Here is a 230,686-nt window from a genome sequence, read left to right on the forward strand (position 1 = left end):
TTCATGTGCCGCGCTGATTGCTCGGCCAAGCCGTCGGACAATTGGGCAATTGCTGGCAGCAGATGCTGATTGACCGCTTGGGCGGCGGCAATGTGCATCGCCGTCGGGAAGCAATCGTTGGAGCTTTGCGAGCGGTTAACGTGATCGTTCGGGTGGACGGGCGATTTGCCGCCGCGGCCCTTGCCAGCCAGCTCGTTGGCGCGTCCGGCGATCACTTCGTTGACGTTCATATTGCTTTGAGTGCCGCTGCCGGTCTGCCAGACCACCAATGGAAACTGCTCATCCAGTTGGCCATCAAGCACTTCGTCGGCCGATTGCTCGATCAGGCGAGCGATGTCGGCGGGCAAGTCGCCGTTACGGTCATTGACCCGCGCGGCCGCTTTCTTAATCAGGGCCAATGCGTGCAACACCGCCAGCGGCATTCGCTGGTCGCCAATGGCAAAGTTGATCAACGAACGTTGAGTCTGAGCGCCCCAGTAAGCATCGTCGGGGACGTCGATCTGACCAATGCTGTCGGTTTCGATACGGCTCATCGGGTTTGCTCCTCTAGGCTGAATGCGCAGTTTAGGCTTAGTTAATCGCGATGGGTTCCCTGGGTGGCCTTTTTAACCCTTGAACCAACCGCTCGGGCAGTCAGGGGTTGAGCCGTAAGCGGACATGGGCGCAGAATGTCCGGCCATGGGGTTATGCCTCGCCTGCTAGATGATAAGGAAACTCGATGACCCGTCTTCGTGCCATCTGTACTGCGGTTGCTCTGGTATGCGCCAGCGGCCAGGTTTTTGCCGATACCGCTAGCCACAACGCCAGTGCCGAAACTTTCCTCAAGCTGGCTCATGCCGACAAGCTGGGCACCCCGGTGTACATGCAAGTTCAGCAGATGTTCCAACAGCGCTTCGACGAGTCCAAAGCTCCAGAGTCGAAAAAAGCCCTGCTTGAAACCTACCAGGCCAAAGCCAACGCAGCCCTGGATCAATCCATCGGCTGGGACAAGCTTAAGCCAGACATGGTCAAGCTCTACACCGCCAACTTTACCGAGCAAGAGTTGAAGGATCTGGTCGCGTTCTATCAGTCCCCATTGGGCAAGAAAGTGCTGGCCAAGATGCCTGAGCTGACTCAGCAATCGGCTCAGTTGACCCAAGGCAAACTGGAAGCTGCAGTGCCTGTCGTCAATAAGCTGCTGGCCGACATGACCAATCAACTGGACCCGAGCAAGAACGCTGTTGCGCCGCCTGCTCCGACCAAAAAGCCTTAAGCGAAGCCTGACCACATGACCATGCAACAGCGAATCGAAACAACGCTGGCCGCCTTACAGCCGCAGCACCTGCACGTGCTTGATGAAAGCCACATGCACAGCCGTGGCTTGCAGACTCACTTCAAAGCGGTGCTGGTCAGTGACCAGTTCGCCGGCTTGAGTGCGGTCAAACGTCACCAGAAGGTTTACGCCACGCTGGGTGATTTGATGGGCGAGTTCCACGCGTTGGCGCTGCACACCTACACGCCCGAAGAATGGGCGAAAACCGGTGCCGCGCCTGATTCACCCACCTGTGCCGGTGGTGGTCACTAGTCCAGCGCTGAGGGACCGAATTTACTCGGGAATGGGCCCAACATCCGGCATCGTCTGCGTATGACACGGCGCTTCCCGAATGAATTCGGTTCCACAGAAAATCCGGGACCCCGGAAGATTTTGTTAGAATCAGCATCGCGCCGCTTAGTCGGCGTTTTTTTATGTCGGGTCGGCTCTTTGCGAGAGCCCCCACCTGGAGACGCAACATGACTCAAAAAATTGTCGTGGCGGCATTGTATAAATTCGTCACGCTCTGCGATTACGTTGCCCTGCGCGAGCCTTTGCAGCAGGCAATGGTCGACAACGGCATCAAAGGGACGCTGCTCATCGCCGAAGAAGGCATCAACGGCACCGTTTCCGGTAGCCGTGAAGGCATCGACGGCTTGATGGCTTGGCTGAAAAACGATCCGCGCATGGACGATATCGATCACAAAGAATCCTACTGTGACGAGCAGCCGTTCTACCGGACCAAGGTCAAGCTCAAAAAAGAGATCGTCACCCTGGGTGTTGAGGGCGTCGACCCGAACAAACAGGTCGGTACCTACGTCGACCCCGAGAACTGGAATGCGCTGATCAGCGACCCTGAAGTCTTGCTGATCGATACCCGCAACGACTACGAAGTGTCGATCGGCACGTTTGCGGGCGCCATCGATCCGAAGACCACCAGCTTTCGCGAATTCCCTGACTACATCAAAGCCCACTTCGACCCGGCCAAACACAAGAAAGTCGCGATGTTCTGCACCGGCGGCATCCGGTGTGAAAAAGCCTCTAGCTACATGCTTGGCCAGGGCTTCGATGAGGTTTACCACCTCAAGGGCGGCATCCTTAAATACCTGGAAAAAGTCCCACAGGAAGAAAGCCAGTGGCACGGTGATTGTTTTGTTTTCGACAACCGCGTCACCGTTCGCCATGACTTGACTGCTGGCGATTACGACCAGTGCCACGCGTGCCGGACGCCGATCAGCGTTGAAGAGCGCACCAGCGAACACTATTCGCCCGGTATCAGTTGCCCGCACTGTTGGGATAACTTGAGCGAAAAAACCCGGCGCAGCGCCATCGATCGCCAAAAGCAGATCGAATTGGCCAAAGCGCGTAATGAGCCCCACCCCATTGGTCGTAACTACCGTCTGCCTACCGAGGCTTGAGCCATGCAAGCGCGACTGCTCTATGTGATGGATCCGATGTGTTCCTGGTGCTGGGGCTTTGCGCCCGTGGCTGAAGCCTTGGTGCAGCAAGCACACGCGGCGGGTGTGGAGCTGCATCTAGTGGTGGGCGGTTTACGCACGGGAAGTGGCGCCGCCCTTGAGCCGACCACGCGACGCTACATCCTTGAGCATTGGCAATCGGTGGCAAACACCACCGGTCAGCCGTTCCGCTTTGAAGGCGCGTTGCCCGATGGATTTGTCTATGACACCGAGCCGGCGTGCCGTGCCGTGGTGGCCGCGCGAAGCCTCGATTCACACAGCGCCTGGACCTTGGTTAAGTTGATTCAGCAGGCCTTTTATATCGAAGGCCGCGACGTGACCCAGGCTTCGGTTCTGGTGGAGCTAGCTGAACAGGCGGGTTTGCCGCGCATCGTGTTTGCCGAAGCGTTCGACAGCGTTGAGCAACTCACTGCTACCGCTGCGGATTTCACCTGGGTGCAAGATTTGGGCATCGCAGGGTTTCCGACCTTGTTGGCCGAACATAATGGCCAACTGGCGTTACTGACCAACGGCTATCAACCCATTGATGAATTGGCTCCGCTACTGGGTCGATGGTTGGAGCGTGCCGCCTGTGCCTGAACAACCTCTTAAGCCTGAATCGTCACCGCGTATCGATCGACTAAGCTGGGCCGAAATTCGCCGACTGGCATTGCACCACCGCAAAGCGTTGTGGGTTGCCAATGGCGTGGCCGTGCTGGCGACGTTATGCAGTGTACCGATTCCGTTGCTGTTGCCGTTGCTGGTCGATGAAGTGCTGCTCGGACACGGTGATTCAGCGCTCAAATTCATGAACCATGTGTTGCCGGTGGGGGTGCAAAAAGCGGCTGGTTACATCGGCTTGATGCTCTTGGTTACCTTCACGTTGCGTCTGGGCTCGCTGGTATTCAACGTCGTCCAGGCAAGGCTGTTTGCACGGCTCGCCAAAGATATCGTTTATCGGGTTCGTATCCGCTTGATCGAGCGCCTCAAGCGCATCTCTCTGAGTGAATACGAAAGCCTGGGCAGCGGCACCGTGACCACGCACCTGGTGACCGATCTCGACACCCTGGATAAGTTTGTTGGCGAAACCTTGAGTCGTTTTCTGGTGGCCATGCTGACTCTGGTCGGCACGGCGGGCATTCTGGTGTGGATGCATTGGGAGTTGGCCTTGCTGATTCTGCTGTTCAACCCGCTGGTGATCTACGCCACCGTGCAGCTAGGCAAACGGGTCAAACACCTTAAAAAGCAAGAAAACGACAGCACCTCACGCTTCACTCAGGCGTTGACTGAAACCCTGGATGCGATTCAAGAAATACGCGCCGGCAACCGCCAGGGGTTTTTCCTCGGCAGGCTGGGCGTGCGGGCTAAAGAAGTGCGCGATTACGCTGTCTCCTCTCAGTGGAAAAGCGACGCGTCCAATCGAGCCAGCGGGTTGTTGTTTCAATTTGGTATCGATATTTTCCGCGCAGCAGCCATGTTGACGGTGCTGTTCTCTGACCTTTCAATTGGGCAGATGCTCGCGGTGTTCAGTTACCTGTGGTTCATGATTGGACCGGTAGAGCAATTGCTCAATCTGCAATACGCCTACTACGCGGCAGGTGGCGCCCTGACCCGCATCAACGAACTGCTGGCGCGGGCTGATGAACCTCAGTATCCCGGCGGCAGTGACCCGTTTACCGGGCACGAAACGGTTGGCATCGACGTACGTAACTTGACCTTTGGTTACGGCGAAGAACCGGTGCTGGATCAACTGAACCTGTCCATTGCGCCGGGGGAAAAAGTCGCTATCGTCGGTGCGAGTGGTGGCGGCAAAAGCACCTTGGTGCAACTATTGCTGGGTCTGTATACCGCGCAATCAGGCAGTATCCGTTTCGGCGGTTTGACTCAGCAGGAAATCGGTCTGGAAACAGTGCGCGAGCATGTGGCTGTGGTCCTGCAGCATCCTGCGCTGTTCAACGACAGCGTGCGTGCCAACTTGACCATGGGCCGGGAGAGAACCGATGACGCCTGTTGGCGAGCACTGGAAATCGCTCAGCTCGATGTGACCATTCGCAGCCTGCCCTTGGGGTTGGACAGTATCGTTGGGCGTTCCGGCGTACGTTTATCCGGCGGTCAGCGGCAACGACTGGCCATCGCGCGAATGGTCTTGGCCGAACCTAAAGTGGTGATCCTTGATGAAGCCACCTCGGCCCTAGACGCCGCAACCGAATACAACCTGCATCAAGCCTTGTCGCGCTTTCTTAGCGGACGCACCACCTTGATCATTGCGCATCGCTTGTCAGCAGTGAAACAGGCTGACCGCGTATTGGTTTTTGATGGGGGGCGAATCGCAGAGGAGGGCGACCACCAACAGCTGATTGCTGACGGTGGGTTGTATGCAAAGCTTTACGGTCATCTGCAGCAAATATGATGCGGGATCATTGTTAATCCGACGTCGTTTTTATGAAAGCATTGATATTTCGAACTTATCCGCTTCACTCCTATTCTTATCGTCAGGCTAATCATTCACAAGTAGCGCGGCAGCGTGTTTCAAATATGAGAAAAAAGCCCAACAGTGCAGTTTGTTTTTAGCCTAGGCTCACTAAGCGCCGTCAACGTGCTGCAGGGTGAATGGTCAGGAATGTGTATAAAAGGGAACCCATGACGCAAAAGCGGATTCTTGAGCCCCATTTGCTGGGCATTGTTTGGCCCTTCATTGCGGTCGTGCTTTTTCAGGCGCTTCTAGGGTGTGTGAGTTTGTACACATTGTCAGCGGTGCGCGGGTACGTCGCCGGCGAAAGCCTGTGGTCCAAAGGGCAGAAGGACGCCATCTATTACCTGAACCTGTATGCCAACGGCGGGGACGAGCTGAGCTACCTCAAATACCAGGAGGCAATTGCTATTCCCCAAGGCGGTCACGACTTGCGGGTAGCACTTGAACTTCCGACGCCAGACCTGTCGGCTGCGCGTGCCGGGCTGTTGCAAGGGGGTAATCATCTTGATGATGCGCCGAGCATCATTTGGCTTTATTTGAACTTCCGCCATTTCCGTTACTTGGAAAAAGCCATCGACCTCTGGAAAGTTGGCGACGGCTATCTGGTGCAATTGGACACTGTTGCCCAGCAGATGCACCGCCGCATGGCGCAGGGTGTTGCCAGTGTGGGTGAGGTGTCTGGTTGGAAATCGCAAATCAACGCCATCAACGAAGGGGTAACGCCAGCGGCAAAGGCGTTCAGCGATGCGTTGGGGGAGGGTTCGCGGTTTATTCTACGGTTGTTGTTAATCACTAACATGGCCACCGCCGTGGTGTTGATTCTGTTGGCGCTGCTGCGCACCCACAAACTGTTGAAGCAACGACACGCGTTTGCCAGCGCCTTGCAGCAGGAAAAAGAACGCGCTCAAGTCACCCTGGAATCCATTGGCGACGGGGTAATCACCACGGATGTTGAAGGCTCGATCACCTATATGAACCCGGCTGCCGAGCAATTAACTCACTGGAAGAGTGAGCAGGCTCAAGGCTTGCCGTTGGCCGCACTGTTCAGCGTGCTGGACGAGAACGATCAGAAAGACAGCTTTACCCTCATCGAACATATCCTGAGTGGGACCTTGAGTGGCGGCAGCGAACATTCGCGACTGATCCAGCGACTGGACGGCAGCACGGTATCAGTGGCACTGGTCGGTTCGGCTATTCAAACAGGAGGCAAGACCAGCGGCACTGTGTTGGTACTGCACGACATGACCCAGGAACGGCAGTACATCGCAAACTTGTCTTGGCAAGCGACCCACGATGCATTGACCGGCTTAGTTAACCGACGTGAATTCGAGTTTCGGCTGGAGCAGGCGCTCAATAATCTTTCACGTCAGTCCGGTCGGCATACGCTGATGTTCCTCGACCTTGATCAATTCAAGTTGGTGAATGACACCAGTGGCCACGCGGCCGGGGACGAACTGCTGCGGCATATTTGCGCGCTGCTGCAACAAGGTTTGCGCGAAGGCGACACATTGGCGCGGTTGGGTGGTGATGAATTCGGTATTTTGCTGAAGAATTGCCCGCCTGATGCTGCGCAGAAAATTGCCGAATCCCTGCGCCAGACCGTGCAAAGTCTCCATTTCGTTTGGAAGGGCCGGCCGTTTGTAACCACGGTCAGCATCGGGTTGGTCAATATTTCCCAAAGCCCTGCCACGCTTGAAGGCTCATTGCGCGCGGCCGATATGGCGTGTTACATGGCCAAGGAAAAAGGCCGCAATCGAGTCCAGGTGTATCACGCAGACGACTCGGAACTGTCCACTCGTGTTGGCGAGATGGCCTGGATCCAACGATTACACATGGCGCTGGAAGAGAATCGGTTTTGCTTGTATTCACAGGAAATCGCCAGCTTGAAGGACGTCACCGAGCGCGGAGGTGGACACATCGAAATCCTCCTTCGGTTGCACGACGAATCCGGTCGGATGGTGTTGCCAGACAGCTTTATACCGGCGGCCGAACGGTATGGCCTGATGACGACTCTGGACCGTTGGGTGGTTCAGAACGTGTTCAAGATTATTTCCCAGTGCTTGCACGAGCATAAACACAGCGGCCCCATGGCGATGTGTGCAATCAACTTGTCAGGGACCAGCATTGGTGACGATGCGTTTCTTGCGTACCTGAAAGAGCAATTCAATACCTATCAAATACCTCCCGATCTGATTTGTTTTGAGATTACCGAAACCAGTGCGATCTCCAATTTAGGCAGTGCTATTCGGTTTATCAATGAATTAAAAGGCTTGGGCTGCCTGTTTTCTCTCGATGACTTCTGTGCCGGGATGTCATCGTTCGCGTACCTCAAGCATCTGCCTGTGGACTTTCTGAAGATAGACGGCAGCTTCGTCAAAGACATGCTCGATGACCCGATAAATCGGGCCATGGTTGAAGTGATCAACCATATTGGCCATGTCATGGGGAAAAGCACGATTGCCGAATTTGTTGAAACGCCGCAGATCGAGCAGGCACTGCTCGAAATTGGCGTTGATTTTGCGCAGGGTTACATCATTCAACGCCCGCAGTTGTTCACGTGTGAAAGTCTGCATTCTCGGCCCGTCAGGTCTGCGCCCCAGTTGTTTCGGGCGCCTGGGATTTTTCGCTGAACAGAGTGCTCATGGGCCACAACACATAAAAAAGGAGCCCTAACAGTGATCGATACTTTTATCCGAACCGGTCCGCTCATGGACGCAACTAGTTATCCGCGTTGGGCGCAGCAGTTGATTCAAGACTGCAGTGAAGCCAAGCGTCGGGTGGTCGAGCATGTGCTTTATCAACGGATGCGTGATGGCTGCCTGAGTTCCAAGACCATGCGCCAGTATTTGATTGGCGGCTGGCCAGTGGTCGAGCAGTTTGCCGTGTATATGGCGCAAAATCTGGCTAAAACCCGTTTCGCCCGTCACCCCGGTGAAGACATGGCGCGTCGCTGGTTGATGCGAAATATTCGGGTCGAACTCAATCATGCCGATTATTGGGTGAACTGGAGCCTCGCGCACGGCGTCAGCCTGGAGGATTTGCAGGCTCAGCACGTGCCACCGGAGTTACATGCATTAAGCCATTGGTGCTGGCACAGCAGCGCGTCGGATTCACTGATCGTTGCGATTGCTGCGACCAACTACGCCATCGAAGGCGCCACCGGTGAGTGGTCGGCGATTGTTTGTTCCAGTGACGTCTATGCGGCGGGCTTCCCGGACGATCAGCGCAAGCGGGCCATGAAGTGGCTGAAGATGCACGCCCAGTACGATGATGCGCACCCGTGGGAGGCGCTGGAAATTATCTGCACGCTGGCCGGAAACAACCCAAGCGTTCGACTGCAGACTGAGGTGCGTCAGGCGGTCACCAAGAGCTACGAGTACATGTTCCTGTTTCTGGAACGCTGCATGCTACAAGAAATGACACCCCAGTCCCGTGAACGCATGGCGTTGGTCGAAGTCGACTAGGCGTTTGCGTATCAGGATGAATACCAGGCGTGAAGCAGGTTAAGCGCATCGAGCTAATCGAGCTTAACCCGCCATCGTCAGACGATTACGGCCTTCACGTTTGGCCACATACAATGCACTGTCCGCCCTGAGCTGAAGGCTTGCGGCGGACTCGGCTGGCAGCAACGTGGCGCCACCGAGGCTGACCGTCAGCGTGACCGGATGATCAGGTGTCGCATACGTGAGTTGTTGCGCGGCCTGGCGTAAACGTTCGCCGACCATCACTGCAGCTTCGCGATCAGTGTTCGAGAGCACGACCAAAAATTCTTCCCCGCCGAACCTGAACACTCGGTCGACATTGCGCAGTTGACTCTTGATTGAGGCGGCTACGGCCTTAAGGACTTCATCGCCAACAGCGTGCCCGTGCATGTCGTTCACCCGCTTGAAGTGATCTATATCGAGCATCAGCACTGACAGCGGACTCTTTTGCCGGCGCGCCAGTTCGATCTCCCGGTTCAAGGTCTGATCCATGGCGACGCGATTACCGGTGTTGGTCAACGGGTCGCGCAGGGCGCTCTGCGTAGCTGCGCGATAAAGCAGGGCGTTTCGCAACGGGAACAGCAAGCAGGTCAGTAACGACTCCAGTTGCGTCAGTTCGAGTTCCGCGAAACGACGATTGCGTTGAAACACCAGCTCACCCAGGTGCTCACCTTCGCTGCTCAAGGTGTAGCTTGCAAAAACAGGGGTGCGCTCACCCAGTTTCAAATGCAGGTCCGAGGAGCTTTGGTCGTACGTCAAACCATCAAGGGGAATCAGGCGTTGAATGCCGCGGAAGAAAATCGTCAGGATTTTTTCGGCATCGAGGCTGGTTTGTAACTGCAGGCCCAGTTGCTGGCGCAGTTGTGTCAGGTCGGCGGGTAACTGCGCGACATTCTGTAACTGACGAAAACCCAGACGTTGCAATTTAGCGTTGTCGAAGTCGATTGCACGGGTCTGGGGGGCTGAACTCATCTTGACACTCCTAAAACAGATAAGGCCGTATAAATGCTTATCTAGACAGAGCGAAAGTCGTGCCAACCCGTTGAGTTAAATAAAGTGTTTATGAATCAGCGGCTTAAGGCGTTACACAAAAAGTAGGATGTTAAACGATGTCGTTTATTTGACTCGATACAGTGCTCATTTTTAGTACTGCCCACCAAGAGACATAAAACCGTCGTTAGGTGGGCAGGGTAACGCGTTGTTTGATTTCACTGTTATTGAGCGTCGAATGCCTGACCGTTGATTCCGGTACTGTCTGGACCCATCAAATACAGGTACACCGGCATGATGGCTTCGGGAACAGGATTGGCATTAGGGTTTTCACCCGGATAAGCATGGGCCCGCATGCTGGTGCGTGTGGCGCCGGGGTTGATGCTGTTAGAACGAACCGGCGCGACGTTTTCCAGCTCGTCGGCCAAGGTTTGCATCAGGCCTTCGGTGGCGAACTTGGACACGCCGTAGCCACCCCAGTACGCGCGCCCTTTGCGTCCGACGCTGCTTGAGGTAAAGATCACCGAACCATCAGCGGACAGCTTCAGCAGCGGCAGCAGGGTGGCGGTTAGCATAAACATCGCGTTGACGTTGACGTGCATCACGCGCATGAAGTTTTCGCCTGACAACTGCTCTATCGGGGTGCGTGGGCCGATGATCGACGCGTTATGCAGCAAACCGTCCAAGTGCCCAAACTCGGTTTCGATCATCGCCGCCAGCTCATCGTATTGATGCGGCAGCGCGGTTTCGAGATTGAACGGAATGACAGCCGGCTGAGGATGGCCTGCCGCTTCGATTTCGTCATAGACCTGGGTCAGGTTGGCTTCGGTCTTGCCGAGCAACAACACAGTGGCACCGTGCGCGGCGTAGGTTTTGGCGGCAGCGGCACCGATGCCACGACCGGCGCCGGTCACCAGAATAACCCGATCCTTGAGCAGTTCAGGGCGTGCAGAATAATCAAACATGAAAAACCTCACTGGAAAATGAACGCAGCTCTGTCGGAGCCAACGTGTTGGCGAGACGGCGTGTCAGGCAAACCGTGCCAAGCCCTTCGCCAACACGTTGGCTCCCACAGAGGGTCTTTTGATCGGGTTAAATCAGCAGCTACACAGCGCGTTATCCAGCACTTTGCGCAGGTCCAGAGGGTGATCGACGACGACGTCGGCGCCCCAATGATTTGGATTGTCGTGCGGGTGGATGTAGCCGTAGCGTACCGCCGCAGTTTTGGTCCCGGCGTCGCGGCCGGATTCGATGTCGCGCAGGTCATCGCCGACAAACAACACGCTGGCCGGGTCCAGCTCAAGCATCTGGCAGGCAAGAATCAGCGGCTCAGGGTGCGGCTTGCTGTGGGTCACGTGGTCCGGGCAAATCAGGATGGCTGAACGTTCAGCCAAGCCCAGTTGCTCCATGATCGGCAGGGCGAAACGCATGGGTTTATTGGTCACCACACCCCAGATCAGGTTAGCCTTTTCGATGTCGGCCAACAGCTCAGCCATGCCATCGAACAGCTTACTGTGGACGGCGCAGTCAACTTGGTAGCGTTCGAGAAACTCCAGACGCAACGCTTCGAACTCCGGGGCGGTTGGTGAGAGCGCAAAGGTTGCTGCGACCATCGCCTTGGCACCGCCGGAAATTTCATCACGTATCAACTTGTCCGACACTGGTGCAAAACCTCGGTCGGCAAGCATGCTTTGGCAGATGGCGATGAAATCCGGCGCGGTATCGAGCAGCGTGCCGTCCATGTCGAATAAAACCGCTCTCAAACGCATAGGTTTATGCCTCTCGAAGGGTCTGGATCATGTAGTTGACGTCGACGTCGGACGCCAGCTTGTAATGCTTGGTCAGGGGGTTGTAGGTCAGACCAATGATGTCCTTGACCTGCAAGCCCGCTTCGCGACTCCAGGCCCCCAGTTCCGACGGGCGGATAAACTTCTTGAAGTCGTGAGTGCCGCGCGGCAGCAAGCCCATGATGTATTCGGCGCCGACAATGGCGAACAAAAACGCCTTAGGGTTGCGGTTCAGGGTGGAAAAGAACACTTGGCCGCCCGGTTTGACCATACGGAAGCAGGCACGAATCACCGACGAAGGATCCGGTACGTGTTCGAGCATTTCCAGGCAGGTCACCACGTCAAACTGTTCAGGCATTTCGTCGGCGAGGTCTTCGGCAGTGATCTGGCGGTAATCTACCGTCACGCCGGATTCCAACTGATGCAAGCGCGCCACGGCCAGCGGCGCTTCACCCATGTCGATACCCATGACCGTGGCGCCGCGCTGGGCCATGGCTTCGCTGAGGATGCCACCACCGCAACCGACATCGAGCACGGTTTTGCCCGCCAGATTGACCCGTTCGTCGATCCAGTTAACCCGCAATGGATTGATGTCATGCAGCGGTTTGAACTCGCTATTGCGGTCCCACCAGCGATGGGCCAAGGCTTCGAATTTGGCGATTTCTGCGTGGTCGACGTTGCTCATGGGTGATCCTCAAAAACTCGATTCTTTCGTCTTGTCCGGGCATTTGGACCCGGACAGTCATCATTCGGTTTGGCTTGTAGTATGGCCCGATATTCGCTGGCCCCACGCTTTGGCGGTGTCACACAGCGCCTGTTCGTCCATGCGGGTCAGGCGTTTGTCGTCGAGCAATTGTTTGCCCGCTACCCAGACATGGGTCACGCAATCGCGGCCGGTGGCATAGATAAGCTGCGACACCGGATCATATACCGGTTGCTGGGCCAGCCCGGACAGGTCGAACGCGACGATATCAGCGGCTTTGCCAATTTCCAGTGAGCCGGTCTCGGCCTGGATGCCCATGGCTCGCGCGCCATTGAGCGTCGCCATGCGCAGGGCTCGGTGTGCGTCCAGCGCGGTGGCGGAGCCGGCGACTGCTTTGGCCAGCAAGGCCGCCGTGCGTGTTTCGCCCAGTACGTCCAAGTCGTTATTACTGGCGGCGCCGTCGGTACCGACCGCGACATTGACACCCGCCTGCCAGAGCCGTTCTACGGGGCAAAAACCGCTGGCCAGCTTCAGGTTTGATTCTGGGCAGTGAATCACGCTGGAGTTGCTTTCTACCAGTAAGGCCAGGTCTTCGTCGCTGACCTGTGTCATGTGCACCGCTTGAAAACGCGGTCCCAAGAGGCCCAGGCGGTTCAGGCGTGCCAGTGGCCGCTCATTGAGCTGTTCAACGGATTGTTCTACTTCGAAGGCGGTCTCATGCACGTGCATGTGAATCATTGCGTCGAGTTCGTCAGCAAGAACGCGGATTTTTTCCAGGTTCTCATCGCAAATGGTGTATGGCGCATGGGGGCCGAATGCAATTTTGATTCGCGGGTGGTGCTTGAGATCGTTGAACAGCTCGACGCCCTTATGCAACGCCTCGTCAGTGGTGCGTGCGCCAGGAATCGGGAAATCCAGTACCGGCACGGTGATTTGTGCGCGGATGCCACTGTTGTGCACGCGCTCGCTGGCAACTTGCGGGTAGAAGTACATGTCAGAAAAGCAGGTGATGCCGCCTTTAAGTTGCTCGGCGATGGCCAAGTCGGTGCCGTCACGGACAAAAGCTTCATCAACCCATTTGCCTTCGGCCGGCCAGATATGGTTTTCCAGCCACGTCATCAGCGGCAAATCGTCGGCCAAACCGCGAAACAGCGTCATGGCAGCGTGCCCATGGGCATTGATCAAGCCGGGGCTGAGCAACATGCCCGGCAGTTCGCGGACTTCCACTGCTTGCTGTTTCAGCGCTTCGGCCCTCGGGCCGATGTAGACGATAAGGCCATCGCGAATGCCAAGGCCATGTTCTTTAAGTACCACGCCAGCAGGTTCGACCGGCACTAGCCAAGTGGGCAAGAGCAACAGGTCGAGGGGGGCAGCAGCGTTGGGCATGGCGGGCATCCAGAGCTTGGCTTTCTTTATATATAAGGGGACAGAGACGGGAACGGCGAAGTATACCCGAGCGTCTTGATGGTCGGCTCGCTATAATCGGCGGCTTTTGGTTTCCAGCTTTTTTGTTTTTGGTTTTATTGAGTAATGGGGTGAGAGATGCGCGATCGACTATTGGCTGCAGAGAAAGTGATAGCCATCGATTGGCGGGACGATGCCCTGCATCTGCTTGATCAGCGCGTGTTGCCGTTTGAAGAGACCTGGCACACCTACACCACCGCGGCCGGTGTGGCTGAAGCGATTCGTTCAATGGTCGTGCGCGGCGCGCCGGCGATTGGCATCAGTGCTGCCTACGCTATTGTCTTGGCGGCGCGAGCGCGGTTCGCCGCAGGCGGCGACTGGGCCATGGCGCTGGTGGAAGACTTCGCCTTGCTCGCTAATTCGCGCCCGACGGCGGTCAACCTGTTCTGGGCGTTGAACCGGATGCGCGATCGCCTGGCGCGGCTCAAAGGCAACGAATCGCCGTTGGCTGCGTTGGAAGCAGAAGCGGTGGCCATTCACCTCAGCGACCGCGAAGCCAACCTGACCATGGCTCAGCTCGGTGCCGACCTGATTCGCAAGCACCAGGGCAACCTGCAAACCGTGTTGACTCACTGCAATACCGGCGCGCTGGCCACGGGCGGTTTCGGCACGGCATTGGGCGTGATTCGAGCGGCGCACCTTGAGGGCATGATCGAGCGCGTCTATGCCGATGAAACCCGGCCTTGGCTGCAAGGTTCGCGTTTGACCGCGTGGGAATTGGCTAACGAAGGCATTCCGGTCACCGTCAATGCTGACTCGGCGGCGGCCCATTTGATGAAAACCAAAGGGATTACCTGGGTGATCGTCGGTGCCGACCGCATTACTGCCAATGGCGACGTGGCGAACAAAATCGGCACCTATCAACTGGCCGTCGCAGCCATGCACCACGGCGTGCGTTTCATGGTTGTCGCGCCGAGCTCAACCATCGACATGACACTAGACAGTGGCGATGACATTCCCATCGAAGAACGTGACGGTCGCGAGCTGCTGGAACTCGGGGGGCAGCGTGTAGGGGCTGATGTAGACGCGTTTAACCCGGTCTTCGACGTCACCCCGGCGGATTTGATTGACGCCATCGTCACCGAAAAAGGCATCGTCGAGCGCCCCGACACCGCAAAAATGACCCAGCTGATGTGCCGCAAGCGGTTGCATTGAGTGTGTCCTCTGTGAAAGCCAACGTGTTGGCGAGCTTTTGAGGTCTTGCGGCAGCAGGACCCTCGCCAGCACATTGGCTCCTACAGCTTTCACCAATAGGCTCCAAGCCCCTCAGAGGCGCTATAAAGCGCGATCACTCATCGATTAGTGGTTTGGCAGGCTTTCAGGGGATAGGTCCCTGATCGCGATTGTGATAATATCCGGCGGTTTCCAAGGTACCGCGATGCGCCTGCCTTCACTGCGCAGATCCATGGCACAACTCGTTAATTTGCCGTAAGTCGCTGCATGGCAAACGCCTGCTGCGGCGAGCTTCGTTCTTCCCGCATGGACGACGAAGTTTCACCAGAAAAAGGAATCAGGCTTCTCATGGGCGAACTGGCCAAAGAAATCCTCCCGGTCAATATCGAAGACGAGCTGAAACAGTCCTACCTCGACTACGCGATGAGCGTCATCGTCGGTCGAGCATTGCCTGATGCGCGCGACGGCTTGAAGCCCGTGCATCGGCGTGTACTGTTCGCAATGAGCGAATTGGGCAACGACTGGAACAAGCCGTACAAGAAATCTGCCCGTGTGGTCGGCGACGTTATCGGTAAGTATCACCCGCATGGCGACACGGCCGTTTACGACACGATCGTACGGATGGCGCAGCCATTCTCCTTGCGCTACCTGCTGGTAGACGGTCAAGGCAACTTCGGCTCGGTTGACGGCGACAACGCTGCGGCCATGCGATACACCGAAGTGCGCATGACCAAGTTGGCCCATGAGCTGCTGGCCGACCTGCATAAAGAAACCGTGGATTGGGTGCCGAACTACGACGGCACCGAAATGATCCCTGCGGTCATGCCGACCCGCATTCCCAACTTGTTGGTCAACGGCTCCAGCGGTATCGCCGTGGGCATGGCGACCAACATTCCGCCGCACAACCTCGGTGAAGTCATTGATGGTTGCCTGGCGCTGATCGATAACGCTGACATCACCATTGATGAGCTGATGCAGTTCATCCCCGGTCCTGACTTCCCGACTGCTGCGATCATCAACGGTCGCGCCGGTATCGTCGAAGCCTATCGCACCGGCCGCGGGCGCATTTACATGCGTGCGCGCTCGATGATCGAAGACATCGACAAGGTCGGCGGTCGTCAGCAAATCGTTATCACTGAATTGCCTTACCAGCTCAACAAAGCACGTCTGATCGAGAAGATCGCTGAGCTGGTCAAAGAGAAGAAGCTCGAAGGTATTACCGAACTGCGCGACGAGTCTGACAAAGACGGTATGCGCGTCGTTATCGAGCTACGCCGTGGTGAAGTCCCTGAAGTTGTTTTGAACAACCTCTACGCCCAAACCCAGCTGCAAAGCGTTTTCGGTATCAACATCGTTGCGTTGATCGATGGCCGGCCACGGATCCTGAACCTCAAGGACCTGCTGGAAGCTTTCGTTCGTCACCGCCGTGAAGTGGTTACCCGCCGTACCGTTTTCGAGCTGCGTAAAGCCCGTGAACGGGGTCATTTGCTTGAAGGTCAAGCCGTTGCCTTGTCGAACATCGACCCGGTTATCGCGCTGATCAAGGCCTCGCCGACACCGGCTGAAGCCAAAGTGGCATTGATCGCGACGCCTTGGGAATCCAGTGCTGTTGTCGAAATGGTCGAACGTGCCGGCGCCGATTCTTGCCGCCCGGACAACCTTGACCCGCAATACGGTTTACGCGATGGCAAGTATTTCCTGTCGCCAGAACAGGCTCAGGCGATTCTTGAACTGCGCTTGCACCGTTTGACCGGTCTCGAACACGAAAAACTGCTGACCGAATATCAGGAAATCCTGACCCAGATCGGCGAGCTGCTGCGCATCCTCAACAGTGCCGAGCGTTTGATGGAAATCATCCGCGAAGAACTTGAGCTGATCCGCGCAGAATACGGCGATGTACGTCGCACCGAGATTCTCGATGCCCGTCTGGACCTGACCCTGGGCGACTTGATCACCGAAGAAGAGCGGGTTGTTACCATCTCTCACGGCGGCTATGCCAAGACCCAGCCATTGGCCGTCTACCAGGCTCAACGCCGTGGCGGTAAAGGTAAGTCGGCTACCGGCGTCAAGGATGAGGACTACATCGCGCACCTGCTGGTCGCCAACAGCCACACCACGTTGTTGATGTTCTCCAGCAAGGGCAAGGTTTACTGGCTCAAGACTTACGAAATTCCGGAAGCGTCCCGCGCTGCCCGTGGTCGTCCGTTGGTCAACCTGCTGCCGCTGAGTGAGGGTGAGTACATCACCACCATGCTGCCGGTAGACATGGAAGCCATGCGCAAGAAATCCGAAGAAGAAGGCGGTGACGATGTCATCACCGTGGAATCGGACGACACCGCGACTGACGAAACCGAAGAAGATCGCAAAGCACGTATCAAGGCCGAAGACCGGAAGAAGGCGCCGTTCATCTTCATGTCGACCGCCAATGGTACGGTGAAGAAAACCCCGCTGGTGCAATTCAGCCGTCAACGCAGTGTTGGCCTGATCGCACTGGAGCTGGACGAAGGTGACATCCTGATTTCTGCCGCTATCACCGATGGCGAGCGAGAAGTCATGTTGTTCTCGGACGGCGGCAAGGTCACGCGCTTTAAAGAGTCCGACGTTCGCGCTATGGGCCGTACCGCTCGCGGTGTGCGCGGCATGCGTCTGCCAGAAGGTCAGAAACTGATCTCGATGTTGATCCCGGAGGAAGGCAGTCAGATCCTGACGGCCTCCGAACGTGGTTTCGGCAAGCGCACCGCGATTACCGAGTTCCCAGAGTACAAACGGGGCGGGCAGGGCGTTATCGCCATGGTCAGCAACGAGCGTAACGGCCGTCTGGTCGGCGCGGTACAAGTGCTCGATGGCGAAGAAATCATGTTGATTTCCGACCAGGGCACCTTGGTTCGCACCCGTGTCGATGAAGTTTCAAGTCTGGGGCGTAACACCCAGGGCGTGACCCTGATCAAGTTGGCCAGCGACGAAAAACTGGTGGGCCTTGAGCGGGTTCAGGAACCTTCAGAAGTTGAAGGTGAAGAACTCGAAGGTGAAGAGCTTGATGGCGAAGTGCTCGAAGCTGACGATGATTTGATCGTACCGGACGCTGATGAAGCGTCCGATACCTTGCAAGGCGATACCCCAGAAGAAGAGTAATGCGATACCTGTAGGAGCGGGCTTGCTCGCGATCAGCCGCGGTGCGGTCTCAAATCGGGACCGCCTCGCGATCCATCGCGAGCAAGCCCGCTCCTACAATTGAACTGCGATCTCCTGTCCCACATGACCCTGTGGGAGCAGGCTTGCCTGCGAATGGTTTGATACAGACCCAAGCCTTTGACGAGAGTGGATATGAGCAAGCGAGCTTTTAACTTCTGCGCAGGTCCTGCCGCGCTCCCTGAAGCTGTTCTGCTGCGCGCCCAGGCGGAACTGTTGGACTGGCATGGCAAAGGCCTGTCTGTCATGGAAATGAGTCATCGCAGCGATGAATTCGTCTCCATTGCCAACAAGGCCGAGCAAGATCTGCGCGACCTTCTGAACGTTCCCTCGAACTATAAAGTGTTGTTCCTGCAAGGCGGCGCAAGCCAGCAATTTGCACAAATTCCGCTGAACCTGCTGCCTGAAGACGCCACCGCCGATTACATTGACACCGGTATCTGGTCGCAGAAAGCAATCGAAGAAGCTTCGCGCTTCGGCAACGTCAACGTCGCCGCCAGTGCCAAGCCTTACGACTATTTCGCTATTCCGGGTCAGAACGAGTGGAAGTTGTCCAAAGACGCTGCCTACGTTCACTACGCACCCAATGAAACCATCGGTGGTCTGGAGTTTGACTGGATTCCCGAGACTGGTGATGTTCCGCTGGTGGCGGACATGTCCTCGGACATCCTGTCGCGGCCGGTAGACGTCTCCAAGTTCGGCATGATCTACGCTGGCGCACAAAAGAACATCGGTCCTAGCGGTATCGTCGTCGTGATCATTCGCGAAGACTTGCTCGGGCGTGCCCGTTCGATCTGCCCGACGATGCTCAACTACAAAGTCGCCGCCGATAACGCGTCTATGTACAACACACCGCCCACCTTGTCTTGGTACCTGTCGGGTCTGGTATTCGAATGGCTCAAGGAGCAGGGCGGCGTCGATGCCATGGGCAAACGCAATGACCTCAAGCAGCGCACGCTGTACGATTTCATCGACGCCAGTGGGCTGTACAGCAACCCGATCAACAAAACCGATCGCTCGTGGATGAACGTGCCGTTCCGCTTGGCCGATGACCGTCTGGACAAGCCATTCCTGATCGGCGCCGAGGCGCGCAGCCTGCTCAATCTCAAGGGCCATCGTTCGGTGGGCGGCATGCGTGCCTCCATCTATAACGCCGTTGATATCCACGGGGTCAATGCCTTGGTGGATTACATGGCAGAGTTCGAGAAGGAACACGGCTAATGTCTGAACAAGAACTCAAGGCGCTGCGGATACGCATCGACAGCCTGGACGAACAAGTCCTGGAGCTGATCAGTGAGCGTGCCCGCTGTGCGCAAGAAGTTGCACGGGTGAAAATGGCCTCGCTGGCGGAAGGCGAAGTGCCGGTTTTCTATCGTCCAGAACGCGAAGCGCAAGTGCTCAAGCGCGTGATGGAACGCAACAAAGGGCCGCTGGGCAACGAGGAAATGGCGCGTTTGTTCCGCGAAATCATGTCCTCCTGCCTGGCGCTTGAGCAGCCGTTGAAAGTCTCTTACCTCGGTCCGGAAGGCACCTTCACCCAAGCCGCGGCGATGAAGCACTTTGGTCACGCAGTGATCAGCTTGCCGATGGCGGCTATCGATGAAGTGTTCCGCGAAGTCGCAGCCGGTGCGGTGAATTTTGGCGTGGTACCGGTGGAAAACTCCACCGAAGGCGCGGTCAATCACACCCTCGACAGCTTCCTCGAACACGACATGGTGATCTGTGGCGAAGTCGAGTTGCGTATCCACCATCATTTGTTGATCGGTGAAAACACCAAGACCGACAGCATCAGCCGCATCTATTCCCACGCTCAGTCCCTGGCCCAGTGCCGCAAGTGGCTGGACGCGCATTACCCGAATGTCGAGCGTATAGCGGTTGCCAGTAACGCCGAAGCCGCCAAACGGGTGAAGGGTGAGTGGAGTTCGGCCGCGATTGCCGGCGATATGGCCGCTGGACTGTATGGCCTGACGCGTATCGCCGAAAAAATCGAAGACCGTCCGGACAACGCCACGCGTTTCCTGATCATTGGCAGTCAAGAAGTGCCGCCTACGGGCGACGACAAGACCTCGATTATCGTTTCGATGAGCAACAAGCCTGGTGCGTTGCATGAGTTGTTGGTGCCATTCCATCAGAACGGCATTGACCTGACGCGCATCGAGACTCGACCTTCACGCAGCGGTAAATGGACCTACGTGTTCTTTATCGACTTCGTGGGTCATCACCGCGACCCACTGATCAAGGCCGTGCTGGAACAGATCAGTCAGGAAGCAGTGGCGCTCAAAGTGCTCGGCTCATACCCGAAAGCGGTTCTTTAAAGGGGTAGTGACATGAGCGGCGACTTCCTTGCCCTGGCACAGCCGGGCGTGCAAAAACTTTCACCCTACGTCCCGGGAAAGCCTGTAGACGAATTGGCGCGTGAGCTGAACATCGCCCCGGCCAGCATCATTAAGCTGGCCAGTAACGAAAACCCGCTGGGCGCGAGCCCAAAGGTGTTGGCGGCGATTCACCGCGAGTTAGCCGAGCTGACGCGCTACCCGGACGGCAACGGTTTCAACCTTAAAGCGCAACTGTCTGAGCGCTGTGGCGTGCAGGCCAATCAAGTGACGTTGGGCAATGGCTCCAACGACATCCTTGAGTTGGTCGCCCGTGCTTACTTGGCGCCGGGGTTAAACGCGGTGTTCAGTGAGCACGCGTTTGCGATTTATCCCATCGTCACCCAGGCGGTAGGTGCTGACGCTCACGTCGCGCCCGCCAAAGACTGGGGCCATGACCTGCCTGCCATGCTGGCTGCTATTGATAGCAACACCCGTGTCGTATTTATCGCTAACCCAAATAACCCCACCGGCACCTGGTTCGGTCCGAGCGCCTTGGCTGATTTCCTCGCCGACGTTCCGGCAAACGTGTTGGTTGTGCTGGATGAGGCCTACATCGAGTACGCCGCCGGCACAGATTTGCCAAACGGCCTGGATTATTTGGCGCAGTACCCCAATTTGCTGGTCTCGCGCACGTTTTCCAAAGCCTACGGCTTGGCATCGTTGCGCGTTGGATACGGGCTATCGTCGCCTGCGGTTGCGGACGTACTCAATCGCGTCCGCCAGCCGTTCAACGTGAACAGCCTTGCACTGGCTGCCGCGTGCGCCGCGTTGGACGATGTCGAGTACGTGGCCCAAAGCCGTCGCCTGAACGAAGTGGGCATGCACCTGTTGGAGCAAGGATTGCGCGAGCTGGGCTTGAGCTGGATTGCGTCAAAAGCCAACTTCCTCGCCGTCGACCTCGGTCGTGAAGGTGCCTCGGTGTATCAGGGGTTGCTCAATGAAGGCGTGATCGTGCGTCCGATCGGTGGTTATGGCATGCCTAACCACCTGCGGGTGAGCATTGGATTGCCAAGCGAAAACCTGCGTTTTCTCGACGCGCTGGCGAAGGTTCTGGCGCGTGGTTGATGTCATATCAGTGCAATCAGCCCGGCCTATGATCGGTCGCCTAGTGGTGATCGGCCTCGGTTTGATCGGCGGTTCGTTTGCCAAAGGGCTGCGGGAGAGCGGGCTGTGCGGCGAAGTCGTTGGCGTCGATCTGGATCCGCGCTCCCGCCTACTGGCGGTTGAGCTGGGTGTTGTAGATCGCTGCGAGGAGGACATTGCTGCCGCTTGTCGCGGCGCTGACGTGATCATGCTCGCTGTGCCTATTCTGGCGATGGAAAAACTGCTGACGTTGTTGGCTCGCTTCGAACTCGGTGATGCGGTGTTGACCGATGTCGGCAGCGCCAAAGGCAATGTGGTGCGTGCGGCGCGGCTGGCGTTTGGTGAATGTCCTGTGCGGTTCGTGCCGGGGCATCCGATTGCCGGGTCTGAGCAGAGCGGGGTGGAAGCTTCCAATGCCCAGTTGTTCCGTCGGCATAAAGTGATTTTGACGCCGTTGGCCGATACTGACCCGACGGCTTTGGCCCTGGTCGACCGACTGTGGTCGGAGCTGGGGGCAGACGTCGAGCACATGCAGGTTGAGCGCCACGACGAAGTGTTGGCCGCCACCAGTCATTTGCCGCATTTGCTGGCGTTTGGTTTGGTCGATTCGCTGGCCAAACGCAACGAGAACCTGGACATCTTTCGATACGCAGCGGGCGGTTTCCGCGATTTCACAAGGATCGCCGGGAGTGATCCGGTGATGTGGCACGACATCTTCCTCGCCAATCGCGAGGCGGTGTTACGCACATTAGATACATTTCGCAGCGACCTCGACGCCTTGCGCGACGCGGTCGATGCAGGGGATGGGCACCAATTGTTGGGCGTTTTCACCCGCGCCCGTGTTGCTCGCGAGCATTTCAGTAAAATCCTGGCCCGTCGGGCCTATGTGGACGCTATGAACTCCAACGACCTGATTTTCCTGGCTAACCCTGGTGGACGCGTTTCCGGACGTATCCGAGTGCCAGGCGACAAATCAATTTCTCACCGCTCGATCATGCTCGGCTCACTGGCTGAAGGCACGACCGAAGTCGAAGGCTTCCTCGAAGGAGAGGACGCGCTGGCAACCCTGCAAGCGTTCCGTGACATGGGCGTGGTCATCGAAGGCCCGAACCATGGTCGCGTGACCATTCACGGTGTTGGCCTACACGGGCTGAAAGCGGCTCCCGGCCCGATCTATCTGGGTAACTCCGGCACCTCGATGCGCCTATTGTCGGGTTTGCTTGCAGCACAGAGCTTCGACAGCACATTGACCGGCGACGCATCGCTGTCCAAGCGTCCGATGAACCGAGTGGCCAATCCTTTGCGGGAAATGGGCGCAGTAATCGAGACCGCTGCCGAAGGTCGTCCACCGATGACCATCCGTGGCGGCAAGCGTCTGACTGGCTTGACTTACACCATGCCAATGGCGAGTGCGCAGGTTAAATCCTGCTTGTTACTGGCAGGGCTGTACGCCGAAGGTCAGACCCGTGTAACTGAGCCTGCGCCGACCCGCGATCACACCGAACGCATGCTGCGTGGCTTTGGCTACCCCGTCAGCACCCAGGGCAGCACTGCGTCGGTTGAATCCGGCCATACGCTGACCGCTACCCACATCGAAGTGCCGGCGGATATTTCGTCGGCTGCGTTCTTTTTGGTCGCGGCGTCTATTGCCGAGGACTCGGACTTGTTGCTGGAGCACGTCGGCATCAACCCGACCCGTACTGGTGTCATCGACATTCTTCGTTTGATGGGGGCTGACATCACGCTTGAAAATCAGCGTGAAGTTGGCGGCGAGCCTGTAGCGGACTTGCGCGTACGCTCGGCGAAACTTAAAGGTATCGACATTCCTGAAGAGCTGGTGCCCTTGGCTATCGACGAATTCCCGGTGCTGTTCGTTGCGGCGGCCTGCGCCGACGGACGGACCGTTCTGCGTGGCGCGGAAGAATTGCGCGTCAAAGAGTCGGACCGCATTCAAGTGATGGCCGATGGTTTGCTCGCGTTGGGCGTTCAAGCCGAACCGACACCGGACGGCATTATCATTGATGGCGCCGGTTCCGGCGCCGTAGCGTTCAGCGGCGGTGAAGTCAACGGTCACGGCGACCACCGTATCGCCATGGCTTTCAGTGTTGCCTCTTTGCGCGCATCGGCACCGATCCGCATTCATGACTGCGCCAACGTCGCCACGTCTTTCCCCAACTTCCTTGCACTGTGTGCGCAAGTCGGCATGCGAGTAGCACAAGAGGCACAGTCGTGAAGGTTCAGCCTCCAGTTATTACAATCGACGGACCTAGCGGCTCCGGCAAAGGCACCGTGGCGGGCAAATTAGCCAAGCACCTGGGCTGGTGTCTGCTCGATTCCGGGGCGCTTTATCGCCTGTTGGCCTTTGCGGCGCGCAACCACGGCGTCGACCTGACCAACGAAGAAGCATTGAAGTTACTGGCCGCTCATCTGGACGTCCAGTTCAACGCAGGCAACGATGACCACGGGCAACGCATTACCCTTGAAGGCGAAGACGTTACCCACGCCATCCGCAATGAACAGATCGGCAACGGTGCCTCGCAAGTCGCGTCACTGCCGGCCGTGCGCGACGCATTGCTCCAGCGCCAGCGTGCTTTTCTGGAGGCTCCGGGCTTGGTAGCGGACGGCCGTGACATGGGCACCGTGGTATTTCCGGATGCTCCGCTGAAGATTTTTCTGACGGCCACACCCGAGGAGCGTGCACGTCGCCGTTACTTGCAGTTGAAGGCCAAGGGTGATGATGTTAGTCTGTCGAGTCTGCTAGATGAGATATGTGCACGCGATGAGCGTGACACCCAGCGTGCGGTAGCCCCGCTTAAACCGGCGCATGACGCCATACAGCTGGATTCCACCGAATTATCGATTGAGCAGGTGTTGGAACGCATCTTGAGTGAAGTCGCGATTCGCGATATCGCCGGATGACAAGAAGAAGCGTGTGGGAGACCAGTCATAGTCCCACAGGCTTCTTTTACTTGAACGAAACCCACGTTGTCTGGAATGTGGCAGATGGGCGTATTCTTCGCCCTTGATCAACAGGAATTAAAATGAGCGAAAGCTTTGCAGAACTTTTTGAAGAAAGCCTAAAGACCCTCAACCTTCAGGCCGGTTCGATCATCACCGCGATCATCGTTGATATCGATTACCAGGCTGGATGGGTGACGGTTCACGCCGGTCTCAAATCTGAAGGCCTCATCCCGCTAGAGCAGTTCCATAACGATGCTGGCGAGCTGACCATCAAGATCGGCGACGAAGTGCACGTTGCACTGGACGCGGTCGAAGATGGCTTTGGCGAAACCAAGCTGTCCCGCGAAAAAGCCAAGCGTGCTGAGTGCTGGATCGTTCTGGAAGCGGCTTTCGCAGCTGAAGAAGTGGTCAAGGGCGTTATCAACGGTAAGGTTAAAGGCGGCTTCACTGTCGACGTTAACGGCATCCGTGCGTTCCTGCCTGGTTCTCTGGTTGACGTACGCCCAGTGCGTGACACGACTCACCTGGAAGGCAAAGAACTCGAATTCAAGGTCATCAAACTCGACCAGAAACGCAACAACGTTGTCGTTTCTCGCCGTAGCGTCCTTGAAGCTGAGAACAGCGCTGAGCGTGAAGCTCTGCTGGAATCCTTGCAGGAAGGCCAACAAGTCAAAGGTATCGTCAAAAACCTCACCGATTACGGCGCATTCGTCGATCTGGGTGGCGTCGATGGCCTGCTGCACATTACCGACATGGCTTGGAAGCGTATCAAGCATCCATCGGAAATCGTCAATGTTGGCGATGAGATCGATGTAAAAGTCCTGAAGTACGATCGCGAACGCAATCGTGTTTCCTTGGGTCTGAAGCAGTTGGGCGAAGATCCATGGGTCGCTATCAAAGCTCGCTACCCAGAAGGCACTCGCGTTACCGCCCGTGTTACCAACCTGACCGACTACGGCTGCTTCGCTGAGCTGGAAGAAGGCGTTGAAGGCCTGGTACACGTTTCCGAAATGGACTGGACCAACAAAAACATCCACCCTTCAAAAGTCGTACAAGTTGGCGACGAAGTGGAAGTTATGGTTCTGGACATCGACGAAGAGCGTCGTCGTATCTCCCTCGGCATCAAGCAGTGCAAATCTAACCCATGGGAAGATTTCTCTGGCCAGTTCAACAAGGGCGATAAAATCTCCGGCACCATCAAGTCGATCACCGATTTCGGTATCTTCATTGGTCTGGACGGCGGCATCGACGGCCTGGTTCATCTGTCCGATATCTCTTGGAACGAAGTGGGCGAAGAAGCCGTACGTCGCTTCAAGAAGGGCGACGAGCTCGACACCGTCATCCTGTCTGTTGATCCAGAGCGCGAACGCATCTCGCTCGGTATCAAGCAGCTGGAAAGCGATCCGTTCTCTGAGTACGTGATGGTCAACGACAAAGGCGCTATCGTTCGCGGTATCGTTAAAGAAGTTGACGCCAAAGGCGCCATCATCACTCTGGCCGACGACATCGAAGCTACTCTGAAAGCCTCCGAAATCAGCCGTGACCGCGTTGAAGACGCGCGTAACGTTCTGAAAGAAGGCGAAGAAGTTGAAGCCAAGATCATCAGTGTTGATCGCAAGAGCCGCGTAATCCAATTGTCTATCAAGTCGAAAGACGTTGAAGACGAGAAGGAAGCAATCCAAAGCCTGCGCACTAAGCCAGAAGCTGCGGAAAGCACAGGTCCTACCACCATTGGTGACCTGCTTCGCGCACAAATGGAAAAACAGAACTAAGTTCTGATTAACCATAGAAAAAGGGCGACTTCGGTCGCCCTTTTTTGTGGGCGAGATTTGAGATCCCATCGACTTTTGTGCCGCCCAGGCCTTCAATAAAGGCCGTGCGGCCAAGCTACATCACGCAAACCTTGATCCTCTGGGAAAAGGCTTGCCTGCGAATGCTGCGACTCAGTGTCACCCGACACGCTGTGCTTGTCGGTAAGGGGTCTGTGAATAAAGCCCTGCGGTCATGCAATATAAAATCAGATAAACCCTGTGGGGGCCGCCCCGTCTTCGAGGTCGCGCTTGCCCGCGAATGCTACGCCTCGGTGTCACCTGACACATTGCCTTAGTCGGCAAGCCGACTCCCGCAGGGGTTTGTGATGGCCAGACAAAAGATCCAGACCCGCAATTTCAGGCTTCGGCAGCCTTGTTGTCTAGGTTTTTGCAATCACCCAATTGCGAACCGACACCCGTTATTGCTTGAAAATAGCTGTAGGATAATTCGTGCCTCCCACGTCGTCTTTTCTTGTGCAGACAGCCAGACCTTTACCCGGCTAGACTCAGTGTGTCTCCGAGTCGTCGTTGGGCACGCGCCCGCATAAGGGAATACATGCGCCAAGTAATAATCTTACTGTTTTTGGTCACGCTAGCTGGTTGTTCCTCCGCTTACAAAACCAAAGCGGTACGAGGTCAAAGCGCCGTACGGATCGAGTGTTCAGGCATATTTTCTAACTGGGACCGGTGTTACACCCGTGCAGAGCACGTGTGCCGCCCAGAAACTTACAAGGTCATCGCAAAGTCCAGCGACGTCAAAGAAGATCCGGACGACTACGTGTTTGGCTGGAACCCTGCGGGTTATTTCAGCCGCCGTATGCTGATCGTTTGCCACTGATCAGTAATGTCCTTTGTATGGCCGAATTGCCATAAACAAGGTCTGCATTCGCCTGGCCAGTTTATCTATCCAGATAAGTCAATACTTAGACTGTTCAAATCCCCCAAGTCATGCTAAAACCTTTGAAGCGCTTTACCTAGCTGCTTGAAAAAGAAGGGAAAAATATGACGAAGTCGGAGTTGATCGAACGAATTGTCACCCATCAAGGGCTGCTCTCATCCAAGGATGTCGAGCTGGCCATCAAGACAATGCTTGAGCAAATGTCTCAATGCCTCGCCACTGGTGATCGCATCGAGATACGTGGCTTTGGCAGTTTCTCTCTCCATTACCGTGCCCCTCGCGTCGGCCGGAACCCGAAAACCGGCCAATCCGTTAGCCTGGATGGCAAATTCGTGCCTCATTTCAAACCAGGAAAAGAGCTGCGCGACCGGGTCAACGAAGACGAGGAAGAGGGCTACGAATACCCGTGATGGAGGAAAGTTAATGCGGAACTTTAAGCGAATCATATTTGTCATAGTTATTCTGCTGATTGCTTTGGCGACGGTAGTGTTCCTGTTAGAAAATCAACAGCCCACTGCATTGGTGTTTTTGGGTTGGACGGCTCCTCAAATGTCAGTCGCAGTGCCGATTATTTTGGCGTTGCTGGTTGGGATGGTGATCGGGCCGGTGCTGGGTTGGACATTGCGCCTGGGCAAGATCCGGAAAGCATCCCGATTAGCGTGAGAAGCGCACGGAACCGCGCTGATTGGGTTGACCTTGAAAAGGCCTTTCACGGTCAGGCGAGTTATTTTAAAATTGGGTCTATAAATCTGTGATCAGATTTAAATAATAACTCGCGGTCGTTCACGCTCTTCTGCCTCGATGGTCATAGGAGCAAAGAAATTAGATTATTTAGCATGCTGTTTGAATTCATGCTTCTACGCTGCTGGCCATTTCCCGCTGCCATCAGTGCATGGGAGGTCTTGAGCGCCCGAGAAAGCCTCCTCAGTCCAGAAAAAACAGACCGAATAAATCGTGCTTCGGATATTTTCTTTCCAGCACCGGCATTTCAGTACTCAATTGATATTGACGCGAAGGTCTAGAGGTAAGTTGTGAAACAAATGGCGAATACCAGTGCCAGGTATCAGTAATAATTGACGAGGTATTAAATGATATGACGAGCTCCATGGAGACGCCGCAGGATGCGGATGAAATTGATCTGTTTGAATTAATGTCATCATTGTGGAAGCAGAAAATAATAATAATTTTTTTCGTCGTCCTATCAGTATTAACTGCCACCGCTTATGCTTTTCTTAGTAAACCAATCTATGAGGCCCGGATATTTATACAACCTCCAACTCTTAATGGTATCGCCGATTTTAATTATGGCCGTACTCGAGAGGCAGAGCTTACCCCGTTCGCAGTAAAGGACGTGTACGAGGTATTTGTGCATAACCTTCTAAGCGAATCGTTGCGACGGTCGTTTTTCGTTGAGGTTTATCTGCCTTCCTTGCCAGAGTCGAAACGGGCCGGATCACGAGACGCATTGTACTCGGATTATCTAAGTGAATTGACCATCGGGCTCCCTGCCAAGGATCAGCCTGATCGTTATTTGGTCAGCGTGCAGAGTCGGGACCCCGCGCAGGCTACCGACTGGGTAAAAGCTTATGTCGCCAGGGCTGGCGAAGCTGCGGAAAGTGAGATGTTAAAAAACGTCGCACGTGAAGCTGAGGTTCGTGCCCGCAATTTGGCCCAGCAAATTTCGACCCTGCAGGAGACTGCAGACAAGGTTCGTGAAGATTCCGTCACGCAGTTGCGCGAGGCTCTGAAAGTGGCACAGGCAATTCATCTGACGGAGCCTCCTATTATTTCGGGCAACGTCTCAGCCGAAGTGTCGGCGACGATGAATGGTCAGCTGACCTACATGCGCGGCACCAAAGCCTTGGAAGCTGAGATAAAAAATCTTGAAGAGCGGAAATCAAATGACCCGTTTATTGATTCACTTCGAGCATTGCAGATTAAACAAAGTTTTTACAAAGATTTGCAGGTCAGTCCCGACCGCGTATCGGTCTATCTAATTGACGGCACCGTCGAACAACCAGATCGCCCGATAAAACCGAAGAAAGGTTTGATTATCGCTTTGGGAGTAATTTTTGGTGCCGGGTTAGGATTATTGGTTGCATTGATTCGGCATTTCGTTCTAATTAGAAAGACAACGGAGACATCTAATTAGCGATTCAAGTAGGTATGTTCGACGCGTCTTGTAGGATAATTCCTAAAGTTAGGAGCGATATTAAACGCTAGTGCATGCACGTTAACTGGAGTCCGCTCACAGACAAGATTTGTAAAACGTTATTGGCTGAATTATTCAAAGACTCTGGCTATGCTAGGTCACTTATGTGGGCGGTTACCCCGCTATGCAGCAAGATCGATAGGAACCATCATGCAATACCCGGAAGTTATCCATCACGGCGCAATCGAGGGTGTCACCGGCTCATGCCACCAACTGCAGTTGAACGCAACGATCAGCGTACTGATCGACTGCGGTTCATTTCAGGGTGCGGAGGCGGGCAGTCAGGGTGTTGATAAGTCTCTAGGCTTTCCGATTGATACGATTAAGGCGTTGGTTGTCACCCATGTACACGCCGACCATGTAGGCCGTATACCCAGCCTGCTTGCTGCCGGGTTCAAGGGGCCAATACTGTGTAGCGAGCCTTCTGCCAAACTTTTGCCTTTGGTATTAGAAGACGCCTTCAAATTTGAGTTTGGTCGAGACGAACAGCAGTTGTCGCAGTACCTTGACCTGGTTAATGCGCGGATCATCGCCTTACCATTTGATCATTGGTTCAACCTTGCGCAGACCCCCGAGTTGTACTGCCGAGTCCGACTGCAACGCGCTGGCCACATTCTCGGGTCTGCCTACGTTGAGTTCGATGTCGAATACCCTATCGAGCAACGTGCCAAGCGCATAGTGTTCTCAGGTGACTTGGGTTCCAGCCACATGCCTTTTCTACCCAGCCCGAAATCGCCTGAGCGAGCCGACCTCCTGGTGCTTGAAAGCACCTACGGCGACCGGTTGCATGAGGACCGCAGCACACGGATATCACGCTTGGAAGCGGTCATTGACAAAGCGCTCGCCGACCATGGCACCGTATTGATACCCGCATTCAGCATCGGTCGCACTCAAGAATTGCAAGCTGCATGAGACCGAAGATATTCTTCACTGCAAGTCGCTCAATACCACGATCCAAACCGCCAATGATGGTGATGGCTCCTTACCCATCCATTGGCCAGAGCTTCCTGTGATTCTGGATTCGCCGCTGGCCAGCCGTTTTACCAAGGTCTATCTGGAGCTTGATGACTTTTGGGAGGGGGAGGCCAAGCATCGTTCAGAAAATGGCCGCAAGCCGTTGCAGTTTAATCAAATGGTCACCATCGATAGCCATGCCAAGCACTTGCAGACGGTTAATTACTTGGCCAGTACAGGTCGACCGGCAATCGTGATAGCCGGTCACGGGATGTGTTCCGGCGGGAGAATCGTCAACTACCTGAAAGCAATGCTGGGAGACGTCAGACATAATGTCCTCTTCGTCGGCTACCAAGTCAAAGGTACGCCAGGCGCTGCCATCCAAATGTATGGAGATAAGGGCGGTTACGTTGAGCTGGATCGTGAGCGCTACCCAATTCGGGCCGGTGTGACCACAATTGGTGGGTATTCTGCGCATGCAGACCAGCAAGGTTTGGTAGAATTTGTCACCGGGATGGATAAGTCTCCATCAGAAATCAGATTGGTACACGGTGAAGCGAACGCAAAGAAGGAGCTGAGCAAGGTTTTGCTCCGTAAGTACGAACTCAAACGCATGGCTTTGACAATAGATACCAAATAATCAAGTGGTTTGATCTACTCAATCGTTTAGTCGGCGACGGACTAAAAAACCCGTCAGACGGCGCGCTAATAGCTATTAGCAAACAACGCACTGTCAAGATCATAAGATGATGGATATTTACATAGAATAACCCGAGGTCTCGCTCGCTGGGTAACCGAGTCTCTTTTCCCAGTAAACTCGGGTAATCAATTGTCTAGGGGTGCTGCTTGCGATTAGCGACGAATTAGTGATGCAACTTCAAATTCGTGCTGAAAATATCGTAGGATTTCGGATTACCTTTTAAGCGAATGGTGTACGAGTTATCGATGAAATTTCGATGAGTTGGTACCACGATAATGGAAGCGGATGGAGCGAAAGGGTCATTTTTTTGATTAACTTTTAAATCGTTAGAACTTATAGATATGCCGATCTACACGATCCATAGCTTCAGGTGAGTACTATCGATGAAGCTACGTTCTCAGGAAACGAACGGTAAATTCTGGGGCGGTAGCGATTCGGAATAATAGTATCGTCCCACCTTAGTGTTGCATGGGTTAACATGGATATGTCGACGACGAACGGCTTATTTTAAAAGGTCCGCGTATTAAATATGAGTCTCATTAAAAATAGCTCTTGGAATATCGCGGGTTTTGCAATCCCCGTTATTATCGCTGTCCCCGCCATTGGTTATCTTGCTCGGGTGTTGGGGGCTGAGAAGTTTGGTTTGTTCACGCTTGCGTATGCTGTTGTAGGCTATGCCAGCATTTTTGACGCAGGGCTTTCAAGAGCAGTAATCCGCGCAGTGGCAATGAACGGAGGGCAAGATGATAAGCTGGGGCGGATTTTGGGTACATCCACTGTTTTCGTTATAGCCCTAAGTATTATTGCAGCTATATTTTTGTATTTTGGTGCTGAAAATATTACTCACTTTTTATCAGTCTCAGACGCGTTGCAAAGTGACGCTATAGATGGTTTTAGATTGTTGAGTTTTGCTGTCACCCCACTGTTGCTGAGCACAATCTGGTTTTCATGTCTTGAAGGTGAAAGCAAGTTTTTAAAATTAAACATCCTCAAAGTAGTTACGGGAACGGCCATAGCTGCATTTCCAGTATTAGTAGTAATGCTTACCAGCGTGAGCTTTGAATCTGCTGTGCTTGGACTCGTTTTAGGAAGAATATTTACGGCGTCAGTTGCTTATTGCTATGGGTTAGGGCGCTTCAGAAAGAAAGTGATGAATTTTGACCGAAAAACTTTGGGTGAGTTGCTTAGATTTGGTGGGTGGATAACCGTGAGCAACGTACTAAGTCCCGTAATGGTATATTTTGATAGATTCTTTATTTCAAACGTATTGGGCGCTCAATACGTAGCGTTCTATACAGCGCCAGCGGAAGCAGTCTCAAGGTTATTACTCGTTCCTATGGCCGTTTCTAAAGTTATATTTCCAATGCTCAGTGCCAAACATAAGCACGCCAATACCCATACCGCACTCGCCTATAAATTATTAATAGTATTCAGTGTTTCCACAGCGATGGTTGTATTTCTGCTGGCGGACCACATATTGCTTTTGTGGTTGGGGCCGGCCTACCTTGGCGAATCGGTTATTGTTTTGAGAGTCTTGATCATAGGTTTTGTGTTCAATTCGATCGCTCAAATCCCTTTCGCAAAGGTCCAAGCAAGTGGCCACTCCAAAATCACTGCATTGATACATGTGGCGGAAATAATTCCTTACGTAATACTGATGATAATCTTTGTTAAACAATGGTCCTTGGTTGGTGCTGCTATCGCGTGGACATTAAGAGTAACGGCAGACTACGTGCTGTTAGAATTCGCATCAAGAAAAATTGACAGAATACGGCAGGCTAATTATGGATTGCGTTGATATTATAATGGCCACCTATAATGGAGAGCAATATCTAGAGGAACAGATTGAGTCAATACGTGCCCAAGACCATTTGAATTGGAAACTGTATGTGAGTGATGACGGTTCTACGGACAGTACGCTATCGCTTATTCAAAAATATGCTGACTTAGATTCACGTGTGTGCGTTGTAAATACCCAGCGCCAAGGAGGAGTAGTTAATAATTTCAACAAAGCGTTGAACTTCTCTACTTCTGACTACGCAATGTTGTGCGATCAAGATGATATATGGCTAAGTAATAAAGTCTCCGTAATGCTTGCATCTATTAAAGAACGGATGTTAGTCGGAGTAATTGAAAGCCCTATTCTTGTTTTTTCAGATCTACATTTGGTTGATGAAAAAAATAAAACCATTCAAAAAAGCTTTTATCGTAGTAATAATTTAAACCCTAATTACAATACGGACGCTAAATTTTTGTCGTGGCGGTCTAGCGTTTACGGATGTACTATTATAATGAACCGGGCTCTTTTAGTGAGGGCGTTGCCATTGCCTAAGGGCGTGCCTATGCATGACCAATGGTTATCTTTGATAGCAGCACATACGGGCATCGTTGCGTATGCGAATAATCAAACTATTCGTTATCGTCAGCATCAAGGCAATGTTGTTGGTGGCGCGGGTAGAGGTGCTTGGGGAAAAGTCAAAGCACTCAAAGGTCTTCTAAAGAACATTGAAAAAGCCGTCGATGGCTGTATTCAACAAAATTCAGCGTTACTTCAGTACCTTTCAGCCGCTGAAGCTGTAGATCATATTGCCTTGGATTCGATCAGATATAAGTTAAAATTTATAGTTTCGAACGTATTGCCTTATTGGAGCGAAAGAAAAGGTTATTGTTTTTTCTTTGTAGTGAAACTTCTTTTTTGCCGACAAAATTTTGTGTCGAACCAACAATTATAAAAAATTTATCTTGGCACCATTATTTTTATATCGGAGGTAAGTATGTTTTCAGACCGAAACGTCAGTCCACCAGGCGACGAGGTAAAGCCGAGGCAAAAAAAAGTAATATTAACGTTTGTTGGATTCTATCTACCTGGCTATAAAAGTGGGGGGCCGCTACGAACAATCATGCATCTCGTAAATAATTTAAGTGACGAATTTCTATTTCTAATAGTTACTCGTGATCACGATCTGGGTGATAATGATACTTATTCTGATGTCACAGTAAATAAATGGCAGGATGTGGGTGCCGCAAAGGTACTTTATGTGTCAGAAGGGAACATGTCTAATAACTTTCTTCGTACATTGCTATCCAAGACGCCTCACGATATTTTATATTTGAATAGTTTTTTTGACATCGATTATTCGATCAAGCCTTTGTTTGCCAGATTGTGGTTGAGTAAACTCGACAGGCGTCCTGTTTTGCTGGCTCCAAGAGGTGAGTTCTCTCCAGGCGCGTTGAAACTTAAACACATAAAAAAACGTGTGTATTTATTGTTCGTTCGGCTGATTAGGCTTTACAGAAACGTTAATTTTCAAGCATCAAGCATACTTGAGTCGGAAAATATCCAGCGTGAGCTAGGCTACGTTGATCCAATTGTTAAAGTGGCTATCGATTTACCGGACAAAAAAGCGTCACCGACAGTGGGCTCGACAACAATCATCCTGAGCAGTGCACTGAAAATAATATTTCTCTCACGTATATCGCCCATGAAAAATCTAGATTTCGCGCTGAAGATACTCAGTCGATTGGAAAGTGATGTCGTGTTTGACATATATGGTCCTATTGAGGATCTTGAATATTGGGCGCTATGTCAGTCATTGATTGAAGTTTTGCCGAGCAATATAAAAGTTTTTTATAAAGGCGGTGTTCCGCCGGTTGAAGTCGGCCCTACCTTTGCGGGGTATGATCTGTTCCTTTTTCCTACTCGAGGGGAAAACTACGGTCATGTTATCGCAGAGTCGTTGTCTGCAGGGACGGTCGTTCTTGTAAGTGATCAGACTCCTTGGAAAAACTTAAAGGATGACGGGTTAGGCTGGGATATACCTCTTCAGTCACCTGATGAGATGGTTGAGGCAATAACTGAGTTTGCTTCAAGAGGGCGCGAAGCGTGGTCAGCACATAGGAGCATTGTTCAGTCCAATGTTGCATCCCGCCTCTATAATCCAGCAAATGTCCAAGCAAACCGGGATATGTTTAATAGTATTGCTTGAACTTAGATTCAGACAGTATAGGAATAAAATGCGCATATTGGTTTTGTCTCAGTATTTCTGGCCGGAAAATTTCATTATAAATGACGTTGTTAGAGAGCTTGCGACTCAAGGGCATGATGTTACGGTCGCGACTGGGAAGCCAAATTACCCAGACGGGAACGTATACCCTGGATATCAGGTTTCGGGAGCAATGAAAGAGTCCTTCGGCGACAATATTCTAGTCGTAAGAATCCCGTTATTACCGCGGGGTAAAGGCGGAGCTTTAAACTTGTTGAAAAATTATTTTTCGTTTGTATTTTACGGCCTTTGGTATTTTCCTAAATTGTTGAAGTATCAAAAATTTGATACGATTTTGGTATTCGCTCCGTCGCCCATTCTGCAAGTAATACCCGCTATTTTTATGAAAAAAATAAAGCATTCTCATTTGGCTGTTTGGGTGCAAGATCTTTGGCCGGAAAGTTTATCGGCCACAGGATTTGTAAAAAACAAAACGGTACTGAAATTAGTTGGGCTAGCTGTTAAAGCTATCTATGCCGGGTGCGATACGCTTTTGGTGCAATCCAGGGCATTTATAAATCCAGTGTCAAAATATGCTGCTCTCGATAAAATTGTTTACTATCCTAATTCACTACTTGAGTTGTCGCCTGATCCTAAAAGCGAACCAATTCCTCTCGATATGGAGTCCCAGTTCGAATCGGGGTTTAACCTCATATTTGCGGGAAATATCGGCACTGCGCAATCGGTTGAAACACTTGTTGATACATGTCGGAAAATGCGTTCCGACAAGAATTTCAAATTATTCTTGATCGGAAGCGGCAGCCTGTTCGATTGGGTAAAAACGCAGAAAACTGCTGAGGGTCTCGACAACCTTATCCTGCCTGGTCGCTTCCCTTCCTCGATGATGCCCGCGATTTTCGCCAAAGCCTCAGCGCTGCTTGTGTCATTAAAGGATGAGGAGATATTTGCCTATACTGTTCCCAGTAAAATCCAGAGCTACCTTGCAGCAGGCCGCCCGATTGTCGCCTCATTGCGAGGCGAGGGGGCTCAAGTCATCGCTGATGCCGGTGCTGGTCTGTCCTGTCCACCGGAAGACTCAGAAGCTTTGGCCACTTGCATTCGCAAAATGATGGCGCTCGACGATATTGAACACCGTGAAATGGGTCTTTCAGGGAGGAAATTTTTCGAGGAGAATTTTCAAATGCGCCAGCAGGTTGAGAGTTTGGTTGAGATCCTTCTGAAAAGATCTCAACAATCGAGAGAGAACGGACAATGAAAGTGCTACTACTGGGCGTTACAGGAATGTTGGGAAGTGTAGCGTACAAAGCTTTTTGTGACGACTCAAAGTATGAAGTATGGGGCACACTTCGCAATCCGTCGGGGCTGAAATACTTTGCAGAAGGTATAAGAAAAAACCTCCTAAGCGGAGTCGATGTTGCGGATTTCGATTCGATCGTGTCGGTCTTCAGTAAAATAAAACCTGATATTGTAATGAACTGTATCGGTTTAATAAAGCAGCTGGCGGACTCGAAAGATCCCTTGTCAGCATTACCCATAAACGCGATGCTTCCACACCGACTATCCAAATTGTGTCAGCTGGGTAACGCGCGGCTTATTCATATCAGCACTGATTGCGTCTTCTCTGGGCGTAAAGGAGGTTATGAAGAGAGCGACGTGTCTGATGCCGAAGATTTGTATGGGAAGTCCAAGTATATAGGCGAGTTACATAATGAAACCCACGCTATTACTTTACGCACATCTATCATTGGTCATGAACTTTCGAGTAGCTATTCGTTAGTCGATTGGTTTCTGTCCCAAGAAGGTGAGCTAAAAGGCTTTTCCAAAGCGATTTTTTCGGGTCTTCCGGTGGCCGAACTGGTTAATGTAATAAAAGACATTGTCATTCCAAACACATCGTTGCATGGCTTGTATCACGTTTCTGCGAAGCCTATTTCGAAATTTTGCTTGTTAAAACTCATTGCTGACGTATATGAGAAAAAAATATCTATTATTGAAGATAGCTCTCTCATCATTGATCGATCTTTGGTCAGTCAGCGTTTTACACTGGCAACCGGCTATTGCGCTCCAGAATGGCCACAACTTATACGGCTAATGCATCGATCTAAGTCACCAAATACCATGGATACCCATTATGTTTGATAATAAAGTATTAATGATTACTGGCGGCACAGGTTCGTTCGGGCATACTGTGCTGAAGCGATTTATCAATACGAATGTTAAAGAAATTCGTATATTTAGCCGTGATGAGAAAAAACAGGAAGACATGCGAATAGCGCTGTCCAATGATAAAGTTAAATTTTATATTGGCGACGTCAGAAACGTTGATAGCCTCCAACAAGCTATGGTAGGCGTTGATTATATTTTTCATGCTGCGGCTTTGAAGCAGGTGCCGTCGTGTGAATTTTATCCGATGGAAGCAGTGCGGACTAATATTTTGGGGACAGAAAACGTTCTCAATGCTGCAATTGCTTCTGACGTAAAAAGAGTTGTTGTTTTAAGCACCGATAAAGCTGTTTATCCAATCAACGCTATGGGCATTTCCAAAGCGATGGGTGAAAAGCTAGTCGTTGCAAAGTCAAGAATGATCCCTGAAGGCGGAACCGTTATATGCGCCACTCGTTACGGGAACGTAATGGCGTCTCGGGGTTCAGTCATTCCTTTGTTTGTAAATCAAATCCGTAATGGTGAAGACATGACGGTCACCGATCCGGAGATGACCCGTTTCTTAATGTCTTTAGAGGATTCAGTTGATCTGGTATTGCATGCGTTTGAGCATGGGCAGCAGGGTGATGTTTTTATTCAAAAATCTCCCGCCTCTACGGTGGGCGATCTCGCATTGGCGCTCAGAGAGTTGTTCGCTAAAACTAATTCATTGAAAGTAATTGGTACCCGTCACGGTGAGAAACTGTACGAATCTCTGGTCTCTCGTGAAGAGATGGCGAAAGCTGAGGACATGGGTCGTTATTATCGGGTTCCAGCCGATAACAGAGATTTAAATTACAATAAGTATTTTGTTGAAGGCGAGCAAAAAATCGCCGAATTCGACGATTACACTTCTCATAATACAGAACGCCTTGACATTGCTAGGATAAAAAAACTGTTATTGAAGCTCGATTATATAAAGGATGAGTTAAATGCTTAAGGTCATGACTTTAGTGGGTACGCGTCCGGAAATCATCAAAATGAGCCGCGTGATCGCTGAGTTGGATAAGCAAACTCATCACGTTTTGGTTCACTCAGGTCAAAATTATGACTATGAATTGAACCAGGTCTTTTTTGATGACCTTGAGATTCGTAAGCCTGATCACTTTTTAGGGGCTGCGGGCGATACGGCGGCAAAAACAATTTCGGAAGTTATTTCCAAGGCTGATGACATTTTTGAAATCGAAGCTCCTGACGCGTTGCTGCTGTATGGGGACACTAATACTTGCTTGGCAATCATCGCTGCAAAGCGTAGGAAAATTCCTATATTTCATATGGAGGCGGGCAATCGCTGTTTTGATCAGCGTGTTCCAGAAGAGTTGAATCGTAAAGTACTTGATCATTTAAGTGATATTAATCTAGTGCTCACAGAGCACGCTCGTCGCTATTTACTGGATGAAGGTATTCGTCCCGAAACGATCATTAAGACCGGTTCGCATATGGAAGAGGTTCTTGATTATTATATGCCGCGCATATTGGAATCGGACGTCTTGATCCGTGAAGGGCTTGAGGAAGGGAAGTACTTTATTGTCAGTGCCCACCGGGAGGAGAATGTTGATACGCCTGACAATCTTCGCGATCTGCTTGAATCCCTTCGAGCGCTAGCAGATAAATATAGCTATCCCATTATTGTTTCCACTCATCCTCGCACCCGTAAGCGTTTAGAAGCACTTGGTGAAAACCTTGATCATCCTTTGCTTCGGTTTGTGAAACCATTTGGGTTGCTCGATTATATCAAGTTGCAGATAGGATCTTTTTGTATTCTCTCTGACAGCGGAACTATTATGGAAGAAGCGAGTTTATTAAATCTTCCCGCAGTAACCATCCGAAATACGCATGAGCGGCCAGAAGGTATGGATGCGGGCACACTCATCATGTGCGGTTTGAAGTCCAATCGTGTGCTTGACGCAGTGAGTGTTGTGACGAGTCAGCACGATCGTACACTTAGAGTTTTCAAATCCGTGGGTGACTATTTAGGCGGTTCTGTGTCTAAACAGATTGTGCGCATTGTTTATAGCTACACTGATTATATAAATCGCACTGTGTGGTCGAAGAATTAAGGGGTTAGGCATGCGCTTATTGGCTACTGGTGCTTGGGGCGTCGTAGGGCGGCGTCTGGTTAGCGTTCTCGCCAGTAAAACAGGTATGGATGTCGCTGCAGTCGCCAGGCGTGATAGTTCCGGCCGGCTAGAGTTTGTTGCCATTAATCCCATGAGTGAACTGTCATCATCTGTTGTCAGCGTGGACAATGCGCTTTAAAGCACTGCGTTACCTTTTCAAGGGCAGCAAAAATAATGACTCACTCGTGGCTTTTTCCAGCGGTTTTACTAACGGCTTTTTTATTAACTGCGGCTTTACGGCGGTACGCTCTGGCCCAAAGCATAATGGATATTCCGAACGCTCGTAGTTCCCACACTACCCCCACACCGCGGGGAGGTGGTGTGGCGATAGTTTTGGCATTTTGCCTGGCGTTACCCATCCTAGGTTGGATGGAGTTAGCGAACTGGAAGACAGTGTGTGCGCTTGGAGGATCCGGAATCCTTGTTGCTGTGCTGGGCTTCATGGATGATCACGGTCACATCGCTGCCAGATGGCGGCTGCTCGGGCATTTTGCAGGTGCGCTTTGGGCGTTGTTTTGGCTTGGAGGATTGCCGGCCATCGAGGTTCTCGGGACGGCTGTTAACCTCGGTTGGATTGGACATACTCTCGCAGTGCTCTACCTAGTATGGATGCTGAATCTATACAATTTTATGGATGGTATCGACGGTATCGCTAGCGTTGAAGCTGTCTGCGTTTGTCTGGGGGCCTGTATTTTATATTGGATGCTGGGCCGCACAGATTTGGTGTGGCTCCCATTGATGCTTGCTGTGGCTGTGATCGGGTTTTTGTACTGGAATTTTCCTCCCGCACGCATATTCATGGGAGATGCAGGAAGCGGTTTCTTGGGCATAACAATTGGTGTTCTATCGCTGCAAGCCGCTTGGACCGAACCCTCGCTCCTATGGGGATGGTTGATTTTGTTAGGCGTGTTTATTGTGGATGCAACTTTTACCTTATTGCGACGTATCCTAAGGGGAGAGAAAGTCTATGAAGCGCATCGCAGCCATGCGTATCAGTACGCGTCACGGTTATACGGTAAGCACCTGCCGATCACACTGGTTGTAGGCGCACTCAATTTGTTTTGGTTATTGCCCATTGCCATTTGGGTGGTGAATTTTGGGTTCAATAGCATTATTGGCGTTTTAATTGCGTACGTGCCGTTGGGTTTGCTGGCCTTAAAGTATCGCGCAGGCGCGCTTGAAATATCCCCGATAAATGTGTGATTCATTTGACCCTGCGGGCGTTGGGAACTGGGCAGGGTCAATATGACTGCAATGCAGAAAAATTTAAGGAGTGTTGACCGGTGAGTGAAGGGATCATGGATAAAATGCGGGCAATGTTGCTTGGCCTACCGCGACGGCAAAAGCGATTAATTCAAGTGTTTGCCGACGTGATTTTGGTTTGGGCTGCACTGTGGCTGGCGTTTGTCGTGCGCCTCGGAATTGATGAATTAATCAATCCATTATTCAATCACAGATGGCTATTTATTAGCGCTCCGGCGGTGGCAATACCCCTTTTTATTCGATTCGGAATGTACCGAGCCGTCATGCGATACTTCGGTAATGATGCGTTGATAGCCATCGTCAAGGCAGTCAGCCTATCGGCGCTTGTACTTGGAATAATTGTCTATGGGTATAGTAATCATCAGAATGTAATTCCACGCTCAGTAGTATTTAATTACTGGTGGTTAAGCATGGTTCTGATTGGGGGGTTGCGCTTAGCAATGCGCGAATACTTCTTGGGAGATTGGTTCGCTGCAGCCCAGCACGTTCCCTTTACAAACCGAAATGACGGAATATCAAAGGTAGCTATTTATGGTGCGGGTGCTGCCGGCAACCAGTTGGTGGCTGCGTTGCGTATGGGCAGATTGATGCGGCCGGTTGCTTTTATAGATGACGACGAAAGTATCTCTAATCGAGTTATAGCAGGATTACCCGTCTATAAACCGCGACATATCCAGCGCATGATTAAAGTGACTGAAGTTCAAGAAATATTGTTGGCAGTCCCTTCTTGCACTCGCGGACGTCGTCGCGAAATTTTGGGTTATTTAGAAGGTTTTCCTCTTCATGTACGAAGCGTGCCGGGTTTCATGGACCTTGCAAGTGGCCGAGTTAAAGTTGACGATATCCAAGAAGTGGATATAGGTGATTTGCTTGGCAGAGATACTGTTCCCGCTCAAGAGCACTTGCTAGAACTCTGTATCGCTGGGAAAACCGTTCTGGTAACGGGTGCCGGCGGATCAATTGGTTCGGAGCTATGTCGCCAAATTTTGGCTTTGGGACCAACCACTCTTCTTTTGTTCGAACACAGCGAATTTAATCTTTACACCATTCTCTCAGAGTTAGAGCAGCGCGTTAACAGGGAGTCGCTAACCGTCCAGATAATTCCAATCCTGGGTTCGGTAACTAATTCGAACAAAGTCTTGCATACGTTGAGGACTTGGCGGGTGGAAACGGTTTACCACGCTGCAGCCTACAAGCACGTACCTATGGTCGAGCATAATATAGCCGAGGGTGTGTTGAATAATGTCATGGGGACGCTCTATGCCGCTCAAGCTGCATTGCAGGCTGGTGTTGCTAACTTTGTGCTTATATCTACTGATAAAGCCGTGCGTCCAACTAATGTTATGGGCAGTACGAAACGTTTAGCTGAGCTTACCCTTCAAGCGCTTAGCCGTGAATTGGCTCCCATAATGTTTGGGGATAAGGCCAATATCTCGCAAGTAAACAAAACCCGATTTACGATGGTTCGCTTTGGTAATGTTTTGGGCTCTTCAGGGTCAGTAATTCCACTTTTTCATAAACAAATTAAATCAGGAGGGCCGTTGACGGTCACCCACCCCAACATCACCCGTTATTTCATGACTATTCCGGAAGCGGCGCAATTAGTAATTCAGGCGGGGTCAATGGGGATAGGGGGGGATGTATTTGTATTGGATATGGGTGAGCCGGTGAAGATTATAGAACTTGCCGAGAAAATGGTCCATCTGTCGGGGCTCAGTATCCGTTCAGAGAAAAATCCTCACGGTGATATCTCTATCGAGTTTAGCGGATTGCGTCCAGGTGAAAAACTTTATGAGGAACTGCTCATCGGTGACAATGTCGTGGCGACGCGCCATCCAATGATAATGAGTGCTAGCGAAGATTATATGACTTGGGAAATATTGAAAACCAAAGTAGCCGAACTTCTTTCTGCTATTGATGACCTTGATTACGTCCGGGTTCGTCAGTTATTACGAGATACGGTAAGTGGGTATAGCCCTGACGGAGAGATCGTTGATTGGTTTTTCTTGCAAAATCGACTTGAACCTTGAATTTTGCGAATGTGATAGTGATGTACATCCTGAGTATATTTTTTCTAAGTTGCGTCCGTCGAGCTAACGCCTTAAGTGTATTAATTAGCGTTTTTATTATTTCCATGCGTATTCACCATTAAGCAATGGCTGCCTGCTGTTAGAGTGGCGATTAAAGGAAAGAAATGAGGCGTATTACACTATTCCCACTTGGTATTGTTATCGCTTTTTTAATGAGTTGGTATATGGCAACATTTAGGTTTTCTTTCTTTTATCAAGAAATTGATCTATTACCAATTCTGGCTGTATTGGTGATAATTAGTTTTGTGTTCGCAGTAGCGCTACCGTTTAGCAAAATTTATCATACACCGGAAACTGTATCAAATGACTATTTGACGTTCTATATGCAAGCGCTGGTAGTAGTGATATTTTTTCTTGTAGAGCTTGCGTCTTTTGGTGTGCCTTTGTTTGGGTTAGATCGATCTGATTTTACCGGGTTTAAAAGTTTGCACGTAATATTTTATGCATTTATTTTTTATCTTAATATAAAGGCAGCAACGTTTGCATCCATAAGGCCAGCATTACTGATATTCGTTGTGTCCTGCTTGCTTGGCGCACTCATGTTAACAAGACAGTTATTAATGTATTCATTTCTTGTTTTTGTGATTTCTTTAGCTTCGCAGGGAAAAATAAAATTATGGCAAATATTAATAATGTGCGCTTTGGTTGTTGTCGCGTTTAGCACGCTTGGCAATATTAGGGAATCAGACGGGGGCGATCTTATATTTATAGTGGGCGGTGCAAATGAAGATGGCCGTAAACTGCCGGCTTCACTTTATTGGATGTGGTTGTATGTTGTTTGCCCAATCTATAATTTATCTTATAATTTCCAGTCACATGATATTTTAGAGATTAGGATTGACGATGTTAAAGCACTGCTTACAAATATTTTCGTTCCGGAGTTTTTTTATGCGAGATTTGAAATTCTGCGTCCAGAACCAGATTATGTTATACCGTATTTGAATGTTGCGTCAGGGTTTGGTTTAACAGCGAAATTAGCCGGTATTGTTGGTGTTTTTATACACTCAATTTCGCTATTGATATTTTATTTTCTTGGCCTGATTTTTTTGAACGGGAAATACAAGACGGCTTTCATTGTTCATTTTTCAGCATGCGCTATATTGTTTTTCTTTGATAATAAATTTATTCAGGCAGAGTATTATTTAACGTTTGTATATTTATACTTGTTTTCTTTTGCAAGCTTTTTCGTCAGATATTTTATGTTTTATAAAGGGCGGCAGCGTTCATTGATTGTCGCGGACGATGATTAATACAGTTAAATTCTTAAATAACGTTCCACGTCTTGTCCGCACGATCCAACACGCTCAGCGGCGTTACACGAGGCTGTATTTCTCCAGCCAACCTTTTAGTTGCGCGAGCACCGGAAGGCTCATTTCCTGGCGGCCGATAAAGCGCTGCTCATCGCTCACGTCTTCAAGGTCGCGCTCAATCCCGAACAGCTTATTAATCATCGCCGACGCAATATCGGCTCTCCCGGTCTTGCCCCTGGGCGGCACTTTTAGGGATTCGACAAACTCCCGGAGCAACTAGACCTGTTCTCTTAAATCGACGAACTGACCTTTATCTACCCGACGCTCACCGAACATCTGTAAAAGCATTTGCTAAAGCAGAAGTGGGTCATCAGGTAGGTTATCGGGGCGTTAAATTTATGCCCGGATGGGTTTGTTGAGGCACACGAAGAGCACCGGGTCAAAGACCGCAACCTTGATATCCAGCTCGACCAGGACGGCGAGGCCGTCGATGGACTTTCGAAAGTCGACCGGCTTGGGGGTACCCACGTCTGCTCATCGGAGCGCATTGTGGCCCAATCTATATTTCGATTACACCAAGCAGTCGGACATGCCTTCCATTCCATCCCTCCTCGGATGCAGCGTTCTAACGGTAGTAATTATGTATATCAGACAAAGTAGCTGTTTGACGGCAAGTGCCAACTGGCGGCATGTCTTGGCTACGCGGTTCGCCCGGTTAGAGTCGCTTAAGTGGGTCGGTTTTTTCATTGGCTGGATGAAAGGTCATGGGGGCCACTCATGCGAGTACTCCGCCGCCCCTAATTCTCAGTAAATTTTTTAGCCAACAGCCTCGCTAGCCCGCTAGCAAGTGGCTGATCTAGAGTGTTTTTTTGATTGGGAACAGCAATTCTAAATTAGCCCCCGCGTTGCCTGAATCTCAGCACCACCGAGTAGCTGCTTTCGTTTATCTGATATTCTCGCGTCCACTAAAATGCTGAGGTTGACCGGATCGTCACCTGAAACTGCATTCAGCATGAATTTACTCCGCCAAAATGTGGCTACTTAAGGGTTTTAGAAATGGATTTGATTCCGGTGATTTTGTCAGGAGGCGTAGGCAGCCGTTTGTGGCCCGTATCTCGCGAGGCCCATCCCAAGCCATTTATGACACTGCCTGACGGACAGAATTTGATTCAAAAGACGTTCATTCGCGCCGCCAAGCTTGAAGGCGTATCGGAGGTTTTGACCGTAACGAATCGTGAGTTACTGTTCAAAACTGAAGACGAATACCGTACGGTCAATTCATCGGCACATTCGCAAAGCTTCATTTTGGAACCGTTTGGCCGTAACACCGCAGCTGCGGTGGCAATGGCTGCATTGCATGTACAGCAGACCCACGGCGACGAGGCGAATCTGTTGGTACTTGCCGCCGATCACCTCATCCAGGACGAACCCGCATTTGCGGTTGCGGTGGCCAAAGCGGTTGCACTTTCGCAGCAAGGGTGGCTCGTGACTTTCGGTATTCAGCCGCAGTACCCGGAAACCGGCTTTGGCTACATCGAGGCGGGCGATTCGGTGGGCGAGGAGGGTGGGCTGAGGGTTGCTCGGTTCGTTGAGAAACCCGACGTTGCTACTGCCGAGCGTTATGTGGCAGCGGGTAATTATTTCTGGAACTCAGGAATGTTCTGTTTCCAGGTTGGAACAGTCCTTGAAGAATTCCGCAAACATGCTCCGGATGTACTGGCAGCTGCAGCGGCATCCCTCGCTCAATCGCGTTTGACCACCAGTGTTGGCTACCGATGCCTGGCTATTGATCCGGATACATTTGCTCAGGTCCCGGACATCTCCATCGACTATGCATTGATGGAGCGCTCTCAAAGGGTGGTCACCGTTCCGTGTGATATCGGTTGGAGTGATATCGGCTCGTGGAACGCGGTTAGCGACCTGACCAAAGCTGACGAAAACGGCAACCGCTTCGAGGGAGAAGTGCTTTCCCATGGCTCGCGCAACAACTATGTAAACAGTGAAGGGCGCCTCACGGCCTTGGTTGGTGTTGAAAACCTGCTGGTGATTGATACACCCGACGCCGTGATGATCGTTCACAAAGATCATGCCCAAGATGTAAAGCATATTGTCGGTCAGCTTAAAAGCTCCGGTCATACGCTTCACCAGCTACATCGCACCGTGCATCGCCCCTGGGGCACTTACACAACCCTCGAAAACGGCGAGCGTTTCAAGATCAAGCGAATCGTAGTGAAGCCACAAGCTTCTCTTTCGCTGCAGATGCACCATCACCGTAGCGAGCATTGGATCGTCGTCAGTGGCATGGCCGTGATCGTGAATGATGACAAGGAATTGATGCTCAATACCAACGAGTCGACCTTCATTCGTGCCGGTCACAAGCATCGGTTGAGCAATCCTGGGGTTATTGACCTGGTATTGATTGAAGTTCAGAGCGGCGATTATTTGGGCGAAGACGATATCGTTCGTTTCGAAGACGTGTACGGTCGAGTCGACAGCTAGCCAATGCGCAATCTCGCCTGTGAGGTTATTGGCTCACGGGCCACAGGTATGCGTTCAAATCCGCCGTGTCCATTGTTATAACCGATGCCGCGGGCTTGGAACGAAGATCAATCTTGCCCTTTATATCGGTCGAGAAATAGTCGATCCGAGTCAGGTTGCGAGTCATATTTATAAAACGTTTTTCATGTGTGGGGGCGTTAGGTCGGTGATACACTCCCGCGCTTTTCCAAATTCCCTCTTGGCAGTCCTGAGATTATGCGCAGTACACATGACAATAACCTCCAGGCTGCTTTGAAGGCTTGCAGGAGCAGTTTTGTATCGGTTGGCTTCTTTAGCCTATTCATCAACGCTCTGATGCTCGTACCGACCTTCTACATGTTGCAGGTTTACGGTCGCGTGGTTACCAGCGGCAGTATTTCAACGCTGGTGATGCTGACGATCATCATGGTCGTGCTGATGGTAACCATGGGTGCGCTGGAACTGGTCCGTTCGCGAATCATGGTTCGGGTCAGCACCAAGCTGGATATCCTGTTGAGTCGTGACCTGTACCGGGCCAGCTTCAAGCGCGCCTTGGTCAGTGGCGGCATGGATTCCTCAGCCCAAGCCCTGAACGACCTGACCGGCCTGCGTCAATTCATGACGGGCAACGGGTTGTTTGCGTTTTTTGATGCGCCTTGGCTGCCAATCTATATAGCAGTAATGTTCATGTTCCACCCGTGGTACGGCTGGATGGCAATCGTATGCTCGATCATTTTGGTGTGTTTCGCGATCCTCAACGAGAAAATGACCGGCGCCACCTTAGCCGTTGCCAACAAAGAAAATATCGCTGCCAGCCTCTACACCAACAAGAATTTGCGTAACGCCGAAGTCATCGAATCCATGGGCATGCTCAATACCCTGATCGATCGCTGGGCGCATCGTCAAAAGAAGGTCCTCACTCTGCAGTCGATCGCCAGCGACAAGGGCGGTCTGATGACCAATATTTCCAAGACCTTTCGCATGCTGGTGCAGTCGCTGATTCTCGGTTTGGGCGCCTACCTGGCGGTCAATCATGAAATCAGCCCGGGCCTGGTCATCGCAGGTTCCGTATTACTGGGTCGTGCATTGGCGCCTTTAGACCTGATTATCGGCAGCTGGAAAGGCTTTATCAGTGCACGTTCCCAATATGCTCGTCTGAATGACATTCTGGACACGCAAGAAAGCGAACCCCAGCGTATGTCACTGCCTGTACCTCAAGGCGACGTGCTGGTTGAAAACCTGATTGTCAGCGCCCCCGGCGGTAAAACCCCCATTATCAAGGGCATCAGCTTTGGCGTCCCTGCGGGCCAAGTGGTCGGTATCATCGGCCCAAGTGCGTCCGGTAAATCGACCCTGGCTCGCGCCCTGATGGGCATCTGGGTACCGCAACATGGCGTCGTACGCCTGGACGGCGCCGATATCAGTAATTGGGATAAAAACGAACTGGGCCCATACGTGGGCTACCTGCCACAGGATATCGAGCTGTTCGAAGGCAGCATCAGTGAAAACATCGCCCGTTTCTCCGTGGTTGATTCTGCGCAAGTGATCATGGCTGCGCGCACTGCCGGTGTTCACGAGATGATTCTGTTGTTGCCTGAAGGCTACGACACGGTGATTGGCAGCGAGGGCGTCAACCTGTCCGGCGGTCAGCGTCAGCGTATCGGCCTGGCCCGTGCCCTGTACCGCGCACCGCGTCTGATCATTCTCGATGAACCCAACTCCAACCTCGATGAGGCCGGTGAACAAGCGCTTGCCCAAGCCATCATGTTCATGAAAGGCAGCGGCTCAACAATCTTCGTGATTACTCACCGCACGACCATCCTGTCGCACCTTGATCGCCTCATGGTCATGAGCGGCGGCAGCATCTCCATGTATGGTCCGCGCGAACAAGTCATGGCTGAGCTCAACGCCCAACATCTCGCCGCTCAACAAAAAGCAGCTCAAATTGCCTCAGCCGCAGTGCCAGACAGCGTCTGATAGGAAGATTGTCGATGACTAGTAATACACTCACTACAACCGCCGATATCTTCAATGGCGTTCCAGTATCTGATACGAAGGCCCGGCGAGTCGGTTTCTGGATTGTCTTTGTGACCTTTGGTCTATTTGGTTCTTGGGCTGCTTTTGCACCCCTGGACAGCGCCGCTTATTCGCCGGGCGTGGTCACCGTTCAGAGCTATCGCAAGACTGTTCAGCACCTGGAGGGCGGCATCGTCAAAGAAGTGCTCGTCCACGATGGCGATATCGTCAAAAAAGGCGACCCGATCATTGTGCTTGACGATAGCCAGTTGAAGGCTGAATACGAAACCACCCGCAGCCAGTATATTGCCGCCAAAGCAATGGAAGCGCGTCTGCGCTCCGAGCGTGACGACAAAAGCACCATCGATTTCGATAAGATGCTCCCTGCCAACACGCCTCGTGGCGAAGAAGCACGCAACAGCGAAACTCAGGTGTTCAACGCTCGCCGTGGCTCGCGCCTGGGTGAGGTGTCGGTATTACAAGAACGTATCGGTCAGTTCAACCAGCAGATCAAGGGCACTGAAGCCATGATCGGCACCAAGGTCAATCTGGAAAAATCCTACACCGGCGAAATCGGCGAGCTCAACGAGTTATTGGCCCAAGGATTTGTCGACAAACAAAGGATGCTGGAGCAGCAGCGTAAGCTGGACATGCTCAAGTCTGAAGTCGCTGAGCTTCAGTCATCGACTACCAAGACGCGCCTGCAGATCAACGAAACGCAGTTGCAAATCCTGCAGATCAACAAAGACTTCAACTCTGATGTAGTCAAGCAACTGGCTGACGTCCAGACCAAGACCTACGACCTGAAAGAGCGCACCGCAGCGCTTGAGGATCGCTTGTCTCGTGCGGTCATTCGGGCGCCGGATGACGGCATGGTCATCGGCATGACCGTACACACCATCGGCGGTGTTGTGCGTCCCGCGACCCCGTTGCTTGACATCGTGCCATCGGTTTCGGAGTTGGTAATCGAAGCGCATGTGCAGCCGGTAGACATTGATCGCATCGCGATAGGCAAGCTGGCCGACATCCGCTTCAGTGCGTTCAATAGCGCGACCACACCGCCGATCGAAGGCATCGTGACCCAAGTCTCTGCTGACCGTCTGACCGATGAAAGAACAGGCCAACCCTACTACTTGGCACGTGTTGAAGTGACGGCGGCCGGGGAACACAAACTCGGTGATCGCAAACTGTTGCCGGGCATGCCCGCAGACGTTTTGATCAATACCGGCAAGCGAACCATGTTGCAATACATCATGCAGCCGGCGCGTAACGCTATCGCCCAATCTATGATCGAGGAATGATCGTGCGCTTGTTTCCATATGTGTTGTTGGGAATGTTGGCGCTGCAAGCCCATGCAGCCGAACCGAAAACCGCCGAGCCATCCAAGCCTAAACCTGCGTTGACCAGTGTCAGCGCCAAGGAATACTCGGCTGACCTGATGCAGCTTTACCGCGAGGCTCGTCTGGAGGATCCAAGGGTTACCGCCGCCTACGCGCGAACCGAAGCAGGCAAAGACCATGAGCGTGAAGCCTTTGGCGCTCTTTTGCCGCAGATCACTGCCAATGCCGGTGCAAACCGCATCAAGCAGACCAACGTGCTCATCAGCCAAGTCTACAACAGCGAAAACTACAGCGTAGGTCTTAGCCAGGTCATTTATAACAAAGCGACCTGGGAAAATTATAAGAAATACGAAAGCCTGGCCAAGCAGGCCATCTCCGAGTCTGATGAAGCCCAGGCCGAAGCGACTGTCGATCTGGCGCAGCGTTATTTCGCGGCATTGGCGGCTGATGATGAGCTTGAGTTAGTCCAGGCTGAGCGCCGCGCCACGCAAAAGAACCTTGACCGGGTCAGTGCCCTGTACGAAAAAAAGTACGCCATGGTGACTGACGTACTGGACCTCAAGGCCCGTGTCGATACCTTGGTTGCTCAGGAAGTGGATGCGCGCAATCAGATCCGCTTGAGTCGCGCAGCGCTTTCCGAAATCGTCGGTCGTCCTGTCACGGAGAAGCTTAGCCGTGTACGCACCGACGTAGAGCTGAAAGTCTCGGAGGAATCCTTGGCAAGCTGGGTTGATCTTGCCCAAGCCGATAACCCGAGCATCAAGGCCAATCTGAGCGCCGTCGAGGCATCCGAAGCCGCGTTGCGTGGCGGCAAGGGCGGGCATTACCCTACGCTGGGATTGAACCTCAGCGCACAAAACACCAACGAAGGCTACAACAACGCCATTGCGCCTAAAACCGACAGCTATGTGGCAGGGTTGCAATTGTCGATCCCGATTTACAGCGGTGGCTCGACTTCTGCACACGTCAGCGGTTTGTATCAGGACCAGATATCTGCCGAGATGCAGCTGGAAGCAACCCGCCGCCAAGTTGTCAAAGAAACCACCAATGCTTACCTGACCGCAGACTCAAGTGTCGAAAAAATCCGCGCTAACCGTAATGCCTTGTCGTCGGCCGAACAGTCCAGCATTGCCTCGCAAAAGGCTTTTGCCTACGGCGTGGTTAACGCCGTTGACGTCCTGACCAGCGTTCAGAACGAGTTCAAGGCTCGGCGTGATTTGCTCAAGACCCAGTACGACTTCATCACCAACCTGTTCATTCTCAATCGTTGGGCGGGCAAGTTGTCCGAAGCCAGTGTTGAAAGCGTCAATGTGTGGCTGAGCAACAACAGTAAAACGGACCTCGTACCCGACCGGACTTCCAAGCAATGAATGCATCCCGGAAATCAGTAGTTATCACGGGCATCACCGGGCAAGACGGTGCGTACCTTACCCAGTTGCTTTTGGAGAAAGGCTACAAGGTTTACGGCACCTATCGCCGTACCAGTTCGGTTAACTTCTGGCGTCTGGAAGAGTTGGGTGTTGCTACTCACGAAAACCTTGAACTGGTTGAGCATGACCTCACCGATTTAAGTGCCAGTATCCGCTTGCTGCAAAAAGCCGAGCCGTCAGAGGTTTACAACCTGGCGGCGCAGAGCTTTGTAGGCGTGTCTTTCGACCAGCCTATAACCACCGCTGAGATTACCGGAATCGGTGCAGTCAACCTGCTCGAAGCCATCCGCATCGTCAATCCGAAGATCCGCTTCTATCAAGCGTCTACGTCGGAAATGTTCGGCAAAGTTCAAGACGTTCCGCAGACCGAAGACACTTCGTTTTACCCGCGCAGCCCTTACGGCGTGGCCAAGCTCTACGCGCACTGGATGACCATCAATTACCGCGAATCCTACGGAATCTTCGGGGCCAGCGGCATTCTGTTCAATCACGAGTCGCCGCTACGTGGCAAAGAGTTCGTGACCCGCAAGATTACCGATGCGGCAGCGCGTATTTCACTGGGCATGCAGGACCGCCTGGAATTGGGGAATATGGATGCCAAGCGTGATTGGGGTTTTGCCAAGGAATACGTCGAAGGCATGTGGCGCATGCTGCAAGCTGATGAGCCGGACACCTTCGTGCTCGCCACCAACCGCACCGAGACCGTTCGCGATTTCGTATCGATGGCGTTCAAAGCCGTTGATATCAACGTGGAATGGAAGGGTACTGCTGACAACGAATATGGCGTTGACACCAAAAACGGCAAAACCATCGTTCAGGTCAACCCAAAATTCTACCGTCCTGCCGAAGTCGAATTGCTCATTGGCGACCCTGAAAAAGCCCGCCGCGTACTGGGTTGGGAAGCCAAGACCCCGCTAGAACAACTTTGCCAGCTGATGGTCGATGCGGATGTGCGCCGCAACAAGAGCGGTACCTCGTTCTGAATGCCCATGTCGGCCCGAATGCGTCCGCGTTCGGGCAGCTTCGCTTTGCCAGTAAACCCCTCACCACAAGGCCCGATTGCGGCCTATGTTTCACTACTGTTAGCTACCCGTCCTCAACAGGAATGCCTTGATTTGAATACCACTCTGCGAGAACTTTGGCAGGCGCGCCACTTCATCAAAAATTCGATTCGCAACGAATTCGTCTCGAGGGTGGTTCGCAGTCGTTTGGGTTTGTTATGGATTGTCCTTTATCCGTTGGCCCAGGTGGTTATCTACGCCTTTGTGCTGTCGGTGATCATGGCAGCCAAATTGCCCGGGCTCAACAGCGCTTACGCGTACCCGATCTACCTCACAGCCGGTATTTTGGCCTGGACGTTATTCGCTGAAATCGTCAGCCGCTGCCTAAACGTGTTCATCGAAAACGGCAATTTGCTGAAAAAAATGGTATTTCCACGACTCGCCTTGCCCACCATCGTGTGTGGCAGTGCCTTGCTCAATAACGCGGTGCTGTTAGCCTCGGTATTGGCGATTTTTGCCTTGCTAGGCCACATCCCAAACCAGCAAATCCTCTGGTTGCCAGTGCTGACTCTTTTGTTGATGGGCCTGGCCTTGGGCTTGGGTCTGGCTTTGGGGCTGCTCAATGTATTTTTCCGCGACGTTGGGCAGGTCGTTACCATCGTGCTGCAATTCAGCTTTTGGCTAACACCGGTGGTCTACAACATCGACATGCTCGGCGAGCAATACCGACGCTATTTGCACATCAATCCCATGACCGGAATCGTTCAGGCCTATCAGAGTGTGTTGGTCTACGGCCGGGCGCCGGATTTCTCTCAGTTGATTTACCCGGCGGTGTTCGCGGCGGTGACCCTGCTGATCGCGGCGGTGCTTTATCACCGCGCCATAGATGAAGTGGTGGACGTGTTATGACGGCTGCATTGAGTGTCGAAGGCATCGGTAAAGCCTTCAATAAATACCCACGGGAAAGTCTGCGTTTATTGTCCTGGTTAGGCTTCGCCACGCCATCGGTGGTTCGCAAGTGGGTGCTGCAAGACATCTCTTTTGCACTGCAACCGGGTGAGGCGGTGGGATTGATCGGCCTTAATGGCGCAGGCAAAAGCACGCTGCTCAAGATCATCACCGGTACTCTAAAACCCACCACAGGCACTGTGCGGATCAACGGCCGCGTGGCTGCAATTCTCGAACTGGGCATGGGCTTTCATGCCGAGCTGACCGGCCGGCAAAACGTGTATCACGTCGCCGGTCTCATGGGCTACACCCAGCAGCAGATCGACGGCTTCATTAATGACGTGCATGCCTTTTCCGAAATTGGCGATTACTTCGAGCTGCCGGTACGGGTTTACTCCAGTGGTATGCAGGCGCGTCTCGCGTTTGCCGTAGCCACCGCAGAGCGCCCGGAAATTCTGATCGTCGACGAAGCGCTGTCCGTGGGCGATGCCTACTTCCAGCACAAAAGTTTTGACCGGATTCGGCAATTCACCCGCCAAGGCACGACGCTGCTGTTGGTCAGCCACGATAAACAAGCTATTCAAAGCATCTGCAATCGCGCGATTTTGCTCAACGGTGGCACCGTCGCCATGGAAGGCGAGCCCGACGTGGTGATGGACTACTACAACGCGCTGCTCGCGGCCCATCAGGACCAGCAAATCATTGCCGATCCCAATAGCCAGGGCGCGATACTGTCGGGCACTGGCGAGGCGGAATTTCTCAGCCAGCAGATCCGTGACGACGACGGCAACCCGTTGGAAATCGTCGATGTCGGCCAACGGGTGCATTTGCACATATCGGCCCGTGCCCACATGGCTATCCCCGATCTCGTGCTCGGGTTCCTGATCAAGGACCGCTATGGCCAAGACGTATTCGGCACCAATACCCGGCTGCTGGATAAAGTGTGTTACGGCATCAAGGCAGAAAGCGACTTGTCGTGGTCATTTGTTTTTCCCGCCAACATCGGGCCGGGGACTTACTCCATTACCCTGGCCTTACACAGCCACGCCGGGCATATCGAGCACAATTATGCCTGGCAGGAGCGCGCCTTGATGTTCGAGGTGGTCAACCGCAGTCAGCGCGAATTTGCCGGCGTTGCCTGGCTTGGCGTTCAACTGGAGAGCCTTCAACACCATGATTGATGATTTTTATCGTGCACTGGAAGAGCGTTTTCGCGCTTCCCGTGAGGAAATTCGGGCGCGTCTTGAAGGTTATCGCCCGTTTCTATCCGCGTTGTGTCAAACCACCCCGCGACCCAAGGCATTCGATATCGGCTGTGGCCGCGGCGAATGGCTTGAGCTACTGACTGAAGTCGGTCTGGATGCGCGCGGTGTGGACCTGGACGATTCGATGCTTGCCGCCTGCCATGAGCGCGGGCTCCACGCACAGAATCAGGATGCGCTTGAGGCACTGCAAGCCCTGCCTGACGCAAGCCTGGACTTGATTTCAGCGTTCCACGTGGTTGAGCACCTGACGTTCGACTACCTGCGAGCGTTGCTAAAAGAGGCTCAGCGAACCCTGAGCCCCCACGGGTTGCTCATCCTGGAAACGCCCAACGCCGAAAATCTGATTGTGGGCACCAACAATTTCTATCTGGACCCCACCCACCAGCGTCCGGTCCCGGCGATATTTCTCGATTTTCTGTGCCAGCATTCCGGTTTCGCACAGAGCAAGATCGTTCGTTTGCAAGAAGACCAGGCGTTGCACACGCCCGATGCCTATATCGGGCTGTGGCAAGTGCTCTATGGCGTCAGCCCGGATTACGCCATCGTGGCGCGTAAGTCTGTCCCGGCAGAGCCTGCAAACGATGCGTTCGCCCAGCTCTTCAGTAAAGATTATGGTCTTGACCTACAGACTCTGGCGCAACGCCATGATCAATACGCGCTGCGTAACAACGACGCCCAGCATGCAGTCGATCAACGCCTTGAAAGCCTTGGAAACCAGCTCCATACCCAAGGCGAATACGCTGAACAACTCGCCCAGCTCTGCAAAGAAAGTGCAGAGCGCGCTGAGGCCGCTGAAGCCGAACTTCGGCTTATATACGGTAGCCGCTCGTGGCAGATAACCCGGCCCATGCGCGAGCTGTTCGATACCCTTAGGCACATGGACCGAGCGTCTCTGAAGAGAGGGCTGGCGCGGAGTGTCATCCGCCCAGTGTTCGGCACCTTGAATTATGTAAACAGCAAACCGCGTTTGGCTCAGGCGTTGCGCGCAGCAGTCAACCGCGTGCCTGGGCTGAAAGGGCAGATGCGCGGCCTGGCGTTCAGGTTAGGTAGATTAAGCCAGCCGGTTCTGTCTGACGTGTTGAGCAGTTATTCGCCGCGTGTCGTGCAACTGGGCCAGCACTTGCAACACCTGCTTGAACCTGGAGCCAAGGCGTCGGCTACGCCGCAGCCCAATGAGCGCCCGCGTCTGGCCTATGTTTCACCGATGCCGCCGGACCGTACCGGCATTGCCGATTACAGCGCCGAACTGCTGCCTGCCCTCGCTCAATACTACGAAATCGACGTCATTGTTGAGCAGGGCAGCGCAACCCCGAACGGGAGTGGCTACCAGCTGCGCGACCCGGACTGGTTGCGCCATAACGCTCACAGCTACAGCGCGGTGCTCTATCACTTCGGCAACTCGCCCTTTCATTGCTACATGGTTGAGTTGATCGAGCAGGTGCCGGGCATCGTTGTCCTGCACGATTTCTACCTCAGTGGCTTGATCTGGGCGATGGAAACCCGCCCGGCCTACAGCGGCATAAAAATGCGTGAGCTGTATTACAGCCACGGTTACAGCGCCCTGATCGAAGCCCGGCACGACGAGCGCAAAATCGCTGAGCGTTACTCTTTTAACCGCAGTGTGCTGCAACGTGCCCAGGGTGTGATTGTCCATTCGGCCGTGTCTTTGCGTCTGGCCGAACAGTCTTACGGCGCGCAAGCGTGTGCCGACTGGGTGCAGATTCCGCTGTTGCGTGAACTGGCCGATCAAAGTGATAAGGCACATTCCCGTGCCCATAGCCGCGAGGCTCTAAAAATCACCGAGGGTGCATTTATAGTCTGCAGCTTTGGATTATTGGGTGAGACCAAACTCAATGATCGACTGCTTGACGCTTGGCTCGCCTCTGACCTGGCCGACGACAGCGATTGCCATCTGGTATTCGTCGGCGATCTGGGCACCGACGATTACGCTCAAACATTGCGCAAGCGGCTGGCTGATGTGGGCGCACAGTCGCGTATCAGTATTACCGGTTGGGCGGACAGCGCGACCTTCGAGCATTACCTCGGTGCAGCCGACATTGCGGTGCAACTGCGCAGCCTGACACGGGGTGAAACCTCGGCCGCCGTGCTCGACTGCATGAACCACGGCGTGGCGACCATCGTCAACGCCAATGGCAGCATGGCCGACCTGCCGGAAACCGGCGTGTATCGCCTGCCCGATACCTTCAGCGATGCGCAATTAGCCGAAGCCCTACAATTGTTGCGCCACGATCCCCAAGCCCGCAGTGCGCTGGGCCAGCGTGGGCGTGAGGTCATCGAACAGCACCACACGCCGCAGCATTGCGCTGGCCTGTATCACCTGGCGATTGAGCGCTTTTGCCAGCGCAACCTTGAGGTCGAGCAAGGGCTACGGCAGGTGTTGGCACAGTTGCCGATTCCCGTTCGTGAAACCAATGAAGTGCTCGCACAGGCTGAACAGCTTCTGCAAGGGCGCCTCGACCCGCTGCGCCCTCGGCAATTACTGTTAGACATTACCGGCACCTTTAACGTAGACCGGCACAGCGGTATAGAGCGCGTAGCCAAGGCATTGACGGTCGCTTTGCTCAACCAGCCACCCGCTGGGGTGCGTGTCGAGCCGGTCTACCTCTCCAACCTCGGCGGCCATTGGCATTACCGTTATGCCAACGCATTCACGGCCAAACTGCTGGGCTTGCCCTTTGCGCTGGTAGACCGAGGCATCGATTATGGTCCTGGTGACCAACTGATTGCCCTGGACCTTTCCGGCAACTCGTTGGTTCAAGCCAGTCTTTGCGGTCTGTATAAGCGTCTTCAGGCTGGGGGCGTCAACTGCCGGGTGCTGGTTCACGACCTGTTGCCGGTAACCTGCCCTGAATTGTTTCCGCCGCAAGCGGACCACCACTTCGCTGATTGGCTGAACCATGTCGCACGACTCGACGGCGCGGTATGCGTGACTAACACCGTAGCGGGCGAGTTGCGGCAGTGGATGCACAAGGCGTTGCCCGATCGAGTGGCTCATTTCACCTTCGATCACTCTCACCACGGTGCCGACCTGTCTAACTCGTCGCCCAGCCAAGGCCTGCCCTCTGAAGCCAATGAGCTGATGGCGATGTTTGCCATGCGCCCCAGTGTATTAATGGTGGGCACCCTCGAACCGCGCAAAGGTTATCTGCAGGCTGTCGACGCATTCACCCAGCTGTGGGAGAGCGGGGTCGATGTCAATTTGGTCATCGTCGGGCGTGCCGGTTGGCAACAATTGCCGCTTGATCAGCAGCGCAGCATTCCGCAACTGCTGGCGCGGCTGGCCAACCACCCAGAGAAAGGCCGGCGCCTGTTCTGGCTCGACGGTCCCAGCGATGAGTTTCTTGAACTCATTTACGCCAGCGCCAGTGGTTTGCTCGCGGCTTCCGAAGACGAAGGTTTCGGTTTGCCATTGATCGAAGCTGCGCAGAAGGGCCTGCCAATTTTGGCCCGGGATATTCCGGTCTTTAGAGAAGTCGCCACCCAGCACGCGTGTTACTTCACTGCCGATGATCCGCGGCAATTAGCGGCGGCAGTGAGCAGTTGGGTAGAGAAGGGGTTTCAACCCTCGTCCATCGACATGCCATGGCTGACCTGGCAGCAGAGTGCTGACAATCTTCAGCATTTATTGCTGGACTCACCGGCAACCGCCCTTTAAACATTCGCGCATCGGCGCGCCACGATTGCAACGTGCGCGCGCTCTGTCGCAAAGGGCGTCATTGCAGTGGACACAACGCATTTATATATGCCAATTTCCCGGCCATCGCTTAGTAGCTATCTATATAGATAGCTACTAGCGAACAACCTATCCATCGATCCAGGCCATTTGGATCATCAGAATCCGAAAAGAAACATTCCCCTTGCCTTGTTACGTGCTGAAAGGCGAATTAGGGTTGCGGCGATTTTTGCGAGAAAACCGATGAATTTGACACCGCTTCCCCCTGTTGCTCGCACACCCTACTTTCCTTACATCGACGGCATACGGGCCTTGGCCGTCCTCGCTGTGCTTATTTATCACCTGCACGGCCCGTGGTTGCCGGGTGGGTTTGTTGGGGTTGACGTATTTTTTGTCATCTCTGGCTTTGTCGTCAGTGCCTCGATCGTCAGTTTTCGTGGACGTGGTCTGCTGCAATTTTTCAGCTATTTCTATGCTCGGCGGATCAAGCGGATCTTCCCGGCGCTGATCGTCTGCTTAGTGGTGACCGCCTACGTCACTGCGTTGTTCGTACCGGTTTCGTGGCTCAGCGAGGTTAACCAGAAGACCGGGCTCTATGCGTTTTTCGGTTTGAGTAACTTCATCCTGGCCCGGACCGGTCGTGACTATTTTGCGCCCACCACCGACTTCAACCCCTACACCCACACCTGGTCGCTGGCGGTGGAGGAGCAGTTCTACCTGGTTTTTCCGCTGATGTTCCTCGCGTGGCTAAGTGGTCGTAAGGGCCGTGGGCTGTCCATTGGCCTGTTTGTCGTGGCCGGCGTGGCCTCGCTGATCTTCGCGGGGTGGCAGAGTGCCGTCAGCCCTACCGCAGCCTACTTCCTCAGCCCAAGCCGTTTTTGGGAACTGGCCGCCGGGGTGTTGCTGTTTCAATTAACCCAACAAAAACCGGTGGTCGAAACCCTGTCGTCCGGGCCGAGGAATGGATTCTTTGCCGCCCTGTCTTTGCTGCTGTTGTTGGCGGCGCTGGCGTTTACCTCATCGAGCTATTTTCCGTTTCCAGGTGCCTTGCCTGCTGTCGTGGGAACCGTGGGGATTATTTACTATCTGCACCATCACCCGCAGCTCAAGCGCCTGCATAAACTCTTGGGTAACGGCCCTCTGGTGTATATCGGCCGCATTTCCTATTCTCTTTACCTTTGGCATTGGCCAGTGTTCGTTTTATTTCGCTGGACAGTCGGAATCGACACGCCTTTGCTGCGCTTTTTGGCAACGGTTCTGGCGTTTGCCCTCGCCATTGCGTCGTACACATGGATTGAAACCCCGATTCGCCATTCGCGCTCCCTTCTTCGGTTGTCACAGGCGGCGGTCATTACCCTTGGCCTGGCGTGCATCGGTGCTAGCTGGTGGGGCGCTGACACGATCGCCCTCTATGAACACCAGATTTCTCTGAGCACCGTGAGTAAAAACCAGGACGACTGGTACCCCCATGGTTCCTGGTTTAGCGCCGAAAACCCCGGTTGCCTCGCCGAACCGGAGTACAGCGATGTGGGTGGCGGCTTGATGATGATCTACAAGCCTTACCACTGTGTGACACCGCGCCCAATTAACGAACACAGTATTTATGTGATCGGCGACTCCCACGCGTTGGCGTACGAAGGCCTGTTCAAGCAATACGCCATACGCAACAGCACCCAGGTGTTTGTCTACAACAACGGCGGTTGCCCGTTCATTAGCCTGCAACCCTACAGAGAAAACGATAACGCTCAGTGTCAGCAGTACGCCAAAGCGTCGCTGGAAGACCTCCACAATCGGATCAAGCCAGGGGATGTGTTGTTTTTGCCGTCCCTGCGCTTGGCGCGGCTCTCGGATCAGTGGATATCGTTTGGGGAACAAGACGCCGACGCCATAATGTTCGGGCCGGCCGCCGATGCGGGGCGCGAGCGGGTAATAAAAGACGCAGTGGTTATTTTGAAAGGGTTTTCTGACAAAGGCGTACAGATCGTTTTCGAGGGCCCAAAACCGATATTTCGTGCTCCGCCCTTTCGTTGCGCTGACTGGTTTAACCACAACAACCCGATTTGCGCACCCGGTTTCAGCGTGCCGAAAGCACTTATGGAAAGCTACCGCGCACCTGTTTTGCAGTCTTTCGCCGCGATCATCCAGCAGGTTCCGAATGTTTCTGTCTGGGACCCATTCCCAATTTTGTGCCCAGGTCAAGCCTGCAATGCGTTCCGTGATGGCAAACCGCTCTTCCTGGATGGCGATCATTTGAGCGGCAACGGCAACGTTTTGCTTTTAAAAGATTTCACAGAATTTATGGCGAAACGCCTTCTGCCATTGGGAAAACCGGGCGCGAACATTTCTGGTGCCCCACCTAAAGACAGATCCCTGTAGGAATATTCTTGTTTGTACGTGGGAAAGCTGTGTAGGATGGCCGGGCTTAATAGCAAATAGTCCGAACGTTGGTATGGAATCGAAACGAAATGGACTAAGTGCGTTTGGCGAGTAACACCATTTACAAAGGGGCTTGCCCCAATACGGGGCGCTGCACCCAGGCTGGGGCCGACGGGCCCGCAACACCCAAGCCTGCCTGTCGATTCGACAAATAATTTTGGAGAAGTACCGAAATGGCAACTCAAGCACAAATCGCAGCAGTACAACAACTGTACGTAGGTTACATGGGCCGCGCAGCTGACTCAGCTGGTCTGGCGTTCTGGGCTAATGCTATCGCTACTGGCACCGCTACCATCCAGTCTGTTGCGACAGGCTTCACCCTGAGCGCCGAATACAGCACTGCCTACGCAGGCTTGGCTAACGACGCTCTGGTTGACAAGGTTTACAACAACGTTTTGGGCCGTGCTTCTGATGCAACCGGTAAAGCGTTTTGGGTTGCTGCTTTGGCCAGCGGTTCCGTGACTGCCGCTACACTGGTTGCCACCATCGTGACCAACCTTGGCGCACAAGACCAAGCTACTATCAACAACAAAGTGTTTGTTGCTCAGACTTACACCGACGCTGTTGGTACTTCGTACAACACTTCTGCTGGTGCTTCGGTAATCGCTCACGTTGACAGCACTTCTGCCTCGGTTTCTGCTGCTATTACTGCAATCAGCGCTGGTACTCTGGCGGGCGGCATCCCTGGTTTGAGCCTGATCAACGCTCAGTTTGCTGCTACAGACGCTATCACTGCCTACGGCGTTGCTGCTGCAACTGCTAACCCAACTTTTGTGGTTGCGACCCCTGGCGTTCTGCTTTCAAGCGACGCAACCGCTGCTTTGACCCTTGCTAATACCGCACACGGCAGTCAAACCGACGCAACTTATGCTGCAAACGTAACTAACGCTACTAACACCTTGGCTTCCGCCAAAGCTGCTTCAGTCGCTATCGTTGGCGCTACTGCTCTTGCTGCTTATGATGCCGCTGCTACAGCTGATGTTGCTGCTCACGCTGCTGTTACTGCAAACGCAACTGCCTATACCGCCGCTGCGGCCGGCTTGAATGCTTCGGTAGCTCCTGGTTCGACTGTGACCTACGCGAGTTTGTCCGCTCAGGCAGGTGTTTCTACTGCATTCGCGACCGTTGCCGATGTCCTCGGCTTTCTGAACTCACCTAGCGACGCCACCCACCGTGCTGCTCTGGTAACCGAGCTGAACAAAGTAGCTTCCTTCGGCGCTGAAGTTGTTCACACTAGCGATTTGGCTGTAGCTAGTACTGCTGCTGACGCCGCGCTGCTAAGTGCTACCACTACGATTCAGACCGGTGCTGGTGCATCAACCGCTGCAACTAATTACATGAACGCTGAAGCTGGTTTGGTCACTGCGAACACTGCCTTGGCTGCCGCTCAGGCTGCTGATATCAATATCGCTGCCGATCAGGCAATTATTGACCATTACACGGCACTGAACGCTACTTCTACTGCTGCTGCAACTGCAATCACCAACTTCCAAACTGCTAACTCGTCCACTGTTGCTTTGCACGCCGTTGGTGCTGGCTCAATATCTGGCGGTACTGCTCCTCTGTCGGACGTGTTTTACTTCTCTTCGAAAGCTGTTGTTGCCGGTAACACCGGTTCTATCACTTTCGGTGCTGGTGACTCTATCGTTCTAGGCGCTGGCTACACATACAACAATGGCGCTCTGACTACCGGTAACGGTAACGCGTTGGAGTTCTTCCTGCAGAAGACGACCACTGGTAGCACTCAGCTCGTTGTAGAAACTGCTAACTACGGCAGCTCCGATTCAACTGTTAACGCTACTACCGGTGTTGTTACCGCTGGTCACGCAGCAGTTATCACCCTGACTGGCGTAACTGCTGATCACCTGTCGGTTGCAAACGGTGTTGTCAGCTACGTCTGATAATCGCTGATGTGAATCCAACACTGGGCCTTCGGGCCTTGTGAAGGGCTCTCGAAAAACCCGCCCCTCAAAAGGCGGGTTTTTTAATGCCTTCAATTTGATCATGGCGTAATCTTTTGCGGATAAACGCACGTCCCGGTGTGGCCGGTGGCCGTTGAGGCCTGCATCATCAATTCCCAATAGGCCTGATACAGTGGCCCACTCTTCCACTCTTCGGGATGCCTGCCCGACTGTGTGCTAGCGCTTTCCTCAAGTCCTGAATTAAGCGCGGCTGCCGATATTGCCCGGCCGATAACCTCCTTGTATTTGTAGTTTGCGCTCGCTGTTGATGTTCAGCGCCGTAATTGAGCGCGCCCACCTTAGAATCGGGCGGCCCTCTGTAGATACCAACTTGTTGGCGAAGGTCCTTCGGACTGATCGCAGTCTCCGGCCCCTCTTATCAAACAAATATCACGCATTAAAATATCGACAGTTAAGACGCGGGCTTGCCCGAAGCGGTCTCAATGGGCTGACTCGGTTTTAGCTGAAAGCATTGAGTTACTGATTTACGACTGCTGCGTAGCCGATCGCAGGCAAGCCTGCTCCCACAATTAATGGGTTATCTTTTGCTACTGAAGGCGGCGACAAGATTTCAGTGTTTACTATTTCATGTCTGCCAAAGTCCCCGTGGGAGTTGGCTTGCCAACGAAAGCGTCAATACAGGCGACCCAAGTTTTAAGCCGATATCAGCAGCGCGATGACGAGCCTCTTCGCAGGCAAGCCTGCTCCCACTATTAATAGGTTATCTTTTGCTGCTGAAGGCGGCGCCAAGATTCAGTGTTTACTATTTCATGTCTGCCAAAGTCCCCGTGGGAGTTGGCTTGCCAACGAAAGCGTCAATACAGGCGACCCAAGTTTCAGGTCGAAATCAGCAGCGCGATTGCCAGCCTCTTCGCAGGCAAGCCTGCTCCCACAATTAATGGGTATCTTTTGCTACTGAGGCGGCGACAAGATTTCAGTGTTTACTATTTCATGTCTGCCAAAGTCCCGTGGGAGTTGGCTTGCCAACGAAAGCGTCAATACAGGCGACCCAAGTTTCAGGCCGATATCAGCAGCGCGATGACGAGCCTCTTCGCAGGCAAGCCTGCTCCCACAATTAATGGGTTATCTTTTGCTGCTGAAGGCGGCGACAAGATTTCAGTGTTTACTATTTCATGTCTGCCAAAGTCCCCGTGGGAGATGGCTTGCCAACGAAAGCGTCAATACAGGCGACCCAAGTTTTAAGCCGATATCAGCAGCGCGATGACGAGCCTCTTCGCAGGCAAGCCTGCTCCCACAATTAATGGGTTATCTTTTGCTACTGAAGGCGGCGACAAGATTTCAGTGTTTACTATTTCATGTCTGCCAAAGTCCCCGTGGGAGATGGCTTGCCAACGAAAGCGTCAATACAGGCGACCCAAGTTTTAAGCCGATATCAGCAGCGCGACGACGAGCCTCTTCGCAGGCAAGCCTGCTCCCACTATTAATGGGTTCTCTTTTGCTGCTGAAGGCGGCGACAAGATTTCAGTGTTTACTATTTCATGTCTGCCAAAGTCCCGTGGGAGTTGGCTTGCCAACGAAAGCGTCAATACAGGCGACCCAAGTTTCAGGCCGATATCAGCAGCGCGATGACGAGCCTCTTCGCAGGCAAGCCTGCTCCCACAATTAATGGGTTATCTTTTGCTACTGAAGGCGGCGACAAGATTCAGTGTTTACTATTTCATGTCTGCCAAAGTCCCCGTTGGAGATGGCTTGCCAACGAAAGCGTCAATACAGGCGACCCAAGTTTTAAGCCGATATCAGCAGCGCGACGACGAGCCTCTTCGCAGGCAAGCCTGCTCCCACTATTAATGGGTTCTCTTTTGCTGCTGAAGGCGGCGACAAGATTTCAGTGTTTACTATTTCATGTCTGCCAAAGTCCCCGTGGGAGATGGCTTGCCAACGAAAGCGTCAATACAGGCGACCCAAGTTTCAGGTCGAAATCAGCAGCGCGATGACGAGCCTCTTCGCAGGCAAGCCTGCTCCCACAGTCGTCAACTGTGTCATTGAAGTCCAAGAGCCATACCGGCTTCGCAGCCTTGGGCAGCGTCAACAAAAATGTGTGTCTCCAAAATCTGTGGGACCGAATTTATTCGGGAAAGCTTCAGTCCTGGCACCCTGCAACCTAACCCACACAGTTTTACCGACATCGCCTGGCCAGCGTAATTGATTTGCTAAAGTCCGAGACCAAATTTACCCAAGGAAGGTCTTCTTGAAGCACATTCAGTATTTGATTCTGGTCTTATCCGTCACTGCATTGTTTGGCTGCGTGGTTCCGAGTTCATACAGCAAAACGGTTTCTGTAACCAAGGATGCAGATGGCCGGGTCATTCAGACGGTTGAAAGCGAAACGGTTGTGCAGGGCGCCAAGGGCTATCCGCTGCGCCTTGAGCACATCAAGGGTGTTCAAGCCGATTAAGGCTGACACGTTGGTGCCCACTACAAGTGCGGACAAGCCTTCGTCTCGTCTTTGCTTAGTTGACACCTCATTCCCATAAGCCGAATGTCCTCTGCACGAACAGCTAAATACCCGGTTAGGCGAGTCCGCGATAGTTGTAAGCGATGAGCCGCGCCTGTACGAAAGACCAGTAGCATCCAGTTGCTCGTGATAGTAGCGTGCCCTTCATATCAAACTCTCTATGGAAGCAGAATGAAGCACACGTATATTTTTATCCTTGGAGAGAACCATCAGGTCGCCAGCATTGAGTCCGACGGACCGTTGCCCCACTTGAAGATCGGCGTACACCTTGACCTTGATTCAGACGACTACCGAGGCACGCCGGGTATGCACCTTGAAATCGAAGATATCTCTGTTGTCCTGCACCAGATCGGCGGCAAAGTGGTGCGTAATGATGTATGCCTTCATTGCGCAGAGAGGCCTGGGCTCGCTCATTGAGCTGATAAACGTCGCATTCGGTCGGCTCGGTTGGCAAGCCCCGCGTGGGGCCTTTATAATGCCGGCGTGCAGCTAGCCCGACGGGGTGAAGAGGTTGGCAGAATTGACCCTGCTGTACTGTTGCTACTCGGTACTTGCTGAAACGCGCTTGTTACGGTCTTCGTAAATCGCGTGAGTAAGTTTGCGCGACCACCGAATGCCGTGTTGTTAGGCAATGTTGCATCCCAGGCACGCCTCTGGAACCTTCCTTGGGCGTTTTTTTTCGTCTGGAGAATACGGGCGACCCTACGCAAGCCTCGCACGGGGTACGAGATTGGCCAGTGCCGAGTGCCCACAGCAGGTAGAGGGCAAGGCTCACCCTTTTTGCGGTCAGGCAGCTGATGGAGCCGGCGGACGTTGAGGTCATTCGTAAAGTCGGGAAGTAATTCGCGAAGTATTTAAACCCAATACCCAACGGTCTTGGTCGTATAAGCGTTGCTCAGCAGGTATGATTCTGCCCCTGTTCAAAAACCCCATAGAATCCGCTTTGAACATAGCAACAAAATCTGCATTTTGAGCAAGTTAGATGGAATTCGAAGGACTCCCATGAAAGCAATCGTTACCGGCATTACTGGGCAAGACGGCGCCTATCTCGCAGAATTGCTGCTAGGTAAGGGGTATACCGTATATGGCACCTACCGCCGTACCAGTTCTGTCAATTTTTGGCGCATTGATGAGTTGGGTGTTCGTCAGCACCCTAACCTGCATCTAGTCGAGTATGACCTGACGGATCTGTCTGCAAGCATCCGCCTGATGCAGACCACCGAAGCAACAGAGGTCTACAACCTTGCCGCTCAGAGTTTCGTGGGTGTTTCGTTCGATCAACCGTTGACCACGGCTGAGATTACTGGCCTTGGCGCGGTCAATTTGCTCGAAGCCATTCGTATTGTTAATCCCAAGATCCGTTTTTACCAGGCATCGACTTCGGAGATGTTCGGAAAGGTTCAGGCGATACCTCAGGTCGAAAGTACGCCGTTCTATCCGCGCAGCCCTTACGGTGTTGCCAAGCTCTATGCTCACTGGATGACGATCAATTACCGTGAGTCCTATGGCATTTTTGCCACCAGCGGAATCTTGTTCAACCACGAGTCCCCGTTGCGCGGTCGTGAATTTGTGACCCGTAAAATTACTGACTCCGTCGCGAAGATCCGTTTGGGCCTTCTGGACCGGATGGAACTGGGCAACATGGACGCCAAGCGCGATTGGGGCTTTGCCAAAGAGTACGTTGAAGGCATGTGGCGCATGCTTCAGGCGGATGAACCGGACACGTTCGTGCTTGCGACGAACCGTACCGAGACCGTTCGCGACTTTGTATCCATGGCGTTCAAGGCCGTTGATATCACCCTTTCATGGACAGGTGAGGCTGAAGCAGAGCAGGGCATCGATGCTGCCACCGGTAAAGTGTTAGTGACGATCAACCCAAAGTTCTATCGCCCAACCGAAGTCGAGTTGCTGATAGGTGATCCCGCAAAAGCGAAAAGAGTATTGGGCTGGGAACCAAAAACCTCCTTGGAGGAATTGTGCCGCATGATGGTTGAGGCGGACCTTCGCCGTAATCAACAAGGTGTTTCATTCTGATGACTATTGCTGGTAAACGTGCGCTGATTACAGGGATTCACGGCTTTACCGGTCGTTACATGGCCGATGAACTGCAAGCGAATGGTTATGAAGTGATTGGATTGGGCAGCCAACCTTCCGATGACGTGAATTATTACCAGATAGATCTTGCTGATGGACCTGGTCTTCGCACCTTGCTGGCGCAGATTCAGCCAGATGTGGTTGTTCACCTCGCAGCACTGGCTTTTGTCGGGCATGGTGCCGCCGAGGCATTTTACGAGGTCAACTTGATCGGTACGCATAATCTGCTGGTCGCATTGGCGGAGTGCGGGAAAAAGCTCGAGTGTGTATTGCTCGCAAGCAGTGCCAATGTGTATGGCAACGCTTCTGCGGGGTTGCTGAGTGAGTCGACGCCGCCATCGCCCGCTAACGACTATGCCGTGAGCAAGTTGGCCATGGAGCACATGGCTAACTTATGGCAGGGCCGTCTACCTCTGGTTATTACCCGTCCGTTTAATTACACCGGCGTCGGGCAGGCTGAAAACTTCCTCTTGCCCAAAATCGTGGCGCATTTTCGCCGCCGAGCCGACAAAATTGAATTGGGCAATCTGGACGTGTGGCGGGACTTCAGCGATGTGCGCGCTCTGGTGCAGGCCTATCGAGGTCTTATTGAAGCAAAGCCCCTTGGCCAAACCGTGAATGTCAGTTCTGGGGTGACTCACTCGCTACGTGAAGTGATTGATATGTGCAAGGCACTCACGGGGCACGACATTGAGGTTGAGGTGAATCCGGCTTTTGTTCGCGCCAATGAGGTTAAAACGTTGTGCGGGGATAACTCGCGGTTACGATCTTTAATCCCAGGTTGGCAAACTCCTGCATTAACTGAAACGTTGGGCTGGATGTTGACGACTGAATGAAGCTGATCCTCTCTGTTGAGCCGGTCCGATTTCCGCTGACTGGCATTGGGCGTTATACCTACGAGCTCGCTCTGCGACTGCAGAAAAATCCCGACATCACTGACCTGCAGTTTTTCGCCGGCCGGCGGTTTTTGGCAGACCTTCCGGTTGCAAACGACGAGTCGGGTAGCGGCTATGGCCTGAAGCGGGCGGTCCAGAAAAACTTTTTAGCGATTGAGGCCTACAGACTTCTGATGCCCCTGCTGCGAAAGCAGGCGTTGAAAGGGCATTCAGACTTTCTGTACCACAGCCCAAACTACTACTTACCGCCATTTGCGGGGCCCAGTGTTGCAACGTTTCACGATCTTTCGCCCTTTACCTGGGAGCATTGCCACGCCCCTCAGCTCGCGCGTTATCTGCAGAAAGAACTGAAGACGACGTTGCTCAGGGCGGATGCTTTGATCACTGATTCCGACTATACCCGCCGTGAACTGGCCGCGTATTTTGGCTGGCCAATAGAACGTATTCACACGGTCCCCCTTGCCAGCTCTGCCGAATTCCATCCGCGCAGTCCGCTTGTGCTGCGCGACGTGCTTGAGCGACATGGCCTTCAGTTCGGTGGGTACAGTCTTTTCGTGGGCACGATAGAGCCGCGCAAAAACATTGAAACCCTGCTGGATAGTTATGCGCGGCTGCCCCTTGCGCTGCGCGTTCGTTGGCCGCTCATTTTGACGGGCTATCACGGGTGGCAGAACGACGCTATTCATCAACGTTTGGAATCGGCGAAGCGTGAAGGCTGGGCTCACTATCTGGGTTTTGTGCCGAGCGACGATTTACCGCTGTTGTTCGCTGGCGCACGCCTATTTGTGTTCCCCTCTTTATATGAAGGTTTTGGCTTGCCGGTACTTGAAGCAATGAGCTCCGGTATACCGGTAGTGTGCTCGAACAGTTCTTCTCTTCCTGAGGTGGCCGGAAAGGCTGCCTTGATGTGCGAGCCAACGGACGTCGAAGCGTTGACGGCACTGATACAAAGAGGGCTCGAGGACGAGTCTTGGCGCGCATCAGCGATGGAACAGGGATTATTGCACGCGGCTTCCTTCTCATGGGAGCGCTGCGCTATGGAAACGCTGCACGTTTATAAGACAGTGGTCAGTGGGTCATGATTAAAGTTCTGCATTTTTTCAAAACGTATTATCCAGACACTATGGGGGGTATCGAGCAGGTCATTTTTCAAATCGCCGAGGGTGGCACTCGCCATGGATTTGAATCGGAAGTTCTCTCTCTGAGTCACCAGGGTGCGGCGTCGGATGTGGTCGTTGGGCAACACTTAAGCCACCGCTCCAAACTCGACTTTCACTGCGCCTCTACCGGCTTCTCAGTGTCTGTATTTAAAGATTTTGCCGCGCTGGCGAAGAGCGCCGATGTAATCCATTACCATTTTCCATGGCCCTTTATGGACATTGTTCACTTTGCCAGCCGTATAAAAAAACCGACGGTTGTTAGTTATCACTCGGACATTATCAAGCAGAAGACCCTGCTTAAATTATATCAGCCACTGATGCAGCGCTTTTTATCCAGTGTGGATTGTATCGTCGCCTCATCACCCAATTATGCCCAAAGCAGTCCGGTGCTTCAGCAGTTCAACGCTAAGGTGCGTGTCATTCCGTACGGCTTGGACCGGGATACTTACCCCACGTCGTCAGTCGAAAAACTCGACTATTGGCGTAAATTGGTTGGCAGTCGCTTTTTCTTATTTATCGGTGCGCTCAGATACTACAAGGGGCTCGACTATCTTTTGGATGCGGCTCAAGCCACCCAGCTTCCCGTCGTTATCCTGGGGGGTGGGCATCTGGAAGGAGAGCTGAAGGCGAAAGCAGCGCGGCTAGGTTTGACGAACGTGCATTTCGTGGGTTTTTTACCCGACGTAGACAAGGCTGCGTTACTTGAGCTGTGTAGCGCATTTGTCTTTCCCTCGCACCTCAGATCTGAATCGTTTGGGATCTCATTGCTGGAGGGCGCCATGTACGGCAAGCCTATGATTTCTTGCGAAATCGGTACAGGGACTACCTTTATCAATATTGCGGGTGAAACAGGTTTGGTAGTACCCCCTTGTGACTCCGCCGCGCTAGGGCAAGCGATGCTGACGCTTTGGCAGAATCCTGAGATGGCATCTACCATGGGGGAAAATGCGCTGCGACGTTATGAGGAATTATTTTCCGCTGACGTAATGGCTGAGTCCTATGCGCAAGTCTATAAAGCGCTGTTGCATCGATGAAAATGGAGCACTCCCGTAGTTATCATGGGTTGTTCTGCATCTTCCCTTTTATCTACTTGAGTTATTGAAATGGCCGATCATTCAATTCTCGTCACCGGGGCGACCGGTTTTCTAGGTTCTTCACTGGTCAGGCACCTCGCTTCGTCTGACGCCTTTTCCGTTAAAGCCCCCGTCAGACACCCGCGTGTCAATTTCCCCGTGGGTGTAGAGATTCTGCCAATTGAGGACCTTGATGCGTCCACCAATTGGCACGCCGCACTGCTGGGCGTCGAGTTCGTTGTTCATACGTCGGCGCGAGTACATGTGATGAGTGAGACCGTTAAAGATCCTTTGGTTGAGTTCAGAAAAGTAAACGTAGAGGGCACGCTCAACCTTGCTCGTCAGGCCGCCGCCGCCGGTGTCAAACGGTTCATATTTATCAGCTCAATCAAGGTGAATGGCGAGTCCACCTTGCCCGGAAAACCATTCTCTGCGCACGATGACCCGGCCCCCAAAGACGCTTACGGAGTATCCAAACTAGAGGCCGAGACGGGCTTGTATCGTTTAGCTGCCTCGACGGGCATGGAAGTTGTGATCATCCGTCCGGTGTTGGTATATGGTCCGAGCGTGAGGGCAAACTTCTTGACCATGATGCAGTGGCTGTTCAGGGGTGTTCCATTGCCATTGGGCGCTGTTCATAATCAGCGCAGTTTGGTGTCTTTGGAAAACTTGATCAGTCTTATCGTGGCGTGTATCAATCATCCGCGTGCAGCAAACCAAACTTTTTTGGTCAGCGATGGCCAAGATGTTTCTACGCAGCAATTGTTGAAAAAACTCGCCAGTGCGTTGGGCAAGCCCGCACGGCTTATGCCTGTGCCCGTTTGGTTAATGCACGGTGTGGCCACGTTGCTTGGAAGACGAGATTTATCTTCTCGGCTGTTCGGCTCCTTGCAAGTAGACATCAGCAAGAATCAAGAGCTATTGGGCTGGACGCCTCCGGTCAGCCTTGATCAAGGTTTGCGAATGACTGCACAACACTTTTTGGAATCACGTAACTCATGAGTTATTGGTGGCTCACTCCCGCAATTGCGTTTTTGTCGTTTTTCCTAACCTCTGTGCTTCGCCGATATGCGCTTGCGCGAAGTTTGCTGGACATCCCTAACGCTCGAAGTTCGCATTCTTTGCCGACGCCCCGCGGCGGCGGAGTGGCCATTGTTATTGTCTTCTTGTGCGCGCTTTCGTATCTGTTGTGGTCCGGTGCTATTACATCCATTGTTTTTACTGGCATGGCCGGGGCAGGACTCATTGTCTCCGTGGTGGGGTTTATCGATGACCACCAGCATGTGGCTGCCCGCTGGCGGTTGCTGGGACATTTCTTCGCCGCCGGATGGGTATTGGTTTGGATCGGGAAATTTCCGACCCTGCACCTCTTCGGACTGTCAGTGGACTTTGGCTGGTCGGGATACGTTTTAGCTGCTCTTTATCTTGTATGGATGTTGAATCTTTACAACTTTATGGACGGAATCGACGGCATAGCCGGGGTTCAGGCAGTTTCAGTGTGTATTGGCGCCTGTTGGGTCTATTGGCTAAAGGGTGACACCGCTTTGATGGCCCCCCCGTTGTTACTGGCAGCTTGCGTACTGGGCTTTTTACTTTGGAATTTTCCCACTGCTAAGATCTTCATGGGCGACGTTGGAAGCTCGTTTCTTGGCATGGCCTTGGCGGCTTTATCGATTCAAAGCGCTTGGGTTAGATCAGAGTATTTTTGGGCCTGGATCATTTTGATGGGTGTGTTCATCGTGGACGCGACATTCACATTGGTTCGTCGACTCGCCCGGGGCGAGAAAGCCTATGAAGCTCATCGCAGTCATGCTTACCAGTTTGCCTCTCGGCATTACAGGCGACACCCGCCGGTTACCATCGCGGTCGGGCTGATTAATCTGTTTTGGCTGTTGCCTTTGGCGACAGCCGTTGCCTGTTTTGGGCTTGACGGAGCAATGGGTATTCTCCTTGCCTATACTCCGCTTGTAATACTGGCTTGGAAATTTCATGCCGGGGCGCGAGAAAATCAGCATGCCATTTAGGACAATCGGTTGTCCAACCTCACGCCCCCGGCCGCAAATGTACGTATAATTGGCGGGTCGAGTAATGAAGCTGGCCACGGACAACGACTAATGGATAAACTTCGCACATATCTGGTAGGGCTGCCTAAAAGGCAAAAAAGAATGTTGCAGGTGGTGACAGACATAGTGCTTGTCTGGATTGCCTTGTGGATGTCCTTCGTCGTTCGTCTTGGTATTGATAACTTGATCAACCCGCTTAACAAGCACACGTGGTTGTTTATCAGTGCGCCTATCGTGGCCATTCCTTTTTTTGTTCGATTTGGAATGTACCGGGCGGTGATGCGCTACTTTGGCAATGATGCACTCGTTGCCATTATTAAAGCGGTCAGTTTATCTTCTTTGGTGCTTGCGTTTGTTGTGTATTGCTACAGTAACCACGAAACGCTAGTGCCGCGTTCAATCATCTTTAATTATTGGTGGTTGAGCCTGGTTATCGTGGGCGGGTTGCGGCTTGTGATGCGTCAATACTTCATGGGTAATTGGTTTTCGGGTGCACATTACGTCCCTTTTTCTAAAAAGCATGAAGGCCTGACAAAGGTCGCAGTGTACGGGGCTGGCGTTGCTGGAAATCAGCTGGTCGCGGCGCTTCGCATGGGCCGGGTGATGCTTCCGGTAGCGCTCATAGACGACGATCCTGATATCTCCAATCGAATAATAGCCGGCCTGCAGGTTTACAAGCCTAAACACATACAAAATATGATTGACGTGACCGGGGCGACCGAGCTGCTGTTAGCGTTGCCTTCATCGTCCAGAACTCGCCGTCGAGAGATCTTAAAATCTCTAGAAGGTTTCCCGTTGCACATCCGCAGCGTGCCTAATTTTACTGATCTGGCCAGTGGGCGAGTCAAAGTCAGCGACATTCAAGAAGTGGACATCGCAGACTTATTAGGGCGTGATTCCGTACCGGCGCAAGAGGAATTATTGGAACGGGGCATCAAAGGCCAAGTGGTCCTGGTTACGGGCGCCGGCGGGTCTATCGGTTCAGAACTCTGTAGGCAGATCATCGGACTGGGACCTAAGAAGCTGTTGTTGTTCGATCATGCTGAATTCAATCTTTACAATATTTTGGGTGAGCTGGAGCTGAGCAAAAAGCGCAAATCGTTGGACGTCGAGGTACTCCCGATATTGGGTTCTGTTCAACACAAAGCGAAAATTCTTGAAGTCATCAAGATGTGGAAGGTTGATACCGTTTACCACGCAGCTGCCTATAAGCACGTGCCGTTGGTCGAACATAATATCGCCGAAGGAATTCTGAATAATGTAATGGGCACTTTGTACACGGCCCAAGCGGCGCTGCAGTGCGGGGTCGCAAACTTTGTATTGATCTCGACGGACAAAGCGGTCCGTCCGACTAACGTCATGGGCAGCACCAAACGTCTTGCTGAGCTGACGTTGCAGGCGTTGAGTCAGGAAATTGCTCCTGTGCTGTTTGGCGACAGCACGAAAGTGTCTCGAGTGAATAAAACCCGATTCACGATGGTTCGCTTTGGTAACGTTCTGGGCTCTTCCGGGTCGGTCATACCGCTCTTCCACAAGCAAATAAAAAACGGCGGCCCACTCACCGTTACCCACCCAAAAATGACTCGCTATTTCATGACCATCCCCGAAGCTGCTCAGTTAGTTATTCAGGCGGGCTCCATGGGAATGGGGGGTGATGTGTTCGTTCTCGATATGGGCGAGCCGGTTAGAATTGTGGAACTGGCAGAACGAATGATCCATTTGTCTGGACTTAGTATACGGTCTGAGAAAAATCCCCAAGGGGACATAGAAGTCGAATTTACCGGGCTGCGTCCGGGCGAGAAGCTCTACGAGGAACTACTCATCGGCGACAATGTGGCACAAACGCAACACCCGATGATCATGCGTGCCAACGAGGATTATCTGACATGGGATCAGCTCCGACTAAGCTTGAGCGAGCTGATGCAGGCTGTTGAAGTAAATGACTACGAGCGGGTACGTCAATTACTTCGAGAGGTGGTGAAGGGTTACAGTCCTGGCGGCGAGATCGTTGATTGGGTGCACCAACAGCATCAAAAGAATCCATCCTAGTGTGATATTTGCGAAATAAATTCCCTGGGTTTTCGACTGCCTGTTGTGCCGTTACCACGGTGGCGGCTCTCATATAAGCGAGTCAGGTCGGTCGGCACATTCGCCTAAACGAACGGCGAGCCCAATTACTCCACCGATGTCTCGCGGGATTCACCTTTCTGGCTACAATCTTCCGTTGCAACTTCTCGACTATTACGCTTCCCGCTGCGAATCAGGTTTAAAGCAATTAGCGTCCCTACAACCGAAATAACACCCCAGCACAGAAGAAAATTTACCATGGTGGCACCTGAAGCTCCCTACCGCTCTGATCGATTTCGCGCAATGCATCCCATTGCGCACGGTAATTCAAAAAACAAATTTACTCTTAGATCTCGACCCCTGCCTAATATTTCGTAACCCATCCACTTTTGACGTTGCGCTCCCCTCGACTACCTTTGAAAAGCAGCCTCGGAATGCTGCTTCTCACTTCAACTCTATGGAGCGTCACCTATGCGCAGTGCTGTCCTTTCGTCGGTATTATTCGCACTCTTAACCACCGCTTCCGTTGCTGTCAGTGCTGCGCCCGCCGCGCAATCGGCGCCGATGCCGTCTATGTCAGTTAGCACCGCTGCCACGCCAGCTGAAACCTCCACCAAAATTAATCTCAACACCGCAGATGCCGAGACCCTACAAAAGGAGCTCAGTGGAATCGGCAGTGCTAAGGCCAACGCCATTGTTGCGTATCGCGAAGCGAACGGTGAGTTCGCCACGGTCGATGAGCTGCTGGAAGTGAAAGGCATTGGCAAAGCGATTCTGGACAAAAACCGTGACAAGGTGGGCATCAACTAAACAGCAATGCTCACAAAATGGCCGGTCAATGCGACCGGCCATTTTTTTGCGCGGTCCAAAACAATCTCACCTTCGACCGGTCCTGCTGCTCAGGCGGTCTATCCTTCCATTTCCATTTCCATGTCCGCTCAGCTCGGGTTCCTTGACACCCAGCATGGCACCCATCATATTATCCGCGCTTGATTATAGTCGTAATATAAATACCACTTTCCCTCAGGAGTCGCTCACCATGACCACCTCCAACACCAAAGGCACCGCCCTCATTACTGGCGCGTCTTCCGGCATCGGCTTCACTTATGCTGATCGTTTGGCCAAGCGTGGTTTTGATTTGCTATTGGTCGCTCGCGATCAGGAGCGTCTCGAGACCATGGCCACGCGGCTGCGCGAGGAAACCGGCGTAAAGGTCGAAGTGCTTAAAGCCGACCTGATCGACCAAGCGGACCTGCAGAAGGTTGAACAGCGCCTGCGCACTGATGCGTCTATTTCGCTGCTGCTTAACAATGCGGGTGTGGCCTCTGTTGGCACGTTGGCAGAGTCGGATCTGGGCGGGTTGGATCGAATGATTCAGCTTAACGTCGTCGCGCTGACTCACTTGGCGTCAGCCGCAGCGGAGGGTTTTTCCAAGGCTGGGCGCGGGGCGATCATCAATATTGCGTCGGTTGTACCCTTGGCGCCGGAGATGTTCAACGCGACTTATACCGCGACCAAAGCCTACGTCTTGAGCCTCACGCAATCGCTGAATGCCGAACTCAAAGAGTCGGGCGTGCGGGTGCAGGCAGTCATGCCAGGCGCTACACGCACCGAGATTTTTGATCGCAGCGGTATGGACTTGAGCACGTTTCCAGCCGAGTGGGTAATGGACGTCGGTGAGATGGTTGACGCCGCATTGGCCGGTTTTGATCAGGGCGAGTTGGCCACCATCCCGTCGTTGCCGAACGCAGCCGATTGGGAGGCGTTCTTGACCGCCCGTGCGGCGTTGACCCCGAATATGTCCTTGAGCAGTGCCGCTGCTCGTTTTAAGGCTTGAGCTTCTTTTTAACGTGAGGGTTATTGCATGAGTGAACGCCGAGTCGTCGTCACAGGTATGGGCCTGGTTTCGCCCTTAGGCACTGGCGTGGAAGCCGTGTGGAAACGGTTGCTGGCTGGCCAGTCCGGATTGGTTCGGTTGCCCGAAGACGTCGTAAGCGATTTGCCGGGCAAGGTCGGTGGTGTTGTTCCGCTGTTGGCCGACGATGCCGAGGCCGGGTTCGATCCAGACATGGCGGCTGAGCCTAAAGAACAAAAGAAGATGGACCGCTTCATCATGTACGCGCTGGTGGCGGCCAAGGAAGCGGTGGCTCAAGCCGGTTGGGCCGCTGACACACCAGACGCTCAAGAGCGGACGGCGACCATCATCGGTTCGGGAATCGGTGGATTCGGCGCCATTGCCGATGCGGTTCGCACGACCGATGCACGCGGCCCGCGCCGTCTGTCGCCGTTCACGATCCCGTCGTTTTTAGTGAATCTGGCGGCCGGTCAAGTGTCGATTCAACATGGTTTCAAAGGACCGCTTGGCGCGCCAGTGACCGCTTGCGCTGCGGGCGTTCAAGCCATTGGTGATGCGGCGCGGCTTATTCGTTGCGGCGAAGCAGATATCGCTATCTGCGGCGGTGCCGAGGCGGCCATTGATAAAGTCAGCCTCGGTGGTTTCGCTGCGGCACGAGCGTTGTCCAGCGCGTTCAATGACACACCGCAAAAGGCTTCGCGTCCGTTCGACCGTGATCGTGATGGATTTGTCATGGGTGAAGGGGCGGGCATTCTGGTGATTGAATCGCTGGAGCACGCGCTGGCACGCGGGGCGAAACCGATTGTTGAATTGGTCGGTTATGGCACCAGCGCCGACGCCTATCACCTCACGGCGGGGCCGGAAGACGGCAGCGGCGCACGACGTTCGATGCAAGCAGCCCTTCGTCAGGCCGGCATTCAGCCGTCCGAGGTCCAGCACCTCAATGCCCACGCTACGTCAACGCCGGTGGGCGACAAAGGCGAGATGGCGGCGATCAAGTCATTGTTTGGTGATCAGGCATCGATCGCGGTGACCTCCACCAAATCCGCCACTGGGCACTTGCTCGGCGCGGCAGGCGGAATCGAGGCGATCTTTACGGTCTTGGCGATCCGCGATCAAATCGCGCCCGCCACCCTGAACTTTGAACACCCCGATGACGCGGCGCAGGGGCTGGACATTGTTCACGGCGCAGCTCGGCCCATGGAGATCGAGTACGCCTTGTCCAACGGATTTGGCTTTGGTGGGGTCAATGCCAGCGTGTTGTTCAAGCGCTATCAGGAGTGATGGGTGGCAGATTATGATTTTCTGCAGGAGACCTGGCTCTAGCCCTTCGCCTGCTGCTTCAACCACTCACGCGTGTCGTCAAGAATCCGGTTGGACAATGTGGGGTCGAGTGCGCTGCGCGATAACACCAATGCACCGACCAACGCCGACAACATGACAGTGCTCAGTTCTGACGCATTCGTGCTAGCGGCGGGCAGACCATGCTCGATGGATGCCAACCGGTTGTTGATCACTTCATCGGTGATCATGCTGGCTTGACCGCGCTGACCCAGCTCCGCAGACATGGTCGGCAACGGGCAGCCTTCTGCGGGTGATTCACGGTGCGCCGCTGACAGGTAATGATCAATAAACGCCGCCAGCGGGTCGTCCACCTTTTTGAATAATTCGTTGCAGTGATTCGAGAGGCTGTCGGCCGCCTGACGCAACGACTTTTCTACCAGGTCGTCTTTGGATTTGAAGTGGGCATAAAAGCCACCATGGGTCAGTCCCAAAGACTTCATCAGCGGTTGCAGGCCTGTCGCGCCAATGCCATCGCGACGAAAACGTGCTGACGCCTCGTTGATGATTCGTTGGTGGGTTTGGGCTTTATGGTCTTCCGAGTAACGCATTGCCGGAACTCCCGAGCGTGGCTCTATAAAATGCTGACCATAATTTTGTCATGGATCCACAAACCCCGGCAGCACTCATTTGCGGTTCAACCCGCCGTCGGTCAGATCAAATGAGTGTTGCCCTGTGGTCAGCGGAGCCTTGCGCGGTCAGAGCCAAACCGCGTCCCATAATGGGTAATCGCCGATTCCTTCAACCAGATTCGCGTGAAGTGGATTAGCGGCGATATACCGAGCAAATTCCAGCAGATCTTCGTCGTACCGAACGGCAGCTTCGTGAACGCCTACTGGCCACAGCTGCCCGCTGGCCACTTGCTGCTTGTTTGTTGCGATGCCACTTCTGGATTTCACTTGCCGCATCAGGCCTTCGCAAGCAAGCTTGCTCCCACAGTGGAGTCACGCTTTCAGCCCCACCATACCCTGTGGGAGCAGGCTTGAACCCACAGTGGAGTCAATACCCTGTGGGAGCAGGCTTGCCTGCGAAGGGCGCGACGCGATCGATGCCGCCTCAGGCTCTGCTACCCGTCGCTGCAAACACCGCTGGCGAGCGCTGTTCGAGCAGGTAATAAAACGCGCCGCCGAGTATGCAACCGGTGAACCAGGCAAAGTTGGCGATCGGTTGGAACCACGGCACGAAGCTGAAGCACAGGCCAATGACGCCTGCTGCAACCAGCGCTTTGATGGCGGTCCAGTTGAAGCCGTTGGTGTACCAATAACGACCGGCTGGCGTGTCATCGAACAAGGCGTCGACATCGATCTGCTGACGTTTCACGAGGTAGTAATCCACCAGCAGAATGCCGAACAGCGGGCCGATGCAGGCGGCCAGTATGTCCAGGGTGTAGTGGATAACGGCCGGGTTATTGAACAGGTTCCAAGGCGTGATAAACACCGAGAGCACCGCCGCGATCATGCCGCCCATGCGCCAGCTGATTTTGCTCGGTGCTACGTTGGCGAAATCGAACGCCGGGGATACGAAGTTGGCGACGATGTTAATGCCGATGGTGGCGGTGACAAACGCGAATGCGCCTAGCAATACAGCGGTGGTGTTATCGATGCGGGCGACCGTGGCGATAGGGTCGTGGATCATTTCGCCGAAGATCGGTAAGGTCCCGGAAACAATCACCACGGTGACCAGCGAGAAGGCCAGAAAGTTAACCGGTAAGCCCCAAAAATTACCGCGACGTACGTCTGCCATGCTTCGTGCGTATCGGCTGAAGTCACCGAAGTTCAGTGTTGGGCCGGAGAAGTACGAAACCACCAGCGCTGTCGCCATTATGGTTTGGCCGAACGCTTCCCAGCCAGACAGCTGTTTTTCAGCCAAGGTAAAACTGATGTTGCTCCAGCCTGCGCGCCAGACAATCCAGGCCGCCAGCACCATCATGACCGCGTACACCGCAGGACCGGCCCAGTCGATGAAACGACGGATCGAATCCATGCCGGTCCAAAACACCACGGCCTGCAAGACCCATAACGACAGAAAGCCGAACCAGCCCAGGTAGGACAGCCCGGCGAACGTTACCTGCTGATACGCCGCCAGCTCAGGAAAAAAACGCAGCACCACAATAATCAGGGCGCTGGACGCGAGGTAGGTCTGAACCCCATACCACGCCACAGCGATCAAGCCGCGAATCACCGCCGGGATATTTGCGCCAAACACCCCGAACGCCAATCGGCAAATCACCGGATACGGAACGGCTGCTTGTTGGCTGGGTTTAGCCACTAAATTGGCGATGACCTGAATGATGCAAATGCCGACCAGCAGCGCGATCAACACTTCCCAACTGGCCAGGCCGAGGGCAAACAAGCTGGAGGCAAACACATAGCCGCCGACGCTGTGCACGTCGCTCATCCAAAAAGCGAATATGTTGTACCAATTCCACGTTTGCGGCAGTGGGCCAAGATCTTTGTTGTAGAGACGTGGGCTGTAACCCGCCGGACGTTGCTCGCTCATGACACGTTTCTCCCTGTAGGCCTGGCAGCACTGACATCGCGTACGCGACCTGGCATTGTTGTATACGATTTCGTACGCACGATATGTGCCAAGCACAGCGTGACAACGCCCTAAACCCCATTGCGCCGGGTGTTTCAGGAGAATTAGAGCCGAGTGTTCTCACGCGGAACAATCCGGGATGCGAGCTGAATGCTCAATGGCGGTGCACCTGCGCCCATGCGGTGCAGCGGTTGCAGCCTTTACTGATAAGGGTAATTAGCGCTGGATTGCTCGCAAGTCGCTGGCTTATAGTTGTATACAATTGTTGTAAATATTGCGCAAAAGGTGAGCGTTTCGATGCGTATTCAAGTGATCAATCCCAACACCAGCCAAGCGATGACCCATAAAATTGGCGTCGCCGCGCAGGCCGTGGCTCGCGCTGGGACAGAGATTTTGGCGTGTTGTCCCGAAGACGGCCCTGAATCAATTGAAGGGCATTTCGATGAGGCGATTGCTGCGGTGGGCATGCTCGAAGAAATCCAGAAGGGCGTGGCCCTCGGCTATGACGCTCACATCATCGCCTGCTTCGGCGACCCCGGCCTATTGGCGGCGCGGGAATTGGCTATTGGCCCAGTGATCGGTATTGCCGAGGCGGCATTTCATATCGCCAGTCTGGTTGCTACGCGCTTCGCGGTGATCACTACCTTGGGTCGCACCCGGATAATTGCCGAGCACCTGCTGCAACGGTATGGCATGCAGGACCTTTGCACGTCAGTCAGTTGCCTTGAAATTCCTGTACTAGCGCTGGAAAACTGCGACGAAGCCTTGATCGAACGCATCACCGCTGAAGGGCGTCGACTGCGCGATGAAGAAGGTGCAGGTGCCATCGTCTTGGGGTGTGGTGGCATGGCGGACCTGCGCCAAGTGCTGAGCGAGGCCATGGGAATACCGGTCGTTGAGGGCGTCAGCGCTGCTGTAAAACTGGCGGAATCACTGGTCGAGCTAGGCTTGGGCACGTCGAAACGTGGCGACTTGGCCTTCCCGCTGAGCAAGCGTTTCACCGGACGCTACGCCCACTTGAGCCGTTAGTGGTATCGGACAGAAACCGGTTCCATGAAGCTTTGCTATCGAACCGATAAGTTCTGAAAGCTGTTTCATCCATGAAACAGTGACCATCCTTTGAGCGCGTTTTCTGCCCATAGGAGTTCCTGATGTCCACCAAAACTATAATATTGCGCCTCACCGTCTTGGCCACCTTAGTCAGCGGTCAGGCATTTGCTGCCCAAACTGAGCAACTTACCCGTGATTCCGGTGCGCCCATCGGCGACAACGAGAATTCACAAACCGCAGGCCCTGCTGGTCCGGTATTACTTCAAGACGCTTCCCTGATCGAGAAGCTTCAGCGCTTCGACCGCGAACGTATCCCTGAGCGTGTGGTGCATGCTCGGGGTACCGGCGCATTTGGCGAGTTCGTGCCGTCTGCCGATATTCACGATCTGACCGTGGCCGACGTATTCAAGCCGGGCAGCAAGACGCCGGTTTTCGTGCGTTTCAGTACCGTCATGGGTTATCGCGGTTCGCCTGAGCAGGCCCGCGATCCTCGCGGATTCGCGGTCAAGTTCTATACCGATCAGGGTAACTGGGACATGGTCGGCATCAACTGGCCGATCTTCTTCATTCGTGATGCGATCAAGTTTCCCGACTTTGTCCATGCGAATAAACCAAGCGCTGTAACCGGCGTGCAAGACCCGGATCTGGCATTCGACTTTTTCGCTCACACGCCAGAAGCGACCCACATGCTCACCCGTCTGTACACGGTAGAAGGCATGCCGGATTCCTACCGCCACATGAACGGCTCGGCGGTACATGCGTTCAAGTTCGTCAACGCCGAGGGCTTAGTGCATTACGTGAAGTTCGCCTGGAGAAGCCAGCAAGGCGTGCATGGTTTGAAGCCGGATGATATTGCCAAGTCCTTGGGCAATGACTGGAACATGATGTCCAACGACTTGTATGGCGCGATCAACAAGGGCGACTTTCCCAAGTGGGACCTCTACGTTCAAGTCCTGACGCCGGGCGAGTTGGGTAAATTCAACTATGACGCACTGGACGACACCAAGGTCTGGACCGGTGTACCCGAAAAGAAAGTCGGCACCATGACGCTTAACCGCATGCCCGATAACTATTTTGAATCCGTAGAAGAATCAGCGTTTGCCCCATCGCGTCTGGTCCCAGGCATCGAAGCGTCAGAAGATCGCATGCTGCAAGGCCGTTTGTTCGCGTATGCCGACACCCAAATGTATCGCTTGGGCGCCAACTATCAGCAACTGCCGATCAACCGTCCGCTGACACCGGTGGTCAACAACAGCCAAGACGGCGCGATGAACGCCAGCGGTCGCAAGGGCAACATCAACTTCGAGCCGTCAGGCGTGCATGAGCTTGCTCAAGACCCTAAATACAAGTATGCGGCTACGCCTGTCAGCGGCGTCACCCAACAAATGGCGATCCATAAGCCGAACAACTTTGCGCAGGCGGGTGAGTACTACCGTGGTCTTTCCGACGCGGACAAAGGTTATTTGGTCGAAGCCTTGGGCGGTGATTTGAGCAAGGTCACTAACGACAGCAACAAGTACGCGATGCTTTCGTACTTCTACAAAGCCGATACTGATTACGGTACGCGGTTGGCCAAAACCACCCACAGCGATGTCGGTCGGGTCAAAACCGCAGCCGCTTTGTTGCAGGATTGACCGTAGCAAATACCCCTGTAGGCGCTGCCGAAGGCTGCAATTAGTCGTGATGGATATCGCGGCCGTTGGCAGCGCCTACTGGGGATCTATCTAACAAGGATCCCTCCATGAATTCCAGGCTGCGCATCCGGCTTACGGTGGCAGGCGTCGTTTTATGTGTGCTGGCAATCGTCAGCTACCGCGTTGCCCATGTGATATTCCCCAATGCTTGGCTGCCGAAAACCGCCGATTATTTTCAGACAAAATCCGACATAAAACGCGTTGATCCACACACTTACGACACCGAATGGTTTGACGCTGCACGGGCAGGGCGCCAGGACATCACCCGTGCGTTATTGCAGGCTGGTTACCCGGTCAACCTGCAAGGCGACTCGGGGTATACCGCAGTAATTCTGGCGACTTACCATGGCCAGGCAGATGAAGTGTCGATGCTTCTTCAGGCAGGCGCCGATCCTTGTTTACCCGACCATAATGGCAATACCGCATTAATGGGCGCGCTGTTCAAAGGGGAGGAGGGGGTTGCGGGCCAGTTGCTCGGCCATTGTCCAGTCGATCAGGTGAACAACACAGGCCAAACGGCGCTGGCATTTGCAGCGCTGTTCGGACGACTGGACATGATTACCCGTTTAGTCGCCAACGGCGCCGATCCCCGTCACCTCGATGCCAAGGGCAACAGTGCGCTGACCATCGTCGAAAAACAGGGCAACCTGCAAGCTGCCGCCGCATTACGTGCCGTCGGTGCACAGGATTGACGCTCCTACAGATTTTGGCAGTGCCAAAGTCCCGAGACTACTGGGTCATGTCGAAAATCATGCAGGTCGTGGTGCCGGTGGCGTACAGCCGGTCATCCACATCGTACAAACGCCCTTCGGCCAGCGCGGTGGAGCGGCCCACGTGAATGACTTTGCCTTCGGCGCGCACCGGGCCGGTATGACTGCCCATGGCGCGAACAAAACTCACGCGTAAATCCAGGGTGGTATAGCCCTGACCTTTCTTCAGCTGGGTATGAATCGCGCAACCCATGCAGGAATCCAGCAACGTCGCGGCATACCCACCATGCACCGTGCCCAGCGGGTTGTAGTGCCGGGCATTGGGTGTGCCTTGAAAAACAAAACGACCGGGCGACCACTCCATCGGAATGAAATCAACCAGTTCGCCGAAGGGCGGGCAGGGCAGTTCGCCGCTGCTGATGCCGTCGAAAAATTCGGTTGGAGTCAGGGTGCTGACGTCGGCCAGACTGGTGGTGCCGGGTTTGGCAAGACGAATTCGGGCGGCGTGTTCTTCGGCCAGCCACTGGGCAATCTTTTCTTCACGAGTGAGCATTTGGAGAGGCACTCCGGTCATTGCATCATCGGCGGATGAGATGACGGGTATAATCTCGATATTTTATGATGCTCGCAATATAAATTTATTGTCACTGTAGGAGCGCGCTTACCCGCGATCGGCTGCGCAGCGGTCGTAAAATCAGTCACGCTGTGTCTTCAGTTGGAACCGGGTCAGCCATTTGGGGTTGCTGCGCGTTCCACTGCAAGCGCGCTCCTACAATTTAAATACCCGCAGGTTTCTTCACAAAATGCCCATGCATTTCCACGGTCAGGGTTTCGATCCGTTCGGTGAGGGCTTTTGTCATCTCGGTCAGGTGGGTGTTTTGTTCCAACAGGTCGAGCATCAGCGCCGAATTATGCGCCGCACTGGCCAGCCGTTGTTCGTTGGCCACCGCCAAGGCTTCTCGGTGCTGTGCGTCTGCATCCGCGTTGGCTTTGTCCCTCGCAGCTTGGCGGGTTTGCGCCAGCAGAATCAACGGCGCGGCGTAGGCTGCCTGCAAGCTGAACGCCAGGTTGAGCAAGATGAAGGGGTAGATATCGAAATGGGTCAGCCCCGCGACGTTAAGCCCGATCCACACCATCACAATCAGGCTTTGCGCGCCCAAAAAAGTGGGTGTGCCGAAGAACCGTGCAAATGCCTCCGCCTTGAGGGCAAAGGTGTCATTGCCAAACGTGGACATCAGGTGAGCGTGAGCGTTATGAAAACGCAAATGGTCCACCAGCGGTTTTTTCGGCGCAACGGGTTCGGCTGAAGTATTCTCGGGCTTAACGGGGGTCATGACGACATCCTGTGTTCAGTTCAAAGCAAGCGGGCCGTTCACAGCCCATGCGTCACTATAGGTGACCGCCAGCAGACTCGATATGTTTGGCAAGCGTTGTGCCTGAATACAGGCTGAACATGGCTTGATCTCCCCGCTCTAACGCCAATCTTTTTTCGAGCATTTGACATGACCCACCTTCGGCTGATTCTCGGCGACCAACTCAACCCGTGTCACAGTTGGTTTCAGGAAACGCAGGGGGACGTCATCTATCTGATGATGGAGATACGTCAAGAGACGGATTACGTCTTGCATCACGCGCAGAAGATACTCGCGATCTTTGCGGGTATGCGCGACTTCGCGCGGGGGCTCACAGAAGCGGGGCATAGGGTGCATTACCTGTGCATCGATGACCCTCAGAATCGTCAATCGTTGCCCGGTAATCTTGATCATCTGATGGGCGCTCTTCAGGTTAACCGGTTCGAATACCAGGCCCCCGATGAGTGGCGGCTGGATGCACAATTGGCCGAGTACTGCGCGGGCCAATCGCGGCCTTGGTGCAAGGTCGACAGTGAACATTTCTACAGCGCCCGTGACGCCGCCGCGCAGCAGTTTGCCGGGCGTAAACAATGGCTAATGGAGCACTTCTACCGGCACATGCGCGTCACCCATCAGGTGTTGATGGACGCTAATAACCGGCCGTCCGGCGGGCAGTGGAATTACGACCATGACAACCGTAAACGCTGGCCGGGTACGCCGTTCGAACCTGAAGATATGCGCGTGCGCCATGATCATTCAGCGTTGTGGGCGAGTATCGTCGCCGCCGGAGTAGGCAGTTTTGGCCAGCCAAATGCCGAGCGGTTAGCCTGGCCGCTGAACCGCGCGGAAGCGCTGGTGCAACTGGACGACTTTATCGAAATGGCCTTGCCGCATTTTGGCGACTTTCAGGACGCCATGAGCAGCCATGCCTGGCGCTTGTTTCACTCACTGTTGTCGTTTGCGCTCAATACCAAAATGCTTAATCCGCGGGAAGTCGTGGGCAAAGCTGAAGCGGCTTACCGCGCGGGTTTGGCGCCGCTGGCAGCTACCGAAGGCTTTATTCGACAAATCCTCGGTTGGCGGGAATACGTCCGGGGCGTCTACTGGGCACAAATGCCCGGTTATGAATCACTTAATGCGTTGGGCCACAGCCAGCCGCTGCCGTCGTGGTTCTGGGACGGAAAAACCCGCATGCGTTGCTTGGCGCACGCCATTGGCAGCTCGCTGGAAAATGCCCACGCACACCATATTCAACGACTGATGGTGATCGGTAACTTCGCGCTGTTGGCCGGGCTCGATCCGCAGGAGGTGCATCGTTGGTACCTGGGCGTGTACATCGATGCGTTTGAATGGGTCGAGTTGCCCAACACATTAGGTATGAGCCAGTTTGCCGACGGCGGCTTGCTGGCGACTAAGCCCTACGTGTCGAGCGCTGCCTACATTGACCGTATGAGCGACTATTGCAAGGGCTGTCACTACGACAAAAAAGCCCGCCTCGGCGAGCGAGCGTGCCCGTATAACGCACTGTATTGGGATTTTTTTCAACGCAACAAGACTCAGCTCGAAGGCAACCCTCGGCTGAGTATGGTTTATCGGCAATTGAGCATTATGGACGGTGGTGCGGTGACTGCTCTGCAGGAACGAGCACTCACACTGCGAGCTTCACTGGATTCGCTTTAATCACGGTCATCTGTGCCCGATACGGCCTCAATCAGGATGCAACGGTTTGGACGCCTGCATGATGTGGGCGTATTCATAAATGTATTGCCGGCCCGCATGGCTGGTCACTCGAAGCGCCTCAATCAGCAGGCGCTCTTTGCTGCTCAGATATAACAACCCAGGATGATCATTGGACTTGAGGCGATCACGTTCATGGGCGTCTGGAAAACTAACGACGTTCGACATGAAAAATCTCCTTTTAATGAGTCCATGCACCTGGAGATATCAGTTGGAGATATCCGTCCAGGGACACTGATGGTGATGCTGCCGCCACCTTACCCAGAATAAGTTGAGCTGATCAACCCTCCAAATGGATAGTTTATTGAACCTCAATCACTTCAAACGATTGCCGTGCGTGGTTGATAACTATTTCAACAGTATCGCCTCGCGCCTTGCCGACAAGGCTTTTTCCCAGCGGAGCGTGGGGTGTGATCACGGTGATTGATCTATCGCCTTGCTGGATTTTCAGACCAGCGGCATCAGGCCCGATAAAGAGTTGCTGCTGGCTGCCCGTGTCGGTTTCGAGGCTGACCAAATCCCCGATCTGAATGCCGCGCAGCGTATCGAAAGGCCGCAGGTGGAGGTTCTGGAACAGTAGCAGTGACTGACGGATTTCTTCAACGCGTCGGGCTTGGCCCGTAGCGAGGTACGACGCCTCTAAACCGAGGGTGTCGTATTTATTCTCGGCGATGTTTTCTTCATGGGTCGCCGTTTCGTAGGCGGTCTGCGCCGCCCGTTGCAATACATCCAAATCGATCTTGAGCTTGGCGATGATCAATTGAAGTACGGTGTTTTTATCGAGGGAGCAAGGCATCAGCGCTTAACCACAGAATAAATTGACGTTGGCGCGGGTTTTTTCGCTGGGAGCGGTCTGATCCTGTTGCAGCCAGAACTGGCATTTCGGCCCGCTGATGCGTTTTTCCCGAACCGCTTTGGCTTGATCATCGTCCTGCCGCGCCTGAGTGTCCTGCAGGTTCTGTTTGTACTTTTCGAACATCGAGTTATTCGACTCCAATTCTGGCGCCTGCTCTCGTTCTGGCGTCGACTCCGGCGCCGCTTGCCCCTTGTGCGGAATGTGGAACTTGATCTGGTTGATGGCCGCGCTCACTGCACTGACCTTGCTGGCGATCAATGAGTCATAAGCGAACACACCGGTCACCGCGACAGCCACACACCCGAGCCAAACGCCCAGCGCGATGCACAAAATCAGTTTTAACGGATGGGTGGGCATTGCGAGTTCCTGACGTGAACGGTGGATGCCAGCGATTGTCGCACGGGAGCCACCTGAAGCTGGAGCTTGCAGACCGTTATGACAGACAATCATCCGCTTCAGTGTTTAGAGAGCCGGGCATGAGAGCCTCCTGGGATATTTTTTGCAGCGTTGTGGATAACTACGGCGACATCGGCGTGACGTGGCGCCTGGCCCGGCAACTGGCTGCCGAGCACGGCTTCGCGGTTCGATTGTGGGTCGATGATCTGCAACCGTTTGCCCGTTTATGCCCTGGCGCCGATGTCACTGCGGCACAGCAATGGCAGGACGGCGTGAGCGTCTGTCACTGGAGCAAAGACTGGCAGCAGACCGAAGTAGCAGATGTAGTCATTGAAGCCTTTGCCTGTCGCCTACCGCCGGCTTACTTCGACGCGATGCCCCAGTGCTCGCGACCACCGCTGTGGCTGAATCTGGAATACCTGAGCGCGGAGCAATGGGTGTCAGGTTGCCATGCGCTGCCGTCGCCGCAACCCAATGGCCTGCGCAAGATTTTCTTCTTTCCCGGGTTTCGCCCAGACACGGGCGGCTTGCTGCGCGAAGCGGGCTTGCTGGACCAGCGTCATGCGTTCCAGCTCGATCCATTGGCGCGGCAGGCTTTCCTGCAAGGGCTGGGTGTCGAACCCGCGGACAACGCTCGGCTGATCTCGCTGTTTGCGTACGAGAACCCGGGACTAGCCAGTTGGTTGGACGTGTTGGCGGCAGACACTCGGCCGACTCACCTGCTGGTGCCAGAAGGACGAATTCTCGGCGATGTACAGCGTTGGCTCGACGTCGATGGTCTCTGCGCGGGCGCGCTGGAACGGCGCGGCGCAGTGACCGTGCAGATTTTACCCTTCGTTCGACAAGAGGATTACGACCGACTGCTGTGGAGCTGCGATTTCAACGCGGTGCGCGGCGAGGACTCATTCGTCCGTGCGCAATGGGCCGGTCGACCGCTGCTTTGGCATATCTATGAGCAAGACGACGATGCGCATTGGGTCAAGCTCGACGCGTTTCTTGAGCTTTACCTCAATGGCCTGTCGCCAGACGCTAGCCAAGCATTAAAGAGCGTGTGGCGGGCCTGGAACAGCGGTATTGAAATGGGGCCGCGCTGGTTTGAGCTGCAACTACACTGGCCTGAGGTCAATGAACACGCTGAGCGTTGGTGTCTGGAACAGGCGTTGCAGGCCGATCTTGCCGCGGCGCTAGTAAGGTTTTATGTAAATTGGCTATGATACGCGGCCTAGATTTTTGTAAATCCATCCAAATTCGGATATTCGTAATGAAAACTGGTAAAGAACTCAAGCCCGGCACAGTGATTAAGCTCGAAAATGACCCTTGGTTGGTTCAGAAAGCTGAATTCACCAAGTCTGGTCGTAACAGCGCAATCATGAAGACCAAGTTGAAGAACCTGTTGACCGGTTACAAGACCGAGATCGTATACAGCGCTGACGACAAACTGGAAGACGTGATCCTTGACCGTAAAGAAGCGTCGCTGTCTTTCATCAGCGGTGACACTTACACGTTCATGGACACCACTGACTACACCATGTACGAGCTGAACGCTGAAGACCTTGAAGCGGTTCTGCCGTTCATCGAAGAAGGCATGACTGACGTCTGCGAAGCCATCTTCTTTGAAGATCGTCTGGTATCGGTTGAATTGCCGACCACGATCGTCCGTGAAGTTGACTACACCGAAGGTTCCGCTCGTGGCGACACGTCGGGCAAAGTCATGAAGCCAGCCAAGCTGAAAAACGGCACTGAGCTGAGCGTTGCTGACTTCGTTAACATCGGTGACAAGATCGAAATCGACACCCGTGACGGCGGTTCGTACAAAGGTCGCGCTAAATAAGCGCAATCTTTTATCGCTGCAACGAAAAAACCCGACCATAGCGTCGGGTTTTTTTGTGCGTTCGTCATGCCATTCAGCATGAGAACCAAAGGGTCAAACGGTGACGTGCAGACGTACGTCAACGTTGCCACGCGTGGCATTGGAGTACGGGCAGACCACGTGCGCAGCATCGACCAGTGTTTGTGCCGCGGCCTGTTCAAGACCTGGCAGGCTGATGTGCAGGTCAATGTCCAAACCGAAACCGCCTGGGATCTGGCCGATGCCAACATGGGCAGTGATCGAAGCGTCTGCTGGGATCGAGGCTTTGGTTTGGCTGGCGACGAATTTCAGCGCGCCGATGAAGCAAGCCGAGTAACCGGCAGCGAACAGCTGCTCAGGGTTGGTGGCTGCGCCGCCAGCACCGCCGAGTTCTTTCGGGGTCGCCAGTTTGACGTCGAGGATGTTGTCGCTGGAAACAGCACGGCCATCACGGCCACCGGTAGCGGTTGCAACTGCGGTGTAGAGAGTGTCCATGGTTAAAGCCTCGCGTCGATGTAGGGTTTGTCGCGCTAAATGTTTGCGCGCTAACTAGTGCGAGGTGAATGTATCGCGCAAGTATTTAGCGCGCAAGCTAAATTTTGCATAAGAGGCGTGCGGACAAATTTCAGCAGCGCTGAACGGGGTCTATAAGGTGTCGTGCAGGTTCCCGCGCACTGCGATGAGGTCGGCTTGCATCAGTTTCAACTTAGCGAGGGTCATCCCGGACGCGCCGAGGATGCAGGATGGAATCGTTTTGGCTTTTTCGCGCAGGTTTCGGCCTCGCTCGGTCAAGTGCAGCAGTACCACCCGTTCATCTTCCTTGCTCCGGGTCCGGCTCAGCAGCCCTTCCACTTCCAAACGTTTAAGCAGCGGCGTCAGTGAGCCAGGGTCGGTCAACAGCCGAGTACTGACGTCGCCTACCGTCAGGCCGTCGCGCTCCCACAGCACCATCATTGCCAAGTACTGCGGGTACGTAAGCCCAAGCGCCTGCAGCAGCGGCTTGTAAACCTTGGTCATCATCAAGGACGTCGAATACAGGGCGAAGCACAGCTGACTGTCGAGCAGCAGGTGATCGTACGTCCCCGCATCGTTGGTGGAGTGGTCGTCAGTGCTCATGGGAAATCCTCTGTATCAGGGGTGCATTAATTTAGTGCTGCAGTGTTTAATGCGCCAGATAAATTATCAGTACAGACACAGTTCCACAGACGTTCATCAACCGTGAAGCCTGCATTCAGTAAATGCTAAGTAATTAGCGCCAGCCTTGCGTTTCCTGCCTGGGCCGGACTGCGTAGCATGCGCGCATGAGTTGATTGGGGTGTGGGCGTGATCGAAATCGTGATGTTTGTAGGGTTCGGCGCTGCCATGGGGACGCTAGGTGGGTTGTTTGGCATCGGCGGCGGCTTGGTGGCCATTCCCGTGCTTGGGGTGTTGTTTGGCCTTGACCAGCAACTGGCGCAAGGCACTGCGTTACTCATGGTGTTGCCCAACGTACTGTTGGCCTTGTGGCGTTATAACCAGCGCAATCGCATTTCTCTTCGTAATGCGCTGATGCTGATTATTCCAAGCTTTTGCCTGGCCTGGATTACATCGTTGTGGGCGGTGCGGCTAGACCCGCACAGCATGCGGCTGGCGTTTGTGGGCTTTTTGATCGTATTGACCTTGTTCAACCTGATCCAGATGGTCTGGCGTAGTGGCGGCGCCAGCACTGAACTGCGTCACGCCAAATGGTTATGGGTGTTGGGTCTGGGTTCGGGTGTCACCGGCGGATTGTTTGGCGTCGGTGGAGGGGTTATTGCTACGCCGATCCTGACCGGCGTTTTTGGCGCAACCCAAGTCGTCGCTCAAGGGCTGGCGCTGGCCTTGGCGACCCCCAGCACCACGATCACCTTGGTCACCTACGCAGTGCATGGACACGTCAATTGGCACATGGGCATCCCTTTGGCCGTCGGCGGTCTGGCCAGCATCAGTTGGGGCGTAAGGCTTGCGCACTCACTGCCGGAAAGACTGCTGCGGACGCTGTTTTGCGGTTTTCTAGTGGTCTGCGCGGTGGTGCTTGGGTTTAAAGTCTAAAGCTTAAAGCTTTCGTAGCTACCAGGAGGCCTGAATGTCCGCAGAACTCTCGCTCAAACAAGCACGCCGTCTCGCGCTGGCCGCTCAAGGATTCACAGGGCGTCAGCCGCCTGCGTCGATCAAGGCCTCCCACGTCAATCAGTTGATCGAGCGCCTGGGGATCTTGCAGATTGATTCGGTTAACGCGTTAGTGCGCTCGCATTACTTGCCGTTGTTTTCTCGTTTGGGCAATTATGCCCAGCCATTGTTGGATCAAGCCGCGTGGAGCCAAGGCCGTCAGCGCAAGCTTTTCGAGTATTGGGGCCATGAGGCGTCGTTGCTGCCCTTGAGTCTTTATCCCCTGTTGCGATGGCGCATGCGTCAGGCGTCGCAAGGCGTGGGGATCTATCAGCAAATGGCCAAATTTGGTCGTGAGCAGCAAGCGACCATCGCCAAGGTGTTACAGACGGTTCGTGAGCAAGGTGCGTTGGGTGCGGGGAGTCTGAGCACTCGCCAAGAGCGTGCCGGACCTTGGTGGGATTGGAGCGCCGAGAAGCACGCGCTGGAATGGTTGTTCGCGGCGGGGGAGGTGACGGTCTCCGGACGTCGCGGATTCGAGCGTTTGTATGACGTCCCGGAACGGGTGCTGCCGGCAGCGACTCTTGATCATCCAGACATCAGCGAAGGTGAGGCGCAACGCGGGTTGTTGTTGCACGCCGCCACGGCGTTGGGCGTCGGCACCGATAAGGATTTGCGCGATTATTTTCGTCTGGCCCCGGCGCAGAGTCGTTCGGGATTGGCGCAACTGGTCGAGGCCGGGGCGTTGCAGATGGTTCAAGTGCAAGGCTGGCGCCAGCCGGCGTATTGCCTGCCAGAGCAAAAACTGCCGCGCAAGGTGAGCGCCAGCGCCCTGCTGTCGCCGTTCGATTCGCTAATTTGGGAACGCAGTCGTACTGAGCGGCTGTTCGACTTTCGCTATCGTCTGGAAATCTACACCCCACAAGACAAACGTGTTTACGGCTACTACGTGCTGCCGTTTTTGCACAACGAACGAATCGCTGCTCGTGTGGACCTGCGTGCCGAACGTGTTCTCGGACGGCTGGCGGTGCATGCGGTGCATGAAGAAGAGAAGGGCCTGGACGAAGAGGGGATGTTGGCCTTGGCTAAAAACCTCCGGCAAATGGCCGACTGGCTCGGCTTGGCGCAGGTGCAGATCAACTGCCAGCGCGCCAGTGCGGCGCGCTTGCGGGTGGCGTTTTTGAGTTTACTGTAGGAGGGTCCGCCACGTCTTCGACGCCGCGCTGTCGCGCAGCAAACTGGGTGGCACTTTGTGTGGTTTGAGGTGCAGGGTGTCAGGACTGAAGCCTTCCCGAATAAATTCGGTCCCACGGTTTTTGGCGCTGCACAGATTTCTGTAGGAGCTGCCGAAGGCTGCGATAGGTCCGAAGCCCTTTCGCCAACAGGTTGGCTCTTACAGTGTTAAGCGCGCGGTCTAACCTGCTTCAAGGTCTCTGCAATTAAAAACGCCAACTCAAGTGACTGGTCGGCGTTCATCCGTGGGTCGCAGTGGGTGTGATAGCGATCCGACAAGCCGTCTTCAGTGATCGGCCGTGCGCCACCGATGCACTCGGTGACGTTCTGCCCGGTCATCTCGATGTGAATACCACCGGCGTAAGTGCCTTCGGCCTGGTGCACCTGGAAGAACTCTTTAACCTCATTGAGAATCTGCGCGAAGTCTCGGGTTTTGTAGCCGCTGCTGGCCTTGATCGTATTGCCATGCATCGGGTCCGAACTCCAGAGCACTTTGCGACCTTCCCGTTCCACGGCGCGAATCAATTGCGGCAAGTGATCGCCAACCTTGTTCGCCCCCATGCGCGCAATGAGGTTCAGGCGGCCGGGGTCATTGCTCGGGTTGAGGATGTCGATCAGCCGGATCAGCGCTTGCGGGTCCATGCTCGGGCCGACTTTTACCCCGATCGGGTTGTTCACACCGCGCAGGAATTCGACGTGAGCCCCATCCAATTGCCGGGTGCGGTCGCCGATCCAGAGCATATGGGCCGAGCAGTCGTAATAATCGTTGGTCAAGCTGTCGCGACGGACGAAGGCTTGTTCGAAGTTCAGCAGCAACGCTTCGTGGGCGGTGAAAAAACTGGTCTCACGCAATTGCGGCGAAGTGTCCAGGCCGCAGGCGCGCATGAAGGCCAGGGTTTCGTCGATGCGCCCAGCCATTTGGCTGTACTTCTCTGCCAACGCCGAATTGGCGATGAAGTCCAGGTTCCACTGATGCACCTGATGCAAATCAGCAAAGCCGCCTTGAGCGAATGCACGGAGCAGGTTTAGCGTCGCGGTGGACTGGTGATAAGCCTGCAACAAACGATCAGGGTCTGGCACGCGGCTTTTTTCATCGAAACCAATGCCGTTGACGATATCGCCACGGTAGGCCGGAAGCGACACGCCGCCGATAGTCTCGTCGTTGGCCGAGCGCGGTTTGGCGAATTGGCCCGCCATACGCCCGACCTTGACCACCGGACACCCCGCCGCGAACGTCATGACGATTGCCATTTGCAGCAATACTTTGAATGTGTCGCGAATCTTCGCCGCCGAGAACTCGACAAAGCTCTCCGCGCAATCGCCGCCTTGCAGCAAAAACGCCCGACCCTGGGTGACTTCGGAAAACTGGCGACGCAACTCCCGCGCTTCTCCGGCGAACACCAGCGGCGGATAACCTGCCAGCGTCTGCTCGACCCGCAACAAATGCGCGGCGTCCGGGTATTGAGGTTGCTGCTGAACAGGCAGTGCCCGCCAGCTGTCGGGGCTCCAGGGTTGGCTCATGTTGAAAATCCAGGTCAATGCAGTCGGACCGGCATGTTAACAGTCCCTGTGTGAGCAGGCTTGCTTGCCAGTGGCTGCACAGACGACAATCCGCGTTCCCCGCTTGCCGCAATGCCGTTAGGAGAAGCAATGACTGAGGAGCGCGTCGAGCGTTTACTGGCCGAAGTACACGATGCCTTCGGCATGATCCGTGTGCTGGAAGTGGACGAGTATCGATTCCTGGAGTTCGGCGATGCCATCGAGCAAAGCTGCACGTTCACGGCCGACCCTAGCTGGTTGGAGTACGACTATACCCGTGCAATGTTCATCGCTGCGTTGTGCCATGAAGCGCCGGAAAGTGCCCTGTTTCTGGGGCTCGGCGCCGGGACGCTGACTCAGGCTTGCCTCAAGTTCCTGCCTCTGGAAGACGTCGAAGCCATCGAGTTGCGCCCGGATGTCCCGCGTCTGGCTTTCGAGTTTCTTGGGCTGGAGGATGATCCCCGGCTGTACATTCGCATCGGTGATGCCCTGGAGTTGCTCGACAGCGCCGAGTCCGCTGACCTGATCTTCGTCGACCTGTACACGGACGTGGGGCCGGGTGTCGGGCATCTGGCCTGGAAATTCCTGGAAAACTGTCAGAAACGTCTGAATCCGGGCGGCTGGCTGGTGATCAACCAATGGGCGGCCGATGACGGAAAACCGTTGGGCGCGGCGCTTTTGCGTGGGCTTTATCACCGGCATTATTGGGAACTGCCGGTGAAGGAGGGCAATGTCATCCTGATTGTGCCGGCAGACCTCGAACAGGTTCTCGATATGCAAGCCTTGACCGAGCGTGCAGAAGCCTTGGCTCCGCGCTTGGGTTATTCACTGCTGCCGTTAATCAAGGTCATTCGCCCGGCAACCTGACAACTGCGCGACTAGCGACCTTTGAAGGCGCCGGGTCTGCGTTCCAGCATGGCATTGAGTCCTTCCTGTGCGTCTTCGCTGGCCATCAGTTGTCGGGTCAGCGCTGGAAGGTTGTTTGCAGCGGCAGTTTCCCCTTCAAGCAATGCCTGACGCGCCGACGCGAGCGTGGTGTAGACCCCAAGCGGCGCCTGTTCAGCAATGCGCGTCGCCAATTGCACCGCGCGGGGCAGCAAGTCTTCGCTGGCCATCACTTCCTGGACCAACCCCATTCGATACGCCTCGTGAGCATCGAACTCATCGCCAGTCAGCAGCCAACGCATGGCGTTACCCCAGCCTGCCCGTTGCGGCAAGCGCAACGTGGCGCCGCCGAACGGGAAGATGCCGCGCTGCACCTCCATCTGTGCAAAGCGGGTATTGCTGGCGCAGAGATTGATGTCGCAAGCCAGCATCAGCTCGATTCCAATAGTGAAGCAATAACCTTGGGCGGCAACAATCACCGGCTTGGTGACCCTGGGTCCGGCGAACACCCCCCACGGGTCGTAACCGCCCTCAGGCAGCGTCCAGCCGTTGGCCAGTTCAGGACCGGCGCTGACCAGATCCAGCCCGCCAGTGAAGTGCTCGCCATGGGCGTAGACCACCGCGACTCGCGCCGACGCGTTGCGCTCAAAGTCGCCGTAAGCGAGGCTCAATGCGTTAAGCAGATCGATATCAAACGCGTTGCGCTTGGCAACACGGTCCAATCCGATCAACACGACGTGGCCTCGCTGTTCGCGACTGACACGGCCGTTGTTAGAAGAGAGCATGGGCATTGATCCTTGCGCGCTGGGAGTGGGCGAAAGAGCGTCAATCGGTAGCAGATTAACCGTTTTAGCAGTCCAGCCTAACGATGCCGGGCCTTTGCAAAATAGACACAGACGCGGGTTTGCGCAAAGCGTGTGGCAAAGAGAGGCCCAGTCGTGGTTGTCTGAAAATAACCCTCACTTTTGTCAGTAATTCCGGTATAGTACGCGCCGGCCTTTAACCGGGCCCTCGTACAGGTATTGCAATTCCCCGAAGCCAGCTTCGGCTGCTTGTCCGCACTGCGGGCTATCCTTGACGATCCATTCATCCAAACGTTTTCGCAAATCCCCGCCGACAAAGCAGCCAGGGCGACTCTAGGGTCTTACACGGCACGCGCAGCTTTGGAGCATGGGTCTTTGCGGATGCACTAGAGGCAGACCCATGACCCAGGAATTCGGCGGCTTCGCCGCTTTTAATCTTCATCCAAATATTCTCGCAGCCGTTATCGCAACCGGCTACGAAGAGCCTTCGGCCATTCAGCAGCAATCGATCCCGATCATCATGGAAGGCCATGACATGATTGGCCAGGCGCAAACCGGTACGGGTAAAACCGCTGCGTTCGCACTGCCAATCCTGCATCGTATCGATCCAGCCAAACGCGAACCTCAAGCGCTGATCCTCGCGCCAACTCGCGAACTGGCCCTGCAAGTAGCCACCGCTTTTGAAACCTACGCCAAGCAAATGCCGGGCGTTACGGTTGTAGCGGTCTACGGCGGTGCGCCGATGGGCCCGCAATTGAAAGCAATCCGTAATGGCGCGCAGATCGTTGTCGCTACGCCGGGCCGTCTGTGCGATCACCTTCGCCGCGACGAAAAAGTCCTCGCTACCGTGAACCACCTGGTTCTCGACGAAGCAGACGAAATGTTGAAGCTGGGCTTCATGGACGACCTGGAAGTTATCTTCAAGGCGTTGCCAGCAACTCGTCAGACCGTTCTGTTCTCGGCGACCTTGCCTCAATCGATCCGTGCCATCGCTGAACGCCATTTGCGTGATCCGAAGCACGTGAAGATTCAGACCAAGACCCAAACCGTTACCGCGATCGAACAGGCTCACCTGTTGGTTCATGCTGACCAGAAAACCTCGGCTGTACTGAGCCTGCTGGAAGTTGAAGACTTCGACGCACTGATCATGTTCGTGCGCACCAAGCAAGCGACCCTGGATCTGGCCAGCGCGCTTGAAGCCAAAGGTTACAAGGCTGCAGCACTGAACGGCGACATCGCTCAAAACCAACGTGAACGCGTCATCGAGTCGCTCAAGGATGGCCGTCTGGACATCGTTGTAGCCACCGACGTTGCTGCACGTGGTCTCGACGTTCCGCGTATCACCCACGTGTTCAACGTGGACATGCCTTACGATCCAGAGTCCTACGTTCACCGTATCGGCCGTACTGGCCGTGCCGGTCGCGAAGGCCGTGCGTTGCTGCTGGTGACTCCACGTGAGCGCCGCATGCTGCAAGTGATCGAGCGTGTTACCGGTCAGAAAGTAGCTGAAGTTCGCCTTCCAGATGCTCAAGCCGTTCTCGATGCTCGCATCAAGAAACTGACTAACAGCCTGGCTCCACTGGTTGCTGACGCTGAATCGACTCACGGTGATCTGCTTGATCGCCTGACCGCCGATATCGGTTGCAGCCCGCGTGCCCTTGCTGCTGCGCTGTTGCGCAAAGCCACCAACGGTCAAGCATTGACCCTGGCCGCCATCGAACGTGATCGCCCACTGGTTCCAACCAGCGCGCCACGTGAGCGCAGCGATCGTTCGTCTTCGAGCGAGCGTCCTGAGCGCAGCGGTGCTGATCGTGAGCGTCGCGCTCCGGTTCCATTGGCTGAAGGCCGTGCTCGTTGCCGTACCGCGCTGGGTGCGCGTGATGGTATCGCTGCTAAAAACCTGTTGGGTGCAATCCTCAACGAAGGCGGCCTGGCCCGCGAAGCAATCGGCCGCATCCAGGTGCGCGACAGCTTCAGCCTGGTCGAGCTTCCGGAAGATGGCCTTGAGCGTCTGTTGACCAAACTCAAGGACACCCGCGTTGCAGGCAAGCAGTTGAAGCTGCGTCGCTATCGCGAAGACTGATCTGCTCTTGAGCTGATCGAGTCTGAATAAAAAATCCCCGACTGGTTCGGGGATTTTTTTGTTTTGTAAATACTGTGGGAGCAGGCTTGCCTGCGAATAGGCCCGTAATCACGCCGCTGACGCCTATTTGGCAAACGCTCATCCAAACCGATAGATGTCCATCCCCAGCGCGCCCATCGTAAATCCCTGATGCGCAATGCTGAATTCGCCGCCTGCGCCGCGTGCGAAATAAAGCGGCAGCAGATGTTCATCACTGGGATGGTTACGCACAGCATTCGGTGCCAAACGCCGGTAATCGTGCAACGCTGCTTCGTCATTGCTCGTCAGCTTGTCAACGATCCAGTCACGAAACGCCAGCGCCCATGGCTCGATGCTCTCGGGCCCAGCATGCCAATCCAGCTCCCTCAGGTTGTGGGTAATGCTGCCAGACCCCATCACCAGCACGCCTTGTTCACGCAGGCTCGCCAGCGCACGGCCTACTCGGGTTTGCAGCGCGGGGCCAAGACGACTGGGCAACGAGACCTGCACCACGGGAATATCAGCCTGCGGGTACATCAACGACAGCGGCACCCAAACGCCGTGGTCAAACGGACGCTGGGAGTCGACACGGGCCGGCAGTCCATCGGCGCTGAGCAGTTCAACCACGTGCTTCGTCAGTTCGGGTAAGCCGGGCGCTGGGTATTGCACGGCGAACAGCTCCGGCGGGAAGCCACCGAAGTCGTGCCAGGTCTCCGGTTGCGGATTGCCATTGACTAACAGGTCTTGGCTTTCCCAGTGCGCTGAAACAATCACGATGGCCCTGGGCTTTGGCATCTCGGCAGCGATACGTGCCAACGCCGGGCCGCTCGCGCCGGGTTCCAGCGCGAGCATCGGCGAGCCATGGGAGATAAACAAGCTAGGGAACATAGTCGGAGTCCTGAGCGTTAAGATGGTGCCATCTTCAGGCAAAAGATTGATCTAAATCTAATATAAGTTTTAGCCTGATTTGATCGAATTATTGGGAGTCATTATGCAGCCAGAATTTTGGCAAAAACGTTGGGCGCTCAACCAGATCGGTTTTCACTTGCCGCAGGTTAATCCTTACCTGCAACGCTTCTGGCCTGGGCTTGAGCTTGCGCCGGGCGCTCAGGTGCTGGTGCCGTTGTGCGGTAAAAGCCTAGATCTGGCGTGGTTGGCAGGGCAAGGGTTCAAGGTTATGGGTATCGAGCTGACGGAAAAGGCCGTGGAAGATTTCTTTAGCGAGCAGCAACTGGCAGCGACCATCCGCCAGCGCGGCCCGTTCAAGGTGTATAGCGTTGAATCCATCGAGCTGTGGTGTGGCGATTTTTTTGCCCTGACGGCCGCTGACGTTGCAGAGTGTGCAGGCCTTTATGACCGCGCTGCACTGATCGCATTACCGCCCCAGATGCGCGAGTCCTATACACGACATCTGGCGCAGATACTTCCGCCAACCTGCCAAGGGCTATTAATTACCTTGGATTACGAGCAGTCACAAATAGAGGGCCCGCCGTTTGCAGTGCCCGATGCCGAGGTGCAGCAACGGTTGGCAGCCGATTGGCAGATTCAAGTCTTGGAAACCTGCGATGTGCTCAGCATGAGCACTAGATTTCTCAACGGGGGCGCCACACGGCTGGAAGAGCGCGCTTATCGTTTACGGCGTGGCGCTGTTTTGTAGGCGACGGACGAACGCATCGGAGCCGTCTATGGAGCGCTGCATGTCCTTGAGCAAGTCGTAGACACTGTTTTGCACGTGGCCGCTTTCGTCTTTGAGCGCCCCAATCGCTTGGGCGTTGAGGTTGTGTTTGAGAAACAGCACTTGATCGTGCAACACGCTGAGAACGGGCGGAATGCGGCTCTCAGCGGTTTTCATCGTGGCTAGCAGCGTGCGGTATTCAGCGTGGGTGCGATCCAATTCCTTCGCGCTGGCCGCACGCAAGTCTTGGCGGGTGTATTGACCAAGTTCGTCGTTCCATTCGTCAAACAATGCATCGGCGACGTTTTCAACGGAGGCGATTCGTTGATGAATGGCGTTGGCGCTTTTTACGCTGGCTTGATAATCATCATTCAGCGCGTCGTAGCGCTTCTCTAGATCGCCGCCGTCGAAGTGCACCACGCGCCGATAGTTTTCCAGTGCGCTGGATAAGTGTTTGCTGGTGTCCTTCTGTGCGTCACGTGCGTCTTCGATCCGTCCGGCGAGCATTTGGCGTTTCGATATGCCAGCTTCGTCCATGGCAGCGAAATACGCACTTTGGCAGCCGCTCAAGGCGAAGAGGGCGAGGAACGCGAGGGCGAGGTGGCGCATGGGGTAATCCTTTATCCAGATAAAACAAAAGGGCGACTTGCGTCGCCCCTCCGTCACACTGAGTAAAGCTTATCAGGCGAGACGACGAAGCGCCTCGATGCGATCTTCCAGCGCCGGGTGGCTCATGAACAACCCCGCCAAGCCATGCTTGAGTCCGCCGTTGATGCCGAAGGCGGTCAGGCTGTCCGGCATTTGCACCGGCACGCCTTGTTCTGAACGCAGACGCTGCAGGGCACCAATCATCGCGTTCTTGCCTGCCAGCCGTGCGCCAGCCTCATCAGCGCGGTATTCGCGTTTGCGCGAAAACCACATGACGATGGAACTGGCCAGGAACCCCAATACCAACTCGGCAAAAATAGTCGCGATGTAATAGGCCATGCCTTGGCCTTCTTCGTTCTTGAAAATCACCTTGTCGACAAAGTTACCAATGATCCGCGCGAAGAACATCACGAAGGTGTTCACCACGCCCTGGACCAAGGCCAGTGTCACCATGTCGCCATTGGCAACGTGGCCGATTTCGTGGGCCAACACTGCTTTCACTTCATCCGGTGAAAAGCGCTCCAGCAAACCTTGGCTGACGGCGACCAGTGCATCGTTCTTGTTCCAGCCCGTGGCAAAGGCGTTGGCCTCGTACGCCGGGAAGATGCCGACTTCGGGCATTTTGATTCCGGCCTCGCGGGACAGTTGTTCAACCGTCTGCAGCAGCCACTGCTCGTGCCGAGTGCGCGGCTGAGTAATCACTTGGGTGCTGGTGCTCATCTTCGCCATCCACTTGGAGATGAACAGCGAAAACAGTGAACCGGCAAAGCCGAAAACAGCACAGAAAATCAGCAGCTGATTAAGGTTTAGATCAACCCGATTGGCCGCCATTATCCCGTTAAAGCCAAAAAGGCTCAGGGTAATGCTGGCTATGAGTACCACTGCCAGGTTCGTGGCCAAAAACAGCAAAATGCGCATCATGGTCGAAACGGTCTCCTCATGAAAATATGTAACGTGATGCGGGGTATATAAGGCGATGGACGCAGCTATTCAACAGAGGGACTATTTCAAACTGTGTCGTTTGCAGGCGAATCGGAGGCGAGAGGCAAGCGGTGCGGCCCGTTCAGGCCGCATCCGGTGCAGGTGCGGACGGGCTTATTGGCGATAAGTCTTTAGGAAATTTCCGATTCGACCGATTGCCATGTCCAGGTCATCGACGCGCGGCAGGGTTACCACGCGGAAGTGATCCGGCCACGGCCAGTTAAAGGCCGTACCCTGAACCACCAACAGTTTTTCCGACAAAAGCAGGTCCAGTACGAATTTTTCATCGTTATGGATCGGGCAAATTTTCGGATCGATACGTGGGAATGCATACAGCGCGCCCATCGGTTTCACGCAGCTGACACCGGGGATGTCGTTGAGCAATTCCCACGTGCGATTACGTTGTTCCAGCAAGCGGCCAGCCGGCAGCACCAAATCGTTGATGCTTTGATAGCCGCCCAATGCCGTCTGAATCGCGTGTTGGCTCGGCACATTGGCACACAGACGCATGTTAGCCAGTATGTCGATGCCCTCGATGTAGCTTTTGGCATTGTGTTTTGGCCCGGAAATAACCACCCAGCCGGACCGGAAACCTGCAACCCGGTACGATTTCGACAGGCCATTGAAGGTCAGGCAGAGCAGGTCTGGAGCCAATGACGCAGTGGCGATATGAACCGCGTCATCGTAGAGAATCTTGTCGTAGATTTCGTCGGAGAACACCACCAGATTGTGCTGGCGGGCCAATTCCAGCATGCCCAGCAGCACTTCCTTCGGATAGACCGCACCTGTCGGGTTGTTGGGGTTGATGATGACCATCGCCTTGGTGTTGGGCGTGATCTTGGCCTTGATATCCTGCAAGTCCGGCCACCAGTGCGCTTGTTCGTCGCACAGATAATGCACCGGATTGCCGCCTGCCAGACTCACCGCCGCAGTCCACAACGGGTAATCGGGGGCCGGGATCAGCACCTCGTCGCCGTTGTTGAGCAGGGCCTGCATCGACATCACGATCAGTTCGGAAACGCCGTTGCCCAAATAGATGTCTTCAATGCCGACGCCCTCTACCTGCTTCTGTTGGTAGTACTGCATCACGGCCTTGCGCGCGCTGAACAGGCCTTTCGAATCGCTGTAGCCCTGAGCCATCGGCAGATTGCGGATCACGTCCTGCAAGATTTCGTCCGGCGCCTCGAAACCAAACGGCGCCGGGTTGCCGATATTCAGCTTGAGGATGCGATGACCTTCCTCCTCCAGGCGTTTGGCGTGCTTGAGCACTGGCCCGCGTATGTCATAACAGACGTTGGCGAGCTTGTTCGATTTGCTGACCTGCATGTGATTGATCCCGAGAGTGGACGGCCCCGTGTATGAACACCACGTGGATCGCCGAGCAGAACGCCATGAAAAATGGGTTTGTATGCATGAAACGTGGGTGACAGACTGGCGTCTAACGAGGCGCAATCATACGTGCCGCCCGATCCTTGGAAAAGATACAGATCGGGCTTTTTCAGTTGTGGAGGTGTACCCGTGGAAAAGTTGGAAAAAACCCGCGAAGAATGGCAAGCGATGCTTGACCCGGAGCAGTACAACGTTTGTCGTCTCAAAGCGACCGAGCGCCCGTTTTCCGGCAAGTACAACGGCACCAAAACCGCAGGCGTCTATCACTGTGTGTGCTGCAACGAGCCGCTGTTCGACTCCGAAACGAAATTCGATTCCGGCTGCGGCTGGCCGAGTTTTTATGCACCGCTCGAAGGCAGTGCCGTGATGGAAATTCGTGACATGACACACGGCATGATTCGAACTGAAGTGGTGTGTGCAAAATGTGATGCTCACTTGGGCCACGTGTTTCCCGATGGCCCTGCGCCCACCGGTTTGCGTTATTGCATTAACTCGGTGTGCCTGGAGTTGGTCCCGCGCGAGTAACCGGGGGGTGGTCTGACCTCTTATGCCTTGATATCGATGGGATGAATTAAATTGTGCGCAAGTCAATTGCGCACTATGTTTCCTACACATTCCACTCTTTTTGTAGGTGTTGCCATGAGCGAAAATCTGCTGACCATCCCGTGCACCACTATCAAAGGTGAGCAGAAAACCTTAGCGGATTTCGCTGGCAAGGCGGTATTGGTGGTCAACACCGCGAGCAAGTGCGGCTTCACCCCACAGTACAAAGGCCTTGAGCAGTTGTGGCAGACCTACAAGGATCAAGGTCTGGTGGTGTTGGGTTTCCCGTGTAATCAGTTTGGCCATCAGGAACCGGGCAACGAAGGCACTATCTCTGAGTTTTGCGAGCTGAATTACGGGGTCAGTTTTCCGCTGTTCAAAAAGATTGACGTCAATGGCAGCGAGGCTCACCCGCTGTTCGTGCAGTTGAAAAAGCAGGCGCCAGGGGTTTTGGGCTCGGAGCGGATCAAGTGGAATTTCACCAAATTCCTGATTGGTAAAGACGGCAAACTGGTTAAACGTTTCGCCCCGCTGACCAAACCGCAAGACATGAGCGCAGAGATCGAAGCGTTATTGAGATAGCCATACCGCGTCATCCAAATCCTGTAGGAGGGTCCGCCACGTCTTCGACGCCGCGCTGTCGCACAGCAAACTGTGTGGCACTTTTTGTGTGGTTTGAGGTTGCAGGGTGTCAGGACTGAAGCCTTCCCGAATAAATTCGGTCCCACAGATTCTGGCGCTGCGCAGATTTCTGTAGGAGCTGTCGAAGGCTGCGATAGGTCCGAAGGACCTTCGCCAACACGTTGGCTCCTATGTATGGACTCGCCTCCACTGTCAACCCGCTTTTAAACACCGCTACCCGGTTGCATCTATGTATAAGGCCTATTCGAGGAAGCCGTCTTCGGCTTCTGGCCAACATTGGTTCAGCTCGCGGTATGCCAATTACATTCAGGCCTCAAGGGCCAGTAGGAGCCAAGGCATCAATCCGCGACGGTCTGACCTGGGGTCAATGTTTTCTAGCAAGGGTTTAAGCGCTTTCGCGCCACGGTGGCAGAACTCTGTGGATCAGTGGCCCATCGCAGCTTGGCCATTGGCCGGTTGGCGGCGATAAGTCTGTTCATTCTGTAGCAGCGCCCAGACGATGCGCAGGTTACGGTTCGCTAACCGGACCGCCGCCTCTTTTCGACCCAGGCGCCCTAACCAGCGCAGCAGCCGCAGATCGTCGGGCTGCTGTGAATCAGGCCGCAGTTGCCTCAACACCGAATGGGCACCCTGAACCATCAAGCTGCGTATGTAGCCATCGCCTCGCTTGCTCATTTTGCCCAGGCGCACCTGCTCCCCGCTGCTGTGCTGCTCAGGCACCATGCCGAAGTAGGCGGCAAACATGCGCGCATTGGAGAAGCGTTCAGGTTCAGTCTGCTTGGCCAGCAGTGCCGTGGCGATAATCGGACCGATACCACGCACGGTCATTAGCCGTTTGGCGGTTTTGTCATCGTTCGCAGCAGTCTCCAGACGGCCAGTCAAGATGTTGATTCGCTCGCCCGTGTGGTGCCATTCACCCAGTAATTCGTCTATCAGTTCGCGCAACATATCGGGCAACGGCTGAGTAGCGTCTTCCAGCACTCGGGGTATGGTTTGGCTGATAGCAACATCGCCCTGCGCCAGCGCAACGCCGTGCTCTAACAGTAAGCCTCGCATCTGATTACTGATCGTTGTACGGCGGCGTACATAACCCTGACGAGCCCGATGCAAGGCCTGCATGGCCAGCGCTGCGGTGCTTTTGATGGGCACAGCCGCAATGCGGCTATCGCGGCCGGCACGCAATATCGCCAGCGCATCGTTGCGATCGTTCTTGGCACCGCTGCGATGATTAGCCACCAACCCCGCTGGAAGAATCCGCGCCAGATTGCCCTGATCCTGGAGCTGCCGCGCCCACGACTGAGCGCCTGGGCCAGTTTCCACCAGCACTATGACCTCTGGCGGCAGGTGACGCAGAAATGTAAAAAACGCTTCGCGCGACTTGATCCGCTCTTCGTAAAGTACATGGCCCAGGGCATCTTCCCCGGCGACCTGGAATACCCGCTTGGCAAGATCGACCGCCACTGTCGTGCAGGCCGATAGAGCGGCAGAAGACAAAGACTGATTAATCGTCGTATTCTTTTTCATGGACTCGCCCTCGCTGTCGTTGGCTTCTTAGACTGCCACCGTGGCGCATTGACGCCTCGGCTTGGGCGAGTCCATCCAATTACAGGTTGTTGACGCTCAGCGTGGCTTCAACCACTGATCCAACAAGCTGATCAGTTCTTCGCGACGAAAGGGTTTGGCCAAGTAGTCGCTCATCCCGGCAGCGCGGCAGCGTTCGCGTTCTTCGGGCATGGCGTTGGCGGTGAGGGCTATGATTGGTAATTGCGGCCAGCGTCCGCTTTGGCGAATCTGCCGGCTGGCTTCATAGCCATCCATCACCGGCATGTTGCAATCCATCAACACCAGGTCGAAGTCCTGTTCTTCCAGTCGCTCCAGCGCTTCGACCCCCTGCCCACTGACCACCACCTCGCAGCCCAGTTTACTCAGCATGCCTTTGGCCACGAGTTGATTCACCGGGTTGTCCTCCACCAGCAAAATTCGCGCGCGGTGAGTGGCTGCTCGATCTTGCAACAGCCGTTCTCGCGAGATGTACTCTTCAGGCAACAGCGTGCGGCGTAATGTTTGATACAACGCCGTTCGGGCCAGCGGTCGAGCTTGTTGCTGGAGGGGTGAAAGGGCGCTGACCTCTTCGCTGGGCATGAAATTGCCGTACGCCGTCACCAACAAGATAGGTGCGGTGATGGCCGGGCGCAGTCCAAACAAACATTCTGGACAATCGGTAATCAGCAGGTCTGGATCAAATCCAAACAAACTGTCACCGATGCTGCGGCGCTGATAATCAATCCCCCAGCCAGGTAGCAGGCCGGCTAACAGTTCGGCCAGACCACTGTCGGCCGAGGTTACAGCAACAACTCGGCCTTGGAGTTTTCCAGGCGCTGACGCGGGCGCATGGGTGGGCAGCGGCAACTCGACACTAAACCGGCTGCCGAAGCCAACCTTTGACTCCACGCTCAATCGGCCTTTCATAGCACCACACAAATTGTGCGTCACAGCCAGGCCGAGGCCGGTGCCGCCGTATTGACGAGTGATGCCGACCGCTGCTTGAGTGAACGGTTGAAAAATTTTCGCTTGGTCGTTGGCCGCAATGCCGATGCCGGTGTCGCTGACATCGATTTTAATACCACCATCGTGGGCGCTCAGGCGGACGTCGACGCGGCCAAAGCGCGTGAATTTCAACGCATTGGACAGCAGGTTACTGACGATCTGCCGGACACGGGTCGGATCACCCATGATCGAAGCCGGAAAAAGCGGGTCGATCAGGCACGCCAATTCGACACTGGGCGCCGCGTTTTGCGACAGCAGATTGGCCGTGTCTTCGACCAGCGCACCCAAGTCGAACGGAATATTTTCCAGTTCCAGTTGGCCGGCATCGAATTTTGACAGATCCAGAATATCGTTGAGTAGCTCCACCAGCACTTTGCCCGAGTCATGGGCAATGGACAGTTGTTGGCGCTGCTCGGCATTGAGCGGGCTGTCCAGTGACAGCGAGAGCATGCCCAGCAACCCATTGAGCGGCGTGCGTATCTCGTGGCTCATGTTTGCCAGAAAAGCCGCGCGTGCATGGGCCATGTCTATGGCCGTACTGCGTGCCACGAGCAGCTCATCGTTGGATTGGCTGAGGCGAGCGTTAATGGCTTTGAGTTCGGCAGTGCGCGCCGAGACAATGTTTTCCAATTCATTCAAATGGTCGTTGAGGTTGTTTTCAGCGATGCGCCGTTGCGCGAATTCGCTGGCAATGGTTTTGAACTGCTGATTGGCAACCTTCACCAGCACGCCGATTTCGTCCGTCTCATGACCGGGGGGGCAGGGCAATGGCGATTGCAGCCGTCGGCGCGGGTCAGTTCCACTGAGTGCGCTTATCACGCCCACCAGCGGTTTGGTCAGGGTGATGTAAAACAGCAGCAGCAGAATAATGCTTAATATCAGGCTGCGAACAAACCCATTGATTAGGGTGATTTCGGCGCGTTGCAGGAAATGACGGCCAAAGGCAAAAGTGTCCACCGTCAGGTGCAACGTCCCCATGGGTTCAGTGGGCATGTGATCCAATCGCAGAGGGTCATCGAATTCACGGCTTGCACCAAAAAGGAAGTCGCTGACGATCCGGTAACGGCTTTGGGCGCGTGGACGCTCGACACTGGCGAGGGTGGCGTTGCTGTTGTCGCTGAGCCGAACGCCAACCACCGCGGGGGAGTGCAACAACCCAAGGATTAATTCCTGCGCCAGTTCAGCATCGATGTTGTAGGCGATTCGCGACGCGGGGTTGTGACTGATTTCCAGCAAAGAATGAATTTCGCGATCGATCGATGCGTCTTCGCTGGCATAATCGAGAGCGATTTGAACCAAGCTAAGCAAGGTTCCTAAAATGAAGCCGACCAATACTGCCAGACGCGCTTGCTTGAACGACAGGCGGTGGGTGAACGATATATCCATGGGCAGAGCCATTCCTCGTTTGCCATCGCGAAGAAGCATAGCTGATCGGGCCAAGCGGTTAATCAGTTTAATTAAGGAGACATTGTGGACTCTCGGTTAATAACATTTCTTGAGCGGGCCGACGCCGTTTTGGCTCGATTGGAGCCACTGCTGCCGGCCTTGCGCAACCCCGTGGACTGGACTCACAGCCTCGCCGCGCGCTGGGTGCAGGAAGGTCGTTCGGGTTATTTGATGCCGCTGGAAGTCAGTCTGGACATGCGTCTTTCTGATTTGATTGGTGTCGATCGGCAGCGCGATCAACTGGCGCGTAATACTCGCCAGTTCATCGACGGCTTGCCCGCCAACCACGCATTACTGTGGGGGTCGCGGGGCACTGGTAAGTCGTCGCTGGTTCGGGCATTGCTGGCCGAGAACCACAAAGACGGCCTGCGCTTGATTGAGATCGAGCGCGATCATTTGGGTGATTTGCCGCGTGTCGTAGAGCAATTGCAAGGGTTGTCGGAGCGGTTCGTGCTGTTTTGCGATGACCTGTCGTTCGAAGCGGGGGAGAGTGATTACCGGGTACTTAAAAGTGTCTTGGACGGCTCGCTGGAGCAAGCGCCCGACAACGTATTGTTGTATGCCACGTCCAATCGTCGCCATTTGGTGCCCGAAAAATCCAGTGATAATGAAAACTGGAAGCAGGTCGATGGCGAAATCCACCCAAGCGAAGGGGTAGAAGACAAAATTGCCCTGTCCGACCGGTTTGGCTTATGGCTGTCGTTCTATCCGTTTACCCAAGAGCACTTCCTCAGCGTGGTCGAGCACTGGATCGGTGAATTGGCTGCGAAATCCGGGCTGGCGTGGCAGCGTGATGAAGAGTTGGACCTCACGGCTGTGCGCTGGGCCACTGGCCGTGGCAATCGCAATGGCCGCTGCGCTTATCAGTTCGCGCGTTATTGGGTGGGTCTTAAATTGTTGGAGCAGCAAGCATGATTGATCTTCACAGTAGCGGCGCTGGCCTCAATGGCTATAGGTTGCTAACCGCACAGCTGGAATCTTTGTTGGCGCACGAGCGTGATTTTATTGCCAACGCTGCGCAGTTTTCGGCGTTCTTGTTCAGCCAGCTCGAGGACTTGAACTGGGCAGGTTTTTACTTGGCGCGGGGCGAGGAATTGGTGCTGGGGCCGTTTCAAGGCCAGATCGCCTGTGTGCGAATTCCGTTTGGTCGTGGGGTGTGCGGCACGGCGGCGGCCAGTCGGACGACTCAGCGGGTCAGGGACGTCCATGAGTTCGACGGGCATATTGCCTGCGACAGCGCCTCCGCCAGCGAGCTGGTGGTGCCACTGATCAAAGACGGAAAATTGATGGGCGTACTGGATCTGGACAGCCCAAGTGTCGGACGCTTCTGCGAAGATGACCAGGCCGGGGTTGAGCAATTGGTGGCGATATTCCTAAGGCTCACGACCTGCGATTAAGCCCGGTGCAGGCAGACACGCCCAGTTGTGTCTGCCGCACGAATTGAAACATCAGTCGTAAGCGACCTTTTTCTTCCAATCTGCATCGTCAATCTTCAGTCCGTCGGTCAATACGTTTTCTTCGCCTTCGACCGCCGCTGTTTCTGCTAACACCATTGAATTACAACGTGCCAAGAGCTTTTCCAGGTAAGTGAGTTGCTCATGATAAAGCGCCGGCTCCGGCTGTTTGCGCAAGTACTGCACCCCGCGCTCGAATGCCAAACGGGCTTGTCCTGGTTGCTCCAGAGCGAGGGCGTGTTGCCCAAGGTTATTAAAAAACTCGATGTGCAGTATCACCATAAGGTGGCGAATTTGTTTTACCCACTGCTTGGCTTCAGTCGTCGGTAAAAAGCCGTCATGGGCGGCGCGAGTGATTTGACCGTGTAACGCTTCCAATAAGAAACGCACGTCTTTGGCCTTGGCTTCGGTCTGAATCGGGCTGGGAGGGTTGTTGATCGGGATCTGATCGCCCAGGTCGATCAGCGCTGTCAGCTCGGCGATGCGCTCCCGAAACGCGCTGCCGCTTCTATTAAGTGCTTGCAGGCGCGCGTTGACGTTGAGCTCCAGACGCGTCAGCAGGAGCTTGAGGCTCGGTGTCATCAATTGGCCCGGAAACGTTTCAGTGATCTCACCGCAACGGCGCAAGCGGTCAGTCAGCTCAACCCTGAGGCGAGCGCGTTCCAGTTTCTTGTTTTCGGCTACATGATTGAGGAAACCAATGGCAATCAGGATAGCGATGCCGGCAATAACCAAGAGGGTGATTATGAGTGGTGTCACCGTTGAAACCTCATTTAGGTAATTGTGTGGCTGAGTGTAGTGTTTAACCCAGTGGGCCGATAGGTGCAACGGGTGTTCGTCAAACTAACGGCGCTGATATTCAGGCACCGGGTGACTGCTCAGCATGCGCAAAGCTCAGGGAAGTCATTGATTTAGATATATTTATAGATGGGGGTTGACGACATGCCCTTGCATCCATAGAATGCGCGCCACTTACAGCGTAAAGCACACAGCGAAGCGCAAATAAGTAGTGAATGTTGTACGCGTGTCCCCTTCGTCTAGTGGCCTAGGACACCGCCCTTTCACGGCGGTAACAGGGGTTCGAGTCCCCTAGGGGACGCCATTTGCGGGAATAGCTCAGTTGGTAGAGCACGACCTTGCCAAGGTCGGGGTCGCGAGTTCGAGTCTCGTTTCCCGCTCCATTTTTAAGCAGTCTTGTTTTAGGACAGGGCTGGTGAAACCAAGGCAGGGTCTTCGGATCATGTTTTGGACACTGGGACATACAGCGTATGTTCCGGGCAGCGTCCCCTTCGTCTAGTGGCCTAGGACACCGCCCTTTCACGGCGGTAACAGGGGTTCGAGTCCCCTAGGGGACGCCATTTGCGGGAATAGCTCAGTTGGTAGAGCACGACCTTGCCAAGGTCGGGGTCGCGAGTTCGAGTCTCGTTTCCCGCTCCATTTGTACAAAAACGCCGCTCAATGAGCGGCGTTTTTGCGTGTGCGTTTTTTGAGTTCTGGAAGCTTGGGTCGAGCGAAAAGCCTTCGAGTCGGAAAAAAGACTGGCGTCGTCGGCCTTGGCAGGTGCTTGATAGTCATCGCAATTCGAGCGCCCGACTCAGGGCACTTTTTTATAGTTGAGCCAGACGGAGTTATCGATGGAGTTTCGTTCACTGGGCAAGACCGACCTTAAGGTCAGCGCCATCGCGTTGGGCACCATGACCTGGGGCGAGCAAAACACCGCAGAAGAAGCCTTCGCACAGATTCGTCAGTCCAAGGATGCAGGGGTCAACTTTCTTGACACTGCGGAGATGTACCCGGTACCGCCGGGCGGCGAAACCTACGCCGAGACCGAGCGCATTATTGGCCAGTACTTCAAGAAGTACGGCGACCGTAATGACTGGATTCTGGCCAGTAAAGTCGCCGGACCAGGTCGCATGGACCACATTCGGGACGGCAACCCACGGCTTGATCGGGTCAACATCACTGCGGCGGTGGAGGCTAGCCTTGCGCGGTTGAACACTGATTATCTGGACCTGTACCAGTTGCATTGGCCGGACCGCAAAACCAATTTTTTTGGCGTGCTGGGCTACACCCATGATGCGCATGATCAGCCGGTTGAGATCGAAGAAACCTTGTCGGTATTGGACGATTTAGTGAGGGCGGGCAAGATTCGCCATTTTGGTTTGTCCAACGAAACGCCGTGGGGCACCCAGCGTTTCCTGCACGTGGCGCAAAGCCTTCACCTGCCACGGGCGGTATCGATCCAGAACCCTTACAACTTGCTTAACCGCACCTTTGAAATCGGCTTGGCGGAAATCGCGATTCGCGAGCAGATCGGTTTGTTGGCCTATTCGCCTTTGGCGTTTGGCGTGCTGGCAGGCAAGTACCTCAACGGCGCTCGCCCTGCGTCGGGTCGGCTGACGCTGTTTGAACGCTTCCAGCGCTACAACAATCCACAGGTTGAAATCGCCAGCGCAGCCTACGTGGCGTTGGCCCACGAACACGGCCTGGACCCGGCGCAAATGGCATTGGCCTACGTCACCAGCCGACCGTTCGTGACCAGTAACATCATTGGCGCCACCACGCTGGAGCAATTGACCAGCAACCTGGCCAGCGCCGACGTGAAACTGTCGCAGGACGTGCTGGCGGGTATCGAAGCCATCCACACCCGGCAACCCAACCCTGCGCCGTAATCAAGTGCAGCATGGCCTTTCGCGCTAGGAGCGCTTTTGACTGCGTAGCGCCTCGGACTCTTCTAGATCACGAAGAATCCGTGGGTGCCGTCGCGGGCAAGCTGACTGACCAGACCAAATTCCCAATCCAGATAGGCCTGCATGGCTTTACGTGGCGCGTCGGTGCCTTCGTAAGGTCGGCGATAGCGGTCAATGCGCGGCGAAGCCAACTGGCTTTCGCCTGTTTCCACGGCAAAGCCTGCGGCGAACCATGTGCTTGTCCCGCCCTTGAGCAGGAAAACTGGCTGGCCGGTTAACGCCTCGACCTCCGCCACGGCGAGCCGCGCCAGGCGACTGCTGCCGCAGGTCAGCACGTAGCGTTGCGCGACGGGAATATTCCCTAGCGCTTGTTTCAGTTGCGCACGCAATACCCACCACGCACCGGGTATGTGCTGTTTAACGTAGTTAGCGCTGGTGGTGAAATCCAGCACCGCAACATCACCTTGATCACGCCACTGGGCGAGGGTTTGGGCGCTAATCTCTTCGGCTTGGCGCGGTTCGGGAATGGGCGCGTCCCACTCGCCTTTTTCGCTGAAATCCTTAGGCTGCAAGTCGCCAACGACGAACACGTCCCAGCCCAGTTGTGCCAGCCAAGAGCCGGACATGTTGGCCCGCACGCCATCGTCGTCGATCAATACCAGTCGAGCGCCGCGCACGCTGGCGTAGTGATCGGTTTCCTGCACCAGTTGCCCGCCAGGTGTCGAGCGCGAACCGGGCAGATGGCCTTGGGCAAATTCTTCCGGGGTGCGCACGTCAAACAGGTAGGTGCTGCGGCCTGTCTCGGTTTGCCACTGATGTAAATCGGCGCGGGACCCGCGCTTGACCCCGGCCTTGTGCGCGACCTTCAGCGCATCAGCGGTGGCCAGTTTACGGGTGTCTTCGCACACGGCGGCGAAGCGTCGAGCTTGCCCGTGTTCCAGTTTTTGGTCGGCCAGCAGCCAGCCAATGGTGCCATTGCGCAGCGCCGAGATTTGATTCGGCAGCCCCGCATTCACCAACGATTGAGTGCCGATGATGCTGCGCGTCCGACCGGCGCAATTGACGATGATCCGGGTGCTGGGGTCCGGCGCCAGTTCCCGGGCGCGCAGCACTAGTTCGGCGCCCGGCACGCTGATGCTGCCGGGAATGCTCATGGTCTGGTATTCGTCATAGCGACGGGCATCGAGTACTACCACATCGGCCCTTGCCTCGATCAGCGCGAGCACTTCTTCGGCCGCTAATGACGGCGTATGGCGCTGGCTTTCCACCAGTTCGCCGAAGGCTTTGCTCGGCACGTTGACGTCGATAAACAGTTCGCCGCCGGCCTCGCGCCAGCCTTGTAAACCGCCTTGCAGCAGTCGCACATCGCTGTAGCCGAGTTCACTCAATCGTTGCAACGCTATCGCCGCCAAGCCTTCGCCGTCGTCATACACCGTAATGGCGGTGTCGCGACGGGGGATGCGCGAGAACACTTCGAGTTCAAGTTTCGACAGCGGAATGTTGGCGGCGAACAACGGATGGGCCTCAGCGAAAGGCTTTTCTTCACGAACATCCACCAGCGCCAGTTCTTCATGGGCCAGCAGTGCGCGACGGATGTCGGCAAAGGATCGGGTGGCGAGGTTACTCATGGGTGTTGGCCTTCTTTAGACAGGTCCCAGATATTCGGGAGAAGCGTGTTGGAATAACCGGAGATGAACAGTTTTTCTGACCCGTCGGGCTGATACACCGCCCGCTTTACCGCGCCGATGTTGGCGCCGTACACGTGAATGCTGATCGACACTCGATCATTGAAGGCGTTGCTGACTTGGTGAATATCGTTACTGCGCGGTGACAAGGCTTCAACGTGACCGGGCTCAAGGCGAATGGCCGGGCCTTCTTGTTCCAGTCGGCCGCTTTCGGTGCGGGCATAACCTTGGGCAAACTCGGCGCCGCGCAACATGCCAATCAGCCCCCAGACACGGTGGTCATGAATCGGCGTGCGCTGGCCAGGGCCCCAGACGAAACTGACAACGCAGAAGCGCTGACGCGAATCGGCGTGCAGCAAGAATTGTTGATAGTGCTGCGGGTCAGGAGTGGCGTAGTCGTCCGGCAGCCAGTCGTCGACGCTGACCAGTTGCGACAGCAGTTTGCCGCCGCGATGCAGCAAATCGCCTTCGCTCGGGTTGCTGTCAATCAGCTCCGCCAGCGCGCCAATGAAAGCTCTGAGTCGTTCCGGGTGCCGAGTCTGCGTCATGTTGATTCCGAAGCCAGTGCTGATACGGCGGTGGTTGGAGAAATATAAACACAGTACTGAAAGTTAATATGCTGTTTTTTAATGATTAAGTTATAACTAAAGTGCATTTAATATCTTTTTGGCGCAGCGCAAACGCTCGACGTGCGTGGCGAAACAGCCTGATCCCAGAAATGCTTGGGGATCCTGCGGGAAATGGACGCGCTTAGAGAGTTGGTTGCCAGCGATACACCGCCCAGCGGTCTGTTGCGTCTGGGGGTGCCGCAGACTATCGGTGATGGGTGTTGATCGATGCGCTTAAGCATCTGCGGGCGCAATTTCCTGATTTGCGCGCCCAAGTCTTGATCGGTTGGGGCGGCAACCTGATTGGCGGTCATGCCGCTCAAGGATTTCAAGTCGGTTATGGACGTGTGGCTGATCTATCCACGCTTTCTCGGTAACTTGCAGGGCGCGGTGGCTTCGTTCGGTACTCTGGTGGCGCAGTCGTTTAAGCAAACCCGTAACGCTGCGTGAATCGAACGTGTTTGCGCCGCTGCGTGCCTGGCACGGTCCGAGGGGATCTCAGCCAATAAATCAGTGCCTGCAGTGAGCGTTGATCAGTGCTTGCTGTCTTGAATCGACAGCGCAAGCAACGCTTTCTCCTGGTTCCAGTCGAAGGGTTCTTCGTTTTCTTCGGCTTCGTAGCGGCGTTCTTCCAGTGCCTGGTACAGCTCGATTTCGTCGTCAGGCATGAAGTGCAGGCAGTCGCCAGCGAAAAACCACAGCAGGTCACGCGGGACCAAATGAGCAATTTGCGGGTAACGCTGGATCACTTGGCAGAGCATTTCCTGACCCAAGTATTGACTCTCGACTGGGTCGCGGGGCAGCAGCTCAACCAGTTCGTCGAAGCGCTCCATAAACAACTCATGGCTTTCTTCGGGAACTTGCTCGGCCTCGCCAAGGGCGACCAGGATGCTGCGCAGGTGTGTCAGCAGGTTCAGTTGGTGGGCGAGCGTGGCGTCGGCCATGGTGAAGTCCTCAAAAGCAAAAACGGGCGCGAGAGTATAAACCCTGTGCGCCCGCCGTCTGTAAAAACAAACCGCTACTTCCAATCATCCGCCCAGCGTTAGCGCGTCTTGCCCTCGGCCAGCGTTAGCGCCTCTTTGTCAAAGTCATCGACGTCAATCACCTTGCGCCGTGCGGCTTCAGCGGCCCGCAGTGTTTCGGCTTCCACCGGTTGCAACACGCCGGCATGCAACGCTGCGTCGATCAGATGTTCACCGGCCATCGGTATTACCTGACCATTTTTCAGCGCGTGGTGCAGCTTTTGTTGCAGTGGATGGCTGGCGCTGAGCAGATCACACGCGTGCTGTAAAGCGCCGACCGGATCATCGGCCGATTGCGGACGGTAGCAGCCGGCGAGCATGGCCTCCAACGTCGGATCACCCTTGGCCCGGCCCATGACTTCAGCGACTTCAGCATCCAGCCGGTCCGACGGCCCGGTGTGACGACGACCAAACGGGAACACCAGCACGCGCAGTACACGGCCCAAAATCAGGCTCGGGAAATTGTTCAGCAGTTGATCCAATGCCTGCTCGGCTTTACCCAGGCTTTCTTCCATGGCCCAGCGAAACAGCGGGCTCAGGTACTCGGGTGAATCCAGGTCGTGATAGCGCTTGAGCGCAGCAGAAGCGAGGTACATATGGCTGAGGACGTCGCCGAGACGGGCGGACAGCCGCTCTTTACGTTTCAGTTCGCCACCGAGCAGCATCATGCTCAAGTCGGCGAGCATGGCAAAGGCAGCAGCCTGTCGGTTCAGCGCCCGGAAATAACCTTGGCTCAGGCTATTGCCCGGCGCGGTTTCGAGGTGACCGAAACCGAGGTTGAGCACCAAAGTGCTGGCGGCGTTGCTCACGGCGAAACCGATGTGTTTCAGCAACAGGCCGTCGAATTCCTCCAGCGCACGGTCTTGGTCTTCACGACCGGCCAAGGCCATTTCCTTGAGGACGAACGGGTGGCAGCGAATCGCGCCTTGACCGAAGATCATCAGATTGCGCGAGAGAATGTTCGCGCCTTCGACGGTGATAAAGATCGGCGCCCCTTGCCAGTTACGGCCCAAATAGTTGTTCGGGCCCATGATGATGCCCTTGCCGCCATGCACGTCCATGGCGTGGCTGATGCATTCGCGGCCGCGCTCGGTCAGGTGGTATTTCAAGATGGCCGACAAGACCGAGGGTTTTTCCCCCAGATCGACGGCATTGGCCGTCAGCATTCGCGCGCTGTCCATCAGCCAGGCATTGCCGCCGATCCGCGCCATGGCTTCTTGAATGCCTTCGAACGCGGACAACGGCACGTTGAATTGTTCACGAACCTGCGCGTATTGCCCGGTCACCAAGCTGGTGAACTTGGCCGCGCCGGTGCCCACCGCAGGCAACGAGATCGAACGCCCGACAGACAGGCAGTTCATCAACATCATCCAGCCTTTGCCAAGCATCTCTTGGCCGCCGATGAGAAACTCCAGCGGAATAAAAACGTCCTTGCCGGCGTTCGGGCCATTCATGAACGCCGCGCCCAGCGGCAGGTGACGGCGACCGATTTCAACGCCGGGGGTGTCGGTGGGGATGAGCGCCAGGCTGATGCCCAAGTCCTCTTCTTCACCCAGCAAGTGCTCCGGGTCGAACGCCTTGAATGCCAGTCCCAGCAGTGTCGCGACCGGGCCAAGGGTGATGTAGCGTTTTTCCCAATTCAGGCGCAGGCCGATGACCTCTTCACCCTTCCATTGGCCTTTGCAGATAATCCCGGTGTCCGGCATCGCGCCCGCATCGGAGCCAGCCAGCGGGCCGGTCAAGGCGAAACACGGGATATCATCGCCTCGGGCCAAGCGCGGCAGGTAGTGATTGCGCTGTTCGTCGGTGCCGTAATGCAGCAACAGTTCGGCGGGGCCCAGGGAGTTGGGCACCATGACCGTGGAGGCCAGATCGCCGCTGCGGGTCGCCAGCTTCATCGCCACTTGGGAGTGCGCGTAGGCCGAGAAACCTTTGCCGCCGTATTCCTTGGGGATGATCAGGGCAAAAAAGCCGTGCTGTTTGATGTGTTCCCAGGCGTGGGGTGGCAGGTCCATCGCTTGGCCAATCTGCCAGTCGCTGACCATCGCGCACAGTTCTTCGGTGGGACCATCAATGAAGGCCTGTTCCTCTTCGGTGAATTGCACCTTGGGGTAAGCCAGTAGCTTTTCCCAGTCAGGCCGGCCACTGAACAATTCGCCGTCCCACCAGACGGTCCCGGCATCGATGGCATCGCGCTCGGTTTTCGACATCGGTGGCAGGACTTTCTTGAACCAGGAAAACAACGGCGCGGTGAAGTATTTGCGGCGTAGATCCGGCAGCACCAGGGGCAGCAAGACCGCCAGCCACAGCACCCAAAGGATTGCCATGAGCCAACCATGGGCATGGCTTGAAATGCCCATGGCCAGCAAGTACAGCGCCACGATACCCAAGGCGGGCAGCGGCGCGATGCGTCGGTGAGCGAGGTAGGCGATGCCGACCACCAAAACCACAATCCACAGCAACAACATAAATAATTCTCCGTGATGACAACCAAGAGCTTAGACGGCCTCAGGTGAAGAGGGCGTCAAACAACGAGTGGATCGGTAGAGGGGAAGCGTCGGTCAATGGGTCGGGGATTTCAGCGTCAAATCCCGGGTATCGATAGTGACCGCTGGGCGCGTGTGGAGTTCGGCACGGTACTTTTTGTGGCTGGATTCAATAGCGGCTGAGGGTAGACTGGCGCGCGACGTATTCACCTCGTTTAATCCCGCGATCAACACAGGAAAAAGGCAATGCTGAAGATTTGGGGCCGAAAGAACTCTTCCAATGTCCGCAAGGCGCTGTGGTGTGCGCAGGAAGTGGCAGTGCCATATGAAGCCATTGATGCGGGCGGCGCCTTCGGTATCGTTGATGACCCTGAATACCGGGCGATGAACCCCAACGGGCGGATTCCACTGATTGAAGATGACGGCCTGTTGCTCTGGGAATCCAATGCCATCGTGCGTTACCTGGCAGCGCGTTATGCGCCCGGCACAGCGCTGTATCCAGAAAATCCGGCTGCGCGCGCCAGCGCTGACAAGTGGATGGATTGGACAACCTCTTCGGTGGCGGAACTGTTTAAACCGGTATTTTGGGGCGTGGTGCGAACCCCAGCCGAGCAACAGGATTGGACGAAAATCAACGCCGCCATCAAAGTGTGTGCCGAGGTGCTGGCGGTGGCTGATGAGGTATTGGCCGAACAACCCTACCTTTCGGGTGAAGCATTCGGCATGGGCGACATTCCTTTGGGCAGCTTTATATATGCCTGGTTCGAGATGCCGATTGAACGCCCACCGCTGCCGCATCTCCAAGCCTGGTACGAGCGCTTGAAACAACGTCCGGCGTACCGCAAGGCTGTCATGACCACGTTGAATTAATAGTCACTATCAACACGCGGCGCTGTACTTGCGTGGCGTTGCCAAGCAACATTGCCGGTACGTCACAGTTGTAAACAGTTGTGTTCGCCCTTATTTATTCCCTCTCCTTTCTTTTTCGGTGTGTATTCCAGTTATGAGTTCCGCTCTGTCCATACGGCAGCTAACCAAAACCTACGGCAACGGTTTCCAGGCCCTGAACGGTATCGAACTGGATGTCGCTGAAGGTGACTTTTATGCCTTGCTCGGCCCGAACGGCGCCGGCAAATCCACGACCATCGGTATCATTTCGACCTTGGTGAACAAGACCAGCGGAACCGTGAATATCTTCGGTCATGACCTCGATCGCGACCCCGCCGCGTTGAAACGCTGCATTGGCGTGGTGCCGCAAGAGTTCAACTTCAATCAGTTCGAGAAAACGTTCGACATCGTGGTGACCCAAGCCGGTTATTACGGGATCCCGCCGAAAATCGCCAAAGAACGCGCCGAGCAGTACCTGACTCAGTTGGGGCTGTGGGACAAACGCGATGTACCGTCGCGTGCCTTGTCTGGCGGTATGAAGCGTCGGTTGATGATTGCTCGGGCGTTGATTCACGAGCCGCGTCTGTTAATTCTCGATGAACCGACGGCAGGTGTGGATATTGAGCTGCGGCGCTCGATGTGGACCTTCCTCACTGAGCTGAACGAGAAAGGCATCACCATCATCCTCACCACGCATTATCTGGAAGAGGCTGAGCACCTGTGCCGCAACATCGGCATCATCGATCACGGCACCATCGTTCAAAACATGGGCATGAAGCAGTTGCTGAACACGCTGCACGTCGAGACCTTTCTGCTGGATCTGAAGGACGCGTATCAGGTAGCGCCGCTGTTGATCGGTTACCCGGCGACGCTGGTCGACAGCCACACACTGGAAGTGCAGGTGGATAAAACCATCGGTATCACTGGGTTGTTTGGCCAACTGGCGCTGAAGAACATCGAAGTGGTGAGCTTGCGCAACAAGACCAATCGCCTTGAGGAGCTGTTCGTGTCCCTAGTAGAAAAAAATCTGGCGAAGGTGGCCGTATGAGTGCTGAGCCCCGTATTGAACGTGTCTCCGAGCTGCGGCCTAACCTGATCGCACTCAACACCATCGTGTACCGTGAAGTGCGCCGCTTCACCCGAATCTGGCCGCAGACCCTGCTCCCGCCAGCGATCACCATGGTGTTGTACTTCGTGATCTTCGGCAACCTGATCGGTAAGCAGATTGGCGGGATGGGTGGCTTTACCTACATGCAGTACATCGTGCCGGGGCTGATCATGATGTCGGTGATCACTAACTCCTACGGCAACGTGGTGTCGAGTTTCTTCGGCAGCAAGTTCCAGCGTTCTATTGAAGAATTGATGGTTTCGCCGGTTTCGCCCCACACCATCTTGATTGGTTTTACCTTGGGCGGCGTCTTGCGCGGTCTGATGGTGGGCGTCATCGTGACGATCTTGTCGATGTTCTTTACTGACCTGCAGGTCCATCACCTGGGCATTACGATCATTGTGGTAGTGCTGACCGCGACGATCTTCTCGCTGCTGGGCTTCATCAACGCGGTGTTCGCGCGCAACTTCGACGATATCTCGATTATCCCGACCTTCGTTCTGACGCCGTTGACGTATTTGGGCGGGGTGTTTTACTCGATCAACTTGCTGCCGCCGTTCTGGCAGACGGTATCACTGGCCAACCCTGTGCTGCACATGGTCAACGCCTTCCGCTACGGCATTCTCGGTGTGTCTGATATTCGCATCAGCGTGGCCATGAGCTTTATGGTCATCGCGACCATCGCACTGTACCTCGGCTGCGTGCGGTTGTTGGTCAGTGGGCGTGGGATGCGACAGTAGGTTTCAAAGCGCCTTCGCCAACCAGTTGGCTCCTACAGATGGCCGCCCGCCCTTAAAAGCATGCGGCCGAACCCAGCGTTGCATCTGTAACCAACTTGTTCGCGAAGCAGGCGACGCGGTCCCTCAGATTCACCCACGCTTTTCCCTCCTCAGTCTCCACCGCCTACTTACCGACCAGCGCCAGTAGAGCTGGATCAGTCCGAACCCCAGCGCGCCAAACACCAAGCCTGCCATCATCGAGCCCAGCAATAAAGGCTGCCACACGGTGGAGAGCTGTCCGCTGATCCAGTCCCAGGTCAGTTCGGACGGGAAATGGCGCGGGGGAAGTTGCAGCAACCATGAGCCGATTTTGTAGGTGCAATAAAACACCGGCGGCATGGTGATCGGGTTGGTCAGCCACACCAGGCTGATGCCAATCGGCAGGTTGCCGCGCAGTGCGATGGCCAAGGCCGCAGCCAATAGCATTTGAAACGGGATTGGCATCAGCGCGGCAAACAAACCCAGCGCCATGGCGCGGGAAACGGAGTGCCGATTGAGGTGCCACAGGTTTGGATCCTGCAGGAACCGCCCGAAATAGCGTAAGGATTTGTGTTCCCTGATGCTGGTCGGATCCGGCATGAAACGTTTGATCAGACGACGCGGCATACGGCTTTCCGTCTCAAAAGTGGCGGTCAGTATGCATAGATTCTGCGCACATCAAATTTAGACTTTGTGACAATTAATAAAGCGGTGGCTGGCTGAGTGGGCTAATCCAAAGGGCTGACTCTTAAAAGGTATGACTATGCGCACAGGGATGGTGGCGCTCGCGCTGGGGCTTTTAGCCGTTCGCTTTTTGCCCGTATTGCCGCCGACGTGGTTGGCGTGGTTGATGCCCATCATGGCGCTGATGCTGTTGCCGTTTCGCAGTTATCCACTGGCGTTTTTTCTGTTTGGTTTCAGTTGGGCGTGTCTCTCGGCCCAGTCTGCACTGAATGATCGCCTGCCAATTCGCCTCGACGGCCAGACGTTATGGCTAGAAGGCAAAGTGGTCGGGCTGCCGCAGTCGGCCGAGGGTGTGGTTCGGTTTCAATTGGACGGCGCACAATCCCGGCGCAGCGAGTTGCCGCAGCGCATGCGTCTGTCGTGGTACGGCGGACCACCGGTGCGCAGCGGTGAGCAGTGGCGCTTGGCGGTCAAACTCAAGCGTCCGACGGGGTTGGTCAACCCCGACTCGTTTGACTACGAGGCCTGGCTTCTCGCGCAGCGTATTGGCGCAACGGGCACGGTGGTTGACGGTCAGCGACGTGCGCCCGCTACTTCAGCGTGGCGCGATGCGCTGCGTCAGCACTTGTTGGCCGTTGATGCCCAAGGTCGAGAAGGGGGGCTGGCGGCCTTGGTGTTGGGCGATGACTCGGGGCTGAGCACCACCGATTGGCAGGTGTTGCAGGACACCGGCACCGTGCATTTATTGGTGATCTCGGGTCAGCACATCAGCTTGTTGGCCGGGTTGATTTACATGCTGGTCGCCGGGTTGGCCCGTTGGGGCTTGTGGCCGCGCCGTCTACCTTGGTTGCCCTGGGCCTGTGGTTTGGCATTTGCTGCGGCACTCGGTTATGGCTTGCTCGCGGGTTTCGAAGTCCCAGTGCGGCGTGCCTGCACCATGATCGGCATGGTCTTGCTTTGGCGGTTGCGTTTTCGGCATCTGGGCGTGGGGTGGCCGTTGCTGTTATCGCTGAACGCGGTGCTGGTGTTCGAACCGCTGGTCAGTTTGCAGCCAGGGTTTTGGCTGTCGTTCGCGGCAGTGGGCATCCTGATCCTGGTGTTCAGCGGTCGTTTGGGTAAATGGAGTTGGCTGCAGAGTTGGACTCGCGCCCAATGGTTGATCGCCATCGGATTGCTGCCGGTGTTACTGGCGCTGAACCTGCCGGTCAGCGTCAGCGGGCCATTGGCCAATTTATTCGCGGTGCCGTGGGTCAGCGTGGTGGTGTTGCCGCTGGCCTTGCTCGGCACGTTGCTGTTACCTGTGCCGGTGCTGGGCGAGGGGTTGTTATGGCTGGCAGGTGGGTTGTTGGAGTGGTTGTTTCAAGGCTTGGCCCTGATCGGCGCAATGATGCCGGCCTGGACAGGCAGCGCCGTCCCTTGGTGGGCCTGGTGGCTGAGCCTGTTGGGCGGCGTCTTATTGTTACTGCCCAGTGGCGTGCCGTTGCGTCTGTTGGGATGGCCGTTGTTGCTGCTGTGCGTATTTCCACCGCTGAAAGCTGTTCCGCACGGTCAGGTCGAGGTGTTGCAGTTGGACGTGGGCCAAGGCTTGGCGGTGTTGCTGCGCACCCGCGGGCACACGTTGTTGTTCGATGCCGGTCCACGCTATGGGGATTTTGATATCGGCCAGCGGGTGGTGTTGCCCGCCATCCGCAAAACCGGGGTGCGCCGTCTCGACGTTATGTTGCTCAGCCATGCCCACGCCGATCACATTGGTGGCGCCATGGCGGTCTATGAGGGCTTGCCCGTTGCGCGCGTGCTCAGCGGCGAAGCGACCGAAGTGCCTGCAGCGTTGAATGCACAGTTCTGCAAAAGCGGCGAACGCTGGGAATGGGACGGCGTGCAGTTCACGACGTGGCGCTGGGAGGCGGCGACAGAGAGCAATCCGGCGTCCTGTGTGTTGATGGTCGACGCCAACGGTGAACGTTTGCTGCTGACCGGGGATATCGATGCCGCCGCCGAGCGCGTGGCGATCGACAGCGATTTCGATCTGCGCGCACGCTGGTTACAGGCCCCCCACCACGGCAGCCGAAGTTCTTCGTCGATGGTGTTTCTAAAGGCTGTCGAACCGGAGGGGGTGCTGATCTCCCGGGGTCGCAATAATGCCTTCGGACACCCCCATCCTCGTGTAATGGCGCGTTTTGCAGCGTTGTCGATACAGCCTTATGACAGCGCGGAGCTAGGCGCCATTCATCTGCAATTGGGGCGATACAATCAGCCGCAGGCGGAACGTGCTGGGCGGCGTTTCTGGCGCGATTGAATGGTGCAGTAACTCATCGCAGGGTTCGGTGTGCGGGCGCCCCTATGGTAGAGTGGCGCCACTTTTTTCGGGGGTCGTTACTGTGTGGGAACTGGTTAAATCAGGCGGTTGGATGATGCTGCCGATCATTCTGAGTTCCATCGTCGCTGTCGCGATCATTATCGAGCGACTCTGGACCTTGCGTGCCAGCCGTATAACCCCGCCGCACTTGCTCGGTCAGGTCTGGCGCTGGATCAAAGACAAGCAACTGAACAAGGAAAAACTCCGGGAACTGCGCGCTGACTCACCGCTGGGGGAAATCCTTGCGGCCGGTCTGGCCAACTCGCGGCACGGTCGCGAGATCATGAAAGAGTGCATCGAAGAGGCCGCAGCACGGGTCATTCATGAACTCGAACGCTATTTGAGCGCCTTGGGCACGATTGCGGCCATGGCGCCGTTGCTCGGTCTGCTCGGCACCGTGCTGGGGATGATCGACATCTTTGGTTCGTTCATGAACTCGGGCATGACCACCAACGCCGCGATTTTGGCTGGCGGTATCTCCAAAGCCTTGATCTGTACCGCTTCGGGCCTGATGGTCGGGATACCGGCGATCTTCTTTCATCGATTCCTGCAAAGCCGGGTCGACGAACTGGTCGTGGGCATGGAGCAGGAAGCGATCAAGTTGGTTGAAGTGGTGCAAGGCGACCGTGATGTCGACTTGGCCGAGGGCAAGAAAAAGTGAAATTTCGCCGCCGCAGGCCGCGGGAGAACATCGACATCAACCTCGTGTCATTGATCGACGTGGTGTTCATTCTGCTGTTGTTCTTTGTTGTGACGACGACCTTCACCCGGGAGACCCAGCTGCGTGTCGAATTGCCGCAAGCGGTGACCGGCACCCCGGAGGAGAACTCCGAGCTTAAGCACCTGGACATCGCGATCAGTGCCGACGGCATTTATTCGCTGAATAACCAATTGCTGCCAAAAAATGATTTGCCGTCCTTGATCCAAGCGCTGCAAAAGGAATCCTCAGGCGATACCACATTGCCGTTGTCGATCAGCGCGGATGGCAAAACCCCTCATCAAGCAGTGATCACCGCCATGGACGCGGCAGGCAAGCTGGGTTTCAGCCGCCTGCGCATGACCACGGTCGAGGCGCCAACGGTTAACTGATGGCCCTGACCGATCGTTTACTCACCGCCTGGTATCACGGCCATCCCGCGCTTGGTCTGTTGCGCCCGCTGGAATGGCTCTATCGCCGGGTAGTGAACGGCAAGCGTGCGCGTTTTCTGGCCGGTGAAGGTTCTATTTACCGGGCACCGGTGCCAGTGTTGGTGGTGGGCAATATCACCGTGGGCGGCACCGGCAAGACGCCGATGATTCTCTGGATGATCGAGCACTGCCGCCGTCGTGGTCTGCGCGTTGGGGTGGTCAGCCGTGGTTACGGGGCCAAACCGCCGAGTTTGCCGTGGCGCGTCAATGCCGATCAAAGCCCGCAAGAAGCCGGCGATGAACCGCTGCTGATCGCGCAACGCAGCGGCGCTCCAGTGATGATCGACCCTGATCGAAGCAATGCGGTGCGCGCCTTGCTTGCTGCCGAACCGCTGGACCTGATTTTATCCGATGACGGCTTGCAGCATTACCGCTTGGCCCGGGACCTGGAAGTGGTGCTAATCGATGCCGCGCGCGGTTTGGGTAATCGGCGCTGCCTGCCCGCAGGCCCTTTGCGCGAACCGGTGGAGCGCCTTGAGAGCGTCGATGCGCTGCTTTACAACGGCGCGGCCAACGACCGCGAAGACGGTTTTGGTTTTGTGCTCACACCCACCACTGTGGTCAATCTGCGCAGTGGCGAGCGGCAACCGTTGTCCCATTTTCCCGCCGGGCAAGCGCTGCACGCAGTGGCTGGCATCGGCAACCCGCAACGTTTCTTCAATACCCTCAAAGGGCTACACTGGCGCCCGATACCTCACGCGTTTGCAGACCATGCTGCTTACAGTGTCGAGGCCTTGAGTTTCACCCCTGCATTGCCGCTGATCATGACCGAGAAGGATGCCGTGAAATGCCGGGCCTTTGCGGGCGATGACTGGTGGTACCTAGCGGTGGATGCCGAGCCATCGGCCGCGTTCATCGTTTGGTTCGACGCACAATTGCAGCGCCTGTTGCCCCCTTTTCCATAACCGCACCTCAGGACTTCTTATGGACACCAAACTGCTCGACATCCTCGCTTGCCCCATCTGTAAAGGGCCGCTCAAGCTCAGCGCTGACAAAACCGAGCTGATCAGCAAAGGCGCGGGCCTGGCTTATCCGATTCGCGATGGCATTCCGGTGATGCTGGAAAGCGAAGCGCGGACCCTGACCACTGACGAGCGTCTGGATAAATGACCGTCGTGTTCACCGTCGTGATCCCGGCGCGTTATGGCTCAAGCCGTTTTCCCGGCAAGCCATTGAAGCTGATTGCTGGGAAACCGATGATTCAGCACGTCTGGGAACAGGCGCTAAAAAGCAGCGCGGATCGGGTCGTGATCGCGACTGACGATACCCGTATTGTCGACGCCTGCCGTGTGTTTGGTGCCGAAGTATTGCTGACCCGCGACGATCATAATTCCGGCACCGACCGGCTGGCAGAAGTCGCTACCCAGTTGGGTCTGGCAGCCGATGCCATTGTGGTCAATGTGCAGGGCGACGAACCGATGATCCCGCCTGCGGTGATCGATCAAGTGGCGGCCACCCTCGCGGGACACCCCGAGGCGCGGATGTCGACCTTGGCCGAGCCCATTGATGACGTGGCGGCCTTGTTCAATCCCAACGTGGTCAAAGTCGTTGCCGACATCAATGGGTTGGCGCTGACCTTTAGCCGCGCACCCTTGCCGTGGGCGCGTGACGCCTTGGCCCAGGACTGCGATCAACTGGCTGCGGGCGTACCGTATCGCCGACACATCGGGATTTACGCCTATCGCGCGGGCTTCTTGCACGATTTCGTCAGTTGGGGTCCTTGTTGGTTGGAAGACACCGAGCATCTGGAGCAACTGCGTGCGTTGTGGCACGGCGTGCGGATTCACGTCGCCGACGCAATCGAAACACCGCCTCCCGGTGTCGACACCGCTGAAGACCTTGAGCGCGTGCGACGCTTGCTGGAGGTTTGATGACGTTGCAGCTGCGGGCCGGGGTTTCTCTCAAACCGTTCAATACGTTCGGCGTGGAGGTACAGGCCCAGGCTTTTGCCGAAGCGCATAACGATGAAGACGTCCGTGAGGCGCTCACGTTCTCGGTTGAGCACGCGCTGCCGCTGCTGGTGATCGGCGGTGGCAGTAATTTGCTGCTAACGGCGCACGTTCAGGCGTTGGTCTTGCGCATGGCCACTCGCGGCATCCGGATCCTTAGCGATGACGGTGAACAGGTCATTATCGAAGCCGAGGCCGGTGAGGGCTGGCACGGGTTCGTGCTCTGGACCCTTGAGCAAGGCTTGTCCGGTCTGGAAAACCTCAGCTTGATCCCCGGTACTGTCGGCGCCGCGCCGATGCAGAACATCGGCGCCTACGGGGTTGAGATCAAGAATATTTTCCACAGCCTGACAGCGCTAGACCGGCAGACCGGTGAGTTGCGTGATTTTACCCTCAGCGATTGCGCCTTCGCTTATCGCGACAGCGTGTTCAAGCACCACCCGGATCGTTGGCTGATTTTGCGAGTGCGCTTCGGACTTAGCCGTACCGCAAGGTTGCACCTTGAATACGGCCCGGTGCGTCAGCGTCTTGACGAACAAGGCATCAGCCAGCCGACGCCCAAGGATGTCAGCTTAGCGATCTGCGCGATTCGTCGTGAGAAGCTGCCTGACCCCGCCGTACTGGGGAATGCTGGCAGCTTCTTCAAAAATCCACTGGTGGCTGCTTCGTTGGCCGCCGACTTGAAGCGTGAACACCCAGGGCTGATAAGTTATCCACAGGCTGACGGTCAGGTAAAGCTGGCAGCAGGCTGGTTGATCGAGCAGGCGGGCTGGAAGGGTTTTCGCGACGGCGATGCGGGCGTGCATCGCTTGCAGTCGTTGGTGCTGGTCAACTACGGCAGTGCCACCGGTCTGCAATTGCTGGACCTCGCGCAACGGATTCAAACTGACATTGCCCAGCGCTATCAGGTAACACTCGACATGGAGCCAAACCTTTATTGAGGTTCGGCTGACTTTTTCGGTCTATTGTGCTGTCTCACGTGTTCGTATTCTTGCAATCAAAACAGGCGAACCTGTGATGGACAGTGTCGATTTGAATGTCTTGCGCAGTGTGCTTGATTGGCGCCGTGCCGGTCAGCGCGTGGTGTTGTACAGCGTGGTTCAAACCTGGGGCAGCGCCCCTCGGCCGCCTGGCGCGATGTTAGCGCTACGTGAGGACGGCATGGTGATTGGCTCGGTGTCTGGCGGTTGTATTGAAGACGACCTGATTTCGCGTTTGCAGGACGGTCGTCTACAGGTCCGCGATGAGGTCCAGTTAGTCACCTACGGCGTAACGCAGGAGGAAGCCGCCCGCTTCGGTTTGCCATGCGGGGGCACTTTGCGCCTGACGGAGGAGTGGGTCGGCGATGAACAGTGGGTCGCCGAGTTGCTGCAACGGTGCGAGGACCACCAACTGGTGGCTCGGGAGCTGGATTTAAAGTCCGGCGCGGTGAGCCTGCATCCCGCCAGTCGCGGCGATCAAGTCAGTTTCGATGGGCAAACCCTGCGTACGATCTATGGTCCGCGTTGGCGTTTGCTGCTGATCGGCGCCGGACAGTTGTCGCGTTATGTAGCTGAGATGGCTCATCTGCTGGATTTTGAAGTGCTGATTTGTGATCCGCGCAAGGAATTTGCCTACGGTTGGGAAGACCAAAAAACGCGCTTCGTGCCCGGAATGCCGGACGACGCGGTGCTTACTATCGAGACCGACGAGCGCACGGCCATCGTCGCGCTCACCCATGACCCCCGCCTGGACGACATGGCGTTACTGACGGCGCTGAGTTCTAAAGCGTTTTATATCGGTGCGCTGGGGTCGCGGGTCAACAGCCAGAAGCGTCGGGAAAACCTGGCGCAATTAGGCTTGAGCGCGGAGTCCATCGAGCGCTTGCATGGACCGATTGGTCTGCACATAGGCAGTCACACGCCCGCAGAAATCGCGCTGTCGTTGATGGCTGAAATCGTCACGATCAAAAACGGCATCGCGTTGAAGCAGAAGAAGCCGCTGACTGCCGAGATTGAGCATTGAGCACGACAGTCTGTTCGGTGGTCCTTGCTGCGGGGCAGGGCAGCCGTTTTCGGGCGATTGCGGGTGCCGATCAGGACAAACTCTTAGCGCCTTGCCTCGGACTCGATGGGGTTATGCGGCCGGTGCTTGAACAGGTGCTGATTAATCTTCAGTCGGGTATGAACGCGGGGGACAAGAGGCTGTTGCTGACCCGACCTGATCGCCTTGAGGTGATTGAACTTGGGAGGCGCTACGGCTGCGAAATAGAGTTACTGGATTCGGGCGGAATGGGCGACACCATTGCTGCAGCCATTTCAGCTCAGCCCGACCATCGCGGTTGGTTGGTGGTACTGGGTGACATGCCGTTTGTATTGCCTGAAACCCTGACGCGGCTGATTGACTCGTTAGAGGATGGAATGATCAGTGTGCCCGTCAGCGGGGCAGAACTCGGCCATCCTGTGGCGTTCGGCCGACGGTTTTGCCTGGCATTGATGGCCTTATCTGGAGAACGGGGTGCCAAGCGTTTGTTTCAGGCCGGGTCGCTGCGGGAAATCGCGGTTAATGACCCGGGAGTGCTATGGGACGTCGATACGCCAGCGGCATTGGTGTTCAATCCCTAAATTTCTGTAGGACCCACCAGCGCTGCGGAAAACCCAACGTTATCGTCGTCACCCTGGCGATTTGGCAAGCCGATTATATTTCTGAATCTTTGAAGGCTCAAAGGATCTGACCGTATAAGTGGAGGACGAGTTATCACATTTAATCGAAGTAGGCGTGAGGACTTCGTTACCGCGAGGGCTCAAAACTGGAGCCAGTTAGCAAGTAACCAAGGGCGTGCAGCCACCCGCTGTACGCCTCTCGAAACTAACGATCAAAGGTAAATTCTCGTGAAAAAATTATCTGCATTCGTATTGTCCATGTGCGTGGGGTTGGGTGCTGTTGGCAGCGCTTTCGCGGCGGAGACCACCAGCGGCAATCCCATGAGCACAAGCACCATGTCCAAGGATGTGATGAAAAAAAACAGCATCAGCCAAAACAGTGCGGCCCAAGACGATTTGAATAGTGATCCGGCGAAACAAGCCGCCCCGACTAAAGACGACATGAACATGTCCAAAAAGGGTGCCATGAAAAAAGGCAACATGAGCAAAGACAACATGAGCAAAGACAATATGTCTAAAGGCACCATGAAGAAAGGCACCATGAGCAAGGACCCAGCCAAGGCCCCTGTGTCGCAGTAACAGCTCACTGCATCCCTCAAACAAGTTGGCTCTTACAGCGTGCACACTCTCTGTAGGAGCCAACTGGATGGCGAAGGCCCTTGGGGCCCTACAAAAATCTGCGCATCTTCACAATCGGTGGGACCGAATCCATTCGGGAAGGTTTCAATCCTGACACTCTGCAATCTCAAACAACACACAGTGCTACTCAGTTTGCTACGCGACGGATCGGGATCTCCTACACAGTAGACATAAAAAAGCCCCCGTGTGCTTGCGCAAACGGGGGCTTTTCGTCAGCCAGGATTAAGCGAGCGGTTTAGGCTCTTTGCTTTCTTCCAGAGCTTCTGGGTGGTGCAGCACTACTTCTTCAGCCGAGCGCAGGTTTTCATCGATCACCGGTGCAGTGGGTTCAGTGGCAGTGTGTTCGGCGCTTGCAACGTGCTGGGTCGGTTCGACTTCAGCAACCGGAGCTGGCTCTACAGCGACGACAACCTGGGGAGCGTTGGCGGCTGCTTCTTCAGCTTCTTTCTGCAGGCGCGCGGCTTCAAGCTTGCGACGACGCACTTCACGAGGATCGTTTGGTGCGCGGCCTGTGCTGCTGACAACAGCCGCCGGTTCAACGACCGCTTCAGGTACGTGTGGCGCTTCGATTTGCGCAGCAACCACTATCGGAGCAGGCGCTTCAACCGGCGCTTGTGCGACCACTGGGGCGGCAGGGGCTTGGGTCGGCATTTCCGAGGATTCAGTCGCCTGAACCTCTTCGTGTACCGGAGCGCTGTTGAACGCAGCAACGTGCTCGCTAACAGGGGCGCTGAACAGCTCGGCTTGAGCGGCAACAGGTGCGTAGTGTGCAACAGCCGCTTCTTCACGAGGCGCGTGCTGGACTTCAACGTCCGGCGTCGCTTCGACGTGCGGTGCAACGTGAGCAACCGGCGTTTCAACGATAGGTGCTTCAACCACTGGCACCTCGACGACGGGTGCTTCTACAACCGGCGCTTCGTAAGCGTCGACCGCAGCAGTGGCACGTTCAGCCTGGCGATGTGCGTCGGCTTCGGCTGGCGCGCTGATCACGCTGCTGGCAACCGCGGCGGTTACAGCCAGACCGGCAGCCAAATCAGAGGTGCTTGGCTCGCTGTGAGCCGCTTCTTCGGATTCGGAACCCTCGGATTCAGAACCTTCCGAACCTTCGATCACATTGCCGTTGGCATCACGTTGACGCTCACGACGGTTGCTGCGACGACGTTGGCCACGCGAACGACGACGAGGGCGATCGCCTTCGGCGCCATCCTGGTTGTCATCCAGCAGTTCTTCGTTGGTCAGCGCATCGTCTTCTTCGTCTTCAGCGACCGCTACCGCTGCAGCTACCGCAGGCTGTTCGACCCGAGGTTGACGCTCTTCACGCGGGGCACGAGGCTCGCGCGGCTGGCGTTCTTCACGCGGTGCGCGATCCAGACGTTCTTCGCTACGGGCTTCAGGCGCAGCAGCAGGCGCGTCCAATGCTTCACGCAATTCACGCACCGGGCGATCTTCGCGCGGTTTGCGATCTTCACGCGGAGCACGTGGGGCGCGTTCTTCACGAGGCGCGCGCGGTGCACGTTCTTCGCGAGGTGCGGCTACAACAGCGACTTCTTCACGGGTTTCGCGGGGAGCACGTTCCTCGCGCGGTGCCCGTTCTTCACGTGGAGCGCGTTCGGCACGTTCTTCCCGCGGTTTTTCATCGCGGCGGCCATTACGGCTGCGGCTCTGTTGACGACCGTTACGGCGCTCGTCGTTCCGTGCAGCAGGGCGTTCAGCGGCTGGCTTTTCAACCACGACCGGCGTTGGCTCTTCTTTAACGGCGAACAGGCTGACCAGGGATTTCACCAGGCCTTTGAACAGGCTTGGCTCAGGCAGGCTCACGGCCGTTGCAGCAGGGGCGGCAGCTTCAACCGGCATCGGCGCGTTGGCACGCGGCGGGGCGGTCTTGACGGCAGCTTCCTGGCGAACAAGGGTACGCGTCGCGGCAGCTGGTGGCGGAACTTCTTCCACTTCAGCGGCGGCGGCAGCGATTTCGTAGCTTGACTGGTTGGTGTGAGCTTCCGGGCTGTCATCACGCAGGCGCTGCACTTCGAAGTGCGGCGTTTCGAGATGGTCGTTCGGCAGGATGACGATACGCGCACGGGTGCGCAGTTCGATCTTGGTGATCGAGTTACGCTTTTCGTTGAGCAGGAAAGCCGCAACCGGAATCGGCACTTGAGCGCGGACTTCGGCGGTGCGGTCTTTCAGGGCTTCTTCTTCAATCAGGCGCAGGATGGCCAGTGACAGCGATTCCACATCACGAATGATGCCGGTGCCGTTGCAGCGCGGGCAAACGATGCCGCTGCTTTCGCCCAGCGATGGACGCAGGCGTTGACGGGACATTTCCAGCAGGCCGAAACGCGAGATGCGACCGACCTGGACGCGGGCACGGTCTTGTTCCAGGCTTTCGCGTACTTTTTCTTCCACAGCGCGCTGATTTTTCGCTGGGGTCATGTCGATGAAGTCAATGACGATCAAGCCGCCGATATCGCGTAGACGCAGCTGGCGGGCGATTTCTTCAGCCGCTTCCAGATTGGTTTGCAACGCGGTTTCTTCGATGTCGCTGCCTTTGGTAGCGCGCGCCGAGTTGATGTCGATGGACACCAGGGCCTCGGTCGGATCGATAACGATGGAGCCGCCGGAAGGCAGTTCGACAACACGCTGGAACGCGGTTTCGATCTGGCTTTCGATCTGGAAACGGTTGAACAGCGGAACGCTGTCTTCGTAGAGCTTGATCTTGCTGGCGTATTGCGGCATCACCTGACGGATGAACGTCAAGGCTTCTTCCTGGGCTTCAACGCTGTCGATCAGTACTTCGCCGATGTCCTGGCGCAGGTAATCGCGGATGGCGCGGATGATCACGTTGCTTTCCTGATAGATCAGGAACGGCGCGGAGCGATCAAGGGACGCTTCTTTAATAGCAGTCCAGAGTTGCAGCAGGTAGTCGAGGTCCCACTGCATTTCTTCGCTGCTGCGGCCAAGGCCGGCAGTGCGGACGATCAGGCCCATGTCAGCCGGGGCGATCAAGCCGTTCAGCGCTTCACGCAGTTCGTTGCGTTCTTCGCCTTCGATGCGACGGGAAATACCGCCTGCACGCGGGTTGTTCGGCATCAGCACCAGGTAACGACCGGCCAAGCTGATGAAAGTGGTCAGGGCTGCGCCCTTGTTGCCACGTTCTTCTTTCTCGACCTGAACGATGACTTCCTGACCTTCGGTCAAGACATCCTTGATGTTGACGCGGCCTTCAGGTGCTTTCTTGAAGTATTCGCGGGAGATTTCTTTGAGGGGCAGGAAGCCGTGGCGCTCGGAGCCGAAATCGACAAAGGCAGCCTCAAGGCTTGGTTCGATGCGAGTAATCCGGCCTTTATAAATGTTGGCCTTCTTCTGCTCGCGCGCGCCCGATTCGATGTCCAGGTCATAGAGGCGTTGGCCATCTACCAGTGCGACACGCAACTCTTCGGGTTGAGTTGCGTTAATTAGCATTCTTTTCATGTAGTACCGTCGGTTTCCGGGCTGCCGGAAACGGCGTTCGGCACACACGACTTCTCACGGTCGGTGTCAGGGCGCGTCAGGAGCGGTTGGCCACTCCAGTGTCTAGCGAGGTTTCAACCAGAGGGGTCGAAGTCGCGACGACGTATCCTGCTTGCTGTGGTGACAAAAGACACCCTGTCAGCAAAAGCTTTGTCAGGAGGAGGAATCAACCATTGGCAGTGGACGATATGAGCGTCTTGAATAAAGCCTAGTGCTACACAGTCCAATGGTTGTGCGTCTCCACCCCACACGTATCCCTGATAATTCGGGTGCTGCCGCGCGCAGAATCCGCAGCGGGTTGGCATTTACCGCAACCTTCGATAGGGAAGGTCACGCGTCATGGCTTAAGGCGTTATTTCCGAAACATTCGCTCGAATCGTCTGAAAGCGACTGCACTTTGTGAACTGGCCGTGGATATGGGCTCAGAAGGCGAGTGATAACCCTGCGATCTGGCTTGTTTCAGGCCTCATGTCACCTGCGCTTGTTACGTTTCCAGACCTTCGTTATCCAGCGAAAGCCCCGTCGGACGGCCTTGCGTCCTCTTGAATTGCGATGGTCAGGGCCGGTGGTTACACCGCTAGTCCGCTGTCCAGGCCGCTTTTGGCGGCGTTCGCGACTATAGCAGTAATCATTAAGTGCTTCAAATCCATAAAAAATTGTTATGATTTGCGGCATGACGAATATTGCCCCCCCAACCTCCGGCGTCCAGCTGGTTGAGGTTGCGCCGGAACTTGCCGGTCAACGCATCGATAACTTTCTCTTCACCTACCTCAAGGGCGTACCTAAGACCTTGATTTATCGCATTTTGCGTAAGGGTGAAGTGCGGGTGAACAAAGGTCGAATCAAGCCCGAGTACAAGCTCAAGGGCGGCGACATCATTCGCGTTCCGCCTCTGCGCCTACCAGAGCGAGATGAACCCGTTCCGCTGGCACAAGGCCTTTTACAGCGACTTGAGGCTGCCATCGTCTTTGAAGACAAAGCCTTGATCGTGCTGAACAAGCCCGCTGGCATCGCCGTACACGGCGGCAGCGGGTTGAATTACGGTGTGATCGAAGCCTTTCGTCAGATGCGTCCGGATGCCAAGGAGCTGGAGCTGGTTCACCGCTTGGACCGCGACACCTCGGGCCTGCTGATGATCGCCAAAAAACGCAGCATGTTGCGGCATTTGCACGAGCAGCTTCGCGGTGATGGCGTTGATAAGCGTTACATGGCGCTGGTTCGCGGTAACTGGCCCGCTGCGCAAAAGCGCGTCAATGCACCGTTGCTTAAAAGCAACCTGCGCTCAGGCGAGCGCATGGTTGAAGTCAACGAGGAAGGTAAAGAAGCGCTGACGATTTTCAAGGTGCTACGCCGCTTCGGTGACTTCGCCACCATGATCGAGGCCAAACCGGTCACCGGGCGGACCCACCAGATTCGCGTCCACGCCCTGCATGCCGGGCATTGCATCGCCGGTGATACCAAGTACGGGGATGAAGATTTCAGTCGGGAAATACGAGACCTCGGCGGTAAGCGCCTGTTCCTGCATGCCTACATGTTGACGGTGCCATTGCCGGACGGTGGTGAATTGAAGCTTCAAGCGCCTGTTGATGAAATGTGGGCCAAGACCGTGGAGCGACTGAGTGCGCCGTGATTATAAACTGCTGATTTTTGACTGGGACGGCACGCTTGCCGATTCTATTGGTCGTATCGTTGAAGCCATGCAGGTCGCGGCCAGTCGCAGTGATGTGCCGGTGCGTGATGACTTCGCGATCAAGGGCATCATTGGGCTGGGCTTGCCTGAGGCTATTGGTACGTTGTATCCGGACATAAGCCCGGATCAGATGGTGGATTTCCGTAGGCATTATTCCGACAGTTATGTGGCGCTTGAGGCCGAGCCATCACCTTTGTTTGCTGACGTGGTGGATTCGCTGGCGGCCTTTCGGGCCGACGGCTATCAAATGGCTGTCGCCACCGGGAAATCACGCCGGGGCCTGGATCGGGTATTGAAAGCCCACGGGTGGCAGGATTATTTTGAGATAACGCGTGCCGCCGACGAGTCCGCAAGCAAGCCCGATCCGTTGATGTTGCGCGAGATTCTTGAACATTGTGGCGTGGCGCCCGAGCACGCGCTGATGGTGGGTGATTCATCGTTTGACTTGTTGATGGCGCATAACGCGGGTATGGATTCGGTGGCGGTGGGTTACGGGGCGCAATCGCTGGCTTCCCTGCTTGAATTCAAACCGCGTCTGGCCATCGAGCGTTTTTCTGAGTTGCGTAGCTGGTTGAGTGCGCCAGGCATCGAGTCTCTTTAAGGTAATAAATACATGTCAGACGAATGGAAAGGCGACAGCGCTGAAGCCCAGGGCGTTAAAGGTGACGACAGAAGTTGGAAGCTGCTGGAAAAAACCTTGCTGGCAAGCGTGCAGGAACAGCGTCGTTCGCGGCGCTGGGGAATTTTCTTCAAGCTGCTGACGTTTGCTTACCTGATTGGCGCGTTGGTGGTGTTCACACCGCTGATGGACTTTGGCAAGGGCGGTGGATCCCGGAGCGATCCACATACTGCATTGATCGAAGTGCAGGGCATGATCGCCGATAAAGAAGCTGCCAGCGCCGATAATATCGTCGGTGCGCTGCGTTCGGCGTTTGACGACGCGAAGACCAAGGGTGTGATCCTGCGCATCAATAGTCCCGGTGGCAGCCCGGTACAAGCCGGTTATATCTACGATGAGATTCGTCGCCTGCGTGCCGAAAAGCCTGACATTAAGGTCTACGCGGTCATCAGTGACCTCGGGGCCTCTGGCGCTTATTACATCGCCAGTGCCGCAGATCAGATCTATGCCGACAAGGCCAGTTTGGTCGGTTCGATCGGCGTAACGGCTGCCGGTTTCGGGTTTGTCGGGATCATGGACAAGCTGGGCGTGGATCGTCGGACTTACACCTCGGGTGAGCACAAGGCGTTTCTTGATCCGTTCCAGCCACCCAAGGCTGACGAGACATTGTTCTGGCAGGGCGTGCTGGATACAACGCACCGTCAGTTCATCGCCAGCGTGAAGCAAGGGCGCGGCGATCGTCTGAAAGATAAAGACCACCCTGAGTTGTTCTCTGGATTGGTCTGGACCGGCGAGCAAGCGCTGCCGTTGGGTCTGATTGATGGCCTGGGCAATGCCAGTTACGTCGCTCGTGAAGTGATCGGCGCGAAGGACATTGTCGACTACACCGTCGAAGATTCACCGTTTGATCGGTTCTCGAAGAAGCTAGGTGTCAGCATGGCCAATCAATTGGCGATGTGGATGGGCTTCCAGGGGCCGTCGCTGCGCTGATTGAAGCCCGACCTTATGGTCGGGTTTTCTACTTCTGTAGAAGACACTCCTACAGAATGCTTACCCCTTCAATCAGCAGCATGTCGACCAAGCGAATCAGTGGCAGGCCGATCAGGCTAGTGGCGTCGCTGCCTTCGGTGCTCTGAAACAAGCCTACCCCTAACCCCTCGGCTTTGAAGCTGCCTGCGCAGTCGTAGGGTTGTTCGGCGTACAGGTAGCGTTCGAGGCTGGGTTGATCCAGCGTGCGCATGTGGACGGTAAACGCCACGCAGTCGACCTGGCAGTGTCCGGTAAGGCTGTTCAGCAGCGCCAAGCCAGTCAGGAAGGTCACGCTGTTGCCGTTCGCCGCTAATAATTGTTCCAGCGCTCGCTCGAAGGTGTGGGGCTTGCCGAGGACGTTCCCATTGAGCACTGCCACTTGGTCCGAACCGATAATTAAATGATCGGGGTGGCTGCCCGCCAAGGCTTGAGCTTTCTCGCGGGCCAGGCGCTGGACCAGATCAATGGCGGGTTCGCCAGCGTGCCGGCTTTCGTCGATGTCTGGCGAGCTGCAGGTGAACGGAAGACGCAGGCGGGCGAGCAATTCGCGGCGATAGGGGGAGCTGGAGGCGAGCAGCAGGGGAGGCATGAAGTTCTCCGTGAGTGAAAGTTGATTGTAATCAGCGACTCCGGATACGCACAGCGTTGAATTTCCTTTGACAGAGGGGTACCTCATCCCTAGAATGCTGCGCCTATGTTGAATGACCCGATTCCACCTCACGTTGACCCGCGCAAATTAGCTGATCGTGGCACTACTCTTCAGGGAGAAGTACCGCTGGCTGATTTGGAGAGACTCTGCGACCCGCTTTCCGATACCCTCGGTACGGTGCAGGCGAAGTTTGTTTTTGAGCGCGACGAGCGCAGATCTGTGGTAATTCACAGTTCCATCGACGTCGAAGTCAAAATGGTTTGCCAGCGTTGTCTTGAGCTGGTCACCCTGCCGATCCACAGCGAATGCAGTTACGCTGTGGTGAAAGAGGGTGCGAATACCCAGTCGTTACCGAAAGGTTATGACGTGCTGGAACTGGGCGAAGATCCATTGGATCTGCTGGCATTGATCGAGGAAGAGCTTTTGCTCGCCTTGCCCATTGTGCCTGCTCATGATCCGCAAGAATGCCAGCAGCCGGCGGACAATCAAGTGTCCGAGTCGAGCGAGGACGAGGTAACGCGGTCCAACCCGTTCAGTGTATTGGCGCAGTTAAAGCGTGACCCAAACGTTTAGGAGTTAATTAATTATGGCTGTTCAGCAGAACAAAAAATCCCGCTCTGCCCGTGACATGCGTCGTTCGCACGACGCCCTTACGGCTAGCACTCTGTCTGTAGAAAAAACCACAGGTGAAATTCACCTGCGTCACCACGTATCGCCAGAAGGCGTATACCGTGGTCGCAAAGTGATCGATAAAGGCGCTGACGAGTAATTACTTGTCCGCTTCGATCATCGCGATTGACGCAATGGGCGGGGACTTCGGTCCCCGCAGCATTGTGCAGGCCAGCCTTGCTTGTTTGATCGCAACACCCTCGCTGCACCTGACCCTCGTTGGTCAAGCCCCCCTTATTGAAGAATTGATTGCTCGCCATTCCGGTGTGGATCGCTCACGTCTGCGTGTTGTAAACGCGACAGAGGTGATCTCCATGGATGAGCGTCCTTCCCAGGCATTGCGCGGAAAACCTGATTCATCGATGCGCGTTGCGCTTGGGTTGCTGGCCAGCGGTCAGGTCCAGGCGTGTGTCAGTGCAGGAAATACCGGGGCACTGATGGCGCTGTCGCGTTTCGTGCTCAAGACACTGCCGGGTATTGATCGGCCGGCCATGGTCGCGGCTATCCCAACTCAGCGGGGCTACTGCCAATTGCTGGATTTGGGGGCGAACGTTGATTGCAGTGCCGAGAATCTTCATCAGTTTGCGGTGATGGGCTCAGTTGCCGCCGAGGCATTGGGCGTGACGCGGCCTAGGGTCGCGCTGCTCAATATCGGCACCGAGGACATCAAGGGTAATCAGCAGGTCAAGATGGCGGCCAGTCTTTTGCAGGCATCACCGGGGTTGAATTACGTCGGTTTCGTTGAAGGCGATGGTGTCTATCGGGGCGAGGCGGATGTGGTGGTGTGTGACGGTTTTGTCGGCAATATATTGCTCAAATCCAGCGAAGGCCTGGCGACGATGATCGGCGCGCGTATCGAAGCATTGTTCACGCAAAACGTTTTCACTAAGGTGGTGGGGGCTTTGGCGTTGCCGATGCTCAAGCGATTACGGGCTGATTTGGCCCCTGCCAGGCATAACGGGGCAAGTTTTCTAGGTCTGCAGGGCATTGTCGTTAAGAGTCACGGATCTGCGAGTGTGCAGGGCTTTCAAAGCGCCATTCAGCGGGCATTGATCGAAATCCAGGAAGACCTCCCGCAGCGGTTGAGTGGGCGTCTGGAAGAGTTGCTCTAGACGGGTAGCGGCGATGTGACGCCTGGGACCGTTTACTCATCCAATTGTCCATCAGCGTACCCAAGCGTTAGTGTGCCTGGCCTGTCAGGTGCGCCTTTTTTGACGACACATTATTAGGGGCTTGTTTAATGTCTGCATCCCTCGCGTTCGTTTTTCCGGGTCAAGGCTCGCAGTCCCTCGGCATGTTGGCCGAGCTGGGCGCGCAGTACCCACTGATTCTGGACACCTTTGCTGAAGCTTCCGCTGCGTTGGGCTACGACCTTTGGGCGTTGACTCAGCAAGGCCCGGAAGCGCACCTCAATCAAACCGATAAGACGCAGCCGGCGATCCTGACCGCCTCCGTGGCGCTGTGGCGCCTGTGGTTGGCTGAACACACTGCTCGCCCTGCGTTTGTCGCTGGGCACAGTCTCGGTGAATACAGTGCGTTGGTGGCGGCTGGCAGCCTGAGCCTGAGCGATGCGGTCAAGTTGGTGCAGCGCCGGGGCCAGTTGATGCAGGAAGCCGTGCCCGCAGGGCAAGGCGCAATGGCAGCGATTTTGGGTCTGGCGGATGCTGACGTATTGGCTGCGTGCGCCGAGTCGGCTCAAGGTGATGTGGTCAGCGCGGTGAATTTCAATTCGCCGGGCCAAGTGGTGATCGCAGGTTCCGCTGCCGCTGTCGAGCGGGCCATGGAGGCCTGTAAGGCCCGTGGTGCAAAGCGTGCGATGCCGTTGCCCGTCAGCGTGCCGTCGCACTGCGAATTGATGCGTCCGGCTGCAGAGCGCTTCGCTGAGTCCATCGAAGCGATTGCCTGGCAGACGCCACAGATCCAACTGGTGCAAAATGTCAGCGCATCAGCGGTGACTGATCTTGCTACCCTCAAACACGATTTGCTTGAGCAGTTGTACAAACCCGTGCGTTGGGTCGAGTCCATCCAATGTCTGGCCGCTAATGGCGCTACCCAGTTGGTCGAATGTGGTCCGGGTAAAGTGCTTGCGGGCTTGAACAAACGCTGCGCCGAAGGCGTGACGACTTACAACCTCAACACCCCAGATGCCTTCGCTGCCACTCGCGCGGCATTGGCCTGATTAGGAGAACTTGCATGAGCCTGCAAGGTAAAGTTGCACTGGTCACCGGTGCGAGCCGCGGTATTGGCCAAGCCATTGCCCTTGAATTGGGACGTAACGGAGCGATCGTGGTCGGAACCGCAACGTCTGAGTCCGGTGCTGAGCGTATCAGCGCGACCTTCAAGGAAAACGGCATCGAGGGCTTTGGCCTGATGCTGAATGTGTGTGATGCGCAATCCGTGAGCGCAACCTTGGCGTTGATTCAGGAGCGCGTTGGTGCACCGTTGATTCTCGTCAATAACGCCGGCATCACCCGTGACAACCTGATGATGCGGATGAAGGATGACGAGTGGCATGACGTTGTGGACACGAACCTGAACAGTCTGTTTCGGCTGTCCAAGGGTGTTCTGCGCGGCATGACCAAGGCCCGTTGGGGCCGAATCATCAGTATTGGTTCGGTTGTGGGTGCCATGGGCAACGCAGGCCAAGTAAACTACGCAGCTGCGAAAGCCGGTCTGGAAGGTTTCAGTCGGGCTCTGGCGCGTGAAGTCGGCTCCCGAGCGGTCACCGTGAACTCGGTAGCCCCCGGTTTTATCGACACTGATATGACCCGCGAGCTGCCAGAAGCGCAACGTGAATCACTGATAAGCCAAATCCCTTTGGGGCGTTTGGGGCAAGCTCAAGAGATCGCGCATGTGGTCGCTTTTCTTGCATCTGAAGGTGCAGGCTACGTGACTGGGGCTACAATCCCGGTAAACGGCGGCATGTACATGAGCTGAATGTGACGGATCGCTTCAAAAAAATGTCATACGAGCGGTCCAAAATCCGTTATAAAGCTGCAATCTATTAATGGCAGAAGGCGGGTGTGGTTCCAGAGGTTTGCGTATTGAGCTTGAAATGCGCAAAACCTCTTCTTACACTTACCCACCGGCCAGCTGCCTGAATTTGTCCACTAGGAGTTAAAACAAGGTATGAGCACCATCGAAGAACGCGTCAAGAAAATCGTTGTCGAGCAACTTGGCGTCAAAGAGGAAGAAGTGACCAACAAGGCTTCTTTCGTTGAAGACCTGGGCGCTGACTCCCTTGATACCGTGGAGCTGGTGATGGCTCTCGAAGAGGAATTCGAGACCGAAATCCCTGACGAAGAAGCTGAAAAAATCACCACCGTTCAAGCTGCTATCGATTACGTCACAGCACACGAAGTGAAATAAGTTTTAATCGTCGCTTGCTGACTCGGAAAAACCGCACTGCCTTTGCTGGCGTGCGGTTTTTTCTTTAAAAATGATCGAAAGTGTCGTCAATAAAGAGAAGGAGAGTGCTGTGTCGCGTAGACGCGTCGTAGTCACCGGTATGGGTATGCTGTCGCCATTGGGCACCGATGTGCCGAGCAGCTGGCAAGGCATTCTGGCGGGCCGCAGTGGCATTGGCCTGATAGAGCATACGGACCTTTCAGCCTTCACCACTCGTTTTGGCGGTTCGGTAAAGGATTTTAAGGTTGAGGAGTATCTGGCGGCCAAAGAAGCCCGACGTCTTGACTTGTTTATCCAATACGGACTGGCTGCCAGTTTTCAGGCTGTGCGTAATTCCGGCCTTGAAGTGACCGATGAAAACCGAGACCGAATTGGCGTTGCCATGGGTGCCGGCATCGGTGGTTTGACCAATATCCAGAACAATAGCCGTTCGTTGCTCGAGCAAGGGCCGGGGAAAATCTCTCCGTTTTTTGTGCCGGGCTCGATCATCAACATGATTTCTGGCTTCCTCTCGATTCACCTCGGTGCACAGGGGCCTAACTACGCCATCGCCACGGCATGCACCACCGGGACGCATAGCATCGGCATGGCCGCACGCAATATCGTCTACGGTGAAGCTGACGTGATGATTGCCGGTGGCGCCGAAATGGCCGCCTGTGGTTTGGGCATGGGTGGCTTCGGCGCGTCTCGAGCGTTGTCCACGCGCAATGACGACCCTGCTCGCGCCAGCCGTCCTTGGGACAAGGGCCGTGACGGTTTCGTCCTGTCTGATGGTGCCGGTGCGTTGGTACTCGAAGAGCTTGAGCACGCCAAAGCGCGCGGCGCGACGATTTATGCTGAGCTGATCGGCTTCGGCATGAGCGGTGATGCTTATCACATGACCTCGCCACCGGAAGATGGAGCGGGTGCTGCGCGGTGTATTACCAATGCGCTGCGTGACGCCAAACTCAATGTCGATGAAGTGCAGTACATCAACGCCCATGGCACATCGACCCTAGCGGGCGACCTGGCCGAAGCGACGGCAATCAAGACGGTGTTTGGTGACCATGCTTACAAGCTGGCGGTCAGTTCTACCAAATCGATGACCGGGCATTTGCTCGGTGCAGCAGGCGCCGTCGAGGCGATCTTCTGCATTCTGGCAATCAATGGTCAGGTCGCACCGCCGACCATCAACCTTGATGAGCCGGACGAAGGGTGTGACCTGGACTTCGTGCCCCACGAAGCGAAGCCGATGCCAATCGACGTTGCCGTGTCCAACTCCTTTGGTTTCGGCGGCACCAACGGCTCGCTGGTTTTCCGCCGGTTCGTTGATTGATGTTGAGCTGGATCGACGGTCGGCCGGCGGACACTCTGTCCATTACGGATCGAGGTTTGGCTTACGGTGATGGGTTGTTTGAAACCATCGCCGTCAAGGCGGGACGACCGTTGCTGATGGAGCGTCATCTGGCGCGACTTGGGCTGGGTTGCAGCCGTCTGGCAATCGCGGCTGATCAAGGGTTGATTCGCAGTGAGTTACTGGCGTTTTCCGCGCAGTTGGGCGATGGCGTCATGAAGCTTATTGTCACCCGTGGCGACAGCTTGCGTGGTTATGCGCCGCCGCCCCAAGCGCTGGCACGACGAATTATTCAGGGCCATCCTCCTTCGCCTTATCCGGCGATTCATGCCGATCAGGGGGTGTGCCTGTTTGCCTGCGTTACCCGTTTGTCCGAGCAGCCGCTGCTGGCGGGGCTCAAGCACCTCAATCGATTGGAACAAGTACTCGCCCGCAGTGAATGGCAGGACAGCGCCTTTGCCGAAGGGCTCATGTGTGACGCGTCGGGACGTGTCATTGAGGGTGTCTACAGCAACCTGTTTTTGATTGCGGACAATGTGTTAATCACCGCCGATCTGGGCCGTTGCGGTGTAGCGGGAGTAATGCGCGCCGAGCTATTGGCGCAGGCACATACCTTGGGCATCGCCACCGAGGTTCGCGACATCGACATACACGATCTGGAACAAGCCGATGAGGTTTTTGTGTGCAACAGCGTCTACGGGGTGTGGCCCGTGCGAGGGGTTGCGCTGCTGAACTGGCCGGTTGGTCCACTCACCCGTAAACTGCAGGGCATCGCTCGCACGCTTCTGGATGTTTGATCAGTGATTCGTAAATTCTTGGTGATATTCGAAGGGTGTCTGGTTCTCGCGGGATTACTCCTGGGTTTTTCTGTCTGGGAGCAAAAGGTTGCGCTTATGCAGCCGCTGAACATCGCTCAAGAGCAATTACTGGACGTCACCGCAGGCTCTACGCCTACGGGTGTGCTCAACCGTCTGGAATCTGACGGTGTCATCAAAGATGCGTTTTGGTTGCGTCTTTATTGGCGTTTCAATCTCTTTGGCCAAACCTTTCATACCGGTGAATACCGCATGACACCCGCAATGGATGCCAAGGCGCTGTTGGAGCTGTGGCGGCGCGGTGAAGTGGTGCAATACAGTCTGACGTTGGTTGAAGGTTGGAATTTTCGTCAGGTCCGAGCCGCGTTGGCAAAACAGGTCAAGCTTGAACAGGCGTCGGCCGGGCTGAGTGACAGCGAGTTGATGAGCACGCTCGGACACCCCAACGTATTTCCAGAAGGTCGTTTCTTCCCAGACACCTATCGGTACGTGCGCGGGATGAGCGATATGGACATGCTCAAGCAGGCCTACAACCGTCTGGACGACGTGCTGGCCGACGAATGGGCCAAGCGTGCCGCGGACGTTCCCTACGCCGACCCTTATCAGGCGTTGATCATGGCGTCCCTGGTGGAGAAAGAAACCGGCGTGCCCCAAGAGCGTGGGCAAATCGCTGGCGTATTTGTCCGGCGTCTGCACATCGGCATGCTGCTTCAGACCGATCCCACGGTGATTTACGGCCTGGGGGAGCGCTACACCGGCAAGCTGACGCGCGCACACTTGAAAGAGCCGACCCCGTACAACACGTACGTTATTTCCGGACTGCCACCTACCCCGATTTCATTGGTGGGGCGCGAAGCTATTCATGCCGCGCTTCATCCCGTTTCCGGCAGTAGCCTCTATTTTGTGGCGCGAGGCGACGGCAGTCATGTGTTCTCGGACGACCTGGAATCGCATAACAATGCGGTTCGTGAGTTTCAGCTCAAAAGGCGAGCAGATTATCGTTCCAGCCCGGCACCCGTTGTGGCCCCGGCTATCACACCGACGATTGAGTCCAAGCTTGAGCCAGCACCTGAGCTAAAACCCGATTCAAAAGCTGTAACGGCTCCAGATGACAAATCGGAACCGGACGCCACGCCAAAAATTGAGCCCGCTCCCGAGCCAAAGCCCCAAGTGGACGCCAAGCCTGCAGCCAGCTCCGAGTCCAAGCCTCAACCCGATAACGCCGCCGCTCCGATTGCCGTACCGGTCGAAAAAGACGAGCAAAAGCCACAATGAACATGATGAAGGACTGCCTGTGACTGGCCTGTTTATTACCCTGGAAGGTCCCGAAGGCGCTGGCAAAAGCACCAACCGCGAATACCTTGCCGAGTGCCTGCGCGCCCAAGGTGTCGATGTCGTGCTGACTCGCGAACCGGGCGGCACGCCGTTGGCCGAGCGAATTCGCGAGCTGCTGCTGGCGCCCAGCGACGAGTCAATGAACGCGGATACGGAGTTGTTGCTGGTGTTCGCCGCCAGAGCCCAGCACTTGGCTGAGGTCATTCGTCCAGCACTGGCGCGCGGCGCCGTGGTGCTGTGTGATCGGTTTACCGATGCGACTTACGCGTATCAGGGCGGTGGTCGAGGTTTGTCCCATGACCGTATCGCCGCGTTGGAGGCGTTTGTCCAAGGCGATCTGCGCCCGGATATGACCTTGGTGTTCGACTTGCCAGTTGAAATCGGATTGGCCCGCGCGACAGCCCGTGGTCGCCTTGACCGTTTCGAGCAGGAAGGCCGGATGTTTTTTGATGCGGTGCGCAGTACGTATTTGAAGCGCGCAGCGGCTAATCCGGCGCGTTATCGATTGGTGAATGCGGCGCTGTCGTTGGCCGAAGTTCAGCAGTCACTTGATGACTTGTTGCCTGAAATGCTGGGGCTGCACCGTGGCTGAAGCCTACCCTTGGCAGGAAAGCCTCTGGCAGCAAATGGCCGGGCGTACCGAACATGCGCATGCCTATCTGCTTCACGGTCCGGTGGGCATTGGCAAGCGGGCATTGGCGCAACGGCTGATGGCGCGCTTGCTGTGCCAGCGGCCTGAAGGTTTGGATGCCTGTGGTCAGTGCAAGTCGTGCATGCTGCTGGCGGCGGGCACTCACCCCGACCACTACGTGCTTGAGCCCGAAGAGGCGGACAAGGCGATCAAAGTCGATCAGGTTCGCGATCTGGTGGGTTTCGTTGTGCAAACAGCGCAAATGGGGGGCCGCAAAGTGGTGTTGATTGAGCCCGCAGAGTCGATGAACGTCAACGCCGCCAACGCATTGCTGAAAAGTCTTGAGGAACCGTCTGGCAATACCGTCCTATTGCTGGTCAGTCATCAGTCGAGCCGATTGTTGCCTACCGTCAGAAGCCGTTGCGTGCAGCAGGCGTGCCCGCTGCCCAGTGAAGCGGTGAGCTTGGGATGGTTGGCGAAGGCGTTACCTGAGTGCTCCGAAGACGAGCGTTCAGAATTGCTGACGCTGGCCGCCGGATCGCCGCTGGCAGCGGTCAGCCTGAACACCCAAGGGGTTCGTGAGCAACGGGCGCTGGTGGTCGATGGTGTGAAAAAACTCCTCAAACAGCAGCAGTCGCCGACTCAATTGGCCGAAGGCTGGAAAGATATTCCGCTGTTGTTGCTGTTTGATTGGTTCACCGATTGGTCGCTATTAATCCTGCGTTATCAACTGACTCAAGATGAAGCAGGCCTCGGTTTGGGCGACATGCGCAAGGTGCTGCAATACCTGGCGCAAAAAGCCGGGCAAAGCAAAGTACTCGGTATTCAGGACTGGGTGCTTTCGCAGCGACAAAAAGTTATGTCCAAAGCGAACCTTAACCGCGTTTTATTGCTCGAAGCACTGCTGGTGCAGTGGGCAGGCCTGCCCGGACAGGGTTAGACTCCGGCATCAGGATCACTTCCCCCAAAGGAGTTGCAATGAATTTGCCGCTGAGCCCCGGTCCACGTAATGGCATTCTGTCTCTGACCATCAAGGACAAGTCAGTCCTATACGCCGCTTACATGCCCTTTATCAAAAATGGTGGTTTGTTCATCCCAACCAGCAAAAGCTACAAGCTGGGTGATGAGGTGTTCATGCTGCTTAACTTGATGGACGAGCCGGAAAAAATTCCGGTGACGGGCAAAGTGACCTGGATTACACCTAAAGGCGCCCAAGGCAATCGGGCTGCTGGCGTTGGCGTTCAATTCAACGACGGTGACAACGCCGCCCGCAATAAAATCGAAACGTATCTGGCCGGTGCTCTCAAATCCGACCGTCCCACTCATACAATGTAGTTGTCGCCACCTTCATGCTTGTAGATTCCCATTGTCACCTCGACCGTCTCGATCTCGCTGAACACGCCGGTTCATTGGATGCTGCCCTAGACGCCGCTCGGGCGCGTGGCGTCGGGCATTTTCTGTGCATCGGGGTCAGTGCTGAGAACGCTGGCGCGGTCAAAGCCCTGGCTGAGCGCTACGACGATGTGGACTGCTCAGTGGGCATTCACCCGCTCGACCTGCAACCTGGCGCGGCCCCCGCGTTGGACTGGTTATTGGCCGAGCTGAATCATCCTCGGGTGGTCGCCATTGGCGAAACTGGGCTCGATTATCACTACGAGCCCGAAGCTGCACAGCTTCAGCAAGCGTCCTTTCGCTTGCACCTTGAAGCCGCCAATCTTACCGGCAAGCCGGTGATCGTCCACACTCGGGGTGCTCGCGCCGACACCCTGGGTCTGTTGCGTGAAGCGGCTTTGCCACAGGGTGGGGTGTTGCACTGTTTTACTGAAGATTGGGCGATGGCCAAGGCGGCGCTGGACATGGGGTTCTATATCTCACTGTCCGGTATCGTCACCTTCCGCAACGCAGATGCCTTGCGTGACGTGGCGCGCCAAGTGCCCGTTGACCGATTGCTGGTGGAAACCGATTCGCCTTATCTGGCGCCTATCCCTTACCGAGGCAAGCCAAACCTGCCGCAATACGTGCGGGAAGTGGCTGAGTTTCTGGCGATGTTGCGTGGCGAGTCCTATGAGCGCTTTGCCGAGCAGACCACTGAAAACTTCGCGCGACTGTTTCCACTGGCTCATCTGAAATCCTGAAAGCCCGGCTTGCTGTAGGAGCCAACTCGTTGGCGAAGCGGCTTGATGTGGTGTCTCTGGTAAACCGCCTCGCCAACAAGTTGGCTGCTACAGATCGGGGTTGTATCTCTGCTACGTGGAGAAAATCATATGCAAAAAAAAACCCGGGTTCTGGGGGGTGAATCCGGGTTAAGACCATTAGGAGTAAACAAAGGTACGCGATCCATTGGTACCTTCATCGGCGCGCCACTTGGGGGAGATGCCGCGCCGACGAATTAAGTATTGGTCATGATTGCCGCGCGTCCAGCCCAATCGATGTAATTCTTTAAACTGATTTGGAATACCTGCGCTTCGATTGAGTTCTCACAAAACCGCCGATTCTCGCACTAGTGCCAAAGTTTCTTCGATTACCCGTGACTCGGTATAGAAATGGGGGGAAAAGCGAATGCCGGGTCCGCGCTGGACGCACACCACTTGCTGTTGCTTCAGCCGCTCAAACAGTACTGCGTTCTCCACGCCATCAAGGCTGAACGATAGAATACCCGCCCGCCGCTTAGGGTCTTTCGACGTGTGCAGGCGAGCGCCGGGGATGGAACTCAGTCCTTCTTCCAGCCATAGAACGCGCTCGGCGATGGCAGTGCCGACCTGTTCCATGCCCACTTCCTCAAGCAGCGAAAGACTGGCTTCCAACGCCATGCTGCCCAGGACGTTCGGGCTGCCGCATTCAAAACGACGCGCGGACAAGGCTGGCTCCCACGTAGTGCGGTTGTAATCACCCATGTGTTCCAACATATGCCAGCCGAACTCGTGCAGCTTTAACTGGGGTCGCAACGCGGCGCGGCAATAGAACACTCCCAGACCCTCAGGGCCCAGCAACCATTTGTGGCCGTCAGCCATGGCGAAGTCGCATTGACTGGCTTGAACATCGAAGGGCAGGGCCCCCAAGTGCTGAATGGCGTCGATGCAAAACAGTACGTTGCGTTGCTTGCAGCCTTGGCCAAGCACCTCAAGATCAAGACGCAGGCCTGTGGCGAATTGCACCGCGCTTATCGACAACAGTCGTGTGCGAGGACCGCACGCGGCAAGCAATGCTGCTTGCGGGTCATCACTCTTTAGGCTGACCTGAATGACCTCGACGCCTTGTGGCTTAAGTGACTCCCAGACGATTCGGTTTGAAGGGAATTCCTCGTCACTGATGACGATTTGATCGCCGCTCTTCCAGTCCAGTCCGAACGCAACGAATGACAGTGCCTCTGAGGTATTTTTGACCAGCGCAATGTCATCGGTCGACGGCGCATTCAGCAGCCGCATCAGGCGTTCACGAAGGCGCTGTTCTACTATCATCCAGTCGGGATAGTCACGTGCGCCCAGTAAAACGTTCTCCTGGGCAAAACGGGTGACCGCGGTTGCGGCACGTTTTGGCCATGGAGCGACCGCCGCGTGGTTCAAATATCGCAGCCCTGGAGCTTGTGTAAATTCATCAAGAAACGTAGACATGGTCGGATGATCCGTGCAATTTGGCGCAAGTTAGGCATAATACGCGGCTTCGATTTTGACCCCCAACAGACCTTCTCTTATGCAGAAAGAACCTCGTAAGGTCCGTGAGTTTCGTCGCCGCGAGCAAGAAATTCTCGATACCGCGCTAAAGCTGTTCCTCGATCAAGGTGAAGACAGTGTCACCGTCGAGATGATCGCGGATGCCGTGGGTATCGGCAAAGGCACCATCTATAAGCACTTCAAGTCAAAAGCGGAGATTTATCTGCGTTTGATGCTCGATTATGAGCGGGATTTGAATGAGTTGCTTCACTCTGCCGACGTCGACAAGGATAAGGAAGCTTTATCCCGTGCCTACTTCGAATTCCGAATGCGAGATCCGCAGCGCTACCGGTTGTTTGATCGCCTGGAAGAAAAGGTGGTCAAGGGTAATCAGGTGCCGGAGATGGTGGTTGAACTGCACAAGATTCGTGCCTCGAATTTTGAACGCCTGACGTTGTTGATTGAAGGCCGAATCAACGAAGGCAAGCTTGAAGACGTGCCTCCTTATTTCCACTTCTGCGCGTCCTGGGCGTTGGTACATGGCGCCGTAGCGCTGTATCACTCGCCGTTCTGGAGTAATGTGCTCGAAGATCAGGAAGGGTTCTTTCAATTCTTGATGGATATTGGCGTTCGCATGGGCAACAAGCGCAAACGCGATACCGATACCCCGCCCAGCAGCTAAGGCATTCGGCGGCCTTATGGTTGCAGGTAGGCAATGCGGCGGTGAGAGTCCGAGTAATATACTCAGGCATAGGTCTTGCTAAAACTTGATAGGTGAGTCAAGTTTTAACGGTCCATTTTCCCTGCCGGAGTCCATCATGATCGTTGACCGTCAAGGCAGGCGATTTCGCAATTTGCGGATCAGCCTGACGTCCGCCTGCAATTACGCCTGCACCTACTGCGTGCCCGACGGCAAGCGCCTGATTGCTGCGCAGGATGAGTTGTCGGCGGATGCTATGGCGCGTGGTGTGGCGTATCTGATCGAAGCCGCAGGTATTGAACGGCTACGCATCACCGGTGGCGAACCTCTGGTCAGTCCGAAACTGGAAGCCTTCATGGCGCAAATCGGGCAATTGGGCCTCGATGAAATTAGCCTGACAACCAACGGTCAACTGCTTGCTCGCAAGCTGCCGCTGCTGGTGGCTGCCAATATTCGTCGACTTAACGTATCGCTCGACACCCTCGACCCGCTGGCGTTTCGCACCATTGCTCGTGGCGGCGATCTGCTTACCGTGCTCGACGGAATGACCCAGGCCAGCGCGGCGGGGATCAAAATCAAAGTCAATATGGTGCCGCTGCGCGGGCAAAACCTCGATCAAGTATTACCCTTGCTTGATTACTGCCTTGAGCGTGGTTATGAGCTGCGCTTTATAGAGCTGATGCGCATGGGCCACTTGGCCAGTGATTCGAATGCGTTTTTGCAGCAATTCGTCAGCTTGCAGCAACTGCTGACACTCATTGGCGAGCACTACGAATACCTTCAAGCGGATGCGCCCGTGGATGCCACGGCAGTGCGCTATCAAATTCCCGGCAAAGGGTTTTTTGGGGTCATCGCCAACGAAAGCGTGCCGTTTTGCCGAACCTGCTCGCGCTTGCGCCTGTCTTCAACGGGATGGCTGCATGGCTGCCTGTCGTCCAGCAACCGTCATTATGTCGGCGACCTGCTGGACAAACCCCGCCACCAAGCTCTGCCAGCGTTGCAACGTTTGCTCGTCAAGGCGTTGAGCGATAAGCAGGAAGTGGCATTTTCCGGTGGCGCTACGGTGATGAAGATTATTGGGGGGTAGGGCCAATCCAGTGGGGCAGTAGACGATATGACGAAGCGGGAAATCCCTGTTGCAATCGTTTATAGATGAAATATCATCGTCTAAGTCAATTTAACGATGAAATATCATGCATAAGCATAGTGGATTCCTCTCGGATCGATCTCAGCAGTTGCTTAAAACCCTCGGCGAGAACATCGACCTTGCGCGCAAGCGCCGACGTTTACAGGTCGATACCATCTGTAAGCGGGCGGGTATCACTGGGCAAACATACCAACGTTTAAAGAAGGGAGAGAAGGGCGTTTCCATCGGTGTGCTGATGAACGTGCTCAGCGCGCTGGACATGGAAGAAATGATCAGCAGCGTGGCAGGTCCATCCCTCGACCATATCGGGTTGGCGCATGAGCGTTCGTTGCAACCTGTCCGCGTTCACGAAGGAGATGCCAATGGCAATCTGGACCCCGATTGGTAATGCGTTCGTCTTTTCGGGTCACGCAGAAGGCGCCCCGTTGCCAGTTGGTCAGATTGCCCTACAGGCCAAGGGGTTTGCTTTTAAGTACGCAAACAGTTGGCTGGCGCGTCCTGAATCTTTTTCGATCGATCCGCTTAACCTGCCGTTGACCGAACAACAATCAAGTTCGTCAAAACTCTGGGGCGCGTTTGAGGACTCGACCCCTGACAATTGGGGCAAGAAGGTCCTGCTCGCGACCCATAAGCAACACCCACAAAACGAAATCGAGTGGCTGCTGGCTTCGGGTGGGGCGGGCGTTGGCTGCCTGCTGTTCAGTGCATCCCGCCATCAGCTTCCCGCGCTTCATGAATCCCCTCCCTTTGAAAGTCTTGAGCGGCTTCTGCTGGCGGCGGACCACATTGATCAAGGCGACTATCAGCCCAGCGAAGAAATGGCCAAGTTGCTGGAGTTCGGCTCTTCCATGGGCGGTGCCCGACCTAAAGTGACCGTTCATTATCGCGAGGGAGAGTGGATCGCTAAGCTCGGTCGGCGAGACGATATTTTTGACCAGGCAAGGGCCGAGTTCGCCAGCCTGAACATGGCTGAAGCTGCGGGTATAAAGGTTCCAGAGCATGAGCTGATAGAAGTGGCCGGCCGTGCGGTGTTGCTGGTGAAGCGCTTTGATCGGCAGCAAGGGGGGCGAAGCCACTACCTCAGCGCGTATGCGTCAATCAATCCTCATCGAATGCGGGTTGGCGACAATGACGGTCCCATGAGTTACCTGCGCATCGCGGATGTACTCAAGAAAACAAGTGCTGACGCGTTTGCCGATCTTCTCGACCTATACACGCGTATGGCGTTCAACGTGCTCATCGGCAATACCGACGATCACCTGCGCAACCATGGGTGTCTGATGACGGGCGCGAACACCTATCGACTCTCGCCAGCGTTTGATGTGCTGCCTCATCCCACTGAGCAAGGCCTTCAGGCGTTGATCATAGGCGAGCAAGGCCGATTGTCTTCTCTCGATAATCTGCTCAGTGCCCCTGAACGTTTCGGTATCCAGCGGGACCAGGCTCGGCAAATAATTATCGATCTATGCCAGGTTACGGTCCACGCGGATCAGTATTTCAAGGACGCAGGCATGAGCGCGCAAGATACTTCGATTTTGTCGAAAGTGTGCCGGCGCTTTAACCCCGTCGTCGAAAGTTGGTAACACCTCAGCTCTTTTCCTCTGGGTGGCGCGGAAGCTGCATTAGTCGCGCATTCGCCGGTTTTCCGTCACCGGCACCTGGAGGGGATGATGCGTAGCCTGGTTTTGCTACTGACGCTGTTGTCGTTAAGTGGCTGCATGAGTATCAGTGACATGGGGCAGGGTGCTCATGATCAGTTGAGTGATGCGGGCTTGCTCGATCACAGCGATACCAATCGTGCGTACAACCGCCGCTTGCAGCCAGACTCGTTCATCTATATCGCCCAAGGCTCATTTGTGCCGCCAGGCAACGCTTATCCACGACCTAACGTTGTAGCCGAGGAAGCCTTTAACGGCTTTATCGAGTACTTCCCGATGGTTCGTCGGGCCAAGGCGCCAATGGGGTTGGACGAGGCAATGACCGAAGCGCGAGCCGCCGGTGCCAATTATTTGCTTTACACCCGTTTCGCCAAGGCTGACGACCGCATCGGCAACACCGACGAGTGGAGCGATCAGCAAGCCGTGGATAGACTGGGGGTCGACAGCGGGGTGATCCAGATCATGCTGATCGAAACCACCACTCGCTATCTGATCGACACCGCGCGTATTCATACCCGGGGCGGATTGCTGACGCTGCGCAATACCAAACCTGAAGATTTGCTAGGTCCGCCGTTGGAGGATTACGCTCGTAGCTTGATGGGTGTTAGTCGGTAGCACCTAAGGAGCAAGACAATGAGTGATCCGGGTAAGGCCAATGACCTGTTTGCACAGATTCCCAAGTCAAAAGGGTTGCCGCCCGTTCACCTGTGGAATCCCGATTTCTGTGGCGACATCGACATGCGTATCGCCCGGGACGGCACGTGGTATTACCTTGGCACACCGATTGGGCGTAAGCCCATGGTTCGGCTGTTTTCCACGATCATGCGCCGTGACGATGACGATTATTTCCTGATCACACCCGTGGAAAAGGTTCGGATCAAAGTTGACGACGCGCCATTTGTTGCCGTCAGCCTTGAAGTGGAGGGTGAAGGCGAGGGTCAAATCCTGCGCTTCACCACTAATGTCGATGATCAGGCCGAAGCGGGCCCCGAGCATCGTTTGCGCGTGGAAATAAACCCTGATACCCAAGAGCCAGCGCCCTATATTCATGTGCGGGTTAACTTGGAAGCGCTGATTCACCGCAATGTCTTCTATCAACTGGTGGACTTGGCCGAGACTCGGACGATCGACGGTCAACGTTGGTTAGGTGTATGGAGTCACGGGACTTTTTTTCCGATAGGCCTGGAACCGTAACGTGTCGTTAGTTGCAGTAATCCCCCCATTGCGCGTGGACAATTGCCTGTCACTAATTCGACGGTTAAAGTGCCGCTCCCCGTTTTGCCTGAGGCGTTTGCATGACCCAGTCCCTTGATATCGCCGTAGTCGGCGCCACCGGCACTGTCGGCGAAACCCTTGTCCAGATTCTTGAAGAGCGTGATTTTCCTGTTGCCAATCTGCACCTGTTGGCGAGCGTTGAATCGGCGGGTCATTCAGTGCCTTTCCGCGGCAAGAACGTGCGTGTGCGTGAAGTCGATGAGTTCGATTTCAGCAAAGTCCAATTGGTGTTCTTTGCCGCAGGTCCAGCAATCACGCGCAGCTATGCCACGCGTGCCACGGCAGCCGGTTGCACGGTGATCGATCTCTCTGGCGGATTGGCCGTTGAGCAGGCGCCCAACGTCGTCCCTGAAATCAACGTGGCGTTATTGGCTGGGTTGAAAAAGCCTTACCAGGTTTCCAGCCCCAGTCCTTGCGCGACCGCATTGGCAGTGGCCATGGCGCCATTGCGCGGGCTGCTCGATGTATTGCGTGTGAACGTAACGGCCTGCTTGGCCGTTTCCAGCCAAGGCCGTGAAGGTGTGGCGGAGCTGGCTCGGCAAACGGCCGAACTGCTCAATGTTCGACCGATGGAGCCGCGCTTTTTCGACCGGCAGATGGCCTTTAACGTACTGGCCCAAGTTGGCACGCCGGATGCGCAAGGGCATGTCCCTTTGGAAAAGCGTCTGGTCGCCGAGTTGCGAGAGGTGTTGGCGCTGCCGTTGTTGAAGATTTCCGTCAGTTGCATTCAAGTCCCGGTGTTTTTTGGTGATAGTTTTAGCGTTTCGTTGCAGGCTTCAGGGCCTATAGACCTGGCTGCTGTCAATGCCGCGCTGAATATGGCGCCGGGTATCGAGCTGGTCGAGGCTGGTGATTACCCTACCGCTGTTGGCGACGCAGTGGGCCAGGATGTGGTCTATATAGGTCGAGTCCGCTTAGGGGTTGACGACCCTGCTGAGCTCAACCTGTGGATTACATCCGATAATGTTCGCAAGGGTGCAGCGTTGAACGCTGTCCAAGTGGCTGAATTGTTGATAAAAGACCTTGTGTAAAAGATACTTGGCAACAATTCGGCGAATCACTTTGGCTTGACCGCTAATACAGGCTTTACCTTCTCGGTTGCCGAGGAATATTCAGACAAGGGATGGGCTATGGTTCAGGTTCGCAAACTGGTATTAGCAATCGCTGCAGCCTCGGCGCTGTCCTCCGGTATGGCGCACGCTTTGGCGCTCGGGGACTTGACCCTGAAGTCGACCCTGAACCAGCCTCTGGTTGCCGAAATCGAGCTGCTCGACGCGCATGATTTGAACGCCGGGCAGGTGGTGCCAAGCCTCGCGACCTCGGCTGATTTTGCGCAGGCGGGCGTTGACCGGCGCGGGGCTCTTGATGACCTGACGTTTACTCCGGTGATCAATGCCAACGGCAAAAGCGTACTGAAGATCACGTCGAGCAGGCCGATTCGCGATCCAAACATGAAATTCCTGGTGCAGGTGCTTTGGCCCAACGGCCGACTGCTGCGTCAATACAGCGTGCTGCTCGATCCACCGAAAGCCACGCCGCAACCCGCTGCTGCTCCAGCTCCAGCCCCGGTTGCACAACTTCCCCTGATCGCACCGGCTCCAACACCGGTACCGGTTGACGAAGTTACGCCAGCCCTAGCGCCGGCGAAATTGCCTGCGCCGACGCCTGCCGTTGAAGCCAAGCCCACGCTATACACCACGAGCAAACACGATAGGTTGTGGGACATCGCTGCCCGCGTGCGCAGCAGTGGGTCCGTTCAGCAAACCATGCTGGCCATTCAGGCGCTGAACCCTGGCGCCTTTATCAATGGCAACATCAACCGATTGAAAGTCGGTGAAGTGCTGCGTCTTCCTGATCAGCAACAGATCGCCGCGACCCCGCAACCGGAGGCTGTCGTTCAGGTGCGCAAACAAAATCTTGCGTGGCGTCAGCGACGCAGCCTGCCTTCCGCTACGCGCCAAGTGGACGCGACCCGGCACGCCAAGACTGAAGCTGCACCGGCTAAGATTGAGACGAAAGACAACCTGAGCTTGGTCTCTGGCACTTCAAAGTCCGATAAAAGAGGGGCGGCTGGCGACACCAAAGCCCTGACCAACCAACTGGCCGTGGCAAAGGAAAACCTGGATACGACGCGTCGTGACAATGCCGAGCTGAAAAGCCGCATGTCAGATTTGCAAAGTCAGTTGGATAAGTTGCAGCGATTGATCCAGTTGAAAAATGACCAATTGGCCAAAATGCAGGCCCAGGGTGGCATTGCACCGGGCGCCAAGGACGCCGCCACCGGCGCGCCTGCGTTGCCCGCTGCATTAGTCGCCGCAACCCCCGCGGCCAGTACCGTTGTGAAGCCCGCAGCCGAAATTGCACCGGAAGACGCATTGCCACCTGCTGCTGAGCCCACAGCGGTTCCGCAAGTTGCACCGATTGCGCCTGCGCCTGGCGGCCTCGTGGACAATGCCGATACCGACAGTGCGATCAGCAAGCTGCTTGCCAGCCCGATGCTGTTAGGTTTGGTGGGCGGTGGAGTTTTGCTGATTCTGCTCTTGCTGCTGCTGTTTTTGACGCGGCGCCGCAGGGCTCAGCAAGAGGCTGAAAAACACAAGCGTATGGCCCGGGCACTGGCGGAAGAGTCAGAGTTTGCCACCGACATGGATTTGCCAGAAAACAGTTTTGACGGCCTGGATGTTCCGCCCCCAAACGTAAAGCTGGCGCCGGTGCCGGCCTCTATTCCCGCACCGGTGATTTTAGAGCCGATCCGTGAGCGCTCGCTCGATGTGCTTGATCAGGTTGCAGTCCATGTTGCTAATGGCCGTTTTAACCAAGCTGCCGAGCTTCTGGAAGACGCTATCAAACAAGAGCCTCAGCGCAGTGATCTGCGCCTGAAGTTGATGGAAATCTATGCTGAGCAGGGCGACAGAAGCGGCTTTACTGCCCAAGAACGCAAGCTGGTGGCCACTGGTACGAATCAGGCTGAAGTCGAAGAGCTGAAAAATCGCTTTCCGATGATGATAGTTGCCGGCGCAGGATTGGGCGCCGCAGCTTTGGCAGCGGAGCTTGATGCGGATTACGTCAAGGACTTGCTGCTCGATACATCTGAGGCGCCAGCAGTTGCGCCCGTCCCAGCAAAAGCGCCCGTCCCGGCTCCCGTCGTCGAATCTGACGAGCTGGACCCGTTCGATCAGGATTTCGATTTAAGCCTTGATGAACTGGAGGATGCTTCTCCGGCAATTATCGAGGAACCCATCGCGCCGAAAGCTGAAAAGGCGCCACGCGTTGAACCTGGTCTCGGTGAGCCAATGGCCGCTGATACGCTGGCGGATGACGATCTGAGCTTTGAATCGGTATTGCACCAACAGAACGAAGCCAAGAAATTGTCTGTTGATGACTTGGCCGATTTCGACCTGGGCCTGGCAGAAGAGCCGCCCTCGTCCAGTGCTGAGGATGATTTCCTCCTAAGCCTCAAAGACGACTTGCGTGAATTGCCAGCGTTTGATGACTCGCCTTCGCTGGAGCCTCCTGCTGCTCAGAAGCCAGCGCTGCCTGATGACTTTGACCTGTCCTTGCCGGAAGAACTCGACGACGACGCGACACCCAATGCCTTCACCACAGAGCTTGATGACGTTAACGCGGAGCTGGATCGTTTGTCCCAAACCATGGACAAACCACCTGCCGCTAAACCGTTCGCCAAGCCGCCAACCTTTACTGCTGAAGACGCATTGGCAGAGGACGACGAGCCTGAGTTCAATTTCCTTGAGGGCACTGACGAAGCGGCGACCAAGCTTGATCTGGCACGTGCTTACATCGAAATGGGTGACAGTGAAGGCGCTCGGGATATTCTCGATGAAGTGGTCGGCGAGGGCGATGAAGCCCAGAAAGCCGAAGCACGGGAAATGCTTGCTAGCCTGCACTGATCATTAGCTGAGGCTTGGCGTACGACGACCGCTTTGGCGGTCGTTTGCGTTTATGGCAAGTGAAGCTCTTATAATGGCGCCTTTGCGCAAACCAACAGGCTGCACGTCTTGGCTTCAACATATAGCACTGCAGAAAACGCGGCAGCCGAAATGGCTGCCGCTGGCTTTTCCAGAATCGCATTGGGCGTTGAGTACAAGGGGTCCCGTTATTGCGGTTGGCAGCGTCAGGCTTCCGGTGTATTGACGGTGCAGGAAACCCTTGAAAAGGCGTTGTCCAAAGTGGCTGACGCGCCCGTCTCGTTGTTGTGCGCGGGCCGTACGGATGCGGGTGTTCATGCCTGTGGGCAGGTGGTGCATTTCGATACTCAGGCTGAGCGTTCGCTGAAAGCGTGGGTGATGGGCGCCAATATCAATCTGCCCCACGACATCAGTGTCAGCTGGGCGAAAGTCATGCCGGCGCATTTTCATGCGCGGTTCAAGGCGATTGCTCGACGTTACCGCTATGTCATTTATAACGACCCGATCAGGCCGGCTCATTTGGGCGACCAAGTGACTTGGAATCACCGCCCGCTGGATGCCGAGCGCATGGCGCAGGCGGCTCAATATTTGGTCGGCACCCATGATTTCAGCGCGTTTCGGGCAGGGCAGTGCCAAGCGAAGTCGCCCATCAAGCAGTTACACCATCTCCGGGTCACGCGGCATGGGCAGATGATCGTCATTGATGTCCGCGCCAATGCTTTTCTGCACCATATGGTGCGCAACGTTGCGGGTGTCTTGATGACGATTGGCACCGGCGAACGGCCGGTGGAGTGGGCCAAGGAAGTATTGGAAAGCCGGGTCCGGCGCACAGGCGGTGTCACGGCGCATCCTTACGGGCTTTACCTGGTGCAAGTGGAATACCACGATGAATTTGCGTTGCCGCAACGTTACATCGGGCCACACTTCCTGACAGGCTTCACTGAACTTGACGGCTGACGCCCGGAAAAGCATTTGTTAACATCCGTGACTTTCCGGAATAACGCCTGAGGTTTCACTGCATGTCAGCCGTTCGCAGCAAGATCTGCGGGATTACCCGCATAGAAGATGCGTTGGCCGCTGTTGATGCGGGTGCGGATGCTATCGGTTTTGTATTTTATGCCAAAAGTCCTCGGGCGGTTACGGCGATTCAGGCGCGAGAAATCATTGCTGCCCTGCCACCCTTCGTGACCACCGTCGGTTTGTTCGTCAATATCAGCCGTTGCGAGCTCACGGAAATACTGGAAGTCGTGCCCTTGGACCTGTTGCAGTTCCACGGCGATGAAACAGCCGAAGACTGCGACGGTTATCATCGGCCTTACATCAAGGCATTGCGCGTGCGGGCAGGTGACGACATTGCCGCCCTATGCCGCGCTTATCCGAAGGCCAGCGGCGTATTGCTCGATACCTACGTTGCCGGTGTACCCGGCGGTACGGGAGAAGCGTTCGACTGGTCGTTGATACCGCACGTTTTGAGCAAGCCCATTATTTTGGCGGGTGGATTGAGCCCGGCTAACGTTGCACAGGCCATTGCGCAGGTTCGACCCTACGCTGTGGATGTCAGCGGCGGTGTAGAGGCCAGCAAAGGAATCAAGGATCATGACAAGATCCGCGCATTCATGACTGCGGTGCAGGGTTCCAGGTAGGGCGCTGCCAGCAGGTTTTCAGGGTGATGTGACGGTTGGCGGATAGCCACCGTCCATAAACCTCCCGCGGCGAAAGCGCGGTGAGCACTCAATGAACGAGCGACGTAGCCGGCGCACGTCGTCACAATGGCGGTTGATGGGGTTAATTCAGGCGGGTCGGGCACTAAGCCGATCCCTGTGTTGCCCAATCATCGCTGTACATATGAATTTAGCTTAAGGGCATACGCGGGGCTTCGAATCGCCCGTGTTCGAGCCGTCGTACTGGAGAAAGAAAGCATGAGCAACTGGTTGGTAGACAAACTGATCCCTTCGATCATGCGTTCCGAGGTGAAAAAAAGCTCGGTACCAGAAGGGCTTTGGCATAAGTGCCCGTCCTGCGACGCGGTGCTTTATCGTCCTGAGTTGGAAAAGACCCTGGACGTCTGCCCCAAGTGCAATCACCACATGCGGATCGGCGCACGTGCGCGTCTGAATATCTTCCTTGACGCTGACGGCCGTGCCGAACTAGGTGCCGATCTGGAGCCGGTTGATCGCCTGAAGTTTCGCGACAGCAAAAAGTACAAGGATCGCCTGGTAGGTGCCCAAAAGCAGACCGGTGAAAAAGATGCCCTGATTTCAATGAGCGGGACCCTGTTGGGCATGCCTGTGGTGGCGTGCGCATTCGAGTTCTCGTTCATGGGCGGTTCGATGGGTGCCATCGTTGGTGAGCGTTTTGTTCGCGCCGCCAACTACGCGCTGGAAAATCGTTGCCCAATGATCTGTTTCGCCGCTTCCGGTGGCGCGCGGATGCAGGAAGCCCTGATTTCGCTGATGCAGATGGCCAAGACGTCCGCCGTACTGGCGCGTCTTCGTGAAGAAGGCCTGCCCTTTATCTCGGTGCTGACTGACCCGGTATACGGCGGTGTGTCCGCGAGTCTCGCGATGTTGGGCGACGTGATTGTTGCCGAGCCTAAAGCGCTGATCGGCTTTGCTGGCCCGCGTGTAATCGAGCAGACCGTACGTGAAAAATTACCAGAAGGTTTCCAGCGCAGCGAGTTCCTGCTCGCGCATGGCGCCATCGACCTGATCGTTCATCGTCAGGAGTTGCGTCCGCGCCTGGGTAATTTGCTGGCTCAGTTCATGAACCTGTCGACGCCTAAGTTCGTCGCCGCGCCGATCGAGCCGATTGTTGTTCCACCGGTCCCGGCCACCGTATGACGGTGCGTACCCTGGGCGACTGGCTCGCCTACCTTGAACAATTGCACCCTACGGCCATCGATATGGGGCTGGAGCGTTCGCAACAGGTGTCGCAAGCGCTGGGGTTGACCCGGCCCGCGCCCCGCGTCATCACGGTAACGGGTACGAATGGTAAAGGTTCTACCTGCGCATTTATCGCTTCATTGATCCAGGCGCAGGGTCTCAAAGTCGGTGTTTACAGCTCGCCGCATTTGCTGCGTTACAACGAGCGAGTGCAGGTGCAAGGCGTTGAAGCCACCGACGACGAATTGTGCGAGGCCTTTGCGGCGGTGGAAGCCGCTCGTGGCGACGTTTCCCTGACGTACTTTGAAATGGGCACGCTCGCGGCGTTCTGGCTATTTGAGCGCGCGGCGTTGGACGCGGTGGTGCTTGAAATAGGTCTCGGCGGCCGGTTGGATACGGTCAATATCGTTGACGCCGATCTGGCGCTGGTCACCAGCATTGGTGTCGATCACGCCGATTGGCTGGGTGATACCCGTGAGTCGGTCGCGTTCGAAAAAGCCGGAATCTTCCGTGAGGGCCGTCCCGTACTGTGTGGAGATATCGACCCTCCGGCGCCATTGCTCAATCGTGCCAAGGAACTCAATTGCCCGTTTTTGTTGCGCGGCCGGGATTTCGATCTGGACGTTAGCGACAGCGTTTGGCAGTGGCGCGGGCATAACGCCCTCGGTCAATCCATCGAATTACATGATTTGCCGCTGCTTGATCTGCCCATGGAAAACGCGGCGTTGGCATTGCAGGCCTATGCGCTGTTGGATCTGTCTTGGGACTTCGAAAAAATTCGCGCCGCCCTCAGCAGCACGCGAATGATCGGACGCCTTGATCGGCGCCAGATCAATTGGCACGGCAAGTCGCTGAAGCTGATGCTGGATGTGGGTCATAACCCGCATGCGGCGCATTACCTGGCCCAGCGTCTGGCCGCACGCCCCGTTAGCGGCAAGCGTTTGGCGGTGTTCGGCTTGCTCTCGGACAAAGACCTGGCCGGTGTGCTGACCGAGCTGACCTCCAGTGTTCAGGCGTGGGCTGTCGCGCCGCTGCCAACGCCACGCAGTTATGCGGTAAGTGACGTGCAAGCGGCGTTACAGAACCTTGGCGCGAACGTAACGTCTTATTCAAGCATTGCGCTGGCCTTGGATGCGCAGTGTGCCAACGCGACGGCTGAAGATGAAATTCTGCTGTTCGGATCTTTTTATTCTGTTGCCGAGGGCCTGGAATGGCTGGCCCGGCACGCCAAGGAGGAAGTCGCAAATGGCTTTGCTGGATAACGTGTTCAAGCAGCGAATGGTGGGTGCACTGGTGCTGATCGCATTGGCGGTGATCTTCTTGCCCATGCTGTTTTCACGTCAGGACGAAACTCGTCGCGTACACGTCGATGTGCCGTCTACGCCACAAGCGCCGACGACGACCCAAATCAAGGTTGATCCGGTGTCGGTCCCAGAGCCGCAAGCTTTGCCACAGGAGCCTGTGCCTAGCGATGAAGAGCTGGCCCGTTCGCCGGCCCAAACCGCAGCGACGCCAGTGGTGCAACCCTCGCCGACGCCCGCCCCTGTTTCGAGGTCCCAGACGACTGTCGCCAAAGCTGCGCCTGCAACGCCTGCGGCCCCGGCCAAGCCTGCGGCGGCAGACACCAGCCACATCGATGTCAATGGCCTGTCGGTCAGTTGGTCGGTGCAGTTAGCCAGCTTGTCCAATCGTGACAGCGCCGATGCGATGCAGAAAACGCTGCGGGCTCAAGGTTACAACGCATATATTCGCTCTTCTGACGGCATGAATCGCGTATTTGTGGGGCCGTTGATTGAGCGCGCCGAAGCGGATCGATTGCGCGATCAGCTGGGAAAACAGCAGAAACTCAAAGGTTTTGTGGTGCGCTTCCAGCCTGAGCGTAACTAAGTAATGGGTCTAATCGCGTCCCGTCGGTAATCGCTGCTTACCGGCGGGCAAGCGCTCTGCTAAAATGCGCCGCCTTATCTGTCTGCAGGCTGCAACGTGCCATTTACTCCGGTTGATTGGGCGATCATCGCGATCATCGCCATCTCCGCTTTGATTAGTTTGAAGCGCGGCTTCGTCAAGGAAGCATTGTCGCTGCTCACCTGGATCATCGCCGGTGCCGTTGCCTGGATGTTCGGCGGGTCGCTTTCGCAGTACCTTGTGACGTATATCGAAACACCTTCAGCACGCGTAATCGCGGGCTGCACCATCCTTTTTGTCGCCACCTTACTGGTAGGCGCCATGGTCAATTTTCTTATCGGCGAACTGATTCGCGTCACCGGGCTTTCCGGGACCGATCGTTTTCTGGGCATGGTCTTCGGCGCTGCGCGCGGGGGCTTGCTGGTGGTTGTAGCGGCAGGGCTGTTGAGCCTGGGGCCGGTACAGCAAGATCAATGGTGGCAGCAGTCGAAACTGCTGCCACAATTTCTATTGGTCGCGGACTGGTCGAAAAACCTGATTCTGGGTTTCTCCAGTAAGTGGCTAGCCAGCGGTATCAGCCTGCCGGTTGATCTGCCGTTCAAGGATCACCTCTTACCGTCTGCAAAGCCGTAAGAAGTGCCCGGTATTTCCCGTTTCACTCAGTAGGGGTTGTGTCGCATGTGTGGCATCGTCGGTATCGTCGGCAAGTCGAACGTCAATCAGGCGCTGTATGACGCGCTAACCGTCCTCCAGCACCGCGGCCAGGACGCTGCCGGTATTGTAACCAGCCACGGCGGCCGGTTATTCCTGCGCAAGGACAATGGGCTGGTCCGTGATGTGTTCCACCAGCGCCATATGCAGCGCTTGGTCGGCCACATGGGCATCGGCCATGTGCGCTATCCCACGGCGGGCAGCTCGACGTCGGCCGAAGCTCAACCGTTTTATGTGAACTCTCCATACGGCATCACGTTGGCCCACAACGGCAACCTGACCAACGTCGAGCAGTTGGCCAAGGAGATTTACGAATCTGACCTGCGCCATGTCAACACCAACTCCGACTCGGAAGTTTTGCTCAACATTTTCGCCCACGAACTGGCCCAGCGCGGCAAGCTGCAACCGACTGAAGAAGACGTGTTTGCTGCCGTAAGCGACGTGCACCACCGTTGTCGTGGCGGTTACGCCGTGGTTGCGATGATCACCGGTTATGGCATCGTCGGCTTCCGTGACCCGGACGCCATCCGTCCGATCGTCTTCGGTCAGCGTCATACCGACGGCGGCGTCGAATACATGATCGCCTCGGAAAGCGTGGCGCTGGACGTCCTCGGCTTCACCCTGATCCGCGATCTGGCGCCGGGCGAAGCGGTTTACATCACTGAAGACGGCAAGCTGCACACCCGTCAGTGCGCCAAAAATCCGAAATACTCACCGTGCATTTTCGAACACGTGTACCTGGCGCGTCCGGATTCGATCATCGATGGTATTTCGGTTTATAAGGCGCGTCTGCGCATGGGCGAGCGATTGGCAGACAAAATCCTTCGTGAGCGTCCTCAACACGACATCGACGTTGTGATCCCGATTCCAGACACCAGCCGCACCGCTGCGCTGGAACTGGCGAATCACTTGGGTGTGAAATTCCGCGAAGGTTTTGTCAAAAACCGCTACATCGGTCGCACATTCATCATGCCGGGGCAGGCCGCACGGAAAAAATCCGTACGCCAGAAGCTCAACGCTATTGAGCTGGAATTTCGCGGTAAAAACGTGATGCTGGTGGATGACTCCATTGTGCGTGGCACTACGTGCAAGCAGATCATTCAGATGGCCCGGGAAGCGGGCGCCAAGAATGTCTATTTCTGCTCGGCGGCACCTGCTGTTCGCTACCCGAACGTTTATGGTATCGACATGCCGAGCGCTCACGAGTTGATTGCGCATAACCGCACCACCCAGGACGTGGCCGATCTGATCGGTGCTGACTGGTTGATCTATCAGGACTTAAGCGACCTGATCGAAGCGGTAGGCGGCGGCAAGGTTAAAATCGATAGTTTCGATTGCTCGGTGTTCAATGGCGAGTACGTCACGGGCGATATCGACGAGCTCTACCTGAATAAGATTGAGCAGGCGCGTAACGATGCGTCCAAGGTCAAGACCCAAGCGGTCAGCGCCATTATCGATCTGTACAACAACTAAAGGAGTAGGCGGCATGACTCACGAATGGGATGCCGGTCGGCTAGACAGTGATCTCGACGGCGTGGGTTTCGACACCCTCGCTGTGCGTGCGGGTCAGCATCGCACGCCGGAAGGTGAGCATGGGGACCCGATGTTTTTCACCTCCAGCTATGTGTTTCGCAGTGCCGCAGACGCAGCGGCACGGTTCTCGGGCGAAGTGCCGGGCAACGTCTACTCGCGCTACACCAATCCGACCGTGCGTTCCTTCGAAGAGCGCATCGCGGCCCTTGAGGGCGCTGAACAAGCAGTTGCGACAGCGACGGGTATGGCAGCCATTCTGGCCATCGTCATGAGCCTGTGCAGCGCTGGCGATCATGTGCTGGTGTCGCGCAGTGTCTTCGGTTCGACCATTAGCTTGTTCGAGAAGTACTTCAAGCGCTTTGGCATTGAAGTGGATTACGTCCCGCTGGCTGATGTGTCCGGCTGGAACGCAGCCATCAAGGCCAACACCAAATTGCTGTTCGTCGAATCACCGTCCAATCCGTTGGCCGAGTTGGTGGACATCGCCGCGTTGGCCGAAGTCGCCCACGCCAAAGGTACGATGTTGGTGGTCGATAACTGCTTCTGTACGCCGGCACTGCAACAGCCACTGCTGCTGGGTGCTGACATCGTGATGCACTCGGCCACCAAATTCATCGATGGCCAAGGCCGTTGCATGGGTGGGGTGGTTGCCGGTCGCACCGAGCAAATGAAGGAAGTGGTCGGTTTCCTGCGTACCGCTGGGCCGACGTTAAGCCCGTTCAATGCCTGGATTTTCCTCAAAGGGCTGGAGACTTTGAACCTGCGCATGCGGGCTCACTGCGCCAGCGCGCTGCTATTGGCCGAATGGCTTGAGCAACAAGACGGCATCGAAAAAGTCCACTACGCGGGCCTTCAAAGCCATCCGCAGCATGAGTTGGCCAAGCGTCAGCAAAAGGGCTTTGGTGCGGTGGTCAGCTTTGAAGTCAAAGGCGGCAAAGAGGGTGCCTGGCGCTTTATCGATGCTACGCGGCTGATTTCGATCACGGCCAACTTGGGCGACACTAAAACCACCATTACCCACCCAAGTACTACTTCCCACGGACGCTTGGCGCCACAAGAGCGTGCAGCGGCCGGTATTCTAGACAGCTTGATCAGGGTTGCGGTTGGCCTTGAAGACGTTGCCGATCTGCAGGCTGATCTGGCGCGTGGTCTGGCGGCGTTGTGAGTGATTGGGCCGTGCAAGCGACCAGTGCCAGTAATGGCAAGGTCGCTTTGGTCACGGGGGCGGCGCGGGGCATCGGTTTGGGCATCGCCGCGTGGCTGATTTCCGAAAACTGGCAGGTGGTCCTGACGGACCTTGACCGTGACCGCGGCGTGAAAGTGTCGCAGGTACTGGGCGAGAACGCTTGGTTCATCGCCATGGACGTCGCCAGTGAAGAGCAAGTCAAAGCCGGGATAGCCGAAGTGCTTGGGCAGTTCGGCCGGCTTGACGCGTTGGTCTGCAACGCTGCGGTGGCTGACCCGCACAATACCATTCTTGAAACGCTGACCCTGTCGTACTGGAACCGCGTATTAGCGGTCAACCTCAGTGGACCCATGTTATTGGCCAAACACTGCGCGCCCTACCTGCGTGCGCACGGTGGCGCCATCGTCAACTTGACCTCGACCCGAGCCGCGCAGTCTGAACCGGACACGGAAGCTTACGCCGCGAGCAAGGGCGGCCTGTTGGCCCTTACGCACGCGTTGGCCATCAGCCTGGGGCCAGAGATCCGAGTCAACGCGGTCAGCCCCGGCTGGATCGATGCCCGCGACCCGTCGGTGCGTCGCGCAGAGCCGCTGTCGGACGCCGACCATGCTCAGCACCCGGCGGGCAGGGTAGGAACCGTCGAGGACGTGGCGGCGATGGTGGCCTGGCTGCTGTCGAAAAACGCTGGCTTCGTCACGGGACAGGAATTTGTCGTCGACGGCGGGATGACGAAAAAGATGTCTTACATCAGCGATAAGCCTTAAGTGACAAGCTGCAAGCTTCACGCGGTAAGCAGCAAGCTAGAAGCAGAGTGCGTCCTGCTTTTAACTTGCCGCTTGAGGCTTGTCACTGGAAGCTGGTTTCAGGCTGATTTCAAAAAAAACTTCAACGGGGCTATTGACTTAGGTTCGATACCCACGTAAATTTCGCGGCCTCAACGAAGCAAAGGGTGATTAGCTCAGCTGGGAGAGCAGCTGCCTTACAAGCAGCGGGTCGGCGGTTCGATCCCGTCATCACCCACCACTTCTTGAGGCTTTCGCAAGAAAGCTGGATGAAAATCCAACAATGCGCAGCGGTAGTTCAGTCGGTTAGAATACCGGCCTGTCACGCCGGGGGTCGCGGGTTCGAGTCCCGTCCGCTGCGCCATATTTTTCAGATCGGCTTGTACGGTCTGAGACTGGAACGCTCACAGAGCGGTCCTTTTAGGGTTTCACTGAAGCAGGCACTCGAAGGCCTGTTTCGAAAAAGGGTACATCGGATGCAAGTCCGAGCAACACGCAGCGGTAGTTCAGTCGGTTAGAATACCGGCCTGTCACGCCGGGGGTCGCGGGTTCGAGTCCCGTCCGCTGCGCCATACATGTGTTGAGGGTTCATTCGTGAGCCATCGATGCGCTGAAAAGCCCGCCTAGTGCGGGTTTTTTAGTTTCCGTGATTTGTATTCCGACCGACACGGACATTGCTGTGTAGAATCCCAACCGTCAGCCAGGATCGACCGTGTTTCCGAACGGCGTTGATCACGCGCCAACCTTGATGCAGACTTACCCCCGCGTTTCAGATCTACAGTTTTTTCTCCCAGGATTTTGAATGTCTAAATTACCGCGCTTTCGTACCGCATGCTGGGCCACGGCCCTGCTGGCCGCCGCAGGCTGCTCATCGCCCAAACAGGCGGTGTATGAGCATGAAAATTTCGACGATTCGGGGACGTTTTCAAGAACTTACCCAGTCTCCGACGCTGCCTCCTGCGAGGCGGCGCGTCGAGCCTTGCTTAGCCAAGGCTACATCATCACCAGCAATGACCCGAAAGTGATCAGTGGGCACAAAAGCTTCCAGCAAACGGGCGAAACCCACATGGAGATCAGCTTTAGCGTGGTCTGCGCAGCGGATGGTACGGCCAAAGGCGCCACGATGTTCGCCAACGCCCTGCAGGATCGCTATGCGCTGAAGAAGGTCAATAACTCCGCGAGCCTCGGTGTAGGCGTGCTGGGTTCGGTGTCGATGCCTATCGGGTCGACCGACGATTCCATGGTCAAGGTGGCCAGCGAGACGGTGGCATCACCCAAGTTCTATGACCGGTTCTTCGGGTTGGTGGAAAACTTCTTGCCGCCTGACGTGAAAAAAGCGGCGAACATCCCTGAGAAACCGAAAGCTGATCTGGGCATGCCTGAGCCTGTGGCTCACGCTGCGACGCCGGCAGCCGCGTTGGCTGAAAGCAAACCCGCCGCCCCCGTGCCTACTGCAGTAAAAGAGCCGGCCCCTGAAGCGGCGCCTGCGGCTGAAACCAGCGAGCCAGTTGCAGCGCCGGCTGAGCCTGCTGCGATCAAGGCAGAAGTCGTTACGCCAGCGCCGGTTCCTGCTCCAGCAGCGGAACCTGCGGCGACACCGGCCCCGACACCGGCCCCGACACCGACCCCGACCCTGACTCCAGACGCAGCGCCAGCATCAGTACCAACACCCGCTGCGACGGAAAAAACGACTACACCGTAAACGCAATGAGGGAAAACAGCCGCTGAGACGTCATTGTCCAGCGGCTTTTTCATGGGTGCTATCCAAGAAACATCGTGTACGCCGGGTTCTCGCTTTCATCCCAATGCGGATAGCCGATTTCCGCCAACGCCGCCGGAATCAGGTGCCGTTCGTCTTCCGGCACCACCAAACCAGCGACAACACGACCGTCCGCCGCGCCGTGATTGCGGTAGTGGAACATCGAAATATTCCACTGCCCGCCGAGTTTGTTGAGGAAGTTGAACAGCGCGCCCGGACGCTCTGGGAATTCGAAGCGCAACACCACTTCATCACTGACCCGTGCCGCGTGGCCGCCGACCATGTGCCGAATGTGCAGTTTCGCCAGCTCGTTATCGGTCAAGTCCAACACCGGAAAACCCTGCTCGGTCAGGCTGGCCAGCAGCGCGGCACGAGGGTCGGTGTCCGGGTGGGTTTGCACGCCAACGAAGATGTGTGCTTCGCGGTCGGTGTGGTAGCGGTAGTTGAATTCGGTGATCTGGCGTTTGCCGATGGCTTCGCAGAACGCCTTGAAGCTGCCCGGCTTTTCGGGAATGGTCACGGCAATGATTGCTTCGCGGCCTTCGCCCAGCTCGGCACGCTCGGCCACGTGGCGCAGACGGTCGAAGTTGACGTTGGCACCCGAGTCGATGGCGACCAATGTTTGCCCGCTGACGCCGTACAGCTCGACGTATTTCTTGATCCCGGCCACGCCCAGCGCACCCGCAGGCTCGGTGATCGAGCGGGTATCGTCGTAGATGTCCTTGATCGCCGCACAGATTTCATCGGTGCTGACGGTGATCACTTCGTCGACATAATCTTTGCAGATATCAAAGGTATGCTGGCCGATCTGCGCCACCGCCACGCCGTCGGCGAACAATCCGACCTGGCTCAGCACCACGCGCTCACCCGCAGCCATCGCCGCTTGCAGGCAATTGGAATCGTCCGGTTCAACACCGATGACCTTGATGTCCGGGCGCAGGTACTTGACGTAGGCCGCGATGCCCGCGATCAAACCACCGCCGCCCACCGGTACGAAAATCGCGTCAAGACGGCCCGGCTGCTGACGCAGAATCTCCATCGCCACGGTGCCTTGTCCGGCGATGGTGTCGGGATCGTCGTATGGGTGAACGTAGACGTAGCCTTTTTCATCGACCAGTTTCAGCGAAAATGCCAGTGCTTCGGGGAACGAGTCGCCGTGCAACACCACGATGCCGCCCCGGGAGCGCACGCCTTCGACCTTGATCTCGGGGGTGGTTTTGGGCATGACGATGGTGGCTTTGACGCCCAGCACCTTGGCCGCCAATGCCAAGCCTTGCGCGTGATTGCCCGCCGACGCCGTGACTACCCCGCGTGCCCGTTCGGTGTCGCTAAGCAGGGTGAGCTTGTTGTAAGCGCCGCGAATCTTGAACGAGAACACCGGCTGCAAGTCTTCGCGCTTGAGCAGCACCGTGTTGCCGAGGCGCTCGGACAGCTGGCGGGCGGTCTGCAACGGAGTTTCTACGGCTACGTCGTAAACGCGCGAGGTGAGGATTTTTTTGACGTACTGCTTGAGCAGGTCGGGATCGCGGGGCGGTGACATGTCTGACTCCAAGTACGAGCTGTGTGGCCCAGGAGACAGAAGAAAAACCCGCCTCGTGTGCGGGTTGGGTGCAAACGTCAGCTAGCCCGCCAAGATAGGAATGGCGGTAATAATAATCTGGCCGACGAAGTGCTGAGTTGAATTCATGGCCCGAAGGTATTCCGGATACGGTGGGCGAGTCAAGCTGGGATCCGGTGTACCGATAGACCCTTTCGCGAAGATGTCAGATCAGGCGTATTCATTTTTTCGTCACGTGGGCACTTTAAGGTGGAGGCCGTGGTCAGTCATTCAACGGTTTAAATTCAATAAAAAGGTGAATGCAATGGATGAGTATCAAGAAGAACTGCTTGAGTACCGGGCTTCGGAGCTGGACCCAGTAGAACCCGCCGACGACGCTACTGAGCTGTAGGCGTCAACCGGCTTGACGTTGGCTGCGGCGGAACTCTCCTGGGGTTTGCTCGTTCCAGCGCTTGAACGCACGTTGAAACGCCTCAGCGGAGGCAAAGCCCAACAAGTAAGCTATTTCTCCGAAGGCCAGTTCAGTGTCGCGGATGTAGGTCATCGCCAAGTCTCGGCGCGTGTCATTCAAAATGGCTCGAAACTGGGTGCCTTCTTCGGCCAATTTGCGGCGTAAGGTCCAAGTCGGCAGCTTTAGCCGAGCGGCCACTTCCTCCAGATCGGGTTCCCGCCCTCCGCTCAACAGCGGCCCAAGTAACTGAATGATGCGTTCACGCAGGCTTCGGGTGCGAGTCAGTTGCTCCAATTCCTTTTCACACAGCAACAGCAGATGCCGCCACGTGCTGGGGCAATGGTCCGGGTTACGCAGCGCCAAGCTTGTTTGGCTCAAGCGCAACTGGTTCATTTCAGCGCCGAAGCTCACCGAGTTGTCGCTCAAGTAGCGGTAGGCCTCGACGTAGAGCGGCTCCGAAAACTCGATTTCAATTTTTTCAACCAGCAAAGGTTGGCCAGCTAGGTTCGACAGCTGCTGAATCCAGCTGGCCAGAATCGAGTCCACGACGAAGCGGTTGTAGGCGTTGTAGGGGCTGATGGAGTAGAAACGCAACCAAGCTCCACGGGCGTCCTCATGGAAACTGGAGTGCCCGCGATAGTTGGCGCCATACAACGCCTCAAAACGAATCAGACAGCGGGCCGCTTCACGCACCGTGGGCGCTTGGGCGGCGGTGACGCCAGCCAACCCGGCTTGGCTGATGCGGCTCAACTGACCCATGCGCAACCCTAACCCCGGCTCGCCAGTCAGTTGGATCGCCGCATGCCCCAGGCGCATGTAACGCGGGATCGACAGCCGAGCGCCGGGCTCCGCCAAGCGTGCGGGGTCCAAGCCGTACTGTTCGAGCAGGGGCTGCGGGTCTTGGTCATAACTGCGTACGGCGTCCGCCAAGTTGTGAACAAAGCCGACTGATAAGTCGCCTAAACGCACCCGTGGTGGATTCATCGGCTTACAGCCACAGGTTGATCAGGCGAGCGATATGCCCCGGCTGATCGTCGCTGAATTGATCGGCACCGGTCAGGCTATGGCGACTGGCAAAACTGTGACCCGAGCTGCCTTGATCCCAGAACTGACCGCGCATGAACACACTGAGACCCGCACGCGCAGTACTGCTCGGCTCAACGCCCGTCAGGGTCAATTGGTGCCAAGCGTCGCCTTCGCTGGTCTCTCCGGGCTTGAGGCGTATTTCGGCAGGTGTCGATGCGCTGCGCAACCCCCGCCACGGTTTCGACCACAGACCGTTGCCCACCACAAAAGCCGGAACGGCGATCAATTCGGCGCCTTTAGCGTTCAACTGCGCGTAATTGCCTGGGTACCAGCTGTCGCTGCCGACCAATACCCCAAGCCGCCCGGCGGGTGTGTCGATGACCTTTAAATCGGCACTCGCTGCCGGTTTGATGTAGTTACGCTCGGTGAAGTTGGGGTACACCTGACGCTGCGGTTGGCCAATGGGCAAGCCGTCACTACCAAACACTACGCTGCTGTTGTACAGCGCGCCGGAGCCTACATGCAGTTGGCCGGCCTTGACGCTGGGGTCTGGCAGCACAATCGAGCCGGCCACCACGGTCACGCCAAAGGTTTTGGCCAAGCCACCAAACAGCGCTTGGTAATCCCTGGCCATAGACCGGGCGTTCATGCGCAAATAGGCATCGTCGAATCGGTTGCGGCCCTTGGCCTGAGACAGCGCGCGAAGGAATCGCAGCGGGTTACTCACCGACAGCCAATTCATGGCTTCCTGAAGCGTGGTCGCTTGATACAGCTGATCCTTTTCGCCGCTGACAAACAACCACGTGCCGACATGCTCAGGCAGGATCACGATGGTTTTGCGGTTGATCAAGCCGTGATCGCGAGCCTGCTGCAAATAGGCCGCAAGTTTTCGCTGCAGGTGTTCGGGACTTTGATAATCGCTGGGCGACAGGTCCGGCTGAATCCCCAGCAAATTGCCGTTATCACCTGGCTGACCTTCATTCACCGTCAGTTCAATGCGCAAATCGGAAAGATACAGGCTCACGGGGCGCTGCCCGGTCCAGACGGCATAGCTGATGATCATCGTAATCAGCAGCAGACCAACGATGAAATTGAAGGTTTTGCGTAAGGGGGACACAGAGAGCTGCCGTGTGCGAGGTTTGCTGACTAGGGTAGGGCGGTGAGCGGCACTTGCCAAGCGTCGCTGTACGATTGGATCAATAAGTTGTCACTTTCAGTCATTGAGTGTGGTCGGTTGGCTCTTTAATGTCGGGGTCATGAACAGGTGGGGCGAACGGGTGCAGCTTTCGCACGTTTCCCTAAGGCCTGAATAATTGACGGCGGTCCCATTGAGGGCCCCCGCATCCCGTGATCACGCTCGATGGAGTTTCTATGTCCGCCGCCCTTTACCCGCATTTGTTGGCCCCGCTGGACCTCGGCTTTACCACGTTGCGCAACCGCACTCTAATGGGTTCGATGCACACCGGTCTTGAAGAAAAACCAGGTGGTTTCGAACGCATGGCGGCTTATTTTGCCGAGCGTGCGCGCGGCGGTGTCGGTCTGATCGTCACCGGTGGTATCGGCCCCAACGACGAGGGTGGAGTGTATTCCGGGGCAGCCAAGCTGACCACGATGGAAGAGGCGGAAAAACACCGTATCGTCACCCAGGCAGTGCACGAAGCGGGCGGCAAGATCTGCATGCAGATCCTTCATGCTGGGCGTTATGCCTACAGCCCGAAACAAGTGGCACCGAGCGCGATTCAGGCGCCGATCAATCCGTTCAAGCCTAAAGAGCTGGACGAGGAAGGCATCGAGAAACAGATTCAGGATTTCGTCACCTGTTCGACCCTGGCGCAAATCGCCGAGTACGACGGTGTTGAAATCATGGGCTCGGAAGGTTATTTCATTAACCAGTTCCTGGCCGCCCATACCAACCACCGTACCGACCGTTGGGGTGGCAGTTATGAAAATCGCATGCGCCTGGCGGTGGAAATCGTCCGCCGTGTGCGTGAGGCCGTAGGCCCGAATTTCATCATCATTTTCCGCCTGTCGATGCTGGACCTGGTCGCCGGCGGTAGCGTCTGGGAGGAAGTCGTGCAGCTGGCGCAAGCCATTGAGCAGGCGGGCGCGACCCTCATCAATACCGGTATCGGCTGGCACGAGGCACGGATTCCGACCATCGCCACCAAAGTACCGCGCGCTGCCTTCAGCAAAGTCACGGCCAAATTGCGCGGCGCGGTGAAGATCCCACTGATCACCACCAACCGCATCAACACCCCGGAAGTCGCCGAGCAGGTCCTCAGCGAAGGCGACGCTGATATGGTTTCCATGGCGCGGCCGTTTCTGGCGGACGCAGACTTCGTCAACAAAGCCGCCGCCGGGCGCAGCGACGAAATCAACACCTGTATCGGCTGCAACCAAGCCTGCCTCGACCACACCTTCGGCGGCAAACTCACCAGTTGCCTGGTCAACCCAAGGGCGTGTCACGAAACTGAACTCAATTACGTGCCGACCAAGCAGATCAAAAAAATCGCCGTCATTGGTGCTGGCCCTGCGGGGTTGGCGGCTTCGACAGTGGCTGCAGAGCGTGGGCATCAGGTGACATTGTTTGATTCGGCCAGCGAAATCGGCGGGCAGTTCAACATCGCCAAACGTGTGCCGGGCAAAGAAGAGTTCTCTGAAACCCTGCGTTATTTTGCGCGCAAGCTGCAAACCACTGGGGTTGAGGTGTGCCTGAATACGCGGGTAGCGGTCAGCGATTTGGTCGGGGCGGGGTACGACGAGATTATTTTGGCCACGGGTATCGCGCCACGTACGCCGGCCATTCCCGGTGTTGAGCATGCCAAGGTGCTGAATTACCTCGACGTGATTCTGGAACGCAAACCCGTCGGCAAAAGCGTCGCGGTGATTGGTGCCGGGGGAATTGGCTTCGACGTCTGCGAATACCTGGTGCATCAAGGCGTCTCTACCAGCCTCGACCGCACGGCATTCTGGAAAGAGTGGGGCATCGACGTTGCTCTGGAAGCCCGAGGTGGCGTAGCCGGTATCAAAGCCGAACCGCATGCGCCTGCGCGTCAGGTGTTCCTGTTGCAGCGCAAGGCCTCCAAAGTCGGCGATGGCTTGGGTAAAACCACTGGCTGGATTCACCGCACCGGCTTGAAGAACAAGCACGTGCAAATGCTCAACGGCGTCGAATACCTGAACATCGACGACGCGGGCCTGCACATTCGTGTTGGCGAAGGCGAGCCGCAGATTTTGCCTGTGGATAACATCGTTATTTGCGCGGGGCAGGACCCGTTGCGTGAGCTGTATGACGGGTTGATCGAGGCTGGCCAGAATGTCCACCTGATCGGCGGCGCAGACATTGCCGCTGAACTGGATGCCAAGCGGGCGATCAATCAGGGCTCGCGTTTGGCTGCGGAGCTGTAAGACTCCGCACCAAAATCTGTAGGAGCCAACGTGTTGGCGAGGCGCCGTGTCAGGTTGACCGCGTAAAACCTCTCGCCAACACGTTGGCGCCTACAGATGGCCGCTTTCTGTAAACTCCACCACCATGTTCCCAGCAATTCCCAACCCGCCCAACGCACCCCTCGAACCCTTGCATCTGCCGTGGCTAAAGCGAGCAGGCATCGAGGTGGCGGTTTTGCGCCTGGACCTCATCGACCCGCTGATCTCCGGCAACAAATGGTTCAAGTTGACCCATCACCTGACCGCCGCTGCACAGGCCGGGGCCGAGGGCGTGATCAGTTTGGGCGGTGCGCATTCCAACCATTTGCACGCGTTGGCCGCTGCAGGCAAACGCTTCGGCTTTCCCACGGTGGGCCTGTTGCGCGGGCATGCGCTCGACACGCCGACGGTCAACGATTTGATGGCGTTCGGCATGCGCGTGCATTGGTTGGGTTACGCCGGTTATCGCGAACGCCACGCGCCGGGCTTTTGGTTGCCATGGCAAGAACGCTATCCGCAGTTGCATCCGATTCCAGAAGGCGGCGGTGGCCTGCCCGGTGCCTTGGGTTGTGCGTCATTACTGAATCAGGTACAGGAGCAGATCAGCCAATTAGGCTGGAGCGATTATCACGGTTGGTGGTTGGCGGCAGGCACTGGCACCACGCTTGCTGGATTGGTATTGGCCGAAAACGCCGCGCACCCGATCTACGGCGCGCTGGCCGTGCCGGATGATCACGGTGTGGCGCAAAACGTCGCCGCGATACTTGGACACGCCAGCATGGGTTACCACCTGCTTGACGCCAGTCGCGGCGGGTTCGCCAAAACCGATCCGCACTTGCTGGGCTTCATCGCCGCCAGCGAAGCCGAAAGCGGTTTGCCGTTAGAGCCGCTGTACACCGGCAAAGCGCTGTTGGCGCTGCATGATCGGGTCGCGGCGGGAATGTTTCCCTCAGGCACGCGGCTGATCTTTGTGCATACCGGTGGTTTGCAGGGGCGAAGGGGGATGGCGGCACGGACCGAGCGCTAAAGCGCATGGCACGAATCCTGCGGCCATTGACCTGCATCGGGTCGGTGTTTGACATGTGGAGGGCAGTTTCAGATCAGCCCCTCCCAACATGATCCCGATAATCGATACCTTCCTAACGAGCGCGCCGAGGCCAGCATGACAACCCAAGCAATGACGCGGGTAGACCCTGCCACCTTGAGACGTGTGATCTGTGCGGCGGCCATTGGCAACTTTGTCGAATGGTTCGATTTCGCCGTGTATGGCTTTTTGGCAACGACCATTGCCCAGCAGTTTTTCCCCAGTGGCGACGCCAGCGCAGCGCTGTTGAAAACCTTCGCGGTGTTTGCCGTGGCTTTTGCGTTTCGGCCATTGGGCGGCATCTTTTTCGGCATGCTCGGTGACCGAGTGGGTCGCAAGAAAACCTTGGCCTTGACCATCTTGTTGATGGCCGGCGCCACGACCTTGATTGGTGTACTGCCAAGTTACGCCGCCATCGGCGTTTTGGCGCCGGTGCTTTTGACCACTATTCGCTGTGTTCAGGGTTTTTCTGCCGGTGGCGAATACGCCGGGGCTTGCGCCTATTTGATGGAGCACGCGCCGCGCACCGAGCGGGCTTGGTATGGCAGCTTCGTTCCGGTGTCGACCTTTTCTGCCTTCGCCAGTGCGGCGGTGGTGGCCTACGCGCTGGAGTCTTCGTTGTCGTTGGAGGCCATGAGCAGTTGGGGCTGGCGCTTGCCGTTCCTCATTGCCGCGCCGTTGGGCCTGGTGGGTTTGTACTTGCGCTGGAAACTGGATGAAACCCCGGCGTTCAAAGCCGTCGCCGAAGAACACGCGGTGGCGCACTCGCCCTTGCGCGAAACCCTGAAAACCCACGGCGCTGCTATCTGTTGCCTAGGGGCGTTCGTTTCGCTGACGGCGTTGTCGTTCTATATGTTCACCACCTACTTCGCCACTTACCTGCAAGTCGCGGGCGGGCTCAGCCGTGCTTCGGCGTTGTTGGTGTCGGTGATTGCCTTGATTTTTGCGGCAGCCATTTGTCCATTGGCGGGTGCGTTTTCCGACCGGGTAGGGCGTCGCGCAACCATGGCCAGTGCGGGCGTGCTGTTGCTGGTGGTGGTCTATCCCGCGTTTTTGATGGCCAGTTCGGGATCGTTCATCGCCTCGATTGTCGGCGTGATGCTGCTGGCCGTCGGCGCGGTGTTGTGTGGTGTGGTCACAGCAGCCCTGCTGTCAGAGACGTTTCCTACCCGTACCCGTTACACCGCCTCGGCGATCACCTACAACATGGCCTACACGATCTTCGGCGGCACCGCGCCGTTAATGGCTACATGGTTAATTACCTCGACTGGCAGCAACCTCTCTCCAGCGTTTTACCTGATGGCGGTTAGCGTGCTGGCATTGATCGGCGGCATGGCGTTGCCGGAAACGTCGACAATATCCTTGCACGGCCCAGAAGGTGAAGACGGTCAAGGTCTGCAACAAAAAATGGCATTAACGCGCTAAAAAGTGGCACATTGGCGCCCCAAGCGCTGATGTCCGAACTTTGCAAAGCCTTGCAACGCGCATGTCCATTTAGACGGATGAACTCCATGGCTCTCACAAACGCTCAGTCGAGCGCGATACCCCCGGCGGCTTCAACGCAAAGCAGCCCATTGGTCATGCGCATCATTGGTGCGGTGGCGTTGGCGCACTTGATCAACGACTTGATTCAGTCAGTACTGCCGTCGATCTACCCGATGCTCAAGGCCAATTACGGCCTGACTTTCACCCAGGTCGGTTTGATTACGCTGACGTTTCAAGTCACGGCTTCGCTGTTGCAGCCTTGGGTTGGTTATTACACGGATCGCCATCCGAACCCGCTGCTGTTACCCGCAGGCGCTCTCTGCACATTGCTGGGTATTTTGATGCTGTCGATGGTCGGCAGCTTTCCGCTGATCCTGTTGGCATCGGCGCTGATTGGCATCGGCTCTTCGACTTTCCACCCAGAGGCGTCGCGCATTGCTCGTCTGGCCTCGGGTGGGCGTTTCGGTCTGGCGCAGTCGACCTTTCAAGTGGGCGGTAACACCGGCTCGGCGTTCGGGCCGTTACTGGCAGCGGCAATCATTATTCCGTTTGGTCAGGGCCATATCGCCTGGTTCGGGCTGATCGCGGTGTTCGCCATCGGTTTGCTGTACGCCATCAGCCGTTGGTACAAGGCGCACTTGAACTTGTTCAAGCTAAAAGCCGGGCAGAAAGCAACCCATGGTCTGTCGAAAAATCGAGTGATTGCGGCGCTGGCGGTACTCGGGTTTCTGGTGTTCTCCAAGTATTTCTACATGGCCAGCTTCACCAGTTATTACACCTTCTACCTGATCCAGAAATTCGATATGTCGGTGGCCACTTCGCAGCTGCATTTGTTTCTGTTCCTTGGCGCGGTGGCAGCCGGTACGTTCTTTGGCGGCCCGATTGGTGACAAAGTAGGCCGTAAAACAGTGATCTGGTTTTCGATCCTCGGCGTGGCGCCCTTCACCTTGATGCTGCCTTACGCGGACCAGTTTTGGACCACCGTGTTGAGCGTGATCATTGGCTTTATCCTGGCGTCGGCGTTCTCTGCCATTGTCGTGTTCGCGCAGGAACTGGTGCCGGGTAACGTTGGCATGATTGCCGGGGTGTTCTTTGGGTTGATGTTCGGCTTCGGCGGGATTGGCGCGGCATTACTGGGTTATCTGGCGGACATAAAAGGCATTATCTACGTCTACACGCTGTGCTCGTTCCTGCCGCTGCTGGGAATATTTACCGCGTTGTTGCCCAATACCAAACAGGTGTAGATCGCTAAATCTGCAGGAGCCAACACGTTGGCCCTTGCGGGATGTGTTTGCGGTTAACGCGCCAACGCCACTGAACTGATGGTGTTGGTCGTATCCCCAAGGTTCGGCCATTGATCCGAGACCAGGAACAGCCGCTCGGCCTCTTCCCACTCACCGGCTTGATTTTCGCTCAACCTCACCAGTAGTTGCGCCGGGGCCAGTGGGTCGAGTTGGCTGAGCCAATCGCTCAGTTGATCGTTGTGCCACGTCTGTTCTTCGCGGTAGTGCGCGGGTGCCAGCCAGGCATGACGCGGCAGCGGTTGCCAGCGGCCAACCGGGCTTTGCGCAATAAACGCCGGCCAATCCCGCTGATGCAGCCATCGGCCGTTCAAATGCTGACCGTGCACCCCAAACGGCGGTTGCGCATGGCCGGGCCATGGATAGAGTAGGTACCCTCCGAGCCACAGTTCTGCGCTAAGGAGCGTGATGCCCAATGCGGCTAACACCTCGCGACTCTCCGGTCGCGCCGAGATCGGCAATTGATGCTCGCTCAAATGGGCCAGTTTACGGTCCAGCCGGTCGTGGCAACCCGGCCCCAGCCATTGCGCCGGGTCCTTGCCATTGCCTGCTTGCGGCCCCAGATAGAGTTTGATCGCCAATTCCACGTGATGCACACCGTCACCGTCACGCAGCAACATGTCCAGCTCACCCAGCGTATGCCCGGCCACACGGATCGGCAGGTTGGCCGTTATCAGTTCAACGCCGGGGGCTTGATGCACGGCAAACTGCCAAAGTCGTTCGTAATACAGGCCCAAACGGCGGGTCGCGCCCAACGCCAGCCAATGATTGAGGGCGCCGCTGTCCTGATCAAGGCGCAATAGCCAATCGGCGAGGCGTTGCGGGGCCTGCACCCAATCACTGCCGGTCAACGGATGGCGTTGCGGCCATGGCGTCTGGCTGAGCATCGGCGGCGCGAGGATCACCCACGCCAGATCGCGCACTTCGGGATGGCGCAGTTGGCGGGGGAGGTCGAGTAAGCTGGGGAACAAAGTCATGGTCCGAGAATAGCTGGTGTTGCCCTGGCTGGCGCGTCTGGTGATCTGAAGTAGCCAACACGTTGGCTCCTACAGAGGTTCTTCACGAAATACTCGGTGTTGGTTTGCCGCTGGGCAGGCCTTTCACCCATAATCGCTCTCTTTGAGTCGCATCGAATTTCGCAGGAGCCCCATGGAGCAATTTCGCAATATCGGCATCATCGGTCGCCTAGGCAGTTCGCAGGTGCTCGATACCGTGCGCCGCCTGAAGGCGTTTCTGCTTGAGCGGCACATGCATGTGATCCTTGAGGACACCATTGCCGAAGTCCTGCCGGGCCATGGATTGCAAACCTCGACGCGCAAAATGCTCGGGGAAGTCTGCGACATGGTGATAGTCGTCGGCGGTGACGGCAGCCTGCTGGGCGCCGCGCGGGCGTTGGCGCGGCACAATGTGCCGGTGCTGGGGATCAACCGCGGCAGCCTGGGGTTTCTCACCGATATTCGTCCCGACGAACTGGAAGTGAAAGTCGCCGAAGTGCTCGACGGCCACTATTTGGTGGAGAACCGCTTCCTGCTACAAGCCGAAGTCCGGCGCCATGGTGAAGCCATCGGGCAGGGCGACGCGCTGAACGATGTGGTGCTGCACCCCGGCAAATCGACGCGCATGATCGAATTCGAGATCTATATCGACGGTCAATTCGTCTGCAGCCAAAAGGCCGACGGCTTGATCGTCGCCACGCCCACCGGTTCGACCGCCTACGCGTTGTCGGCGGGCGGCCCGATCATGCACCCCAAACTCGACGCCATTGTCATCGTGCCGATGTACCCCCACACCTTGTCGGGCAGGCCGATTGTGGTGGATGGCAACAGCGAGCTGAAAATCGTCGTGTCGAAAAACATGCAGATTTATCCACAGGTCTCTTGTGACGGTCAGAACCACTTCAGCTGCGCGCCCGGTGACACCATCACCGTCAGCAAAAAGCCGCAAAAACTGCGGCTGATCCATCCCCTCGATCACAACTATTACGAAGTTTGCCGCACCAAGCTCGGCTGGGGCAGCCGGCTCGGTGGTGGAGGCGACTGATGCTCGATCCCGCGCGTGGTTATGACCTGATCGGAGACGTGCACGGCTGTGCTCACACGCTTGAGCACTTGCTCGACACCCTCGGTTACCGTTTTCAGGCGGGCGTGTGGCGCCACCCTGAACGTATCGCTCTGTTTCTGGGCGACATCATTGATCGTGGCCCGCGAATTCGCGAAGCGCTGCACATTGTCCACGGCATGGTCGAGGCCGGCCAGGCGCGCTGCATCATGGGTAACCACGAATTCAACGCGTTGGGTTGGAGCACGCCGGCCCTGCCGGGCACCGACAAGCAATTCGTCCGCGAACACACCCCGCGTCACGCTCGGCTACTGGGTGAAACCCTGACTCAGTTCGAGCAACACCCCGCGGACTGGCATGACTTTCTCGCTTGGTTCTACGAGCTGCCGCTGTTCATTGATGCCGGGCGTTTCCGCATGGTTCACGCCTGTTGGGACGCAGATTTGATCGAGCCACTGCGGGCGCTGCACAGCAATGGTTGTATCGACGAGGCCTTCGTCCAGGCGTCTGCAGAGGCGGGCAGTTTCGCCGCCAACGTCTTTGATCGTTTGTTACGGGGCACCGACATGCGCCTGCCCCACGGCTTGACGCTGACGGGTGGCGATGGTCTGACCCGCGCCTTCTTCCGCACCAAGTTCTGGGAAGACGACCCGCAAACCTACGGCGACGTGGTGTTTCAACCCGATGCGTTGCCTGAGCTGGTGGCGAAGACGCCGTTAACCTCCACCGAAAAAAGCGCCTTGTTGCGTTATGGCAGCGGCGAACCCATGTTGTTCGTCGGCCACTATTGGCGCAGCGGTCATCCCGCGCCCATACGGCCTAACCTGGCCTGTCTGGATTACAGCGCGGTGCTTTACGGCAAACTGGTCGCCTATCGGCTGGACCAGGAAACCCAGATCGACCCGCATAAATTTGTCTGGGTCGACGTCGAACGTCCTGAGGCTTCGCAATGAGTGCTGTTGCCGTATTTCGTCTGCCATTGGCCACCGATTTGAGTGGTTTCGTCAGTCTGTTGCAGCGCTTGCGCGTGCCCCATCGCGTCAGTGAAGACGGCAGCGAGCAAGTGCTGTGGGTGCTTGACCCGCAATTGGCTGACGACATTCGCTCGCTGTATCAGCGCTTTCCCGAAGGCGACCCGTCTTTTGAACTGCCAGCTGCTGAACACCGTACGACCCCCGCTAGGCCTGGCATCGTTCAGCAATTGCGTAACAGTCCGGTCACGACCCTGGTGTTACTGCTGAGTTTGATTGTTGCGGGCGTTACCCTCTTTGGTGAAAACCTTGAAAGCCTCAGTTGGCTGACGTTTCTCGATTTCAGCGTGCATGGCGATTACATCCAGTACACGCCGTTGTCCAGCAGCCTCGCTGCCGGACAGTGGTGGCGCATCGTGACGCCGATGCTGGTGCATTTCGGCGTCCTGCACTTGGCCATGAACGGCATGTGGTTTTGGGAGCTGGGGCGCAGGATTGAATTGCGTCAGGGCAGTTGGCACTTGCTTGGCCTGACCCTGGTGTTCAGCGCCGTGTCCAATTACGCGCAATATTGGTACAGCGGGCCGACCTTGTTTGGTGGCCTGTCGGGAGTTCTTTACGCGTTGCTCGGTCATTGCTGGATCTACCAGATGCTGGCGCCGAACCCGATTTATCGGCTGCCACGCGGCGTGCTGGTGATGATGCTGGTGTGGCTGGTGCTGTGCATTTCGGGCCTGATCAGCATGCTGGGCTTTGGTGCCATTGCCAACGGCGCCCATGTGGGTGGACTGATCATTGGTTGTCTTACAGGTCTTTTGGGCGGTGCGTTAGCCCGTCGTAACCGTTAAAATCGCGCACATACTTTGGAGAGTGACATGTCCTCTTTCGTCGAAATGATCGAAAACATTACCCCTGATATCTACGAAAGTCTGAAATTGGCGGTAGAGATCGGCAAGTGGTCCGATGGCCGCAAATTGTCCCAGGAACAACGTGAGTTGTCGTTGCAAGCGCTGATCGCTTGGGAAGTGCAAAACCTTCCGGAAGACCAGCGCACCGGTTACATGGGCCCGCAGGAATGCGCATCCAAGTCCATCACAGTGCCGAACATTCTGTTCAAATCGGATTCCGTCCATTGATCGAGATTGGTCGCGGTGCAGTCAACAAGATGTCGGTGCGCCTTGACGCGCCGACTGTGCAATACGGTTTTCGTTTGGGGGATGCGGACATTCCAGTCAACCCCATGATCGGCAAGACGGTGCGCCTGGAGTACTTGGGCGCTATCCATTGCAGCCATTGCGGGCGAAAGACCAAAACCAGTTTCAGTCAGGGCTATTGCTACCCCTGCATGCTCAAACTGGCCCAGTGCGACGTGTGCATCATGGCCCCGGAAAAATGTCACCACGAACACGGCACCTGCCGCGATCCGGCGTGGGGAGAACAATTCTGCATGACCGATCACGTGGTGTATTTGGCCAACTCGTCCGGGGTCAAAGTTGGTATCACCCGCGCAACTCAGTTACCCACCCGTTGGCTGGACCAAGGCGCGATTCAGGGTTTGCCCATCGCCCGCGTTGCGACCCGCCAGCAGTCCGGTTTCGTCGAAGACCTTTTCCGTAGTCAAGTCGCCGACCGCACCAATTGGCGTGCATTGCTTAAAGGCGATGCGCTGCCGGTTGATTTGAAAGCGGTTCGCCAGCAGCTTTTTCAGTCGTGCAATGAAGGCTTGTTGGCGCTGCAAGAACGATTCGGCCTACAAGCTATCCAACTCCTGCATGACGTCGAACCCACCGATATTCGTTACCCGGTTGAGGCGTACCCGGCCAAGATTGTCAGCTTTAACCTGGATAAAAACCCGATTGTCGAAGGCACCCTGCTGGGGATCAAAGGCCAATACCTGATCTTCGATACCGGCGTAATCAACATTCGCAAATACACGGCTTACCAACTGGCCGTGCATCACTAGACTTTGAATCACTAGGCACGTCTCCCCAGAACGTGCACCAGTAAGGGGATTCCAGCATGCGCACCGAACAACCGAAAATGATTTACCTGAAGGACTATCAGGCGCCTGAGTACCTCATCGACGAGACGCACCTGACCTTTGAATTGTTCAACGACCACACGCTGGTCCATGCGCAGTTGATCATGCGCCGTAACCCTGCGCGGGGTGCGGGCCTGCCGCCGTTGGTGCTGGATGGACAATTGCTTGAGTTGGTGACCCTCAAGCTCAATGACGCCGAGCTGAACCCCTCCGATTACCTGCTGACGCCGGATAACCTGACGGTGCAGCCGAACGCCGAGCAGTTCACCCTCGACACCACTGTGCGCATCCACCCGGAAACCAACACGGCGCTGGAAGGGCTGTATAAATCCAGCGGCATGTTTTGCACCCAATGCGAGGCCGAAGGCTTTCGCAAGATCACCTATTACCTCGACCGCCCGGACGTGATGAGCAAGTTCACCACGACCCTCAGCGCCGAAAAGCACAGCTTTCCGGTGCTGTTGTCCAACGGCAACCCGATTGCCAGCGGCCCGGAAGACGGCGACCGGCACTGGGCGACCTGGGAAGACCCGTTCATGAAACCGGCGTACCTGTTTGCGCTGGTGGCCGGTGATTTGTGGTGCGTCGAAGACACCTTCATCACCCTGAGCAATCGTGAAGTGACTCTGCGCATTTACGTCGAGCCAGAGAACATCGACAAATGCCAACACGCCATGAACAGCTTGAAAAAGTCCATGCGCTGGGACGAAGAAACCTACGGCCGTGAATACGATCTGGACATCTTCATGATCGTCGCGGTCAACGATTTCAACATGGGCGCCATGGAGAACAAGGGCCTCAATATCTTCAACTCCAGCGCCGTGTTGGCCCGGGCCGAAACCGCCACCGATGCCGCGCACCAGCGGGTTGAAGCGATTGTTGCCCACGAATATTTCCACAACTGGTCGGGCAACCGCGTGACCTGCCGCGACTGGTTTCAGTTGTCGTTGAAAGAAGGCTTCACCGTATTCCGCGATTCTGGTTTCTCTGCCGACATGAACTCGCGCACGGTCAAGCGTATAGAGGATGTCGCCTACCTGCGTACTCACCAGTTCGCCGAAGACGCGGGACCTATGGCCCATGCTGTGCGCCCGGACAACTTCATCGAGATCTCCAACTTCTACACCTTGACCGTGTATGAGAAGGGCTCGGAAGTGGTCCGCATGATCCAGACGTTGGTCGGCGCCGAAGGCTTCCGCAAAGGCAGTGACCTGTATTTCGAGCGTCATGACGGCCAAGCCGTCACCTGTGACGACTTCATTGCCGCCATGGAAGACGCCAACGGTGTCGACCTGACTCAATTCAAGCGTTGGTACAGCCAAGCGGGGACGCCCCGCTTGGTGGTCAGCGAGTCTTACGACAGCGCGGCAAGCACCTACAGCCTGACCTTCCGCCAAAGCTGCCCGCAAACCCCGGACAAGCAGGAAAAGCTGCCGTTCGTGATTCCCGTAGCGCTGGGCTTGTTGGACGCTGCCGGTAATGAATTGCCATTGCGCTTGTCAGACGAAGCCGCCGCTGGCAGCACCACCCGGGTGATCTCGGTCACCGAAGCGGAGCAGACGTTCACCTTCGTCGACATCGCTGAACAGCCTCTGCCATCGCTACTGCGCGGTTTTTCGGCCCCGGTGAAAATGAGCTTCCCGTACAACCGCGACCAGTTGATGTTCCTGATGCAGCACGACAGTGATGGTTTCAATCGTTGGGACGCGGGTCAGCAGTTGTCGGTGCAAGTGTTGCAAGAAATGATCGGCCAGTATCAGAAGGGTCAAGACTTGGTGCTTGATCAGCGCTTGGTCACCGCGCTGAGCAGTCTCTTGGCGAACGATGAGTTGGATCAGGCCATGGTCGCTGAGATGTTGTCATTGCCGGGTGAGGCTTACCTCACTGAAATCAGCGAAATCGCTGACGTCGATGCAATCCACGCCGCACGTGAGTTCGCCCGCAAGCAATTGGCAACTTCGTTGTTCGATGGTTTGTGGAAGCGTTATCAAGCAAATCGCGCGCTGTCGAAAACCACCGCTTACGTCGCCGAAGCCGAGCATTTCGCCCGTCGCGGTCTGCAAAATATCGCGCTGTCGTACTTGATGCTCAGCGGCAAGCCGCAGGTGTTGGCGGCGTGTCTTGAGCAGTTCGAGGCCAGCGATAACATGACCGAGCGCCTAACGGCCTTGGCGGTGTTGGTCAACTCGCCGTTCGCCGAAGAAAGAGCCAAGGCACTGGCGACCTTTGCCGAAAACTTCAAAGACAACCCATTGGTCATGGACCAGTGGTTCAGCGTCCAGGCCGGCAGCACTATGCCGGGTGGTTTAGAGCGGGTTAAGGTGCTGATGCAACACCCGGCGTTCAACATGAAAAACCCGAACAAGGTCCGCTCGGTGGTCGGCGCGTTTGCCGGTCAGAACCTGATCAACTTCCACGCGGCAGACGGCTCGGGTTATCGCTTCCTGGCGGACCTGGTGATTGAACTGAACGCCTTCAACCCACAAATCGCCTCTCGCCAACTGGCGCCGTTGACCCGCTGGCGCAAATACGACAGCAAACGTCAGGCGCTTATGAAAGGCGAACTGGAGCGCATTCGCGCCTCAGGTGAACTGTCGAGCGATGTGTACGAAGTGGTGAGCAAAAGCTTGGCGTAACTGCTGATAAAGGCGGCGCGCCAAAAACGCCGCCTTCGCGAACACAATGACCCCTCGGAAGGTGATACCGCCCCGTCTCCGGCGCCTTACTGTCGCTCGGCACACTGCGTGGCACTTTGGGTTGTTTGAGGTTGCAGTGTGTCAGGACGCAAGCCTTCCCGAATAAATTCGGTCCTACAGTTTTCTCGGGCAATGCACAGATTTTGTAGGAGCTGCCGAAGGCTGCGATCGGTCGGAGGGTCCTTCGCCAACAAGTTGGCTCCTTGATCACTGACCTGCGCTTCTCGCCCATCAAGCAAACGAATACCCCATAATCACGACCCTTCTGCTTAACAAAAGATAACGTCATGTCGATTGTCATACGTTTCTAAAGCTGGATAGGATAGGCCTGCTTCCGAAAGGGTTCTGCTAGAGCGCTTGCCGCTGTCTAGCCTGAGCACCTTGAAGGTCGACCTAATAACAATAAGAAGGGGAATAGTCCATGAGTGAGCCTGTAAACCGGCGCACCCAGCTTGATGGGAATTTGGCCTTTGGCCGCCCATTAACGCCACCTAAAGGCTCGTCCCTGGCGGCAGCGCTTTCTGTACTCAGCGTGCTCTCGGTGTTTGCGTTTTGCACACCCGCGTACGCAGCTCAAGCCACCGCTGAAAACCATGACACCTCCATCCCGTCACCCCGGTCTTCTCGCAGCCTGTTGCTTGGCATCACTCACGCCGGTGCGCGTCTGGTGGCGGTGGGCGACCGTGGGCACATTTTGTATTCCGATGACCAAGGCAAAACCTGGACACAGGCAGCAGTGCCAAGTCGGCAGTTATTGACGGCAGTGTATTTTGTCGACGACAAACACGGCTGGGCCGTCGGCCATGACGCACAGATTCTTGCCAGCACCGACGGCGGCGTGACCTGGACCAAGCAGTTTGAAGACCTCAAGCGTGAGGCGCCGCTGTTGGACCTGTGGTTCAAAGACGCCAACACCGGTTTTGCCATTGGCGCGTATGGCGCATTGCTGACCACCACCGACGGTGGCGCACAGTGGGCAGATGTCAGCGACCGCATCGACAACGAAGATCAGTACCACTACAACGGCATCGCTTACGTAAAGGACGCCGGTCTGTTTATCGTGGGCGAGCAGGGCAGCATGTTTCGTTCGGCCGACGACGGGCAAACCTGGGAGCACGTGCAAAGCCCGTATCAAGGTTCGCTGTTCGGCGTCGTCGCCACGGCTAAACCTTCAACGCTGTTAGCCTACGGTCTGCGCGGCAACCTGCTGCGCTCCACTGACTTCGGTGACTCCTGGACCCCCATTAGCTTGAAAGGCGCACGAGGCCCGCTGGAATTCGGCCTGTCGGGCGCGTCCTTGTTGCCCGACGGTTCGTTGGTGTTGGTCGGCAATGGCGGCAGCGTCATGCGCAGCAGCGACGATGGCCAAACGTTCGTAGTGACCAACCGTTCTGATCGAATTTCCCTGTCCGGTGTGACCGTCGATGACAAAGGCGATCTGATCCTGGTAGGACAAGGCGGTGTCCACATCACCTCGCCCACCGGCGCTGAGCTGGTCCAACAATAAGACCTATTAAGGCGAGGATATTCTCCATGACCCATCACCAGCCACTAACGCCTCAAACCAAACCCACGCGCCTTGAAGACCTGATTTTCAACCATCGCCCGGCGGTGATCTTCATCTGCCTGGTGGTCAGTATTTTCCTGTTCTACCAAGCGACATTGGTGCGGCCATCCACCAGCTTTGAAAAAATGATTCCGCTGGAGCATCCGTTTATTCAGAAGATGCTTGAGCACCGCAATGACTTGTCCAACATGGGCAACACCGTGCGGATTTCTGTGGAAGCGGTGAAGGGCGATATCTTCACCAAGGAGTACATGGAAACCCTGCGCCAGATCAACGACGAAGTGTTCTACATTTCCGGGGTTGATCGCTCCGGGATGAAGTCGTTGTGGAGCCCTAACGTACGCTGGACCGAGGTTACCGAGGAAGGGTTTGCCGGGGGTGAAGTCATCCCGCAAAGCTACAACGGTTCCGAAGACAGCCTCGAATTGCTGCGCAACAACGTCCTTAAATCCGGCCAGGTCGGACGCTTGGTCTCCAACGATTTCAAATCCAGCGTGGTCGAAATTCCGCTGCTGGAGTCCTACCCGGACCCCAAAGATCAAGGCAAATTACTTGCCCTCGATTACCGGCAGTTTTCCCATGAGCTTGAAGAGAAAATTCGCAACAAATTCGAGGCGCAAAACCCTAATGTGAAAATACACATCGTCGGCTTCGCCAAGAAAGTCGGCGACCTGATTGATGGCCTGATCATGGTGGTGATGTTTTTCGGCGTCGCGTTCATGATCACTTTGGTGGCGCTGATCTGGTTCACTCGCTGCGTGCGAAGCACCGTCGCGGTATTGAGCACCACTTTGATTGCGGTGGTTTGGCAATTGGGCTTGATGCATGTGGTTGGCTTCGGTTTGGACCCGTATTCAATGCTGGTGCCGTTCCTGATTTTCGCCATTGGTATTTCCCACGGTGTGCAGAAAATTAACGGTATTGCGCTGCAATCCAGCGACGCTGAAAACTCGTTGATGGCCGCGCGACGAACATTCCGCCAACTGTTTCTGCCGGGGATGATCGCGATCCTCGCTGACGCCGTGGGCTTCATCACTTTGTTGATCATCAACATCGGGGTGATCCGTGAGCTGGCCATTGGCGCGTCGATTGGTGTGGCGGTCATCGTGTTTACCAACCTCATTCTGCTGCCGGTCGCCATTTCCTACGTGGGGATCAGTAGAAAGGCGATCAGTCGCAGTAAAGAGGATGCGGTGCGTGAGCATAAGTTCTGGCGTCTGCTGTCGAACTTTGCCAATCCGAAAGTTGCTCGGGTATCCATCGTCTTGGCGCTGCTGGCCTTTGGTGGCGGCCTTTGGTATAGCCAGAACCTGAAAATCGGTGACCTCGATCAGGGTGCGCCGGAACTGCGCCCGGACTCGCGTTACAACAACGACAACCGCTTCATCATCAACAATTACTCCACCAGCTCCGATGTGCTGGTGGTGATGGTCAAGACGCCCCCGGAAGGTTGTTCGGCTTATCCCACGATGTCGGCGATCAACGAGCTGACCTGGAAGATGGAGAACACCCCCGGCGTGCAGTCGGCGATCTCGCTGGTAACGGTCTCCAAGCAGATGATCAAGGGCATGAACGAGGGCAACTTGAAATGGGAGTCCCTGTCGCGTAACAAAGATGTGTTGAACAACTCCATTGCTCGCGCCGATGGCCTGTACAACAACGACTGTTCGCTGGCACCGCTGCTGGTGTTTCTCAACGACCACAAAGCCGAAACCCTCGACCGAGCAGTGAATGCGGTGAAGGACTTCGCCAAGCAAAACGACACCAAAGGCTTGCAATTCCAGCTGGCGGCAGGCAATGCCGGGATCGAAGCGGCGACTAACGAAGTGATCAAAGAGTCGGAGCTGACGATTCTGATCTTGGTCTACGTCTGCGTCGCGACCATGTGCATGATCACGTTCCGTTCATGGGCTGCGACCTTGTGCATTATCCTGCCATTGGTACTGACCTCGGTACTGGGTAACGCGCTGATGGCGTTCATGGGCATCGGGGTCAAGGTGGCAACGCTGCCGGTGGTGGCGCTGGGGGTAGGGATTGGCGTGGATTACGGCATTTACATCTACAGCCGTTTGGAAACCTTCCTCCGTGCGGGTCTACCGCTGCAAGAGGCGTATTACGAGACGCTGAAATCTACCGGTAAAGCGGTGCTGTTTACCGGTTTGTGCTTGGCGATTGGTGTTTGCACCTGGATATTCTCCGCGATCAAGTTCCAGGCTGACATGGGTCTGATGCTGACCTTCATGCTGCTGTGGAACATGTTCGGCGCCCTGTGGCTGCTACCGGCCATCGCGCGGTTCTTGCTCAAACCGGAAAAAATGGCTGGCCAAGTCGGGCACTCGTTGTTTTCTCACTGAGTGATTCAACGCTTCGCAGGCAAGCCTGCTCCCACAGGTGATGTGCACTCTCTGTGGGAGCAGGCTTGCCTGCGAATGGGGCTAATCGGTTTCTCAGATCAACCTTGGTTTTCCTGCCCCAACACCAACTTCAGCGCATATTTCGCATCATCCAGCTGCACCAGCGTGGCGTGCTTTGCGGCCAGGGTGTCGCGGTTTTCGATGGCGGTGAGGATCGCTTTGTGGCGCGGCATCGCCAGCTCATGCAGGTTGGGCCGCTGATTGGAGTGCTTCAACGCTTCGCGCAGGGCCAGCGACAACATATTGCTCAAGTGGGCGAGCAGATCGTTGTGAGTGGCATCGGCGATTCGGCTGTGGAAATCCAGGTCAGGCTGTAACAACTCTTCGGGTGACGTCGCGGCGTCCATGCGCTGGTACGCTTCGCTGATCGAGGCGATTTCTTCGTCCGTTGCATGCTGGGCGGCGAGGGCGGCGGCGGCAGGCTCAATGATGCTGCGAACGCTGGTCAGCAGGGCGAAGAACTCATTTTGTGGCGTGCTTTGCATGACCCAGTGCAACACGTCCGGGTCGAGCAAATGCCATTCACGGCGCGGTTTGACCACCGTGCCGACCCGAGGCCGGGAATACACCAGGCCTTTGGCAACCAATACCCGCGTGGCCTCACGCAGCACTGGCCGGCTGACCGCATATTCTTCGCACAAGGTCGCTTCAGCGGGCAGTTTGTCGTCGGGCTTGAAGCGACCGGAGACAATCTGCATGCCGATTTCCTGAACGATACGGGCGTGCATGCTTTTGCGGGCTGAGGGCTTACGGTAATCCATGGGGGACGTGTCGATCCTGAGTCGTGAATGCGGCGGATCATAACATTGCGCCCCTTATGTGGTGGGGCTGATGGCCTCTTCGCGAATGAATTCGCTCCCACAGAGTGACTAAACCCGTGGGAGCGAATTCATTCGCGAAGGCAATATTTCAAACACCAAAAATCAATGCGAATGACGCGGCACCTCGGATCCACGGCAGCCGACCAAGAAGTCGAAGTCGCAACCCTGATCCGCTTGCATCACGTGCTCGACATACAACTGACGGTAGCCACCCGAGATCAGTTTTTCAGGTGCTTTCCATTCAGCCAGTCGCGCAGCCAGTTCGGCGTCGGAAATGTCCAAATGCAAACGGCCGCTGGCGCAATCGAGTTCGATGAAGTCACCTTCTTGCACCACCGCCAACGGCCCGCCCGCTGCAGCTTCCGGTGCGACGTGCAAGACCACGGTGCCGTAAGCGGTGCCGCTCATGCGCGCATCGGAAATGCGCACCATGTCGGTCACGCCTTGGGCCAGCAATTTTGCCGGAAGGCCCATGTTGCCGACCTCAGCCATGCCTGGATAACCCTTCGGCCCGCAGTTTTTCATGACCATGACGCAGGTGGCATCGATGTCCAATTCCGGGTCGTTGATCCGCGCCTTGTAGTGGTCGAAGTTCTCGAACACCACCGCGCGGCCACGGTGTTGCATCAGCTCAGCCGTCGCCGCCGACGGTTTGAGCACCGCACCCAGTGGCGCGAGATTACCGCGCAATACGCAGATTCCGCCGTCAGCCCGGATTGGGTTGTCGAGGGCGCGGATCACTTCATCCTCGCCATAAATCGGCGCGGCTTTAACGTTGTCGCGGATGCTTTTGCCGTTGACGGTCAAGGCATCAGGATTGGGCAGCAGGTTGGCTTCATCCAGCCGACGCAGCACGGCGGGTAAACCACCTGCGTAGTAAAACTCTTCCATCAGGAAACGCCCCGACGGTTGTAGGTCGACGATGGTGGGCATGCCACGGCCCATGCGCGTCCAGTCATCCAGGTCCAGTTCGACACCGATACGTCCTGCAATCGCCTTCAAGTGAATCACCGCGTTGGTCGAACCGCCGATGGCGGCGTTGACCCGAATCGCGTTTTCAAAGGCTTCTTTGGTGAGGATTTTCGACAGGCGCAGGTCTTCTTTGACCATCTCAACCGCACGCATGCCGGACATGTGCGCCAGTACATAGCGGCGGGAATCGACGGCCGGGATGGCGGCGTTGTGCGGCAACGAAGTGCCCAATGCTTCGGCCATACAAGCCATGGTCGAGGCGGTGCCCATGGTGTTGCAAGTGCCGGCTGAGCGCGACATGTCGCCTTCAGCGGCGAGGAAGTCGTCCAGCGTGATTTGGCCGCCTTTATAGGCTTCGTGCATCTGCCAGACCACCGTGCCGGAGCCGATGTCTTTGCCTTTGTGCTTGCCGTTGAGCATCGGTCCGCCGGTGACGACGATGGCCGGAATGTCACAACTGGCCGCGCCCATCAACAGGGCCGGGGTGGTTTTATCGCAGCCAGTGAGCAGCACCACGCCGTCAATGGGGTTGCCGCGAATCGCTTCTTCCACGTCCATGCTGGCCAAGTTGCGGGTAAACATCGCCGTGGGGCGCAGGTTGGATTCGCCGTTGGAGAACACTGGGAATTCAACCGGAAAGCCACCGGCTTCGATCACGCCGCGTTTGACGTGTTCGGCGATGGTACGAAAGTGCGCGTTGCACGGGGTCAGTTCTGACCACGTGTTGCAGATGCCAATAATAGGTTTGCCATGGAATTGATGGTCAGCGATGCCCTGGTTCTTCATCCAGCTGCGGTACATAAAGCCGTTTTTGTCGGCAGCACCGAACCACTGGGCAGAACGCAGGACATATTTTTTATCAGGCATGTCAGACATGATCAGCACTCTTATTGTAAGACTTAATGGCTTTTTCGAAGGCTAAAGTAAGCCTAAACGGTTGCGTTTGGAAGTGTTGTAGCTCAAATAGTAATACTATATAGTCGATTTTCATTGAGGGACGACCCTGCAGACAGTGCCGATTGATTCGGGCATCAGCGCGCAGAGGCGAGCCCCAGAGGTTCCATAACAAAAATAATTGGAGACCGCTTGCATGGGCCAGGAACTCAGGCTTATACGTCGCATCACCTTGAAGTTGATCCCCTTTTTAATCCTGTTGTACCTGGTCGCTTACGTCGATCGCTCTGCCGTGGGTTTTGCCAAGCTGCACATGGGCACGGACCTCGGTATTGGTGATGCAGCCTATGGCCTGGGCGCCGGTCTGTTTTTCATCGGCTACTTCCTGTTGGAAATCCCCAGCAACCTGATGCTCGAACGTTTCGGTGCCCGCCGTTGGTTTGCGCGGATCATGATCACCTGGGGCGCGATCACCATAGGTATGGCCTTTGTGCAGGGGCCTCACAGTTTCTATGCGATGCGTTTGCTGCTCGGCGCCGCTGAAGCCGGTTTCTTTCCTGGGGTGCTGTACTACATCACTCAGTGGTTCCCGGTTCGCCATCGCGGCAAGATTCTCGGGCTGTTCATCCTCTCGCAACCCATCGCTATGATGATCACCGGACCGGTTTCCGGCGGTCTGTTGGGCATGGACGGCGTGCTTGGGCTGCACGGCTGGCAATGGTTGTTTATCGCCATCGGCACCCCGGCGATTCTGCTGACATGGCCAGTGCTGCGCTGGTTGCCGGACGGCCCAAAACAAGTGAATTGGATGGATCAGGCCGAGAAGGATTGGCTGACCGGTGAGCTTAAACAGGACCTGGAAGAATACGGCCAAACCCGCCACGGCAACCCGTTGCACGCCCTCAAAGACAAACGTGTGCTGCTGCTGGCGCTGTTTTACCTGCCCGTCACCCTGAGCATTTATGGCTTGGGCCTGTGGCTGCCGACGTTGATCAAACAGTTTGGTGGCAGCGACCTCACCACCGGCTTTGTCTCCGCCGTGCCGTATATCTTCGGCATCGTTGGTTTGCTGATTATTCCCCGCAGCTCCGATCGTTTGAACGACCGTTATGGGCACTTGGCGGTGCTCTATGTGCTGGGCGCTATCGGCCTGTTTTTAAGCGCGTGGTTGACCCAGCCGCTGCTGCAACTGGCCGCGCTGTGCCTGGTGGCGTTTGCGCTATTTTCCTGCACCGCCGTGTTCTGGACCTTGCCGGGTCGGTTCTTTGCCGGTGCCAGTGCGGCCGCAGGGATCGCGTTGATTAACTCAGTGGGCAACCTCGGCGGTTACATCGGCCCGTTCGTGATTGGTGCGCTGAAGGAATACACCGGCAGCCTCGCGTCCGGTCTGTACTTCCTTTGTGCCGTGATGCTGTTCGGGTTGGTGCTGACCGGCGTCGTTTACCGTCTGCTGGAGCGCAAGCATGCGTTGGCGCCCAGCGAATTTGCCGCCAGCGCCCGTAATCAAAGGGCTCAGCCGGCCAGTCGTCCTTGAACCCTGCCTAGAAAGGAGCATGAACATGCGTTTAGTACAGTTCGAATTGAGCAACGGCGAACGTCGCGTCGGTGTGGTTGACGGTGAGCGTGTACACGAAGTATTGGGCGCTGGCAGCGTCCGTGAATTGGCCATGGCCGCTATCGAAGCCGGCCTAAGCCTGGTGGAGCAAGTCGACGGTCAAGGGCTCGGCGCCAATCATGGCTACGCGCAGCTGTTGCAGGAATTGCGACCTTGTCGTTTGCCGACGGTGTACGCACTCAGCCGGGCGATCAATTTGAAATCAGCCAAGCCGATTTCGGTGCACCGTTGATCAACGGTATCGCGCCAGCTGACGCGGTGTTTGAGCCGGGGCAGGTCAAAGCGCTTTAACCTTGCAACACCGCATCAAACTTTCGCCGCCATGCTTGTTTCCACCTGGGAACAGGCGTGGCCGAGAGTACCTAATAACAATAACGAGGTGCGCCATGACCGCTGACACCCTGGCTATCGAACGACCGTATACCGAGTCTTTCGAAGACGCTATCTACCGCAAAGTGAATTGGCGGATCGTCCCGCTGTTCATTGCCTGCTTCCTGTTTGCCTACCTGGATCGGGTGAACATCAGCTTCGCCAAGTTGCAGATGCAAACCGATCTGGGCTTTAGCGACACCGTATATGGCTTGGGCGCGAGCCTGTTTTTCGTGGGTTATTTCCTGTTTGAAGTGCCGAGCAACATGCTCCTGCACAAGATCGGCGCGCGTGTCTGGATCGCTCGAATCATGGTTACTTGGGGCATCACCTCTGCGTGCATGATGTTTGTGCAGAACGAGTTTTGGTTCTACAGCCTGCGCTTTCTGATTGGCGTGATGGAGGCTGGTTTCGTCCCCGGCGTGCTGTATTTCTTTACCCAGTGGTACCCGAGCAATCGTCGGGCACGGGTGAATTCCTACTTCAAAAGCTCGATTTGCCTGTGTGGGATTGTCGGCGGCCCGATTGCCGGTTTGATCCTCGGTCATTTCAACGGCGCACTGGGGATGGAAGGCTGGCGTTGGCTGTTTCTGCTGGAAGGCATCCCCTCGATTTTGCTTGGCGGGTTGGTATTTTGGCTGGTGAGCGACCGCATCGAAGACGCGCCGTGGCTCGACGCAGAAGAAAAACAGGTGATGCGCGAGCGCATGGCCAAGGAAACCAAGCCGGCTGGAACGCAGCGTTTTGCTGATATCTGGAAACACCCGACCACTTACGTCATGTCCGGCATTTACTTGTGCCTGGTAATGGCCTTGACCGGGGTGCTGTTCTGGATGCCGCAACTGATCAAAACTGCTGGCGTGGCGGACACCCTGGACATTGGCCTGTTGACCGTTATCCCTTATGTGATCGCGGTAATCGGCAACCTGTTGGTGGGTGCCAGCTCCGACCGGCACGGCGAGCGACGTTGGCACATGGCTGGCTGTTCGGTACTGACGGCGGCGGGTTATCTGGTGTGCGCGCTGTATCCGGGGCAGCTGGTGCCGTTGATGATCGGCATGAGCATGATCCTGACCGGCATCATCGCCTGGATGCCGATCTTCTGGACCATTCCTCCGCGCTTTCTCAACGGTCTGGCCGCTGCTGCGGGCATCGCGCTGATTAACTCATTGGGCCAACTCGGCGGAATCATTGCGCCGTTCATGGTCGGTCGAATCAAAGACCTGACCGGCACCGCGACCCCAGCGTTGTATGTATTGGGCGCAGTGACACTGGTGGCGACCGGCTTGATTATTTGGGGCATCCCGGCGCGTTATTACGTGCGTGAGACGGTTCATGATTGAAGAGTTTTAGGCGACCGCAAATCTGTAGGAGCCGACCTGTTGGCGATAAAACCAGGATTACGGCGCGTCCGATGCACCGCGCCGCCTGCCTCGCCAACAAGTTGGCTCTTATAAAACTACTTTTTAATCTTTTGAAAACAATGGGTTGGCGCGGGTTTGGCGTGTATATCCGGCCTTTGTGGTTGCTGAACTTATGGTTTCGCTTTTACAGCGAGGCACCTTTTTCAAACGCCCAAAAGGTCCCCCAAAACGCTTGCCCCACCATGCGGGCCCTCGCTTAGGCTCGGTCTTCCCTCACTCCGGCGTTGCTCCGGGGGTCGCCGTGAGCGGCCGTCCCTGGCCGCGCACGGCTTTCTCGGCATCCTTGCCTCGTTACCCCCTGCGCAACGCCTGCGTTCGGCCGCATGGTTTCACGGGGCCTCTTCCCGCAATTCGATATTCAATTCACTGGCGATCTACAGGCGGGCGACTATCTGTAAGAGCCAACGTGTTGGCGAAGGTCCTTCGGACCTATCGCAGCCTTCGGCAGCTCCTACAGAAATCTGTGCGGCGCCAAAACTGTGGGACCGAATTTATTCGGGAAGGCTTCCGTCCTGACACGCTGCAATCTCGAAGCACACAAAGTGCTTCCCAGTTTGCTGCGCGACAGCGCAGCGTCGAAGACGTGGCGGACCCTCCTACAGTACAATTCGCGCCTTTACCTAGGCGATCTTCCCATGACCACTCCAACGCTTTTGACCCTTTTGAAAACACCCCACATGCTGGAAATCGACGGCTTGCACGCCTTCGAATATGTACTCAACGACACCCACTTAGAAATCGAAGCCGTTGATGGCCGTGAACGCAAGGTGTGGAAGTTCACCGTGGCGCAGGTCGACGCCGCAACCTTCGATGCTCAATTGCAAAGCTGGGTGTTGACTGACGGCAACGCCGATCACCGCTTGGTATGCCTTGAGGCGTTTTCCCCAAGTGAAGAAGACGATTCCCAAGACGCTGCCGAACAAGACTGATCTGCGCATCTAACGCTGACAGCGGTAAGCAGTGTGAAGGTTCGGTGGCATTTCTGGCCATGCGCCTCGGCGCAATAAAACTAGTTGATTGAAGGTGCTGTCTACAGCGAAGGTCAATATTGACCGCGTGCGGCGCCCAACAAGCCTAATAACCAGAGAGATGCCCATGAACCGAAAAATTCTGCCCTGGCTGGTGATAGCCAGCGGCCTCACTGCTTTCCCTGTCTTGGCGCAAAACATGACTGATTATGACCTGCTGGTGGGTGCTTACACCCAAGGCAAGAGCGAAGGTATCTATCGCTACCGGTTCGACAGCAAGACCGGACAGATTGACGCACAGCCCCGGCAGGTGATCAAAAGTGAAAACCCGTCTTGGCTAACCCTTTCCAAAGATCAGCGCTTGCTGTTCGCGGTCAATGAGAACGGCCCAGGGCAGACGGACACCGTGGGCAAGGTCAGCAGCTTTGCGATTAATGGCAAAACCCATGAAGTCACGCCAATCAACCAGGTCGACAGCAGGGGTGATGAGCCGACTCACTCCAGCTTGAGCGCAGACGGGCGTTTCCTGTTTGTCGCCAACTACGCCGTGCACCCTGATCCGGGTGGCGCGCTGGCGGTGGTGCCGGTGGACAAGTCCGGCAAGCTCTCGCCGGTATCGCAGACCGAGACTCATCCGGCCAGCAAAGTTGATCCGGAGCGTCAGGCGTCTTCACACGTGCATTCGGCCGTGCCATCGCCGGATGGCAACTACTTGATCGCCAGTGATTTGGGCGCGGACAAGCTGTTCGTCTTCCACTACACGGGCAAAGGCCCGCAACCGTTGCAACCGGCCAAAACGCCCTCAGTGGACTTGCCACCTGGCAGCGGTCCTCGGCATTTGCTGTTCAGCAATAATGGCAAGCACGCGTACCTGACACTGGAAATGGCTGCGCAAGTGGCGCTGTTCGATTACCACGATGGGGTGTTCAAGCGCACCCAGTTGGTTGATTTGTCCGACAAGAGTATCAAGCAGAAGGTCGGTGGCGGCGGGCTGCACAGCTCAGCCGACGGTAAGTTCCTCTACGTCGCGAACCGTGGCGACGTGAATCAATTGGTGGTGTTCGCCATTGATTCGGCCAGCGGCAAGCTCAAAGAGATTCAGCGCCGTTCGGTTGAAGGTACAGAGCCACGTGAGTTCAGCATTGATCCAACCGGGCATTTCATGCTGATTGCCAACCAGAAAAGCAACCAGATCGTCACCGTTCACCTTGATCCGAAGACCGGGATGCTGGGTGACACCGTGCAGAAAATGGATTTCGACTCACCATCGGACTTCAGGTTCCTCACTCGATAACGCCTGCCCGTAAAGCTGCAGCCCCTGTATAACGTGGGCTGCAGGCTGTATTAATTGGGCTGATATGGTCTAGTACCACAAAGCATTTCTGACATCGAACCCTCGGGCGTAAGTTTGGTTCAACGGCCTGAAACGGCAGCTATCCAAACCGAACATCGAGGCTTCCCAAAATGAATTTCAATCTGTTTTCCGTCATTGCAGCATCCGCTATCTCTGCCACCGTCGCCCTGCCTGCCAGCGCCAGTGTTGAGGTCAACCAGAAAAAATCCAGCATCACCCAGACTTACACCACCAAGTACCTGCAACAAAGCGCCAACTTCTACGCTGCATTGGATCATAAGATTCAATAAATGAAGTCTTCCACGAAATGAATCCATTCCCCGTTAACGATCATACCGATAACGGGGAATGGATTCGTCTGCGTTATTTTTTGCCTCTCGCACACTTCGCCGGTCCGCCGTCTGTAGGCGCCAACTTGTTGGCGACGGTCCTTCGAACTTACGCTGCTTACGGTAGCTCCTATAGAAATGTGGGCATCGCCGGACTCTCTGTGGGACCAAATTCAATCGGGAAAGCTTTAGCTCGCCTATCGTGTTAGTTGGTGTTTTCTATGGCATTGATTAGCGGCCTCAATGATTAACGTAACTGATGTTCACTATAGATTTATGTCACTTCTCGATGGTACCTATCTGGTTGATTCTGTCGGCCTGAAATATGCCCTCGGAGTTACACCAGATGACCACTGCAATCCTTCACTCAATCAAGCAAGGCGCTTATGTCGCCATTGCGCTTTACGTTGTTTTCATCGCAGTGGTCACCGTTACCAGCATGAACACGACATCGATTCATTCCATCAACGCCGCCATCAGCAGCACTGCAGTTGATGCCCAACCCTCTGCAGTTCCTGTGCAGGACCGTGCGTCATGAAGGGCACGCAATTATGGATCATTGCTTTTTTCGCAGTCATCACTAACGGCTTTTCGTTGACCGGCTTAGGTCAGGCGTCGTCGGGTGGCCTTGCCAGAAGCATTGAAGCCAAACATGAAATTGCTCATGCAATTGAAATGGCCGGTGTACATAAGTTGATGGCTGGGAATCCACCAAGTAAGTACCGGTTGTTTGAGTTAGGGCCGTTTACGACGGCGTGTTGATAGGCGCCGGTTTTGCCATGACAGTTATAAACAACTCCGAACTCAGAAAGCACTCCAACCAATTGCGTAATCGCGGATACGAACTCTGCCAAAACCATTCCGGGTCAACAAAGCAAAACTGCCGCACGAACGGCGCCAGCGCGATATCGGCCAAGGTGACGTGGTCGGCGACTAAAAAACTGTATTGTTTTAATCGGTTTTCAAGCGACCGTAAAAACACCGCGCCTAGATCACGGTAGTGTTCCTGAGCAAATTCGGGATGGCGAATCGCATATTTATAGCGATCCAGATGCTTCTTGAATAGTTGGTCGTTTTCGTCAATCAGTTCAGCCATATCTTGCTGAGCGTTATCATCGTGCGTTAAAAGCCAATCATCAGGGTCATTGCCGGCCAACGCCCAACGCATGATGTCCAGGCTTTCATCGATCACACCGCTCTCGCAGACCAACACCGGCACCGTGCCCTTGGGTGAACAGGCAAGCAGGTGCGCGGGTTTGTCTTTCAAGCTGACTTCGACTATTTCCACCGCACGCCCTGAGTAGAACAGCGCCATGCGAGCGCGCATGGCGTAGGGGCAGCGGCGGAAAGAGTAGAGGGTCGGGGTTGCGCTGTTCGATGCAACCACCGACGCAGTCATTTACGCTTCTTCGGTCAGTTGACCGCAGTCAGCAATGGTGACTTTTTTGCTGGTACGGCCGGACTGCGAGCCCATGGCTTCGATGGCTTTAACGACGTCCATGCCTTCGACGACTTTACCGAACACCACGTGTTTGCCATCCAACCAACTGGTGACCACGGTGGTGATGAAGAACTGGCTGCCGTTGGTGTTCGGGCCAGCGTTGGCCATGGACAGCAGACCTGGCTCAGTGTGCTTCAAGGTGAAGTTTTCATCCTTGAACTTTTCGCCGTAGATCGACTTGCCGCCAGTGCCGTTGTGGTTGGTGAAGTCACCGCCTTGCAGCATGAAATCAGTGATCACGCGGTGGAACGACGAACCCTTGAACGTCAGGCCTTCGCCTTTCTCGCCGGTGCACAGTGCACGGAAGTTTTCAGCGGTTTTTGGCGCCACGTCTTCGCGCAGTTCCATAACGATGCGGCCCATAGGCTCGTCGTTAGCGGTAATGTCGAAAAACACTTTTGAATTGGACATGGTTCTACCTTTCTCATTGAACAGGGCGCGACAGGGCGCGCCGTGGGTGTGTAGGGTCGCACAGAAAGTCCGATTACCGGTTTTGTACGACACAAAAATGCAGTTTACGTTCGCAAATGATCTGGTTTTATGACGAGCTGACCTCAATCGTACTCAGGCCGTTGCCTTGGCGCCGGACCTGAATCTGCACCGGAATCCGCTCGTGCATTTCCTGTACGTGGGAAATCACCCCGACCTTGCGCCCTTGGGCTTGCAAGCCATCGAGGGCGTCCATGGCCAGTTGCAGCGACTCAGGGTCAAGGCTGCCGAAGCCTTCGTCGATGAACAAGGACTCAATTTTCAAGGTGCTAGAGGCCATCGACGCCAATCCCAGGGCCAAGGCCAGGGACACCAGGAACGTCTCGCCGCCTGACAATGAATGCACGGAACGCAGTTCGTCGCCCATTTCGGTGTCCATCACCAACAAGCCGAGCATGCTGCCGCCGCGTTTGAGCCGATAACGTCGTACCAGCTGGCGTAACTGTGCGTTGGCGTGATGCACCAGCAGGTCGAGATTATACGCCTGAGCGATCTTGCGGAATTTGTCACCTTCAGCCGACCCGATCAACGTCGCCAGGCGTGCCCAGCGCAGATACTGCGCATTAGCCTCGGCAATCTGCTGCGACAGCGCCTGATTGGCGTCTTGCCGGCGCTGGTCGTCGGCCTGTTGGGCGCGCAACTCGGCACATTGCTGCTCACTGGCGGCGGCGTGGCCGTGGAGTTCAGTCAATGCGTTGTCCAACTGTTCGGCGTCCAATGTGCCGTCATGTTGTGCTTGATGAAGGTGCAGGCGTTGTTCGCGCTCGTGCAGTAAAACCTTGGCTTGCTCAACGGCTTTTTCACTGCGTTGCAGCTGTTGCCGCAATGCGTTGACCTGATCATCGTCAACACTGAGCAGTTGCGCTAAACCGCTGTCGTCCAGCTCAGGATGACGGCTGCGCCAGTCAGCGATTTTAAGGCTCAGATCGCGGTGTTCCAGCTCGATGCTGCTCAGGCGTTCTTGTTCGGCTTTGAGTTCAGCGCTGAGTTGGGTCATCAGGTTTCGAGCATCCTGTAACGCCTGTCCCGCCGTGCTTTCGGCGTTACGGGTGTGCTCCACCGCCTGTTCCAATTGCTGCTGCCAATGCTCGGCACTTGGGTGTTCGCCCAGCAATTCGCCTAATTGTTGCTGACTCGCGTGCTGCTGATCAGACAGCGCCGCGCACTGCAGTTGCAACTTTTCCTGCTCTTGGACGCGGGCGGTTTGCTGCGACTGCTCCAGCTCAACGTTGTGCTGACGGTCGCGTTGTTCGCGTTGTTCTTCGCCCTGTTGCTCCAGCTGTTGCAATCGCTGGGTCACCTGCTGATCCAGCTGCATGACCGTGACGGTTGGCTGGGTGCGCAGGCCCTCCAGGGTTTCAGCCGCCAGTAGCGGAGCGAACGCAGTCAATTCTTCTTCCAGGCGCTCCCGGTCGCTGGCCAATAGACGATGCTGATCTGCCAGTTGGTGAGTTGCCGCCCGACTTGCTTCAGTGGCGATTTGCACTTGCTGTTGCAGGTGGGCGGCGTCTTTTTGCAGCGTGAGCAGGGCGTTTTGGCGCAACTCGTCTTGGGCAATATTTTGCGCCAATTGATTCAGGTGCTGAGTTAGCCAGACGTCGCGTTTGGATGAGTCCTGCTCTATCAGTCGAGCACTTAGGGGATGCGCTTGGAGGCTCGACGCCAAGGCCTGCTGCTGGGTCGTCAACTGCTCTTGCTGTTGCAGGAATTCTTTTTGCTGAGCGATCAGACCGGCGACCGTGGCGCGCAGCTCGACCAACTTTTCTTTCAGCGTATCTACGGCCTTCAGGGCGTTGGCTTCTTCGCTTTCGTCATGCTGAGTCAGGCTTTGCAGCAGGGCTTCAGGTTGGTGATAAGGGTGTTCGTGGCTGCCACACACCGGGCAGGGTTGGTCGTTTTGCAACCGCCCGCGCAGTTCTTCGACACTCGCGCTGCGGGCCAGGCGCTGGCGCTCCAGCAATTGGCGGGTGACGGACAGGGTGTGTTCGGCAACGGTCAATTCGCTTTTGGCCTGCAAGCCTTCGCGGTTGAGCTGTTCGCGCTGTTGCTGGGCATCTTGTTGCTTGTGCGTCAGCTCCAGCGCGCGCTGGTCGAGCTGCTGCTGACTGGCCCAGAGCCGTGAGAGGTCTTCGAAGGCGCGTTGCTGTTTGCGATTGTCGTGCAGCAGGCTGCCGAGGATTTGAATCTGCTCGCCAACCGCGTGGGCTTCCGCGCCCGCTTCGCGGTACAGCAGTTCAAGGGCATTGCGTTGTTCGGTGAGTTGCTGGCTGGCGCGGGCGGCGCCCTGTTCGAGCTGCGGCAGTTCGATGTGGCCTTTACTGAGGCGACCGCCGATTTGCATCAGTTGTTTCAAACGGTCGTGATAAGCATTCCATGCGGCGCAGAGCGGCGCCAATCCGACACTCTGCTCAAGCTGTGCGGCAATTCGCTCCAGGCGTTCAGCCACTTGCCGTTGTTGCTCCAGCAAATTGCTAACGGCTCGTTGACCCTCAGCGGTGTGCTGCTCGGCTTGTTGCTTGGATTCTGTGGCCTGATGCAAGTCCTGAATCAGCCGTGCGACGGTTCCCTGCGTATCGAACGCTAGTTGCAGCCGCGGCTTGGCATCGGTCAAAAGTTGCTGGGCATTGACCGCTGCGGATTGAGCGTCGAAGCGGTTTTTTTCAAGCTGGCCCTGCTGCGTGTGCAGCGCGCTGTGTTGCACCAGGTGTTGTTGAATCTTCGCGGCCAAGGGACTGAGCTGGGTGTTTAGCTCGGTCTGCCGGGCGAACTGATGACGCTGCGGCGCGAGATTTTCCAGGCGCGACAAGTTCAAGCGTTCGCTGCTCTGGCTGTCCCAGTGGTGTTGGTCTTGCTGCAATTGCTCGGTGGCGGTTTTGTGCTCGCTGTGCAATTGCACCAGCACCTTGAGCCATTGCTGTTGCAGCTCAAGTTGCTTGAGGTGTGCTTGCTGGTCCTTTAGCTGTTGTTGAGCGTCATCAAAGCGTTTGTCGAGGTCGGCGCGGGCTTCAGGTTCCAGCGGCGTGACGCCCGTGGCCAGTGCTTTGAGGTCGTCGTGGACCTTTTTTGCTTCATTACTTTTGCTGAAGGCGCGGCGTCCCAGTTGGCTATAAATCGCGGTGTCAGTGAGCTTTTCCAGCAGTTCGCTGCGCTCTTTGTCATCGGCCTTGAGGAACGCGCTGAATTCGCTTTGCGCCAGCATCACCGCGCGGGTGAACTGTTCGAAGTTCAGCCCCAAACGCGCTTCGAGCATAGTTTTGTATTCGGTTTTGTTCTGGCTGCTGAGCACCTGTTCGCTGTCCAGATCGATCAAGGTCTGGCGACTGGCTTGCAGCTTTTTGCTGGCGTTGTCCCGGGCGCGATTGGTTTCCCAGCGGGCACGGTAACGGCGGTTGTCGATGCCGATAAAATCCACTTCGGCATAACCGCTGCCGGTGCCACGGCGCAGCAAGGTGCGCGGGTCGTTGGTGCTGATGTCGCCGTCGATTTCCGGGACTTTGGATTGGCCGATATTATTGAGCCGAGGAATAGCACCGAACAAGGCCAAACACAGTGCATCGAGCAGGGTACTTTTGCCGGCCCCCGTGGGCCCGGTGATGGCGAACAAACCGGCGCTGGCCAAGGGCTCAGCGGTGAAGTCCAGCTCAAACGGGCCGGCCAGCGAGGCGAGGTTTTTCAAGCGGATGGCGAGAATTTTCATGGTTGTTCGCTCTCCAGTTGCACGTCTTGCAACAGCGTGGCGAAGTCTTGCAGCGTTTGCTCATCGACCTCGGTGCCGTAGTTGTCCAACCATGCGCGACTGAACAGTTCTTGCGGGCTCAGTTGATCGAGATTGATCAGCCCTGCGCCGCTGTCGTCGCCGTCAACACTGCCTTTGCCTGCGTATTCGGCGCCTATTCGCACCAAGCGCACGGCTTTGCCTTGCAGCGCGGTTTCGATCTGATGGCGCAGGTCCGGTTGCGGCTCGTCCAGACGCACTCGCACTTCCAGCCATGGCTGGCGTTCAATGTCGGCTAGCAGGTCGATATTGGGCAACGACGTTAGTTGCAGCAGCAACTCCGCCAGGGGTGCCGGGCCGACCCGCTGGAGATTGACTGCGCGGGGGATCAATATGGATTCAACACCCGTCAGTTGGTCACCGTTGCAGGTGATGTCGAGAATCTGATGCTGGTAGCCGATTTCTGAAAACGACAGCGGAATCGGCGAGCCGCTGTAGCGGATGCGTTCCTCGCCGTTGACCTTCTGTGGCTTGTGCAGATGGCCGAGGGCAACGTAGGTGATGCTCGGGCCGAACAGGCTGGCGGGCAGCGCTTCGGCGTTGCCGATGATCAGGCTGCGTTCAGAGTCTTCTGACACTGAACCGCCGGCCATGTGCGCGTGGCTGATGGCGATCAGCGCTTGTTCTGGCGTGCGCTTGAGGTTAGCGGCGTCGATCAGCAGTTCATGAACACGACCGATCCCCCGCAGATAATCATCCCCCAGCGTGGCGCCGGTGACTTCGGCTGGCCGTAAAAAGGGCAGGGCCAGGCACCAGGCGGCGATGGCCCCGGTTTTGTCAGGCAATGGCAGCAGCAGGCGTTCGGCGTCCAGTTGTCCGTCATCAAGCCACAACACCCGGCCTAGCGCGTGGGTGCGTAAACGGCGCATTAATGGCCCGGGCAATTCGATGCGTGAGCCGGAGTCGTGGTTACCGGCGATCATCACGATGGTCAGCAGCGGTTGTTGCTCATGGGCGCTGACGATGAATTCGTACAGGCGTTCCTGGGCTTTGACCGGCGGGTTAACGGTGTCGAAGATGTCTCCCGCGATCAACAGCACATCAGGTTCGCGCTCGGCGATACGGGCCAGCAGCCAACTTAGAAAGCAGGCGTGCTCGAAGTCACGCTCTTGACCGTGGAGGTTCTGCCCGAGGTGCCAATCGGAGGTATGAAACAGACGCATTGGAGGTCCTTGTGTCAAGCAGAGATCAAAACGTTGACTTCACCCTGTGGGACCGAATTCCTTCGGAAAGGCGACGACGCGATATGTCTGTTGAACCGCGTGGCCTGTTTTGCGAATAAATTCGCTCCCACAGGGTGACTGTGTCTAGCCGTTAACCTTATTTCGGGTACAGCGGCGGCAGGCTGGTGTCGGCCGCTGGGTCTTGGGTTCGTTCGCGGGTGGGCAGGGTGCGCACGGCGCTCCATAGGGCTTCGCCTTGCCAGTCGTGGCCGGTTTCGCTGTAGAGCGCGCCGTTCAGTTCATCGAGGGCGTCGGACAACGGGACAAACCGCGCGGCCATGTCGGCCAGGGTTTCCGGTTGTTGACGGGCCCAAGCGTCCAGTGCCTGGCGGGTTGCTTGCGGGTCATTTGCCAGGCTGGCGCGTTTCAGTTCGTCCAGCACGGTGCGTGGGCTCGGGCCGGCTTGTACCACCCGCGCCTCCGCTGGTTGCCAACGGGCCCGCCACCAGAGGCCGAAGCCGATCAGGGTCGAGCAGGCCAACAAAAACGTGCTCAGTTGCCACGGCCACAGCACTGCACCGCCAACGCCCAGACCATTAGTGGTGTTGACCGGCATGTCGACCGACAAGCCTGGGTTGCTCGCAACCTGCAAGGTCCGGGCGGGCAAGCTGCTGTGTTCCAAGTGATCTTCGTGGGTGTTCCACCACACCACGTCAACGGTGGGCAAATCAATCGCGCCAGTGCGGGTCGGCACCAGGGCTTCGCGCTCTATACGACTGCCGATCAAGCCCCGGTCGCTGGCCTGATTGCTCAGTTGCGGTTGGTCAGGGTAGCGTCGCAGACCGCTGACAGTGGTCGCGGGCAGCGGCGGCAATTGTGCGCTGGACAGGCCTTCAGCCTTGAGGGTCAGGCTGCGGGTCAGGGAGTCACCGACCAAGCTGTGGTCGGGCTCAGGATTCCAGTCTTCGCTCAGGCTTACACTGCGGGCCGGCAACCATGGACTGTCGGCCGGGTAATCAACCGGTTGCGCCTTGACTGACAGGGTAATTTCCGTCGAGCTGACGTGCACCAATTTACCCGGTTTCGGGGCTGACGGTTGCGCGCTGTGGCCCTGGTCTTGAGCCTGGCTCGGACTGTCCTGGACCAAGGTTGCGCTGAACACCTGGGCGGGAATCAGTAGGTTGCCGCTGCGTTGTGGATAAATCGCGTAGCGCATTTCGATAACGCCGTGGCGAATACCGTTGATCAGCTTTTCATAGGTGCGGGTATCTCCGAGCCGTTCGATTCGGGTGTCCGGGATGACCAACGGCGTCAGGTTGCTGTCATCAAACAACGGGACCGAGTGATAAATACGCAGCGTGAGCACGGCTTGCGCCTGAACGTAGACGCTGTCTTGGTCGAGGCTGGCCTCAATAAACACTGGCGCCAAAGCGTTGCCTTGTGCCTGGTCTTCACCTTGGGTTACTTGCAGTGTGATGGGTTGGCTGGTGAGTTGGCCCAGTTGCAACGACGGAATTTCCACCGTGCCGTTCTGTCTGGGCAGCAGGGTAATGATCCAGCGCGTGGTGGCTTGAGAGCCACCGTCCAGGGTCGTCAGGTGGTTGACCTGGCGCGTGCCTTGAACGGTAAAGTCGTTGTCCAGCGCACTCAGGTCCGGTTTGCCAAACAGGGTAGGGTCGTCGGACTCCAGCGTCAGCTCCACGGTCTCGCCAGCGTTCAGCCGCGCACGGTCGACGCTGGCCACCAGCATCGCCGCTTGGGCAGATAAGGCCACGCAACAGAGCGCAAGGCTAATCAAAAAGGTGTGTACGCGACTCATCGACTCTGTCCCTGATGTTGTTGCTGTTCGTACCAGAATTTACGTCGCAACAGCTCGCCGGGATCGTCCGGGATCTGCCGTAACCATTGCTCCAACGCCTGCCGCCGCTCGCCGTCGAGGGTGGTGTCACTCGGGCGAATCGGTGGTCGGGTGGTGCCTTCGTCACCGAGTTGTGAACCCGGAACATCGTTGCCGCCCGCCGTCGCTGTCGGGTTGTTCAAACCGTTGTCGCGGGTTGCACTGTCATCGCCCGGGGGCGGCGTCGGTTGTGGCGGGGTTTGCGGTTCAGTGGTCGCGCCGGGTTGAGCGGTCTGGCCGAGGTCTTCAGTTTTGCTCTCGGCGGTTTTGTTTAGGTCGGCGTTGCGCTGCTGCTTGCGTTGTTCCAGCACTTGCTCGACCAAGGTTTTGTTGGCTAACGCCGGTTTCAAGTCTGGCTGACGTTCGAGTGCCTGTTCGTAAGCATCCAGCGCCGCTTCCAATTCACCGGCCTTGGCCAGAGCATTACCGCGATTGTAATGATCAGCAGCGGTGTTGCCTTCGGCGAATCGCTGAGCGGCACTGGCGTATTCGCCGGCCTCGTAAAGCGCCACGCCTTGCCATTGGCTGTCTTCGAAGTGTCGTGCGGCTTCGGCGGGACGGCTTTCTTCAAGCAAATACTGACCTTGTTGGTCGGGGCGTAGCCACAGGTCGTCAAATTCGAAGGCGTAGCTGGGTTGCGGCAGCATGAACAGCAGCGGCAGGCAAAAAAGCCAGCCTTTACGCCCGGCGCAGGCCGCCAGCAACAGTAATGGCAGGATCAGCCACGGACCTTGATCGTCCCAGCTGTCCAAGTGCAGGGTTTGACCGTTCTTACGCACTCTTTGCGGGCTGTCCAGTAAGCCGAGTCCGCGCAGATCGGAGTCGTCGAGACGTGCCTGACGATAGAGTCCATCAAGTTGGCTGGCGAAGTCTTTCAGGCTTGCGCCATCCAGGCGCGGCAGCAGAATCGCGCCTTGGTCATCCTTGAGGAAACCGCCTTTTTCCTGCGCAACTGGCACACCTTCAGCGGTGCCGATGCCGAGCAACAGCAGCGGCGGCGCATCCCGGCCCATCGCCTGACGAATGCCTTCGCGCTCTTGTTCATTGAGCGAAGAGCCAATCCATAACACTCGACCCTGGCCTTGGGCGCCTTGCTTGAGCAGGGCGAGGGCCTTTTTGACGGCCAAGTCGGCGCGGTGTCCGGCCTCCGGCATGATCGAGGGTTTGAGCGCGTCGAGCAGATTACGGCTGGTGCCCAAGTCATCGGACAATGGCACCAGCGTGTGGGCGCTCCCGGCGTACACCACAATGGCGGTCTGCGAGTCGCTGCGGTTTTGCAGTAAATCGAGCAGTTTGCGCCGCGCTTGTTCGACCCGTGTGGGGGGTGTGTCGGTGGCCATCATTTCCGGGGTCAGTTCGAGTACAACCACCAAGGGGTCCGCAGGTTTCTGGCTGATTTGTTCTACCCGCTGCCAACTGGGGCCGAGCAACGCCAGGATGGCGAGCGTCCAGCCCAGGCCGAGCGCGATCCACGGCAACTTACTGGCGCGGCCCTTGCCGCCGCCAAGCAGCACCGCATGGAACGCAGCAGGCAAAATCATTTGCCAGCGTCCGGCGCGTTGTTGCCGATTCCACAGTTGCCAGAGCAGCCAGCCCAACACGGGCACGGCAGCCAGCCAGCCAGGACGAAGCCAGTGCGGCCAAAGCGCGATCATCGACGCCTCCGCAAACGCTTGAGCCGCTGCCGCCACTGTTCATTGGAGGGTAAGAAAGCTTTCTGTTTGAAAAACCGCTGCAACAGCGTGTTCGGCCAGCGCTCTCTCACCACCAACAATAGGCTCAGCAATAACGCACCCGCCAGCGGCCAGCGATAAAGCGTCTGCGCCGGGCGTGCTTGGGTCGGTTGTTGGGCGACCGGTTCAAGTTTGTCGAGGGTCTGTTTGATCTTTTGTAACTGCTGACCATCACGGGCGCGGAAGTACCGGCCGCCGGTGATATCAGCGATTTCCTTGAGACTGGGTTCGTCCAAGTCAAGGCTGGGGCTGAGGCCCAGCATGGCCAGCGAGCCGCCTTGGTTGGGGTCGGCGCCGATGCCGATGGTGTAGATCTTCACGCCTTCGCCAGCGGCCAAGCGCGCCGCAGTAACGGGGTCGATTTGCCCGGCGTTGTTGGCGCCGTCAGTCACCAGAATCAGTACCCGGCTTTGCGCCGGACGTTGGCGCAGACGTTTGATGGCCAGACCGATAGCGTCACCAATGGCGGTATTTTTGCCAGCGATACCGACTTTTGCCTCATCCAGCCAGATGCGCACGGTGCGTCGGTCGAAGGTCAGCGGCGCCTGAACGTAGGCGCGGCTGCCAAACAGGATCAAGCCGACGCGATCACCTTGGCGACTGGCCAGAAAATCCCCTAACAGGTGCTTGACCAAGTTCAGGCGGCTGACGTCTTCGTCGTTCAAGCGCATGTCGGGGTAGTCCATGGAGCCGGAAACGTCCACCGCCACCAACAAGTCGCGGCCGCTGGCGGCTATCGGCAACGGATCACCCAGCCATTGCGGACGTGCCGCCGCCATCAGCAGCAACAGCCACAGCGCGATGAACGGAATTTGCTGACGCCATGCCGGCATATTGGCCCGCGCCTTACGCCCGGCCAGTTCTTCCAACTCGCTCAGGAAACCGATTTTTAGCGCCGCTTCGCCGCTGTCTGCCGCAGGCAGCAATACTCGTAATAGCCACGGCAGTGGTAGCAGGATGAAAATCCACGGCCAGGCGAGTTCAAACATGTTTGCGAATCCAGGTGTCGACCGCTTGATTCAGGCCAGTGATGGCTTTGTCGTCAAGTTTGCATTCGGGTTTGTAAGCGCCTTCGACCAATATCATCCACCGTGTGAGGCCCGCCGCGGGGCAGCGGTTGTCGAGGAACGCCAACCATTTTCGGCCGTTGAGCGTGTGGCTTTGGCTGTAGGGGTAGTGGTTGCGGCACAAGCGTTTCAGTAGCGCATTAAGTTGTTGCAACCAGGCGCCGGCGGGGGCGCCGTCGTAGGGTTTGGGCAGTTGCGCGAGTTCTTCCAGCGCTGCCAGTCGCAGTGGGTCCAACGGCAACTCGGACCTGATGATCAAGCGCTTGCCTGGCCAATAACGACGCAACCACCAAACCCCCCAGGCGGCAAACGGTAGTAAGAGCAACACGATCCACCAGCCCGGCGCTGGCGGCCAGATATCGATCGCCGAGGGCGGTATCAGCGGCTGCAGTTGCTCCAGGTTACTCATCGTTTTTTACCCGGGCGCTGGGCGCTCAGGTATTCGCGCAATTGCTCGACCATCCCGCTCTTGGTGCTCAGCGGAATCGACAGCACGTGCAGTTTTTGCGCGAGCAATTCCCAGCGTGCAACCCGTGCTTCGCCTTGGGCGCGGTAAGCCTGGCGCAACTCGGGATCCAAGGTGTCCAGTTCCAGTCGCGCGCCACGCTCGGCGAATCGCAGCAGGCCTGCCGCCGGCAACGCATGATCAAGCGGATCGGACAACGGCAACAGCAGCAGGTCGCAATGCCGTGATAGCAGGTTCAATTGTTGCTCCGCCGCGTCGGAAATCGCTCGTTCATCGCAAATCACAAATACCAGGCTGCCGGGGCGTAACACCTCTCGCGCCCGGCGCAAGGCGATACCGAATGCATCACGGTCGGCAGCAATTTCGGTGTTCAGTGATTGGTTGACCCGCACCAGCCGATTGAGCAATTGCAGCAGGCTCTGCTTACTGCGCCGAGGTTTGATCTCGTAGTGTTCGTTGTCGCCAAACACCAGTCCGCCGACCCGATCATTGTGGCCTAGGGCTGCCCAGCCGATCAGTGCGGCGGCCTGGGCCGCCAGCACGGATTTGAACATCAGCCCGGAGCCAAAAAATAGCCGACGGCTTTGCTCGACCAGAATGAAAATCGGCCGCTCGCGTTCTTCATGGAACAATTTGGTGTGCGGTTCCTGGGTGCGGGCGGTGACGCGCCAATCGATGGTGCGTACGTCATCGCCGGCCTGATAGACGCGCACCTGGTCGAAGTCGACGCCTCGGCCACGCAGTTTCGAGTGGTGCAGGCCGATCAGCGGGCTGCGCTGGTTGGGCGTGGAAAACAGCTGCACTTCGCGCACGCGATGACGCATCTCGATCAGTTCGTCGAGGCTGACGCGAATTCCGGGGTCGGCAATCGGCTGCGGTTGCATGGGGTCAGGCGACAGCCACGACGTCGAGGATGCGCTGGATCACGCGGTCCTGATCAATTCCGGCTGCTTCGGCCTCAAACGACAGGATGATGCGGTGACGCAGCACGTCGAACAGCACGGCTTGAATGTCTTCCGGGCTGACGAAATCTCGCCCGGCGAGCCAAGCGTGGGCCCGAGCGCAACGGTCCAGGGCGATGGATCCACGGGGGCTGGCGCCATAAGCGATCCAGTCGGCCATTTCCGGGTCGAACTTGGCCGGGGTGCGCGTGGCCATGACCAGTTGCACCAAGTATTCCTCCACCGCATCGGCCATGTACAGGCCAAGAATTTCTTTGCGCGCGGCAAAAATGGCTTGCTGGCTGACCCGGCGTTCTGGCTTGGTTTCGCCATTCAGCGCTTCGCCACGGGCCTGCTGCAGAATCTTGCGTTCGACGGCCGCGTCCGGGAAGCCGATTTTGACGTGCATCAGGAAGCGGTCGAGCTGGGCTTCGGGCAGCGGGTAGGTGCCTTCCTGCTCAATCGGGTTCTGGGTCGCCATCACCAAAAACAGCGGTGACAGTTCATACGTGCTACGCCCGACGCTGACCTGACGTTCGGCCATGGCCTCGAGCAGTGCCGATTGCACCTTGGCCGGCGCGCGATTGATTTCATCGGCGAGCACCAAGTTGTGGAAGATCGGCCCCTGTTGGAAGACGAAGCTGCCTGTTTCGGGACGATAGATCTCCGTACCGGTGATGTCGGCTGGCAACAGGTCGGGCGTGAACTGAATACGATGGAATTGCGCTTCAACGCCTTCGGCCAGTTCTTTGATCGCCTTGGTCTTGGCCAGACCCGGTGCGCCCTCGACCAACATATGGCCGTCAGCGAGCAGGGCAATCAATAGCCGTTCGATCAGTTTTTCCTGACCGAGAATCTGCGTTGAAAGAAAGGTTCGCAGCGCAATCAGCGCTTCACGATGTTCCATCGGATGACGGTTCCTGGCAGATGATCAGCGGCGTCAAATGACACCGCAACTGGGGGCGTTACTTTAATCCATCCGAGCGGTGCCGACTAACGGCTATAGGGTTTTTTCCGGGATTTCGAGGTGATTGCCCTATCCAGTGGACTTATAGCGCCGATTTTCGCCGCAACCCGGGGTCTGTCAAAAATCTTCTGTAGGAGCCACGTGTTGGCGAAGCGGTGTGTCAGGTATATCGTCTCGCCAAAAGGTTGCTGTTATAAAACTTATTTTAATCTTTTATAAACAATAGGTTGGCGCTGAGTTTCGTGTGTGTATCCGGCCTTTGTGGTTGCTGATCTTATGGTTTCGCTTTTACAGCGAGGCACCTTTTTCAAACGTCGGAGCGCCGAACCGCAAAAAGGTCCCCCAAAACGCTTGCCCCACCATGCGGGCCCTCGCTTAGGCTCGGTCTTCCCTCACTCCAGCGTTGCTCCGGGGGTCGCCGTGAGCGGCCGTCCCTGGCCGCGCACGGCTTTCTCGGCATCCTTGCCTCGTTACCCCCTGCGCAACGCCTGCGTTCGGCCGCATGGTTTCACGGGGCCTCTTCCCGCAATTCGATATTCAATTCACTGGCGATCTACAGGGAGGCGGCCATCTGAGCCAACTTGTTGGCGAAGGTCCTTCGGCCTTGTCGCAGCCTTCGGCAGCTCCTACAGAAACTGTGCAGCGCCAAAACCCGTGGGACCGAATTTATTCGGGAAGGCGCCAGTCCTGACACCCTGCAATCTCAAACCACAGAAAGTGCCAACTAGTTTGCTGCGCGACAGCGCGGCGTCGAAGATGTGGCGGCCCCTCCTACAGGTCTGTGAACTGCGAAGCGGTATGTCGAGCACACCTCATACGTCCGGTTTCAATCAGTCAATTTCGCTTACGTAAGTACCCACATCGTCCAGAATCAATTGCAGAGTTTCGGCTACTTCCCGCAGGTCGGCTCCCGACATGCCGTGCCGGATCTCATATTCTGCGTGGCCCTCCAGCTGTTTGGCATCTTCCGGATCGATTTCGATCAGCAAGCGCTCGGCGCTGAGGGTTGCCTTCAGGCTTTTCAGCTCCAGTGATTTGTCATCGCCGACGGTAATTTCCACCTGGGTCTCGTCCGGGAAACGCGTCAGCAAGAACAGGTCGCCGGTTTCGCCGTGGCAGCTCAGCATCGCCATGTCGTCGTATTCGTCGTCGCATGGATTGACGATGATGCTTGGGGTGTTGATCAGCATGAGTGAACTCCGGGTTTATCGAAAACGGGCAGGCGTGATGATACCGCAGTGGACGGCTCAGTTTACCCATGGGTTGCGCGGCGTCGGGCTGCCGATGACCGAATATGTCGCCGCACCGCAAGCACGGTCAGGCTCGCAATCGTTAAGCTGCGCAGCAGATGAAAGCCGGTAACGACAGCGCCTGCCTGGGCAGTGCCTTTTTAGATACGGCCCATTTTTTTCGTCACGCGCAGTCAAACAAACAGATGTGACTACCCGTTCGCGACGAGCGTTTGTTCTATAGCTTCACTACCCTGTCATGCTGTGCTGCTTTTGTTTAATTCCAGCACGCGTGATGGCGATCCCCCAGAAGGGGATGCGACGTTTCCATCAATAAAAGCCCAAGCGGAGTACCACAGATGGCGTTCTTCACCGCAGCCAGCAAGTCTGACTTTCAGCATCAACTGCAAGCAGCACTGGCGCAGCACATCAGTGAACAGGCACTGCCACAAGTGGCGCTGTTCGCTGAGCAATTCTTCGGCATTATCTCCCTTGATGAACTGACCCAGCGCCGGCTATCCGACCTGGCCGGTTGCACCCTGTCTGCCTGGCGACTGCTTGAACGTTTTGAAAGTATTCATCCGCAAGTGCGGGTCTACAACCCGGATTACGAACGTCACGGCTGGCAGTCGACCCACACCGCAGTTGAGGTTCTGCACCACGATTTACCGTTCCTGGTGGATTCGGTACGCACCGAACTGAACCGCCGCGGTTACAGCATTCATACCCTGCAAACCACCGTGCTCAGCGCCCGTCGGGGTGCCAATGGCGAATTGCTGGAGCTGCTGCCAAAAGGCAGCAACGGTGATGACGTGCAGCAAGAATCGCTGATGTACCTGGAAATCGACCGCTGCGCCAACTCCGCTGAAATGAACGTGCTGGCGCGTGAATTGGAACAAGTGCTGGACGAAGTACGGGTCGCGGTCGCTGATTTCGAACCGATGAAGAGCAAGATCGGCGAGCTGCTGGCCGGCATCGATACCATGGAGTTCGCCGTCGAAGAGGGCGAGAAATCCGAGGTCAAGGTCTTCCTGCAATGGTTGGTGGATAACCACTTCACCTTCCTCGGCTATGAAGAATTTGAAGTCCGCAGCGACGAGGCCGGTGGCTACCTGGTGTATGACGAGTCGTCGTTCCTCGGTCTGACTAAGCTGCTGCGTGCCGGGCTGACCAAAGACGACCTGCACATCGAAGACTACGCAGTGAATTACCTGCAAGAGCCGATGTTGCTGTCGTTCGCCAAGGCCGCTCACCCAAGCCGCGTGCACCGCCCGGCCTACCCGGACTACGTGTCAATCCGCCAGATCGACGCTAGCGGTAACGTCACCAAAGAATGCCGATTCATGGGCTTGTACACCTCGTCGGTGTACGGCGAAAGCGTGCGTCAGATCCCCTATATCCGTCGCAAGGTGGCGGAAGTGGAGCGTCGCTCGGGTTTCGATTCAAAGGCGCATTTGGGTAAAGAACTGACCCAGGTCGTGGAAGTGCTGCCGCGTGATGACCTGTTCCAGACGCCGGTGGACGAGCTGTTCAACACCGTGATGTCTATCGTGCAGATCCAGGAGCGCAACAAGATTCGCGTGTTCCTGCGCAAAGACCCGTACGGCCGCTTCTGCTATTGCCTTGCCTACGTGCCGCGTGACGTGTATTCCACCGAAGTTCGGCAGAAGATCCAGCAAGTGCTGATGGATCGCTTGAAAGCCAGCGATTGCGAATTCTGGACCTTCTTCTCCGAGTCAGTTCTGGCCCGCGTGCAGTTGATCCTGCGTGTGGACCCGAAAAGCCGCCTCGACATCGATCCGCAGCAACTGGAAAACGAAGTGGTTCAGGCCTGCCGTTCGTGGCAGGACGACTATTCGAGCCTAGTGGTCGAAAGCTTCGGCGAAGCCCACGGTACCAGCGTATTGGCCGACTTCCCGAAAGGCTTCCCAGCCGGTTACCGCGAGCGCTTTGCCGCGCATTCGGCGGTGGTCGATATGCAGCATTTGCTGAGCCTGACCGAAGCCAACCCCCTGGTGATGAGCTTTTATCAACCGCTGGCACAAGGCGGCAAGCAACAACTGCACTGCAAGCTGTACCACGCAGACACACCGCTGGCGTTGTCCGACGTGCTGCCGATCCTGGAAAACCTCGGCCTACGGGTATTGGGCGAATTCCCCTATCGTCTGCGTCGTACCAATGGCCGCGAATTCTGGATTCACGATTTTGCTTTCACTGCTGGCGAAGGCTTGAACCTCGACATCTCGCAACTGAACGACACCCTGCAAGACGCGTTTGTCCACATCGTCAGCGGCGATGCCGAAAACGATGCGTTCAACCGTTTGGTGCTGACCGCCGGTTTGCCTTGGCGCGATGTGGCGTTGCTGCGGGCTTATGCGCGCTACATGAAGCAAATCCGTTTGGGCTTCGACCTTGGCTACATCGCGAGCACCCTGAATAACCACACGGAAATCGCTCGCGAGCTGACCCGGTTGTTCAAGACGCGTTTCTATCTGGCGCGCAAACTCACCGGCGATGACCTGGAAGACAAACAGCTGCGTCTGGAACAGGCGATTTTGACGGCCTTGGACGAGGTTCAGGTGCTCAATGAAGACCGTATCCTGCGGCGTTATCTGGACCTGATCAAAGCCACCCTGCGGACCAACTTTTATCAGCCCGATGCCAACGGCCAGAACAAGAGCTATTTCAGCTTCAAGTTCAACCCGCGTCTGATTCCCGAGCTGCCGAAGCCGGTGCCGAAATTCGAGATTTTCGTCTATTCGCCACGGGTTGAAGGCGTGCATTTACGCTTCGGTAACGTCGCTCGCGGAGGTCTGCGTTGGTCGGACCGTGAAGAAGATTTCCGTACTGAAGTGTTGGGCTTGGTAAAAGCTCAGCAAGTGAAGAACTCGGTCATCGTGCCAGTAGGCGCCAAAGGTGGGTTCATTCCGCGTCGTCTGCCGTTGCTGGGTGGCAGCCGCGATGAGACTCAGGCCGAGGCGATTGCCTGCTACAAGATCTTCATCTCCGCCCTGTTGGACATCACCGATAACCTGAAAGACGGTGGCTTGGTGCCGCCGCTGAATGTGGTGCGCCACGACGAAGATGACCCGTATCTGGTGGTGGCTGCCGACAAAGGCACCGCAACTTTCTCCGACATCGCCAACGGCATCGCCATCGAATACGGCTTCTGGCTCGGCGACGCGTTTGCGTCCGGTGGATCGGCCGGTTACGACCACAAGAAGATGGGCATCACCGCCAAAGGCGCGTGGGTCGGTGTGCAGCGTCACTTCCGTGAACGCGACATCAATGTCCAGAAGGACAACATCAGCGTGATCGGTATCGGCGACATGGCCGGTGACGTCTTCGGTAACGGCTTGTTGATGTCAGAAACCTTGCAACTGGTGGCCGCGTTCAACCACCTGCATATTTTCATCGATCCAAACCCGGAACCGGCTAACAGCTTCGTCGAGCGTCAACGCTTGTTCGATCTGCCACGTTCGTCCTGGTCGGACTACGACACCAGCATCATGTCCCAGGGCGGCGGGATTTATCCGCGCAGTTTGAAGAGCATTCCGATCAGCCCAGAGATGAAAGCGCGTTTCGACATCAGCGCCGACAAGCTGACCCCGACCGAGCTGCTCAACGCGTTGCTCAAGGCGCCGGTTGATTTGCTGTGGAACGGCGGCATCGGCACCTACGTTAAATCCAGCGAAGAAAGCCACGCTGATGTGGGCGACAAGGCCAACGATGCGCTGCGGGTGAACGGTAACGAGCTGCGCTGCAAAGTGGTAGGCGAGGGCGGCAACCTCGGCATGACCCAACTGGGTCGCGTCGAATTCGGCCTCAATGGCGGCGGTTCTAACACCGACTTCATCGACAACGCCGGTGGCGTGGATTGCTCCGACCACGAGGTAAACATCAAGATCCTGCTTAACGAAGTGGTTCAGGCAGGCGACATGACTGAAAAACAGCGTAACCAGCTGCTGGAAAGCATGACCGACGAAGTGGGCCACTTGGTATTGGGCAATAACTACAAGCAGACCCAGGCATTGTCCTTGGCTGCGCGTCGGGCTTACGAGCGGATCGCTGAATACAAGCGCTTGATGAACGATCTGGAAGCACGGGGCAAGCTGGACCGTGCCATCGAGTTCCTGCCAGCCGAAGAGCAACTGGCTGAGCGCATCGCGGCAGGCCATGGCTTGACCCGTCCTGAGCTGTCGGTGCTGATTTCGTACAGCAAAATCGACCTCAAGGAATCCTTGCTTGAGTCTCGCGTGCCGGACGACGACTACCTCGCTCGCGACATGGAAACGGCTTTCCCGCCGTCCCTGGCGGCGAAATTCTCCGAAGCCATGCGTCGTCACCGACTCAAGCGCGAAATTGTCAGCACCCAGATCGCCAACGATCTGGTTAACCACATGGGCATCACCTTCGTGCAGCGGCTCAAAGAGTCCACCGGCATGAGCGCTGCCAACGTGGCCGGTGCGTACGTGATCGTGCGGGACATCTTCCACCTGCCGCACTGGTTCCGTCAGATCGAAGCGCTGGACACCAAGGTGCCGGCTGAAATCCAGCTGGCGCTGATGGACGAGCTGATGCGCCTGGGCCGTCGCGCCACGCGTTGGTTCCTGCGCAGCCGTCGCAACGAATTGGACGCCGGTCGTGATGTTGCACACTTTGGTCCGCACGTCGCCGCCCTGGGTCTGAAACTCGACGAGTTGCTCGAAGGCCCGACCCGTGACGTCTGGATGAGCCGTTATGAGGCGTATGTCGAAGCCGGTGTTCCAGAATTGCTGGCGCGCATGGTTGCGGGCACTAGCCACCTCTACACGCTGCTGCCGATCATCGAAGCGTCGGACGTCACTGGGCAGAACGCTGCCGACGTGGCCAAGGCTTACTTCGCTGTGGGCAGTTCGCTGGACGTGACCTGGTACTTGCAACAGATCAGTAACTTGCCGGTTGAAAACAACTGGCAAGCGCTGGCCCGTGAAGCCTTCCGCGACGACATCGACTGGCAGCAACGGGCTATTACGGTGTCGGTCCTGCAACAGCCTGACGCGCCGGCAGAGATCGAAGCACGTCTGGAAGCGTGGCTTGAACAGCACATGCCAATGGTCGATCGCTGGCGCGCCATGTTGGTTGAGTTGCGTGCTGCAAGCGGTACGGATTACGCGATGTATGCGGTGGCCAACCGCGAATTGCTGGATCTGGCCATGAGTGGGCAAGCCAGCGTGATTTGATGGTTTGAGTTGAAGCGGTAAATCAAAAAGCCCCGCGTCGAGAGATGTGGGGCTTTTTTTGTGATTTGTAGGAGCGAACTTGTTGGCGAAAGAGGGCCTGACGCGGTGCGCCTGATACCACGGATTCTGGCGATTCACAGATTTCTGTAGGAGAGTCCGCCACGTCTTCGACGCCGCGCTGTCGCGCAGCGAACTGTGTGGCACTTGGTGTGGTTTGAGGTTGCAGGGAGTCAGGACTGAAGCCTTCCCGAATAAATTCGGTCCCACGGTTTGGCGCTACACAGATTCTGTAGGAGCTGCCGAAGGCTGCGATGAGGTCCGAAGGACCTTCGCCAACACATTGGCTCCTGCAGGCGATCTTCGGGTCATAAAAAAACCCCATCACCAGGATGGGGTTTTTTCAACGCGGTGTTTCTTTACGCTTGAATAACCGGGATGTTGGCATTGGCTGCCGACTCACGGAATTCTGCGATTTGATCGAAGCTCAGGTAGCGGTAAACGTCCGCTGCCATGGTGTCGATTTCTTTCGCGTAGGCCATGTACTCTTCGACGGTCGGCAGGCGACCGAGGATCGATGCAACGGACGCCAACTCAGCCGAAGCCAGGTAAACGTTCGCGCCATCGCCCAAGCGGTTCGGGAAGTTACGGGTTGAGGTCGAGACCACGGTGGAGTTTGGTTCAACGCGAGCCTGGTTACCCATGCACAGCGAGCAGCCCGGCATTTCCATGCGCGCGCCGGCTTTGCCGTAGATGCCGTAGTAACCTTCTTCGGTCAACTGGTGAGCGTCCATTTTGGTCGGCGGCGATAGCCACAGACGGGTTGGAAGCTGACCTTTAACCTTGTCCAGCAACTTACCGGCAGCGCGGAAGTGACCAATGTTGGTCATGCACGAACCGATGAACACTTCGTCGATCTTCTCGCCAGCAACGCTGGAAAGCAGACGGGCGTCGTCCGGGTCGTTTGGCGCGCAGAGCACAGGCTCTTTGATTTCGTCGAGGTTGATTTCGATGGTTTCGGCGTATTCGGCGTCAGCATCGGCAACCATCAACTCAGGGTTGGCAACCCAGGCTTCCATCGCTTGAGCGCGACGTTCCAGAGTCCGTGCATCGCCGTAGCCTTCGCCGATCATCCAGCGCAGCAAGGTGATGTTGGAGTTCAGGTACTCGGTGATCGACTCTTTGGACAGCTTGATGGTGCAACCGGCAGCAGAGCGTTCGGCCGAGGCGTCGGACAGCTCGAAAGCCTGTTCGATGCTCAGGTTGTCGAGGCCTTCGATTTCCAGGATGCGACCGGAGAACGCGTTCTTCTTGCCTTTCTTCTCTACGGTCAACAGGCCAGCCTGGATCGCGTAGTAAGGAATGGCATGAACCAAGTCGCGCAGAGTAACGCCCGGCTGCATTTTGCCTTTGAAGCGAACCAGGATCGATTCCGGCATGTCCAGTGGCATAACACCCGTGGCAGCAGCAAACGCGACCAGACCGGAACCTGCTGGGAACGAAATGCCCATTGGGAAGCGGGTGTGGGAGTCACCACCGGTACCGACAGTGTCCGGCAGCAGCATGCGGTTCAGCCAGCTGTGGATGATGCCATCGCCCGGACGCAGGGAAACGCCGCCGCGGGTCATGATGAAATCAGGCAGCGTGTGGTGAGTCTGCACGTCGATCGGCTTTGGATACGCCGCGGTGTGGCAGAACGACTGCATGACCAGATCGGTGGAGAAACCCAAGCAAGCCAAGTCTTTCAGCTCGTCGCGGGTCATCGGGCCAGTGGTGTCCTGGGAACCGACGGTGGTCATTTTTGGTTCGCAGTACGTGCCTGGACGGATGCCGGTTACGCCGCACGCCTTGCCGACCATTTTCTGCGCCAGGGTGAAACCCTTGGTGCTGGCAATCGGTGGCTCAGGCAGCTTGAACAGCGTCGAAGGCGGCAGGCCCAATTCGGTACGGGCTTTCTCGGTCAAACCACGGCCGATGATCAGCGGGATACGGCCGCCAGCACGGACTTCGTCCAACAGCACAGGGGTCTTCATTTCGAAGGTGGCCAGGACTTCTTCGCTGTCGTGTTTGGTGACTTTACCGGCGTACGGGTAAACGTCGATCACGTCGCCCATGTTCATGTGGGTCACATCGAATTCGATCGGCAGTGCGCCGGCGTCTTCCATGGTGTTGTAGAAAATGGGAGCAATTTTGTTGCCGAAGCAGAAACCGCCAGCGCGCTTGTTCGGCACGTTTGGAACGTCGTCGCCGAAGAACCACAACACGGAGTTGGTGGCTGACTTACGCGACGAACCGGTACCGACCACATCACCGACGTAGGCAATAGGGAAGCCTTCGCCGCGCATGCGCTCGATTTGCTTCATCGGGCCGATGGCGCCTTGTTGATCAGGCACGATGCCGTCACGGGCCATTTTCAGCATGGCGAGTGCGTGCAGCGGGATGTCAGGGCGGGACCAGGCATCAGGCGCTGGGGACAGGTCGTCGGTGTTGGTTTCGCCGGTGACCTTGAACACGCGCAGGCTGATTTTTTCGGCCAGGGTAGGGCGATTCTGGAACCATTCGCCGTCAGCCCAGGACTGCAGGACTTCTTGGGCGTGAACGTTGCCGTTCTTGGCTTTTTCGGCCACGTCGTGGAATGCGTCGAACATCAACAGTGTGTGCTTGAGTGCTTTGGCAGACTCTGGCGCCAATACGGCGTCGTCGAGTAGGTCGACCAACGTGACGATGTTGTAGCCACCTTGCATGGTGCCCAACAGTTTAACGGCGTGTTTTTTGTCAATCAGCGGGGAGGTGACTTCGCCTTTCGCCAGAGCGGACAGGAAGCCGGCCTTGACGTAAGCGGCTTCATCAACGCCTGGTGGAACGCGATTGGTGATCAGGTCGAGAAGAAAGGTTTCTTCGCCAGCCGGAGGGGTCTTCAGCAGCTCGATCAAGCCTGCGGTTTGTTCGGCGTTAAGCGGCTGGGGAACGATACCCAGAGCGGCGCGCTCTTCGATGTGTTTACGGTAGGCTTCAAGCACAGTTATTACCCTCATCAGTGGTCCCAAATGGGTGTCCGGGACGCTCATCCAGAAATAACTCGCACCCTGCACGACGAAGCTTTTGAGCCCCTTGGTCAGAGAAACGGTTATTCCTTACAGAAGCTGTTTTCAAAGTTTGACGCCTGCAGGACGGCTGATGAGTGTCGACTCAGGGGATTTCACGAGGAATTCCTGGGTCGACACCGGACTGCGGGGTTACTTAACTGTGCTCGTGACGCTTTGAAAACAGCTTCTAACGGACATTGGCGCCTTAAAAGGCTCGCTGATTCTACGGCAAAAATTGGCTAAAAGTAAGTTAACCACAGCACGTTCAAGGGTGACCCTCGTTAGACAAAGGGATAACATGCTGACCTGTTTCGCCTGTCGTAGCCTTGTTTCCTATGCCCAATCAAACCATCAAAACCCCGTGCGTCGGCCTCTGTTCCACTGTTTATGGGGATCTGGTGTGCCGTGGCTGCAAGCGTTTTCACCACGAAGTGATCAATTGGAATGGTTACAACGAGGCTGAAAAACGTGCGGTTTGGTTGCGACTGGAACAATTGTTGGTGCAGGTCATGGCGGGCAAACTTCAGGTGTTCGACCCCGCCAAGCTGCGCCTGCAACTGGAGCAGCGCAAAATTCGCTTCGTGCCGAATCAATCGGTGTATTGCTGGGCCTACCAGTTAATTGCTCGCGGGGCGCGGGTGATCACCCAGCTCGACGCCTACGGCGTGGTCCTGATGCCGGAGTTTCGCGGCTGGAACCTGCCGGACCTGCGGGACGCCATTGATCGCGAGTTTTTCCTGTTGTCTGAAGCCCATTACGAACGTTACATCGCGCCGGGGTTTTTGAAGGATACGTTTGGCGGTTAAGCGGTGGTGCGGCTTTCCCGAATAAATTCGGTCCCACAGAATGAACTGCGCATTACCCGGCGGGAGCGAACTTGTTCGCGAAGGCGCCATCGCAGGCACCGCATCAGATCAGCCGTTGACGGCCAATGCTTCCAAATGCGCAATAACCTCTTCGGTTTTCAGCACCAGCACATCACTTTCCAGCGAATCGAGAATGACTTCAGCGGTGTTGCCGATCAATGCGCCTGAAATGCCGGTGCGTCCGACGGTGCCGATGATGGTGACTGCGGCTTTAAGCGTGTGCGCGGTGTGCGGAATCAACACGTCGGCGGGGCCTTCTGCGATGTGCAAATGGCTGTCGTCAACGTCGAACTCAGTCTGAAACGCCAAACACTGCTCTTGATAACGCGCTTGGATATGGACGGCGGGATCGACTGCCGAGAGGATGGGCGCGGGGTGGGCAGCGATCACATGCAACTGACCCTTGGTCAATGCGGCAATTTCAAAGCCGTAATCGACGATGCTGAAATGCAACGCCCGGTGCTCGCCGTCGGCGTTGCCGACATCCACGGCTGCGAGGATGACGCCGCCGGTCCATGAGGTCGCGGTCTTGACCATCAATACCGCGCTGGGGCATTTGCGCAGCAGTTTCCAATCGTCGGGTGTCAGCAGGGCTTTTTTCAGCGGGTTGTCTGGGAAGTGCTGCTTGATCACCAGTCCGCAGTTTTCTGCTTGCTGCACATCAATGATGGTTTGGTGCGGGCTGTCGTTCCAGGCTTGTTGGGCGGTGGCGTTGAAATCGGCCCTGAGCAAGTCGTCCGTGAGTTCTTCGAGCAGTAGCGAATGGTCGTTTTTTTTGTCGCAGATCAGCAGGTGCAGGTGCGCTTGGGTCACGCAAGCGATCAGCTTGGCCCGGGTGAGGGCCAGACTTTCGGCGTCGTGAGGTTCGATGATCACAAGGATGCTGCGAACGGCTTGCATACGGGAGAACCTCGGCCGATGGCGGTAACCACAACTATAGTTGCAGTCTGCTGACTCGGTAGTTGATTCAGATCAGGACAAATCCGCTACCTGACGCTGTTTCATTCCCACGGCCCTCGTATAATGCTGCGCTTTGCCCACCCCGGCCGACTGTGAACCTATGCAACTGAACCCAGCAATCGACGCTCCGCTTCCTGCCGCCAAGGCCCAACGGGCCTCCGTGATGCCTGAAATCCACGAGTTCCTTGGCTGCAAAACCCCTGACGCCTGGGTCGAAGCGGCGCTGGCTGATCAACCGACGATGCTGCTCGATCACAAAAATTGTGAATTTAAAGCCGCCAGCACCGCCATGAGCATGATCGCTAAATACGGCGCGTACACCGACATGGTCCTGATGATGTCGCGGCTGGCCCGGGAAGAGTTGGTGCACCATGAGCAGGTCGTACGCCTGATGAAAAAGCGCAAGGTCGATTGGCGCCCGCTGTCCGCTAGCCGATATGCATCTGGTCTTAGATCCGCCGTGCGCAGCCATGAGCCGGTCAAACTCAGCGATACGTTGGTGGTTGGCGCGTTCATCGAAGCGCGCAGTTGCGAACGCTTTGAGAAGCTGGTGCCACATCTGGACGAAGAACTGGGCGCTTTTTATCACGGCTTGCTCAATAGCGAAGCGCGGCATTATCAGGGTTACCTGAAGTTGGCTTATCAGTATGGCGATGCCGCCGATGTGGCACAGACCATCGAAAGGATCCGGGTGGTGGAAGCCAGCTTGATCGACAGCCCGGATGTCGAGTTCCGCTTTCACAGTGGTGTTCCGCAAAACCTGGCTCAGCGCTAAGCAGCCACGCCGCTGAACGTCCGTTCAGCGGTTTCTTCGAGATAAAAACAAAGCCTCCTATTTAATGCTTGGACATTCGCTGCCTAAGCAGTAACATCTTGTCATATTCCTGCCTAGGCAGCTTTTTGGTGACTCGATGAAACACTTCACTCCCGAGAACTTTCACGCCGGTCTCATGGGCTTGCTGATAGGCCGCGTTGACGGCCTGAAGAATCGCATCCTCGACACCCATCTGGTGCCTTACGGTGTGACCTCTTCGCAATTTAAAGTGCTGATTATCGTAGGCCAGTATCAGAGCGATACGCCGGTTGAACTGTGCCGGCATCTGTCTCTGGACAGCGGTTCGATGACGCGGATGATTGATCGTCTGGTGCAGAAGGGTTTGCTGGTTCGCGATCGTTCGGAAACCGACCGTCGTCAGGTCAAGCTCGCGCTGACCGACGAAGGCCAGAAGCTGTCGCAGCGGCTGCCGCAGATTGGTGCCGAGGCAATGAATGACTTATTCGCGGCGCTCGACAGCGCCGAAGTGAAACGTCTGGAGCAGATCCTGACAAAAGTGTTAGTGGCCGCTGACGATCAAATCACTATCGCCCGCCTGGGCTTCAACCAAGCGAGTGAGCAATGAACCGCTTAGTCGTCCGAACCTCGTTTAAGCCGGCATTCCTGATGCTGGCTTTCGCCATGAGCTTGGCCGGTTGCGCCAATTACCAGGGCTTGGTAACCAAGGGGATGAGCTTGGATGCGCACAGTTTGCAGACTGCGCAGAGCTTTAAGGACATCAAGCTGTCGCCAGCGGCCTGGCCGAAAAGTGAATGGTGGAAAAGCCTCGGTGATCCTCAGCTCGACCGTTTGATCGCCGAAGCGTTGCGCGACAGCCCCGACATGCAGATCGCCAGTGCCCGTGCGCATCAGGCCAGTGCTGCTGCGTATGCGGCCGATGCCCAGCGCACGCCAATCCTGGATGCCGAAGGCGGCGTTTCCCGTTCCCGCTTGGCTGCCGATCAGAGCCCAACGGGTGAGGGCGGCACTTACTCCACAGTGCGTAACCTGGATTTGAATTTTAACTACACCTTCGATTTGTGGGGCGGGCAACGCGCCACGTGGGAAGCTGCGTTGGGCCAAGCGCGTGCCGCCGAAATCGATCAACAGTCCGCCCGGCTGACACTCGCCGCCAATGTGGCTCGAGCCTATAGCGACCTCGGTCAGGCCCATGTGGTGTATGACCTGGCGGCGGATGACTTGAAGCGCACCCGGCAAATGCTTGAGTTGGGCAACCGCCGACTGAACTCGGGCATCGACAGCCGCTTTCAATTCCAGCAGACCCAAAGCCTGGAAGCCGGCTCCGAAGCCCAGTTGATCGATGCGCAAAAACGCCTGCGCAGTGCAAAAATCAGCTTGGCGGTATTGCTCGGCAAAGGTCCGGACCGCGGCGATGAAATCGCCCGGCCAAGCGTACTCAAGCCTAGCGCTGTAGCGCTGCCGTCGTCGTTGCCTGCGCAGTTGTTGGGGCGTCGTCCTGATCTGGTCGCGGCGCGCTGGCGGGTGGAAGCAGCGAGCAAGACTATTGTGGCCGGGAAAACCAATTTTTATCCCAACTTGAACCTGAGTGCTGCCGTCGGTAGTGAGTCACTGCTGGGGGATGCGATGTTTGGCTCGGCCAGCCGCTTCTTCAATATTGCTCCGGCGGTTTCGCTGCCGATTTTCGACGGTGGGCGCTTGCGTGCTGATCTCGATGCCCGCGATGCCGATTACGACCTCGCGGTGGCGCAGTACAACAAAAGTCTGGTTCAAGCCTTGGGCGATGTCAGTGACACCTTGTCCCAAATGCGCTCTATCAGTCGCCAAATCGAGGCTCAACAGCGCGCCAGCGACATTGCCAAAGCCTCGTATGACACGGCGGCTCAACGTTTTGGCTCGGGGATCGGCAACTATGTCGACGTCCTGACCATCGAACAGCAACTGCTCCAGTCCCAACGCCAATTGGCCGACCTCACCGCCGAACGAATCGACCTCTCGATTCAGTTGATGCAAGCCTTGGGCGGCGGCTTTCAAAGCAGCTCTGCTGACCAGAACGCCGGCCCGGGTACCCCTTCAACCGCTTCGCAGACTGAATAACTCAAGGTAATCGTCATGGCTACTGCCGCTACCGATAATGCTTCGACAAACGACCAAAAAGATCAGAATGCGCCTAAGGATCAGGCCCAGCAAAAAGATCAGGCGCCTCCCAAGGACGCCAATCCGGGCAAGCGCAGGTTCTGGCTGTTGCTGGTCCTGGTGCTGGTCATTGTGGGCGCCCTGGGTATCTGGTTCTGGTACGAAAAGTACGGGCGCTGGAATGAAAGCACTGATGACGCCTACGTGAGCGGCAACGTGGTGGCGATCACGCCATTGGTAACCGGCACGGTAGTGAGCATTGGCGCCGACGACGGTGACTTGGTCCGAGAGGGACAAGTGTTGATTCAGTTTGACCCAAGCGATGCCGAAGTCGGCCTGCAAAGTGCTGAGGCAAACCTGGGCAAGACCGTGCGCCAAGTGCGCGGTTTGTACAGCAATGTCGACGGCATGAAAGCGCAGTTGGCAGCACAACGGGCTGAAGTGCAGAAAGCTCAGGACAACTTCAACCGGCGGAAAAATCTCGCGGCAGGCGGGGCAATTTCCCAGGAAGAGCTGTCCCATGCCCGTGACGATCTGACCACTGCTCAAAACAGTTTGAACAATGTGCAGCAGCAATTGGCGACCAGTTCGGCCTTGGTCGATGACACCGTTGTGTCCTCGCATCCGGACGTGAAAGCCGCCGCCGCGCAGTTGCGCCAGGCTTACTTGGCCAACGCTCGCAGTACCTTGGTCGCGCCGGTCACCGGATACGTGGCCAAGCGCACCGTTCAATTGGGTCAGCGGGTTCAGCCGGGCACGGCGTTGATGGCAGTGATTCCGCTCAATGAAGTGTGGATCGACGCCAACTTCAAGGAAACGCAACTGGGCATGATGCGCATCGGTCAGCAGGTCGACATTGAAGCGGATCTGTACGGCAGCGACGTGAAGTACACCGGTACCGTTGACAGTGTTGGCGCCGGTACGGGCAGTGCGTTTGCCCTGCTTCCTGCGCAGAACGCCACCGGTAACTGGATCAAGATCGTGCAGCGGATCCCGGTGCGTATTCACGTCAACTCGGATCAGTTGACCGAGCACCCATTGCGCATTGGCCTGTCCACTGTGGTCGATGTCAATCTCCACGACCAGAGCGGTCCGGTATTGGCGCAGCAACCGCCGAAGAAAGCGTTGTTCAGCACCAATATCTATGACAAACAGCTGGCCGACGCCGACGCAATGATCACGCGGTTGATTCACGAAAACAGTGCCGCCACTAGCAGCAAAACGGCTCAGCGCTGATACGCCAATCCATTAGCTCCGGCGCGTGTGCCGGAGCGCGGTTGAAGATTTAAAGGATTCGCGATGAGCTCGAACGCCCCGGCCTCTTTTACACCGCCCAGCTTGTTGATGTGCACCATCGGCCTGTCTCTGGCGACCTTCATGCAGGTGCTCGACACCACCATCGCCAACGTCGCGTTGCCGACCATCGCCGGTAACCTGGGCGTGAGTTCGGAGCAAGGCACTTGGGTGATCACCTCGTTCGCGGTGAGTAACGCCATTGCGTTGCCTTTGACTGGCTGGCTTAGCCGTAGGGTCGGCGAAGTGAAGCTGTTTCTATGGGCCACGATCCTGTTCGTGATGGCTTCGTTCTTGTGTGGTATTTCCACCTCGATGCCTGAGCTGGTGGGTTTTCGGGTGTTGCAGGGCGTGGTCGCCGGGCCGTTGTACCCGATGACGCAAACCCTGCTTATAGCGGTTTACCCGCCGGCGAAAAGGGGGATGGCACTGGCATTGCTGGCGATGGTCACGGTGGTGGCGCCGATTGCCGGTCCGATTTTGGGCGGCTGGATTACCGACAGCTACAGCTGGCCTTGGATCTTCTTTATCAACGTCCCCATTGGGATTTTTGCGGCCTTGGTGGTGCGCTCGCAGATGCGCACCCGGCCGGTGGTCACCAGTCGTCAGCCGATGGATTACGTGGGGTTAATCACCTTGATTATCGGGGTCGGGGCGCTACAAATCGTGCTCGACAAGGGTAACGACCTGGATTGGTTCTCGTCCCATTTCATCATGATCGGGGCGGTGATCTCAGCGATCAGCCTGGCCATTTTTGTTATTTGGGAATTGACTGACAAACATCCGATCGTCAATTTGCGTCTGTTTGCCTACCGCAACTTCCGCATCGGCACCATTACGTTGGTGGGTGGTTACTCGGCGTTCTTCGGTATCAATCTATTGCTACCGCAATGGCTACAAACGCAAATGGGCTATACCGCGACTTACGCAGGTTTTGCGGTGGCGCCGCTCGGTGTTTTGCCAGTGTTGATGTCGCCCTTTGTCGGCAAATATGCGCACAAATTCGACATGCGACTGTT

At 56.1% G+C, this 230,686-nt stretch carries 192 protein-coding genes, 7 tRNA genes and 4 pseudogenes (2 of these 203 cut by a window edge); 150 read left to right on the forward strand and 53 right to left on the reverse strand.

The features are described from left to right. Positions 1–533, reverse strand: the start of a protein-coding gene (locus tag RHM65_RS12835; RefSeq protein ID WP_322183460.1) for a class II fumarate hydratase. Its footprint begins 859 nt before the window's first position; only the first 533 of its 1,392 coding nucleotides appear in the window; the start codon lies at positions 531–533; the stop codon falls past the left edge of the window. 185 nt (positions 534–718) lie between these two features. On the opposite strand from RHM65_RS12835, the gene RHM65_RS12840 reads away from it, so the two are divergent. From RHM65_RS12840 to RHM65_RS12870, 7 genes are all read left to right on the forward strand, one after another. After that, positions 719–1,252: a DUF2059 domain-containing protein gene (locus RHM65_RS12840; RefSeq protein WP_322165599.1), complete on the forward strand. Its 534-nt coding sequence runs from the start codon at positions 719–721 to the stop codon at positions 1,250–1,252. Positions 1,253–1,267: 15 nt separating this feature from the next. Beyond that, positions 1,268–1,564: a BolA family protein gene (locus RHM65_RS12845; protein ID WP_322165598.1), complete on the forward strand. Its 297-nt coding sequence runs from the start codon at positions 1,268–1,270 to the stop codon at positions 1,562–1,564. Between the two features lie 206 nt (positions 1,565–1,770). Further along, the gene (locus RHM65_RS12850) at positions 1,771–2,709 is read left to right on the forward strand and encodes a rhodanese-related sulfurtransferase (RefSeq protein WP_322183462.1); all 939 of its coding nucleotides are present in this window, start codon (positions 1,771–1,773) and stop codon (positions 2,707–2,709) included. 36 nt (positions 2,710–2,745) lie between these two features. Next, positions 2,746–3,348 (forward strand): DsbA family protein, encoded by a 603-nt coding sequence (locus RHM65_RS12855; protein WP_322185328.1) that lies wholly within the window; start codon positions 2,746–2,748, stop codon positions 3,346–3,348. After that, a complete protein-coding gene (locus tag RHM65_RS12860; protein WP_416195042.1) occupies positions 3,296–5,158 on the forward strand; it encodes an ABC transporter ATP-binding protein in 1,863 nt (620 codons plus the stop codon). The genes RHM65_RS12855 and RHM65_RS12860 overlap by 53 nt, the downstream gene beginning before the upstream one ends. A 230-nt stretch (positions 5,159–5,388) precedes the next feature. Next, on the forward strand, positions 5,389–7,851 hold the full coding sequence (locus tag RHM65_RS12865; RefSeq protein WP_322165595.1) for an EAL domain-containing protein: 2,463 nt from the start codon (positions 5,389–5,391) through the stop codon (positions 7,849–7,851). A 45-nt stretch (positions 7,852–7,896) separates the two neighbouring features. After that, entirely contained in the window at positions 7,897–8,685 is a 789-nt protein-coding gene (locus tag RHM65_RS12870) for a TenA family transcriptional regulator (protein ID WP_322165594.1), read from the forward strand. A 63-nt stretch (positions 8,686–8,748) separates the two neighbouring features. On the opposite strand, the gene RHM65_RS12875 is transcribed toward RHM65_RS12870, so the two are convergent. The 5 genes from RHM65_RS12875 to RHM65_RS12895 all read right to left on the reverse strand — a co-directional run bounded on the left by RHM65_RS12875 (position 8,749) and on the right by RHM65_RS12895 (position 13,569). Continuing rightward, positions 8,749–9,675 carry a GGDEF domain-containing protein gene (locus tag RHM65_RS12875; protein WP_322165593.1) on the reverse strand — a complete coding sequence of 309 codons (927 nt, stop codon included), beginning with the start codon at positions 9,673–9,675 and terminating at the stop codon, positions 8,749–8,751. Between the two features lie 242 nt (positions 9,676–9,917). Further along, a complete protein-coding gene (locus RHM65_RS12880) occupies positions 9,918–10,658 on the reverse strand; it encodes a YciK family oxidoreductase (RefSeq protein WP_322165592.1) in 741 nt (246 codons plus the stop codon). A 132-nt stretch (positions 10,659–10,790) separates the two neighbouring features. Next, entirely contained in the window at positions 10,791–11,462 is a 672-nt protein-coding gene (gene mupP, locus RHM65_RS12885; RefSeq protein ID WP_322165591.1) for an N-acetylmuramic acid 6-phosphate phosphatase MupP, read from the reverse strand. 4 nt (positions 11,463–11,466) lie between these two features. Next, on the reverse strand, positions 11,467–12,165 hold the full coding sequence (gene ubiG / locus RHM65_RS12890) for a bifunctional 2-polyprenyl-6-hydroxyphenol methylase/3-demethylubiquinol 3-O-methyltransferase UbiG (protein ID WP_322165590.1): 699 nt from the start codon (positions 12,163–12,165) through the stop codon (positions 11,467–11,469). Between the two features lie 60 nt (positions 12,166–12,225). Further along, complete coding sequence (locus tag RHM65_RS12895; RefSeq protein ID WP_322165589.1) at positions 12,226–13,569, reverse strand: TRZ/ATZ family hydrolase; 1,344 nt, start codon at positions 13,567–13,569, stop codon at positions 12,226–12,228. A gap of 156 nt (positions 13,570–13,725) precedes the next feature. Here RHM65_RS12895 and mtnA point away from each other — a divergent pair, with 156 nt between their 5' ends. The 23 genes and pseudogenes from mtnA to RHM65_RS13010 all read left to right on the forward strand — a co-directional run bounded on the left by mtnA (position 13,726) and on the right by RHM65_RS13010 (position 43,932). Continuing rightward, positions 13,726–14,802: an S-methyl-5-thioribose-1-phosphate isomerase gene (mtnA, locus tag RHM65_RS12900; protein ID WP_322165588.1), complete on the forward strand. Its 1,077-nt coding sequence runs from the start codon at positions 13,726–13,728 to the stop codon at positions 14,800–14,802. A gap of 366 nt (positions 14,803–15,168) precedes the next feature. After that, positions 15,169–17,952, forward strand: coding sequence for a DNA gyrase subunit A (gene gyrA, locus RHM65_RS12905; protein ID WP_322165586.1), 2,784 nt, complete (start codon positions 15,169–15,171; stop codon positions 17,950–17,952). Positions 17,953–18,144: 192 nt separating this feature from the next. Beyond that, complete coding sequence (gene serC / locus RHM65_RS12910) at positions 18,145–19,230, forward strand: 3-phosphoserine/phosphohydroxythreonine transaminase (protein WP_322165585.1); 1,086 nt, start codon at positions 18,145–18,147, stop codon at positions 19,228–19,230. Continuing rightward, positions 19,230–20,324: a prephenate dehydratase gene (pheA, locus tag RHM65_RS12915; protein WP_322165584.1), complete on the forward strand. Its 1,095-nt coding sequence runs from the start codon at positions 19,230–19,232 to the stop codon at positions 20,322–20,324. Before serC ends, pheA begins: the two co-directional genes overlap by 1 nt. Before the next feature lie 12 nt (positions 20,325–20,336). Further along, positions 20,337–21,449 (forward strand): histidinol-phosphate transaminase, encoded by a 1,113-nt coding sequence (hisC, locus tag RHM65_RS12920; RefSeq protein WP_322165583.1) that lies wholly within the window; start codon positions 20,337–20,339, stop codon positions 21,447–21,449. Between the two features lie 28 nt (positions 21,450–21,477). Then, complete coding sequence (locus RHM65_RS12925) at positions 21,478–23,700, forward strand: bifunctional prephenate dehydrogenase/3-phosphoshikimate 1-carboxyvinyltransferase (protein ID WP_322165582.1); 2,223 nt, start codon at positions 21,478–21,480, stop codon at positions 23,698–23,700. Then, positions 23,697–24,386 (forward strand): (d)CMP kinase, encoded by a 690-nt coding sequence (cmk, locus tag RHM65_RS12930; protein WP_322165581.1) that lies wholly within the window; start codon positions 23,697–23,699, stop codon positions 24,384–24,386. The genes RHM65_RS12925 and cmk overlap by 4 nt, the downstream gene beginning before the upstream one ends. 122 nt (positions 24,387–24,508) lie before the next feature. Further along, on the forward strand, positions 24,509–26,200 hold the full coding sequence (gene rpsA / locus RHM65_RS12935; RefSeq protein WP_322165580.1) for a 30S ribosomal protein S1: 1,692 nt from the start codon (positions 24,509–24,511) through the stop codon (positions 26,198–26,200). A gap of 748 nt (positions 26,201–26,948) precedes the next feature. Further along, positions 26,949–27,077 (forward strand): hypothetical protein, encoded by a 129-nt coding sequence (locus tag RHM65_RS12940; protein ID WP_322165579.1) that lies wholly within the window; start codon positions 26,949–26,951, stop codon positions 27,075–27,077. A gap of 164 nt (positions 27,078–27,241) precedes the next feature. Continuing rightward, the gene (gene ihfB, locus RHM65_RS12945) at positions 27,242–27,547 is read left to right on the forward strand and encodes an integration host factor subunit beta (RefSeq protein WP_322165578.1); all 306 of its coding nucleotides are present in this window, start codon (positions 27,242–27,244) and stop codon (positions 27,545–27,547) included. Positions 27,548–27,560: 13 nt separating this feature from the next. Further along, positions 27,561–27,800, forward strand: a complete 240-nt coding sequence (locus tag RHM65_RS12950; protein WP_322165577.1) for a LapA family protein — start codon at positions 27,561–27,563, stop codon at positions 27,798–27,800. Positions 27,801–28,230: 430 nt separating this feature from the next. Next, entirely contained in the window at positions 28,231–29,289 is a 1,059-nt protein-coding gene (locus tag RHM65_RS12955) for an LPS O-antigen chain length determinant protein WzzB (RefSeq protein ID WP_322165576.1), read from the forward strand. Positions 29,290–29,499: 210 nt separating this feature from the next. After that, positions 29,500–30,943 (forward strand): annotated as a pseudogene (locus RHM65_RS12960) (MBL fold metallo-hydrolase RNA specificity domain-containing protein). 589 nt (positions 30,944–31,532) lie between these two features. Continuing rightward, positions 31,533–32,801 carry a flippase gene (locus RHM65_RS12965; protein ID WP_322165574.1) on the forward strand — a complete coding sequence of 423 codons (1,269 nt, stop codon included), beginning with the start codon at positions 31,533–31,535 and terminating at the stop codon, positions 32,799–32,801. Positions 32,802–32,808: 7 nt separating this feature from the next. After that, positions 32,809–33,735, forward strand: a complete 927-nt coding sequence (locus tag RHM65_RS12970) for a glycosyltransferase family 2 protein (RefSeq protein WP_322183465.1) — start codon at positions 32,809–32,811, stop codon at positions 33,733–33,735. Between the two features lie 168 nt (positions 33,736–33,903). Continuing rightward, positions 33,904–34,989, forward strand: a complete 1,086-nt coding sequence (locus tag RHM65_RS12975) for a glycosyltransferase (RefSeq protein WP_322183467.1) — start codon at positions 33,904–33,906, stop codon at positions 34,987–34,989. Positions 34,990–35,017: 28 nt separating this feature from the next. Then, positions 35,018–36,262 (forward strand): glycosyltransferase family 4 protein, encoded by a 1,245-nt coding sequence (locus RHM65_RS12980; protein WP_322165571.1) that lies wholly within the window; start codon positions 35,018–35,020, stop codon positions 36,260–36,262. After that, positions 36,259–37,146: an SDR family oxidoreductase gene (locus RHM65_RS12985; protein WP_322165570.1), complete on the forward strand. Its 888-nt coding sequence runs from the start codon at positions 36,259–36,261 to the stop codon at positions 37,144–37,146. The genes RHM65_RS12980 and RHM65_RS12985 overlap by 4 nt, the downstream gene beginning before the upstream one ends. Further along, the gene (locus RHM65_RS12990) at positions 37,139–38,149 is read left to right on the forward strand and encodes a polysaccharide biosynthesis protein (RefSeq protein ID WP_322165569.1); all 1,011 of its coding nucleotides are present in this window, start codon (positions 37,139–37,141) and stop codon (positions 38,147–38,149) included. Before RHM65_RS12985 ends, RHM65_RS12990 begins: the two co-directional genes overlap by 8 nt. Next, positions 38,142–39,269: a non-hydrolyzing UDP-N-acetylglucosamine 2-epimerase gene (gene wecB, locus RHM65_RS12995; protein WP_322165568.1), complete on the forward strand. Its 1,128-nt coding sequence runs from the start codon at positions 38,142–38,144 to the stop codon at positions 39,267–39,269. The genes RHM65_RS12990 and wecB overlap by 8 nt, the downstream gene beginning before the upstream one ends. A gap of 234 nt (positions 39,270–39,503) precedes the next feature. Continuing rightward, on the forward strand, positions 39,504–40,532 hold the full coding sequence (locus tag RHM65_RS13000; protein ID WP_322165567.1) for a glycosyltransferase family 4 protein: 1,029 nt from the start codon (positions 39,504–39,506) through the stop codon (positions 40,530–40,532). Between the two features lie 95 nt (positions 40,533–40,627). Beyond that, a complete protein-coding gene (locus RHM65_RS13005) occupies positions 40,628–42,622 on the forward strand; it encodes a nucleoside-diphosphate sugar epimerase/dehydratase (protein WP_322185332.1) in 1,995 nt (664 codons plus the stop codon). Between the two features lie 164 nt (positions 42,623–42,786). Then, the gene (locus RHM65_RS13010; RefSeq protein WP_322183469.1) at positions 42,787–43,932 is read left to right on the forward strand and encodes a hypothetical protein; all 1,146 of its coding nucleotides are present in this window, start codon (positions 42,787–42,789) and stop codon (positions 43,930–43,932) included. Positions 43,933–43,969: 37 nt separating this feature from the next. Here the strand turns inward: RHM65_RS13010 and RHM65_RS13015 are convergent. Beyond that, positions 43,970–44,202: pseudogene (locus tag RHM65_RS13015) on the reverse strand (IS66 family transposase); the annotation flags it as partial. A 126-nt stretch (positions 44,203–44,328) separates the two neighbouring features. Further along, positions 44,329–44,460 (reverse strand): IS66 family insertion sequence element accessory protein TnpB, encoded by a 132-nt coding sequence (gene tnpB, locus RHM65_RS13020; RefSeq protein ID WP_322183471.1) that lies wholly within the window; start codon positions 44,458–44,460, stop codon positions 44,329–44,331. 528 nt (positions 44,461–44,988) lie between these two features. Here tnpB and RHM65_RS13025 point away from each other — a divergent pair. The 22 genes from RHM65_RS13025 (at position 44,989) to fabF (RHM65_RS13130) (ending at position 77,508) form a co-directional block, all read left to right on the forward strand. Beyond that, positions 44,989–46,431 (forward strand): mannose-1-phosphate guanylyltransferase/mannose-6-phosphate isomerase, encoded by a 1,443-nt coding sequence (locus RHM65_RS13025; RefSeq protein ID WP_322183473.1) that lies wholly within the window; start codon positions 44,989–44,991, stop codon positions 46,429–46,431. 255 nt (positions 46,432–46,686) lie between these two features. Beyond that, positions 46,687–48,426: a type I secretion system permease/ATPase gene (locus RHM65_RS13030; RefSeq protein WP_322183476.1), complete on the forward strand. Its 1,740-nt coding sequence runs from the start codon at positions 46,687–46,689 to the stop codon at positions 48,424–48,426. 14 nt (positions 48,427–48,440) lie between these two features. Further along, positions 48,441–49,766, forward strand: coding sequence for an HlyD family type I secretion periplasmic adaptor subunit (locus RHM65_RS13035; RefSeq protein ID WP_322183478.1), 1,326 nt, complete (start codon positions 48,441–48,443; stop codon positions 49,764–49,766). Next, positions 49,763–51,175, forward strand: coding sequence for a TolC family outer membrane protein (locus tag RHM65_RS13040; RefSeq protein ID WP_322183481.1), 1,413 nt, complete (start codon positions 49,763–49,765; stop codon positions 51,173–51,175). Before RHM65_RS13035 ends, RHM65_RS13040 begins: the two co-directional genes overlap by 4 nt. After that, positions 51,172–52,218, forward strand: a complete 1,047-nt coding sequence (gene gmd / locus RHM65_RS13045; RefSeq protein ID WP_322183483.1) for a GDP-mannose 4,6-dehydratase — start codon at positions 51,172–51,174, stop codon at positions 52,216–52,218. Before RHM65_RS13040 ends, gmd (RHM65_RS13045) begins: the two co-directional genes overlap by 4 nt. Positions 52,219–52,350: 132 nt before the next feature. Next, a complete protein-coding gene (locus tag RHM65_RS13050; protein WP_322165557.1) occupies positions 52,351–53,145 on the forward strand; it encodes an ABC transporter permease in 795 nt (264 codons plus the stop codon). Then, positions 53,142–54,365, forward strand: a complete 1,224-nt coding sequence (locus RHM65_RS13055) for an ABC transporter ATP-binding protein (RefSeq protein WP_322165556.1) — start codon at positions 53,142–53,144, stop codon at positions 54,363–54,365. The genes RHM65_RS13050 and RHM65_RS13055 overlap by 4 nt, the downstream gene beginning before the upstream one ends. After that, positions 54,358–58,125, forward strand: a complete 3,768-nt coding sequence (locus RHM65_RS13060; protein ID WP_322183486.1) for a glycosyltransferase — start codon at positions 54,358–54,360, stop codon at positions 58,123–58,125. The genes RHM65_RS13055 and RHM65_RS13060 overlap by 8 nt, the downstream gene beginning before the upstream one ends. Positions 58,126–58,386: 261 nt before the next feature. Continuing rightward, a complete protein-coding gene (locus tag RHM65_RS13065) occupies positions 58,387–60,519 on the forward strand; it encodes an acyltransferase family protein (RefSeq protein WP_322183488.1) in 2,133 nt (710 codons plus the stop codon). A 233-nt stretch (positions 60,520–60,752) separates the two neighbouring features. Further along, entirely contained in the window at positions 60,753–62,480 is a 1,728-nt protein-coding gene (locus RHM65_RS13070; protein ID WP_322183490.1) for a DUF4214 domain-containing protein, read from the forward strand. 2,278 nt (positions 62,481–64,758) lie between these two features. Beyond that, complete coding sequence (locus tag RHM65_RS13075; RefSeq protein WP_416195138.1) at positions 64,759–64,956, forward strand: hypothetical protein; 198 nt, start codon at positions 64,759–64,761, stop codon at positions 64,954–64,956. A gap of 231 nt (positions 64,957–65,187) precedes the next feature. Continuing rightward, positions 65,188–65,433 carry a hypothetical protein gene (locus RHM65_RS13080; RefSeq protein WP_322165552.1) on the forward strand — a complete coding sequence of 82 codons (246 nt, stop codon included), beginning with the start codon at positions 65,188–65,190 and terminating at the stop codon, positions 65,431–65,433. A 585-nt stretch (positions 65,434–66,018) separates the two neighbouring features. Further along, entirely contained in the window at positions 66,019–67,050 is a 1,032-nt protein-coding gene (gene gmd, locus RHM65_RS13085) for a GDP-mannose 4,6-dehydratase (protein ID WP_322165551.1), read from the forward strand. Next, positions 67,050–67,946: a GDP-mannose 4,6-dehydratase gene (locus RHM65_RS13090; protein WP_322165550.1), complete on the forward strand. Its 897-nt coding sequence runs from the start codon at positions 67,050–67,052 to the stop codon at positions 67,944–67,946. Before gmd (RHM65_RS13085) ends, RHM65_RS13090 begins: the two co-directional genes overlap by 1 nt. Beyond that, positions 67,943–69,088: a glycosyltransferase family 1 protein gene (locus tag RHM65_RS13095; protein WP_322165549.1), complete on the forward strand. Its 1,146-nt coding sequence runs from the start codon at positions 67,943–67,945 to the stop codon at positions 69,086–69,088. The genes RHM65_RS13090 and RHM65_RS13095 overlap by 4 nt, the downstream gene beginning before the upstream one ends. Further along, entirely contained in the window at positions 69,085–70,200 is a 1,116-nt protein-coding gene (locus tag RHM65_RS13100; RefSeq protein ID WP_322183492.1) for a glycosyltransferase family 4 protein, read from the forward strand. The genes RHM65_RS13095 and RHM65_RS13100 overlap by 4 nt, the downstream gene beginning before the upstream one ends. Before the next feature lie 69 nt (positions 70,201–70,269). After that, positions 70,270–71,241 carry an SDR family oxidoreductase gene (locus RHM65_RS13105; RefSeq protein ID WP_322183495.1) on the forward strand — a complete coding sequence of 324 codons (972 nt, stop codon included), beginning with the start codon at positions 70,270–70,272 and terminating at the stop codon, positions 71,239–71,241. After that, a complete protein-coding gene (locus tag RHM65_RS13110) occupies positions 71,238–72,263 on the forward strand; it encodes a glycosyltransferase family 4 protein (protein ID WP_322183497.1) in 1,026 nt (341 codons plus the stop codon). Before RHM65_RS13105 ends, RHM65_RS13110 begins: the two co-directional genes overlap by 4 nt. A 90-nt stretch (positions 72,264–72,353) precedes the next feature. Then, positions 72,354–74,351 (forward strand): nucleoside-diphosphate sugar epimerase/dehydratase, encoded by a 1,998-nt coding sequence (locus RHM65_RS13115; RefSeq protein WP_322183499.1) that lies wholly within the window; start codon positions 72,354–72,356, stop codon positions 74,349–74,351. Positions 74,352–74,840: 489 nt separating this feature from the next. Beyond that, positions 74,841–75,179, forward strand: coding sequence for a helix-hairpin-helix domain-containing protein (locus RHM65_RS13120; protein WP_322183501.1), 339 nt, complete (start codon positions 74,841–74,843; stop codon positions 75,177–75,179). Between the two features lie 229 nt (positions 75,180–75,408). Then, entirely contained in the window at positions 75,409–76,206 is a 798-nt protein-coding gene (locus tag RHM65_RS13125; protein WP_322165543.1) for an SDR family oxidoreductase, read from the forward strand. A gap of 27 nt (positions 76,207–76,233) precedes the next feature. Continuing rightward, positions 76,234–77,508, forward strand: a complete 1,275-nt coding sequence (fabF, locus tag RHM65_RS13130) for a beta-ketoacyl-ACP synthase II (RefSeq protein ID WP_322165542.1) — start codon at positions 76,234–76,236, stop codon at positions 77,506–77,508. Positions 77,509–77,546: 38 nt separating this feature from the next. On the opposite strand, the gene RHM65_RS13135 is transcribed toward fabF (RHM65_RS13130), so the two are convergent. Continuing rightward, positions 77,547–78,116, reverse strand: a complete 570-nt coding sequence (locus RHM65_RS13135) for a TetR/AcrR family transcriptional regulator (RefSeq protein ID WP_322183504.1) — start codon at positions 78,114–78,116, stop codon at positions 77,547–77,549. 505 nt (positions 78,117–78,621) lie between these two features. After that, positions 78,622–80,064 (reverse strand): NCS1 family nucleobase:cation symporter-1, encoded by a 1,443-nt coding sequence (locus RHM65_RS13140; protein WP_322165540.1) that lies wholly within the window; start codon positions 80,062–80,064, stop codon positions 78,622–78,624. Positions 80,065–80,400: 336 nt separating this feature from the next. Here RHM65_RS13140 and RHM65_RS13145 point away from each other — a divergent pair, with 336 nt between their 5' ends. The 3 genes from RHM65_RS13145 to RHM65_RS13155 all read left to right on the forward strand — a co-directional run bounded on the left by RHM65_RS13145 (position 80,401) and on the right by RHM65_RS13155 (position 83,539). Next, the gene (locus RHM65_RS13145) at positions 80,401–81,132 is read left to right on the forward strand and encodes an aspartate/glutamate racemase family protein (RefSeq protein ID WP_322183506.1); all 732 of its coding nucleotides are present in this window, start codon (positions 80,401–80,403) and stop codon (positions 81,130–81,132) included. Between the two features lie 122 nt (positions 81,133–81,254). Then, entirely contained in the window at positions 81,255–82,787 is a 1,533-nt protein-coding gene (locus tag RHM65_RS13150; protein WP_322183508.1) for a catalase, read from the forward strand. Between the two features lie 107 nt (positions 82,788–82,894). Next, the gene (locus RHM65_RS13155; RefSeq protein ID WP_322183510.1) at positions 82,895–83,539 is read left to right on the forward strand and encodes an ankyrin repeat domain-containing protein; all 645 of its coding nucleotides are present in this window, start codon (positions 82,895–82,897) and stop codon (positions 83,537–83,539) included. A 37-nt stretch (positions 83,540–83,576) separates the two neighbouring features. On the opposite strand, the gene RHM65_RS13160 is transcribed toward RHM65_RS13155, so the two are convergent. After that, positions 83,577–84,110, reverse strand: coding sequence for a PaaI family thioesterase (locus RHM65_RS13160; RefSeq protein WP_322183512.1), 534 nt, complete (start codon positions 84,108–84,110; stop codon positions 83,577–83,579). A 223-nt stretch (positions 84,111–84,333) separates the two neighbouring features. After that, positions 84,334–84,891, reverse strand: coding sequence for a DUF1003 domain-containing protein (locus RHM65_RS13165; RefSeq protein ID WP_322165536.1), 558 nt, complete (start codon positions 84,889–84,891; stop codon positions 84,334–84,336). A 168-nt stretch (positions 84,892–85,059) separates the two neighbouring features. Here RHM65_RS13165 and RHM65_RS13170 point away from each other — a divergent pair, with 168 nt between their 5' ends. Further along, complete coding sequence (locus tag RHM65_RS13170) at positions 85,060–86,589, forward strand: cryptochrome/photolyase family protein (RefSeq protein WP_322183514.1); 1,530 nt, start codon at positions 85,060–85,062, stop codon at positions 86,587–86,589. A 27-nt stretch (positions 86,590–86,616) separates the two neighbouring features. Here RHM65_RS13170 and RHM65_RS13175 read toward each other — a convergent pair whose 3' ends face one another. The 3 genes from RHM65_RS13175 to RHM65_RS13185 form a co-directional block, all read right to left on the reverse strand. After that, on the reverse strand, positions 86,617–86,814 hold the full coding sequence (locus RHM65_RS13175) for a hypothetical protein (protein WP_322165534.1): 198 nt from the start codon (positions 86,812–86,814) through the stop codon (positions 86,617–86,619). A 133-nt stretch (positions 86,815–86,947) separates the two neighbouring features. Next, positions 86,948–87,442: a GreA/GreB family elongation factor gene (locus tag RHM65_RS13180; RefSeq protein WP_322165533.1), complete on the reverse strand. Its 495-nt coding sequence runs from the start codon at positions 87,440–87,442 to the stop codon at positions 86,948–86,950. Positions 87,443–87,448: 6 nt separating this feature from the next. Beyond that, on the reverse strand, positions 87,449–87,859 hold the full coding sequence (locus RHM65_RS13185; protein WP_322183516.1) for a hypothetical protein: 411 nt from the start codon (positions 87,857–87,859) through the stop codon (positions 87,449–87,451). 119 nt (positions 87,860–87,978) lie between these two features. Here RHM65_RS13185 and earP point away from each other — a divergent pair, with 119 nt between their 5' ends. Together earP and RHM65_RS13195 are read left to right on the forward strand one after the other, a co-directional pair. Next, on the forward strand, positions 87,979–89,112 hold the full coding sequence (gene earP / locus RHM65_RS13190) for an elongation factor P maturation arginine rhamnosyltransferase EarP (RefSeq protein WP_322183518.1): 1,134 nt from the start codon (positions 87,979–87,981) through the stop codon (positions 89,110–89,112). Between the two features lie 47 nt (positions 89,113–89,159). Beyond that, entirely contained in the window at positions 89,160–89,729 is a 570-nt protein-coding gene (locus RHM65_RS13195; RefSeq protein ID WP_322165530.1) for an elongation factor P, read from the forward strand. A 93-nt stretch (positions 89,730–89,822) separates the two neighbouring features. Here the strand turns inward: RHM65_RS13195 and RHM65_RS13200 are convergent, their stop codons facing one another. Next, positions 89,823–90,242: an organic hydroperoxide resistance protein gene (locus RHM65_RS13200; protein ID WP_322165529.1), complete on the reverse strand. Its 420-nt coding sequence runs from the start codon at positions 90,240–90,242 to the stop codon at positions 89,823–89,825. Positions 90,243–90,392: 150 nt separating this feature from the next. After that, positions 90,393–90,863 (reverse strand): MarR family transcriptional regulator, encoded by a 471-nt coding sequence (locus tag RHM65_RS13205; protein ID WP_322183520.1) that lies wholly within the window; start codon positions 90,861–90,863, stop codon positions 90,393–90,395. 207 nt (positions 90,864–91,070) lie between these two features. Here RHM65_RS13205 and RHM65_RS13210 point away from each other — a divergent pair, with 207 nt between their 5' ends. Both RHM65_RS13210 and RHM65_RS13215 read left to right on the forward strand, forming a co-directional pair. After that, complete coding sequence (locus RHM65_RS13210) at positions 91,071–91,817, forward strand: sulfite exporter TauE/SafE family protein (protein WP_322165527.1); 747 nt, start codon at positions 91,071–91,073, stop codon at positions 91,815–91,817. 34 nt (positions 91,818–91,851) lie between these two features. Continuing rightward, complete coding sequence (locus RHM65_RS13215; RefSeq protein WP_322183522.1) at positions 91,852–93,069, forward strand: winged helix-turn-helix domain-containing protein; 1,218 nt, start codon at positions 91,852–91,854, stop codon at positions 93,067–93,069. 206 nt (positions 93,070–93,275) lie between these two features. On the opposite strand, the gene RHM65_RS13220 is transcribed toward RHM65_RS13215, so the two are convergent. After that, positions 93,276–94,628, reverse strand: coding sequence for a class II 3-deoxy-7-phosphoheptulonate synthase (locus RHM65_RS13220; protein ID WP_322183524.1), 1,353 nt, complete (start codon positions 94,626–94,628; stop codon positions 93,276–93,278). 129 nt (positions 94,629–94,757) lie between these two features. Here RHM65_RS13220 and RHM65_RS13225 point away from each other — a divergent pair, with 129 nt between their 5' ends. Then, positions 94,758–95,513, forward strand: a complete 756-nt coding sequence (locus RHM65_RS13225) for a spermidine synthase (RefSeq protein WP_322183526.1) — start codon at positions 94,758–94,760, stop codon at positions 95,511–95,513. Between the two features lie 11 nt (positions 95,514–95,524). On the opposite strand, the gene RHM65_RS13230 is transcribed toward RHM65_RS13225, so the two are convergent. Beyond that, the gene (locus tag RHM65_RS13230) at positions 95,525–96,316 is read right to left on the reverse strand and encodes a crotonase/enoyl-CoA hydratase family protein (protein ID WP_322183528.1); all 792 of its coding nucleotides are present in this window, start codon (positions 96,314–96,316) and stop codon (positions 95,525–95,527) included. Between the two features lie 385 nt (positions 96,317–96,701). Here RHM65_RS13230 and RHM65_RS13235 point away from each other — a divergent pair, with 385 nt between their 5' ends. Next, positions 96,702–98,417 carry a DEAD/DEAH box helicase gene (locus tag RHM65_RS13235; RefSeq protein WP_322165521.1) on the forward strand — a complete coding sequence of 572 codons (1,716 nt, stop codon included), beginning with the start codon at positions 96,702–96,704 and terminating at the stop codon, positions 98,415–98,417. A gap of 138 nt (positions 98,418–98,555) precedes the next feature. On the opposite strand, the gene RHM65_RS13240 is transcribed toward RHM65_RS13235, so the two are convergent. Continuing rightward, a complete protein-coding gene (locus RHM65_RS13240) occupies positions 98,556–99,323 on the reverse strand; it encodes a class III extradiol ring-cleavage dioxygenase (RefSeq protein ID WP_322183530.1) in 768 nt (255 codons plus the stop codon). A 103-nt stretch (positions 99,324–99,426) separates the two neighbouring features. On the opposite strand from RHM65_RS13240, the gene RHM65_RS13245 reads away from it, so the two are divergent. Continuing rightward, complete coding sequence (locus RHM65_RS13245; protein ID WP_322183532.1) at positions 99,427–100,092, forward strand: thiopurine S-methyltransferase; 666 nt, start codon at positions 99,427–99,429, stop codon at positions 100,090–100,092. Here RHM65_RS13245 and RHM65_RS13250 read toward each other — a convergent pair. The 3 genes from RHM65_RS13250 to RHM65_RS13260 all read right to left on the reverse strand — a co-directional run bounded on the left by RHM65_RS13250 (position 100,069) and on the right by RHM65_RS13260 (position 103,065). Continuing rightward, the gene (locus tag RHM65_RS13250; protein ID WP_322165518.1) at positions 100,069–100,719 is read right to left on the reverse strand and encodes a DUF2959 family protein; all 651 of its coding nucleotides are present in this window, start codon (positions 100,717–100,719) and stop codon (positions 100,069–100,071) included. The genes RHM65_RS13245 and RHM65_RS13250 overlap by 24 nt on opposite strands. A gap of 72 nt (positions 100,720–100,791) precedes the next feature. Continuing rightward, complete coding sequence (gene htpX / locus RHM65_RS13255; RefSeq protein WP_322165517.1) at positions 100,792–101,679, reverse strand: protease HtpX; 888 nt, start codon at positions 101,677–101,679, stop codon at positions 100,792–100,794. A 174-nt stretch (positions 101,680–101,853) separates the two neighbouring features. Further along, positions 101,854–103,065 carry a pyridoxal phosphate-dependent aminotransferase gene (locus RHM65_RS13260; protein WP_322165516.1) on the reverse strand — a complete coding sequence of 404 codons (1,212 nt, stop codon included), beginning with the start codon at positions 103,063–103,065 and terminating at the stop codon, positions 101,854–101,856. Positions 103,066–103,257: 192 nt separating this feature from the next. On the opposite strand from RHM65_RS13260, the gene msrB reads away from it, so the two are divergent. Both msrB and RHM65_RS13270 read left to right on the forward strand, forming a co-directional pair. Continuing rightward, on the forward strand, positions 103,258–103,653 hold the full coding sequence (gene msrB, locus RHM65_RS13265; RefSeq protein ID WP_322183534.1) for a peptide-methionine (R)-S-oxide reductase MsrB: 396 nt from the start codon (positions 103,258–103,260) through the stop codon (positions 103,651–103,653). 114 nt (positions 103,654–103,767) lie between these two features. After that, positions 103,768–104,253 carry a glutathione peroxidase gene (locus RHM65_RS13270; RefSeq protein ID WP_322165514.1) on the forward strand — a complete coding sequence of 162 codons (486 nt, stop codon included), beginning with the start codon at positions 103,768–103,770 and terminating at the stop codon, positions 104,251–104,253. Positions 104,254–104,736: 483 nt separating this feature from the next. On the opposite strand, the gene RHM65_RS13275 is transcribed toward RHM65_RS13270, so the two are convergent. Beyond that, positions 104,737–105,837, reverse strand: a complete 1,101-nt coding sequence (locus RHM65_RS13275; protein ID WP_322167083.1) for an IS110 family transposase — start codon at positions 105,835–105,837, stop codon at positions 104,737–104,739. Between the two features lie 96 nt (positions 105,838–105,933). After that, positions 105,934–108,246 carry a hybrid sensor histidine kinase/response regulator gene (locus RHM65_RS13280; RefSeq protein ID WP_322183536.1) on the reverse strand — a complete coding sequence of 771 codons (2,313 nt, stop codon included), beginning with the start codon at positions 108,244–108,246 and terminating at the stop codon, positions 105,934–105,936. Positions 108,247–108,330: 84 nt separating this feature from the next. Here RHM65_RS13280 and RHM65_RS13285 point away from each other — a divergent pair, with 84 nt between their 5' ends. Next, on the forward strand, positions 108,331–109,221 hold the full coding sequence (locus RHM65_RS13285) for an ATP-binding protein (protein ID WP_322183538.1): 891 nt from the start codon (positions 108,331–108,333) through the stop codon (positions 109,219–109,221). Next, positions 109,218–109,703 carry a GAF domain-containing protein gene (locus tag RHM65_RS13290; protein ID WP_322165511.1) on the forward strand — a complete coding sequence of 162 codons (486 nt, stop codon included), beginning with the start codon at positions 109,218–109,220 and terminating at the stop codon, positions 109,701–109,703. Before RHM65_RS13285 ends, RHM65_RS13290 begins: the two co-directional genes overlap by 4 nt. A 51-nt stretch (positions 109,704–109,754) precedes the next feature. Here RHM65_RS13290 and RHM65_RS13295 read toward each other — a convergent pair whose 3' ends face one another. Next, positions 109,755–110,519 carry a hypothetical protein gene (locus RHM65_RS13295; RefSeq protein ID WP_322165510.1) on the reverse strand — a complete coding sequence of 255 codons (765 nt, stop codon included), beginning with the start codon at positions 110,517–110,519 and terminating at the stop codon, positions 109,755–109,757. Between the two features lie 267 nt (positions 110,520–110,786). Here RHM65_RS13295 and RHM65_RS13300 point away from each other — a divergent pair. The 5 genes from RHM65_RS13300 to RHM65_RS13320 all read left to right on the forward strand — a co-directional run bounded on the left by RHM65_RS13300 (position 110,787) and on the right by RHM65_RS13320 (position 112,432). Beyond that, positions 110,787–110,862, forward strand: a tRNA-Glu gene (locus RHM65_RS13300). A gap of 3 nt (positions 110,863–110,865) precedes the next feature. Continuing rightward, positions 110,866–110,941, forward strand: a tRNA-Gly gene (locus tag RHM65_RS13305). A gap of 101 nt (positions 110,942–111,042) precedes the next feature. Further along, positions 111,043–111,118 (forward strand) — tRNA-Glu (locus tag RHM65_RS13310). A 3-nt stretch (positions 111,119–111,121) separates the two neighbouring features. Then, a tRNA-Gly gene (locus RHM65_RS13315) sits at positions 111,122–111,197 on the forward strand. A 197-nt stretch (positions 111,198–111,394) separates the two neighbouring features. Continuing rightward, positions 111,395–112,432: an NADP(H)-dependent aldo-keto reductase gene (locus RHM65_RS13320; RefSeq protein WP_322183540.1), complete on the forward strand. Its 1,038-nt coding sequence runs from the start codon at positions 111,395–111,397 to the stop codon at positions 112,430–112,432. A gap of 62 nt (positions 112,433–112,494) precedes the next feature. Here the strand turns inward: RHM65_RS13320 and RHM65_RS13325 are convergent, their stop codons facing one another. After that, on the reverse strand, positions 112,495–114,078 hold the full coding sequence (locus RHM65_RS13325; protein WP_322165508.1) for a rhodanese-related sulfurtransferase: 1,584 nt from the start codon (positions 114,076–114,078) through the stop codon (positions 112,495–112,497). After that, a complete protein-coding gene (locus RHM65_RS13330) occupies positions 114,075–114,683 on the reverse strand; it encodes a cysteine dioxygenase (RefSeq protein WP_322165507.1) in 609 nt (202 codons plus the stop codon). Before RHM65_RS13330 ends, RHM65_RS13325 begins: the two co-directional genes overlap by 4 nt. Before the next feature lie 165 nt (positions 114,684–114,848). Here RHM65_RS13330 and RHM65_RS13335 point away from each other — a divergent pair. After that, a pseudogene (locus RHM65_RS13335) lies at positions 114,849–115,193 on the forward strand (hypothetical protein); the annotation flags it as partial. Positions 115,194–115,276: 83 nt separating this feature from the next. Here the strand turns inward: RHM65_RS13335 and RHM65_RS13340 are convergent. Together RHM65_RS13340 and RHM65_RS13345 are read right to left on the reverse strand one after the other, a co-directional pair. Beyond that, entirely contained in the window at positions 115,277–115,687 is a 411-nt protein-coding gene (locus tag RHM65_RS13340) for a PA2817 family protein (protein ID WP_322165506.1), read from the reverse strand. A gap of 98 nt (positions 115,688–115,785) precedes the next feature. Beyond that, positions 115,786–118,233 (reverse strand): acyl-CoA dehydrogenase, encoded by a 2,448-nt coding sequence (locus tag RHM65_RS13345; protein ID WP_322183542.1) that lies wholly within the window; start codon positions 118,231–118,233, stop codon positions 115,786–115,788. Between the two features lie 264 nt (positions 118,234–118,497). On the opposite strand from RHM65_RS13345, the gene RHM65_RS13350 reads away from it, so the two are divergent. From RHM65_RS13350 to RHM65_RS13360, 3 genes are all read left to right on the forward strand, one after another. Then, positions 118,498–119,121: a glutathione S-transferase gene (locus RHM65_RS13350; protein WP_322165504.1), complete on the forward strand. Its 624-nt coding sequence runs from the start codon at positions 118,498–118,500 to the stop codon at positions 119,119–119,121. Between the two features lie 133 nt (positions 119,122–119,254). Next, entirely contained in the window at positions 119,255–120,187 is a 933-nt protein-coding gene (locus RHM65_RS13355) for an ABC transporter ATP-binding protein (protein ID WP_322183544.1), read from the forward strand. Further along, on the forward strand, positions 120,184–120,987 hold the full coding sequence (locus RHM65_RS13360; RefSeq protein WP_322183546.1) for an ABC transporter permease: 804 nt from the start codon (positions 120,184–120,186) through the stop codon (positions 120,985–120,987). The genes RHM65_RS13355 and RHM65_RS13360 overlap by 4 nt, the downstream gene beginning before the upstream one ends. A gap of 129 nt (positions 120,988–121,116) precedes the next feature. Here RHM65_RS13360 and RHM65_RS13365 read toward each other — a convergent pair whose 3' ends face one another. After that, entirely contained in the window at positions 121,117–121,632 is a 516-nt protein-coding gene (locus RHM65_RS13365) for a DUF2062 domain-containing protein (protein WP_322165501.1), read from the reverse strand. Positions 121,633–121,768: 136 nt separating this feature from the next. Between RHM65_RS13365 and RHM65_RS13370 the strand changes: the two genes are divergently transcribed. From RHM65_RS13370 to RHM65_RS13415, 10 genes are all read left to right on the forward strand, one after another. Next, positions 121,769–123,985: a DNA internalization-related competence protein ComEC/Rec2 gene (locus RHM65_RS13370; protein ID WP_322165500.1), complete on the forward strand. Its 2,217-nt coding sequence runs from the start codon at positions 121,769–121,771 to the stop codon at positions 123,983–123,985. Positions 123,986–124,067: 82 nt separating this feature from the next. Next, positions 124,068–124,706 (forward strand): MotA/TolQ/ExbB proton channel family protein, encoded by a 639-nt coding sequence (locus RHM65_RS13375; RefSeq protein ID WP_322165499.1) that lies wholly within the window; start codon positions 124,068–124,070, stop codon positions 124,704–124,706. Beyond that, positions 124,703–125,134 carry a biopolymer transporter ExbD gene (locus RHM65_RS13380; RefSeq protein ID WP_322165498.1) on the forward strand — a complete coding sequence of 144 codons (432 nt, stop codon included), beginning with the start codon at positions 124,703–124,705 and terminating at the stop codon, positions 125,132–125,134. Before RHM65_RS13375 ends, RHM65_RS13380 begins: the two co-directional genes overlap by 4 nt. Further along, positions 125,134–126,138 (forward strand): tetraacyldisaccharide 4'-kinase, encoded by a 1,005-nt coding sequence (gene lpxK, locus RHM65_RS13385; RefSeq protein ID WP_322183549.1) that lies wholly within the window; start codon positions 125,134–125,136, stop codon positions 126,136–126,138. The genes RHM65_RS13380 and lpxK overlap by 1 nt, the downstream gene beginning before the upstream one ends. Before the next feature lie 19 nt (positions 126,139–126,157). Next, positions 126,158–126,343 carry a Trm112 family protein gene (locus RHM65_RS13390; RefSeq protein ID WP_003174668.1) on the forward strand — a complete coding sequence of 62 codons (186 nt, stop codon included), beginning with the start codon at positions 126,158–126,160 and terminating at the stop codon, positions 126,341–126,343. Further along, positions 126,340–127,104 (forward strand): 3-deoxy-manno-octulosonate cytidylyltransferase, encoded by a 765-nt coding sequence (gene kdsB / locus RHM65_RS13395; protein WP_322165496.1) that lies wholly within the window; start codon positions 126,340–126,342, stop codon positions 127,102–127,104. Before RHM65_RS13390 ends, kdsB begins: the two co-directional genes overlap by 4 nt. After that, positions 127,104–128,123, forward strand: coding sequence for a UDP-N-acetylmuramate dehydrogenase (gene murB, locus RHM65_RS13400; RefSeq protein ID WP_322183551.1), 1,020 nt, complete (start codon positions 127,104–127,106; stop codon positions 128,121–128,123). Before kdsB ends, murB begins: the two co-directional genes overlap by 1 nt. Before the next feature lie 76 nt (positions 128,124–128,199). Continuing rightward, positions 128,200–129,186 (forward strand): XdhC family protein, encoded by a 987-nt coding sequence (locus RHM65_RS13405; protein ID WP_322183553.1) that lies wholly within the window; start codon positions 128,200–128,202, stop codon positions 129,184–129,186. Further along, on the forward strand, positions 129,183–129,785 hold the full coding sequence (locus tag RHM65_RS13410; protein ID WP_322183555.1) for a nucleotidyltransferase family protein: 603 nt from the start codon (positions 129,183–129,185) through the stop codon (positions 129,783–129,785). Before RHM65_RS13405 ends, RHM65_RS13410 begins: the two co-directional genes overlap by 4 nt. 267 nt (positions 129,786–130,052) lie before the next feature. Then, entirely contained in the window at positions 130,053–130,403 is a 351-nt protein-coding gene (locus RHM65_RS13415; protein WP_322165492.1) for a hypothetical protein, read from the forward strand. Between the two features lie 282 nt (positions 130,404–130,685). On the opposite strand, the gene rne is transcribed toward RHM65_RS13415, so the two are convergent. Then, complete coding sequence (gene rne, locus RHM65_RS13420; RefSeq protein WP_322165491.1) at positions 130,686–133,931, reverse strand: ribonuclease E; 3,246 nt, start codon at positions 133,929–133,931, stop codon at positions 130,686–130,688. Between the two features lie 712 nt (positions 133,932–134,643). Here rne and rluC point away from each other — a divergent pair. The 3 genes from rluC to RHM65_RS13435 are packed head-to-tail and all read left to right on the forward strand — an operon-like array spanning position 134,644 to position 137,269. Continuing rightward, positions 134,644–135,600, forward strand: coding sequence for a 23S rRNA pseudouridine(955/2504/2580) synthase RluC (gene rluC, locus RHM65_RS13425; protein WP_322165490.1), 957 nt, complete (start codon positions 134,644–134,646; stop codon positions 135,598–135,600). After that, positions 135,590–136,261, forward strand: coding sequence for an HAD-IA family hydrolase (locus RHM65_RS13430; protein ID WP_322165489.1), 672 nt, complete (start codon positions 135,590–135,592; stop codon positions 136,259–136,261). The genes rluC and RHM65_RS13430 overlap by 11 nt, the downstream gene beginning before the upstream one ends. 12 nt (positions 136,262–136,273) lie before the next feature. Continuing rightward, a complete protein-coding gene (locus RHM65_RS13435; protein ID WP_322165488.1) occupies positions 136,274–137,269 on the forward strand; it encodes a S49 family peptidase in 996 nt (331 codons plus the stop codon). A 49-nt stretch (positions 137,270–137,318) separates the two neighbouring features. On the opposite strand, the gene RHM65_RS13440 is transcribed toward RHM65_RS13435, so the two are convergent. Continuing rightward, a complete protein-coding gene (locus tag RHM65_RS13440) occupies positions 137,319–137,897 on the reverse strand; it encodes a nucleoside triphosphate pyrophosphatase (protein ID WP_322165487.1) in 579 nt (192 codons plus the stop codon). Between the two features lie 105 nt (positions 137,898–138,002). On the opposite strand from RHM65_RS13440, the gene RHM65_RS13445 reads away from it, so the two are divergent. The 13 genes from RHM65_RS13445 to RHM65_RS13505 all read left to right on the forward strand — a co-directional run bounded on the left by RHM65_RS13445 (position 138,003) and on the right by RHM65_RS13505 (position 148,283). Next, on the forward strand, positions 138,003–138,530 hold the full coding sequence (locus tag RHM65_RS13445; RefSeq protein WP_322165486.1) for a YceD family protein: 528 nt from the start codon (positions 138,003–138,005) through the stop codon (positions 138,528–138,530). A 13-nt stretch (positions 138,531–138,543) separates the two neighbouring features. Next, complete coding sequence (gene rpmF, locus RHM65_RS13450; protein WP_008152339.1) at positions 138,544–138,726, forward strand: 50S ribosomal protein L32; 183 nt, start codon at positions 138,544–138,546, stop codon at positions 138,724–138,726. A gap of 4 nt (positions 138,727–138,730) precedes the next feature. Next, a complete protein-coding gene (gene plsX / locus RHM65_RS13455; RefSeq protein ID WP_322183557.1) occupies positions 138,731–139,738 on the forward strand; it encodes a phosphate acyltransferase PlsX in 1,008 nt (335 codons plus the stop codon). A 128-nt stretch (positions 139,739–139,866) separates the two neighbouring features. Next, positions 139,867–140,805: an ACP S-malonyltransferase gene (gene fabD / locus RHM65_RS13460; RefSeq protein WP_322165483.1), complete on the forward strand. Its 939-nt coding sequence runs from the start codon at positions 139,867–139,869 to the stop codon at positions 140,803–140,805. A 14-nt stretch (positions 140,806–140,819) separates the two neighbouring features. Continuing rightward, entirely contained in the window at positions 140,820–141,563 is a 744-nt protein-coding gene (gene fabG / locus RHM65_RS13465; protein WP_322183559.1) for a 3-oxoacyl-ACP reductase FabG, read from the forward strand. Between the two features lie 192 nt (positions 141,564–141,755). Further along, positions 141,756–141,995 carry an acyl carrier protein gene (acpP, locus tag RHM65_RS13470; protein WP_322165481.1) on the forward strand — a complete coding sequence of 80 codons (240 nt, stop codon included), beginning with the start codon at positions 141,756–141,758 and terminating at the stop codon, positions 141,993–141,995. A gap of 109 nt (positions 141,996–142,104) precedes the next feature. Further along, positions 142,105–143,349 (forward strand): beta-ketoacyl-ACP synthase II, encoded by a 1,245-nt coding sequence (fabF, locus tag RHM65_RS13475; RefSeq protein ID WP_322165480.1) that lies wholly within the window; start codon positions 142,105–142,107, stop codon positions 143,347–143,349. Beyond that, complete coding sequence (gene pabC, locus RHM65_RS13480) at positions 143,349–144,164, forward strand: aminodeoxychorismate lyase (RefSeq protein ID WP_322165479.1); 816 nt, start codon at positions 143,349–143,351, stop codon at positions 144,162–144,164. The genes fabF (RHM65_RS13475) and pabC overlap by 1 nt, the downstream gene beginning before the upstream one ends. Before the next feature lie 3 nt (positions 144,165–144,167). Then, complete coding sequence (mltG, locus tag RHM65_RS13485; protein ID WP_322165478.1) at positions 144,168–145,457, forward strand: endolytic transglycosylase MltG; 1,290 nt, start codon at positions 144,168–144,170, stop codon at positions 145,455–145,457. 19 nt (positions 145,458–145,476) lie between these two features. Further along, entirely contained in the window at positions 145,477–146,109 is a 633-nt protein-coding gene (tmk, locus tag RHM65_RS13490; protein WP_322165477.1) for a dTMP kinase, read from the forward strand. Then, positions 146,102–147,088: a DNA polymerase III subunit delta' gene (locus RHM65_RS13495; protein ID WP_322183561.1), complete on the forward strand. Its 987-nt coding sequence runs from the start codon at positions 146,102–146,104 to the stop codon at positions 147,086–147,088. The genes tmk and RHM65_RS13495 overlap by 8 nt, the downstream gene beginning before the upstream one ends. A gap of 38 nt (positions 147,089–147,126) precedes the next feature. Further along, on the forward strand, positions 147,127–147,483 hold the full coding sequence (locus tag RHM65_RS13500) for a PilZ domain-containing protein (protein WP_322165475.1): 357 nt from the start codon (positions 147,127–147,129) through the stop codon (positions 147,481–147,483). Positions 147,484–147,497: 14 nt separating this feature from the next. Next, positions 147,498–148,283, forward strand: coding sequence for a TatD family hydrolase (locus tag RHM65_RS13505; protein WP_322183563.1), 786 nt, complete (start codon positions 147,498–147,500; stop codon positions 148,281–148,283). Positions 148,284–148,625: 342 nt separating this feature from the next. On the opposite strand, the gene RHM65_RS13510 is transcribed toward RHM65_RS13505, so the two are convergent. After that, positions 148,626–149,759 carry an aminotransferase class V-fold PLP-dependent enzyme gene (locus RHM65_RS13510; protein WP_322165472.1) on the reverse strand — a complete coding sequence of 378 codons (1,134 nt, stop codon included), beginning with the start codon at positions 149,757–149,759 and terminating at the stop codon, positions 148,626–148,628. A gap of 79 nt (positions 149,760–149,838) precedes the next feature. Here RHM65_RS13510 and RHM65_RS13515 point away from each other — a divergent pair, with 79 nt between their 5' ends. From RHM65_RS13515 to RHM65_RS13615, 21 genes are all read left to right on the forward strand, one after another. Beyond that, on the forward strand, positions 149,839–150,480 hold the full coding sequence (locus RHM65_RS13515) for a TetR/AcrR family transcriptional regulator (protein WP_297846064.1): 642 nt from the start codon (positions 149,839–149,841) through the stop codon (positions 150,478–150,480). A 136-nt stretch (positions 150,481–150,616) separates the two neighbouring features. Then, complete coding sequence (locus RHM65_RS13520) at positions 150,617–151,585, forward strand: GTP 3',8-cyclase MoaA (protein WP_322165471.1); 969 nt, start codon at positions 150,617–150,619, stop codon at positions 151,583–151,585. A 106-nt stretch (positions 151,586–151,691) separates the two neighbouring features. Beyond that, positions 151,692–152,033 carry a helix-turn-helix transcriptional regulator gene (locus tag RHM65_RS13525; protein ID WP_322165470.1) on the forward strand — a complete coding sequence of 114 codons (342 nt, stop codon included), beginning with the start codon at positions 151,692–151,694 and terminating at the stop codon, positions 152,031–152,033. Beyond that, positions 152,008–153,228 carry a type II toxin-antitoxin system HipA family toxin gene (locus tag RHM65_RS13530; protein ID WP_322183565.1) on the forward strand — a complete coding sequence of 407 codons (1,221 nt, stop codon included), beginning with the start codon at positions 152,008–152,010 and terminating at the stop codon, positions 153,226–153,228. The genes RHM65_RS13525 and RHM65_RS13530 overlap by 26 nt, the downstream gene beginning before the upstream one ends. Positions 153,229–153,315: 87 nt before the next feature. After that, positions 153,316–153,918 carry a DUF4823 domain-containing protein gene (locus tag RHM65_RS13535; protein ID WP_322165468.1) on the forward strand — a complete coding sequence of 201 codons (603 nt, stop codon included), beginning with the start codon at positions 153,316–153,318 and terminating at the stop codon, positions 153,916–153,918. A gap of 18 nt (positions 153,919–153,936) precedes the next feature. After that, positions 153,937–154,497, forward strand: a complete 561-nt coding sequence (locus tag RHM65_RS13540; protein WP_322183567.1) for a DUF1285 domain-containing protein — start codon at positions 153,937–153,939, stop codon at positions 154,495–154,497. Between the two features lie 101 nt (positions 154,498–154,598). Next, positions 154,599–155,609, forward strand: coding sequence for an aspartate-semialdehyde dehydrogenase (locus RHM65_RS13545; RefSeq protein ID WP_322165466.1), 1,011 nt, complete (start codon positions 154,599–154,601; stop codon positions 155,607–155,609). A gap of 99 nt (positions 155,610–155,708) precedes the next feature. Then, positions 155,709–158,486, forward strand: coding sequence for a FimV/HubP family polar landmark protein (locus tag RHM65_RS13550; protein WP_322183569.1), 2,778 nt, complete (start codon positions 155,709–155,711; stop codon positions 158,484–158,486). Between the two features lie 150 nt (positions 158,487–158,636). Beyond that, complete coding sequence (gene truA / locus RHM65_RS13555; RefSeq protein ID WP_322185336.1) at positions 158,637–159,461, forward strand: tRNA pseudouridine(38-40) synthase TruA; 825 nt, start codon at positions 158,637–158,639, stop codon at positions 159,459–159,461. A gap of 62 nt (positions 159,462–159,523) precedes the next feature. Then, positions 159,524–160,147 (forward strand): phosphoribosylanthranilate isomerase, encoded by a 624-nt coding sequence (locus RHM65_RS13560; RefSeq protein WP_322165462.1) that lies wholly within the window; start codon positions 159,524–159,526, stop codon positions 160,145–160,147. 276 nt (positions 160,148–160,423) lie between these two features. Next, positions 160,424–161,344 (forward strand): acetyl-CoA carboxylase, carboxyltransferase subunit beta, encoded by a 921-nt coding sequence (gene accD / locus RHM65_RS13565; protein WP_322183571.1) that lies wholly within the window; start codon positions 160,424–160,426, stop codon positions 161,342–161,344. After that, complete coding sequence (folC, locus tag RHM65_RS13570) at positions 161,341–162,648, forward strand: bifunctional tetrahydrofolate synthase/dihydrofolate synthase (RefSeq protein ID WP_322183573.1); 1,308 nt, start codon at positions 161,341–161,343, stop codon at positions 162,646–162,648. The genes accD and folC overlap by 4 nt, the downstream gene beginning before the upstream one ends. Beyond that, positions 162,632–163,273 (forward strand): SPOR domain-containing protein, encoded by a 642-nt coding sequence (locus RHM65_RS13575; RefSeq protein ID WP_322165459.1) that lies wholly within the window; start codon positions 162,632–162,634, stop codon positions 163,271–163,273. The genes folC and RHM65_RS13575 overlap by 17 nt, the downstream gene beginning before the upstream one ends. A gap of 96 nt (positions 163,274–163,369) precedes the next feature. Next, the gene (locus RHM65_RS13580) at positions 163,370–163,924 is read left to right on the forward strand and encodes a CvpA family protein (RefSeq protein ID WP_322165458.1); all 555 of its coding nucleotides are present in this window, start codon (positions 163,370–163,372) and stop codon (positions 163,922–163,924) included. Positions 163,925–163,969: 45 nt separating this feature from the next. Further along, positions 163,970–165,475: an amidophosphoribosyltransferase gene (gene purF / locus RHM65_RS13585; protein ID WP_322165457.1), complete on the forward strand. Its 1,506-nt coding sequence runs from the start codon at positions 163,970–163,972 to the stop codon at positions 165,473–165,475. Positions 165,476–165,488: 13 nt separating this feature from the next. Then, on the forward strand, positions 165,489–166,700 hold the full coding sequence (locus RHM65_RS13590) for an O-succinylhomoserine sulfhydrylase (protein WP_322165456.1): 1,212 nt from the start codon (positions 165,489–165,491) through the stop codon (positions 166,698–166,700). An 11-nt stretch (positions 166,701–166,711) separates the two neighbouring features. Continuing rightward, positions 166,712–167,485, forward strand: a complete 774-nt coding sequence (locus RHM65_RS13595) for an SDR family oxidoreductase (protein ID WP_322185338.1) — start codon at positions 166,712–166,714, stop codon at positions 167,483–167,485. Positions 167,486–167,668: 183 nt separating this feature from the next. Continuing rightward, positions 167,669–167,744: transfer RNA gene (locus RHM65_RS13600), tRNA-Val, on the forward strand. Positions 167,745–167,790: 46 nt separating this feature from the next. Continuing rightward, positions 167,791–167,867, forward strand: a tRNA-Asp gene (locus tag RHM65_RS13605). 131 nt (positions 167,868–167,998) lie between these two features. Then, positions 167,999–168,075, forward strand: a tRNA-Asp gene (locus RHM65_RS13610). Positions 168,076–168,305: 230 nt separating this feature from the next. Then, positions 168,306–169,205, forward strand: coding sequence for a DUF2242 domain-containing protein (locus tag RHM65_RS13615; protein ID WP_322183575.1), 900 nt, complete (start codon positions 168,306–168,308; stop codon positions 169,203–169,205). A gap of 58 nt (positions 169,206–169,263) precedes the next feature. On the opposite strand, the gene ilvA is transcribed toward RHM65_RS13615, so the two are convergent. The 3 genes from ilvA to RHM65_RS13630 all read right to left on the reverse strand — a co-directional run bounded on the left by ilvA (position 169,264) and on the right by RHM65_RS13630 (position 173,360). Continuing rightward, positions 169,264–170,778: a threonine ammonia-lyase, biosynthetic gene (gene ilvA / locus RHM65_RS13620; protein ID WP_322171055.1), complete on the reverse strand. Its 1,515-nt coding sequence runs from the start codon at positions 170,776–170,778 to the stop codon at positions 169,264–169,266. A 436-nt stretch (positions 170,779–171,214) separates the two neighbouring features. Beyond that, positions 171,215–172,255 (reverse strand): AraC family transcriptional regulator, encoded by a 1,041-nt coding sequence (locus RHM65_RS13625; RefSeq protein ID WP_322165452.1) that lies wholly within the window; start codon positions 172,253–172,255, stop codon positions 171,215–171,217. A gap of 4 nt (positions 172,256–172,259) precedes the next feature. Then, positions 172,260–173,360, reverse strand: coding sequence for a carbon-nitrogen hydrolase family protein (locus RHM65_RS13630; protein WP_322185340.1), 1,101 nt, complete (start codon positions 173,358–173,360; stop codon positions 172,260–172,262). 308 nt (positions 173,361–173,668) lie between these two features. On the opposite strand from RHM65_RS13630, the gene RHM65_RS13635 reads away from it, so the two are divergent. The 4 genes from RHM65_RS13635 to RHM65_RS13650 all read left to right on the forward strand — a co-directional run bounded on the left by RHM65_RS13635 (position 173,669) and on the right by RHM65_RS13650 (position 179,536). Further along, the gene (locus RHM65_RS13635) at positions 173,669–175,705 is read left to right on the forward strand and encodes an NADPH-dependent 2,4-dienoyl-CoA reductase (RefSeq protein ID WP_322183577.1); all 2,037 of its coding nucleotides are present in this window, start codon (positions 173,669–173,671) and stop codon (positions 175,703–175,705) included. 124 nt (positions 175,706–175,829) lie between these two features. Continuing rightward, positions 175,830–176,750: a 1-aminocyclopropane-1-carboxylate deaminase/D-cysteine desulfhydrase gene (locus RHM65_RS13640; RefSeq protein WP_322183579.1), complete on the forward strand. Its 921-nt coding sequence runs from the start codon at positions 175,830–175,832 to the stop codon at positions 176,748–176,750. Between the two features lie 135 nt (positions 176,751–176,885). Continuing rightward, on the forward strand, positions 176,886–178,232 hold the full coding sequence (locus tag RHM65_RS13645) for an MFS transporter (RefSeq protein ID WP_322183581.1): 1,347 nt from the start codon (positions 176,886–176,888) through the stop codon (positions 178,230–178,232). An 86-nt stretch (positions 178,233–178,318) separates the two neighbouring features. Further along, positions 178,319–179,536 carry an MFS transporter gene (locus RHM65_RS13650; RefSeq protein WP_322183584.1) on the forward strand — a complete coding sequence of 406 codons (1,218 nt, stop codon included), beginning with the start codon at positions 178,319–178,321 and terminating at the stop codon, positions 179,534–179,536. A gap of 53 nt (positions 179,537–179,589) precedes the next feature. Here the strand turns inward: RHM65_RS13650 and RHM65_RS13655 are convergent, their stop codons facing one another. Further along, the gene (locus RHM65_RS13655; RefSeq protein WP_322183586.1) at positions 179,590–180,570 is read right to left on the reverse strand and encodes a DUF1853 family protein; all 981 of its coding nucleotides are present in this window, start codon (positions 180,568–180,570) and stop codon (positions 179,590–179,592) included. Between the two features lie 172 nt (positions 180,571–180,742). On the opposite strand from RHM65_RS13655, the gene RHM65_RS13660 reads away from it, so the two are divergent. From RHM65_RS13660 to RHM65_RS13695, 8 genes are all read left to right on the forward strand, one after another. Further along, a complete protein-coding gene (locus RHM65_RS13660; RefSeq protein ID WP_322165443.1) occupies positions 180,743–181,633 on the forward strand; it encodes an NAD(+) kinase in 891 nt (296 codons plus the stop codon). Then, a complete protein-coding gene (locus tag RHM65_RS13665) occupies positions 181,633–182,604 on the forward strand; it encodes a metallophosphoesterase (protein ID WP_322165442.1) in 972 nt (323 codons plus the stop codon). The genes RHM65_RS13660 and RHM65_RS13665 overlap by 1 nt, the downstream gene beginning before the upstream one ends. Continuing rightward, positions 182,601–183,470: a rhomboid family intramembrane serine protease gene (locus RHM65_RS13670; protein WP_322165441.1), complete on the forward strand. Its 870-nt coding sequence runs from the start codon at positions 182,601–182,603 to the stop codon at positions 183,468–183,470. Before RHM65_RS13665 ends, RHM65_RS13670 begins: the two co-directional genes overlap by 4 nt. 27 nt (positions 183,471–183,497) lie before the next feature. Continuing rightward, positions 183,498–183,758: a YeaC family protein gene (locus tag RHM65_RS13675; protein ID WP_322165439.1), complete on the forward strand. Its 261-nt coding sequence runs from the start codon at positions 183,498–183,500 to the stop codon at positions 183,756–183,758. After that, positions 183,755–184,585, forward strand: coding sequence for a DUF2797 domain-containing protein (locus tag RHM65_RS13680; RefSeq protein ID WP_322165438.1), 831 nt, complete (start codon positions 183,755–183,757; stop codon positions 184,583–184,585). The genes RHM65_RS13675 and RHM65_RS13680 overlap by 4 nt, the downstream gene beginning before the upstream one ends. Positions 184,586–184,641: 56 nt before the next feature. Further along, a complete protein-coding gene (gene pepN, locus RHM65_RS13685) occupies positions 184,642–187,299 on the forward strand; it encodes an aminopeptidase N (protein WP_322183588.1) in 2,658 nt (885 codons plus the stop codon). A 481-nt stretch (positions 187,300–187,780) separates the two neighbouring features. Further along, entirely contained in the window at positions 187,781–188,866 is a 1,086-nt protein-coding gene (locus RHM65_RS13690; protein WP_322183590.1) for a WD40/YVTN/BNR-like repeat-containing protein, read from the forward strand. A 17-nt stretch (positions 188,867–188,883) separates the two neighbouring features. After that, the gene (locus RHM65_RS13695) at positions 188,884–191,280 is read left to right on the forward strand and encodes an efflux RND transporter permease subunit (RefSeq protein ID WP_416194815.1); all 2,397 of its coding nucleotides are present in this window, start codon (positions 188,884–188,886) and stop codon (positions 191,278–191,280) included. Positions 191,281–191,378: 98 nt separating this feature from the next. On the opposite strand, the gene RHM65_RS13700 is transcribed toward RHM65_RS13695, so the two are convergent. Together RHM65_RS13700 and RHM65_RS13705 are read right to left on the reverse strand one after the other, a co-directional pair. Further along, positions 191,379–192,101, reverse strand: coding sequence for a FadR/GntR family transcriptional regulator (locus RHM65_RS13700; protein WP_322165434.1), 723 nt, complete (start codon positions 192,099–192,101; stop codon positions 191,379–191,381). Between the two features lie 162 nt (positions 192,102–192,263). Further along, positions 192,264–194,000, reverse strand: a complete 1,737-nt coding sequence (locus tag RHM65_RS13705) for an IlvD/Edd family dehydratase (protein ID WP_416195090.1) — start codon at positions 193,998–194,000, stop codon at positions 192,264–192,266. Between the two features lie 223 nt (positions 194,001–194,223). Here RHM65_RS13705 and RHM65_RS13710 point away from each other — a divergent pair, with 223 nt between their 5' ends. The 8 genes and pseudogenes from RHM65_RS13710 (at position 194,224) to RHM65_RS13745 (ending at position 200,848) form a co-directional block, all read left to right on the forward strand. Next, entirely contained in the window at positions 194,224–195,561 is a 1,338-nt protein-coding gene (locus tag RHM65_RS13710; RefSeq protein ID WP_322183592.1) for an MFS transporter, read from the forward strand. A gap of 25 nt (positions 195,562–195,586) precedes the next feature. After that, positions 195,587–195,793, forward strand: a pseudogene (locus RHM65_RS13715) (FAH family protein); the annotation flags it as partial. Between the two features lie 235 nt (positions 195,794–196,028). Continuing rightward, positions 196,029–197,354, forward strand: a complete 1,326-nt coding sequence (locus RHM65_RS13720) for an MFS transporter (RefSeq protein WP_322183593.1) — start codon at positions 196,029–196,031, stop codon at positions 197,352–197,354. Positions 197,355–198,070: 716 nt separating this feature from the next. Beyond that, entirely contained in the window at positions 198,071–198,364 is a 294-nt protein-coding gene (locus RHM65_RS13725; RefSeq protein ID WP_322165429.1) for a DUF5629 family protein, read from the forward strand. 166 nt (positions 198,365–198,530) lie between these two features. Then, positions 198,531–199,697, forward strand: coding sequence for a lactonase family protein (locus RHM65_RS13730; RefSeq protein WP_322165428.1), 1,167 nt, complete (start codon positions 198,531–198,533; stop codon positions 199,695–199,697). 170 nt (positions 199,698–199,867) lie between these two features. Beyond that, the gene (locus RHM65_RS13735; protein ID WP_322165427.1) at positions 199,868–200,047 is read left to right on the forward strand and encodes a hypothetical protein; all 180 of its coding nucleotides are present in this window, start codon (positions 199,868–199,870) and stop codon (positions 200,045–200,047) included. A gap of 385 nt (positions 200,048–200,432) precedes the next feature. After that, positions 200,433–200,624, forward strand: coding sequence for a hypothetical protein (locus RHM65_RS13740; protein ID WP_322183594.1), 192 nt, complete (start codon positions 200,433–200,435; stop codon positions 200,622–200,624). Then, on the forward strand, positions 200,621–200,848 hold the full coding sequence (locus RHM65_RS13745; RefSeq protein ID WP_322183595.1) for a hypothetical protein: 228 nt from the start codon (positions 200,621–200,623) through the stop codon (positions 200,846–200,848). The genes RHM65_RS13740 and RHM65_RS13745 overlap by 4 nt, the downstream gene beginning before the upstream one ends. Here RHM65_RS13745 and RHM65_RS13750 read toward each other — a convergent pair. The 11 genes from RHM65_RS13750 to RHM65_RS13800 all read right to left on the reverse strand — a co-directional run bounded on the left by RHM65_RS13750 (position 200,832) and on the right by RHM65_RS13800 (position 215,275). Further along, positions 200,832–201,485 carry a glutathione S-transferase gene (locus RHM65_RS13750; RefSeq protein ID WP_322183597.1) on the reverse strand — a complete coding sequence of 218 codons (654 nt, stop codon included), beginning with the start codon at positions 201,483–201,485 and terminating at the stop codon, positions 200,832–200,834. The genes RHM65_RS13745 and RHM65_RS13750 overlap by 17 nt on opposite strands. After that, on the reverse strand, positions 201,486–201,998 hold the full coding sequence (locus tag RHM65_RS13755; RefSeq protein ID WP_322165422.1) for a peptidylprolyl isomerase: 513 nt from the start codon (positions 201,996–201,998) through the stop codon (positions 201,486–201,488). It lies immediately after the preceding gene. Between the two features lie 127 nt (positions 201,999–202,125). After that, on the reverse strand, positions 202,126–205,773 hold the full coding sequence (locus tag RHM65_RS13760; protein WP_322183599.1) for an AAA family ATPase: 3,648 nt from the start codon (positions 205,771–205,773) through the stop codon (positions 202,126–202,128). Next, the gene (locus RHM65_RS13765; RefSeq protein ID WP_322183601.1) at positions 205,770–207,014 is read right to left on the reverse strand and encodes an exonuclease SbcCD subunit D C-terminal domain-containing protein; all 1,245 of its coding nucleotides are present in this window, start codon (positions 207,012–207,014) and stop codon (positions 205,770–205,772) included. The genes RHM65_RS13760 and RHM65_RS13765 overlap by 4 nt, the downstream gene beginning before the upstream one ends. A 157-nt stretch (positions 207,015–207,171) precedes the next feature. Beyond that, the gene (locus tag RHM65_RS13770; RefSeq protein WP_322183602.1) at positions 207,172–208,833 is read right to left on the reverse strand and encodes a BatD family protein; all 1,662 of its coding nucleotides are present in this window, start codon (positions 208,831–208,833) and stop codon (positions 207,172–207,174) included. Further along, positions 208,830–210,566, reverse strand: coding sequence for a VWA domain-containing protein (locus tag RHM65_RS13775; RefSeq protein WP_322183603.1), 1,737 nt, complete (start codon positions 210,564–210,566; stop codon positions 208,830–208,832). The genes RHM65_RS13770 and RHM65_RS13775 overlap by 4 nt, the downstream gene beginning before the upstream one ends. Further along, the gene (locus RHM65_RS13780; RefSeq protein WP_322183604.1) at positions 210,563–211,633 is read right to left on the reverse strand and encodes a VWA domain-containing protein; all 1,071 of its coding nucleotides are present in this window, start codon (positions 211,631–211,633) and stop codon (positions 210,563–210,565) included. The genes RHM65_RS13775 and RHM65_RS13780 overlap by 4 nt, the downstream gene beginning before the upstream one ends. Beyond that, positions 211,626–212,120 (reverse strand): DUF4381 domain-containing protein, encoded by a 495-nt coding sequence (locus tag RHM65_RS13785; protein WP_322165416.1) that lies wholly within the window; start codon positions 212,118–212,120, stop codon positions 211,626–211,628. The genes RHM65_RS13780 and RHM65_RS13785 overlap by 8 nt, the downstream gene beginning before the upstream one ends. Further along, positions 212,117–213,061 (reverse strand): DUF58 domain-containing protein, encoded by a 945-nt coding sequence (locus RHM65_RS13790; protein WP_322183605.1) that lies wholly within the window; start codon positions 213,059–213,061, stop codon positions 212,117–212,119. The genes RHM65_RS13785 and RHM65_RS13790 overlap by 4 nt, the downstream gene beginning before the upstream one ends. A gap of 4 nt (positions 213,062–213,065) precedes the next feature. Continuing rightward, positions 213,066–214,025: an AAA family ATPase gene (locus RHM65_RS13795; RefSeq protein ID WP_219061506.1), complete on the reverse strand. Its 960-nt coding sequence runs from the start codon at positions 214,023–214,025 to the stop codon at positions 213,066–213,068. A gap of 890 nt (positions 214,026–214,915) precedes the next feature. Continuing rightward, positions 214,916–215,275, reverse strand: coding sequence for a hypothetical protein (locus RHM65_RS13800; protein ID WP_322165414.1), 360 nt, complete (start codon positions 215,273–215,275; stop codon positions 214,916–214,918). Between the two features lie 398 nt (positions 215,276–215,673). Between RHM65_RS13800 and RHM65_RS13805 the strand changes: the two genes are divergently transcribed. Further along, positions 215,674–220,536 (forward strand): NAD-glutamate dehydrogenase, encoded by a 4,863-nt coding sequence (locus RHM65_RS13805; RefSeq protein ID WP_322183606.1) that lies wholly within the window; start codon positions 215,674–215,676, stop codon positions 220,534–220,536. A 416-nt stretch (positions 220,537–220,952) separates the two neighbouring features. Here the strand turns inward: RHM65_RS13805 and acnB are convergent, their stop codons facing one another. Next, the gene (gene acnB / locus RHM65_RS13810; RefSeq protein WP_322185342.1) at positions 220,953–223,553 is read right to left on the reverse strand and encodes a bifunctional aconitate hydratase 2/2-methylisocitrate dehydratase; all 2,601 of its coding nucleotides are present in this window, start codon (positions 223,551–223,553) and stop codon (positions 220,953–220,955) included. A 401-nt stretch (positions 223,554–223,954) separates the two neighbouring features. Here acnB and RHM65_RS13815 point away from each other — a divergent pair, with 401 nt between their 5' ends. After that, positions 223,955–224,425, forward strand: coding sequence for a DUF1289 domain-containing protein (locus RHM65_RS13815; protein ID WP_322165412.1), 471 nt, complete (start codon positions 223,955–223,957; stop codon positions 224,423–224,425). A gap of 108 nt (positions 224,426–224,533) precedes the next feature. Here the strand turns inward: RHM65_RS13815 and RHM65_RS13820 are convergent, their stop codons facing one another. Continuing rightward, positions 224,534–225,385 carry a universal stress protein gene (locus tag RHM65_RS13820; RefSeq protein ID WP_322165411.1) on the reverse strand — a complete coding sequence of 284 codons (852 nt, stop codon included), beginning with the start codon at positions 225,383–225,385 and terminating at the stop codon, positions 224,534–224,536. 223 nt (positions 225,386–225,608) lie between these two features. On the opposite strand from RHM65_RS13820, the gene RHM65_RS13825 reads away from it, so the two are divergent. The 5 genes from RHM65_RS13825 to RHM65_RS13845 form a co-directional block, all read left to right on the forward strand. Continuing rightward, positions 225,609–226,220, forward strand: coding sequence for a tRNA-(ms[2]io[6]A)-hydroxylase (locus RHM65_RS13825; protein WP_322171047.1), 612 nt, complete (start codon positions 225,609–225,611; stop codon positions 226,218–226,220). A gap of 136 nt (positions 226,221–226,356) precedes the next feature. After that, positions 226,357–226,845, forward strand: a complete 489-nt coding sequence (locus tag RHM65_RS13830; RefSeq protein WP_322183608.1) for a MarR family transcriptional regulator — start codon at positions 226,357–226,359, stop codon at positions 226,843–226,845. Next, on the forward strand, positions 226,842–228,335 hold the full coding sequence (locus RHM65_RS13835) for an efflux transporter outer membrane subunit (RefSeq protein ID WP_322183610.1): 1,494 nt from the start codon (positions 226,842–226,844) through the stop codon (positions 228,333–228,335). The genes RHM65_RS13830 and RHM65_RS13835 overlap by 4 nt, the downstream gene beginning before the upstream one ends. Before the next feature lie 15 nt (positions 228,336–228,350). Then, positions 228,351–229,610 (forward strand): HlyD family efflux transporter periplasmic adaptor subunit, encoded by a 1,260-nt coding sequence (locus RHM65_RS13840; RefSeq protein ID WP_322183612.1) that lies wholly within the window; start codon positions 228,351–228,353, stop codon positions 229,608–229,610. A gap of 63 nt (positions 229,611–229,673) precedes the next feature. Continuing rightward, positions 229,674–230,686 carry the 5' portion of a DHA2 family efflux MFS transporter permease subunit gene (locus RHM65_RS13845; RefSeq protein ID WP_322165407.1) on the forward strand. The gene runs 520 nt beyond the window's last position, so only the first 1,013 of its 1,533 coding nucleotides appear in the window; it begins with the start codon at positions 229,674–229,676; its stop codon lies off the right edge, out of view.

Origin of the sequence: Pseudomonas sp. CCI4.2 (genome assembly GCF_034350045.1) — a bacterium.
Classification (GTDB): domain Bacteria; phylum Pseudomonadota; class Gammaproteobacteria; order Pseudomonadales; family Pseudomonadaceae; genus Aquipseudomonas.

Excerpts from the sequence above, each read along its gene's own strand:
- RHM65_RS13435 (WP_322165488.1), top strand. The coding sequence starts at position 136,274 with ATGTCAGACGAATGGAAAGGCGACAGCGCTGAAGCCCAGGGCGTTAAA.
- RHM65_RS13095 (WP_322165549.1), top strand. The coding sequence starts at position 67,943 with ATGAAGCTGATCCTCTCTGTTGAGCCGGTCCGATTTCCGCTGACTGGC.
- RHM65_RS13275 (WP_322167083.1), bottom strand. The coding sequence starts at position 105,837 with ATGAAAAAGAATACGACGATTAATCAGTCTTTGTCTTCTGCCGCTCTA.
- purF (WP_322165457.1), top strand. The coding sequence starts at position 163,970 with ATGTGTGGCATCGTCGGTATCGTCGGCAAGTCGAACGTCAATCAGGCG.
- RHM65_RS13790 (WP_322183605.1), bottom strand. The coding sequence starts at position 213,061 with ATGCAACCGCAGCCGATTGCCGACCCCGGAATTCGCGTCAGCCTCGAC.
- RHM65_RS12925 (WP_322165582.1), top strand. The coding sequence starts at position 21,478 with ATGATCGGTCGCCTAGTGGTGATCGGCCTCGGTTTGATCGGCGGTTCG.
- RHM65_RS13795 (WP_219061506.1), bottom strand. The coding sequence starts at position 214,025 with ATGGAACATCGTGAAGCGCTGATTGCGCTGCGAACCTTTCTTTCAACG.
- RHM65_RS13590 (WP_322165456.1), top strand. The coding sequence starts at position 165,489 with ATGACTCACGAATGGGATGCCGGTCGGCTAGACAGTGATCTCGACGGC.
- RHM65_RS13630 (WP_322185340.1), bottom strand. The coding sequence starts at position 173,360 with ATGATCATCAGCTATGCCGTCTGGACCGGGCAGCGCCCCGTGAGCCTG.
- RHM65_RS12850 (WP_322183462.1), top strand. The coding sequence starts at position 1,771 with ATGACTCAAAAAATTGTCGTGGCGGCATTGTATAAATTCGTCACGCTC.
- RHM65_RS13205 (WP_322183520.1), bottom strand. The coding sequence starts at position 90,863 with ATGAGCACTGACGACCACTCCACCAACGATGCGGGGACGTACGATCAC.
- RHM65_RS12965 (WP_322165574.1), top strand. The coding sequence starts at position 31,533 with ATGAGTCTCATTAAAAATAGCTCTTGGAATATCGCGGGTTTTGCAATC.
- rpmF (WP_008152339.1), top strand. The coding sequence starts at position 138,544 with ATGGCTGTTCAGCAGAACAAAAAATCCCGCTCTGCCCGTGACATGCGT.
- RHM65_RS13535 (WP_322165468.1), top strand. The coding sequence starts at position 153,316 with ATGCGTAGCCTGGTTTTGCTACTGACGCTGTTGTCGTTAAGTGGCTGC.
- RHM65_RS13540 (WP_322183567.1), top strand. The coding sequence starts at position 153,937 with ATGAGTGATCCGGGTAAGGCCAATGACCTGTTTGCACAGATTCCCAAG.
- RHM65_RS13530 (WP_322183565.1), top strand. The coding sequence starts at position 152,008 with ATGGCAATCTGGACCCCGATTGGTAATGCGTTCGTCTTTTCGGGTCAC.
- RHM65_RS13070 (WP_322183490.1), top strand. The coding sequence starts at position 60,753 with ATGGCAACTCAAGCACAAATCGCAGCAGTACAACAACTGTACGTAGGT.
- rpsA (WP_322165580.1), top strand. The coding sequence starts at position 24,509 with ATGAGCGAAAGCTTTGCAGAACTTTTTGAAGAAAGCCTAAAGACCCTC.
- RHM65_RS13150 (WP_322183508.1), top strand. The coding sequence starts at position 81,255 with ATGTCCACCAAAACTATAATATTGCGCCTCACCGTCTTGGCCACCTTA.
- RHM65_RS13800 (WP_322165414.1), bottom strand. The coding sequence starts at position 215,275 with ATGCTGATCAACACCCCAAGCATCATCGTCAATCCATGCGACGACGAA.
- RHM65_RS13160 (WP_322183512.1), bottom strand. The coding sequence starts at position 84,110 with ATGCTCACTCGTGAAGAAAAGATTGCCCAGTGGCTGGCCGAAGAACAC.
- RHM65_RS12975 (WP_322183467.1), top strand. The coding sequence starts at position 33,904 with ATGCATCTCGTAAATAATTTAAGTGACGAATTTCTATTTCTAATAGTT.
- RHM65_RS13725 (WP_322165429.1), top strand. The coding sequence starts at position 198,071 with ATGACCACTCCAACGCTTTTGACCCTTTTGAAAACACCCCACATGCTG.
- RHM65_RS13780 (WP_322183604.1), bottom strand. The coding sequence starts at position 211,633 with ATGTTTGAACTCGCCTGGCCGTGGATTTTCATCCTGCTACCACTGCCG.
- RHM65_RS13000 (WP_322165567.1), top strand. The coding sequence starts at position 39,504 with ATGACTCACTCGTGGCTTTTTCCAGCGGTTTTACTAACGGCTTTTTTA.
- RHM65_RS13505 (WP_322183563.1), top strand. The coding sequence starts at position 147,498 with ATGCTTGTAGATTCCCATTGTCACCTCGACCGTCTCGATCTCGCTGAA.
- RHM65_RS13575 (WP_322165459.1), top strand. The coding sequence starts at position 162,632 with ATGGCTTTGCTGGATAACGTGTTCAAGCAGCGAATGGTGGGTGCACTG.
- RHM65_RS13640 (WP_322183579.1), top strand. The coding sequence starts at position 175,830 with ATGTTCCCAGCAATTCCCAACCCGCCCAACGCACCCCTCGAACCCTTG.
- RHM65_RS12985 (WP_322165570.1), top strand. The coding sequence starts at position 36,259 with ATGAAAGTGCTACTACTGGGCGTTACAGGAATGTTGGGAAGTGTAGCG.
- RHM65_RS12990 (WP_322165569.1), top strand. The coding sequence starts at position 37,139 with ATGTTTGATAATAAAGTATTAATGATTACTGGCGGCACAGGTTCGTTC.
- RHM65_RS13670 (WP_322165441.1), top strand. The coding sequence starts at position 182,601 with ATGAGTGCTGTTGCCGTATTTCGTCTGCCATTGGCCACCGATTTGAGT.
- RHM65_RS13730 (WP_322165428.1), top strand. The coding sequence starts at position 198,531 with ATGAACCGAAAAATTCTGCCCTGGCTGGTGATAGCCAGCGGCCTCACT.
- RHM65_RS13260 (WP_322165516.1), bottom strand. The coding sequence starts at position 103,065 with ATGCAGGTCAGCAAATCGAACAAGCTCGCCAACGTCTGTTATGACATA.
- RHM65_RS13745 (WP_322183595.1), top strand. The coding sequence starts at position 200,621 with ATGAAGGGCACGCAATTATGGATCATTGCTTTTTTCGCAGTCATCACT.
- RHM65_RS13320 (WP_322183540.1), top strand. The coding sequence starts at position 111,395 with ATGGAGTTTCGTTCACTGGGCAAGACCGACCTTAAGGTCAGCGCCATC.
- RHM65_RS13040 (WP_322183481.1), top strand. The coding sequence starts at position 49,763 with ATGATCGTGCGCTTGTTTCCATATGTGTTGTTGGGAATGTTGGCGCTG.
- RHM65_RS13545 (WP_322165466.1), top strand. The coding sequence starts at position 154,599 with ATGACCCAGTCCCTTGATATCGCCGTAGTCGGCGCCACCGGCACTGTC.
- RHM65_RS13235 (WP_322165521.1), top strand. The coding sequence starts at position 96,702 with ATGGGTCTTTGCGGATGCACTAGAGGCAGACCCATGACCCAGGAATTC.
- RHM65_RS13345 (WP_322183542.1), bottom strand. The coding sequence starts at position 118,233 with ATGTTGTTGCTGTGGATTGTGGTTTTGGTGGTCGGCATCGCCTACCTC.
- RHM65_RS13180 (WP_322165533.1), bottom strand. The coding sequence starts at position 87,442 with ATGCCTTGCTCCCTCGATAAAAACACCGTACTTCAATTGATCATCGCC.
- RHM65_RS13120 (WP_322183501.1), top strand. The coding sequence starts at position 74,841 with ATGCGCAGTGCTGTCCTTTCGTCGGTATTATTCGCACTCTTAACCACC.
- RHM65_RS13500 (WP_322165475.1), top strand. The coding sequence starts at position 147,127 with ATGAATTTGCCGCTGAGCCCCGGTCCACGTAATGGCATTCTGTCTCTG.
- RHM65_RS13225 (WP_322183526.1), top strand. The coding sequence starts at position 94,758 with ATGACTGAGGAGCGCGTCGAGCGTTTACTGGCCGAAGTACACGATGCC.
- RHM65_RS13240 (WP_322183530.1), bottom strand. The coding sequence starts at position 99,323 with ATGTTCCCTAGCTTGTTTATCTCCCATGGCTCGCCGATGCTCGCGCTG.
- RHM65_RS13445 (WP_322165486.1), top strand. The coding sequence starts at position 138,003 with ATGTTGAATGACCCGATTCCACCTCACGTTGACCCGCGCAAATTAGCT.
- gmd (WP_322165551.1), top strand. The coding sequence starts at position 66,019 with ATGAAAGCAATCGTTACCGGCATTACTGGGCAAGACGGCGCCTATCTC.
- RHM65_RS13110 (WP_322183497.1), top strand. The coding sequence starts at position 71,238 with ATGAGTTATTGGTGGCTCACTCCCGCAATTGCGTTTTTGTCGTTTTTC.
- RHM65_RS13735 (WP_322165427.1), top strand. The coding sequence starts at position 199,868 with ATGAATTTCAATCTGTTTTCCGTCATTGCAGCATCCGCTATCTCTGCC.
- fabG (WP_322183559.1), top strand. The coding sequence starts at position 140,820 with ATGAGCCTGCAAGGTAAAGTTGCACTGGTCACCGGTGCGAGCCGCGGT.
- RHM65_RS13290 (WP_322165511.1), top strand. The coding sequence starts at position 109,218 with ATGATTGATCTTCACAGTAGCGGCGCTGGCCTCAATGGCTATAGGTTG.
- accD (WP_322183571.1), top strand. The coding sequence starts at position 160,424 with ATGAGCAACTGGTTGGTAGACAAACTGATCCCTTCGATCATGCGTTCC.
- RHM65_RS12875 (WP_322165593.1), bottom strand. The coding sequence starts at position 9,675 with ATGAGTTCAGCCCCCCAGACCCGTGCAATCGACTTCGACAACGCTAAA.
- gmd (WP_322183483.1), top strand. The coding sequence starts at position 51,172 with ATGAATGCATCCCGGAAATCAGTAGTTATCACGGGCATCACCGGGCAA.
- RHM65_RS13355 (WP_322183544.1), top strand. The coding sequence starts at position 119,255 with ATGAGTTCCGCTCTGTCCATACGGCAGCTAACCAAAACCTACGGCAAC.
- RHM65_RS13675 (WP_322165439.1), top strand. The coding sequence starts at position 183,498 with ATGTCCTCTTTCGTCGAAATGATCGAAAACATTACCCCTGATATCTAC.
- rne (WP_322165491.1), bottom strand. The coding sequence starts at position 133,931 with ATGAAAAGAATGCTAATTAACGCAACTCAACCCGAAGAGTTGCGTGTC.
- RHM65_RS13125 (WP_322165543.1), top strand. The coding sequence starts at position 75,409 with ATGACCACCTCCAACACCAAAGGCACCGCCCTCATTACTGGCGCGTCT.
- pabC (WP_322165479.1), top strand. The coding sequence starts at position 143,349 with ATGTTGAGCTGGATCGACGGTCGGCCGGCGGACACTCTGTCCATTACG.
- RHM65_RS13560 (WP_322165462.1), top strand. The coding sequence starts at position 159,524 with ATGTCAGCCGTTCGCAGCAAGATCTGCGGGATTACCCGCATAGAAGAT.
- RHM65_RS13010 (WP_322183469.1), top strand. The coding sequence starts at position 42,787 with ATGAGGCGTATTACACTATTCCCACTTGGTATTGTTATCGCTTTTTTA.
- RHM65_RS13200 (WP_322165529.1), bottom strand. The coding sequence starts at position 90,242 with ATGGACACTCTCTACACCGCAGTTGCAACCGCTACCGGTGGCCGTGAT.
- RHM65_RS13760 (WP_322183599.1), bottom strand. The coding sequence starts at position 205,773 with ATGAAAATTCTCGCCATCCGCTTGAAAAACCTCGCCTCGCTGGCCGGC.
- RHM65_RS13330 (WP_322165507.1), bottom strand. The coding sequence starts at position 114,683 with ATGACGCAGACTCGGCACCCGGAACGACTCAGAGCTTTCATTGGCGCG.
- RHM65_RS13830 (WP_322183608.1), top strand. The coding sequence starts at position 226,357 with ATGAAACACTTCACTCCCGAGAACTTTCACGCCGGTCTCATGGGCTTG.
- truA (WP_322185336.1), top strand. The coding sequence starts at position 158,637 with ATGGCTGCCGCTGGCTTTTCCAGAATCGCATTGGGCGTTGAGTACAAG.
- htpX (WP_322165517.1), bottom strand. The coding sequence starts at position 101,679 with ATGATGCGCATTTTGCTGTTTTTGGCCACGAACCTGGCAGTGGTACTC.
- RHM65_RS12880 (WP_322165592.1), bottom strand. The coding sequence starts at position 10,658 with ATGTTTGATTATTCTGCACGCCCTGAACTGCTCAAGGATCGGGTTATT.
- hisC (WP_322165583.1), top strand. The coding sequence starts at position 20,337 with ATGAGCGGCGACTTCCTTGCCCTGGCACAGCCGGGCGTGCAAAAACTT.
- RHM65_RS13615 (WP_322183575.1), top strand. The coding sequence starts at position 168,306 with ATGTCTAAATTACCGCGCTTTCGTACCGCATGCTGGGCCACGGCCCTG.
- kdsB (WP_322165496.1), top strand. The coding sequence starts at position 126,340 with ATGACCGTCGTGTTCACCGTCGTGATCCCGGCGCGTTATGGCTCAAGC.
- RHM65_RS13350 (WP_322165504.1), top strand. The coding sequence starts at position 118,498 with ATGCTGAAGATTTGGGGCCGAAAGAACTCTTCCAATGTCCGCAAGGCG.
- wecB (WP_322165568.1), top strand. The coding sequence starts at position 38,142 with ATGCTTAAGGTCATGACTTTAGTGGGTACGCGTCCGGAAATCATCAAA.
- RHM65_RS13155 (WP_322183510.1), top strand. The coding sequence starts at position 82,895 with ATGAATTCCAGGCTGCGCATCCGGCTTACGGTGGCAGGCGTCGTTTTA.
- RHM65_RS13170 (WP_322183514.1), top strand. The coding sequence starts at position 85,060 with ATGACCCACCTTCGGCTGATTCTCGGCGACCAACTCAACCCGTGTCAC.
- RHM65_RS13770 (WP_322183602.1), bottom strand. The coding sequence starts at position 208,833 with ATGAGTCGCGTACACACCTTTTTGATTAGCCTTGCGCTCTGTTGCGTG.
- RHM65_RS13775 (WP_322183603.1), bottom strand. The coding sequence starts at position 210,566 with ATGATCGCGCTTTGGCCGCACTGGCTTCGTCCTGGCTGGCTGGCTGCC.
- RHM65_RS13030 (WP_322183476.1), top strand. The coding sequence starts at position 46,687 with ATGCGCAGTACACATGACAATAACCTCCAGGCTGCTTTGAAGGCTTGC.
- RHM65_RS13650 (WP_322183584.1), top strand. The coding sequence starts at position 178,319 with ATGGCTCTCACAAACGCTCAGTCGAGCGCGATACCCCCGGCGGCTTCA.
- RHM65_RS13510 (WP_322165472.1), bottom strand. The coding sequence starts at position 149,759 with ATGTCTACGTTTCTTGATGAATTTACACAAGCTCCAGGGCTGCGATAT.
- RHM65_RS13690 (WP_322183590.1), top strand. The coding sequence starts at position 187,781 with ATGAGTGAGCCTGTAAACCGGCGCACCCAGCTTGATGGGAATTTGGCC.
- RHM65_RS13080 (WP_322165552.1), top strand. The coding sequence starts at position 65,188 with ATGAAGCACACGTATATTTTTATCCTTGGAGAGAACCATCAGGTCGCC.
- earP (WP_322183518.1), top strand. The coding sequence starts at position 87,979 with ATGAGAGCCTCCTGGGATATTTTTTGCAGCGTTGTGGATAACTACGGC.
- RHM65_RS12840 (WP_322165599.1), top strand. The coding sequence starts at position 719 with ATGACCCGTCTTCGTGCCATCTGTACTGCGGTTGCTCTGGTATGCGCC.
- RHM65_RS13520 (WP_322165471.1), top strand. The coding sequence starts at position 150,617 with ATGATCGTTGACCGTCAAGGCAGGCGATTTCGCAATTTGCGGATCAGC.
- serC (WP_322165585.1), top strand. The coding sequence starts at position 18,145 with ATGAGCAAGCGAGCTTTTAACTTCTGCGCAGGTCCTGCCGCGCTCCCT.
- RHM65_RS13325 (WP_322165508.1), bottom strand. The coding sequence starts at position 114,078 with ATGAGTAACCTCGCCACCCGATCCTTTGCCGACATCCGTCGCGCACTG.
- RHM65_RS13270 (WP_322165514.1), top strand. The coding sequence starts at position 103,768 with ATGAGCGAAAATCTGCTGACCATCCCGTGCACCACTATCAAAGGTGAG.
- RHM65_RS12845 (WP_322165598.1), top strand. The coding sequence starts at position 1,268 with ATGACCATGCAACAGCGAATCGAAACAACGCTGGCCGCCTTACAGCCG.
- RHM65_RS13065 (WP_322183488.1), top strand. The coding sequence starts at position 58,387 with ATGAATTTGACACCGCTTCCCCCTGTTGCTCGCACACCCTACTTTCCT.
- fabD (WP_322165483.1), top strand. The coding sequence starts at position 139,867 with ATGTCTGCATCCCTCGCGTTCGTTTTTCCGGGTCAAGGCTCGCAGTCC.
- RHM65_RS13705 (WP_416195090.1), bottom strand. The coding sequence starts at position 194,000 with ATGCCTGATAAAAAATATGTCCTGCGTTCTGCCCAGTGGTTCGGTGCT.
- RHM65_RS13755 (WP_322165422.1), bottom strand. The coding sequence starts at position 201,998 with ATGTCCAATTCAAAAGTGTTTTTCGACATTACCGCTAACGACGAGCCT.
- RHM65_RS13785 (WP_322165416.1), bottom strand. The coding sequence starts at position 212,120 with ATGAGTAACCTGGAGCAACTGCAGCCGCTGATACCGCCCTCGGCGATC.
- RHM65_RS12970 (WP_322183465.1), top strand. The coding sequence starts at position 32,809 with ATGGCCACCTATAATGGAGAGCAATATCTAGAGGAACAGATTGAGTCA.
- RHM65_RS13195 (WP_322165530.1), top strand. The coding sequence starts at position 89,160 with ATGAAAACTGGTAAAGAACTCAAGCCCGGCACAGTGATTAAGCTCGAA.
- RHM65_RS12860 (WP_416195042.1), top strand. The coding sequence starts at position 3,296 with ATGAATTGGCTCCGCTACTGGGTCGATGGTTGGAGCGTGCCGCCTGTG.
- RHM65_RS13525 (WP_322165470.1), top strand. The coding sequence starts at position 151,692 with ATGCATAAGCATAGTGGATTCCTCTCGGATCGATCTCAGCAGTTGCTT.
- RHM65_RS13185 (WP_322183516.1), bottom strand. The coding sequence starts at position 87,859 with ATGCCCACCCATCCGTTAAAACTGATTTTGTGCATCGCGCTGGGCGTT.
- RHM65_RS13645 (WP_322183581.1), top strand. The coding sequence starts at position 176,886 with ATGACAACCCAAGCAATGACGCGGGTAGACCCTGCCACCTTGAGACGT.
- pheA (WP_322165584.1), top strand. The coding sequence starts at position 19,230 with ATGTCTGAACAAGAACTCAAGGCGCTGCGGATACGCATCGACAGCCTG.
- RHM65_RS13550 (WP_322183569.1), top strand. The coding sequence starts at position 155,709 with ATGGTTCAGGTTCGCAAACTGGTATTAGCAATCGCTGCAGCCTCGGCG.
- RHM65_RS13230 (WP_322183528.1), bottom strand. The coding sequence starts at position 96,316 with ATGCTCTCTTCTAACAACGGCCGTGTCAGTCGCGAACAGCGAGGCCAC.
- RHM65_RS13625 (WP_322165452.1), bottom strand. The coding sequence starts at position 172,255 with ATGAATCCACCACGGGTGCGTTTAGGCGACTTATCAGTCGGCTTTGTT.
- RHM65_RS13140 (WP_322165540.1), bottom strand. The coding sequence starts at position 80,064 with ATGAGCGAGCAACGTCCGGCGGGTTACAGCCCACGTCTCTACAACAAA.
- RHM65_RS13815 (WP_322165412.1), top strand. The coding sequence starts at position 223,955 with ATGCCCAATCAAACCATCAAAACCCCGTGCGTCGGCCTCTGTTCCACT.
- RHM65_RS13175 (WP_322165534.1), bottom strand. The coding sequence starts at position 86,814 with ATGTCGAACGTCGTTAGTTTTCCAGACGCCCATGAACGTGATCGCCTC.
- fabF (WP_322165542.1), top strand. The coding sequence starts at position 76,234 with ATGAGTGAACGCCGAGTCGTCGTCACAGGTATGGGCCTGGTTTCGCCC.
- RHM65_RS13145 (WP_322183506.1), top strand. The coding sequence starts at position 80,401 with ATGCGTATTCAAGTGATCAATCCCAACACCAGCCAAGCGATGACCCAT.
- RHM65_RS13165 (WP_322165536.1), bottom strand. The coding sequence starts at position 84,891 with ATGACCCCCGTTAAGCCCGAGAATACTTCAGCCGAACCCGTTGCGCCG.
- RHM65_RS13090 (WP_322165550.1), top strand. The coding sequence starts at position 67,050 with ATGACTATTGCTGGTAAACGTGCGCTGATTACAGGGATTCACGGCTTT.
- RHM65_RS13005 (WP_322185332.1), top strand. The coding sequence starts at position 40,628 with ATGGATAAAATGCGGGCAATGTTGCTTGGCCTACCGCGACGGCAAAAG.
- RHM65_RS13215 (WP_322183522.1), top strand. The coding sequence starts at position 91,852 with ATGTCCGCAGAACTCTCGCTCAAACAAGCACGCCGTCTCGCGCTGGCC.
- RHM65_RS13720 (WP_322183593.1), top strand. The coding sequence starts at position 196,029 with ATGACCGCTGACACCCTGGCTATCGAACGACCGTATACCGAGTCTTTC.
- rluC (WP_322165490.1), top strand. The coding sequence starts at position 134,644 with ATGACGAATATTGCCCCCCCAACCTCCGGCGTCCAGCTGGTTGAGGTT.
- RHM65_RS13025 (WP_322183473.1), top strand. The coding sequence starts at position 44,989 with ATGGATTTGATTCCGGTGATTTTGTCAGGAGGCGTAGGCAGCCGTTTG.
- RHM65_RS13365 (WP_322165501.1), bottom strand. The coding sequence starts at position 121,632 with ATGCCGCGTCGTCTGATCAAACGTTTCATGCCGGATCCGACCAGCATC.
- mtnA (WP_322165588.1), top strand. The coding sequence starts at position 13,726 with ATGCGCGATCGACTATTGGCTGCAGAGAAAGTGATAGCCATCGATTGG.
- RHM65_RS12950 (WP_322165577.1), top strand. The coding sequence starts at position 27,561 with ATGCGGAACTTTAAGCGAATCATATTTGTCATAGTTATTCTGCTGATT.
- RHM65_RS13825 (WP_322171047.1), top strand. The coding sequence starts at position 225,609 with ATGCCTGAAATCCACGAGTTCCTTGGCTGCAAAACCCCTGACGCCTGG.
- RHM65_RS13105 (WP_322183495.1), top strand. The coding sequence starts at position 70,270 with ATGGCCGATCATTCAATTCTCGTCACCGGGGCGACCGGTTTTCTAGGT.
- RHM65_RS13655 (WP_322183586.1), bottom strand. The coding sequence starts at position 180,570 with ATGACTTTGTTCCCCAGCTTACTCGACCTCCCCCGCCAACTGCGCCAT.
- RHM65_RS12855 (WP_322185328.1), top strand. The coding sequence starts at position 2,746 with ATGTGTTCCTGGTGCTGGGGCTTTGCGCCCGTGGCTGAAGCCTTGGTG.
- mupP (WP_322165591.1), bottom strand. The coding sequence starts at position 11,462 with ATGCGTTTGAGAGCGGTTTTATTCGACATGGACGGCACGCTGCTCGAT.
- gyrA (WP_322165586.1), top strand. The coding sequence starts at position 15,169 with ATGGGCGAACTGGCCAAAGAAATCCTCCCGGTCAATATCGAAGACGAG.
- RHM65_RS13115 (WP_322183499.1), top strand. The coding sequence starts at position 72,354 with ATGGATAAACTTCGCACATATCTGGTAGGGCTGCCTAAAAGGCAAAAA.
- RHM65_RS13035 (WP_322183478.1), top strand. The coding sequence starts at position 48,441 with ATGACTAGTAATACACTCACTACAACCGCCGATATCTTCAATGGCGTT.
- RHM65_RS13740 (WP_322183594.1), top strand. The coding sequence starts at position 200,433 with ATGACCACTGCAATCCTTCACTCAATCAAGCAAGGCGCTTATGTCGCC.
- RHM65_RS13835 (WP_322183610.1), top strand. The coding sequence starts at position 226,842 with ATGAACCGCTTAGTCGTCCGAACCTCGTTTAAGCCGGCATTCCTGATG.
- RHM65_RS13220 (WP_322183524.1), bottom strand. The coding sequence starts at position 94,628 with ATGAGCCAACCCTGGAGCCCCGACAGCTGGCGGGCACTGCCTGTTCAG.
- RHM65_RS13250 (WP_322165518.1), bottom strand. The coding sequence starts at position 100,719 with ATGCGCCACCTCGCCCTCGCGTTCCTCGCCCTCTTCGCCTTGAGCGGC.
- acpP (WP_322165481.1), top strand. The coding sequence starts at position 141,756 with ATGAGCACCATCGAAGAACGCGTCAAGAAAATCGTTGTCGAGCAACTT.
- RHM65_RS12865 (WP_322165595.1), top strand. The coding sequence starts at position 5,389 with ATGACGCAAAAGCGGATTCTTGAGCCCCATTTGCTGGGCATTGTTTGG.
- RHM65_RS13805 (WP_322183606.1), top strand. The coding sequence starts at position 215,674 with ATGGCGTTCTTCACCGCAGCCAGCAAGTCTGACTTTCAGCATCAACTG.
- RHM65_RS12895 (WP_322165589.1), bottom strand. The coding sequence starts at position 13,569 with ATGCCCAACGCTGCTGCCCCCCTCGACCTGTTGCTCTTGCCCACTTGG.
- RHM65_RS12955 (WP_322165576.1), top strand. The coding sequence starts at position 28,231 with ATGACGAGCTCCATGGAGACGCCGCAGGATGCGGATGAAATTGATCTG.
- RHM65_RS13660 (WP_322165443.1), top strand. The coding sequence starts at position 180,743 with ATGGAGCAATTTCGCAATATCGGCATCATCGGTCGCCTAGGCAGTTCG.
- pepN (WP_322183588.1), top strand. The coding sequence starts at position 184,642 with ATGCGCACCGAACAACCGAAAATGATTTACCTGAAGGACTATCAGGCG.
- RHM65_RS13405 (WP_322183553.1), top strand. The coding sequence starts at position 128,200 with ATGGACAGTGTCGATTTGAATGTCTTGCGCAGTGTGCTTGATTGGCGC.
- RHM65_RS13390 (WP_003174668.1), top strand. The coding sequence starts at position 126,158 with ATGGACACCAAACTGCTCGACATCCTCGCTTGCCCCATCTGTAAAGGG.
- folC (WP_322183573.1), top strand. The coding sequence starts at position 161,341 with ATGACGGTGCGTACCCTGGGCGACTGGCTCGCCTACCTTGAACAATTG.
- RHM65_RS13360 (WP_322183546.1), top strand. The coding sequence starts at position 120,184 with ATGAGTGCTGAGCCCCGTATTGAACGTGTCTCCGAGCTGCGGCCTAAC.
- lpxK (WP_322183549.1), top strand. The coding sequence starts at position 125,134 with ATGGCCCTGACCGATCGTTTACTCACCGCCTGGTATCACGGCCATCCC.
- RHM65_RS13135 (WP_322183504.1), bottom strand. The coding sequence starts at position 78,116 with ATGCGTTACTCGGAAGACCATAAAGCCCAAACCCACCAACGAATCATC.
- RHM65_RS13765 (WP_322183601.1), bottom strand. The coding sequence starts at position 207,014 with ATGCGTCTGTTTCATACCTCCGATTGGCACCTCGGGCAGAACCTCCAC.
- RHM65_RS12980 (WP_322165571.1), top strand. The coding sequence starts at position 35,018 with ATGCGCATATTGGTTTTGTCTCAGTATTTCTGGCCGGAAAATTTCATT.
- RHM65_RS13665 (WP_322165442.1), top strand. The coding sequence starts at position 181,633 with ATGCTCGATCCCGCGCGTGGTTATGACCTGATCGGAGACGTGCACGGC.
- ihfB (WP_322165578.1), top strand. The coding sequence starts at position 27,242 with ATGACGAAGTCGGAGTTGATCGAACGAATTGTCACCCATCAAGGGCTG.
- RHM65_RS13055 (WP_322165556.1), top strand. The coding sequence starts at position 53,142 with ATGACGGCTGCATTGAGTGTCGAAGGCATCGGTAAAGCCTTCAATAAA.
- murB (WP_322183551.1), top strand. The coding sequence starts at position 127,104 with ATGACGTTGCAGCTGCGGGCCGGGGTTTCTCTCAAACCGTTCAATACG.
- RHM65_RS13370 (WP_322165500.1), top strand. The coding sequence starts at position 121,769 with ATGCGCACAGGGATGGTGGCGCTCGCGCTGGGGCTTTTAGCCGTTCGC.
- RHM65_RS13710 (WP_322183592.1), top strand. The coding sequence starts at position 194,224 with ATGGGCCAGGAACTCAGGCTTATACGTCGCATCACCTTGAAGTTGATC.
- RHM65_RS13515 (WP_297846064.1), top strand. The coding sequence starts at position 149,839 with ATGCAGAAAGAACCTCGTAAGGTCCGTGAGTTTCGTCGCCGCGAGCAA.
- RHM65_RS13820 (WP_322165411.1), bottom strand. The coding sequence starts at position 225,385 with ATGCAAGCCGTTCGCAGCATCCTTGTGATCATCGAACCTCACGACGCC.
- RHM65_RS13700 (WP_322165434.1), bottom strand. The coding sequence starts at position 192,101 with ATGGATTACCGTAAGCCCTCAGCCCGCAAAAGCATGCACGCCCGTATC.
- RHM65_RS13840 (WP_322183612.1), top strand. The coding sequence starts at position 228,351 with ATGGCTACTGCCGCTACCGATAATGCTTCGACAAACGACCAAAAAGAT.
- RHM65_RS13100 (WP_322183492.1), top strand. The coding sequence starts at position 69,085 with ATGATTAAAGTTCTGCATTTTTTCAAAACGTATTATCCAGACACTATG.
- RHM65_RS13280 (WP_322183536.1), bottom strand. The coding sequence starts at position 108,246 with ATGGATATATCGTTCACCCACCGCCTGTCGTTCAAGCAAGCGCGTCTG.
- RHM65_RS13060 (WP_322183486.1), top strand. The coding sequence starts at position 54,358 with ATGATTGATGATTTTTATCGTGCACTGGAAGAGCGTTTTCGCGCTTCC.
- RHM65_RS13440 (WP_322165487.1), bottom strand. The coding sequence starts at position 137,897 with ATGCCTCCCCTGCTGCTCGCCTCCAGCTCCCCCTATCGCCGCGAATTG.
- RHM65_RS13340 (WP_322165506.1), bottom strand. The coding sequence starts at position 115,687 with ATGGCCGACGCCACGCTCGCCCACCAACTGAACCTGCTGACACACCTG.
- RHM65_RS13635 (WP_322183577.1), top strand. The coding sequence starts at position 173,669 with ATGTCCGCCGCCCTTTACCCGCATTTGTTGGCCCCGCTGGACCTCGGC.
- RHM65_RS13245 (WP_322183532.1), top strand. The coding sequence starts at position 99,427 with ATGCAGCCAGAATTTTGGCAAAAACGTTGGGCGCTCAACCAGATCGGT.
- ubiG (WP_322165590.1), bottom strand. The coding sequence starts at position 12,165 with ATGAGCAACGTCGACCACGCAGAAATCGCCAAATTCGAAGCCTTGGCC.
- RHM65_RS13750 (WP_322183597.1), bottom strand. The coding sequence starts at position 201,485 with ATGACTGCGTCGGTGGTTGCATCGAACAGCGCAACCCCGACCCTCTAC.